The sequence below is a fragment of the Kitasatospora sp. NPDC101108 genome (genome assembly GCF_055584725.1).
This window is the reverse complement of the sequence record NZ_JBVJLM010000005.1, coordinates 1-230,686: the sequence shown is the minus strand read 5'-3', so window position 1 is coordinate 230,686 and position 230,686 is coordinate 1. Positions and strand designations below refer to the sequence as shown.

Below are 230,686 nucleotides of genomic sequence, written 5' to 3'. Positions count from 1 at the left end.
CTGCGGCAGGTGCCGGCCGGTGCGTCCGGCGAGCTCTACCTCGGCGGCCCCGGGCTGGCCCACGGCTACGTCAACCGCCCGGACACCACGGCCGAACGCTTCCTGCCCGACCCCTTCCGCGACGGCGAGCGGATGTACCGCACCGGGGACGTCGTCGAGTTCACCGACGGCGGCGAGCTGCGCTTCCTCGGCCGCACCGACCACCAGGTCAAGCTGCGCGGCTACCGGATCGAGCTGGAGGAGGTCGAGGCCCGGCTGACCGCCTGCCCCGAGGTCCGGGAGGCCGCCGCCGTCGTCCGGGGCAACCGGCTGGTCGGCTACGTCGTGCCCGCGGGCGAGGGCGCCGCGCCGGACGGTCCCCGGCTGGACGCCGCGCTGCAGAGCGCCGTGACCGGCCGGCTCGCCGTCGAACTGCCCGACTACATGGTGCCCGCGACGCTCGTGCTGCTGCCCGCCCTGCCGCTCGGGCCCGGCGGGAAGCTCGACCGCAACGCGCTGCCCGAGCCGCCGGCCGCCGGAACGGGCGGGCCGCTGACGGCCGCGAGCACGCCGACCGAGGTGGCGCTGTCGGAGATCTGGGGCCAGCTGCTGGGCCTCGAACCCTCTGCGATCGACGTGCAGTCCGCCTTCTACGACCTCGGCGGCGACTCGCTGCTGCTGGTCCGGCTGGCCCGGCTGATGACCCGCCGCTTCGAGCGCCGCGTCCGGGTGCCCGACCTCTTCAGCTTCCGCGACATCTCCTCCCTCGCCCGATGGCTCGACGACGAGAGCGGTGCCACCCCCGAGGTGGTCCGGTCGGCCCGCGAACGCGCCGGCGCCCGCCGCGCGGCACTGCGCGGACGCGGCGGCGCGGGCCGCTGAGCCGCTGAGCCGCTGAGCCGCTGAGCCACCCTCACTCGACAACGGAGCAGGAGCCCCTCCCATGACCGACAGCCCCCAGCAGGAGTACGACCCGGGCGACGTGGCCGTCATCGGCATGTCGCTACGGGCGCCCGGAGCGCGCACCAAGGAACAGTTCTGGGACAACCTCGTCCACGGCCGGGAGTCCATCTCCTTCCTGGCCAAGGACGACATCCACGTCGACGAGACGCTGATCCACAGCCCGTTCTACGTCCGGGCCTGCGGCGTGCTCGACACCTACGACAAGTTCGACCCGTCGGTGTTCGGCATCAGCGACCGGATGGCGGCCGCGATGACCCCGGAGAACCGGCTGTTCCTGGAGAGCGCCTGGGAGTCGCTGGAGGACGGCGGCTACGACCCGGACCGGCTCGGCGCCGAGATCGGCATGTACGGCGCCAACAACCCGCAGACCGCCGCGCTCTACAGCTCCCCGCCGGACCGGGTGTCGGTCGGTCCCGAGGCGATCGAGGCCAGCCTGGCCTGGTCGCCGGACACCATGACCTCCAACGCCCTGTACTACATGGGCCTCACCGGCGAGGCCGTCACCGTCGCGGCCGTCTGCGCGGGCTTCCACTACGCGGTGCACCTGGCCTGCCAGTCGCTGCTGCTCGGCCAGACCGACATGGCGATCGCCGGCGGCGCGATGGTCCGGCTGCCGCACCCGCGCGGCCACCTGTGGGAGGAGAACCGCATCCTGTCGAAGGACGGCCACTGCCGCCCGTTCGACGCCAACGGCACCGGCACCGCGCTGTCCAGCGGAGTCGTCACCGTGCTGCTGAAGCCGCTGAACCACGCCGTCGCCGACCGCGACCACATCTACGCCGTGGTCAAGGGCTCGGCCGTCAACAACAACGGGGTCAGCGCGATGGCGTACGGCCTGGCCCAGCCCGAGCGGCTGAGCGCCTGCATCGCGAGCGCCATGGAGGTCGGCGGCGTCGCCCCCGAGACCGTCTCCATGTACGAGGCCAACGGGCTCGGCCTGCCGATGACCGACGAGCTCGAAGTGCACGCGGCGAGCATGGCGTTCGGGAAGCAGACCGCGACCACCTCGATCGGCGGGGTCAAGGGCAACGTCGGCCACGGCGGCGTGGTCTCGGGCGGCTTCGGCGCGATCAAGGCCGCGCTGGCCCTGTACCACCGGAAGCTCCCGGCGACGATCAACCTGACCGAGGTCAACCCGGACCTCGACTTCCCCGGCACCCCCTTCGTGCCGCAGCTCGAAGGGGCCGACTGGGAGCCGGAGGCGGGCATCCGCCGGGCCGGCATCACCTCGATCGGCGGTGGCGGCTACAACGCCCACCTGCTGCTGGAGGAGGCGCCGACGCCCGCCGGGCGCACCCCCGAGGCCGAGGGCCGGCCGCGGCTGGCCACCCTCTCCGCCCTGGACGACGACGCCCTGGCCCGACAGCGCGCGCGGCTCCGCGACCGGCTGGAGGCGGATCCCGGACTCCGGCTGGACGACGTCTGCTTCAGCCTCAACCTCGGCCGCAAGGTGATGCCCCGCCGCTGGGCGGCCGTGGTCCGCAGCCGCGCCGAGCTGATCGCCGCGCTGTCCGAGGACGTCCCCCGCGGCCCGGCCACCACGACCGCCGCCGCCCCGCCGACCGACCCCGACGGCTTCTCCCGCACCGACCACGGCATCGTGCCCGCCGGCCGGGACGAGCGGGCGCTCGCCGAGCTGGCCGCCGCCTGGGTCACCGGCAGCCAGGTGGACTTCGCCGCCCTGCACCGGGGCGAGGCCAGCCACCGGGTGCCACTGCCCACCTATCCGTTCCGGCCCCGCCGGTTCTGGCGCACGGACTGGTGAGCATGAGCGCACCGGCACCGGCACCGGCCACCGTGGACCTGGGCGACCCGGCCACCTTCGCCGACCACGACCTCGACGGGTTCTGGCGCACCCTGCGGGACACCGCCCCCGTGCACTGGAACCCGCCGGTCGACGGCCGTCGCGGCTTCTGGGTGCTCTCCCGCCACGAAGACATCCTGACCACCTACCGGGACAACCGGAACTTCACCTCCGAGCGCGGCAACGTCCTGGTCACCCTGCTGGGCGGCGGCGACGCCGGGGCCGGCCGGATGCTCGCCGTCACCGACGGGCACCGCCACCACGAGCTGCGCAAGATCCTCCAACGGGTGCTCTCCCCACGCGTGCTGGACGAGGTCGCCCGGACCGTCCGGGCCAACACCCGGCGGTGGATCCGCGAGGCCGTCGAGTCCGGCGGCTGCGACTTCGCGCAGCAGATCGCCGCCCGGATCCCGATGACCACCGTCTCCAGCCTGCTCGGCGTACCCGAACAGGACCAGGACCACCTGCTCGGACTGACGAAGGCGGCGCTGTCCGCGGACGACGAGGACGTCGACGAGGTCGACTCCGAGATGGCCCGCAACGAGATCCTGATGTACTTCATGGACCTCGTCGAGGAGCGGCGCGAGGCCCCCGGCGACGACGTGATCAGCATGCTGATCGCCAGTGCGATCGACGGCGTGCCGCTGACCGACGAGGACGTGGTGCTCAACTGCTACAGCCTGATCATCGGGGGCGACGAGACCAGCCGGCTGACGATGATCGACTGCGTCCGCACCCTGGCCGCCCGGCCCGGGGAGTGGCGGCGCCTCAAGCGGCACGACGTCGCCGTCGACACCGCCGTGGACGAGGTGCTGCGCTGGGCTTCGCCCACCATGCACTTCGGGCGCAGCGTCGTCCGGGAGACCGAACTGCACGGCGTACGGCTGCGGCCCGGCGAGATCGTCACCCTGTGGCACGCCTCCGGCAACCGGGACGAGCGGGTCTTCGACCGGCCCGGGGTGTTCGACCTCGGCCGTACCCCCAACCGGCACCTGGCCTTCGGCTACGGCCCGCACTTCTGCGTCGGCTCGTACCTGGCCAAGGTGGAGATCGCCGAACTGCTCACCGCACTGCGGGACTTCACCACCGGGTTCGAGCAGACCGGCGAGGCGCTGCCGATCAGGTCCAACTTCCTGACCGGCTTCTCCACGCTGCCGGTGCGGTTCGAACCCGACCCCGCCGGGTTGAAGGAGTGAGGATGCACATCTACCTGTCAGGGCAGGGCGCGTTCGCGGTGCAGGTCGCGGAGGCGCTGCTGGACGAGGGGCACAAGATCGTCGGTGCGGCCGCGCCCCGGCTGCGCAAGGGGCAGTCCGACGAGGGCAACGCGATGTGCTGGGACCGCCTGCGCTCCTGGGCGTACCCCCGGGACATCCCCTGGACGGATTCGGAGGAACTGCGCGCCCGGCACGTCCCGGACGGGGTGGACATCATCCTCGCCGCGCACTCGCACGCCTTCCTCGGCCGCCAGACCCGCGCCCGGGCCGCCGTGGCGGCCATCGGCTACCACCCCAGCCTGCTGCCGCTGCACCGCGGCCGGGACGCGGTCCGGTGGACGATCCGCGACGGCGACAAGGTGACCGGCGGGAGCGTCTACCACCTCACCGAGCGCACCGACGGCGGCCCGATCGCCGCCCAGGAGCACCTGTTCGTGCCCCCGGGCTCGACGGCCCGGAGCCTGTGGCGCGACCACCTGGCGCCGCTCGGCGTGCGGCTGCTGGTGAAGGTGGTCAACGACCTCGCCGCGGACCGGCGGATCGAGGTCCCCCAGGACGAGTCGCTGGCCACCTGGGAGCCCGCCATGGGCGCGCCGCCGCTGTTCAAGCCCGAGCTGATCGCCCTGCCGGGAACGGCGCGGGTCGACGGCAGCCGGTGGGCGCTGCACGAGGGGTGAGGCCCCGGACGTGCCGACCGGCCGGACCGGTCGGCACGTCCGGTTTCGTCGTGGTGACCCGCGGCTTCGTTCCCGTCGCTGCGCCGCGGGCCCAGACGTCCCGGCTGCTGCGCGCCGCCGGGAGCGACACCGTCTTCGAGATCCTCCCGGCCGATGACGCGGCCTGATCGCGCACGGTCCGCGGGCGGCGCCCGGTCCCGCACGTGCGGCACTCAGTCCCGCCGGCGCAGGGTCTCCCCCGGCGTCCGCCGGTACGCGGCGCGGTACAGGCCGGCGAAGTGGCCGGGGTGGGCGAAGCCCCAGTGCATCGCGATCCCGGTCACCGTGGCGGTCGCCGGGTCCGCGGCCAGCAGGTCCCGGTGGGCCGCGTCCAGCCGCACCCGGCGCAGGTAGCCGAGCGGGGTGGTGTCCAGGTGCCGGCGGAAGGCGTACTGCAGGGCCCTCGGGGTGACGAAGGCGGCCGTGGCGATGTCCGCGAGGGACACCTCCCGGTCGGCGTTCGCCTCGATGAAGGCGATCGCCCGGCGCAGGGCGCCGGGTGTGGCGTCGGTCCGGTCGGCGGGGACGGGGTCGGTGCGCCCGGTGTGGGGCAGGGCCACCAGGGCCGCCGCCGCCAGGTGCTGGGCGGCGGTGGAGACCAGCAGCTCGCTCTCGCAGGCGGCCGGGTCGGCCAGCACGTGGTCGCGCACGTAGGCGACCGCGGCGCCCAGCTGCCGGTTCGCCGCCTCGCTCACGGGCCGGAGCCCGGTCAGCCGCACCGGGGCGTTCCCGTCGCCGCCGGCCGGCGCCACGGCGTCCAGCAGCGCGGTGTCGAACATGGCGATGGTGTAGCGGGCCGATCGGACCTCACCGCGGTACGGGGCGTCCGGCGGGGCGACCAGGAAGGTCTCGCCGGGGCCGAAGACCTGCTCCCGGTCCGTCCCGTCCGCCCCGCTCAGGTCGGCGACCGTGCCGGAGTGGATGCTGAGCAGGCACACCCGGCCGAGGCTCCCGGCGTCGTAGGCCATGTCGTAGCCGAAGGACAGCCGGTCCACGCTGAGCGAGCCCGCCGACCTGCGGCTGATCCGGGTCCTGGCGTCCGCCACCGACTTGCCGATCCGCATCGGCGTGTAGGCGGTGGACAGGAACTCCTCCGTGGCCTCCGCGCTCGTACTGTCGAAGGACAGCTCCTCCACCGTCATCGCCACCCGTCCGTCTGCATCCATGCCGGCCTGCGTGAACGTGCCGAGGCTACGCGCCCCTCGACGCGACCGAAAGCCGGTCACCGGTTCCGGGCCGGACCGGCTTCGTTCGGGCGGCCTTCCGGGCGGGTCACTTCGTTCCCGGAGCTGCGGGCGCTCACGACGGTGCACCACGGTGGGAGCAGCGCCTGCCCTGGCGCCGTTCCCCACCGAGAGGGCCGCCATGACCCCGCGCAACACGCCGTCCGCCCGCCACCCCCGCCCGGGTCCGGGCATGGGTGCGCAGGTCGCGGCGCTCGCCGCGGAGGCCGAACGACAGTTCCGGGACGGCCTGTGGGATCTCGCCGCGCATGACGCCGCGCTGGCCCGGAAGACCGCCGAGGGCCTCGCGCAGGCGCTCGGGGCCGAGGCCGGGGCGGAGCCGCTGCCCGTCATGGACCGCCTGGAGCACCTGCGCGAGGCGCTCGCCGTCCTCGCCCTCGGCATCGCCCGTACCCACGGGCAGCTGGCCTGGTTCCTCGCCCGGGCCAGCACCGTGCTGGCGCCCGTGCTGTCCTGGCGTTCCCTGCCCGCCGAGCGGCGGCAGGCCTTCGGCACCGTGGTGCCGGGCCCCGAGGAGCTCGCCGACGCCGAGGGCGCCGTACGACGGCTGCAGGAGGCACTCGTCCGCACCGGCACCGCGGCCGATCTCCAGCCGAGGCCCGGGTCGGCGGTGGACGGCCTGGAGCCGGACGCCGTCGCCTGACCGGGTGGATTCCGGCGCGTGGTCACCGGGCGCCCGGTTCGGGACCGGGTTTCGGGGCACCCGTCTGGTCGTCCGTTCGCCGACGACCCGGACGGACCCGGGCAGGCCCGGACAGGCCCGGACAGCCTCGAAAGGGAGGAACCCATGACCACGCGCGACGAGAACGGGACCCAGCCGGACGAACCGGCCCAGGAACGGTCCGCCGAGGAACGTTCGATCACTGCCCCCACCCCGGCGGATGTCCGGGAGAAGGCGCGGGGGCAGGTCGGGGACCGGGAGCGGTCCGCCGAGGAACGCTCGATCACGGCCCCCACCCCGGCCGACGTCCGCCGCAAGGGCGGCACGGACGGTGACGACGAGGAACCGGAACCGCCCGCGGCGGACGCCGTGGCGCCCTGAGTCGGGGCCGTCCTCGGGAGGACGTGAACGCGCTCGCGCCGGTACGGACGGCAGGTCCGTACCGGCGCGAGTGCGTTCCAGCCGGTCAGTAGTAGTGGCGGCGGCCGCCGACCGCGTGTCCGACCGCCCCCAGGATCCACAGGATCAGGCCGATGACGACCAGGACGATGCCGATCGTCCACAGAATCGAAATCCCGAGCAGGAAGCCGACGATGAGCAGGATGACGCCGAGGATGATCACGATGTCCTCCCTGAGGGTCGTGGGGACGGAGGTCGGGAAGGCCGGCTGCGGCGCACGGCGTCGGAGCCGCCCCTGGGCGGCGGAGCCGTCACTTCTCCGACCGTGCCCATGAGCCGCGTCTACCGCCGCACGGGACAACCAAACCCGCGACCGGCCTCCGACCTGGGTCGGCGACGCTCAGCGCGCTCGTCAGGCGGCCGTCGGGGTGGCATCGGCGGTGAACAGGGCGCGGCGCTCCGCCGCGGTCAGCCCACCCCGGACGCCGTACGGCTCCCGCACCGCGAGCGCGTGCCGGCGGCACTCCACCCGGACCGCGCAGCCCGCGCAGACGGCCTTCGCCGCCTCCTCCCGTTCCTTGGCGTCCTTCGCCGTGATGCGGCGCGCGGGGGCCGGGAGGAAGGGGGCCGCGCCCTCGGAGGTGTGGCAGGCACCTCCTGGCTGGGGGCTCCGGTGGCGCGCGGGGGCGGCGGGCAGCGGGCGGGAGAGGTCGGCCACGGCGGATCCTTCCGATCGGGGTCGTTGCCCCACTCCTCTAACCGCGTCCCGCGCGTTCATGCGCGCTCCGGGCGTACGGATCCCGTCGGCGGGCCGGCCGCGCGCCGGGCGGAGCTCAGCGGCGGTGGCGGCCCCCGCGTCGGCGGGCGGGCGGGGGCGCCCCGGTGGCCGGGAGGAACAGCCGGGCCGCCTCGCGGCCCAGGTTCACGCCGATCGCGAGGGCCATCGCGGTGGCCGTGGCCCGCCCCAGGCCGCTGAGCCCGGTCTCCGGTTCGCCCCGGACGAAGGCCAGCAGCCCGAAGTACAGCAGCGAACCGGGCAGCAGCGGTCCCAGGGCGGCGGTGACGAACGGCAGTGCGGAACTGCCCCGGTAGCGGGCCATCAGCTGGCCGGACAGGCCCACCAGCACGGCGGCCAGCCCGGTCGCCATGATCGGCTCCCCGCCGGCGTCGACCAGCACGGCGTACGTCGTCCAGCCGGCCGTGCTGTTGATCAGGACGGCCGGCAGCGTGGCCGCCTCGGTGTTGAGCAGCACCGCGAAGGTCAGGGCGAGCAGGATCGCCGCGGCCAGCTGGAGCGGCGGGTTGGACAGCGAGGTCGGCACGCTCTGGGCGGCGAGGTCGGCGCCGTTGTTGACGCCGAAGTAGAGCACCGTCATCACCCCGACGACCACGCCCGCCAGCAGGTACACGACTTCCAGCAGCCGGGCGGCGGCGGTGAGGTAGAAGCCCGCGAGGCCGTCCTGCACCGCCGCCACCATCGGCCAGCCGGGCAGCAGGGCGTACAGCCCGCCGGTGATCACCACGGAGCCGCGCAGGTGCAGCTGGTTGAAGGACATCAGGATGCCGACCACCGCGGCCGGGGTCGCGGCCGCCGCGATCCGGTAGAACTCCGGCAGGTCGTGCCGCCCCACCAGCGCCGCCAGCCGGTGCCCGGCCATCGCCGCCACCACCGCGCTGACGAACACCAGCCAGGCCCGGGCGTCGGACCGGCCGCCGATCAACAGCGTCGCGACCCCGGCCAGCAGGCCGGCGGACAGCACCATCGCCCAGGCCGGGTAGTGGCGGGAGTGCCGGCGCACGGCCCGCAGCCTCCGGTGGGCGGCGTCCACCGCGAGGCCGCCCGCGGTGATCTGGGTGACCAGCCGGAACAGCGCGGCGAGCCCCGCGTAGTCGCCGGCGGGGTGGTGCACCGTCCGCTCGGCCGTCACCGGCGGCTCCCCGGGGCCCTGCTGGTAGGAGATCGCGACCCGGGTGAAGGTGACCTGGGGATCGCAGGGCCCGGCCCGGTACGTCCGCGCCACGGCGAGCATCGCCGCCTCGACCCCCTCCGCCGCCTCTCCGCAGGCCAGCATCAACTCACCCACCAGCAGCGCCAGATCCACCGCCGCGGCCACCTCGGCCGGGCCCGGCAGACCGTCGGCGTCGCGGTGGCCGCCACCGACCAGCGGGCGGGCGGAGGTCGGGGTGCGCAGCAGCGGCAGCATGAGGTCGGGCCAGCGCACCGCCGGATCGACGTCCCCCCCTGGCTCCGGCGGCCCGGGTGGTCTCCAGGAACCGCCCTCCTCGGCGTCGGCGGCCTCGCCGCGTCCGCCCTGCGGCGGCACCCGCCGACCGGCCGGGCCCTCCGCCTCGGCCCGCGCGCCCCGCTCCTCGTGTTCCGGCATCGTCGCTCCCTGCATCACCCCCCACTCGGCTACCTCTCGCACCCTGTCGACTACCCGCTGTCATTGATTCGTGAACGTCACGCCCGGCGCACGCCCGCCCGGTTCGCGCCCTACCGGGCGCCGACGGCGGCCGGCGCAGGCGCTCAGCCGTCCTGGCCGCCCGTCAGTGCGGCGATCAGTTCGGGGATCCGGCCCAGCGCCGCGGCACCGGCGATCGGGTTGCCGTAGTCGCGGGAGTGCACGATCAGGCCGTCGCGGACGGTGATCCGCATGACGTAGCGGGAGGCGAAGTCCCTGCCGGTCGCCGTCGCGGTGCCCAGGAGCCGGTACTCGGCGAAGATCACCTCGGGGTCGTCGCTGCGGGTGATGACGACGTCCGAGGAGCCGGTGAACCGGCGGAGCCCGGCGGCGCGGTGGAAGCCGGCGCGCAGCGCCTCGCGGCCCCGGGTGGCGGCCGGAACGCCCGGCGGGGCGAACGGCATCTCCACGACGACGTCCTCGGCGTAGCTGTCGGCCACCGCGTCCCAGTCGTTGTTCACCGAGGCCTCCAGGAAGCGCTGGAAGACCTCGACGGCGGACTGCTGTTGCTGCTCGGACATCGGAACTCCCGTACTGATCGGAGAAAGTGGGGGAAGGCAGGGGGCGCCGCCGGGAATGCCCGATCAACCGGAACGACCGCCCCGTTTCGAATATACGGAACGCCCGCCCCGGTTGTCCACGGTGCGGTCCGGGCAGCACGAAGCGCCCCAAGTGCCGGAACGGCAGGTGGGGTTGGGCAATGACGGGATCCGCCCGCGGCGCGGCCGCGGGTCAGCGGGTCAGCGGGTCAGCGGGCCGAGCCTGCCCGCAGTCCGTCGCACAGGACGGTCAGCACGCGCTCCATCAGCGGTCGGTCGCCCGGCTCCCGGTTCCCCGCCAGGACGACGCCGCGCAGCAGCGCCATCAGCGCGTCGATGTCGATGTCCGAGCGGACGGCGCCGACCAGCTGACCCCGCGCCAGCAGGTCCTCGATCGCCGACCGCAGCTCGCGGTTGACCTCGGCCAGGTTCGCCGAGACGTCGACGCCGGCGCCCGCGAGCGCGTCGATCAGGTCCTTCTTGGCCGCGCTCTCCCGCGTCAGGTGGGTGATGAACTCGAAGAGCGCCTCGTCGTCCCGCCCGGCGCCGGCCAGTTCGCGGCCCAGCCGCACCAGGCCCTCCATCCGGTTCAGGATGACGGCGTCGAACAGCGCCTCCTTGGTGGGGAAGTGCCGGTACACCGTCCCGGCGCCGACCCCGGCCCGGCGGGCGATCTCGTCCAGCGGGACCAGCAGGCCGTCGGTGGCGAAGGCGGCCTGCGCGGCCTCCAGCACCCGGGCCCGGTTGCGGCGCGCGTCGGCGCGCATCGGCGCTGCGGACTCCTGGCGCTTCACGGCTGCTGCTCTCTCCTCCGGCGACCGCTACGAGTTCGGTCGGACGGATCGGAACGGCGGCCCCGTTCACCGTACGACGCCGGTCCGCGGTCGGTCAACGAACCGCAACCGCCCGAGCTGCAGGCCGGCTCGGGCTGACTGCCGCCTACGGACACAGAGGTCTCCTCTGCGCCGGTGGATTTCGGGGAGGGCGGGGGTCTCCCGCCCGGAGGTCAACTAGGCTCTGACGGATGCGTCCACTTGCCGAGAACGAGATTCGTGAGTCCTTCGTCAACTGCTCGAAGGGGGAGGCGCGCAGGCTCAGCAGTCCCCGCAACCTGCCCGAACTCCCCTGGGACGACCTGGACTTCCTGGGCTGGCGGGATCCGGGCGCGCCCGACCGCGGCTACCTGGTCGCCCTCCGGGGCGACGGCCTGGTGGGGATCACGCTGCGCGCGCCGAACGTCCGGCGCAGCCTGACCAAGACCAACGTCTGCTCGCTGTGCATCACCATCCACGGCGGCAGCGGGGTGGCACTGCTCTCCGCCCGGCGGGCCGGTGCGGCCGGGCGCGAGGGGAACACCGTCGGCACCTACATCTGCGCGGACCTCGGCTGCTCGCTGTACGTGCGCGGCAAGCGCCGGTCGGCCTCGGTGAGCCGGCCGGAGGAGTCCCTGACGCTGGAGGAGCAGGTCTCCCGTACGGTCGCCAACCTGGACGCGTTCGTGGAGCAGGTGCTGCGGACGGCGTGACCCGCCGCCCGCGGCGCCCCGGCGGCCGTTCAGCCGGCCGTCGGGCCCTCCTTGAGCACCCTGGCCACGATGCCGACGGCGGCGTCCACGTCCTCGGCGCCCACCCCGTTGTGGACCACCGCGCGGATCCGGCCGTGGCCGAACTCGGTGACCGCCAGGCCGTGTTGCTCCACCGAGGCCAGGAAGGTGCGCCAGGTGAAGCGCTCGTCGGTGACCTTGAAGATCACGATGTTGGTCTTGACCGTGTCGAGGTCCATCTCCACGCCGGGGATCAGCGCCAGCCCCTCGGCCAGCCGCCGGGCGTTGGCGTGGTCCTCGGCGAGCCGGTCCCGGGTGTCCAGGGCGACCAGGGCGGCGGCCGCCAGCAGCCCGACCTGGCGCATCCCGCCACCGAGCATCTTGCGCAGCCGGCGGACCTTCCCGACGAACTCCGCGCTGCCGGCCACCATCGAGCCGACCGGCGCGCCCAGGCCCTTGGAGAGGCAGAACTGCACCGAGTCGACGTGCGCGGTGATCTCCGAAACCTCGACCCCGGCGGCGATCGCCGCGTTGACCACCCGGGCGCCGTCCAGGTGCACCGCGACCCCGCGCTCGTCCGCGAAGCGGCGCACCTCGGCCAGGTAGTCGAGCGGCAGCACCACGCCGCCGCAGCGGTTGTGGGTGTTCTCCAGGCAGATCAGCGAGGGCAGCGCGAACTGCGGGTCGTCCGGGTCGGCGGGGAAGGCGGCGGCGAGGTCGGCCGGCGCGATCGTGCCGTCCGGCTGGTTCGGCACCGGCTCGTAGACGACCCCGCCGCAGACCGAGGCGCCGCCCGCTTCGTACAGCCAGATGTCGCTCTCGCTGCCGACCACGGCCTTGGTGCCGCGCGGCGCGTGGGCCATGATCGAGGCCAGGTTGGCCATGGTGCCGCTGGGGAAGAAGCAGGCCGCCTCCTTGCCGGTCAGTTCGGCGGAGCGGCGTTCGAGCTCGTTGACCGTCGGGTCCTCGCCGTAGACGTCGTCGCCGAGCTCCGCCTCGGTCATCGCGGTGAGCATCTCGGGCGTCGGCAGTGTGAAGGTGTCACTGCGCATCTCGATCACGGCGGGAGGGTCCTCTCGTTGCGTGGTGCGTCGTTTCTCGGGTGCCCGGGTCCGGGCGGGCGGTCAGCGCAGCCGGGCGGTCACCGGCAGGTGCTTGATCCCGGCGATGAAGTTGGAGGCCAGGTGCTCGACCGGGCCGGCCGGTTCGAACCGCTCCACCAGTTCGGTGACCTCGGTGAAGAACTCGGCCAGGGCGATCCGGGCGAGCGGGGCGCCGACGCAGTAGTGCGGCCCGAACCCGAAGGCGACGTGCCGGTTGGGGGTCCGGGCGACGTCGAAGCGGTACGGCTCGTCGAAGACGCTCTCGTCCCGGTTCGCCGATCCCAGCCAGGCGACCACCGCTTCCCCGGCCCGCACCGGTTCGCCGCCGAGCCGGGTGTCCTCGGTGGCGTAGCGCATGGCGTGGGTGGCCGGGGAGGCCCAGCGCAGGCCCTCCTCGACGGCGGAGGCGACGGTGGCCCCGCCGTCGAGCACCTTCCGGTACTGCTCCGGGTGCTCCAGGAAAGCGTTCACCGTGGTCGCGATGACGTGCGGGGCGGTGACGTTGGCGCCGAGCAGCAGGTTGTAGCAGTTGTAGATGACCTCGTCGAGCCGGATCGTCCGGTCCCCGACGGTGAGCTGCTGGAGCAGGCCGATCAGGTCCTCGCGCGGGGTGCGCGCGGCCGCCACCTCGGCGAAGTAGTCGAAGAGTTCGTGGTGGGCGGAGACCAGCTGGTGGCCGCCCGGGTCGTCCCGGGAGGACGGGTCGGCGGGGGCGATCGCGACCGTGGTGAGCCTGGCCAGTTCGGGCCAGTCGGCCTCGGGCAGGCCCATCAGGGCGCCGGTGAACATCATCGGGAAGGCGGTCACCGCCGCCGCGAGGTCCCAGGGTTCACCGCCCGTCAGGGGTTCCAGCAGCAGCCGGGCCATCCGGCGGACGGCCGGGCGGCGGGCGGCGAGTTCGCGCGCGGAGAGCGCCTGGGCGACGGGCCGGCGCAGGTAGCCGTGGACGGGCGGGTCGCTGGCGACCATCATCCGGTCGGCCGCCGGGTCCTGCTCGCCGAGGACGGACAGCATGTTGCCGCGCCGGGAGGTGTACCGCGCGTGGTCGCGCAGGACGGTGCTGGTCTCGGCGTGCGTGGTGACGGAGACGTAGGTGCGGCCGCTGGGCACCGCGAGCCTGGTCACCGGGGCCCTGTGCCGGTAGTGCCGCCAGACGGCGTGCGGGTCCCCGGTGGCGTAGAAGTGGGGGTCGCTCAGGTCGACGTGCTCGGGGTCGACCCGGTCGGTGCCGTGCTCCCGCGTGTCGCCGGGGGCGGTGATCCTCACTGCGCGGCCTCGGTGGCGGACGGTGCCGTTGCAGGGCTCGGCACCGGTGCAGCGGCCGGGGCCGACCGGGCATCGGCGGCCGGCTCCGGCCGCTGGGCCCTGATGTGTTCCGCCAGGCCGGCCACGGTGGGATTGCGGTAGAAGGCCCGGGCCCGGATCACCGCCCCGAACTCGGCGGCGATCTCCCGGGTGATCCGGCTGGCGGTCAGCGAGTGCCCGCCGAGGTCGAAGAAGTCGTCGTCGACGCCGACCGGTTCGACGTCCAGGATCTCCTGCCAGAGCACGGCGAGCCGGCGCTCGATCTCGTCGCCGGGCTCGCGGTAGGGCACCTCGCCGTCCGGGCGGCTGCGGCCGCGCCGGGCGGCGAGGGCGGCCCGGTCGACCTTGCCGTTGGCCTTGAGCGGCAGCCGGTCGACCCAGACCAGGGCGGAGGGGATCATCGTGGCCGGGAGGTCCTCGGCCAGCCCCCGGCGCAGCTCCACCGAGGAGACGGCGTACGGGCCGCTGTAGAAGGCGACCAGCCGGCGGTCGCCGGGGCCGTGGTCCTGGAGGACGACGGCGGCGTCCCGGACGTCCGGGTGGCGGCGCAGCCGGTCCTCGATGTCCTCGGACTCGATCCGGACGCCGTTGACCTTGAGCTGGCCGTCGGCGCGCCCGGCGAACTCGAAGACGCCGTCGGCGGCCCGCAGGGCGAGGTCCCCGGTGTCGTACATCCTGGCCCCGGGGGTGCTCGCGTACGGGTCGGGGAGGAAGCGGTCGGCGGTCAGACCGGGCAGTCCGAGGTAGCCGTGGGCGAGGCCGGCGCCGTTGACGAAGAGCCGGCCGACGGTGCCGTCGGGCACCGGCTCCAGCCGCTCGTCGAGGACGACCATGCCGGTGCCGTCGATCGGCCGGCCGATCGGGACGCCGCGGGCGCCGAGGGGTTCGCGGACGGGGTGGGTGCTGGTGAAGGTGGTGTTCTCGGTGGGGCCGTAGGCCGCCGAGAGCAGGGTGCCGGGCAGGGCGGCGGCGGCGCGGTCGACCAGTTCGGCGGAGAGCACCTCGCCGCCGGTGTACAGCGCGCGCAGGGCGGGCAGCTCGGTCAGGCCGACCTCCACCGCCTGGTGGAACAGGGCCGTGGTGAGGAACAGCACGGTGGTGCCGGTGTCGCGGACGGTCTTGACGATCTCCGCCGGGCCGAGCCGGCCGGCCGGGGCGAGGGCCAGGCAGCCGCCGTTCAGCAGGGCGCCCCAGATCTCCAGGGTGGAGGCGTCGAAGGCGACGGGGGCCAGCTGGAGGAAGACGTCGTCGGCCCGGGCGCCCAGGAACGCGGCGTCCAGCACCAGGCGCAGCACGGCCCGGTGCGGCACGCAGACGCCCTTGGGGCGGCCGGTGGAGCCGGAGGTGTAGGCGACGTAGGCGAGGTCCTCGGGGGTCTGCTCGACCGGGGGCGCCGAGGCCTCGGCGCCCGGGTCCTCCTGGACGTCCAGGTACGGGAACTCCCCCTCCACCGCGGGGCGTCGCGCCGCGTCGGTGACCACCAGCGCGACCTCGGCGTCGCCCAGGACGGTGCGCAGCCGGGCGACCGGGTCGCCCGGGTCGACGGCGACGTACGCGGCGCCCGCCCTGAGGATGCCGAGCAGGGCGACGACCAGCCGGGGCGAGCGCTCCAGCAGCACGCCGACCCGGTCGCCGCGCCGCACACCGCGCCCGCGCAGCCGAGCGGCGAGGGCGTCGGCCGCCGCGTCCAGTTCGCCGTAGCGGAGGTCTCCGGCCTCGCTGCGGACGGCGGTCGCCTCCGGGGAGGCCGCCGCGACGGCGGAGAAGCGGCTCGCGAGGGTCCATCCCCGCGGGGGATCCGACTCGGTCGTGCTCGGTGATTCCACCATGGTGCGGTCGCGGATCCCTTCGCGCGAAACCTTGGCCTTGTCGGTCCTTGACGAGAAGTCAGTGAATGGAGTTCGTATTGCCGGTAACGAACTCTTTTGCCGAGTCGTCGACTTGGGGTACGTCTATGCCCACCTTCGAACGCTTCGGATGCTATTGAGCGTGACGATGCGCCGTCAAGAGTGAACCGGATCGGTGTCCGGCAGGAAGGCCAACTCCCCACCCACGATCGGGATTTCCCCCAATTGCTTGCACTGCCGGTGGGGCAGCTCCTACTGTCATGTAGTGATCAGGAACCGCGGCAACGTGCTGCCCTGACCACCGCCATCGGTCGACCGGACCGATCGTCGACGCAGACAGGCCATCCCCAAAAGGGAGAGAGCAGGGAAGTCCGTGGGTGAGCGGCAACGTTCCGGCGTGGTCGCCGGAACCGGCATCGTCGACGTGGCCGGAATCGGCTTCGGCCCCTCGAACCTGGCCCTCGCGGCCGCCATCTCGGAGATCGCCGGCGAGGCACCGGTGAGCGCGCGCTTCTTCGAGGCCCAGCCGCGGTTCGGCTGGCACCGGGGCATGCTGATCGAGGGCGCGACCATGCAGGTCTCGTACCTCAAGGACCTGGTGACCATGCGCAACCCGACCAGTCCGTACTCGTTCCTGTGCTACCTGCAGGCCAGGGGCCGGCTCGCGGACTTCATCAACACCAAGTCCTTCTACCCGCTGCGCGTGGAGTTCCACGACTACCTGGAGTGGGTCGCGGAGAGCTTCGCGGACCTCGTCTCGTACGGGTCGCGGGTGGTGTCGGTCGAGCCGGTCACCGGCGAGCAGGGGGTCGAGTTCCTCGACCTGTTCTTCGTCGCCCCCGACGGCACCCGGCAGGTCCAGCGCGCCCGCAACCTGGTGATAGCCGCCGGCATCGAGCCGCGGCTGCCCGCCGACCTGCCCGCCTCACCGCGGATCTGGCACACCGCCGAGTTCCTGCCCGAGGTGGAGCGGATCGCCCCGCAGGACCCGCGCTCCTTCGTGGTGCTGGGCTCGGGCCAGAGCGCCGCCGAGGCGATCGAGCACCTGCACGCGCGCTTCCCGCGGGCGCAGGTCCACTCGGTGCACGGCCGGTACGGCTTCAGCGTCGCCGACGACAGCCCGTTCGCGAACCAGGTGTTCAACCCCGAGGCGGTGGACCGCTTCCACACCGCGCCCGACGGCGTCCGGCAGCGCCTCATCGATTATCACGCGTCCACCAACTACTCGGTGGTGGACGCCGATCTCCTGCACTCGCTGTTCCGGCAGGCGTATCTGGAAAAGGTGGCCGGAAATCCCCGGCTGAATTTCCACAACGTCTCCCGGGTACGCGAAGTGTCGGAAACTCCGGACGGCCTGCGGATCGACGTCGAATCGATGTCCTCGGGCACCAGCACCGTCATCGAGGCGCAGGCGCTGGTGTGCGCGACCGGGTACACCCGCACCGATCCGGTCGTCTTCCTGGACGGTCTGCTGCCGCACTGCGGGCTGGACGAGGAGGGCCGGCTGCGGCTCGACCGGGAGCACCGGGTGGTGACCGACGAGAGCGTGCGCTGCGGGATCTACGTCCAGGGCTTCGGCGAGCACAGCCACGGGCTCTCCGAGACCCTGCTGTCCCTGTCCGCGGTCCGGGCCGGCGAGATCGGCGACATGCTCGTCAAGGCGCTGTCCGGCTGACCCCCGGCGCCGCCCATCCGCTGATCCCGCTGACCCGCTGACCCGCTGACATTGAGGAGGACGAGTGTTCACGCCGAAGCTCTACCAGGTGGACGGGGACGACTGGCCGCTGCGGATCATCGAGCGGCATCCGCTCGCGGTGCTCGTCAGCAACGGGGAGCCGGTGCCGAACGCCACCCACGTCCCGGTGATCGCGCCGCCGGACGCCGAACCCGGGGGCGCCCTGCCGGGCATGCGGCTGTGGACCCACCTGACCCGGGCCAACCCGCACTGGCAGCAGCTGGCCGCCGACGGCGGCGGCCCGGCCAAGCTCGTCTTCCACGGCCCGAACGGCTACGTCACGCCGACCCTGTACTCGGCCGACATGGTCGCGCCGACCTGGAACTACGTGGCGGTCCACCTGGAGGGCACGGTCGAACTGGCCGACGGCGACGAGACCCTGGCGATCGTCCACACCACCGCGCAGACGCTGGAGAACCGGTTCGGCGACAGAATGGCGCTCGCGCCCTCGCTGGAGTACCACCGGCAGATCGTCGGCGCGGTCGGCGGCCTCTTCTTCACGGTGACCAAGGTCGACGTGATGTTCAAGCTGAGCCAGGAGAAGGACCCCGAGGTCCAGCAGCGGGTGCTGGACCGGTTCGCCGCCAGCGGCTCGGGGCTGCACCGCGAGGTGGCCGACACCATGCGCGCCCTGAGGCTGGGCAGCGGCGCCGAGTGAGCCGAGGTCCGGCGCACCAGGAGGCCCGGGGCGGTTCCCACCGCCCCGGGCCTCCGGCGTCGTCCGCCGGGCCGGTCAGCCCCGGGCGGTCTCCATGGCCCGCCGCAGGCTCAGCGGCCGCATGTCGGTCCACACCCGGGACACGTGGTCCAGGCACTCCTGGCGGGTTCCCTCGAAGCCCTCCGCCCGCCAGCCGGCCGGGACGTCCCGCTCGGCCGGCCAGACGGAGTACTGCTCCTCGTCGTTGAGGACCACCAGGTGCCGGCGGTCGTCGTCGAGTTCGCTCATGTGCGTGTCCTTCCAGGAACCTGGGCGCTTTTCGGGCGGCCTAGGTGGTGGTGTATCCGGGCAGGGGGAACTTGGCCGCCAGTTCGGCGACCTGGGAGGAGACCGAGTAGCGGACGTCGTCGGGCAGTTGGTAGCCGCGCGGGCCGAGCGGGGTGACGGCGGACAGCACGGTGTCGATCAGCTCGGCGCAGCGCGCCGCCTCGGCCCCGGACATCCCGCGGTGGGCCGCGCTGTTGGAGCCGAGCCGGACGCCGCCGCCGACCAGCGGCGGGGTGGTGTCGCCCGGCACCCGGTTCTTGTTGACCACGATCCCGCACTCCTCCAGCGCCTCCTCGGCCACCAGGCCGCTGAGGCCGCGGGCGCGCAGGTCCACCAGGACGGTGTGGTTGTCCGTCCCGCCGGAGACGATCGGGTAGCCGCGCTCGGCGAGTTCGGCGGCCATGCCGCGGGAGAAGGCGACGATCCGCTCGGTGGTGGCCGCGAAGGCCGGGGTGGCCACGATCGCCAGGGCGCGGGCCTTCGCCGCGATGCTGTTGAGCGCCGGGGCGCCCTGGTAGTACGGGAAGATCGCGCGCTGGAGGAAGGCGGTGAGGTCGCCGCTGCCCTTCGGCGCCGGGGCGTCGTGGTCCCGGCCGACCAGGATCAGGCCGCCGCGCGGGCCGAACAGCTGCTTGTGGGTGCAGGCGGTGGTGATGTGGGCGTGGTCGACCGGGCTCGGGTGCAGGCCGGTCGCGACCAGACCGGCGACGTGCGAGATGTCGGCCATCAGGTAGGCGCCGACCTCGTCGGCGACCGCCCGGAAGCGGGCGAAGTCGACGATCCGGCTGTAGGCCGTCGCCCCGCAGATGATCACCTTGGGGCGGTGTTCCCGGGCCAGTTCGGCGACCTGGCCGTAGTCGATCAGCCCGTTCGCGTCCAGCCCGTAGCCGACGGCGTCGAAGTACTGCCCGGCGTACGCGGCGGGGCTGCCGTGGGTCAGGTGGCCGCCCTCGGCCAGGTTCATCCCGAGCAGGGTGTCGCCCGGGTCGAGCAGGGCGGAGAGCACCGCGTAGTTGGCGGTGGTCGCCGAGTGCGCCTGGACGTTGGCGTAGCGGGCGCCGAAGACGCTGAGGGCCCGCTCGATCGCCAGGCTCTCGATGTCGTCGATGACGCCGCAGCCGGCGTGGTAGCGGCGGCCGGGGTAGCCCTCCGCGGTCACGTTCACCGCGGTGGAGGCCTGGGCGGCCAGCACCGAGGGGTCGACCACGCTGGAGGAGGCGACCAACGACAGGGTGGCGTTCTGCCGGGCCTGCTCGCGGGCCAGTACGCGGTGGAGCACCGGGTCGTCGAGGGCGAGCCGCTCGGCGCCCGCGGCCAGCAGGTCGCGCACCGGATCCTCGGCGTCGTCGGTGTCCTCCGCGGCGTGGCCGGGGGCGGGTAATGCTGTCATGGGGAGCGTCCTTCGTCAGAGCGGCCGGGCGAGTTCGCGCGCCAGCTCGGCCACGGTGGGAAAGTCGAACAGGGTCCAGACGTCGAGGTCCACTCCGAGCGCGGCCCGGATCCGGGTCGCCAGCTTCACGGCGGCCAGCGAGTGGCCACCCAGTTCGAAGTAGTCCTCGTGGAGGCCGACCTCGGCGACGCCCAGCGACTGGGCGAACAGCGCGCGCAGCGTCGTCTCCACCTCGGACCCGGCGTCCTCGGTGCTCCCGGCGTCCTCGGCGTCCTCGGCGTTCCCGGTGTTCCCGGCTTCGTCGGCGGGGACCGGACCCGGATCGGCCGGCCGGGCGAGCCCGGCCAGGGCACGGCGGTCGAGCTTGCCGTTCGTCGAGGTGGGCAGCGCCGCGAGGGCGATGAACTGCTTCGGCACCATGGAGGCGGGCAGCGCCCGGGCGAGCGCGGACCGGAGGGGTTCGGGGTCGAAGGACGAGTTGTCCGCGGGCACCACGAAGGCCGCCAGCCGTAGGGCGCCGTCCTCCCCCACCGGGAGCACCGCGGCCTGTCCGACGCCCGGCAGCCCGCGCAGCACGGTCTCGATCTCGCCCGGTTCGATCCGGAAGCCGCTGATCTTGACCTGGTCGTCGAGCCGCCCGAGGTACTCGATCTGCCCGTCGGTGCGGTACCGGGCGAGGTCGCCGGTGCGGTACAGCCGGGCCCCGGGGGTGAAGGGGTCGGCGACGAACCGTTCGCGGGTCAGTTCCGGCTGCCGGTGGTAGCCCAGCGCGACCTGGACGCCGCCGATGCACAGCTCACCCACCGCGCCGACCGGCACCGGTTCGAGCCGCTCGTCGACGACGTACAGGGCGGTGTTGGCGATGGGGCGGCCGATCGGCACGTCGCGCCCGGCGAACCCGGGCCCGGCCTGCCAGTGCGAGACCTCGATGGACGCCTCGGTGGGGCCGTAGAGGTTGTGGAGCTCGCAGTCCAGCCGCTCGAAGAAGGCCCGGACCGTCGGCGGGGCGAGCGCCTCGCCGCTGGCGAACACCAGGCGCAGGCTCGCGCAGTGCGCGGCCAGTTCGTCCTCCTCCAGGAAGGCGTCGAGCATGGACGGCACGAAGTGGAGGACGGTGATGCGCCGGTCCCGGACGGTCCGCTTGAGGTAGCGGGTGTCCCGGTGGCCGCCCGGACGGGCGACCACCAGGCAGGCGCCGGAGACCAGCGGCCAGAGGAACTCCCAGGCGGAGACGTCGAATCCGAACGGCGTCTTCTGCAGCACCCGGTCGTCCGGCCCGAGTTCGAAGCGCTGTCGGCGCCAGTGGACGGTGTTGAACACCCCCGCGTGGCGGTTCAGCACGCCCTTGGGGCGGCCGGTGGAGCCGGAGGTGTAGATCAGGTAGATCGGGGTGTCGCCGGTGATCTCCGGGCGGGTCCCGGGCTCCTCCCCCGGCTCCTCCCCCGGCTCCTCGACGGCCTGCTGGACGGTGATCGCGTCGGCGCCGTGGCCGCGGAGCGCCTCGACGTCCTCGGGGCGGCACAGCACGGTGCGGGCGCCGGAGTCCTCGACCATGTAGCGCACCCGGTCGGCGGGCAGTTCGGGGTCGAGCGGCACGTAGGCCAGCCCCGCCTTGAGCACTCCGAGGATCGCCACCACCAGATCGAGCGAGCGCTCCAGGTGGATGCCGACGAAGCCGGAGTCCTGGCCGGACCGCAGCCGGCGGCTCACCAGGCCCGCCCGCCGGTCGAGTTCGGCGTAGCTGAGCACGGCGCCCTCGAACTCGACGGCGGGCGCGGACGGCGTCGCCCGCACCTGCTCCTCGAAGGCGGCCACCACGGTCGAGTCCGGGTAGGGCGTGCGCGTCCCGTTCCAGTCGGTGAGGATCCGCTCACGCTCCTCCGCCGAGCCGAACCGGGCGCGCCGGGCCGGTCCGTCGGGGTCGGTGACCAGCGCCTCCAGCAGTCGGGCGGCGTGCTCCAGGACCCGGGCGACGGTCGGCTCGTCGAGCAGCGCCGGATCGTAGGCGGCTTCCAGGACGGCGTCCGGGCTGTTCTCGGCCGCCCGCAGCCGGACGGTGAGCGGGGCCTCGGTTCCGGCCACGTCGGCTTCGGCCACGTCGGTTTCAGGCACGTCGGTTTCGGCCGTTTCGGCACGCCGACCGGCCAGTTGGCCGTCCACCTCGCGCCAGATCCGGCGCAGCCCGGCGTTCTCCGCGAGGCCGATCCGCACCTCCGCCCGGTCGAGATCCAGCCGGACGTCCTGCTGGCCCGTGTAATGGTGCAGCAGCACCGCGAGTACGGCCGCGAGCCCCGCGTCCGGGCTGCCGGTCGGTTCCTCCGCGAGGTTCAGGAATCGCGCCGGAACCGGCGCCGGGAGCAGGAGCGTACGCGAACTGCTCCGGTGGATCGGCCGATTGGCGAGCCACCGATCGCACGGCAACCGCACCATGCCCACGGCCGCCGTCGTGACGAGGCCGCCGGCGAAGTGTGTGCCGGTCATTCGCGACTCCCGAAAGTGAGCATGCACCGGACAGGTTCGAGATCAAGGGATACCGCAGACGCCGGGGTATGACAACCAACTGCCTTTCCTGCTGGAGTTTTCAGCCCGCCCCTCGGGAGGATCTTCCGCAGAGTGCGTACGGCTGACAGACTGGACGGTGATCGCCCGCCGGCGCACTCGGTCCCGGCGCGGCCCGGGCGGGGATTCCCCGGGGAGCGGCTTCCTCCCGGCTTCCGACAGACGTCCCTCCGCACTCTTCACCGATGGGAGCACGATGCCCGGTTCCGTCGACGGGATCGACCCGGCCGAGCGGTACGAACTGTCCTCCGGCCAGGAGGCCTTGTGGATGTTCGAGCAGCTGGTGCCCGGCACCGCGGCCTACCACGTCCCGCTCGCCTTCCGGCTGCGCGGCCCACTGCGGACGGACCTGCTGGAGGCCGCGCTGACCCTGGTGGTGCGCCGCCAGGAGGTGCTGCGCACCGCGTTCCGCGAGGAGGACGGCGAGCCGTACCAACTGGTGCTCCCGCCCACCGGGGCCGAGTTGCCGCTGTGCGAGGTCGCCGACGGGCCCGAACTCGCCGACGCACTGCACCGGGAGGCCCGCGAGCCCTTCGACCTGGCCGCCGGCCGGCCGTTCCGGCTGCGGCTGTTCCGGCTCGGACCGCAGGAGCACGTGCTCAGCCTGGTGATGCATCACATCGCCACGGACGGCTGGTCGTTGCGCCTGCTCACCGACGAACTGTCCGCCGGCTACGCCGCGCTGCTGGCCGGCCAGGACGCCGAAGCGGTGCTGCCGCCGCTGCCGGTGCCGTACCGGCGCTACGCCCGGTGGCAGCGGGAGTGCTTCCGGGGCCCGGAGCTGGAGGCGCTGCTCGCCCACTGGGAGGAGGAGCTGCGCGGTGTCCCGGCCGTCGACCTGGCCGCCGGGCGGCCGCGTCCCCGGCGGCCGTCGTTCGCCGCCGACCGCCTCGTCGTACGGCTCGACCCGGCACTGCACCGCGGGCTCACCGAGCTGGCCCGGGCCGCCCGGGGGTCGCTGTTCTCGTGGCTCGGCGCGGCCTTCTCGCTCGCCCTGACCGAACGCACCGGCCGCCCCGACACCGCCTTCGCCACCCTGTTCGCGGGCCGCGGCGAGCCGGAACTCGAACCGCTGATCGGCTACTTCGTCAACATGGTGGTGCTGCGCGCCGACCTCTCGGACGACCCGGCCTTCTGCGAGCTGGCCGCCCGGCTGAACGCCGCCACCGTACGGGCCATCGACCACGAGGTGCCGTTCGGCAGCGTGGTGCGCCACCTCGCCCCCGCCCGCCGGCCCGGGCGCAACCCCCTGGCCCAGATCACCCTCCAGCTGCGCACCGGCGGCAGCGCCCCGGGCCGCCCGGAGCTGCCGGGAGTGCGCTGCGAGGACGTCGACCTCTACCCCGGGCAACACGCCTTCGACGCCACGGTGACCTTCATCGAGGACGGCCCGGACTTCCTGCTCAGCATCGAGTACTCGACCGAGGCGTTCGACGCGCCGTGGGCCGCCGGCCTGGCCGACCAGTTGCGGGAGCTCCTCCAGACGGCCGTGGACCGCCCCGGCTCCCGGGTCTCCCGGCTGCTGGCGTCGGTCCCGCCCACCCCTCACGAACCCCACCAGGGAGCCACGTCATGACCGAGCACGCCGATCCCGTCCTCCCGGTGCTGTGGAGCGACCGCACCGGGACCGTCGAGTCAGAGCCGCTCGGCGGCCTGCGGGCCGGAGCGCCCTCGGACCTCGCCGCCGGGCTGTGCGCGCTGGTGCTGCGCTACGGCGGCGTGCGGCCGGTCACCCTGTGGGGCCGCGCCGACGAGCGTGCGGCCTGGACCGAGTGGCGGATCGAGCCCGCCGAACTGGCCGGAACCGGATCCTCCACACCCACCCTGGGGGCCTGCCGGGCCGCCCTCGCCCGGCGCGGGGCGGCCTTCGCGAAGGGGCTGGAGCTGTCGGTGGACCCGCAGTCCTCGCCGGCCGTGTTCGCCCTCTCCCCCGCCGACGACGGCACCTGGACGCTGCGGCTGCGGGCCGCCGCCCGCCCCGACGACGAGCACGCGCCCGCCCGGATCACCGCGCACCTCGCCGCCTACCTCGCCGCTCCCGACGAGCTGCGGATCGACCAGGTCGAGCACCTCACCGCCGCCGAGCGCGAGCTGGTCGCGGAGGTGAACCGCCCGCGGCCGCCGCTGGCCGAGCCGGTCTGCCTGCACCACCGGGTGGAGCGGCAGGTGGCCGCGGCCCCGGAGCGGATCGCCGTGGTCCAGGGCCCGCTGAGCCTCACCTACGGGGAACTCGACGCCCGGGCCAACGCGCTGGCCGTCCGGATCGCCGGGCACGGGGTGGGGCCCGGCGGGCGGGTCGGCGTGGCGGCGACCCGCAGCGCCGAGCTGGTGGTGGCGGCGTACGCGGCGCTGAAGACCGGTGCGGCCTTCGTCCCGCTCGACCCGATGCTGCCCGCCCACCGCCGCGAGGTGCTGCACCGGCTGGGCCGGGTGGACGTGGTGGTCGCCGACGCCCTGGGCGCCGCCGACGGCGCGGACTCGACGACCGGGGTGCCGGTGATCCCACTCGGCCCGGTCGCGGAGCTGCCGACCGCCGACCGGGCGGCCCTGCCCGAGGTCGACGTGACCGGCCGGGACCTCGCCTACGTGATCTTCACCTCCGGCTCCTCCGGCGAGCCGAAGGGCGCGCTGCTCGACCACGTCGGCCGGACCAGCATGATCCTCGACCTCAGCTCCCGCTACGGCCTCGGCCCGGGCGACCGGATCCTCGGCGTCTCCTCACCGAGCTTCGACATGACGGTCTACGACGTGTTCGCCGCGCTGATGACCGGCGCCACCCTGGTGCTGCCGGAGCGCGGGCGGGAGAACGACGTCGAGCACTGGGTGGAGCTGGTCGAGCGGGCCGGGATCACCGTCTGGCACTCCGTCCCGTCCTCGCTGGCGCAGTTCCTGCGTACCTGGGGCACCGGCCGCACCGGCGCGCTGCGGGCCTTCCTGCTGGGCGGGGACTGGATCCCGCTGGCCCAGCCGGAGGCGACCCGCAGGGCGTTCCCGCAGGCCCGCTTCATCAGCCTCGGCGGCGCCACCGAGGTCTCGGTGGACAGCACCTACTACGACGTGGCCGCCGTCGACCCGCGCTGGCGCTCGATCCCGTACGGGAAGCCGATGACCAACCAGAGCGCCTACGTGCTGGACCCCTTCGGCACGCCGGCCGGGGTGGACCAGCTCGGCGAGCTGTTCCTCGGCGGCCTGGGCGTCGGCTGGGGCTACCAGGACCGCCCGGCCTTCACCGCCGAGCGCTTCCTGCCCGACCCGTTCTCGGCCGTCCCCGGCGCCCGGCTGTACCGCACCGGCGACCTGGCCCGGCTGCGGGCGGACGGCGAGCTGGAGCTGATCGGCCGGGTCGACCACCAGGTGAAGATCGGCGGCGTGCGGATCGAGCTCGGCGAGATCCAGTCCTGCCTGCGCGAGCACCCGGCGGTGGCGGACGCCGTCGTGGTGCCGGTGCGCGACCCGGCCGGCATCGCCCAGTCGCTGGCCGCCTACGTGTCACCGGCCGGGGCGGCCGGGGCCTCGGCGGACGTCCTCCGGGCGCACCTGCGCGAGCGGCTGCCGGAGAGCATGGTCCCGGCCCGGGTCTTCGTGCTCGCCGAGCTTCCGGTCAACCAGAACGGCAAGATCGCCCGGCCGGAACTCGAACGCCTCGCCGCCGAGGCCGCCGCCGTCCCCGCCGCCGCCCCCGCCGCCACGACGGAGGACGCCTCCGACCCGGCCGTCCGCACCGCCGTGGGCGAGACCTGGCACGAGGTGCTGGGCCTGGCCGAAGTCCCGGGCGCCACGGCCTCCTTCATCGACCTCGGCGGCAACTCGCTGGCCGCGATCCAGGTCGTCGGCCGGCTGAACCGGCGCTTCGGCACCGCGCTGAAGGTGGCCGACCTGATCGCCGCCGACACCGTCGCCAAGGTCGCCGCCGTCGTCACCGAGCGGCGCGGCACCAGCACCCGGCCGTCGCTGCGCTGACCGCCGGTACGACGCGCGAAAGGGCCGGCCTCCGCACGGGAGACCGGCCCTTCGGCGTGTGGGCGGGCGGGGTCAGCGCTCGGCGAGCGTACGGGCCACCGCGTCCCGGTCCACCTTGCCGCTGTGGGTGCGCGGCAGCGCGGCCACCGTGGTGAAGGTGCGCGGGATGTACGGGTCCGGCAGGGTGCGGCGCAGCTCGGCCGCCGCCCGGGCGCCGTCCAGCGGCTCGGCTCCGGCGTCGACCGTCACCGCGCAGTGCAGCGAGCGCGAGCCCTGCCCGTCGTCCAGGGCCACGCAGACCGCGGCGGAGACGGTCGGCAGCTCCAGCAGCCGCACCTCGACCTCCAGCAGGTTGACCCGGTAGCCCCGGATCTTCACGTCCTTGTCCCGGCGGGCCAGGAAGGTCACCACGCCGTCCTCCAGCCGCACCAGGTCGCCGGTGCGGAAGGCGGCGGTGTGGCCCTGCGGGGTCGGGTCGACGGTGACGAAGCGCTTGGCGTTCAGCTCCGGCTGGTTGAGGTAGCCGGGCGACAACGGCGCACCGGCCACCAGCAGTTCGCCGACGGTCGGCTCGGCCGCGTCCAGCGGGTCGATCAGCAGCTCGCAGCCCGGCAGCGGCGCGCCGATCGGCGGCAGCGCCGGCCAGGAGCCGCTGGGGCCGGTCAGGGTGTGCGCCGTGACCATCGCGGACTCGCTCTGCCCGTAGTGGTTGTTCAGCCGGCACCGCGGCAGCCGGGCGAACAGCTCGCGGATGTCCGGCGTGCAGACCAGCTGCTCCCCGGCCGCGTTGACCTCGGCCAGCGCCAGGTGGTCCAGCGAGTCCTCCTCGGCGGCCGCCACCGCGAGCATCTGCAGCGCCACGTACGGGAGGAAGAGCCGCTCGATCCGGTTCTCGCCCAGCCACTCCAGCAGCTCGAACGGGTCCTGGCGCAGCTCCTCCGGCACCACGACGAGCGTGCCGCCGCCGCACAGGGTGCCCAGCACCTCCTGGAAGGAGACGTCGAAGTTGAGCGGGGCGAACTGGGCGGTGCGCAGGTGCGGCCGGACGGAGTGGTTGCGCTGCCAGTCGACCATGGTGTCCAGGCAGCTGTGCGGGACGGCCACGCCCTTGGGCAGGCCGGTGGAGCCCGAGGTGTAGATGATGTACGTCCACAGCTCGGGCCGGCAGGCCACCGGATCGGCCGCGCCCTCCGTCGGCAGGCCGGAGATCGGCAGAGCGGGCACCGGCACCTCGAACTCCGGCTCCTCGTCGGCGTACAGCAGGAGGCCGGCCCCGCTGTCCTTGAGCATGTGGGCCAGCCGGGCCGCCGGGTACTCGCTGTCCAGCGGGAGGTAGGTGGCGCCCGCCCACAGGGTGCCGAGCATCGCCGCCACCACCGGGGCGCTGCGCCGCCCGGTGACCGCGACCCGGTCGCCCGGGCCGATCCCGGCCGCGGCCAGGCCCTCGGCGATGCCCTGGACCCACGACAGCAGCTCGCGGTAGGTGACGCCGCGGCCGCCGTCGACGACGGCGGTCTGCGGCCCCCGCGCGACGGCCTGGTCGCGGAACGCGGCCAGCAGGCACGGCGGTCGGGACTCGCCGCCCCAGAGCGAGAGTGGAGCGGGACTCATGGCGGTTCCTCCAGGGGTGGATCAGAACTGGTCGTCGTCATCGAAGGCGTCGTCGAAGGCGTCATCGAAGCCGTCGTCGAAGCCGTCGAAGAGCTCGTCGATGCCGAGCATCCCGGCGACGACCGCGAAGTAGCGGCCGGTCAGCTCGGGCGACCCGGCGATGCCGCGCAGCAGCTCCAGCCGCGACGGCGTGACGGTCAGCCTGGCGAGCTCCAGCGTGCTCTGGTACGGCTCGGTCAGCTCCTCGTCGCGGCGCCGGGTGAACCGGGCCAGGGCGGCCGGGTCGTCCGGCCCGCCCGTCAACTCCTCGGCCAGGAAGGAGGCCTGGAGCAGCGCGTTGGTGATGCCGCGGGCGCTGATGGTGTCCAGGTGGTGGCCGGCGTCCCCGACCAGCACCCAGCCGGGGCCGTGCCCGCGGCGGAAGTAGTTCTGCTGGTCGCCGGTGCCGATGATCTGCTCGACCTGCTCGGCCTCCGCGAGCTGCTCGTACAGCTCGGGCGCGGTGGTGCGCACCGCCGCCAGGTGGTGGCGGAACGGGTCCTGCTTGATCTCGGCGAACCGGTCCTGCGGGAAGTAGGTGGAGATCAGGGTCACGTCGTCGTGGGTGGGGATCCGGACGATCCAGTGGCCGGGGCTCTCGTGGAAGCCGAAGCCGGTGCTGAGCCCGGCCCAGCCGGTGTAGTACACGCAGCTGGCCCGCGGGTCGCTCAATTCCGTCGGTGCGTCGACCAGTTGGGCCACCCGGGAGCGCATCCCGTCGGCCCCGACCACCAGCCGGGCGTGCTCGGTGCGCACGCCGCTCGCGGTGCGGAAGCGCACGCCGGTGACCCGGCCCTCGGAGTGGACCAGCTCCTGGAGGTTGGCCCGGTCCACGAACTCGACGCCCGCCTTGACGGCGGCCTCCACCAGCAGCTGGTCCAGCACCAGGCGGCGCGGCGCGAAGGCGGCCGGGGCGCCCGGCATCGCCGGGGCCGGGCCGGCCAGCCGGACCCCGCCGACGTCGTGGCTGATGGTGTCCAGCACCGGGCAGCCGGACTCCAGCAGCGCCGGGAGCAGGCCCCACTCCGAGAGCTTGGCCACGCCGGGCTGGTGGATGTAGAGGGTGGACATGGTGTCCGAGGGGAACGCGGCCCGGTCGATCAGCAGCACCCGGTGACCGCGCCGGGCGAGCAGCAGCGCGGTGGCGGCGCCCGCGACCCGGGCGCCCACCACCACGGCGTCCCAGCCGCCGCTCACCGCTCGGCCTCGGCCTCGGCGAGCTTCCGCGCGACGAGCTCCTCCAGCGTCCTCGCCGTCGCCCGTACGGTCGGCTCCGAGTACAGCGTGACCAGCGGGAACTCGACGCCGAGTCGCTGGCGCACCCGCGCGGTGAACCGGGTGGCGACCAGCGAGTGGCCGCCCAGCATGAAGAAGCCGTCCTCGGCGCCGATCCGCTCGACCCCGAGCAGTTCCCGCCACACCCCGGCGACGAACTGCTCGGACGGCGTCCGCGGCGCCTCGCCCCCGGAGGCCTGCGAGCCGGCCGGCGGCTCGGGCACCTTCAGCGCCCGCCGGTCGACCTTGCCGTTGGCGTTGAGCGGGAAGGAGTCCTCGACCACCAGCTGGGCCGGGATCATGTAGTGCGGCAGCCACTCCTTGGCGTGCTCCCGCACGGCGTCGAAGCCCGGCGGGTCGGCCGGGTCGACGGCGGTGACGAAGGCCACCAGCCGCTGCACCGGACCCTCCGCGGCGACCACCACCACGGCGTCCCGCACCTGCGGGTGGCGCAGCAGCACCGTCTCGATCTCACCGAGTTCGACCCGCATGCCGCGGATCTTCACCTGGTGGTCGCTGCGCCCGCCGAAGCGGAAGCCGCCGTCGGGGTGCAGGAAGCCCTGGTCGCCGGTGCGGTAGAGGCGCTCTCCGGGGCGGAACGGGTCAGGCAGGAACGCACCCGCCGTACGGGCCGGGTCGTTGAGGTAGCCGCGGGCCAGCCCGAGGCCGCCGATGTACAGGTCGCCGACCACGCCGACCGGCACCGGCCGAAGCTCGCGGTCCAGCACGTGCACGGTGTTGTTGTCGAACGGCCGGCCCAGGCTCACCGGTCCGGCGGCGGTCTCGTCGGCCGGGCCGCAGGTGTGGCAGGTCGAGTCGATCGACACCTCGGTGGCGCCCCAGGTGTTGTGCAGCGCGCCCGGCATCAGCCGGTGGAAGCGCTCGACCGTCGCCGCGGTGAGCGCCTCGCCGCTGGAGGTGGTGTTGCGCAGCCGGGGCGGCACCCGGTCGGGCGCCTGCTCCACCAGGTCGAGCACCGCGCCCAGCATGCTCGGGACGACCTGGAGGTAGACCGACTCGTAGCGGGTGGCGGCCTCCAGCACCGCCACCGGGTCCCGGTGGCGGCCGGGTTCGAGCACGGCCACCCGGCCGCCGACCGACAGCGGCCAGAAGATCTCCAGGGCGGAGTCGTCGAAGGTCAGGGTGGTCTTGTGCAGGACGGTCTCGCCGCGGGCCAGTCGGTGCCGGCGCTGCATCCAGACCATCCGGTTCACCCAGCCGCGGTGGCGGCTGGCCACGCCCTTGGGCATGCCGGTGGAGCCGGAGGTGTAGTAGACGGAGACCAGGTTCTCGGGATGGGGGCGGTTCACGGCGTCCTCGGACGGGGCCGCCGGATCCAGGGCCGTCAGGTCCAGGACCGCCGGGTCCAGGGCCTGGGCACCGACCGAGGCCGGGTCGATCTCCTCCCCCAGCGCCCGGTCCACCAGCAGCACCGGCGCGGCCGCGTCGGCCAGGATCTGCCGGATCCGGGCCGGCGGGCTGGCCGGATCCAGCGGCAGGTAGGCGCCACCGGCCTTGAGGATGCCGAGCAGCCCCACCACCATCTCCGCCGAGCGCTCCAGACAGATGCCCACCGCCCGCTCGGGGCCGACCCCCCGCGCCCGCAGCTGTCGCGCCAACGCCTCGGCCCGGTCGTCGAGTTCGCGGTAACTGAGCCGGGCGGATTCCGAGACCACGGCGACGTCGTCCGGGGTGCGCCCGACCTGCGCCTCGAACAGCTCGTGCAGACAGGCGTCCGCCGGAAAGTCGGCCGCGGTTCCGTTCACCTCGCGGTCCAGGCGAATTTCCGCGGCGGAACGCAGTTCGAGCCGGGCCAGCGGGGCCTGCGGATCGGCCAACGCCCCCTCCAGCAGGGCGCGGTAATTCTCGCCGAGCCGGGCGATCGTCGCCTCGTCGAACAGGTCGCTGTCATAGGCGATGATTCCGGCCACGGAACCGTCCGCGGCTCGTGCGAGGTCGAACTCCAGGTCCGTCTGGACGAATCCGGTCGGCACGTTCCAGCGGCTCGTCCGCAGGCCGTCCAGCGGAAGCGTCGGAGCGCTCTCCTGGTGGTATCCGAATACCGCCTGAACCAGCGGCGAGTGGCCGAGCGAGCCCTGACTGTCCGTCACCTTGACGATTTCGTCGAAAGGCACCGCCTGGTTGCGGAATCCGCCGATGAACGCCGCGCGGCAGCGCTGGAGATGGTCCGAGAAGCTCTCACCGCGCCGGCTCCGGCTGCGCAGCGGAAGGATGTTGACGAAGAAGCCGACGGTGCGGTCCAGGGCCTCGTCGTCCCGGGTGGACACCGGTGCGCCCACCACCACGTCCTGCTCGCCGGTGCAGGTGTGCATCAGCAGGGTGAAGGCGGCCAGCAGCACCACGTAGTCCGTGGTCCGGTGGCGGGCCGCGGTCCGCCGCACCCGCTCGGCCAGTCCGGCGTCCAGCGCGAAGTCCAGCAGTTCGCCGCGGAACCGCTGCCGGGCCGGCCGGGGCCGGTCCAACGGGAGTCGCAGCAGGTCGGGGGCGCCGGAGAGGTGTTCGGACCAGTAGGCGAGTTGACGTTCCGCCAGGCCGCCGGCCAGCCGCTCGGCCAGCGCGACGCCGTACTCGGCGTACCCGTGACCGGCCTCCTCGGCGGCGGTCGGGCGCCCGGCCAGCGCGTCCGCGTAGCCCCGGCCGATCTCCTCGGCGATCACCGCGTTGGACCAGCCGTCGGTGACGATGTGGTGCAGGTTCAGCAGCAGCGTCCACTCCTCGTCCGCCGAACGGAAGAGCCGGAAGTCGAACACTCCGGGGCGTTCCAGGTCGAACGGCTCGGCGGCGGCCTCGCACACCCGGGCCCGGAGGGAATCCGGATCCCCCCTCAGGTCGTGCACGGGAAGGCTGAACTCCAGGCGGTCGACCACCACTTGTACGGGTTGGTCGTCCACCACGGAAAAGCCGGTGCGCAGTGCGGCATGACGGGATATCAGTGCACGGATTGACTGTTCCAGTGCCGGGACATCGAGTTCGCCCCGGATCTCGTGCGCGACGGGCCCGTTGTAGAGCGGGAGTCGCGGATGCAGGCTGTGCAGGAGCCACAGCCTGCGCTGCTGCGGCGAGATGGGAACGACACGGTCGGGCATGGGTTGGTCCCCCGCTCTCATCACTGCAAGACGCGGCGAGACTACCCTACTCGATGCGATCATGACAGAGGTCAAATCCCTTGTGGGCAAGGCAAGATCTCACCCCTTGCCGAGCCAATTCCCGCCTGTATGCTGACGTTCCTGGGGGACGCCGATCCGTGTCTCCACACCCAGGAGGAAAGGGCGTCTACGAGCCGTGGACAGCGAGTTCCCCGCCCGATCGGACGCCGCGGACGAGGATCCGTTCCCGGCGTCGAAGGTTCAGGAGCAACTCTTCCTCGCGCAGCAGACCGTCGGTGACGCACCGACCTTTCACATCCCGTGCTTCTGGGAAGTCCGGGGAACGGTCGACATCCCGGCGCTGCGCAATGCGTTCCACGCCGTGCTCTCCCGGCACGAGGCGCTGCGCACCACTTTCCGCATTCACGAACAGGGACTCCTCCAGGTCGTCCATCCGCAACCGCGGTGGGAATGGCGTCTCGCCACCTGCCGGGACGACGGGGAACGCGAACGGCGGATGGCGGAGCACGCCCGTGCCCCCTTCGACCTCGACCACGGGCCACTGGTCCGGGCCGGGCTGCTGCAGTGCGCCGACGACCGCCACGTGGTCATGTTCTGCGCCCACCACGCGGTCTTCGACGGCTGGTCGGCGAAGCTGGTGCTCGACGAACTCGCCGCCCACTACCGGGCGTTCACCACCGGAACGGAACCCGGTCTGCCCGAGGTGGGCTACCAGTACGGCGACTACTCGCTCTGGCACGAGGAGTGGCTGACGGGCCCGGCCGGCGAACGGGCGCGGCGCGAGTGGGCCGAACTGCTCGCCGGGGACCTCCCCGTACTGGAGCTGCCCGGGGACCTCCCACCGCCCGCCCCGGACTCCACCGCCGCCCCCGGCGGCACCGCCGACGTCCCGCTGCCCGCCGCGGCCGTCGAGCAACTCGACGCACTGGCGGCCGAGTTGCACACCACGCCGTTCACCGTGCTGCTGGCGGCGTACGACCTGCTGCTGGCCGACCGCACCGGGCTGCGGGACATCCTGGTGGGCACCCCGGCGGTCAACCGCAGCCGGACCGAGTTCCAGTCGACGGTCGGCTGCTTCGTCAACATGGTCACCGTCCGCACCGACCTCACCGGGCCGCGGACCTTCCGGGAGCTGGTCGAGCGGGTGCGCACCGCCGTCCTGCGGGCCCAGGACCTCCAGGCCGTGCCGTTCGAGACGGTGGTGCAGGAGGTCCGGCCGCCCCGGCACCCGGGGCACCCGCCGGTGTTCCAGGTCGCCTTCACCGTCGGCGAGGACTTCTTCCATCCCGTGCGCGCCGGGGAGTTGGAGTTCAGCCCGGTCGAGGTCCCGTCGGTCACCGCCAAGTACCAGCTGTCCCTCCAGGTCAACCGGACGGCGGACGGGCCGGTGGCCGAGTTCGAGTACCGCGCCGACCGGTTCTCCCCCGCGTGGGTCGCCGACTTCGCCGCGCGCTACGCCCGGGTGCTGGAACTGGCCGCCGAACAGCCGGACCGGCCGCTGACGGACCTCCTCGGCTCCGACCGGCCGCCACGGCCCGCCGGCTCCACGGCCGTGGCCCCGGAACCCGAGCGGTCCCGACCGCCCACCCCCGCCGAGGACTCCGCGCCACGCGACGCGACGGAGCGGGTGCTCACCGAGGTGTGGGCCGAGGTGCTGGGGCGTCCGGCCGTCGGCATCGACGACAACTTCTTCGAGCTCGGCGGCGACTCCATCAGCAGCGTGCAGATCGTCGCCCGGGCCGGCGCCCGCGGCCTCGCCTTCCGGGTCCGCGACCTGCTGCGCAACCAGACCGTCCGCGAGCTCGCCCCGCGGGTGCGCACCGCCGAACCCGCCGCCGGCCCCGCGCCCACCGGGCCGTTCGAGCTGGTGCACCCCGAGGACCGGCCGCGGCTGCCCGCCGACGCCGTCGCCGCCTACCCGCTGACCGCCCTCCAGTCCGGCATGCTCTACCGCAGCGGCCAGCGGGCCCACACCGCGATGTACCACGACGTGCTGCTGACCCGGCTGCGGGTCGGGTTCTCGGCCGAGGCCTGGCGTACCGCCGTGGCCCGGCTGCTGGAGCGCCACGAGCTGCTGCGCACCTCCTTCGCCCCGGGCGGCTACCGCGAACCGCTGCAGATCGTCCACCGGCGGGTCGCCGAGGCGCCGGTGAGCTTCGAGGACCTGCGCGGCCTGCCGGAGCGGGAGCAGCGGGCACTGATCGACCAGCGCACCGACTGGGAGGGCCGCAACCTCTTCGACTGGGAGCGGCCGCCGCTGATCCGCTACCACCTCGCCCGGCTCGCCGAGGACGAGGTCCAGCTGTGGACGGTGGTCCACCACGCCGTGATCGACGGCTGGAGCGAGCGGATCCTGTTCGGCGAGCTGCTCTCCCTCTACCTCGCCGCCCTCGGGGGCGGCGCCCCCGCCCTGCCGCCCGCGCCCGGCGCCCACTACCGCTCCTTCGTCGCCCTGGAGCGCGCCGCCGTGCGGGACCGGGAGCAGCTCGCCTTCTGGCAGGCGCAGCTCGACGGGGTCGCGCTCGGGTCCGTACCGGCCGCCCCGGGCACCGGGGTACCGGACATGGCCGTGGTGCCGCACGAGCTGCCGGCCGAACTGTCCGCCGGACTGGTCGCGTTGGCGGCCCGGCTGCAGGTCCCGGTGCGGATCGTGCTGCTCACCGTGCACCTGCGGGTGATCGCGCTGCTGACCGGTTCGGAGGACGTGGTCTCGGGCGCGGTCTACAACGGCCGGATCGCCGAGCCCGACGGGGACCGGGTGGTCGGCCTGTTCCTGAACACCCTGCCGGTGCGCTGCCGGACGGCGGTCGACAGCTGGTCCGAGCTGATCCGGCAGGTCGCCGCGACCGACCTCGCCGTCCAGGCGCACCGGCGCTTCCCGATGGCCGAGCTGCGCGGCCGGGTGGCCGGTGCCGCCGCCTTCGAGACCTTCTTCAACTACACCCACTTCCGCAACGAGGCGGCCGTCCCGACCGGTGACCTGGAGGTCCTGGAGGAGCGCAGCCACACCCCCACCGACTTCCTGCTGGGCTCGGAGTTCTCCCGCGACACCGCGACCGACCTGATCGGGCTCGGACTGCGCTACGACGCCGACCGGATCACCGCCGCCGACGCCGACCGCTACTTCGGCTACCACGTGGCCGTGATCCGGGCCGTACTGGCCGATCCGGCGGCCGCGCCCACCGCCGTCCCGCTGCTGTCCCGGGCGGAGCTGGCCGAGCTGCGGGAGTGGAACCGGACGGAACGGGAGTACCCCGGCCCGCGGCTGCTGCACCGGGCGATCGAGCGGCAGGCCGCCCGCACCCCGCAGGCGCCCGCCGTGCTGTTCCGCGACCGCGTCCTGAGCTACGCCGAACTGGACGGCCGGGCCAACGCCCTGGCGCACCGGCTGGTCGCGCTCGGCGTGCGGCCCGGCGACCACGTCGGGATCGTCCAGCACCGCTCGGCGGAGCTGGTGGTGTCGCTGCTCGCCGTGCTCAAGGCGGGCGGCGCGTACGTCCCGCTGGATCCGGCGGACCCGGCGGAGCGCACGGCCGGTCTGCTCGCCGAGTCCGGCTGCCGGGTGGTGCTGACCGCCGCCGGTACGGAGGACTGCCGACCGGCGGGCGTGCCGGTCGAGTTCGTGCCGGACGGTCCGGCACGCAGCGAGCGGGGCCCCGAGGCCGGGACCGGCCCGGGCGACCCCGCGTACGTCATCCACACCTCCGGCTCCACCGGCCGTCCGAAGGCGGTGGTGGTGTCCCACCGGGCGATCGCCAACCGGCTGGACTGGATGACGGAGGAGTTCCGGCTGACCGCCGAGGACCGGGTCCTGCAGAAGACGCCGTACACCTTCGACGTCTCGGTGTGGGAGTTCTTCTGGCCGCTGCGTGAGGGCGCCCGGCTGGTCGTAGCCGAGCCCGGCGGCCACTGGGACCCGGGCTACCTGGAACAGGTGCTGGCGCAGCGGTCCGTCACCGTGGCGCACTTCGTCCCCTCGATGCTGCGGGCCTTCCTGGACGCCGCCGACGTGTCCGCCGCCACCGCGCTGCGGCAGGTGGTGTGCAGCGGCGAGGCGCTCCCGGCCGACCTCCAGCGCGACTTCCTGGACCGCTCCGAGGCCGCGCTGGCCAACCTGTACGGCCCCACCGAGGCCGCCGTGGACGTGACGTACTGGCACTGCACCCCCGAGGGTGCCCGGGGCGCCGACACCGTGCCGATCGGCCGTCCGATCGCCAACACCCGGATCCACCTGCTGGACCCGTCCGGCCGGCCCGTCCCGGTCGGCACCGCCGGCGAACTGTTCATCGGCGGCGTCTGCCTGGCCGACGGCTACCACGGCCGCCCCGAGCTGACCGCCGAGCGCTTCCGCGAGCACACCCTCCCGGACGGCACCGAGCGCCTCTACCGCACCGGGGACCTCGCCCGGCGCCGCCCGGACGGCGCGATCGAGTACCTGGGCCGGACCGACGCCCAGCTGAAGATCCGCGGCATGCGGGTCGAGCCGGGCGAGGTCGAGGCCGTCCTGTCCGCGCACCCGGACTGCGGTTCGGCCGCCGTGACCTTCGACGGCGAACGGCTGATCGGGTACTTCACCGTCCGGCCCGGCGGCTCGCTGCCGGTCGAGGAGCTGCGCCGGCACGCCGAGGCGCTGCTGCCCCGGCACATGGTGCCCGCCGTCTGGCAGCCGCTGCCCGAGCTGCCGCTGACCGGCAGCGGCAAGGTGGACCGCAAGCGGCTCCCGGCGCCCGCCGACACCGCGTGCCCCACCGCGCCCGCCCGGCCGCCGACCGAGGCCGAGCGCCTGGTCGCCGCCGCCTGGACGGATGTGCTGGGCACCGCGGACTTCGGCCTCGACGAGGGCTTCTTCCGGGTCGGCGGGCACTCGCTGGCCGCCGTCCGGCTGATCGGGCGGCTGCGCCGGGACTTCGAGCGCCGGCTGAGCGTCGCCGAGCTGTTCGCCCACGACACGGTCGAGCGCCTCGCCGCCCTGCTGGAGGCGCCCTCGCCGGAGGTGCCGAACGGCTGGGACGTCCTGCCCCTGCGCCCCTCGGGCGCCGCGCCGCTGTGGCTCTTCCCGCCGGTCGGCGGCAGTGCCCTGGGCTACCTGGCCCTGACGGCCGCCCTCGACCCGCGGCTGGCCGTCCACGGGCTGGACTGCGCCGAGCCGGTCGGCTCCACCGTCGAGGAGATGGCCGCGGCCGCCGTGGCCCGGATCGGGCGGGACCATCCGGCCGGGCCGGTCCACCTGGCCGGCTGGTCCTTCGGCGCGGTGCTGGCCTTCGAGGCCGCGGGCCTGCTGACGGCGGCCGGCCGGGAGGTGACCCTCGCCATGGTCGACGCCGCGTTCCCCGACCCCGGGCAGCTCGCCGGGCTGGACGACACCCGCACCACCGAGGCGCTCCTGCGGGACGCCCTGGCGCTGACCGGCGCCCCGCCCGCCGAGGCCGGCAGCGAGGCCTGGGCCGCGCGCCACCGCGTCTTCGCCGCCCACCTGCGCGCCCACCACGCCTACCGGCCGCGCCGCCACCCCGGCGACGCGGTCTACCTGGAGAGCCGGGACGGCCGGGAGCTGGGCAGCGCCGGGGCCTGGCGGGCGGTGGTGGCCGGCGACTTCGCGGTCCACCGCTTCGACACCGACCACTACGGCCTGGTCCGGCAGCCGCACGTGCGGGCCGTCGGCGGCGTCCTCGGCGCCGCCGCGCTCGGCGGCTGACCGGCCGCCACGGCCCCGCCGCCCGACCGCCCCCATCACCGACCACCCCGACACCGCAACGGTGGGAACAAGGAGTTCACGGCGCCATGCAGACCGACGCGGGCAAATGGCTGTTCCGCCAACCATCCGAGGACGCCCCGGCCCGGATCTTCCTCTTCCCGTACTCGGGCACGGGCGCGTCGATGTACCGCGCCTGGCCCGAGCGGATCGGTGAGGTCGAGGTGTGCCTGGTGCAGCTGCCCGCGCGGGAGAACCGCCTGCGCGAGCCGCACCCGGTCACCTACCAGAACCTGGCCACGGCGGCCGCGGCGGCGCTGGCGCCGCTGGTGGACCGGCCGACCGGGTTCTTCGGGCACTGCGGCGGCGCCCTCTCGGCCTTCGCCACCGCGCTGGAACTGGAGCGGGTGCACGGCAGGGAGCTGACCGCGCTCTTCGTCTCCTCCCAACTCGCCCCCGACGAGGACCCGTTCGGCCGCTGGCTGTGGCTGGAGCGGGACGACCTCGCGGTCGAGCTGAACGTCCTCGCCGAGGCGGCCGGAACCCGGATGGACCCGGACTTCCTCGACGTCGCCCTGGACGTGCTGGAGGAGGACCTCGCCGCCCAGCGCCGCTACCGGCTCGATGCCCCCGAGCCGCTGGCCTGCGCCGTGCACGCGGTCGGCTGGAGGGACGACGTGGAGATCCGCCCCGAGCAGTTGGGCGGCTGGACGCGGTACGTCCCGCCGGCCCGCCACCACGAGCACCTGCTGGACGGCGGCCACCACGCCTTCCTCGCCGCGCCGCAGCCGCTGCTCGACCTGATGGGCCGCGCCATGACCCGGGAAGGAGCGGCGTCGTGAAGCTCGCCGGACTGTGGGACCACGCGGACTTCCGCAGACTCTGGGCCGGCCAGACCCTGTCCATGCTGGGCACCAACATGGTCGCGGTGGCCGTCCCGCTGATCGCCTCGGTCAGCCTGGGCGCCTCCGTGTTCCAGATGGGCCTGCTGCTCGCCACCGAGTTCCTGCCCTACCTCCTGATCAGCCTGTTCGTCGGGGTCTGGCTGGACCGGCGGCCGAAGAAGATGATCATCGTGGCGGCGGACGCCGTGCGCTCGCTGATCCTGCTCTCCGTGCCGCTGCTGTCCTGGGCACACCTGCTGAACGTCCCCATCCTGCTCGCGGTGGTGTTCGGCACCGGCGCGTGCAGCACCGTCTCCGACATCGGCAACGCCTCGATCCTGCCCGCCCTGGTCGAGCGCGACGACCTCGTCGAGGGCAACAGCAAGCTGGAGATGAGCAGTTCGGTCTCCAACATCGGCGGCCGGACCTTCGGCGGCCTGCTGGTGCAGCTGCTCACCGGCCCCGTCGTCATCATGGTCAACGTCTTCGCCTTCGGACTGGCGGCCGCCTGCACCCTGCGCATCCGCAAGCGCGAGCCGGTGCCGGAGAAGCCCGCCACCGGAGACCCGTCCTCGATGTGGAAGGAGATCGGCGAGGGCCTGGGCTTCATCTTCGGCGACCCGACGCTGCGCACCCTGGTCCTGGTCACCTTCCTGGTGAACTTCTCCGCCATCGCGATCGACCCGGTGTTCCTGGTCTTCATCACCCGCACCCTGGACCTGCCCGGCATCCTGGTCGGCGCGCTGCTGGCCGGTACCGGCGTCGGCTCGCTGATGGGCGCCCTGATCGCGGCCCGGCTGGGCCGGGCGCTGCCCTTCGGCCGGATGGTGGTCTGGACCACAGTGGCGATGACCGCCGTCGAACTCGTCATCCCCGCCGCGACGGTGATGCCCAAGGGCGTCGCCTTCGCGATGCTGATGTTCGTCCAGGTCGCCTACGCCGTCCTGGTGATCGCCAGCGCCGTCAACATCCGCAGCTACCGGTCCGCGATCACCCCGGACGACATGCAGGGCCGGATGAACGCCTCCACCCGCATGGTCGTCATGGCCGGCACCCCGTTCGGCGCCATGGCCGGCGGCGCGCTCGGCTCCTGGCTGGGCACCCAGCTGGCGATCGTGGTCTGCGCCGGCGGCATCGGACTGGCCGCGCTGCTGCTCGCCCTCTCCCCGGTCCGCAAGGTGGCCGGCATCCCCACCGAACTCCCCGCCCCCGCCACCGTCTGACCCGCCGTCGGACACCCCCACGACCCAGGAAGGCCAGGAACGTCGTGAACGACACCGATGCGGTCGGCCGCGCCACACTGGACGCCGTCTTCGCCCGCGCCCTGGCGGAGGAGGCCACCGCCTCGACCGCCGCCCCCGCGTCCGCCGCCGTGCCGGCCGCCCGCCCTGGCGACGGGCGGGCGCCCGCGTCGCTGGCGCAGAAGCGGCTCTGGTTCCTGGAGCAGCTGAACGGCCCCAACAGCACCTACAACGTCCCGTTCCGGCTCCGGCTGGCGGGCGAGCTCGACACCGAGGCCCTGCGGCTCGCGGTCGGTGACCTGGTGGCCCGGCACGAGGGTCTGCGCACCACCTTCGCCGGGGACGAGGACGAGGTCTTCCAGCTGCTGCTCGACCCGGACCGACTGCCCTGGGAGGAGGTGGACCTGACCACCCTCGGCGAGGCCGCGGTGACCCGGCTGATCGAGGAGGAGAGCCGGATCCCGTTCCAGCTGGCCGGCCGCCCGCTGTTCCGGGCCAAGCTGATCCGGGCCGGGGCAGCGGTGCACCACCTCGCCGTCACCATGCACCACGCGATCACCGACGGCTGGTCGGAGGGCCTGTTCTTCCGGGAGCTGGGAGCCTGCTACACCGCGCGGGTCGGCGGCGCGCCCGCCGGCCTGGCCCCGCTCACGATGCGCTACGCCGACTACTCGGCGTGGGAGGCCGAGCCCGCCACGGTGGAGCTCTACCGGGGCCAGCTCGCCTTCTGGCGCGAGCAGTTGGCCCGGCTGCCGCAGGAGGCCGGGATCCCGGCCGACCTGCCGCGGCCGGTCCTGCTCAGCGGCGAGGGCGCCAGCGTCACCGTGCCGGTCCCGGCCGACCTCCAGCGGCGGCTGGCCGCCTGGGGCTCGGGGCACGAGGCCTCGCTGTTCGCCACCGCGGTGACGGTGCTGGCCGCCCTGCTGCACCGGTACAACGGCGAGGAGCGGGTGGTCGTCGGCGTGCCGGTGGCCAACCGGCCGCGCGCCGAGTGGGAGCCGGTCATCGGCTACTTCGCCAACACCCTGGCCGTGCCGGTCGACCTGGCCGGCGACCCGACCCTGCGCCAACTGCTCGGCCAGGTGCGGACGGTGACCGCGGAGGCGCTGTCGCACCAGAACGTGCCGTTCGACCGGGTGGTCGAGGCGCTCGGCGTGGTCCGGGACCCGTCCCGCAACCCGGTGTTCCAGGTGATGTGCAGCGTCAACCAGGTCGTTCCACCACCGGAACTGCCCGGGCTGGCGGTCGAGATCGTGGAGATGCGCAACGACTCCGCCAAGTTCGACCTGGAGCTCGCGGTCAGCTACACGGCGGACGAGGTCGGCTTCACCTTCGACTACGCCACCGACCTGTTCGAGCGAGCGACCGTCGAACGGCTCGCCGCCGACTACCTGGCCCTGCTGGAGGCCTTCCTGGCCGAGGGCGCGCCGAGCGTCGGCGGCGAGGGCACGGCGAGCGTCGGCGGCGTCCCGCTGGGCGTGCACGGACCGGCCGAGGTCGACGGCGCCGAGGCCGAGGTCCGCGACCGGTACGGCAACCGGGCACCCACCGGGGTGTACGGCGACCTGCTGCTGGCCGGCGCGCCCAGCGGCCGCCGGGCCCGGGTGCTGGCCGACGGCACCGTCGAGTACGCCGCCGACCCGCGGATCCCGCTCCCCCGCCCCGCCGCGGAGACGGACGACGGCTCCGACGCCCCCGCGACCGCGACCGAACGGGCCCTCGCCGCGATCTGGTCCCGGCTGCTGGGCACCGAGACGGTCAGCCGGCACACCGACTTCCTGCGCGACGGCGGGGACTCGCTGCTGGCCACCCGGCTGGTCGCCCGGATCCGGCGGCAGTGGTCGGTCAAGCTCTCCGTCCGACACATCCTCAAGGCCCCGGTGCTCGCCGACCTGGCCAAGCTGCTGGACGAGGCCGCCGCGACCCCGGCCCAGGCGCCCGCCCGCAGCGCGATCCCGGCCGCCTCCGGCCCCCGGCCCGAGGTGCTCCCCCTGTCCATGGCCCAGCGCGGGATCTGGATCGTCAACCGGCTCGGGCAGCAACAGGCCTTCTACCACATGCCGTTGGCGGTGCGGATCGACGGCGAGCTGGACCTCGCCGCGCTCACCGCGGCCGCGTCCGACCTCGGCCGGCGGCACGAGATCCTGCGCACGGTGTTCCCCGCCGACGCCGGGGTGCCGCGCCAGGCGGTGCAGCCGCCGGAGGCCGTCGCCCAGGTCGTCCGGGCGAGCGCCATCCACCCCAACGGCCTCCAGCAGGCCTTGCGGGACGCGCTGGAGACCCCGTTCGACCTGACCGTCGAAGTCCCGCTGCGGCTCCACGTGTTCAGCACCGGCCCGCGCTCCCACGTCCTGCTGGTGGACGTCCACCACATCGCCTGCGACGGCCTCTCACTGGCCCCACTCTGCCGCGACCTGGCCACCGCCTACGCCGCCCGGGCCGCCGGGCGGGCCCCCGCCTGGCACGAACTGCCCATCCAGTACGCCGACTTCGCGCTCTGGCAGGCCCAGCAGCTGGGCCGCGCCGAAGATCCGGCCAGCCCGTTCGGACGCAGCCTGCGGTTCTGGGCCGAGGCGCTGGCCGGACTGCCCGAGGAGCTCACCCTGCCGGGCGCCCGGCCCCGCCCCGCGACGCCGACCTTCCGCGGCCTGCCCACCCGGGTGGAGGCCGGCCCCGAGCTGTACCGGCGGATCACCGCCGCGGCCCACGAGCACGGCGCCAGCGTCTTCATCGTGCTGCAGGCCGCGATCGCCGCGATGCTCACCCGCCTGGGCGCCGGCACCGACATCCCGCTGGGCACCCCCACCGCGGGCCGCTCCGACCAGGCCCTGGACGACCTGATCGGCTGCTTCATCAACACCGCCGTGCTGCGCGCCGACACCTCCGGCGACCCGAGCTTCCGCACCCTGATCGCCCGGGTGCGGGAGACCAACCTCGCCGCGCACGACCACCTGGAGCTGCCCTTCGACGAGATCGTCACCGCCCTCAACCCGCCCCGCCGGCACGGCCGCAACCCGCTGTTCCAGGTGATGGCGAGCCTCAACGGCGAGCCCGAGCCGGTGCCCGCGCTCGGCGGCCTGCCCACCGAGCCCTTCGACCTGGGCACCCCCGCGACCCCCTTCGACCTGACCTTCGAGCTGACCGAGGACCGGGCCCGCGCGACCATCAGCGGCGTCCTGACGGTCAGCGCCGACCTGTTCGACGAGGCGGCCGGGCAGGCCCTGGCCCAGCGGCTGCTGCTCGCACTGACCGTCGCGACCGAGCAGCCCGACCTGCCGATCTCCCGCTGGGAGCTGCTGCTCCCGGGCGAGCGCGAGGCCGTCCTCGGCGCGTGGAGCGCCGGTGCGGCCGCGCCCGGACCGGCCACCCTGGCCGAGCAGTTCGAGCGGGCGGTGGCGGCGGCACCGGACGCGCCGGCCCTGGAGGCGGGCGACATCATCCTCAGCTACGCCGAACTGGACGAACAGGCGAACCGGCTCGCCGCCGAACTGGTCGCCCGCGGGATCGGCCCGGAGCGCACGGTCGCGCTGGCCCTGCCGCGCAGCGGCGAGCTGGTGCTCGCGGTGCTGGCGGTCGCCAAGGCCGGCGGCGCGTTCCTGCCGCTGGACGTCCAGTTCCCGGTCGAGCGGCTGTCGTTCATCCTGTCCGACGCGCGGCCCGCGCTGGTGCTGACCGACTCGGCCGGTGCCTCCGCCCTGCCCGTCGGCGCCCCGACGACGCTGCTGCTGGACGACCCGGACCTGCTGGACACGCTCTTCGACCACTCCGGCGAACGCCCGGCCACCGCCCCGGTCGACCCGGCGAACGCCGCCTACGTGCTGTACACCTCCGGCTCGACCGGGCGGCCCAAGGGCGTCGTGGTCACCCACACCGGACTGGCGCCGCTCAGCGAACGGCTGCACGAGGTGGTCATGGCGGACGGCCACGGCGAGCAGCCCCGGGTGCTCCAGCAGGTGTCCCCCACCTTCGACATGTACGTCTTGGAACTCCTGATGGCCTTCCGCTCCCGGGGCACCCTGGTGGTGGCGCCCGCGCACCCGGTGCTGGGCGAGGAGCTGGCCGTCCTGCTCGAACAGCGACGGATCAGCCACGCCGTGCTCACCCCGACCACCCTGGCCGCGCTGCCCGCCCGCGCGTTCCCGGAGTTGCGGGCGGTGGTCAGCGGCGGCGAGGCGATGGGCACCGACCTGGCGGCCCGGTGGGGGCGCGGGCGGCGGCTGCACAACGCCTACGGCCCGACCGAGACGACCGTGCTCGGCACCCTGTCCGGCCCGCTGGACGGCGCGGTGAGCCCGCCGCTCGGCGCGCCGGTCACCGGCTCCCGGCTGTTCGTCCTGGACGAGGCCCTGCGGCCCGTCCCGCCCGGTGTCACCGGCGAGCTCTACCTCGCCGGGGCCGCTCTGGCCCGCGGCTACCTGGGCCGGCCCGACCTGACCGCGGACCGCTTCCTGCCCTGCCCGTACGGCGCGCCCGGTGAGCGGATGTACCGCACCGGCGACCTGGCCCGGTGGACGGCCGACGGCGAGCTGCGGTACCTGGGGCGGGGCGACGGGCAGGTGAAGATCCACGGGGTGCGGATCGAGCTCGGCGAGATCGAGGCCGTCCTCGGCGCGCACCGCAAGGTCGCCGACTCGGCGGTGGTGGTGGACGGTTCGGCGCAGGCCGGGCCGCGACTGGTCGCCTTCGTCACCCCGGTGGACCCGGCCGATCAGGCCGCCCGGCCGACCCCGGCCGAGCTGCGGGCGCACTGCGCCCGCTCGCTGCCCCGGGCCATGACACCCGCGCGGTTCGTGGTGCTCGGCGCGATGCCGACCCTGCCGTCGGGCAAGACCGACCGCAAGGCGCTGCGGGTCCCGCCGGAGGAGGGCGCCGAGGGCTTCCGCACCCCGCCGCGCACCGCCACCGAGCGGGTGCTGACCGGGATCTGGCAGCGGCTGTTCGGGACCGGGCGGATCGGCATCGACGACGACTTCTTCGTCCTCGGCGGCCACTCGCTGGCGGCGGTCCGGATGCTCGCCGAGATCCACCAGGACCTCGGCGTCGAACTGCCGTTGAGCGCCTGCTTCGAGCACCCGACCGTCGCGGCGCTGGCGGCCCTGATCGACCGGACGCCCCGGTCGGACGCGGCGGAGCCGGCCGTGGTGCGCCGGCGCCGACCCGCACAGGGGTCCTGAGCACGGAGGAGGGAACGCCGGCGGGCTGCCGGCGCTCCCTCCTCCCGCCCCGGCTACTGCTGCTCGGGCCCGACCACGACGGAGAGTTCGGCCAGCGCGGCGTCCAGGGCCGCGCCCACCTGCTCGGGGCCGTCCCCGACCGCGATCACATGGCCCAGCCGGTCGTACGCCTCCCGGACCGGCCGCACCGAACGGCCCACCGCCGCCGTCACGGTGACCCGCTCCACCCCGGCGACCGCGGCCGCCCGCTCGACGCCCTCGACTGCGGCCAGCCGGCCCGCCCCGTCGGCGATCAGGAAGCGGATACCGGCGGAGCGCTCCCGCTCCGGAGTGAGATTCAGCGGCAGCCCGGCGGCGGCGCGGATCTGCTGGTCCAGCAAGTCGATGCCGGTCGCGGGCCGGATCAGCTCCGGAATCATGCCGCCGGCCAGCCGGGCGTTGATCTCGATGACGGCCGGCCCGTCGGCGGTCAGCCGCAGTTCGACGTGCGCCGGGCCGCGGTTCAGCCCGACGGCCTCCAGGCTGCGCCGGGCGGTGTCGGCCATCGCCGCTGCGGTCCCGTGGGGGATCACCGCCGGGAACAGGTGCCCGGTCTCCACGAAGTACGGGAGCTCGCTGACGGTGCGCTGGGTGATGCCGACGCAGACCGCCTCGCCGTCCGACCAGAACATCTCCGCGCTGAACTCCGGCCCGGTCAGGAACTCCTCCACCAGCACCGTCCCGGCGCTGGCCTGGCCGCGCACGTTGCGGGTGACCGCCAGCAGCTTGCGGGCCTGCTCGGTGGCGGCAGCCACGTCCCCGCACCACAGCACCTCGTGCGAGCCGGACTCGTCGACCGGCTTGACCACGCAGGGCAGGCCCACCGCGGCGACCGCCGCCTCGACCTCGGCCGGGTCGCGGACCTCGGCGAACCGGGGCTGGCGCACCCCGTGCGCGAGCAGGGTGCGGCGGGTCGCCGACTTGTCCCGGCAGGCCGCCAGCGCCGACGCCGGGTTGGCCGCCACGCCCAGCCCCTCGGCCAACGCGGCCGCCTGGACCAGGTAGTACTCGCTGGTCGTGGTCACCCCCGCCACCTCGCGACCGCCGGCCGCCTCCTCGGCGGCCTTGCGCAGCGCCTGCGGGTCGTCGGTGTCGCAGACCACCACCCGGCAGCCGGTCTCCGCCAGCCCCTGGTAGCGGGCCGGGTCCACCACGAACAGCACCGGCTCCAGGCCGAGCCGAACGGCCGTGGTGAGCGCCAGCATGCCGGTGCCGGTGGTGTTGGACTCCACGAACAGCAGCAACGGGCGCTCCCGGCGGGAGATCTCGGCGTACGACCAGCTGTGCACCGGTTCGCCGTAGCGGACGAGGGCCGGCTCGGTCGCCACCTCGGGCTCGACGGCCGCGGGGGTGACGGAGGCGCTGGCGGTGACGGAGGCGTCGGCGGCGTACACGGTGTCGACGTAGCGGTCGCCGCGGTCCGGCATGATGCCGACCAGCCGGGTGCCGGGCGCGGCGTTCGCCGCCAGGTGGGTCAGCACCCGGTAGACCGAGCCGGAGGTGTTCCCGGCGAAGATCTTCTGCTCCCGGGCCAGCGCCCTGGTCGCGGCGAAGGCCTCGTCGTCGGAGAGCCAGTGCACCTCGTCGATCAGCCGGTAGTCGATGTTGTCCGGGTAGAGGCTGTTGCCGAGGCCGGACTGGCGGCGGGTCGGTACGTCGGGCTGGCCGAACAGCACGCTGCCGACCGCGTCGACGCCGACCACCTTCAGCTCGGGGAAACGTTCCAGCAGGGCCCGGGACGTCCCGCACAGCGAACCGCCACTGCCCACCGAGCCCACCACCACGTCCACCGTCCCGAGGTCGGCGACCAGCTCCTCGGCCAGCCCGCGGTAGGCCGCCGGGTTCTGCGGGTTGGAGTACTGCTGGGGCCAGAAGGCGTCCGGCAGACCGGTCATCAGCTCGGCCAGCAGGTCCAGCCGGGCCGACTGCCAGCCCTGGTCGCCCATCGCCGACACCACATGCACCTCGCAGCCCAGGGTGCGCAGCTTGGCCAGGGTGATCGGGTCGATCCGCGGATCGGTGACGATGTGCACCGGATGACCCAGGTGGGTGCCCACCAGCGCCAGGCCGAGCGCCATCGTCCCGGAGGAACTCTCCACGATCGGCGCGCCCGGCTTCAGCGCCCCGGAGCGGCGGGCCTCGGTGACGACCTGCCGGGCCACCCGGTCCTTCATCGCGAAGGTGTTCGCCAGCTCCAGCTTCGCGTAGACCTCGACGCCCTCCGGCGCGGGCACCCGTAACCGGACCAGCGGGGTGTGACCGATGGCCTCGACGATCGATTCATGCCGCATGAGCCAGCTCCATGTCCTGAAGGTTGAGGGCCCGGACCGTGGTGGTGGTGCCGGGCAGGGTCGAACAGGCCGCCACGGCGGCGGCCAGGCGGGGCCCGTGGTCGGAGTCGTTGTCGTCCAGCAGGAGGCCCAGCAGAGTGCCGCTGTGCGCGCACACCACCCCCTGCGCACCGATCCGTTCGGCGATCGCGAGCATCGCGTCGAGGTTGCGCTTGGGCGCCAGGCGCTGGTTCAGCACCGCGCTGCGGGTCGTCACCGCCCCCACCCGGGCCAGGTCGCCGGCCCGTACCGCCGCGGCGAGTTCCGCCAGCAGGTCCGCGTACTCGGCGCAGTGCGCCGGGGAGAACACCTTGGGCACCCGGTTGAAGGCCACCGTGTCCAGCAGCCCGCCCTCGTCCACCGCGACCACGGTCGCCGCCGGGAGGCCGCCGAGGCGCTCGCGCAGCCGCACCTCGCGGTGCTCGAAGGCCACCACACCGGGGTGCATCACCCCGTCGGTCGGCTCGATCGGGCGCAGCCAGCGCTCCACCGCGGCCGGGGAGGTGTCCAGGCCCACCGCGGCACCGACCGCCCGTACGGTGGCGACCAGGTCGGCCGAGGAACTGGCCATCCCCTTGCCGACCGGCAGGTCGCCGTCCAGCAGCAGCACCCCGCCGGCCGGCCGGCCGCAGGAGGCGAGCATCGCCTCGGCCACCCGGCGGGTCTTGGTCTTGTGCGAGGGGAACACCCGCAGCGGGCCGTCCGGGTCGAGGCGGAAGCGGGCCCGGGCCCAGCGGTCGACCGGCAGCGTCACCAGGAACTCCGGGCCGCCGGGCAGTGCGCCCTGGAGGAGTTCGCCGAAGGTGCCGAAGGCGCGGGCCGAACCGGTGCGCAGGTCGACGCCGGGGCGGGCGGCGGCGAGGGACGGGCGGCGCGGGGCCTCGGCCGGGGTCGGCGCGGCGGTCTCGGTCGGGGTCTGCGTCGCGGTCCCGGTCGCGGCCGCAGGTACGAACCGGGGCGGCGGGGTCAAGGCCGTTCCGCCAGGGTGTCCGCCGCCGACGACGACGCGAGCAGCGCCGCGACCCGCTCCGCCGCCGCCCGTACGGCGGCGTCCCGCTCCGCCCACCGCCCGGTCAACCGCCGGTGCTCGCCGAGGAGTTCCGCGAGGGTCGCGCGGACCTGGTCCGGGTGGGTCGAGCCGACCGAGGTCTTGGCGCGCAGCCCCGCCTCGACGCTCAACGACGCGGCCAACAGCGCCTCGGGCCCGGCCAGCCGGTGCCCGGCCTCCTCCGCGATCCCCGCGAGCAGCGCGGCGTCCCCGTCGGCCGGGGCCAGGCCCTTGTCCAGCGCGGCCTTGACGTAGCGGCCCGCGATGATCTGCGCCGTGCGCCAGGGCACGCCCTCGTCCAGGGTCAGCCGGTTGGCGAGGGTGAAGCCGCCGAGGAACTCCCCCTCGCAGGCCGCGCGCATCCGGTCGGTGCGGAACTCCAGCCCGGTCACCACCGCGTGCGTCAGCCGCAGCGTCGAGCGCAGCGCCTCGGTCTGCACCCGCAGGTGCGCGCCGGCCTCCTTGGAGACCTCCACGGTGTTGGTGTACGGGGTGTTGCGCTGCGCCGCCGCCAGTTCGGCCGCGCTGCCCGCCACCAGCGCGCAGCGGCCGCGGATCCGCTCCAGCACGGGGAAGTTCTTCTTCTGCGGCATCGCGGCGGAGATCCCGGAGAGCTCGTCCGGGAGGTCCAGGAAGCCGTGGGCGCTGCCGCCCCAGGCCATCAGGTCGGTGGTGAAGCGGCTGAGCGCGACGGCGAAGTTCGCCGCCTCGGCCGCGATCGCCAGCGCCCAGCCGCGCGAGGCGACGGCCACCAGGGCGTGCGGCTGGGGGCGGGCGAAGCCGAGCAACTCGGCCATCCTGGTGCGGTCCCAGGCGAGTTCCTGGCCGGCCATGCTGCCCGCGCCCAGCGGCGAGGCGTCGATCTCGTCGTACGCCGCCAGCAGCCGGCGCACCGCGGTGAGCGTCTCGCTGGACAGCGCGGCCAGGTAGAAGCCGGGGCTGACGACCTGGGCGGCCTGGGCGTGGGTGTAGCCGGGCATCGGCACCTCGACGGCCCCCGCCGCCAGCTCGCGGACCGCCGCGTCGAAGGCGAGCAGGTCGGCGGCCAGCGCCCGCACCTGCTCGCGGGCGGACAGCAGTTGGGCGCAGACCTGGAGGTCGTTGCGGCTGCGGTCGACGTGCCAGGCCGCGAAGGGCGCGACCGGGCCGGCCGCCACGTGCCGCTCCAGGGCGAAGGAGATGTCCGACATGTTCTCCCGCGGGTTCGCCCGGACGGTCTCCGGGGACACGCCGTCCAGCCGGTCCGCGATCGCGGCGGTCCCCGCGTCGTCGACCAGCTCCATCCGCCGGTACTCCAGCAGCAACACCTTCTCGATCGCCACGTAGTGCCGCAGCAGGTGCTCGGCCTCGTACGCGAACTGCGGTGCCAGCACCTCCTCGTGCCACACCTCGCTCGGTATGCCGACGATCCGACCGGTCACCGTCATGTCGTGCTCCTCAGAAGAACCGATGGGGCGGCCCGGCCCCCGCGGGGGGCGTCCGGTCCGGACGGTCCGCGGGCGCCGGCGGGAGAACCGGCGGTCCGCTCGTCGTGGGCCGGTCGGGGCGGCCGGGTTCCGGCGGCTCCGGGCAGCAGGGACAACAGCGTGGACAGCGGCGTGGCCGGCTCGGCGAGGGCGGCGCCGAGCAGCGCCAGGTAGTCGTCGAGCAGGCCGCGGGCGGTGGCGGGGGCGAACAGCTCGCTGTCGTACACCAACCGGGCGGCGCGGCCGGCGACTTCGAGCAGCAGGTCGTCCTCGGCGAAGCCGCACGGGGGGCCGGGGTCCGGGCCCTCCGCCAGGGCGAAGGCGAGCCGCCCCGGGTGCGGGTCCGACAGCTCCTGGTGCTCCCGGGCGGCCGAGGCGACGCCTCGCACCCGGTCGACCAGTTCGGCGAAGGCCGGGTCGCCGGAGGTGTCCAGGCGCAGCACCGCCGTGCCGGCCAGGGCGCCGACCAGCGTGAAGGTCTCCGGCCGGCGCCGCCCGGAGACGGGTACACCGATCCCGTGATCCGTCCGGCCGGACCGGCCGTGCAGCAGCGCCGCGCAGGCGGCCAGCAGCACCACGGCGGGCGCCGCGCCCAGCCGGTCGGCGAACTCCCGCAGCGCGGCCGGGAGGCCGGGCGGGAGCGCGGCGCGCACCTCGGCGCCCGCGAAGGCCGGTACGGCCGGGCGCGGCCGGTCCAGCCGGATGCCGTGGCCGGCCGGCAGGCCGGTCGGCTGCTCGCGCCGGGACTCGGCGGCTGGGTGGCCCCTCCGGCCGTCGGCGTGGTCGCCGAGGTCCGCCGGCGGCTCCGGCAGCACGGGCGCGCGGCCCTGTTCGGACGCGGCGCACAGCTCGACGAGTTCGGCGTTGAGCAGGAACAACGAGGCCTGGTCGCAGACCAGTTGGTGGGCGACCAGCACCACCGCCCAGTCCGCCTCACCGAGCCGGACCGCGACCGCCCGCCACAGCGGCGCCCGGCCCGGGTCGAAGGGCTGCGCCGCCGCCCGGTCGGCGAGTTCGGCCAGCCGCTCGGCCCGCTTGCCGCCGTCCGGCCCGCCGAGGTCGGTGAACTCGACCGGGAGGTCGATCCGCGGGTGCACGACCTGCCGCAGCTCACCGTCCAGTACCCGCAGCGAGGTGCGCAGGGCGGCGTGCCGGTCGGCCAGTTCGCCGAGGGCGGCGCGCAGCCGGGGCTCGTCGATCGCCGCGCCGATCCGGAAGGTGTCGGCCACGTGCTGGAGCAGCAGGCCCCGGGAGCGGCGGCCGGTCAGCCAGACCAGCTCCTGGCCGTGGGTCGCGCGGGCGACGCGCTCCCCGCCCGCGCCGGACGCGGCCGGCCCCGTGGTTCCGTCCGCCGTCACCGGAGTTCTCCCAGGACGGCCCTGGCCTGGGGACAAGGGGCGGTCAGGGCGCCGCGTCGGCCCGGACGTTCGGGTGCGCCCGGGTGGTGCGCCACGATGCCCTGGCGGCGCGGCAGGCCGCCTGGCAGGGTGGCCTGCCGTACCCGAGGAGCGCCGATCTCCAGAAGCCGGTGATCACGGCGGCCACGTCCGTCCACGACGCCGGACGGTCCGCGTTCCGGCGCCTGCCCGAGGAGAGAGCCGCCCGCTACGGCCGCCACGCCGGCGTCATCGGCCGGTACGAGCCGACCTCCCAGGTCTGCTCCGCGCGTGGCGTCCTGGACGGGCCGAAGCCCCTCGCCGTACGCGAGTGGACGTGCGAGGCATGCGGCGCACTCCATGACCGTGATCTCAACGCCTCTCGTAACATCCTGGCCGCCGGACGGGCGGACAGGCCGAACGCCTGCGGAAGGCTCCCGACCTCGTCGTTCCAGCCCGTCGCGAACCGGGCCCGCCCTGCGGGGTGGACCGGACCCGGTGGACCGAGCCGGCGGTCATGCCACCCGGCTCCCGAGCCCGGTGCGAATCGCCCGGCTGATGGCGTCCAGGTTGTCGTCGAGGAAGAAGTGGCCGCCCGGGAGCAGGTGTTGGGTGAACGGCCCGGTCGTGTGCGCGGCCCAGCCGGCCGCGTCCTCGGGCCGGGCCGAGGCGTCCTCGGTGCCGACGAAGGCGGTGATCGGCACCGGCACCGGCGGTTCGTCGCCGCAGTCGTACGCGTCCAGCCAGCCGAAGTCGGCCCGGCAGACCGGCAGGACGAGTTCCAGCAGCTCCGGCTCGTCCAGCACGAAGGCGGGCAGGCCGCCGCCGCGGACCAGCCGCTCCAGCATCTCGGCGTCGGGCAGTGCCGACAGGCCGTCGAAGATGTCGCCGCCACGCGGCTGGTCCGGCCGCGGGCACCCCGACACGAAGAGGTGGACGGGCAGTTCGGCCCCGTGCCGGCGCAGTCGGCGGACCACCTCGAACGCGAGGAGGGCCCCCATCGAGTGCCCGAAGAGCGCGTACGGCCGGTCGGCGGAAGCCGCCACGGCCTCCGCGATCAGCTCCACCTCCACGGCCGCGGGCTCACCGATGCGGCGCTCCCGGCCCGGCAGGGCCAGTGCGGCGACCTCGACCTCGGGACCGAGCGCGGCGGGCCAACGGGTGTAGATCGACGTGGCGCCACCGGCATAGGGGAAGCAGACGAGCCTGACCGGCGCCTCCGGACGCAATTCTCGGGAAACGAACCATTTGTCGGGGAGTATCTGGCCGTTCACGGGCACCGTCCAGGAAGTCCGGCTTTTGGCCCGAGGTCGTCCGGAAAGTCCATGGTCTCCGAAGCGGCCTTTCTGGAAAAGATGCCAGAACTCATTCGACCCGTCACTGGATCGCCGCTCTGCGGAGGCCGGTTGTGCCGCCTGGTCGGTTCTGCCATCGAGGATGATGAATAGTGTGCCGATCAACCGCTGATGACTGTACCTCAGCTGAGTGAGCACGCTCAATAGTTGGCGATAGTCGGCCAACCGCACGGCAGCACCCCCTCCTGAATGGGCCGATTCGACAACCGGCCCACCCCCGCGGGGAATCGGGGGCGCAACTCACCGGGAAGTCGCATTGGCTTATCCGGCCACACCTCGCGCGGCGCCCCCGTACGGGTGCGGCCCACCCGTACGGGGGCCGGGACGGCCGGGCTCGGTCCGTCCACGACCCGCCCGAACCGGCGCCGGCGACGCGAACGGGCCTCAGCAAGCCGAGACGGCGCCGAGCACCGGCCGCGCCCGTCCGTCCCGCCGTCCCGCCGTCCACGCGTTCGTCGGTCTGCCCGTGTCCGGGGAGGACTCCCTCACCGGCGTCGAGGGGTTGGTGCGCGCGGACGAGGCCTGGGTGCCGACCGCCGACGGCGAGGACAGCCTCTACCTGCGGCCGTACATGTTCGCCCCTGAGGCCTTCCTCGGCGTCCGCACACCCGGTCCCTCCTGGGCCGGCGAGCCATTAATTCGGTACCTGAGACCGGGGTCCGTCACCTACGTTGAGGCTCGGTACCCAGATGGTCGTGAGCCATCGATCACGCCCGACCGACAGGAGAAGCGCGCCATGACAGACACAGTGCAGGAACTGAGCGGGGTGAAGGTGCTCGTGTGCGACCCCGCCGGGCCCGCGATCACCACCGTGCAGGACGCACTGGATCTCATCGGCGCGACGTACGAGGGCGCCGAGCTGGTCGCCGTGCCCGCCGAGCGGCTGGACGACACCTTCTTCGCCCTGAGCACCGGGTTCGCCGGCGAGGTGATGCAGAAGTTCGTCAACTACCACGTCCGGCTGGTCATCCTCGGTGACATCTCCCGCCACCTGGAGGCCAGTTCGGCGCTGCGCTCGCTCGTCGTCGAGTCGAACCGGGGCTCCCACATCTGGTTCCTCGCGGACACCGATGCCCTCGCGGCCCGACTGGAGCCCACAGCCTGACCTTGCCGCGCACTCGCCATGCACTCCGTCCCGCCCCGCGCCGGCCTCCGGCGCGGGGCGGGGCGTTTCCGGGCCGCCGCCCGGGCATCGGTCGGCCCTTGATCGGTTCGCCGATCAGTCCGCGACGAGCGCCAGCCGGATCCAGCGCTCCGCCTCCGCCGTGGCCACCGCCACGTCGAAGGCCTCCGGTGCGGCCGCCGCCTGCACCACCAGCCCCTTGAGCAGCCCCACGAAGGCGAACGCGAAGGCCCGCGGGTCCACCCCGGCCCGCGCCTGCCCCTCGGCCAGCCCCTGGCCCACCACCTCCGCCGCCCAGCCGCGCGTCCGCTCGTCCAACTCGGCCACCCCCGGCGTCAGTTCGGAGGCACCGGCGAGCGCCTCGGCACCCAGCACCACGAACGCCCGACCCAGGTCCGTCGGGTTCCGCACGCCCTCCAGGCAGCCCCGGGCGAAGCGGCACAGCTCCTCCGCGGCCCCGGCGCCACTGCGCTCGGGCGCGGCCGCCGCCATCGCCTCGGCCAGCGCCTCCTCCTGGAGCCGGGCGAGCAGCGCGGCCTTGGAGCCGAAGTAGTGGCTGGCCAGGCCACGGCTGAAGCCCGCTTCCTCCCCCACCCTCGCCAATGTGACCCCGGTGCTGCCGTGCTCGGCGATCAGCCGGGCGGCGGCGGCGAGCAGAGCGCGCTCCGCGTGGGCACGGCGCTCGGCCTGGGTGCGGCGGGACGGTGCCTCCTGCGGAGGTGCGCCGGGACCGGCGGCCGTTTCATCGTGCGTGGGCATGGCCCCATGCTAGGGTCGAACTTGCTTGTTGGCCAACAAGCAAGTTTGTGGCGACGAGGCACTCCCAGCGCTCCCCCGGCCCCGCCGCCCCGGCAGAAGGGACACCCCGATGACCGCCACCATGCTCGCGGGCCGCCTCGACGTCACCAAGGGTGCGTTCGCCGTCGAGGAGGTGCCCGTCCCGGTGCCCGGTCCGGGTGAGGTGCTGATCAAGGTCGAGGCCGCCGGCGTCTGCCTCTCCGACGTCCACCTGATCGACGGTACGCTCAGGCCGTCCCTCCTCAAGGGCGACAAGGTCACCCTCGGCCACGAGGTGGCGGGCACCGTCCACACCCTCGGCCCGGGCGTGACCGGCGCCGCCGTCGGCGACCGGGTCCTGCTGCAGGCCGGCGAGACCCGCGACGGCCGGGTGTTCACCCGCGGCGTGGACTACGACGGCGGCTGGGCCGAGTACACGCTCGCCACGGCCACCACCCTGGTCCCGATCCCGGACGAACTCCCCTTCGAGCAGGCCTGCTTCCTCCCCGACGCGGTCTCCACCCCCTGGGCCGCCATCACCACCACCGGCGCGGTCCGCCCGGCCGAGGCCGTCGGCGTCTGGGGCGTCGGCGGGCTCGGCGCCCACGGCGTCCAGCTGCTGCGCGCCGTCGGCGCCTTCCCGATCGTCGCCGTCGACCCCCTCCCGGCCGCCCGCGAACGCGCCCTCGCCTTCGGTGCCGACGCCGCCCTGGACCCGGCCGACCCGCAGTTCGCCGCCCACCTGCGCGCGGCCACCGGCGGCCGGCCGCTCGCCGCCGCCTTCGACTTCGCGGGCGTCGCCCCGGTGCGCGAGCAGGCCATGGCCACCCTCGGCGAGCGCGGCCGCCTGGTGCTCGTCGGCCTCACCGACAAGCCGCTGACCGTCACCAACGGCACCCGGGTCAGCTACCTGCGCCAGCAGATCCTTGGCCACTACGGCTCCGACGGCCAGGACGTCATCGACCTGGTCGCCCTGGTCCACGGCGGCCGCCTCGACTTCGCCCGCTCGGTGAGCGGCACCTTCCCGCTGGCCGAGGCCGCCCGCGCCGTCGAGGCACTGGAGCGCAAGGAGGGCAACCCGATCCGCCTGATCCTCAAGCCCTGACCGGGCCCACCGCCGCGCCGCGCCGGCCTCCAGGTCCGCTTCACCCGCCACACCCAGAGCCCGCGGACCCTGCCCCGCACCTGCCCGTCTGAGCCGGGCACGGCACCGGGGGTCGGCAGCCGACTGCTCGGCTGCCGACCCGAGTGTGCCCCTGGCCCGCGGCACCGCCGCACCCCCGAACCCCTGGTCCCTACCGGCTCGGTCGCCTCGGCGCAGGCCACCGCCGCCACGCGGACGAAGCGTCGAGGGAACGTCCGCCCAACGTCCTTCCCGCTCCGACCCGACAGGGGCAGACTGCGATCCGAACGAACAATCGGGAACGTCGAGCGACCCCACGAAGGGGCCGCCGTCCCGCTCACCAGGGGAGCACTCCCATGTTCAGACTCCGCGCGACCCGGCGCACCGTCGCCCTCGCCGCAAGCGTCTTCGCCCTCGCCGCCGGCGCCACCGTCGCGACCGGCGGCACCGCGTCCGCCTCCGGCGCCGACTGGCAGGGCTGGTCCGGGAACTGTTTCGGATACACCCTCTTCAACGCCAACCAGGTGACCGGCTACGTCGTGCCCCACAACGGCGCCACGTGCATGGTCACCATCTACCAGAGCGAGGACGGCGGCCATCACTGGACCAGCAGCTGGTCCACCGCGTGGTCGACCTCGCCCGCCAACACGCCCACCTGGTGGCACGGCTACGCCTCGAACGGCGCCATCCTCACGGACCAGGTCTGCGTCGACGACGAAACGACCGTCAGCTCCTGCAGCGGCAACTACAACTAGGCGCGCGAGCACCTGGGCTCCCTCGACCTGCTCCACCGCTACTCCACCGGCGACACGTGCAGCACCCGCCCCGCCGGCTCCGCGGCCGCCGCCCCCCTTCGGCTCCAGCCGGCGCGGCGACCCCGCTGCTACTCCAGCAGGCTGCCCATGTGCCCGTCATCGATCCGTATCGGCCAGAAGTGGCTTTCGCTCTCGAACGCCTCCGGGTCGAGGGCCCGCAGCACCGACTCGGCCGCGCCGTCGAGGAGTTCGGACGGCTCGAACACCGACCAGGGGCCGGGCCTCCACGGGTGTTCCGTCTCGCGGCGCACCGCCCGGAGGCGCTCGAAGGTCCACAGGACGTACAGCAGCGTGGACAGGTCCCGGTGCAGGTAGGCGGCCGGTTCGCCGTCGTCCCAGAAGTCGGGGAGCTCGACCCGGCCCGTCGCCCCGTCCAGCAGGACCACGAAGTCGTACATCCAGCCGCCGACGACCAGGTGCCCGCCCTGCTGCGGGCGGGTCGACGGCTCGTCCTCGTCCGCGTCGTCGCCCTCGGGCCCGGGCTCGAAGTTCGCCGGGTACGACTCCGCCAGGGTGCGCAGCGGCCGCTCGGCGTCAACGTCCAGCAAGCACCGGTCGGAGACCGGCAGGCCGGTCTCGGTCAGCAGCCGACGGGTCGGTCCGTGGCTGACGCTCGCGGGCAGTTCGGCCTCCTCGAACCGCCGGACACCGCCCTCGCCCTCCAGCGTCGCGAGGTCCTCGACCAGGGCCGCGGAGACCGCGTACGCCTGCTCGCCCGGCCCGCCCGCCTCGGCGCCCCAGGCGAGGGCACGGATCGTCAGCGCCGTCTCCCAGTGCGCGGGCCGGTCGCCCGTCCGCCGGAACAGCTCCGGGTCGGCCTCCCGCAGCAACAGCCGTACCAGCTGCTCCACTTCGGCGACGGCCGCCGGGCCGTACGGCCGCACCTCGCCCGCCGCCAGGCCGTGCTCGCCTGCGGCGGCCGCGCTGACGGCCTCGATCTCCGCGGCCAGCGCGATCAGGCACTGCGGGCTGCTGGCCAGCAGATCCCGCTGGAGCACGTCGTCATCGTCCGGCCGGGCCAGGAAGACCTCACCGCTCGCGCCGTCCAGCAGCACGGTGACCGGCCCCTCGAAGGCCTCGTACCGCGCCTCTCCCAGCACGTACAGTCCCTCGGTGCCCCGGACGCCCTGCCGCTCGTACCAGGAGGTCGCGGACTGCAGCGGCTCGTCCCCCGAGGCCTCCAGGTCCAGGTACGCGTACGACCAGCACAGCTCCCCGGCCGCGAGCAGCTCCCGGCTCGGCCCGTGGGTGACCCCCTCGGGCACCACCCGAAGCCGCCCGGCCTCCACACCAGTCCCCGTCACCGCACGCCCCCCTGCCCCGCCGATCCACGACGGACGATCTTCCACCGACGCGAGCGACCATAACCGACTCCACTGACAACCGGCCCCAGTCTCCGGGTCCACGAACCGTCAGCTCGCTGTGGCTGCGCCACCGAAATGGCATGCACGCCACTAGCCAACCGTCCAGTAGCGCCCCTACCGTCGACTCCCCGTGGCTTCGACGGAGGAGCTCGCATTGCGCCCACGCTCACGCCCCCACCGCCTCCGGTCCGCCGCCGTCGCCCTCGCGTCGGCCCTGTTCGTCACCGCCGCCCTGACCGCTCCGGCGGCCGCGACCGCCACCACCACCGCCGCCCCCGACTACTGCGGCGGCCGCTGCACCGACATCCTCCCGGCGGGCGAGAACGGCAACGCCACCCTCGCCGAGATCCTGCTGAACCGGCTGTTCGGCAGCCGCCCCGCGCACACCGACGACCAGCTCGGGCCGTACGCCGCCCTCGCCTCCGGGTACCCGGGGCTCACCGAGGCCGGGTTGCGGAACTTCTTCAACGACGCGTCCTTCGGGGTGCCCGCCGACCAGGTGGCCAGCACCGCCAGTCCGCGTCCGGACGTGACGATCGTGCGCGACAAGGCCACCGGCGTGCCGCACATCACCGGCACCACCCGGTACGGGACCGAGTTCGGCGCGGGCTACGCCGCCGCGCAGGACCGGCTCTGGGTGATGGACCTGTTCCGGCACGTCGGCCGCGGCGAGCTGTCCGGCTTCGCGGGCGGTGCGGCCGCCAACCGGCAGCTGGAGCAGAGCTTCTGGCAGGCCGCGCCGTACGCCGAGCCCGAGTTGCAGCAGCAGATCGACGCGCTCGCGGCCCGCGGCGGCCGGGCCACCCAGGCGCTCGCCGACGCCAACGCCTACCTGGACGGCATCAACCGGTACGTCACGGAGGCGTACAACGGCCGCACCTTCCCCGGCGAGTACGACCTGACCGGGCACATCGACCCGATCACCAACGCCGGTTCGATCGCGCCCTTCAAGCTCACCGACCTGGTCGCCCTGGCCTCGGTGGTCGGCGCGCTGTTCGGATCCGGCGGCGGCGGTGAACTCGCCTCCGCGCAGGTCAAGTCGGCCGCCGAGGCCCGCTACGGCAAGGACGCCGGGGACGCGGTGTGGCGGTCGCTGCGCGAGGCGGACGACCCGGAGGCCGTACGGACCCTGCACGACGGGCAGCGCTTCCCGTACGCGACCGTGCCCGACGACCCGCAGGGCCAGGCGCTGCCGGACCCCGGCTCGGTGGTGCCCGAGCGGATGGTCTACGACGCCACCGGCTCGGCGAACACCGCGGCCACGAAGGCGGACGGTGTGCTGCCCGGCAATCTGCTGACCGCCAAGCACGGCATGTCCAACGCCCTGCTGGTCTCCGGCGCGCACACCGACGACGGCCACCCCGTCGCCGTCTTCGGCCCGCAGACCGGGTACTTCGCCCCGCAGTTGCTGATGCTGGAGGAGCTCCAGGGTCCGGGGATCAGCGCCCGCGGCGCGGCCTTCGCGGGCCTCAGCTTCTACGTGCAGCTCGGCCGCGGCCAGGACTACGCCTGGAGCGCCACCTCGGCCGGCCAGGACATCACCGACACCTATGCCGTCCCGCTCTGCACCACCGACGGCTCGCCGGTCACCACCGCTTCGAACTCCTACCTCTGGCACGGGAGTTGCGTGCCCTTCGACCGGCTGGAACGCAAGGACGCGTGGAGCCCGACCACCGCCGACTCCACCCCGGCCGGCTCGTACACCCTGGTGATGTACCGCTCCGACTACGGCCTGGTGACGGCCCGCGGCACCGTCGGCGGCGCCCCCGTCGCCTTCACCTCGCTGCGCTCCACATACCGCCACGAGGCCGATTCCATCATCGGCTTCCAGGAGTTGAACGACCCCGGCGCGGTGCACGACGCAGCGAGCTTCCAGCGGGCGGCGCAGGACATCAACTACACCTTCAACTGGTTCTACGCCGACTCCCGCGACATCGCGTACTACAACTCCGGCAGCAACCCGGTCCGCGCCCCCGGCGTCGACCCGGGACTCCCCGTCCTCGCCCGACCCGCCTACGAGTGGGCCGACTTCGACCCCGCCACCAACACCGCCCGGTACACCCCGCCGGCCGAGCACCCGCAGTCCGTGAACCAGGACTACTACGTCTCCTGGAACAACAAGCAGGCGGACGGCTACACCGCCGCGGGCTTCGGCAACGGCTCGGTGCACCGCGCCAACCTGCTCGACGACCGGGTCAAGGCGCTGCTGAAGAACGGCGGCAGCGCGAGCAGGGTCTCGCTCACCCAGGCCATGGAGAGCGCCGCACTGGCCGACCTGCGGGCCGAGGACGTGCTGCCCGACCTGATCCGGGTGCTGCGCAGCGCACCGGTCACCGACCCGACGGCCGCCACCGCGCTCCAGCAGCTGGAGGCCTGGCTCGCCGACGGCGCCCGGCGGAAGGAGACCTCGGCCGGCAGCCACACGTACGCGGACGCGACCGCGATCCGGGTGCTGGACGCCTGGTGGCCGCTGCTCGCCGACGGCGTGATGCGGCCCGGGCTCGGCGACCAGCTGTTCACCGCCCTGACCGGCGCGCTGCAGATCAACGAGTCGCCCTCCGGCGGGCAGACCGGTGCCTCCGCCGGCGGTCCGGTCAGCGCCAACGAGTCGATCCCGCACAAGGGTTCGGCCTTCCAGTACGGCTGGTGGAGCTATCTCGACAAGGACCTGCGGTCCGTCCTCGGCGACCCGGTCGCCGGACGGCCGGCCCGCCCCTTCTGCGGTGGGGGCGACCTCACGGCCTGCCGGAACGTCCTGCTCACCACCCTGAGCCAGGCCGCCGCCCAGACCCCCGCCCAGGTCTACCCGGGCGACGCGGACTGCGCGGCGGGCGACCAGTGGTGCGCCGACACCGTCATCCAGCGCCCGCTGGGCGGGGTCACGGACGACAGGACCACCTGGCAGAACCGCCCGACCTACCAGCAGGTGGTGCAGTTCTCCGGCCACCGCTGAGCGGCGAAGCGGTCGCCGGCGCCCCCGGAGACGTCGGCGACCGCGGCACGGCGGCCACCGCACGGCAAGCGCACGGCGACCGCCGGACGCTCAGCCCAGCCGCTTGGCGACCTTCTGCTCGGCCTCCCGCAGATAGCGGGCCTGGTCCCCGAGCCGGCTGCCCGCCCCCTTGTAGAACTGCGGGCTCTCGATCGTGGCCATCCGGTCCGAGAGGGCCGTCGCCAGCTCGGCGGTGACCTCCACCAGATCGGCGAGCACGCCCAGCATCACGCCCTCCTCCGCGGCCGGGACCCTGTCCCGCCAGCCCTCCTTCGACTTGGGCAGCGCGTTCTCCCGCAGCTGCCGCCGCGCCTCCTCGACCGCGTCGACCATCGCCCTCATTCCGCTGTCCATCACGCCTCCACTCCCATCCGACAAGCCGACCCGACAAGCCGACCCGACAAGCCGGCCCGACGATCCGGCCCGACCCCCAGGTGTTCCGGCCAGCCTTCCCACCCGGCCGCCCCCGCCACACCCGACGGACGGCGCAATCCGACGGGCCCCGGCACGCGGCAGCCCCTAGCGTGGGGGTCGGGGACCGCCCGGACGCGCCCGGGCCGAGTCCCGCGACCCACATCAGGAGGAACTCCGACCATGACCGCCGACCTCTCCGACCTCACCGGGGACTACGTCCTCGACCCCGCCCACACCCGGATCGGCTTCGTCGCCCGGCACGCCATGGTGACCAAGGTCCGCGGCTCCTTCACCGAGTTCGAGGGAACCGCCCACCTGGACGGCGAAGACCCGAGCCGCTGCTCCGCCCGGGTCACGATCCAGGCCGGGAGCATCGACACCGGCGTCGCCCAGCGCGACCAGCACCTTCGCACCAACGACTTCCTGGACGTCCCCACCTTCCCGACCATCACCTTCACCGCCACGGCGGTCGAGCCGCGCGGGGAGGGCGAGTACCGGGTCACCGGGGACCTCACCATCAAGGGGATCACCCGCCCGGTCTCCATCGACGTCGAGTACACCGGCCACGCCGTCGACCCCCAGGGCAACCTGCGCGTCGGGCTGGAGGGCTCGGTCACGATCAACCGCAAGGACTTCGGGGTGACCTGGAACGCGGCGCTGGAGGGCGGCGGCGTCCTGGTCGGCGAGAAGGTCGTCCTGGAGTTCGACGTCTCCGCCGTCCGCCAGGGCGGGCAGCCCCAGTAGCAGTCCACTGCTCCGTGCCGCCGACCGGAACCGAGGATTCGGAAATCCGCCCTGTAGCACCTGAAACCCCCTTAGGCTGCTTACATGGCAACCGACGACTCCCTCGCGACCGGACAGCGCTCACTCGGCGACCCCGCCCTCGACTACCCCCTCTGGCCCCCGCTGACCGCGGGCTGCCCGCGCACCAGCACGGAGGACGTCTCCTACCCCGTCGAGGTCGGCTACGCCTACGACAAGGTCGACCCGGCCGCCCTGTTCGCCCCGGTACGGGCCCGCGGCGGCTTGGAGCGCTGGGCGCCGCTGCTGCCGCCGCTGCACGCGCCCGGCCTCGGCGAGGGCGCCACCCCGCTGGTCGAGATCGAGTCGGGCGTGTACGTCAAGGACGAGTCCCGCAACCCGACCTGGAGCCACAAGGACCGGCTGAACCGCTGCACCACCAGCGCCGCCGTCGGCGCCGGCGCACCCGGCATCGCGGTGGCGTCCTCCGGCAACCACGGCGCCTCGGCGGCCGCCTACGCCGCCCGGGCCGGGCTCCCCTGCGTGGTGTTCACCGGCCCGGACGCGCCGCCCGCCGTGGACGCCTTCCTCAACGCCTACGGCGCCGTCGTCCTGCCCGTGCCGTGGGAGGCCCGCTGGCCGCTGCTGCGCCAGGTGGTGGAGCGGCTCGGGCTGCACCCGGTCAGCAACCTGACCACCACCCACACCGGCCATGCCTACGGCCCCGAGGGCTACAAGACCGTGGCGTACGAGATCTTCCAGGACGTCGGCGTACCGAGCGCGGTGTTCGTCCCGACCGGGTACGGGGAGCTGCTCTTCGGGGTCTGGAAGGGCTTCGAGGAACTGCGCCGGCTGGGGCTGGCCGACCGGGTGCCGCGGGTGTACGCCTGCGAGTCCGCGGCCTCCGGCGCGCTGCACCGGGCGTTCGCCGAGGGTGCGCCGGCCGCGCACGTGACGGTCGGCCCGAGCGAGGCGTACTCGATCGCCTCGCCGGTGAGCGGCTACCGGGGCGTCCTGGCGGTGCGCGAGAGCGGCGGCCGGGCGCTGACCGTGGACGACCGTCAACTCTCCGACGCCCAGGGCGAGCTGGCCCGCGCCGGGCTGTGGGCCGAGCTGTCCGCGGCGGCCGGTCTGGCCGGGCTGCGCAGCCTCGGCGCCCAGGCGCCGGACGACGGCCCGGTGGTGTGCGTCTCCACCTCCAGCGGCTTCAAGGACAAGGGCGTGGGCTCCCACCGAACCACCCCGGCCGCCCCGACCTGGGAGGAGGTCGAGCGCCGGCTGCGCGCGGCGGGGATCACCGGCTGACCCGGCCGCGCGGCGAGGGGAGGCCGCTTCCGGCAGCCTGCTGTTCGTCGTGCCGTCCGCTGACATAGGGTCGGTGTTCGCTCACGCACAGCAGGCTGGCTCCGCCCCAACTCCCCCGTGCCGAAGGGCTCTCACCGTGATCCGTTCCTCCCGTCGTCTGCTGCCGCTGGCCGTCGCCGTCGCGGCGGTGCCCGTGCTCGCGCTCCCGGCGGTGCCGTCCGCCGCGGCCTCGTACGGCACCCCGACGATCACCCTCTCGGCGGGCTACCTGTCCGGCGCGGTCGGCGCCGTCGGCGACCCGACGGTCGGAGTCACGGTCGCTCAGAGCGGCGCGCCCGCCTCGTCGTTGACCGTCTCCGCCTCGGCCAGCACCCGCGGCAGCGTGGCGCGCACCGGCGACGTCACGGTGACCGGCAGCGGCGGCAGCCGCACCCTGGCGGTCGCCGCCCAGGGCGTCGGCTACACCGACCTGACCGTCAAGGTCACCGGCCTGGGCGGCAGGACCGCCACCCGGACGCTGCACTACGCGGCCTCCGCCGCCGTCCGGGACTCCGCCGCGAGCCGGTACCTGACCGGCTCCAGCGACGCCTCGGCGGCGGTGGACGCGGGCGGCGGCTACATCGTGGTCGGCGACGACGAGACCAACACCCTGCGGCTGTACGACCGCAACAACTCCGGTGCTCCGGTGCGCACCTGGGACTTCAGCGGCGCCCTGGGCGTCGACAGGGAGATCGACATCGAGGCCGCCGCCCGGGTCGGCGACACGATCTACTGGACCGGTTCGCTCGGCAACAACAAGGACGGCAAGGTCAAGCCCGACCGGCAGACCCAGTTCGCCACCAAGGTGACCGGCTCGGGCGCCAACACCCAGGTGACGCTGGTGGGTTCGTACCACGGGCTGCGCGACGACCTGATCGCCTGGGACTCCGCCCACGGCGACCGCTACGGCTTCGCGGCCGGCGCCGCGGACGGGCAGGCGCCCAAGCAGATCGACGGATTCAACGTCGAGGGCCTGGAGTTCGCCCCGGGCAGCGACACCACCGCCTACATCGGCTTCCGCGCACCGCTCGCCCCGGCGGTGCCCGGCGGCCGGGCGCTGCTGGTGCCGGTGACCAACTTCCCGTCCCTGCTGGACGGTTCGGCCGCGCACGCGACCATCGGCGAGCCGATCGAGCTGGACCTCGGCGGCCTCTCCGTCCGCGACCTGCGGCGCAACGCGCTCGGCCAGTACCTGATCGTGGCCGGTTCCTGGGCGGCCGAGGACAACTCCGCCCCGTACGCGCTCTACCGCTGGGACGGCCGCCCGACCTCCGCGCCGGTCAAGCTGCTCGACCTGCCGACCGGCGACGCCGGCGCCTGGGAGGCCGTCCCGGACGTGCCGGACCTGGACGCCCCCGGCGCCCGCGCCCAGCTGATCACCGACAACGGCTCCGCCGACCTGTACGGCGACGGCACCGCCGCCAAGGACCTCACCCACCCGGAGTGGAAGAAGTCCCGCAGCACCTGGTTCACCCTGGGCTGACCCCGGAACAGCGTCCCCTCCGACAGGCTGCGCCCCGGCGGCCGCTCACAGCTCGACCAGCACCTTCCCCCGGCTCGCCGACCGGTCGGTGTAGAGACTGCGGTAGGCCGCCGGAATGCTGTCGAATCCGTGGTGGACGGTCTGCCGGTAGCGCAGGCTCCCGCTGCGCACCAGGGCGCCGAGGTCCCGCCGCAGCGCGGACCAGTTCTCCTCGGTGAACCACTCCAGCGCGAAGATCCCTCGGATCAGGGTGCGCGGGAACATGATCATCGGCAGCAGCCGGGGGCCCGTCCACTCGCCGCCCACCTGGCTCGCCCACTGCCAGCAGACCGCCACCCGGCTGTCCACCGCGAGCATCCCGAACACCGCGTCGGTGAGCGTGCCGCCCAGACTGTCGAAGTAGCGGTCGACGCCGTCCGGAGCGAGGCCGGCCAGCTCCTTCGCCAGCCGCTCCGGGTCGTCGCCGTCGCGGTAGTTCAGCACCGCGTCGAAGCCCAGCTCCTCCAGCCACCCGGCCTTCGCCGGCGTCGCCGTGGTGCCGATGACCCTGGCACCCCTCAGCTTGGCGAGCTGGCCGACCACCGAGCCGACCGCCCCGCTGGCCCCGCTCACCAGCACCGTCTGGCCGGGCCGGACGTCCAGGAACTTCTCCACCGTGCCCCAGGCCGTCATCCCCGGGCCGCCCAGCAACCCGAGCGCCGTGGTGACCGGCAGCGCGTCGTCGTAGTCCGCGCGGTCCAGCCGCCGGTAGGCCGGGAAGACCATCGGGAAGGTGCCGGTCTGCCAGAGCCAGGACTCTCCGTTGCCGATCACGTGGCTGCGCCAGCCGCCGAAGCCCTGCACCAGGTCACCGACCGCGAACCGCGCGGCGGGACCGGCCCGCACCACCTCCATGATCGAGTCGGCGCCCATGTGGTCGCCGACCGGGGTGTCCAGCGCGATCCCCTGGAGGTACGGGTCCACCGACACCCACCGGGTGCGCAGCAGCATCTCGTCCTCGGCGAGCCGGACGGGCACCTCCTCCACGACCTTGCGGTACATCCGGTCCACGTCGGGGACGCCGTCCGCGTGCTCGCTGACGATCCACTTCTCGATCCGAACCACATCACTCACGAGGTGACTCCAAACTGCCGGTCGTCGGGGCCGACCGGTTCGGTGATCAGGGTGGGCGGCGGGGCCGAGTCGTCCACCTCGGCGGTGAACGGGCGGCCGTCGTCGCGGCAGATGAACTGGACGACGTGCCGGCCGGCGGCGGCCGCGCGGATCAGTCCGCCGGTGGTCGCCCAGACGCCGGAGAGGTAGAAGTTCGCCAGGCCCGGCAGTCCCGGGCCGTTGCGCTTGATCTCCTCCTCCAGGGTCTCCCCGCCCTCCACGAAGGGCTGCCAGCCGAGCACCGTGCCGTCGTAGTTGCCGGTGTAGCGGACCTGGGTCAGCGGGGTGGAGACGTCCCGGACGGCCACCGCCTCCCGCAGCCCGGGGTGGTGGCCGTCCAGGAACTCGATGACGGCGTCGCGCACCCGGCGCTTCTCCCGCTGGTACTCCCGGCCCCGGCCGACCGGCAGGGTGTGCAGCTCCTCGCCGCGCCGCAGCCGGGGGGCCTGCTCGGGGCCGGTGCTCAGCTGCCGCCAGGGGGCGATGTCGCAGAAGTAGCTGGCGTAGACCACGGTGGTCGCGGCCGGCGAAAGCTCCGGGTAGTGGCGGCTGCGGAACTGGATGTTGATGCTGGGGTGGCGGATGCCGGTGAGCCGCGCCGCGAACTCCTCCTCCAGCAGGTAGGTGGTGCACGGGTCACCCGCCGGGAAGGGGCGGCGCAGCCCGAGGAAGACGGTCAGGTAGCCGGGGAAGACCATGCCCGGCTCGGTCAGCGTCCTGGTGTAGAGCCGGCGGTAGGTGTCGTTCAGGTAGCGGCCCTTGAGCAGGTCCATCATCGTGGTGCGGCCGTCGCAGGCGGCCACCACGATGTCGGCGCGCACCTCCCGCCCGTCGCTCAGCCGCACCCCGACGGCGGTGTCCCGCTCGACCAGGATCTCGGTCACCCTGGCGTTGTAGGTGATCTCCCCGCCGAGCCGCCGGTAGCGCTGCTCGATCGAACGGGCCAGGCCGAGCGAGCCGCCCTCCGGCACTCCGGCCGACTGCCCGGCGTGCGAGGCGAGTTGGAAGTAGGTGGGCAGCACCGGGAAGTTGGGGTGCTTCTCGTACAGCACGAAGTTGAACGCCTCGCGCAGCAGCGGGCTGCGGAACCGCGCCGAGTAGTCGCTCATCAGCACCGAGATCGAGCGCCGGATCACGTTGAAGTACGGCAGGAAGGAGGCGAGCATCCGCCAGCGCTCCCAGCGGCCCATCAGCCCGACCGGCTTGAGGAACGGGTAACGGGCCAGCGCCAGACGGAACTTGCGCAGGCCGTCGCAGAACTGGCGGATCCGCCGGGCGTCCTCCGGGGCGAGGTCCAGCAGGTGGGCCTCCAGCCGGTCCGGGTCGGAGTAGAAGTAGACCGCCCGGCCGTCCCGGGTGCGCACCACGTTGAAGACGTCGAAGTTGCGCATCCGCTTTCCCTGCAGTGCGCCGAGTTCGAGCCAGATCCGGTGCATCTCGTTGCCCGGCCCGCTGCCCAGCAGCCAGCTGATGCAGCAGTCGAAGGTGAACTCGCCGCGGTCCCAGGCGGTGCAGCAGCCGCCGGGCAGCTCGTGCATCTCCAGGATCCGGGTGCGGTAGCCGTTCATCCGCGCGTAGCAGCCGGTGGACAGGCCGCCGAGCCCGCCGCCGATGATGACCATGCTCTGCCTGGGGTTCATTCGCTCACTCCCGTCGACTCCGGTGCCCCGACGGTGACCCGGTCGAGTTGCGGCAGCCGGCCCCACTTGCCCGGGTGCCAGGGCTCCCGGTTGTCGCTGGGCCAGGCCCGGAACGGCCGGCCGAGTTCCCGGCAGAGGTACTGGGCCGCGTACCGGCCGCTGGTGGCGGCCCGGATCAGCCCGCCGAGGGAGGCCCACTGCCCGGCCATCGAGAAGCCGCCGAGCCCGGGCAGCCGCATCCGGTCCCGGTTGACCAGCCGGTTGGCGGTGTCCTCGGCCTCGGAGAAGGCCTGCCAGGCGAGGATGCTGCCGCGGGTGTTGCCGGTGAACCGCTCGGTGGTCACCGGGGAGGCGACGTCGACCAGTTCGATCCGCGCGCCGAGCCCGGGGTGGATCCGGTCCAGGAACTCCCGTACGAAGGAGGCGACTTCCTGCTTTCGGGCCCGGTAGGCCCGGCGGTCGCGGACCCGCAGCTCCTTCCAGGTGCGGTAGTCGCTGAAGTAGGTGCAGTGCAGCACCGACTTGCCGGGCGGGGCGAAGCCCTCCGCGTAGGCGGAGCGCAGCTGCACCACCAGGCTGTGCTGGAGCGAGCCGGGCAGCCGCCCGGCGTCCTCGGGCGCCAGCAGGTAGGTGGTGCAGTGCGGTTCGCCCGGCGGGAGCGGGCCGTCCACCCCGACGAAGGCGGAGACCACGGCCGGGTAGAGGTTGCCGGGCTTCTCCAGCAGTTCGCCGTACAGCCGGTCGGTGGCGGGGCTGGAGTAGCGGCCCCGCAGCAGCCGGTCGAGCACCGTCGGTCCGTCGCAGGCGGCCACCACGTGGTCGGCGAAGTGGCGGGTGCCGTCCCGCAGTTCGACGCCGACGGCGCGTCCGTCCTCGACCAGGATCCGGTCGACCCGGCAGCGGTAGCCGATCACCCCGCCCAGCGAGGTGTACCGCGCCTCCACCGAGCGGGCCAGTCCGAGCGAACCGCCCTGCGGGAAGCCTGCGTTGCCGGTGTGGGCGGCGGCCAGGGTGTACAGGTACGGCAGCAGCGGGAAGCCGGCCGGCTCCTGGAGGAACATGGTCGGGAAGGCCCGGCGCAGCAGCGGGTCCTGGAAGCGCTCGGCGAAGCCGCTCATCGGGGTGGTCGCGGTGCGCCAGAACAGCCGGAAGGCGGGGAGTACGGCGCGCAGGGTACGCAGCCGTTCGCGGGTGGTCCGCAGCGGTGGCGGGGTGAGGTCCCAGGGCAGGTCGATCGCGGCGAAGCGGCGCAGGTCCCGGCAGAAGGCCCGGATCGGCCTGGCGTCGCCGGGGGCGAGGGCCAGCAGGTGGGCCTCCAGCCGGTCCGGGTCGGTGTGGAAGGTGACGGACCGGCCGTGTTCGTCGACGACCCGGTTGAAGGTGTCGAAGTGGGTCACCGACTTGCCGTCCAGGGCTCCGAGTTCGCGCCAGACCTGGTGGGCTCCGGTGCCCTCGGCGGTGCCGATCAGCCAGTCGATGCAGTAGTCGAACAGGTAGCCGTGCCGGGACCAGGCGGTGCAGCAGCCGCCGGGCAGCACGTGCTTCTCGAAGATCCGGGTCTCCAGGCCGCTCATCTGGGCGTAGCAGCCGGTGGCGAGGCCGGCCAGGCCGGCCCCGATCACGATCACCCTGGGCGGGCCGCCGGCCGGCCGCTGACGGGCGGACCAGTCCGGCCCGCGGTCAGCCCCGGCCATCGACGGTGCCTCCGGCCAGGATCGCGACCGCCAGTTCGGCGTTGCGGGCGGCGAACTCGCCGTCGAGCATCTCGGCGTGGCCGCCGTGGCCGGCGTACACGGCGGTGCCGGTGGTGGAGGCGCCGTGCCAGGAGCCCGGCTCGTCGCCGACGTGCACGGCGAGGCGCTCCTGTTCGCAGACCACGTCCAGCTGGGCCCGTACGGTGCCGGTGTTGGGGGTGCGGCTGCAGAACTCCAGGTAGTCACGGGCCTGTTCGAGCGTCTCGCGGGCGACGATCCGCGAGCCGGTGTGGCGGTGCAGGTGCTCCTGGAGTTCGCGCTCGAACACGGCCACATGCTCCTCGCCGAGGTCGAAGGCCTCCGTCGACCGGTAGGCGTCGAGCAGCAGCACCGAGGTGACGGTGCGGCCGCGCCGTTCCAGCTCCTTGGCCACCTCGAAGGCCAGGTTGCCGCCGAGCGAGTAGCCGAGCAGCCGGTACGGGCCGACCGGGTGCAGTGCCTCGACCTGGTCGGCGTAGCGGGCGGTCTTGTCGTCCCCGGTCAGGTAGTTGAAGGCGGCGATCCGGTGCTCGGGCAGGTGGGCGGCGAGCTGCCGGTAGACCAGGCCGTGCCCGCCGGCCGGCGGGAAGCAGAACACCGTGCGGTTCTCGGGCGCGGCGGGGTTGAACCACAGGTGGGGCTGGCCGCCGGCCAGTTCGCCGGTGACGATCTGCTCGACGGTGCGGGCCATTCCGTGCAGCGTGGTGACCTTGAACAGCTGGCCGACCGGGATGCTGATCGCGAACTCGGTCTGCAGGTGGTGGATCAGTTCGATCAGCCGGATGGAGCTGCCGCCGAGCTCGAAGAAGTCGTGCTGGAGGCCGACCTCGGCCAGGCCGAGGAGCGTGCACCAGTGCTCGGCGACCCGCTTCTCGTAGAGGGTGACGGGCGGTTCGGGCGGCTCGCCGCCGGTGTCGGCCGCGGGCTCGGGCAGCGCGGCCAGGTCGACCTTGCCGTTCGGGGTGAGCGGCAGGGCGGGCAGTTCGGCGAGGTGGGAGGGGATCATCACGGTGGGCAGGTGCTCGGCGAGGTGGCGGCGCAGTTCGCGGCGGTCCAGCCGGACGCCGTCGGCGGGCACCAGGTAGGCGGCCAGCACCGCCTCACCCGACGCGTCCTGACGTACCGTCACACAGGCTTCGGCGATGCCGGGACGGGCGGTGAGGTGGGCCTCGATCTCGCCCGGTTCGATCCGGTGGCCGCGCACCTTGACCTGGTTGTCGATCCGGCCGAGCAGGTGCGCGGTGCCGTCGGCGTCCCAGTGGCCGAGGTCGCCGGTGCGGTAGAGCCGGACGGGGGTGCCGTCCAGGTCGAGCGTACGGAAGCGAAGTCCGGTCTGCTCCGGGTCGTTCGGGTAACCGTCCGCCACGCCCGCGCCGCCGATCCACAGCTCGCCGGGCACCCCGGCGGGGACGGGCTCGCCGTAGCGGTCGAGGACGTACAGCGCGCTGTTCGGGAAGGGCCGCCCGATCGGGACCATCCGGCCGGGCTCCAGCGCCTCGGCGGCGCCCTCGTAGTAGCAGCTGTCCACGGTGGCCTCGGTCAGGCCGTAGGAGTTGACCAGCCTGGTCGCCGGGCCGCAGAGGGCGCGCAGCCGCTGGTGCTCGGCGGCCCTCCAGGAGTCGGAGCCGACGACCAGCAGCCGCAGGAAGTCCAGCCGCAGTCCCTCGCGTTCGCAGTGGGCCAGCAGGGCACGGGCCACTGCGGGCACGAACTCGCCGCAGTCCACGGCCTCCTCGCGCATGACCCGGTACAGCCGGGCGGTGTCGAAGAGCAGTTCGCGGTCGACCAGGACGAGCGTGCCGCCGGTGCCGAGCGCCCGGGCGAGGTCGCCGGTGAACACGTCGAAGGCCGTCCCGGCCATCTGCAGGTGCACCCGGGCCTCGGTGTCCAGCCGGTACTCGGCCCGCCAGCCGGCCGTCACGGCGGCCAGGTTGCGGTGGGAGACCCGTACGCCCTTGGGGCGGCCGGTGGAGCCGGAGGTGTGGATCACATAGGCGGCCCGGTCGGGGTCGGCGGCGGGCAGCGCTCCGGTCCCGGCGGCCGGCCGGTCCAGCTCCTCCAGCGTGACCGGCCGGGCCGGGAGTTCGGCCGGGGCGGGTCGCCGCTCGTCCACCACGACCAGGGCCGCCCCCGCGTCGGCCACCTGGTACGCGAGCCGGTCGGCCGGGTGCCCCGGGTCGAGCGGCAGGTAGGCGGCGCCGGCCCGCCAGACGGCCAGCAGGGTGGTGATCAGTTCGGGCGACTTGTCCAGGCAGACGGCGACCACCGACCCCTCGGCGACGCCCAGTTCGCGCAGGCGGGCGGCGGCGCGCTGGGAGCGGCGGTCCAGCTCGCCGTAGCCGAGCCGCCGCACGGCGTCCCGGCCGGGGGCGACCACCGCGATCGCCTCCGGGTGTTCGGCGGCGGCCTTGGCGATCAGCTCGGGCAGCGGCACGTCGTGGTCGATCCGCCGCTCGGCGCCGCTGAAGGCGGTGAGGAGGCGCTGCCGCTCGGCCGCGTCCAGCATCCGCAGCCGGCCGACCGGTTCGGCCTCGTCGGCCCGGGTCATGGCGTCCAGCAGGTTGCGGTAGTGCGCGGCGAGGCGCCGTACGGTGGCGGGCTCGAAGAGGTCCGAGTTGTACTTGAGGACGCAGTGGAAGCGGCCGTCCGAGCGGTCCTCGTAGGCGGACAGCGTGAGGTCGAACTGACCTTCCTCCTCCGGTAGTTCGATGTACTCCAACCGGTAGCCGAAGCGTTCCACGGCGACCTTGTGGGTGAGCAGGATGAACATCGCCTGGAACACCGCGGAGCGGCTCGGGTCGTGCTGGAGGCCCAACTGCTCGACCAGCAGCGGGAACGGGTACTCCTGGTGGTCCAGCCCGCCGAGCACGCTCTCCCGTACCCGGGCCAGCAGCTCGGTCACCGTCGGCTCCCCGGCCAGGCTGACGTGCAGCGGCAGCGGGTTGACGAAGTAGCCGTAGACCGAGGCGAACTCCTCCTCGGTGCGGCCGGTCACGGGGCTGCCGACCACGATGTCCTGCTGTCCGGACCAGCGGTGCAGCAGCAGGTAGTAGGCGCCGAGCAGCACCATGAACGGGGTGGCGTTGTGCGCCCGGGCCAGCGCGTGGACCCTCGCGGTGAGTTCGGCGTCCAGCTGGAAGAACTCGGAGGCCCCGTTGTGGGTCTGCACCGCCGGGCGCGGCCGGTCGGTGGGCAGTTCCAGCACCGGCATCCCGGCGGGCAGGTGGCCGCGCCAGTAGTCCAGCATCCGCTGGGCCTGCGGCCCGGCCAGGAAGCGGTTCTGGTGGTTGAGGAAGTCCAGGTAGCGGGCGGCCACCGGGGGCAGTTCGGGGGTGCGGCCCCGGCTCAGCGCCTGGTAGACCTCGAACAGCTCCTCGATGAAGGTGAAGGTGGAGATCGCGTCCGAGACGATGTGGTGGACGGCCTTCATCAGCACCCAGCGGTCCGGCCCGCGCCGGAACAGCCGCAGCCGGACCAGCGGGTCCTCCGCCAGGTCGTACGGCCGCCGGTACTCGCGGACGATCAGCTCGTGGATCTCCTCCCACGGGCGGCCCTCGACGTCGAACAACCCGGTGTCGGGGGCCACTTCGGCCCGGATCCGCTGGACGGGTCTCCCCTCCTCGGCGGTGAAGGCGGCGCGCAGCCCGGGGTGCCGGGCGACCAGGAAGGCGAAGGCGGCGAACACCAGCTCCGGGTCGAGTTCGGCGCGCACCTCGACCGCGCCGCCGATGTTGTACGCGAAGCCGTCCGGGTGCAGCTGGCGCAGGAACCACAGCGCCTGCTGGTTGTGGGTGAGCGGGTAGCGGGTCTCGTCCGTGTGCACCTCGACCTCGGCCCGCTCGGGGCCGCCCTCGGCGGCGAGCAGCGCGTCCAGGCCCTCGGCGAGCAGGTCGACCAGGTCGGCGACGCTGCCGTTGCTGAGCAGCGCGACCACCGGCAGGGCGACGCCGAGTTCGCCGTGCACCCGGGCGCGCAGCTCCATGGCGAGCAGCGAGTCCAGGCCGTGCGCGCCGAGCCTGGTGTCCGGGGTGATCCGGTCGGTGCCGGTGCGCAGCACGGCCGCGGCGGCGGCGGTGAACCGCTCGGTGGCGAGCCGGCGGCGGGTGTCCGGGTCGGCGGTGCGGTAGTCGTCCAGGAAGCCGCCGGTCCCGGCCGGGGCCTGCTCGGCGGCGCTCGCCGCCAGCTCGGCGACCAGCGGCGGCGGGGCGGGGTACCAGGCGAGGAAGGTCGGCCAGTCGACCACGGTGGCGACCAGCAGCTGGGCGCGGTCCTGCCCGAGGACGCGTTCCAGTACGGCGGTGCCGGCCTCCGGCGGCAGGGAGCTCATGCCGCGGGCGTCGCGGTAGTGGGCGACCAGTCCCAGTTCCTCGATCATGCCGGTGGCCCAGGGCCCCCAGTCCAGGCTGAGCGCGGGCAGGCCGGCGGCCCGGCGGTGGTGGGCGAGGGCGTCCAGGAAGGCGTTCCCGGCCGCGTAGTTGGTCTGTCCGGCGGTGGTGAGCAGCGAGGCGACGGAGGCGAACAGCACGAAGTGGTCGAGCGGTTCGGCGTGCAGCAGCCGGTGCAGCAGGTGGGCGCCGATCACCTTGGGGGCGTATCCGGCGTCGAAGGCCGGGCGGTCCATCTGGGGCAGCAGGGTGTCCCTGACCTGCCCGGCGAGGTGGAACGCGCCGCGGATCGGCGGGAGTTCGCGCTCGCGGTACCCGGCGAGCCAGGCTCCGAGGGCGGTCTCGTCGGTGACGTCCACCGGGGCGAGCAGGGGTTCGGCGCCGAGCGCCTCCAGTTCGCGCAGGAAGGCGATCCGCTCCCCGGCGGGCGTGGCGGGGTCGACGGTGTGCCACTCGGCTCGTGGGGGCAGGGCGGTGCGGCCGACCAGGATCAGCCGGCGGGCGCCGCGCCGCACCAGGGCGCGGCAGAGCAGTCGGCCGAGCGCGCCGAAGCCGCCGGTGACCAGGTAGCTGCCGTCGGGGCGCAGCACGGGCGGCAGCGGCCGGGTGAAGCCCTCGGCGGGGCACAGTCGGCCGGTGAGCCGGCGGCCGGCCCGCAGGGCGAGTTCCTGCTCGTCGTCGTCGGCGGCGGGGTCGGCCGTCAGCTCGGCGAGCAGCGACGCGGCCTGGTCGCCGGCCGGCACCGCCGGATCGAGGTCGATCAGCCTGCCGCGCTGGGCGACGAGTTCCTGCTGCCACAGCACCCGCCCGATGCCCCAGGCGGGCGCGCCGAGCGGTTCGACCCGGTCCTGCGGCCCGGTGGCCTGGGTGCCCCGGGTGACGATGTGCAGCCGCCCGTCCGGGTGGGCGGCGGGCAGCACCTGGGCGAGGGTGATCAGCGAGTAGGCGCCGTGGGTGGCGAGCCGGTGGAGCTGCCCGGGGTCGGTGGTGTCCAGGGTGGGCAGGTCGAGGTTCCACAGGTGGACGACGGTCCGGGGGGCCGGGTCGAGGTCGGCGAACAGTCGGCGGAGGTCCTCGGCGGAGTCGGGCCGTACGGTCGCCGTCCCGTCCGCGAGGGCGTAGGCGCCGCCGGGCCGGACCAGGTGGCAGCGGGCGCCGCGGTCGGCGGCCAGTTCGGCGAGCCGTTCGGCGAGGCCGCCGTCGTCCGCGAAGAGCAGCAGGTCGCCGGTGGGCCGCTCGCGCGGGGGTGCCGGGGCGTCCCGCCAGGCGAGTTCGGTGAGCCAGCCGTCGATGGTGGCCAGGCTGACGGTGGCGGCCGCCCGGGCGACGTCGGTGGCCCGGAAGCCGGTGATCCGGCCGAGCGGGGTGCCGTCCTCGGCGTACAGGGCGAGGTCGCCGAGGAGTTCCTCGCCGTCGTCCCGGGTGACGGTGGCGTGCACCCACAGCGGGCGGGCGCCGATCGCGTCGAGCCGGAGCTCCCCGATGGAGACCGGCAGCCGGACGCCGCCGCCCTCGGGGGCGTCCAGCCGGGTGGTGAGCAGGGTCTGGAAGCAGGCGTCGAGCAGCACCGGGTGCAGGTGGTGGCCGGCCGCGTCGGGGCCGAGCTGCTCGGTGGGGCGGATCCGGGCGAGTGCCTCGCCGGGCCCGGTCCACACCTCGGCGACGGCGCGGAAGGCCGGGCCGTAGTCGTAGCCGCGTTCGGCCAGGCGCCGGTAGCAGTCGGGCCCGTCGAGGTGCCGGCCGCGGGCGCGCAGGGCGGCCAGGTCGGCGGCGGGCCCGTGGGAGCGGCGCTGGCCGGTGCGGACCCGGCCGCCGGCGTGGACGGCGGGCTCGGCGCCGGGCGGGGTGGAGGCGATGGTGAAGCGGCCGTCCTCGGGGGCGTAGCCGAGCTGCACGGGGACGGGCTCGGTGTCGGAGAGGAACAGCGCCCGGTTGAGCTCGATGTCGGCGAGCACCACCTCGGTGCCGCCGGTCAGTGCCCGGACGGCCTGGGCGGCCATCTCGACGTACCCGGCGGCGGGGAAGACCACCCGGCCCTCGATCCGGTGGTCGTCCAGGTAGGGCAGCCGCTCGGGGTCGAGCGCGGTGGTCCAGGTGGGCTGGGCGGCGGCGGTGCGGCGGCCGAGCAGCGGGTGGTCGACCCGCCCGAGCCGGACCCGCGCGACCGGCTCGGGCTCCGCCCAGTACCGCTCGCGCCGCCAGGGGTAGCCCGGCAGCGGCACCGGGCGCCCGCCCGGGTGCAGCGCCGTCCAGTCGAACTCGACGCCCAGGGTGTGGAGTTCGGCGAGGGTGCGGGCGACACGCTCGGGCTCGTCCTGCCCGCGGCGGATCGAGGGCAGGGTGTGGGCCCGCTCGGCGCACTCGCGGATCGCGTGGCCGAGCACCGGGTGGGGGCCGACCTCCAGGAACAGCCGGTGCCCGTCCTCGGCCATCCGCTCGACGGCGGCCCGGAAGCGCACCGGGCGGCGGACGTTGTGCCACCAGTACTCGCCGTCCAGCTCGGGCCCCCGGGCCAGCCCCTCGCGGGCGGTCAGGTAGAGCGGCAGCTGTGCCGGCCGCGGCTCGATCCCGGCCAGCGCGGCGGTCAGATCGCCGCGGATCGGGTCCATCCGCGCGCTGTGGTACGGGACTTCGACGTCCAGCTGGCGGGCGAAGACGCCCTCCTGTTCGAGTTCCGCGGCGAGTTCGCGCAGCGCTTCGGTGTCCCCGGCGAGGGTGACCGCCGAGGGGCTGTTGACGGCGCCGAGCGAGACCCGGCCGCGGTACGGGCGGATCCGCCGCTCGGCCTCGGCCTCCGGCAGGCCGACGGCGAGCATCGAGCCGGTCCCGGCCAGCCGCTGCTGGAGCCCGCTGCGGGCGAGCACCACCCGGACGGCGTCGGCCAGGTCGTAGACCCCGGCCTGGTGGAAGGCGGCGACCTCGCCGGTGCTGTGGCCGACCACCGCGTCGGGCCGCAGTCCGTGGCTCCGCCAGAGCGCCGAAAGACCCATCTGGACGGCGAAGTTGGCGGGCTGGGCGAGCCAGGTCCCGGCCATCCGGGAGTCGGCCTCGTCGCGTCCGAGTTCCTCCAGCAGCGACCAGCCGGCCTGGGCGCGGATCTCCGCGTCCACGGCCCGTACGGCCTCGCGGTAGACCGGTTCGGCCTCGTACAGGCCCCGGCCCATCCCCCACCACTGGGGGCCCATGCCGGTGAACACCCAGGCCAGGCGGCGGTCCTGGCGGTCGCGGGCGCGGCCCTGGACGACCCTCGGGTGGGCCTCGCCGCGCTCACAGGCGGCCAGGGCCTCGTCCAGCTCGGCCGGCCCGGAGTGGACCACGGCGAGCCGCTCGGGCAGGTGCTGGCGGCGGTGCGCCAGGGTGTGGCCGAGATCGGCCGGCGAGGCCCCGGCGGCCAGCTCCCTCCGTACGGCGGCGGCGAGTTCGGGCAGGGCGGCGGCGTCCCGGGTGCTCAGCGGCAGCACGGTGACGGCCGGCTGCGGCGTGGGCGCCACGGGTGCGGGTGGCGGCGGCTCCTCCAGCAGGACGTGGGCGTTGGTGCCGCCGAAGCCGAAGGAGTTGACGCCCGCGCGGGCCGGGCCCCGGTGCTCGGGCCAGTCGACGGGGGCGGTGGGGAGGTCGAAGGGCAGTGCGGCCAGGTCGATGGCGGGGTTGGGCCGCTCCAGGTTGAGGTGCGGGGGGATGCGGCGGTGCTTGAGGGCCAGTGCGGCCTTGATCAGCCCGGCGACCCCGGCGGCGGCCTCGGTGTGCCCGATGTTGGTCTTCACCGATCCGACGTAGCAGCGCTCCCCGTCCCGGCGTCCGATGCCCAGCACCCGGCCGAGGGCGGCGGCCTCGATCGGGTCGCCGACCGGGGTGGAGGTGCCGTGCGCCTCGACGTACTGGAGGCTGCCGGGCAGCACCCCGGCCTCGGCGCAGACCCGCTCGATCAGGGCCGCCTGGGCGTCGGCGCTGGGGACGGTGATGCCGTTGGTGCGGCCGTCCTGGTTGACGCCGCTGCCGAGGATCACGGCGTGCACCGGATCGCCGTCGCGCAGCGCGTCGGAGAGCCGCTTGAGCACCACCACGCCGACCCCCTCGGCCCGCACGTAGCCGTCGGCGGAGGCGTCGAAGGCGCGCGAGCAGCCGTCGGCGGAGAGGAAGCCGCCCTTGGTCTCGGCGATCGTGTACTGCGGTGCCATGTGCAGCAGGGCACCGCCGGCCAGGGCGAGTTCGGTCTCGCCGCGGAGCAGGCTCTGGCAGGCGAGGTGGACGGCCACCAGGGAGGAACTGCAGGCGGTGTCGATCGAGACGCTGGGGCCGCGGAAGTCGAAGCAGTGCGAGATCCGGTTCGAGACCATCGTCATCATGGTGCCGGTGGCGGTGTGCGCGGCGATGGTGGTGAAGTCGAGGTCGGCGAACTGGAGGATCTTCCAGTCCAGGGTGAAGGCGCCCATGTAGACGCCGACGTCCCGCCCGGCCAGTTCGCCGGGGCGCAGCCCGCCGTCCTCCAGCGCCTCCCAGCTCACCTCCAGGAGCTTGCGCTGCTGGGGGTCCATGTGGGCGGCCTCGCGCGGGCTGATCCCGAAGAAGTCCGGATCGAAGGTGTCGAAGCCGTCGATGTAGCCGCCCCGGCCGCCGATCAGCCGCCCCGGCTTGGCACGGTCCCGGCTGCCCAGGGTGCCGGTGTCGTACCGGTCGGCGGGGGTGTCGGTGAGACAGTCCCGGCCCTCGATCAGGTTTCGCCAGTAGGTGCGGTGGTCGTTGGCGTGGCCGGGCAGGCGGCAGCCGATGCCGGTGATCGCGATCCGTTCGCAGGGCACGGCGAAGGGCGAGGTGGTCATGGTCCAATCCGAGGGGTGGTGGCGCGGGCGGGGGCGAGGGGGCGGCCTCGCGGAGCTCACGGAGGGTGTTCGTCGGGGCCGGGGTGTCAGACGGACTGCTCGGTGGTCTTCATCCGGCGCCACGGGTGCAGCAGGGTGGCGCCGAGCTCGTCGGTGGTCGGGAACGCGGCCGGGTCGGTGAGGCCGACGGTCTGCGGGGTCCGTCCGGGCCGCCAGGTGAAGCTCCCGAACACGTGGTCCCACAGCGACAGGTCGGAGGCGTAGTGGCCGGCTTCGGCGAGGTCGGTGCTGTGGTGCAGGCGGTGGAGCTCCGGGCCGGCCAGCACGTGGCCGAGGAGGCCGATGCGGACGTCGATGTTGGCGTGGACAAAATACCCCTGCGCCATGACGAATATTCCGACCACGAACACCGAATTCACCGAGAACCCGATCAGCGCCAGCAGGAGTTGGACCAAGGACTGCGCGAACAGGACGTCCAGGAAATGGTTCACGCCGTTGTTGGCGACGTTCACCTTGTCCGGCACGTGGTGCACGCCGTGCAGCCGCCAGAGCCACCGGTTGCGGTGCGACCAGCGGTGCACCAGGTAGTCGCCGAGCGAGCCGAAGAGCAGCGCGAGCGGGATCTCCAGCGCGAACGGCAGCGCCGGACGGGCCGGGCCGACCAGCTCCACCAGCGAGGTCACCAGCCCCTGGGCCAGTCCGCCGCCCACCATGCTCAGCACGAAGTACACGCTGTACCAGCGGAGTTCACGGCCACTGGGGTGCCAGTCGGTCCGGTACGGGATCACTCGCTCCAGCAGCGCCAGGTAGCCGATGACGGCGATCAGCGCGAGCGGGGAGACCGTGTCGGGTGCCCAGTGGAAGCGCAGTGTCGCGACGGCCGTGCACAGCACCCCCAGGAGCAGGAGCGGATGGGCGAGCCGGCGTGCGATGGCGGACAGCACGCTCCCCCTAGTTATTCGCGGACCAACGAACGGAAACGTCTGAGACTCTAGCGGGAGCCGACGGCAGGGTCGGTCATTCGACGTGTTAACGCCACGAATAACCCGATCGACGGAAGATCCGCACACGAAGTTGACACCCGGGCGGCGCGAACGGGGCGCATTCCCGGCCGGGTTCGCCGGGCACGGAGCACGGCGCGCGCGGTGCCCGGGCGGTCCGCCGGTCCACGCCCCCGGCCGGGGCACCAGGGGTCAGGACCCGGCCGGGGCACCAGGGGTCAGGACCCGGTCGGCTCCGCCAACCGCCGCGCCGCCTGCGGCTCGTACCGCGCCAGCCTTCCCCGCAGGCCGCGCAGCTCGTGCCCGACCAGCGCGGGCAGCGTGGCCGCCGGGGCCGACTCCAGCGCGGGCCCCAGCAGCTCGACGGCCGCCCGGGGGTCGTGCGCGCAGGCATGGCAGTCGGCCGCCCGGACGGTGAACAGCAGCCGGGTGGACGGCAGCCGGGTCGGCCCGAGCAGGCCGAGCGCGGTCTCGGTGGCGGCCAGCGCCCGCCGGGCCAACCGGGGGTCGTCTACGGCGGCGGCGAGGTCGCGCAGGGCGGCGGCCGCGGCGGACTCCACCCGCAGCCGCATCGAGGCGATGGACAGCCACGGCACGTCCGCCTCGTCCCGGTCGTCGATGCGCTCCACGTGCGTCCGGGCCAGGCCGATCTCCCGGACGGTGCCGCGCACGTCGCCGGTCAGGGCACGCGCGCGGGCCCGGCTGATCCGGCCCATCGCCCCGGCCCAGGGCCGCCCGGGGGCGACCCGGTCGATCTCCCGGGCGTAGCCGAGCGCGGCCGCCGGATCGCCGTCCAGCCGGGCCAGGATGCTCAGGTCGCTGAGCGTGCCGACCAGGGTGGCCCGGTCCCCGGCGAGTTCGGCCCAGGTCAGCGCGCGGTCGAAGCAGGCCGTCGCGGTGGCGTTGCGGCCGTCCTGCATCCGCAGCGCCCCGGCGGCGTGGGCGTGTTCGGCGGCCAGCCGGGCGAGCGGGCCGCGCCGGCCGGCGGGGGCGGCGGCCAGCCGGGCCAGCACGACGTGCAGGGTACGCTCCACGGCGGCGACCAGCCCCGGCGGGATGCCGGTCTCGCCGGCCCGCAGCTGGGCGGCGAGCAGCCCGGCGAGGGCGTGCGCGGTGGCGGCGTCCAGCGGCGGTGCGGCGGCCGGGTCGGCGGCGCAGAACTCCGCGTACAGTGCGGCGAGTTCGGCGGGAGGCGGGACGGCGCAGCCCTCGGCGTCGTGCAGCGGACAGAGCAGTCCGTAGTCCGGCAGCCGGGCCGGCGCGGGAGGCACCTCCACCCCCGGGACCGCGTCCGCCCGGGCCCGGGCGGTCTCCGCCCCGCCGGGCAGCGGCGGCCGGAGCAGTACGGTGGCGAACGGGACGAAGGGGTCGGGCAGCGGCAGCTCGGCGGTCTCGGCCCGCAGGCACGCCGCGAGCAACTCGCCTCCGGCTCCGAGGAGTTCGTCGATCCGCTCGGCGATCCTCGGGGTGACCCGGCGGGCGCCGTGCTCGATCTTGCTGACCGCGGTGTGGTCGTAGCCGATCCCGGCGCCGAGCTGCGCCTGGGTGAGCCCGACCCGGCGCCGCCAGTGCCGCAGCCGGGCACCGAACTCCCGCCAGGCGCCCGGTCCCTGGCCCGCGCGCCCGGACGGCCCCCGCGGCTCCCGTGCCGCCGCCGAGGCCGCGGCCGAACGGTTCCGGTACACGGCTGCCTCCCCGGAAACCGGCCCCGACGCGGGGGCCCTGCGACGAGTCCGACGAGGAGGACGGTACTCGATGGTGTCCGCCCCGTACATGACGTGGTCTCAACCACTGAGGCAAAAGCCCAGCTTGACGCGAAACGGCACCCGCACCTTGACGGAATTTGCCAACCCTGTGCCGAGCCCGCACCAACCATTGACCCGAGCATGACGCCATGTGAGTGTTCGGGCACCCGAGCGCGGACGGCCCGCCCGGCCGTCCCCCGTACGCGGCCTGCGGTGCGCCACCAGCCTTGCCGTCCGCGGTCGAGGACCCCCACATGCGAGGAGCCTCGATGCAACGCAGAGTTTCCCCAGGACGGTTGCTGACCACGGCGACCACCCTGACCGTGCTGACCGGCCTGGTCGGCGCCACCGCGGGGACGGCCACCGCCGCCCCCACCCCCTCCCCCGCGCCACCCAGCGCCCTGGCCGCCGCCGTCAACGCCGCCGACGCGGCCGCCGCGGCCGGCACCGACGCACTGGCCAAGGGCCCCGGCGAGACCTACGAGCGCCGCACCGTCACGCCCTGGCTGAACGGCCTCTACTCCGTCTCCTACGAACGCAGCTACCGAGGCCTGCCGGTGGTCGGCGGCGACGCCGTGGTGCTCGCCGACGGGCAGGGCAAGGTCCACGGCCTGCAGTCGGCGGCCACCGGCCCGGTCGGCGGATCCACGACCCCGCAGATCAGCGCGGCCGACGCGGAGAGGACCGCGCGCACCGAGCTGCCGACCGTCGACAAGGCGGACTCCCGCCGGCTGGTCGTCCGGGTCAAGGACGGCGCCGGCCGACTCGCCTGGGAGACCGTGCTGACCGGCCGCACCACGACCGCGCCCAGCCACCTGCACGTCTTCGTCGACGCCGCCACCGGCGAGGTGGTCGACAGCTACGACGACGTCGAGGCCGGCACCGTCAACAGCAAGTGGAACGGCCCCGGTCCGCTCACCATCAGCACCACCGGCTCCGGCGGCTCGTACTCGCTGCGCGACCCGAGCCGGCCCGGGCTGTCCTGCTCCGACAACGACACCGGCCAGGTGTTCACCAAGTCCTCGGACTCCTGGGGCAACGGCAACCCCTCCAGCCGGGAGACCGGCTGCGGCGACGCCATGTGGGCGGCCCAGAAGGAATGGGACATGCTTCGCGACTGGCTCGGCCGCAACGGCCACGACGGCAACGGCGGCAGCTGGCCGATCAAGATGGGCCTCAACGACGTCAACGCCTACTGGGACGGCAGCTCGGTCTCCATCGGCCACAACCAGGCCGGCCAGTGGATCGGCGCCCAGGACGTCGTCGGCCACGAGTTCGGCCACGGCATCGACCAGTACACCCCCGGCGGCGCCAACAACGAGAACGGCCTCGGCGAGGGCACCGGCGACATCTTCGGCTCGCTCACCAAGGAGTACAACAACGAGCCCGCGCCCTACGACTACCCCGACTACCAGGTCGGCCGCCAGATCAACCTGGTCGGCCAGGGCCCGATCCGCAACCTCTACCAGCCCTCGCTGGTCAACAACGACCCGGACTGCTACTCCTCGTCGATCCCGAGCACCGAGGTGCACGCGGCCGCCGGTCCGCTGAACCACTGGTTCTACCTGCTGTCCAACGGCTCCAACCCGGGCAACGGCAAGCCCACCAGCCCGACCTGCAACGGCTCCACCGTCACCGGCATAGGCGCCAAGCAGGCCGGCCAGGTCTGGTACGGCGGCATGCTGCTCAAGACCAGCGGCATGACGTACAAGCGGTACCGCACCACCACCCTGACCGCGGCCAAGAACCTCGACCCGAGCTGCACCCTCTACAACCGGACCAAGGCCGCCTGGGACGCCGTCAGCGTGCCCGCGCAGAGCGGCGACCCGAGCTGCACGCCGTCCGGCAACAACGACTTCTCGCTGACGCTCGGCCCGGCCTCCGGCTCCGTCCAGCCCGGCTCGTCGACCACCGCGACCGTCTCCACCGCCGTCACCTCCGGCACCGCGCAGACCGTCAACCTGACCGCCACCGGCGCCCCCACCGGGGTCACCGCGACGGTCAACCCCTCCTCCGTGCAGGCGGGTTCGTCCGCGACGCTGACCCTGTCCGCGTCCTCCGGCGCCCCGGCCGGCACCTACGTGATCACCGTGACCGGCACCGCCGGCGCGGCCACCCACACCGCCCAGTACACCCTGACCGTCGGCGGCGGCACGCCCGGCGGGCCCGCCCCCGACATCGACGTCGCCAAGATCCAGGCCGACCTGGCCCAGCTGAACACCATCGCCAACCAGAACGGCGGCAACCGCCGGGCCGGCAGCGCCGGGCACAGCCAGTCCGTGGCGTACATCAAGGGCAAGCTCCAGGCGGCCGGCTTCAACGTCAGCGAGCAGACCTGCGCCTCCTGCACCTACCAGTCCAACAACCTGATCGCCGACTGGCCCGGCGGCCCGTCCGACCAGGTCACCATGCTCGGCGCCCACCTGGACAGCGTCTCGGCCGGACCCGGCATCAACGACAACGGCTCCGGCTCCGCCGTCCTGCTGGAGAACGCCCTCGCGCTCGCCCAGCAGAACCCCACCCTGACCCGGCACATCCGGTTCGCCTGGTGGACCGGTGAGGAGCAGGGCCTCCAGGGCTCCCAGTACTACGTCGGCCAGCTGAGCTCCACCCAGCGCTCGGCGGTCAAGGCCTACTACAACTTCGACATGGTCGGCTCGCCCAACGCCGGCTACTTCATCAACAACCTCACCTCCGCGGCCTCCGCGCCGATGAAGGCCTACTGGGACTCGCTCAACCTCCAGCCGGAGGAGAACGTCGAGGGCCAGGGCCGCTCCGACGACTACTCCTTCCAGCAGGCCGGCGTCCCGACCTCGGGCTACGCGGCCGGCGCCAGTGCCGTCAAGACCTCGGCGCAGGCCGCCAAGTGGGGCGGCACGGCAGGCCGGTCGTACGACTCCTGCTACCACCAGTCCTGCGACACCACGAGCAACGTCGACGCCACCGTGCTCAAGCGCAACGCCAACGGCGTGGCCTACACCATCTGGAAGACCTCGGTCGGCGGCACCACCCCCGCCAACGACTTCTCCCTCTCGGTGAACCCGGCCACCGCCACCGTCAAGCCCGGAGCCTCCACCACCGCGACCGTCGGCACCGCCACCACCTCCGGCTCGGCCCAGACGGTCAACCTGACCGCCACCGGCGCCCCGGCCGGGGTGACGGTCTCCTTCAGCCCGTCCTCGGTGCAGTCCGGCGCCTCGGCCACGATGACCGTCGCCACCGCGGCGTCCACCGCCCCGGGCACCTACGGCATCACCGTCACCGGCACCGGCTCCGCCACCCACACCACCAGCTTCACCCTGGTCGTGGGCAGCGGGAACCCCAACCCCGGCAACGCCTGGACCCCGGGCACCACCTACCAGGCGGGCGACGTCGTCACCTACAACGGCGTCAGCTACCGCTGCGTCCAGGGCCACACCGCCCAGGTCGGCTGGGAGCCGCCGATCGTCCCGGCCCTCTGGGAGGCGGTGTGACCGACTGACCGACTGACCGACACCCGCTGAACCGCTGCGCCGCGGCCCGTCGAGGGGGACGGACCGCGGCGCAGCCGTGTGCGGGCGGGAGGCTCACCCGGGGTGGAAGATCACCCGGACGTCGACGCCGACCGGGACGACCAGCACGTAGCCGGTGCCCCACGTCCAGGACTGCGGGATCAGGAACATCCGGTCGCCGGACTGCGCCAGCAGCCGCAGGCCCTCGTAGCGGTACCGGTAGCGCGCCCCCGCCGACGCGTTCGGCAGCGCCGTCTCCCGCACCCCGGCCCAGTCCACGGACAGCCGCTCCGGAGCGTCGAGCAGGACGGCGGGCCGAAGGTACAGGTGGCGGGAGATCCAGACCGCGTCGGCCTCCCCCTTCTCCAGGGCGTACCCTCCGACCGCCCAGTACGCGCACAGCGCGATGATCGCCACCGAGACGCCCAGCCCCGCCCGCTCGCCCGTCGCCGGGAAGGGCGCGCCCGTGACCCGTACGAAGAGCAGCCGCGCCAGGACGGCGAGCAGCAGCGCGCCGCCCAGCAGCAACGGGGTGCCCATCGGACCGGCGTCGATCACCTCGATGCCCGCCAGCAGGCCGAGCACCAGCAGCGCGGCCACCGGCAGGGCGGCGGCGAGGCACGCCACGCGCAGCGTCCGGACACCCGCCGCGCCGCGCCCGGCGACGCCGGACCCGAACCGGAACGCCAGCACCACCAGCAGCGCTCCGCTGAGCGCCGCCCCGGCGGGGAGGTAGAGCGCGGAGGAACTGCGCAGCAGCAGGTTCTGGGTGGAGAAGCCGATGGACGCGGCGTCGATGCCGAAGTGGCTGTAGAAGGCGTTGGTGTAGGCGTAGCCGAAGAAGAAGAGCAGTGCGGTGACGAAGGTGGTGGGGGCGATCCAGCTCGCCAGCCGGGTGACCCAGTCGCTCCACGGGCCCGGCCGCTCCTCCCCGGCAGGGCTCAGGGGGTGCTCCCGTTCCCGGTGCCCGGCCCCGTGCTGTTGCCCTGTCCACCGCCGCCCGGGGTTCCGCCCCCGCCGGGGCTCGCCGGTCCGCCGCTCTTGGAGCCGTTCGACCCCCCGTTCGTACCGTTGCCGCTCGGTCCCGAACCGCTGACCGTTCGGGAGGCCCGGAGTTGCCGGCTCTCTCCGTCGATGGTCACCGTGAAGCAGACCTGCTGGGTCTCCGTGCTCTCCGCCGGGAGGGTGAACACCGCCTGTTCACCGGTTCCGTTGGTCACGGTGGTCGTGATCTCGGGCGGACTCGCCGGCGTCGCGCCCTTCGTGCAGTCGGTGACCTCGCTGATGGTGGCGGTGAAGGTCGCCGTCGACGTGCTCTTCAAGGTGATGAGGGCGGCCTGCCCGGCACCGGTCGCGTTGGCGGACACCTCACCGGCGTTCTTGAACCCGCCCTTGTCCTCGCCCGGCTTCGTCCGGGGCTCCGCGGGCTGCTGACCGTTGCTGCTGTGCCCGTTGTCGCTCTGGTTGCCGGAGGTCTGCTCCGTGCCACCCGGGTTGACACCGACCGTGCCGGCCCCGCTCCCACCACCGCCTCCGCCTCCGCCCCCGCCCCCGCCGCAGGCCGTCAGGGCGGGAACGAGCAGGGCGGCCACCAGCCACCGGGCCGCTCGGCCAGTCCTGTCGCATCCGATGTGCCGGGTACCGGGCATCCGTCCTCCCATCCGCGCAGCGAGCAGGGCCTGTCGGCCCCGCCGCACGGTACCCGTTCGCACACGGCCCGGCGGGATGCCGCGCGGACCCCGGCCGGCCCCGCCACCCGTTCGGTGCACGCCCGGGCCGCCCCGCTCTAGAGTCGGAGCGGACGCCACGTCAGTCTTCGAGAGGAAGAAGCACCGTGACCACGGACGCCATCCCGGTACCGGAACTGGCCCCCGAGGCCGTCGAGCAGTGGCGCGCCGAGGAGGCCGAGCTGGTCCAGCTGCTCGCTCGGGCGCAGCGCGGGATCGGCGGCATCGCCGCCTTCCGGCTCGGCCCGACGCCGACCGTGCTGGTCACCGACCCGGCCGCGGTGCAGCACGTGCTGGGCCGCCACCCCGACCGGTACGTCAAGCGCTCCCACCGGGCCCGGATGCTGGTCGGCGACGGCGTGCTGTCCGCCACCGGGGACGCCTGGAAGCGCCAACGGCGCCTGCTGCAGTCCCAGTTCACCGGCCCGGGCATGCGCCGCTACGAGCAGCGGATCGCCGCCGCCGCGCGCCGGACGGCGCAGCGCTGGGAGGGGTACCGGCGCAGCGGGGAGACCTTCGACGTCGGCGAGGAGATGCGCGGCTTCGCCCTGGACACCGTCTGGCGGGCGCTCACCGGACTGGAGCTGGACGACCGGACGGACACCGAACTGCGGTCGGTGGAACGGGTGGTGGCCGCGATGCCGACCCTGCCGACCAACGCGGCCGACGCCCGGGACGCCGTCGCCGAGGACCTCGCCCGGATCGACGCCGTCGCCCGAGCCGCGATCGAGGCGGCGCGCACCGCGGACACCGCGGAACCCGGGGTGCTCCGCGTCCTGATCGACGCCGCCGACCAACACCCCGAATACACCGACCAGTTGATCCGCGACGAGCTGGTCACCCTGCTGGTCGCCGGCCACGAGACCACCGCCACCACCCTCACCTGGCTGTTCCTGCTGCTCGACCGCAACCCCGGCGCGCGCGAGGCGGACCCGCACGCCCTGGTCAGCGAGACCCTCCGGCTCTACCCCTCCGCCTGGATGCTCCCCCGGCACGCCGTCGAGGACGACGTGATCGCCGGCCACCGCATCGCCGCCGGCACCGACGTGCTGGTCTGCCCGTACCTCACCCACCGCGACCCGGCCCTGTGGCCCGACCCGGAACGCTTCGACCCCACCCGCTCCACGCCCGGCGCCACCCGCCCCGCCCAGCTCGGCGCCTACCTCCCCTTCGGCCTGGGCGCCCGCGCCTGCCTCGGCACCCAGTTCGCCCTCCGCGAGACCACCGCACTGCTCGAACTCCTCCTCCCCCTCGGCTCCTTGGAGTTCCTCTCCCGCCCCACCGGCGAAGCCTTCAGCATCACCGTCCGCCCCAACGGCCCCACCCCGGCGGTGCTGCGCTAGGGATCCGGGCTCATCGCCTCCAACCAGGCGGCGATCGCGTTCGACTGTGCGAGATCCGCCTCATACACCTCGGGGTTCGTCAGGTTCAGTTCCAACCGGATCTCGGCGCTCTCACCCAGGGCCGCACGGGCTTCCTCCCATCGGTTCAGGCTGCCCAGGCGGACGGCGAGGTTGCTGAGACACGAGGCGAGCTCGGAACGGACGTCATCGGAGCCGGGGACCGCCAGGCGGCGGTACAGCAGCGCGGCATCCTCGATCGCCGCCAGCGCATCCTCGTCCCGGCCCGCCTCACCCCATCGATTCGACAGGTTGTTCAGCGCCTGCGCGAGACCGGGTTCGAAGGTCCGGGGGTCGTCATGGGCCAACCTCCGGTACAGGTCCACGGACTCCTCGATCGCGGCCAGCGCCTGCTCGTCCCGGCCGATTTCAGCCCATCGGTTCGCCAGGTTGTTCAGCGTCAGCGCGAGGTCGGCCCGGACCGAGACGGAGGCTTCTTCCCGGAACAGCGCTCGGCACAGGCTGGTGGCTTCCTCGATCGCCGTGAACGCCTCTGCCGACCGGCCCAGCTCGCCCAGCCGGACGGACAGGTTGTTCAAACCCTTGGCGAGCTCGGGACGGAAGCGATCCGGCTGCTGGTACGACAACACCCGGTACAGCTGCGCGGCCTCGGCGGCGGCGAGCCACGCCTCCTCCCGCTGCCCTGCCCTGCCCAGGAGGTTGGAGAAGGCGGTCAAGACTCTGGCGAGCCCGGGGCCGGCGGCCTCCGGCGCCCGGTCCCACATCAACCGGTAGTGGCTGACCGCCTCGCGCGCGGCCGTGAGGTCCGCGCGCCGCCCCTTCGGTAGTGGATCGTAGGCAGCGAGCAGAACCCCCTCGAAGACCTCGGCCAGGTCTGCGGCGGTCGGCCGATGCGCCGGGTCGTGGTCCAGGCAGTCCCACAGGGCATCGGCGACCGTATCCGCGATTCCCGTTGCCTGCAGAATCGTCCGCACCTCGTGCGTTGCCCCGATGTGACTCCACCGACCCGTGGCAGCGGCGATGAGCATGGCGCCCACCGCAAACATGTCTTCCGAAGCCGTCGGGCCCAGGGGTTCGCCGTCCACGGTCGTACCGGGGAGCTCGAACTCCATTTGCCGGTAGGCATGATCCCTTGGGAAATCAGCTCGGTGCGGACTGTGGACCCCGTCGAGCGATGAGGTCATCCACCCGACCAGCTGCACATCGCGGTCGGTGACCAGCACGGTCTCGGGCGTCAGAGATCCGTGAACCAGGCCCAGTCCGTGTGCGTGGCGGACCGCGCGGGCGAGGTCGTATCCGATCCGGTGGAAGAGGACGATGTCCACCGGCCCCCGAGTCTTCCCCAGGAGGGCCCGGATGTTCGGGGCAAGCTCCGCCCGTGGGTGGGCACTTTGCCAGACGCAGGAAGCTGCCACCCAGGGGGGCTCCTGCCCCTGGTCGTACCGTGCGCCGAGCAGCCTCGGGGCGAAGACACCCTGCATGCGATCGAGGCATTCGGCCTCCGTCCGGATCAGATCGCGCGCCTGCTCTTGGTCGAGGTCACCCAGTGAAGTCGGCGTCCGCAGCGACACCGTTCCACCGTTCTCGTCGAGCGCCAGGTACATGGGCATGTCGATCCAGCCATGGTCATATCGGGCGTACAGCGCGTACGGTCCGAGGCTCTGAGGGTCGAAGAGGGACAACGGCGACCAGCCCCTCGGAATGTGCGGAGGCTCGGCGCCCGGACCGTCAGCCGTTTCGACAAGCCCTGATACCCGCCCCCCGGCCGCTCCCCACCCAGCCCCGCCCGGTCCCCCGGCCGACACTCCCAGCCGGGCCAGCAACCGGTCCGTCAGCCCGCCGAAGGACCGCTGCTCGTTCCCGATCGCGGCCGTTCCGTCGGGATGTTCCACCCAGGCCGCGAAGTCCGGGGAGCGGCCGAGGCCGGCCTCCAGCAGTCCGGCGACAGCGCTCGTGGTGCGCAGCAGCTCCTTCGGGGCGAGGGCGCCCAGCAGGATGCGGCTGGTCTCCGGCGCGAATTCGTAGCGTCGGTGTTGGGGCAGCAACCCAGGTCTGTCGTGGGGAGCTTGATGCATCAGGCCGCCGAGGAAGACTTCCACGAGGTGGCCGCTGTCCATCGGCAGGCCCAGCGCGCCCTGGACCAGCCGCATCACCGGCACCGTGACAGGAGCCACCGCCGCCAGATGTGCCGCCAGCCGGTAGGCCTCGGGAGAAGCGACGGAGCGGAATCGGAGTACCGCCTCCGCCTCGTCCTCATGCCTGGTGTCAGCGAAGTGCCGGCCCGGGCTGTTCCGCTGGTCCGTCCAGAGCGGCAGCAGCGCGGTCGCGCCGGGCGCCACGATCAGCCCTGCCCAGTCCGCGACGGCAGCGGGCGAGGGCTCAAGCACCGGAACCGGCAGGCCGTCGAACCTGACCAGATCCGGAGGCAGCACCGGGTCGGCCACCTGCCACGCGGCGGTCGCACCCCCGCGGCGGCCCGTCGTCACTCGCCACCGCCGTGCGGGGATCCCGGAGTTCGCCCACAGGCGGGTGGGCAGCGCGTGAACGATCGCGGTGGGGCCACGGCGCGCCCAGAGGTCGATCGCGCCGCGCATCCGGCCGTCCCACCAGGCTTCCCCGACGCCGTCGCTGATGATCAGGACGAGGGTGTCACCGCTGGGGTCGGCCAGGCTCGCGGGCGGCTGGAAGGGCCCTTCGGTGCGGTACGGGCGGGCGCTGATCAGGGGCGCACCGGCGCTTCGGGTGTCGAGGCCGTAGACCCGCGCGTCGCGGAAGGCGCCGGCGCGCTCCATCAGTCTGCGCACCTCGGCGGCGAGACCCTGCCAAAGCACCATGGAGACGCCGTCGTCGACGACCAGGGCCAACGACAGCCACCTCGTCCTGGCCGGCCGGGTGACCGTTTCCGGCAACCCCGAGTCGGCCATCGCCGCCACCGTCCGGGCCAGGTCGAGCTCCTGGCGGCGACGGTCGGCGAAGCGCTGCCGCAGGGGGCGGAGCGCCTTCCCCAACCGGAGTGCACTCGCGGGAAGTTGAGGTCGAACCGGGATCCGAATGCCATGGACGCGGGATTGCTCCGCCCCCGGCTCCTGCTCGTCGTCGACCCGGGAGGCCGCTTGCAGCGGCCGTTCGAGCGCACCCTGCTCCGACGGCTCCTGATCCGGATGACCGGCGGCTTCCGCGGTGTCGTGCGTCTCGGCTGCCGAGCGCTCGGGAGGTCGGTCGGACGGCCGCCGGGGTTCAACGGCAGCGCCTCTCCGGGCCAAGGGCCCGGCGCCCTTCGGGATCGCGCCGGCCAGCCACAGGGCATCCAGGAGCTCCTCCTCGGACAGCTCCACGCCGCTCCTGGCCAGGACCTCCGTCAGCCTCCCGAGCATGCCGTCACACCGCTCCGCCGAGTTGGTGCAGAACGGCCTCCAGGAGTCGGCCGGCCTCCAGGTCCACCCCGCTCTTCCGCAGGAAGACCGCGTTCAGGAGCTGGTCGGTCGCCAGCTCGCCGGGGGCCCGGCGGCCGAGGAACTGCTCCAGCAGGTCGTCGACACCGGCCAGCGCGTCCGGGCCCAGGTGAGCGGCGACGATGTCCCGCAGCCGCTGCTCGTCGGGCTCGGGCAGGTCGAGCCGGACACAACGCCGCAGGAAGGCGGGAGGGAACTCGCGTTCCCCGTTGCTGGTGATCACCACGACGGGGAATTCCTGGCACCGGATCCGACCGCGCTCGACGGCCACCCGCTGATCCGGCTCATCGGTCTGGATCCGGACCTCGGCGTGGGCCTCGGCCAGTCGAGCGAGTTCCGGAATCGCGAACTCGCCTTCCTCGAAGACCGTGAGGAGGTCGTTGGGAAGGTCCACGTCCCCCTTGTCCAACTCGTCGACCAACAACACCCTCGGACGGTCCCGCCGGGCCATGGCGTTGCCCAACGGGCCCAGCCGGATGAAGTCACCGATCTCGGGCTCCTTCTCACCGGTGTCACGGCGGAGGTTGGCCTCGCGCAGCCGGCCCACGGCGTCGTACTGGTACAGGGCGTCCTGGAGGGTGGAGCGGGAGTTCACGGGCCAGTGCAGGACCCGCCCCAACGAGAGCTCGTGCGCGATGGCGTACGCCAGGGAGGACTTGCCGGTCCCGGGGTGGCCGGTCACCAGCAGCGGCCGGCGCAGGTGCAGGGCGGCATTGACGACATCGGCCTCGTCGTCCCCGATCAGGTACGGCCGCGGGGCGCCGGTGCCGCCTCCCGGCTGCGACACCTCGGCGGAGAACCGGCGCCAGGGCGGGGGCGGAGGGAAGTCAACGACCCGCTCGGCCCCGTCACCACGGAACAACCTCCAGTCCCCCTCGGGTCCTTGGGATCCGCTGTCGACGCCGGGGCCTGTGGTGGTCATGAGAAGTTTGCTCCCTTCCGGGGGTCCATCAGTTTCAGCGAGGAGGACTCCGGGCCCGTGCTTCCGTCCTCCCACACCAGGGCGGGACGGGCGGTGTTGGCCTCGGGATCGGTGGATGCGTGGCCCCGGAAGACCCGCAAGCGCTCCGGAAGTTCGGCCAGCCGTCCGAGCGGATCGAGCGGCCGCAGGTTCTCGGCATCCTCGAAGCCACCGGCTGCACGGTCCCACAGAACGACGGGGACGCCGAGTGCGAGGCAGAGAGCGAGCAGACCCGGCCGTTTGTCCCGGGGCCCGTGCAGGACGACGCGGCTGGTGTCCCGATGGCTCGTCTCCAGGAGGTCGTAAAGCTTCTCCCTGGTCGCGGCACCCTTGTCCACGACCAGGGACTCCGCCGGACCTCGCTCCCATCGACGCTGCTGGGCAGCGTCCCGGTCGGGGACCATTTCGCTCATCTCCGGACAGCTCAGGGTGAGCCGGTACTGGGCCCCGATCGGTCGGCCGGGGACGAAGATGTTCGGTGCACCCGGATTCCACTCATCGACGGCGAGGTCGAGCCCGTCCCGGTCCACCAGGACCTTCACCCACGGCACGTCGTGATCCGACTCGTCCGCGGCGAACTCGACCGCCTCACGCAGGTACCGGGCGACTTCCTCCGGCGTCTTGCACACCGTCGTCGGCTCGTGGAGCAGGGTGTGCGTGCCGTCCTTCCGGGCGAGGAAGGTCCGGCAGACGTACCGCCGGTCCGTGGCGCCAGGATCAGTGGTCAGCTCCAGGACCACCCGTGTCATCGGCGACGCCTTCCGGGCTCCCCACTGCCTGGCGTCCTCACGCCGCTCGTAGAGCGCCCTCGGGTGGATGCCGGTCCGGGCGGCAACACCACTGGACCAGCCGTGGAGCTCCTCGCCACGTTCCGCCCCGACCGCCGCGGCCAGGTACTCGACCACCCGCAACAGGGCCGGAACCGGCGGCGTCCCCGGCGGGACCCGTTCGCTGTCGGAGACCTCCTCCAGCGCCTTGACGACGTCATCGAGGTCATCGACCGACAGGCCGGGGCGGGAGAGGCACTCCGGGAGCACGGCGTACCGCAAGGCCTCGCGCGCTGCCCGGGGAAGCAGGGCAGGGTGTTCCGTGCAGACGGCGCGCAGGAGCTCCAGCAGCCGCTCGTACTCCTCCAGCGAGAGCAGAGAACCGACACCGAGGGTTCGGGCCATGGTCAACAGCCTGGTCAGCTCGTCCCGTCCGGCCTGATCGCCGAGGGTCGCCGCCAGCGTGCTGCTCAGGGACGCCAGCGCGCGTCGATCCGCCGCGACCAGGTCGACCAGGCCGCGGATGGTCGGCGAATAGTCAGCCGGCACCGAGTAGCCCAACTGCTCGGCGAGCGCCCGCGCATGCGCAGAACAGCCGTCCCCGCCGACCAGTTGCCAGAGCGACTGCTTCAGCTCCACGTCGAACGAGGTCCAGGCGGCCGACGGCCGCTCCGCCGGCACGGACACGCCGATGCTCACCAGCTCCGGCGTACCGTCGGCGTACTTCCCGAGGACCTCGTCGAAGACGCCGTTGCGCACGAAGGCGTGTGCCGGGCAGGCCCGTAGACGGCGATTGCCGTAGGCCTGATCGTCCCGGATGACCACACCGACGAGCCGGCCCTCGCAGAAGACCGCACTCCCGGACGCCCCCGACCAGGCCTTCTTGCCGTCGGACGGCTGATCGGGCGCGAGCTGCTGGTCGAGCACGTAGTGACCGCTGGCGCCGGAGGACAGCGGGGAGAGTTCGCCCCGGAGGTGCTCGACCTCGCGAACCTCCTGCGCACTGGCCCTGGGGAAGCCGAGCCCCTGGTAGCCCAACACGGCCCTACCGACTGGCCGACCCCACAGCACCGGTTCCGGCTCCGGCTCCGGTACGGCCGCCTCGCCGCCGAGGAGCAGCAGCGCCACGTCCAAGCCGTCCGGATGCTGCCAGACCTGGTCGACCCCGGCCATCCACAGGGTGTCCCCACCCGCACCGGGATGCCCCACTCGTACCTGGATCTCCGGCCAGGCCGCTCCGGTGTCCGCCCGCACCACGACATGGCGAGCGGTCAGCACCAGCCGCGGTCCGATCAGATAACCCGACCCTGTGCTCTTTCGATCCTTCGTGGTCCCACTGCGGATCAGCGCCAGTCTGCGCGGATCCATCTCACTCCTCGTCCCAGGACCCGGTTTCGTCGTCGCTGATCTCGGCCGTGGTCGCACCGACAGCACGATCGCGGACCGAAAGCTTCAGCGTGAGCCTGTGGGTCCGGACAGTCGTGTGCTCGCCTCCCGCGCCGACGATGGCCACGCCGAAGTTCAGCTTGCCGTCGCCCTTGCCGCTGTCGCGCAGTTCCAGGAGCAGTTCGAGCTGAGCCTCCTCGACGCCGAACGCGAACTGCTCGTCCGCGCCCAAGTCCTGCGCCCGGTAGAGCTCCTGCCTCAGTTCCTCGATGGCCGCTGCCAGCCCGATGCTCGACATCTCCAACTCCCCCTGCGCCCCACGGTGCACCGACCACCGGTCATACTGGGTCACGGTACAGCCTCGTAAGGACACGCCGCCAAGCAGGACCACGGAGACCGCCCGCCCATGCCACCGCGTCAGAGGGACGTCACCGACGAGTCGCAGGAGTCCGAGGCGAAGTCCGCCGTGGCGCTCTCGGACGTCATCTGGCGGGCGATGGACAAGCTCCGCGGCTCCACCGACGTTTCGCAGTGGAAGGAGATCGTCCTCGGTCTGATCTTCCTGAGGCACCTGACCGTTGTATTCGAAGAACGCCGTGCAGAACTGGTGCGGGAGGCACTCGGCCGGGGGATCGACGAGCACCGCATCGATGACCTTCTGGAGGACCGCGACGCGTACACCACCGCCGGTACGCTCTGGCTCCCACCCGCCGCCCGTTGGTCATTGATCGCCACCCATTCGACGGATCGCCGTCTCGGCCTGCGTCTTTACGACGCAATGGACGCAATCAGCCGTGAGCACCCCTCATTGACCGACGCTCTGCCGAGGATCTTCTCTCATCCGAGCATCGACGAGAACCGCCTGGCTGATCTCGTCAGCATCATGGGCGAGGTTCAGTTCAGCGGAACAGCCGGCGAGTCCACGCACAACCCACTTCCCGACCTGTACTCGAACGCGCTCGATCGGTTCGCGCGCGTCGAAGGCAAACGCGGTGGGGAGTTCTACACCCCGCAGTCGGTCGTCCGGTTGATCACGGAACTCCTGGAGCCCCTGCAGGGCCGGTTGTACGACCCGGCGTGCGGCGTCGGCGGCATGCTGGTCGACGCGAGCCAATACGTCCAGAAGCACCGAGGGACAGCTCACCAGGCCGACCTCACCTTCTTCGGGCAGGACATCAACCAGCGCACCTGGCAACTGGCGAAGATGAACCTCGCCATCCTCGGTATTGACGGCGATCTGGGCGATCGTCCGGGCAACACGTTCACCGATGATCGGCATCCGGGCCTCAAAGCAGACCTCATCATGACGCACCCGCCCTTCAACATGAGCGATTGGGGTCGGAACGCGGATGACGATCGTTGGGAGTTCGGTGTTCCGCCGGCCGGCAACGCCAACTACGCCTGGCTTCAGCATGTGCTCTCCAAGCTCAGCGATCAGGGCACGGCCTGCGTCGTCCTGGCGAACGGGTCGATGTCCGCCCACGTCAGTGCCGAGAGCGACATCCGACGAGCGCTGGTCGAAGCCGACCTGGTAGCCGCCATGGTGGCCCTTCCCGGGCAGCTCTTCTCCTCCACCTCGATCCCCGCCTGCATCTGGGTACTGGCGAAGGACAAGTCCCCTCGCGGGTCGGCGGGCCGGAACGACCGCAGGGGGCAGATCCTCTTCATCGACGCGCGGGGCACGGGTGTCAGCGTCGACCGCTCCTCACGCATGCTGAGCGACGGAGACATTGCCGGGATCGCCGGCGCGTACCAGTCATGGCGTGGCACATCCTCCTCCCGCAGTCGCGGGGATGCCTACCGGGACAAGCCGGGTTTCTGCTTCTCGGCTGAACTGAACACGGTTCGCGAGCACGGGTACGCCCTGACACCCGGGCGCTACGTCGGCGTCGCCGTCGCCGCCAGGCCCGACCACAACGCTCCCGCGGTCCCCGCCGGACGGCCGACCAAACTGACCAAGGACCTGTTCGGCCTGTTCGAGTGAGCACCGGCCCGGGCTGGGCACACCGGCGACCATGAGAGTCGAAGCGGCGACTCGCCCGAACGGCGGGTTCCAGGGCGTTGTGCGGCCTGTTGCGGGCGGCGGCGGGGCGGGGTCGGCTCGACTGGTGGGCGGCCCGTTCCCCCCGACCCGCCGGAGTCAGCCGTGCCCCTGCGTTCATCCTCGCCCCGTCCGGTGGCCGCCGCGGGTGCGGCGCTCGCCCTGATCGCCGTGCTGGGGTCCGCGGCGGGCTGCGGCGGGCCTGCCGCCGATCGCGGCCCGGGCCCGGCCACGACGGCGTCCGTCAGCGCCCCGACGTCCGCCGGCGCGACGGCGCTGACGCAGGCGAGTCCGCCCACCGGCCCGGGCGACCACGAGGTGTCCTTCGTGGTCAACGGCACCACCACCTACGGCACCCTGCACCTCCCGCAGGGCCCCGCCGACGCGAAGCTGCCGGCCGCGCTGCTGCTGCCCGGCAGCGGGCCGACCGACCGCAACGGCAACCAGCCGCCGCAGCTCGTGCCCGACACCCTCGCCGACCTCGCCCGGCTCATGGGCGGGGACGGGATCATGACCCTGCGGTACGACAAGTACGGCACCGGCCGGACCGGTCTGGGCACCTACTCCGGGAACCCCGGCGGCCTCGATCTCGGTTCGTTCGTCCAACAGGCCGTCGCTGCCTACCAGTTCCTCGCAGCCCAGCCCAGGTCCGATCCGCGAAAGCTCGTCGTCGCGGGCCACAGCGAGGGCGCGCTGATGGCGCTGGAGGTCGACCAGGACCCGAAGCCGGCCCCGGCCCCCGCCGGGCTGGCGCTGCTGGAGCCGCAGGACCTCCGCCTGCTCGACCTGGTCACCCTCCAGGCGAAGGAGCAGCTGGACGCCGCCCTCGCCGCCGGGCAGCTCGCCCCCGACCGGGCCGCGACCACCAGAGCCGCCGTCACCGAGGGGGTGGCCGCCATCCGCGCCGGCCGCCCCGCCGACACCGGTGGCATGACCGGCCCGATCGCGTCCCTCTTCCGGTCCCTCAACACCTACCTGACGTTCACCCGGACCGAGGACGCGGTCGACCCGGCCGCCCTCGCGGCCAAGGTGCCGTCCGCCACCGAGGTCATGGTCACCTGCGGCACGGCCGACACCCAGGTGCCCTGCTCCACCACCGGCCCGCTGGTCGACGCCCTCAAAGCCGCCGGCACCGGCGGCCCCGGCCTGCTCACCCTCCAGGACGTCAACCACCTGCTCCAGCCGGCCGGCTCCCCCGTCAACGCCGACGCCCTCGCGCCCGCCGCCCAGCAGGCGATCCACGCCTTCGACCGGCTGTGGAGGTGACCGGGGCCGAGTAAACCCCCGCGCTACCGGGTGAACCCGAAGGAGGTGACGAGCAGCCGGCTGACGTACGGGGTCTCCGCGCCGACCACGCCGGTCGGATTGACCGAGTACACCACCCGGCGGCTCAGGTCGGGGGTGGCGAACACCCCGCTGGTGCAGCCCGGACGGGAGCCGGTCTTGCCCCAGGCGACCACACCGTCCTGCTCGACCCGCTGCAGGCCCATGCTCAGACAGGCGCGGGAGGAGGGGCCGTTGCCGCAGTCGTTGGTGTGGAAGTTCGGCACGTCGGGGACGGCGAACAGGTTGTCCTGCACGGCGGCGGGCAGCAGCCGCCCCTGGTACAGCGCGGTGATGAAGCGGTCCAGGTCGGCGGCGCTGGAGACCATGCCGCCCTCGGCCCACGGCCAGGGGCTCTGCTCGGTGACGTCGGCAATGGTGCTGCCGCCGCCGTCCCGGCTGGGGACGGTCAGGTAGCCGTGCGCGGCCGGGTGCGGGAGCTCCGGGTCGTCGGCGTCGGGTACCGAGGTCCGACGCAGGCCCAGCGGCCGGATGATCCGGTGGTCCACCTCGTGGGCGAAGCCGTGGCCGGTGACCTTCCCGACGATCATCGCTTCGGCCCCCACCATCGGGGAAGATCCCGTTCCGCCCCGCAGATCCCCTCGGGGTTTCCCCGGAGGACGCCCCTGAGGCCGATCGGTCAGGGCATGCCGTTGCCGGACCGGCGCCGCTCGACCGCCCGGACCAGGTCGGTGCCGATCTCCGCGAGGAAGGACGCGGCCGTGTCGAGCCGCTGTCCGGCGGGCGTGGCCGCGCCGAGGAGGTCGGCCCCGTCTCGGGCGAACTCGGCCAGCAGGGCGTTGCGTTGGGCACTGGCGAGCATCGAGCGGTACCAGACGTCGGAGTCGATCGTGTACTGCTCGCGGCGGCCGGGGCCGTCCCGTTCGCGGCGGATCAGCTCCTGGTCCTCCAGGTAGCCGACCGCCTTGGAGACCGAGGCCGGGCTGACGCCGAGCCGCTGCACCAGTTCGGCGGCGCTCAGGGTGCCGCTGTCGGTGACGTACAGGCAGCCGAGGACCCGGGCCACCATGCGCGGCAGGCCGAGTTGCACCAGCAGCGCGGCGAAGCGGTCGGCGAACTCGGCGACGGCGGCCGGGTCGCGGCCGTCCGGCACCGTCGCGGTGCCCCCGACGGGCCGGGCCGCGCCCGGTCGGCGGCGGGCCCGGCGGGCGGTGGCGCGGTGGGCGGCGTGCGCGTGGTAGCGGCCGGGGCCGCCGTTGCGGGCGATCTCCCGGGTCACCGTGGAGGTGGGGCGGGCGATCAGCCGGGCGATCGCGGCGTAGTCGAGCCCTTCGGCGAGGCCGGTGGCGATCGCGACACGGTCCTGCTGGCTCAGCCTGGCACCTGGCACGGGTGGCTCCTTTCGTCGGGCCTCGGGCCTCGGACCCCGGATCTCGGGCCTCGGGCCTCGGGCCTCGGGCCTCGGGCCTGCAGACGAGTATCCGGGCGCAGAGGGCGGTTGCAACCACGATTGCATTCGTCGACAGCCCCATTGCAATGATTGACCGTCACTGACCTGCAGCTTTAAACGAATTGGTGCGATCACATGTTGAGGGGATCCCGAATCCGGCCGTACGTTCTTCACCGACGACGAAAGCCCGACAGACCCAGGGGGACCCGCCATGAAGAACATCGCCCGCGCCACCGCCGCCACCGTTGCGGCCTGCACCCTGCTGACCGCCGCCCCGGCCGCCTCCTCCGCCGCCGTCTCCCCCTCAGCCTCCGCCGGCGGCCACCGGGGCCTGCAGACCGTCCTCGACCAGGCGGTCACCACGGCCGGCCTGCCGGGCGCGATGGCCGAGGTGCACGACGGCGACTCGACCTGGTTCGGGCAGGCGGGCACCGCCGACCTGAACACCGGCCGACCGCTGCGCCCGCAGGACCGGTTCCGGATCGGCAGCACCACCAAAACCTTCGTGGCCACCCTGCTGCTCCAGCTGGAGGCCGAGCACCGGCTGAGCCTGGACGACAGCGTCGAGCAGTGGCTGCCCGGCCTGGTGGACGGCAACGGCTACGACGGGTCGAGGATCACCCTCCGCCAGTTGCTCAACCACACCAGCGGAATCGCCAACTTCGCGGTGGCCGACCAGGTCAGCAAGGACTTCCAGGGGGAGCCCTTCCTCCAGCACCGCTTCGACAGCTTCACCCCACGCCAGCTGGTCCGGCTCGGGATCAGCGTGAAGCCCGACTTCGCCCCCGGCACCGGCTGGCGGTACTCCGACACCAACTACGTGCTGGCCGGCCTGGTCATCGAGCAGGCCACCGGGCACCACCTCGCCCAGGAGATCACCGACCGCTTCGTGAAGCCGCTGCACCTGAAGAGCACCTACGAGCCGACCGGCGACGACACCGCCGTCCACGGCCCGCACGGCCGCTTCTACTCCAAGCTCGGCCCGATGAACGCCCCCGCCCTCCCCGAGTACGACGTCACCGAGCTCAACCCGTCCTGGGGATACGGCTCCGGCGACCTCATCTCCACCACGGGCGACCTGAGCACCTTCTTCCGGGCGCTGCTGGCGGGCCGCCTGCTGCCGCCCGCCCAGACCGCCGAGATGTTCACCGTGCAGGATCCGGGCAACGCGTGGATCCCGAATTCCCACTACGGCCTGGGCGTCGCCTCCCTCACCCTCTCGTGCGGCCAGGTGTGGGGTATGGGCGGCGCGATCAACGGCTCGTGGTCCTACACCTTCGGCGCCCGCGACGGCCGCCACCTGCTCTCCACCGAGGTCAACGGCGACTGGGCCGACGGCGAGCAGTGGGGTCCGGTCTCGGTCTTCACCAAGGAGCTGGAAGCGGAGTTCTGCGGCAAGACGACCGCGTGACGCGCGGAGGGCGCCGAAACGAGCGTGGCCGCTCCCGGACCGGGAGCGGCCACGCCGTCAGTGCAGGGACGCCGGCGAACTCAGAACTCAGAACTCAGACCCCGGAACTCAGACCCCGGAACCCGGAACTCAGAAGCCGAAGACGTCACCCGTGTACTTGGTCAGCTCGCTGCCGTTGACGTAGGTGTGCGACCAGTTGACGTCGGTCGCACCCCAGTTGCCATGAGCCGTGGCGGTGACCGGCGCCTGGAGGGCCATGACCATCCAGGTGGGGTGCACCAGCAGCTTGCTGAAGTCGCCGTTGACGTGGGCCAGTTCGCTGCAGGCCGCGTCGGGGTTGGTGACGGTGCCCGTGCCGACCACGGAGGTTAAGCCGGAGCCGTCCTGGACGGCCGAACAGGACAGGTCGGCCGAGGTCGTGGTGCCCGTCGCATCGGTCTTGGTCAGGTGAACCGAGCCGAGCAGGGTGGTGCCCGTGGTAGCGGCCTGGGCGGTGCCGGCCATCAGGATCGCCGAGGCCGCGCCGGTCGCGAGCAGACCGGCGACCGTCATGGTGATGCGTCGCATTCGTGATGCCTTTCCTCTACGTTGCCCGGATCTGGTGTTTCCGGGCAGCTGCGTGCGCCACACAATCAATCGAAGCTGTGCGAAGCGTTACGATCATATGAACGCTTGTGTCAGGTGCATGCCGAACCCCCGCACTGTGGCGCAGCTCACGCCTCGAACGCGCAACGCCCTCATCAACCGGGCTGCTGCCCCGCCGACGGGCGGCCTCCCAGCGGGAGTACAGGCCGAACTCCCGCTCCCGGTCGGCCCGTTCCCAGGGGCGTACGGTCAGGCGCCCGGGGGTGAACACCGCGGCCGAGTAAGGGCTCACGGCAATGTGGCGATCAGGTCGACGCCCGGCCGCGCCCGCGCAGGCGGCGCAGCATCCGGGCGTCCTGGAAGCCCACCGCCCGCGCCGCGGCCTCGACGGTGGCGCCGTGGGAGATGAGGTGTTCGGCCCGTTCGAGCCGCAGTTCCTGCTGGTAGCGCAGCGGGGTGCGGCCGGTGGCCTCGGTGAAGTGGCGGGTGAGGGTGCGTTCGCTGACGCCGGACGCGGCGGCGAGCTCCGCGAGGCGCAGCCGGGTGGTGTACCCGGCGTCGATCAGGTCCTGGACGTGGTGGACGGCGTCGACGAGGTGGGCCCGGTGCCTGAGCATCGCGCTGGTCTGCTGCTCGTCCCCGTTGCGCCGGGCGTAGACGACCATCTCGCGGGCGATCCGGGCGGCGGCCGCGGGCCCGTGGCGGCCGGCGACCAGGTGCAGCGCGAGGTCGATGCCGCTGGCGATGCCCGCCGAGGTGACCACCCGGCCGTCCACCACGTACAGCACGTCGCGGACCACGCACGCCGACGGGTGGCGGCGGGCGAGTCCGTCCTGGGCGTCGTGGTGGGTGGTGCAGCGGCGGCCGTCCAGCAGTCCGGCCCGGCCGAGGGCGTCCGCGCCGGTGCAGATGCTGGCGACCGTCCCGCCCGCCGCGTGGTGGGCGGCCAGCCGCTCCAACGACGCCGGGGACGGTCCGTGGGAAGCGCCACCGGGGCCGCCACCGGTACCGCCACCGCCCGGCGAGCGGGGCTCGCGCCAGCCGGGGACGACGACCAGGTCCCCTGCCGACAGCGGCGGCCACTCGGTGGCGGCCCGCAGCGGCAGGCCCTGCGCCGTCGGGACGTCCTCCTGCTCGGCCACGTAGCCGATCTGGTACCCGAGGCCCAGGTCGGCCGCGGTCGAGAACACCTGGGCGGGCCCGGCGAGGTCCAGCAGGTGCAGCTGCGGGACGAGCAGGAAGACGACGCGGGTCACGATCCGGTCAGCTCCTGGACGGTCGCGACCCGGGCGAAGCGGCCCGAGAGGGCGTACTCGGTGCGGGTCGTGATCTCCTCCGTGGAGAGCGTGCGCGGGTCCGCGAGGATCTCGGCGAGGCTGCGCCCGGGCGGCGCGTCCCGGTGCTCGATCGGCTGGGTCGCGGTGGCGTCGGTGACGAAGGTGACGTCGTAGCCGAGGTCGGCGGCGACCCGGGTGGTGGTCTCGCAGCACTGCTCGGTGCGGATGCCGCTGACGGTCAGTTCGCGGATGCCGCGCTCGGTCAGCTGCTGCTGGAGGTTGGTGGTGGTGAAGGCGTTGTGGGAGGTCTTGGTGAGGACGGGCTCGCCCTCGGCGGGCACCAGCCCGTCGATCATCCGCACGTACCCGAGAGCGGGGTCGAAGACCGTCCCGCTGCCCGCTTCGGCGTGCAGGAACCAGACGACCAGGTCCCCCTCGGCGCGGGCGTGTGCCACCAGCTTGTTCACCTGGGTGACGATATCGGGGTTGGAGACGGCCGCCCACTTCTCCAGCCGGCGGAAGGATTCCTGGACGTCGATGACGAGGAGCGCTCTGTTCATGCCCCCGATCCTGGCGGGCCCGGGGCCCTCGGCTGAAGGCACCATCGGGGCCGGATGCGGAACGATCCGGTCAGCCGAAGATGGCGCCGGGGTCACCGGTGAACCAGGTGTTGTCGATGCTCATCCGCCGGATGACCCAGCGGTCGCCGTCGCGGACGAGTTCGACGTCGTAGGGGTTCTTCAGCAGGGCGTGGGTGGCGGGGTCGGCGATGAGCAGGTGCTGCGCCTCCACGAGGGCGGTGAGGCGGGCGGTGTCGCCGTCGATCGTGATCCGGGGGTTGGCGACCTGGTGGGTGGTGTCGATCCGGCCGGTGAACATGGCCAGGATGGTGCTGACGATGGTGTCCCGTCCGGACATCACCGGCGGCTCGCCGCCCCACTTCGCCGCGGCCGGGCGGAAGTCCAGCTCGGCGTCGGCGGCGAAGGCGGAGGCGAAGAGCTCCTTGTCCTTGAGGTCCTGGCCGAGGCCGAAGCGGTAGAGGGCGTCGACGATCTCGGCGCGGTCCCGGAGTTCCGCGACGACCGCGGCGGTGTCGTGGGCCGGGGCGGTCAGGGCGCGGTCGCGGGTGACGTACATGACGGACTCCTCCAGGGGGCTGTGTTTCCGACAGCTCCGATCATGCTGCGGGCTGTGTGGATCATCAATGCGCTTCTGTGCCACGATCGTTAAGCCACAGTTGACGATGGAAGTGGACGGGGGAAGGCGCCGGATGCTGGAGCGGCACGAGCTGGAGGCCTTCCTCACGCTCGCCGAGGAACTGCACTTCGGGCGCACCGCCGAACGACTGCACGTCTCCACGGCCAGGATCAGCCAGACGATCGCCGAGCTGGAGCGCCGGATCGTTGTCCCGCTGTTCCACCGCACCAGCCGCCGGGTGGAGTTGTCGCCGGTGAGGCGCGACCTGCACACCGCCCTGTACAACCTCGGCCGCCCTGCACAACCTCAGTCCAGGCAGAACTCGTTGCCCTCGATGTCCTGCATCGAGATGCAGGAGTCGTGGCCGTCGTACAGCAGCTGCACCCGCACCGCGCCCAGCGCGAGCACCCGCTCGCACTCGGCCTCAAGCACGGCCAGGCGCTCCTCGCCCACGAGCCCCGTACCGACCCGCACGTCGAGGTGCACCCGGTTCTTGACGACCTTTCCCTCGGGAACGCGCTGGAAGTACAGCCGCGGGCCGACCCCCGTCGGATCAGTGCAGGCGAACCACGAGCCCCGTTCCTCGGGAGAACGGGAGTTCTCGTACTCCTCCCAGGTGGCGAACCCGTTCGGCGGCTCCGGCGGGACATACCCGAGCAGCTCGCACCAGAAGCGGCCGACGCGCTCGGGTTCCGCACAGTCGAAGGTGACCTGGAACTGCCTGATCGTTGCCATCGGGCCACCATAGTGGCGCGACGGACAACGGACAGCCGATCGAGGCGTCAGGCTGCCGTGTTCACCGCCCGGCCGAGGTGCCGGGCGAAGAAGCGGACCGCGCTGTCGACCTCGAAGCGGGGCAGTTCCTTGTGCTTGCCCGAGTTCACGTGCAGGGACTTCTCCGCCGAGGCGAAGGCGTCGAAGAGCGCGAGGCCCTCCTCGCGGGATATGTGCTCGTCGTCCCACTGGAGGTCGAACTCGACCGGGACGGTGATCCGCTCGGCGTACTCGGCCAGCGCCTGGGGCCAGTGCTGGCCGAACACCGCGGCGGTGATCCGGGGCTCGGCGGCGACGAACGGAACGCCGATCGCGGTGCCCATGTTGATGCCCCAGAAGCCGACCGGCCCCTCGGTCCCGATCTCCGGCAGCTGCTGGAGGGCGTCCAGCAGCGCGTGGTACTCCGGCACGGCGAGCCTGGCCAGGTGGTCGTTGTAGCGGACCACGATCGGCCCCTCCGGCTCGCCGGCCGCCCGGGCCGCGAACAGGGCGGAGATCTCCCGCTCGTCGTGCTCGCTGCGCGGGCGGTCACCATGACCGGGCGCATCGAGGACGGCCACGTGGTACCCGCAGGCGCGCACCAGGCGCCCGGCCCGGCCGGACATCGCCGGGTGCTTCTTGTGGTTGCCGCCCCCGTGGGCCTGGAGGACCAGCGGCGCACCGTCCGCACCGGACGCGGGAGACCAGAGGACACCGGGTACGCCGTTGACGGTGAACTCGCGTTCGACGATGCCGTCGGTGGTGGATTCAGCGGTGAAAAGGAGAGCGTTCATGGCAGTTGCCCTTCGAGAGTGCCTTGCAAGGAGGCGCTCCCGGCGAGACCTACGTCAATCGCCACTCGTGACGGCAAGGGGGAGCACCCATATCGGTACAGCGTTCACGGGTCTCACCTCCTCGGGCGGTGTCACGGTCGACCGAGAAGCTATCAGCTCGATCACCGGCCCTGCCACCCATTTGTCTTCCGCCTCCGCGAACCTCCCAACAGCCGTCCGCGCCAAGGCCCTCCAGCCCACGGCCCTCCAGCCCACGGCCCCCCGCCCCGCGGCCCCCCGCCCCACCGGGCGGAGGGCCGCGACCGACTCACGTCACCCGGCCGGTGTCCCCACCGGCCCGGCACCGGCCGGGTCCCTGTCGTCGAACGACGGGAACCCCGGCCAGGAGTCCAGCAGGGTGGCCGAGGCCGTTGACGTGTAGATGCCGGGGCCGCCCTGCTGACCGCAGCCGAAACCGCCCGACACCACACCGATCTGGTAGAAGACCTCACGGCCCGGAACGGTGCGGAACAGCGGTCCTCCGCTGTCCCCCTGGCAGGCGTCCCGGCCCTCTCGGCCGGCACAGACGTCGGTGTCCGGGTTGAAGCCGCCCGAGATCATGCACTCGGCGGTGGCGAGGATCGGCACGTTCACCTGCCGCAGCCGGTCCGGCCCGTGGTACAGGACTTCATCGGTGTTGCCCCAGCCGATGACCGTGGCCTCCTGCCCCGGCCGCAGCATCGCATCGGTGCCCTTGGTCGGCAGCTTGACGGGGGTGATGCCACTCACCGCCTCCGTGAGCTTCACCGCCGCGATGTCGTAGCCTCCCACGCTCCCGTAGCGCGGGTGGATCTTCACCGTCTCGACGTGGCGCAGCTGGCCCTTGCCGGAGTCGGACAGCTGGGCCCGGCCGACGAGGACGTCGAACCCCGTGGTCGGCCACTTGTCCACGCAGTGGGCGGCGGTCAGCACCCACTGCGGGGCGATCAGGCTGCCGCCGCAGTACTGGTTCTCGTACGTGGTCAGGTCAGGGCGCTGGTAGAGCAGCGCCGCCATGAACGGGTAGGCGTCATCGGCGACTTGGGTACCGCCGATGATCCGGGTGTGCCGAGCGCCGCCGCCCGCACGCCGGCCGTCGGCAGCCGGCGCCCCGGCGGCACTCACGCCCAGCAGAGCGGTGGCCACCGCCGCGGTGAGGCCGAGCAGCAGACCTCGGCGGAATCGCCCGCGGATGCCGCGGATGGCGGGGAACGTCATGGGGAACTCCTTGTCGGAGGTGCGGGAACCGACGGATCGCACCGTCGCCTACGGACCCGGCCCACACCTCGCCCGCCCCCTGAGGGAGGCCGGACGAACCGAATGGACCGTAGACGAACCGTATCGCGGCCATCACTCTCCGAAGTCGCAACGCCACCCCCGGCCCACCCGTGTCGCGTGCCGGAACCGCCGAGAAGCCCCCCGCCTTCGTCGACCGTGAGCGCATCGGGATCGTCGCCCTCCCCGGCCCGCCAGGCGGGTCCTACTGCCCCCAGGCCTCGAACTCGTAGATGCGGGCTGCCGGATCGGTGCTCTGGGTCGGCTTGGTGACGACCAGCCGCACGTAGCGGGCGGTGGTGTTCACCGGATGGCTGGTGGTGCCCGCGGTGTTGCCGGTCACGGTGGCGACCGTCGTCCACGGGTCGGTGGTCTTCGAGCGGACCTGGACGGAGAAGTCCCGGGTGTTGTAGGAGGCGCTCTCACCGCCCGCCTGGGCGTGCTCGACCACGAACCTGTCCAGCTTCTTCGCCGAACCGAGGTCCACCTCCAGCCACTTGGCGGAGGTGAGGGTGCACCACTTGTCGCCGGTCCCGCCGCCGACGCTGCCGTTGACGGCCTTGGCCGGGCCCTCGTCGGCGTTGCACCGGCCGGAGGCGGTGGCCGGGCGGTTCAGGGCCAGGTCGGTCGAGGTCGAGGGCGGCGTTCCGTTCCAACCCACCACCGTGGAGGCGACGCCGGAGTGCCCGTAGGTGGTGGACACCGCCTCGACGTCCAGCGTGGTGCCGGTCTCCCCGCCGGCCCGGTCGAGCCGCCCGACGAAGTAGGCGTCGTTGGGGGTGGCCCCCAGGAAGGTGCGGCTGCCGTCCGCGTTGCGCCGGTACACCTCGTAGTGGTGGACGTTGCCGCCGGGCGCGGCCGTCCAGGAGAGCCGCAGTGACTGGCTGGCGCCCGCGGTCACGTCGCTCGCGCCGAGCACGGTCAGCCCGCCCGGTGCCGCCGGCTGCTCCACCGAACCGTCGTAGAGGGCGACTTGGCCGACGCGCAGGTCGTACGCCGGGTCCGCGCCGGAGGAGCCGTCCACCTGCAGTGCGAGCTGGGAGATGGTCCGGCCCGCGTAGGGGGAGAGGTCGAGGGTGTGCCGCTCCCAGCCCGTCCCGGCGTTTCCCCCGACGTCCACGGTGGTGAAGCTGTCCGGGGTGTCGGTGAAGGAAACCGCCGCCTTGAGCCTGGTCGGACCGGCGGCCGGGGTCTTCACCACCAGGTCGAGCTTGGTGTCGGCGGCGACCGGCAGGCTGGTCTGGTAGAGCCGCACGGTGTTGGTGGAGTCCAGGGTGCCGGTCAGTCGCAGCGAGGAGCCGCCCTGGTAGGAGTCGGTGAAGTCGATCGACGGACTGAGCTTGCTGCCACCGGAGTTGACCACCCAGCGGTAGGTCGGCGGGACGTCCTGCAGCGAGAGGTTGTTCCAGCCGCCGGTGGCGACCCGGGTGCCGGCCGCGTTGTAGAAGTCGCCCTGGCCGGTGTCGAAGGTGGTGACGAAGGGCTTGGCGGTGATCGGCGAGGACTCGGCGACGTAGCCCGCCAGGCCCGGCCAGCTGCCGGAGAGGTCGGTGTTCGACGGGTCGCCGTTGGCGCCGACCCAGTAGCGGGCGTCCTTGGTGTAGAAGTCGGCCCGGTCGGTGGCGGACTTCCAGGTCCACTCGGGGCGGTAGAGGCCGAGTGAGGTGGTGTGCGGCCGACCGGCCGGGAAGAGGGTGTTCCAGTCGACGGAGGTGTTGTAGCCGTTCGCCTCGGTGTCGATGCCGGAGTACAGGTCGTACTCGCTGCGGCCGAGCCGGTGGGCCAGGGTGCGGGAGGAGTCCAGGCCGTCGGACGTCCAGCCGAAGTTGAGGAACATCGAGTCCGAGGTGCGCTTCGGACCTTCCTGGAGGAAGGGCGAGTTGGCCGAGGTGAGGGCGTTCTGCCAGTCGACGGCGCCCGAGGTGGTCATCGCGTCGTACCACATGAACTCGGTGCCGCTCTTCGTCCCGGTGTACTGCATCAGGTTGCGGACCTCGGACGCGAGGCCCGCATCGCCGCCGCCCGTCTCCTGGTTGATGAACCAGCCGTCGAAGCCGTAGTACTGGGCGGCCTGCACCAGCTTGTCGGCCACGGGGTAGTGGTCGCCGGCCTTCCGGACGAAGTCGCGCACCCACGGGAGCCGGCCGCCGTACGCGGCGGGCGGGAAGAAGACGGTGCCGTAGACCTTGACGCCGTTGCGGTGGGCGGCGTCGATCACGGTCGGGTTCGGCGCGAGGATCAGGCCCTCACCGGCGGATCCGCCCCAGAACACCAGCTTGTCGACGTACTGCCAGTAGCCGAAGGCGTAGTAGTTGGGGTCGGCGGAGCCCTGGGAGGGGTTGTTCGAGGTGGGGGCGAAGGACACCAGCGAGGCGATCTTCCCTTCGCCCGCCCGGGCGTTGGGGTTCGCGGCCAGGGCCGGGTCGCTGGTGCGCGGCTGGAGCGGGACGCGGGAGCGGTTGAACCGGGCGTCCGGGTCGGTGGCCGGGTCCCAGTTGAGGATGGTGCTGGGGTACCAGTACGAGGCGTAGGGCTGGTTCCCGGCGGCGGCCGTGGCCGGCGGGGCCGAAAGGGCGGCGACAGGGGCGGGGGCGGCGGCGGGGGCGGCCTGGGCGGGCGGCACGACGCCCAGCGCGGCCGTCGCGAGTGCGGCGCCGAACAGCAGGGGGAGACGTCTGGACATGCGGTGGCTCCGATCGAGCGGAGTGGGTGGGGCCGGGCCCACCGGCAGCGGCAGGCCCGGGTGCATGCGGGCGCGGCGGTGCTCATCGAGGGGAATGCGGCGGTCATGACAGCAAGCGGTGCGCAGGCCGGACCCCCTCGGCGCAGCGAGGCTAAACCGGTTCAGAACCGGTGTCAACGAGTCGCGCAGCAGCCACACCCACCGGTGGCGGCGGCGAGGTGGACTCCCGTACGGTCAGCCGGGGCGTGGGCATCCGGAGGTCCCGCCCGGGTCCGGTGCCGTCCACCGCCTCCAGCAGGCTGCGTGCGACCTGCTCGCCGAGCGCGAAGGTGTCCCGGCTGAGCGCGGTCAGCGGCGGATGGACGATCCGGGCGAGCACCGAGTCGTCGAAGGAGACGATGGACAGCTCGCCGGGCACCGCGACGCCCATCTCCCCCGCGACGCCGAGCCCGGCGACGGCCATCACGTCGCTGTCGTAGACGATCGCGGTGGGCCGCCGGGCCCGGGAGAGCAGCGTGCGGGTGGCCGCCGCTCCCTCGGCGTCGCTGAAGTCGGTGGGCACCGACACCGCCTCCTCCAGCCCGAGCCGGCGCGAGGCGTCGCGCAGCGCGCGGATCCGCCGCTGGGTGTGCTGGAAGTGCGGCAGTCCGGCGAGGTGGGCGATCCGGCGGTGTCCGATGGCGGCCAGGTAGTCGACGATGGAGAGCATCGCCTCCCGGTCGTCGGCCCAGATCCGCAGCTGGTGGCCGCCCTTGCCCGGGCCGCCGAGGACGACGGCGGGCAGCCCGAGTTCGTCCAGCACCGGCAGCCGCGGGTCCCTGACCTGGAGGTCCACCACCACGAAGCCGTCGACCCGGTGCTCGGAGGCCCAGCGCCGGTAGACCTCGATCTCGGCGGCGGTGTCCTCCACGACCATCAGGTGCAGCGCCACCGAGCTGGCCGAGAGCACCGCCTGCAGGCCGGAGAGCAGGTGGCTGAAGAACGGTTCGACGCCGATGGTGCGGGCGGGGCGGGCGATCACCAGGCCGACGGCGTCGGACCGGGCCCCGCCGAGGGCGCGCGCGGCGTGGTGGGGCCGCCAGTTCATCTCCTCGGCGACCCGCAGGATCCGGTCCCGGGTCGCCTCGCTGACGCCCGGTCGGCCGTTGAGCGCGAAGGAGACCGCGCCCTTGGAGACGCCGGCCCGGCGCGCGATGTCGGCGATCGTCGGTCTGCCCACGGAACCCGACTCCTTCTCTTGACAGCCAAGTTTAGGCCGGAGCATAGTCCCTGCCAGAGCTAGACCGGTTTAGTAGGTCGTTGTCCGGAACATCACCCGACCGAAGACCCCACCCACCCCCGAGCTCGGCGCGATCCCCCACCCACCCCAGGACCGGGAGACCCTCATGCGAAGAATCTGGGCGGCACTGACGACGACGGCCCTCACCGCCGCGGCCCTCACCGGCTGCGGACTCGGCTCCGGCGACAGCAAGAACAGCGACAGCGTGGCGAGTGCGGCCGCCGCCGGCGAGGTCAAGGGCAAGGTCTCGATCCAGACCTGGGCGCTCAAGCCGAAGTTCACCGACTACATGCAGGGCGTGATCGACGGCTTCAGGAAGAAGTACCCCGGCGTCGAGGTCGACTGGCTCGACCAGCCCGGCGAGGGCTACTCCGACAAGGTGCTCAGCCAGGCCGCCGCCGGCACCCTGCCCGACGTGGTCAACCTCCCGCCGGACTTCGCCTTCCCGCTCGCCAGGAAGGACGTCCTGCTGGACGTGGCCAAGGCCGACCCCAAGCTCGCCGACGAGTACGTGGCCGGCGGCGTGGAGGCCTACCGCTACCACGGCTACCAGGGCACCTTCGGCTACCCCTGGTATCTCAACACCGATGTGAACTACTGGAGTTCGGACCTCCTCCGAAAGGACGGCCTGGACCCGGGGAAGCCCCCGGCCACCCTGGACGAACTCATCGCCCAGGCCCGGGTGATGAAGCAGAAGTCCGGCGGCCAGGACTACCTGATGAGCCGCAAACCGGGCCTCGGCGACCTCCACAACATCGGTGTGAAGATCATGGCCGACGACGGCAAGTCCTTCACCTTCAACACCCCCGAGGCCGCCGCACTGCTGGACAAGTACCGCGACGCCTTCCAGGAGGGGCTGATGCCGAACGGGGTGCTCACCGACACCTACGCCGGCAACTCCAAGCTGTTCAGCTCCGGCACCGTGGCCTGGACCACCGGCGGCGGCAACTACATCACCAGCCTCGCCACCGACAACCCGACCCTCGCACCGAAGGTCGTCGCCTCCCCCGCGATGGGCACCCCGCCGCTGTACGTCCAGGGCCTGTCCATCCCCAGGAGCACCAAGAACCCGGCCGCCGCGGTCGCCCTCGCCCGCTGGGTCACCAGCCCCGAGAACCAGGCCGCCTTCGCCCACCTGACCAGCGTCTTCCCCTCCACCAAGGCCTCCGCGAACGACCCGTTCTTCAGCAGGAGCGACGGCACCAACGCGGGCGACGCCAAGGTGATCGCCTTCGACTCGCTCGCCAAGGCCGAGCTGATCCAGCCGGTCGAGGTGGACGACGCGATGGGCACCGTCGTCAAGCAGCAGTTCGCCCTCGCCATCAGCGGCCGGACCAGCTCCAAGCAGGCCCTGGACACCGCCGTCGAGCAGTGCGACAAGCTGCTCAAGGGCTGACCCCACCACGCCCGGAACCCCGTACCGGCGAGGCGGCGGGCCTCCCCCACGCCCGCCGACCCCGGAACGCCCGCCCCCGGAACGCCCCCAGAACGCCCACCCCCAGAACGCCCACCCCAGGAAGGCCCCGCCCCAGGAAGGCGACAGCATGACCCACCGGCGTTGGTTCACCCCCTGGCTGCTCGCCGGCCCCGCGATCCTCTGGCTGGCCGTCTTCAACCTCTGGCCGGCCGTCAACACGGTGATCCTCTCCTTCACCAACGCCAAGCCGATCGGCGGCGGCCGGTTCACCGGCCTGGAGAACTACGGCCGCCTGTTCGACGACGCCCAGCTCGCCGACGCCCTGCTCAACAGCATCGTCTTCATGCTGGTCTGCCTCCCCCTGCTCACGGTCCTCCCGCTGCTGCTCGCCCTGCTCGTCCAGCGCCGCATCCCCGGCATCACCTTCTTCCGCACCGCCTTCTACACCCCGGTGATCGCCTCCGCCGTCGTGGTGGCGCTGATCTGGGGCTGGGTGCTGGACGACCGGGGCCTGGTCAACGGCCTGCTCCGGCAGACCGGCCTCAGCGACTCCCCGGTCCCCTTCCTCACCGACCGCTGGCTGCTGCTGTTCAGCGCTATCGCCCTGACCGTCTGGAAGGGCCTGGGCTACTACATGGTCATCTACCTCTCCGCGCTCGCCAACGTCCCGCGCGAGCTGCACGAGGCAGCGGCCGTGGACGGCGCCGGCCCGCTGAGCCGCTTCCGGCACGTCACCCTGCCCGGGGTGCGCCCGACCATGGTGCTGGTCTCCGCCCTCATCTCGGTGAGTTCGCTGCGCGTCTTCTCCGAGCTGTACGTGCTCTCCAACGGGCTGGGCGGCCCCGGCGGCCGCGACATGTCGGTGGTGATGCTGATCCAGATGTACAGCCGCGGCTTCAACGGCCACCTCGGCTACGCCTCCGCGCTCAGCCTGATGCTGTTCGTCATCACCCTCGGCCCGATGCTGTTCCTGATGCGGCTGAACCGGAAGGCGGCCTGACCCGTGACCACCGTCCGCGAACCCGGCACCACCGTCCGCACCGCGCCCGTCCGCAGGAGGGCGGCGCGCGGCTTCAACACCCCCTCCCCCGCCCGGACCGCGGCCCGTTACCTGTTGCTCCTGCTCGTCCTGCTCCTGGTGATCGGCCCCTTCCTGTGGCAGCTGTCCACCTCCCTCAAGGGCGCCGGCGAGGACGTCTACTCGCGCACCCCGGGCTTCCTGCCCGACCGGCCCACCCTCGGCAACTACGGCAAGGTCGCCGACACCGTCCCGGTGTGGACCTACGCCCTCAACTCGGTGATCGTCGCCGCCGTCTGCATCACCGGCAACGTGGTCGGCTGCACCCTGGCCGGCTTCGCCCTGGCCCGGCTGCGCTTCCGCGGCGCCAAGCTGCTCCTCGGCCTGTTCCTGGCCACCCTGGTGCTGCCCGGCGAGGTCACCATCGTCTCCCAGTACGTGCTGGTGCGCGGCCTCGGCCTGGCCGACAGCCTGCTCGGCGTCGCGCTGCCCGGGGCGATCGCCATGCTCAACGTGCTGCTGATGCGCACCGCCTTCGCCGCCGTACCCGCCGAGCTGGACCAGGCCGCGCTGGTCGACGGCGCCAACGTCCGGCAGCGGCTGTGGCACATCGGCCTGCCGAACGTGCGCGGCATGCTCAGCGTGATCGTCATCTTCACCTTCATCGGCGCCTGGGACGACTTCCTCTGGCCGCTGATCGTGCTCAACGACCCGCAGAAGTACACCCTCACCGTCGGGCTCCAGTACCTCAACGGCACCTTCTCCGCCAACCCCCGGCTGATCGCGGCCGGCACCATGATCGCCTTCCTGCCGATCGTCGTGGTGTTCGCCGTCTGCCAGCGCTTCTTCTTCCAGGGCGTCGAGGAGGGAGCCGTCAAGGGATGAGCCCATCTCCCGCAGGTCCCAGCTCAGTTGAGGATGCCCCCGTGACCACGACCCCGCAGGCCCCGCGTTTCGGCGTCAACTACACCCCGAGCGCCGGCTGGTTCCACCACTGGCTCGACTTCGACCTCGACGCCGTGCGCGCCGACCTCGACTCCATCGCCGCCCTCGGCCTCGACCACGTCCGGGTCTTCCCGCTCTGGCCGCTGTTCCAGCCCAACCGCACCCTGATCCGCCCGCGCGCCGTCGAACAGCTGACGGCCCTGGTGGACGCGGCCGGCGAACGCGGCCTGGACGTCGCGGTGGACGGCCTCCAGGGCCACCTGTCCAGCTTCGACTTCCTGCCGTCCTGGACCCGGACCTGGCACCGCCGCAACATCTTCACCGACCCCGAGGTCATCGACGCCCAGGCCGCCTACCTGCACACCCTCGCCGGGGCACTGCGCGAGCGGCCGAACTTCCTCGGCCTGACGCTCGGCAACGAGATCAACCAGTTCTCCGGCGGCCCGCACCCCGACCCGGACGAGGTCACCCCCGCCGAGGCCGAGGCCTGGCTGCGCCGGATGCTCGCCGCCTGCGAGCGCGGCGCGCCCGGACGGCTGCACCTGCACGCCTCGTACGACGCGGCCTGGTACCGGGACGGGCACCCGTTCACGCCCTGGCACTCGGCCCGCCTGGGCGCCGCCACCGCCGTGCACTCCTGGGTGTTCAACGGCACGGCCCAGCGCTACGGCGCCCACTCCACCGCCACCGCCCAGCACGCCGCCTACCTGGTCGAGCTCTCCAAGGCCTGGGCCGACGACCCGGCCCGCCCGGTCTGGCTCCAGGAGGTCGGCGCGCCCGCCCCGCACATCGGCGCCGAGGACGCGGCCCGGTTCACCGGCGCCACCGTCGAGGCCGTACTGGACTGCCCCGACCTCTGGGGCGTCACCTGGTGGTGCTCCCACGACGTGGACCGCTCGCTCGCCGACTTCCCCGAACTGGAATACGACCTCGGCCTGTTGACCACCGAACGGGCCGTCAAACCGGCCGGTGCCCGGCTCGCCGAGGCCGCCGCCGAGGCCCGCCGCGACTGGCAGCCGGCCAAGCCGCGCAGCACCGCCGTGGTGGTCGCCACCGGGGACGAGGTCACCTCGCCGCACCGCGCGGTCTGCGGACCCGGCGGGGCGGTGTACGAGGCCTTCATGCGCCTCGCCGAGGCCGGCGCCCGCCCGACCACCGTGCTCGCCGAACGCGCCGGGGACCGGGCGCACCTGGCCGCGCGCGGCATCACCGAGGTGGTCCACCCCTTCGACGTACGTTCTCTCTAGTCAGCGCTGTCCCTCGTCACGCAACGGAGCCTGCCGACATGCACGATGACCGCACCCTCGTCGAGTCCCGCCTCAAGCGCGTCCTGGAGGAGCGCATCCTCCCGGCGATCCACCCGGAGTCCGTCCCGCTGGAGGTCGGCATCTGGACCGCCCCCGGCGAGCCCGTCCCGGTCGCCGAGGGCCTGGCCGCGCCGCGCACCCCGATCGCGGTCGGCGACGCCTGGGGCGCGCCCTGGGGCACCAGCTGGCTGACCGTCTCCGGCACCGTGCCCGAGGCCTGGGCCGGCCGGACGGTCGAGGCGCTGATCGACCTCGGCTTCGACGCCAACATGCCCGGCTTCCAGTGCGAGGGCCTGGTCTACCGCCCGGACGGCAGCCCGGTGAAGGGCCTCAACCCGCGCAACCAGTGGGTGCGGATCGCCGCCCCGGCGGCCGGCGGGGAGCAGGTGCTGCTGCACGTCGAGGCCGCCGCCAACCCGGTCATCCTGGACTACCACCCCTTCCTGCCCACCGAGCTGGGCGACAGGGAGACGGCCGGCGACCAGCCGCAGTACCAGCTGGCCCGGACGGACCTCGCGGTCTTCGACGAGACGGTCTGGCAGCTCTCCATCGACCTGGAGGTGCTCGGCGAGCTGATGGCCGAACTCCCGGTGGACGGCGCCCGCCGCTGGGAGGTGCTGCGCGCGGTCGAACGGGCCCTGGACGCGATCGACCTCCAGGACGTCAACGGCACGGCCGCGGCCGCCCGTTCGGAGCTCACGGCCGTACTGGCCGCACCCGCGGCCCCGTCCGCGCACCGGATCAGCGCGATCGGCCACGCCCACATCGACTCGGCCTGGCTGTGGCCGCTGCGCGAGACGGTGCGCAAGGTGGCCCGCACCACCGCCAACATGACCGCGCTGCTGGAGGACGAGCCGGACTTCCTCTACACCATGTCCCAGGCACAGCAGTACGCGTGGATCAAGGAGCACCGCCCCGAGGTGTACGCGCGGGTCCGCAAGGCGGTGGCCGAGGGCCGGTTCGTGCCGGCCGGCGGCATGTGGGTCGAGTCCGACACCAACATGCCGAGCTCGGAGGCGATGGCCCGTCAGTTCGTCTACGGGAAGCGGTTTTTCCTGGAGGAGTTCGGGATCGAGAACCGCGAGGCCTGGCTGCCGGACACCTTCGGCTTCACCGGCGGCCTGCCGCAGATCATCCGCAACGCGGGCTCCAAGTGGCTGCTGACCCAGAAGATCTCGTGGAGCCAGGTGAACAGGTTCCCGCACCACACCTTCCTCTGGGAGGGCATCGACGGGACGCGCATCTTCACCCACTTCCCGCCCGTGGACACCTACAACTGCTCCATGAAGGGCAGCGAAATCGCCCACGCGGAAAGGAACTTCAAGGACAAGGGGGTGGCCCGGCACTCGCTCGCCCCGACCGGCTGGGGCGACGGCGGCGGCGGGACGACCCGCGAGATGGTCGCCAAGGCGGCCCGGCTGCGCGACCTGGAGGGCTCGGCCACCGTCCGCTGGGAGAAGCCCGCCGAGTTCTTCGCCAAGGCCGAGGCCGAGTACCCGGACCCGCCGGTCTGGGTCGGCGAGCTCTACCTCGAACTCCACCGGGCCACCCTGACCAGCCAGGCGAGGACCAAGCAGGGCAACCGGCGCAGCGAGAACCTGCTGCGCGAGGCCGAACTCTGGTGCGCCACCGCGGCGTTGCGCACCAGCGCGGCATACCCGTACGAGCAGCTGGACCGGATCTGGAAGACCGTGCTGCTGCACCAGTTCCACGACATCCTGCCCGGTTCCTCGATCGCCTGGGTGCACCGCGAGGCGGAGGCGACGTACGCGGCCCTGGCGGAGGAGCTGGAGGGGCTGATCGGCGCCGCCCAGCAGGCGCTGGCCGGGGAGGCCGCGGGCGGGCGCGAGCTGGTGTTCAACGCCGCGCCGCACGCCCGCTCGGCCGTCCCGGCGGGCGGGGCGGCCGTGGTGGCCCCGGCGGGAGAGGGCTGCACGGCCGACGAGCGGCCCGAGGGCGGGTTCACCCTGCGCAACGGCCTGCTGGAGGTCACCGTCGACGGGGACGGCCTGATCGCCTCGGTGGTCGAACTGTCCAGCGGCCGCGAGAGCGTCGCCCCCGGCAGCCGGGCCAACCTGCTGCAGCTGCACCCGGACTTCCCCAACATGTGGGACGCCTGGGACGTCGACCGGTTCTACCGCAACACCGTCACCGACCTGACCGGCGTGGACTCGCTCACCGCCACCGCCTCCGCCGACCGGGCCGCCGTCCGCATCACCCGCTCCTTCGGCTCCTCCACCGTCGTCCAGGTCCTCACCCTGCGGGCCGGCGAGCAGCGCCTGGACATCGACACCGAGGTCGACTGGCACGAGACCGAGAAGTTCCTCAAGGCGGCCTTCCCGCTGGACGTCCACACCGAGCGCTACGCCGCCGAGACCCAGTTCGGCCACCTCTACCGGCCCACCCACACCAACACCAGCTGGGACGCCGCCAAGTTCGAGGCCTGCAACCACCGCTTCGTCCACCTGGAGGAGCCCGGCTGGGGCGTGGCCCTGGTGACCGCCTCCACCTACGGCCACGACGTCACCCGCACCGTGCGCGCGACCGACGGCGGCACCACCACGACCGTGCGCTTCTCCCTGCTGCGCGCCCCGCGCTTCCCCGACCCGAAGACCGACCAGGGAGTGCACCGCTTCCGGCACGCGCTCGTCCCGGGCGCGGCGATCGCCGACGCCGTCCGCGAGGGCTACCGGATCGGCCTGCCCGAGCGGCGGGTCACCGGCAGCGCCGAGCGGGTCGCGCCGCTGGTCGAGCTGGACGACGACGCCCTGGTGGTCAGCGCCGTCAAGCTCGCCGACGACCGCAGCGGCGACCTGGTCGTCCGGGTCTACGAGGCGGGCGGTGGCCGGGCCCGCGGCCGGCTCACCACCTCCTTCCCGCTGGCCGGCGCCGTGCCCTGCGACCTGCTGGAACGGCCCTGGGACGGCACCCGCGGCGAGGTGACGGTGGAGGACGGCGCGGTGCGGCTGGCGCTGCGACCGTTCGAGCTGGTCACCCTGCGGCTCAGCGCGGCCGGCTGACCGACGTACCGTGAAGGCGCCCCGGCCCCGCGCGGCCGGGGCGCCGCCCCTGCGACCCTCCTGGAGCCCGCCATGCCGCTCACCCCCCTGTTCGCCGCCGTCGACATCGGCGGCACCAAGATCGCCGGGGCGCTGGTCGACGGCGACGGACGGCTGCGGCACCGGCTCCAACTGCCCACCCCGGCCGACGGACCCGGCCCGGCCGTGCTCGCCGTCGTGCACCAGGTGCTCGACCAGCTCGCCGGTACGGCCGACTGGGCCGCCGTGACGGCCGTCGGCATCGGCAGCGCCGGCCCGGTCGACCTGGCCGACGGCACCGTCAGCCCGGTCAACATCCCCGGCTGGCGCGGCTTCCCGCTGGTCGCCGAGGTCGCCGCCCACCCGGCGGTGGCCGCCCGGAGCCTGCCCGTCCGGCTCGCCGGGGACGGCGTGGCGATGGCCGCCGCCGAGCACTGGCAGGGCGCGGCCCAGGGCGCCGGCAACGCGCTCTGCCTGGTGGTGTCCACCGGCGTCGGTGCCGGGCTGGTGCTGGACGGCGCCGTGCGGCCCGGCCCCAGCGGCAACGCCGGGCACCTCGGCCACATCACCGTCGACCTGGACGGCGAACCCTGCCCGTGCGGCTCCCGCGGCTGCCTGGAGGGCCTGGCCAGCGGCACCGCGATCGCCCGCCGGGCACTCGCCGACGGCTGGCGGCCGCCGGGCGAGGACCGCACCGCCCGCGCCGTGGCCGTGGCGGCCGCCGCGGGGGACCCGGTCGCGCTGGCCTCCTTCGACCGGGCCGCCCAGGCGCTGGCCGCCGGGATCGCCGCCACGGCCGCCCTGGTCGACCTCCACCGGGTGGTGGTCGGCGGCGGCGTCGCCACCGCCGGGGAGGTGCTGTTCGCCCCGCTCGCCCGCCACCTGGACCGCTACGCCGCCCTCTCGTACGTCCGCGGGCTGGATGTGCGCCGGGCCGAACTCGGCACCGATGCCGGGCTGATCGGCGCGGCCGCGCTCTGCCGCTGAGCCGCTCCGGTACCTCGCCGTCCGGTCCTCGCCGTCCGGTCCTCGCCGCGACGGGCCGGGCTCCCGGGGTGCTGCGGGGCGGCGCCCCGGAGGCGGGCCAACCGGCAGGCCCCTGCGATGAGTTGGCCTCGCCCCGCGGCGGCGGTCCGGTCCGGAGCCGGCGCCGGGCGTCCGCGTCGGCGGCGGCGTCCGCCCACGTCGGCGTCAGCGCCCGCGTCCGCCCGGCTCAGGCCGGGAGCGGATGTCCGAACAACAGGTCGTAGCCGTCCGGCAGTTGCTCGATCACCCGGTCGATCAGTTGCCCGGGGACGAGGTCGGCCAGGGTGCTGAGCACCGCCCCGATGTCCCACTGCGCCGTCGCCGGCGTCGCCCCGTCGATCCAGCCGACCACGGCCTCCACGAAGCGCTCGGCGGTCAGCGGCTCGGCGGCCGGCTGGGCGTCCCGGAGCAGCGAGGCGTACGTCCCGGGCAGCGCGTCGGCGAGGTCCAGCCGCTCCGCGCCCACCAGGTGCTCGCCCAGCAGGGCGAGCACGACCCGGGTGGCATGGTCCGCCTCGGCCTCGCCCCGGTACTCACCGCGCTCCACGACGCGGGCGAGGAAGTCCTCCCAGGAGATGGTCATCGCGTCCTCCTTCCGGTCCGCGGGACCGGCCGGGCGAGCGGCGGCCGAGGGCCGGGGGCCTGCCTCATCGCAGCCCGTGACCGCCGGGAGACGTACCGGTTCCCGTGCTGCTCAGCGTACTGCGGTCGGGCCGGGGCGGGGGCCGTCGATCCGCGCGAGCGCGGAGGCCGGACGGAACCTTGACGCCGGAGCCGGAGCCGGAAGCGGAACCGTGGCGTGGGGGTGCGACCGGAGCCGTGGCCGGGACCGGCCTGGCGGATCGACGCCGTTGTCGATCACGCCACCGGCCCGCGCCGCCACCGGCACGGGAACGCCCGGATCAGCCCGGATCAGCCCGGATCAGCCCGCCGAGGCGCGCACCCTTCTGCGCGAGCCACGCGGCGCACCGACGCCCGCACCGGAGCGCACCGCCGTCCGCTGGGCCGGCGCCATCGGCTGCCCGACGGGGACCACGGTGTCGCCACGCGCCGTGTCCGGGACCCGGTCCACGACCGACTCCGACATAAACGCCGACAGAAAGCGCCGCTCGTTCTGGCTGAGTTTGCGCGAGCGACCGGATTCCCGGTCCCGCGCGACGACCACGGTCCGCGCCCGCATAAAGGTGCGCGGATCGCGGCAGACATTCACCTCGACATGGGCGGAACTCCGCCCGATGTGCTGCACGGTCAACCGCACCGACAATGGCTCGGGGCGGTGGTGCAACTGCTCCAGGTAATCGATCTCGTGCCGGGCGATAATGAATCCGGACGGGAACAGCGATTCCCGCACGGCGGTCGCGTGGTGGCAGAACAGGTCGTAAATCCCCTCCTGGATGTAGCCGACCAGCCTGGCGTTGTTGATGTGCCCGTTCTCGTCGACGTCGCTCCACCGGGTGGGGCAGGACAGCACGTGCACACCCGGGAACAGCGCGCTCACTGCTGCGTCAGCCCCGCGCCGGCGCCGGTGGGGAGCAGCGCGCGCCGCAACCTGGCGTAGTAACCGGAGTGTTCGGCCGCCATCCGGGCGGCGGTCCAGCCCTCCTCGGCGGCCTCCGCGGCCGCCTGGACGACCAGGCTGTCCAGCACCACGTCGACCGACCGGCAGAGTTCGGCGACCGCGGCGAGGCGTTCGGTGACATCGGCCGCACCGGCCGCGTTACGGGCCGGAAAGGCCGCCAGCGATTCGACTGCGAGCTGCAGATCGTCGATGGCGTCCGACCGGCTCTCCTGCGGTGAATTCCGCATTCTTTTCTCCAGGACCAATTCGGGCCATTACGGCCCGGTAACTGACGTTCGAATACACCGTCATCGGTGTCGACCCCCCGACGCCATCGACGCTATCCCAGTCGACGCGGGTCCGCAGAAGGTTTTCGGACGGTGACGGGAAACTGACTTCCATCGGAGTAGTTTGCGGGGGTACACAATATGCCCCGTCAGCCGAACGCGGTAAGCAGAACGGGTGGCATCGCCGACTCGCCGAGCAAGATCAACTACGGTCGGGCACAAATCTGCTACCGGCCTCCCCGCCACCGCGCCTCGTACAGGTGGGCGTCCTCCTCAGCACGACCCCACGCCGTCCGCTCCCCGACACGGTCTCCACCGACCACACCGCCGCGAACGACGTCCGCCTCGATCCCCTCGGCGGCCGCCGTGTCGGCCACCTCCCCGACGGCCCCGTCCATCACCCGCTGCATCGCGGCGGCGCGTCCGCGCCCGCACTTCCGCGCGAAGGCGCCCCGCCCCGCGAAGCCCTTGTACAGCCGGCCCCCGGAGCAGCCACCCTGTCAGTCCTCAAGGAGCTCCAGCACCCGCGTCCAGCTGTACGCCCCCGGCACGAACTCCGCGATCCGCACGCCCATCCCGCGCAGCCTGGTCAGGCTCTCCCCGTACGCCGGATGCGCGGCCTGGGCCGCACTGAGGCACGGTTGGACCGCCACCGGAATCCCCCACCCGTACGACTCGCAGAGGATCCCGAGCGCGAGGGTGTCCGAGATCCCGGCGGCCCACTTGTTGATCGTGTTGAACGTCGCCGGAGCCACCACGAGCGCGTCCGGATCCGGCAACGGCCGGGGCTCCCCGGGCTTCCGCCAGGCCGAGCGGATCGGGTACCCCGTCTGCTCCTCGACCGCCGGGACGTCGATGAACCCCGCGGCGAGCGGCGTCGCCACCACCCCCACCTCCCAGCCCCGCCCCTGCGCCGCCGCGATCAACTCCCCCACCCCACCGGCGACTCCCGCCGCACACACCACGACGTACAGCACCGGCTTCCCCGCCTCGGCCATCTCCCGAACACCCCTCTCACCACCGGCGGAACACCCGCCCGTCCACCCAGTGTGCCGACCGCCGCTGCGCCACCACGGACGGGGGCGGCCGCGCCTCGGAGCGCGGATGCCTCCGGGAACCACCGCCCGAACTCGTCGGGCCACCTCGCGCTTCCTCCTGCTTCCTCCCGTGCGTCGAACCGTCGCCCTGGCCGCACCGCGAACGCCCTGGTGCCCGCCCCCACGTACGGCCGGGGGCGGGCACGGCGGCTGCCGGAAGCGTCAGCCGATGGTCGAGCCGGTGACCGGCTCGGACAGCGCGACGGTCTTGCCGTTCGCCCCGCTCTTGACGAACTGCCAGGTGAGGCCGTTGATCACGCCCGTGCCCAGCGGGGCCAGCTTGGCGAAGGCGGGCTGGCTGAGGTCGATGTGGGTGGAGTCGCAGGACGGGCACTGGTCCTTCACCGGGACGGTGACGGTCTTGCCCTGGTACGTGACCTTGACCGAAATGCCCTTGCAGAGCGGGTCGTTGTTGGGGTTGGCGGAGGTCCACCAGGTGTGCGAGACGGCGACCAGCATCTGGTTGGAGGCGTTGATCTGGGTACCGCAGGCGCCGTACCCGGCGTCGTTGTAGTAGGTGGCCTTCCCGGTCATGGGCTTGTTGACCGGTATCGCGGCGCCGGCGGAGCCGGCGGTCAGGGCGATGAGGGCGGCGGCCGCGATCGGGGCGCCTGCGAGGATCCTGAGGTTCTTGCCGATGGCGCGCATGGTTCGTTCCCTCCGGTTCAACGGTCCCGGGTCCAAGTCATGGGCATGACAGGCACAACTCGCCGAAGCTGCGCCGCAGTTCGGCGGCCGGACACCCGATGCCCGCCCGGTGGTGGGAACGTATGCGCGCCACCCCGGTATGGTCCAGACCTTCACGGTGTCGCCATGAACACAAGGCAAGGATCTTTACCAATGCGGCCGAAGGGGCGAAGATGCGTGACCGCACCGCCACGCAGGGTGTTGACGGATCGTCACCAGCACCCCGCCCCGGAGGCCCTCCCATGCGCATGCGCACCGCACCCGCTGCCGCCCTGCTCCTCGGCACCGCCCTGACCCCGGTCCTCACCGCCTCCCCGGCCGCCGCGCACCAGGCGGCAGCGGCGGCCCCGCGCGTGGTGAACCAGGGCTACAGCATCCCGGTCGGCGGCATCACGGACCTCGGCGCGCTCCCCGTCCTCGGCGGCCTCGGCATGGACTTCGCCCGCCTGCTCGGCCAGTAGCCCTCCCGGCCCGACCGACCACCGCCGGGCCGGCCACCGTCGGACCGGCCACCGACGGGCCGTCCACCGACCGACCCCGCCCACCCCGCGACCACGCCCGCACAGCGGCCGGTCCCGCCGATTCCCGAAGATCACGGACCGCCACCGCCCACCCGGGTTACGCTCGACCCGCGCGGCGCGCCGCCCGCGCTGCCGACCGAGGGGGAACGCGTGATCGGGGACCTGCTGCCGGACGTCGTGGTGACCGAAGTGGCCTACGACGACCCGCCCGAGGCGCGGCTGGAGCCCGCCGAGGAGGAGGTGATCGCCCGCGCCGTGGACAAGCGCCGCCGCGAGTTCACCACCGTCCGGCACTGCGCCCGCACCGCCCTGGGCCGCCTCGGCGTCCCGTACCGCCCGCTCGTCCCCGGCCTGCGCGGCGCGCCGAGCTGGCCGGACGGCGTGATCGGCAGCCTCACCCACTGCGACGGCTTCCGCGCCGCCGCCGTCGCCCGCACCGGCGGTCCCCTGGCCTCGGTCGGCATCGACGCCGAGCCCGCGCTGCCGCTCCCGGACGGCGTCCTGGAGGCCGTCGCGCTGCCCGTCGAGCAGCAGCGGCTGGCCACGCTCGCCACCGAGCGCCCGGGCCTGCCGTGGGACCGCATCCTGTTCAGCGCCAAGGAGTCGGTCTACAAGGCCTGGTTCCCGCTGACCGAGCTGTGGCTGGACTTCCACGAGGCCGAACTCGACTTCTCCCCCGACGGCACCTTCTCCGCCCGCCTGCTGGTCCCCGGCCCGGTGGTCGGCGGCCGCCGCCTCGACGGCTTCGACGGCCGCTGGGCGGTGCGCGACGGGCTGCTCGCCACCGCGATCGCCGTCGAGCCGTAGCCGTAGGTGTTGCTCGGGGAGCCGTAGGTGTTGCTCGGGGAGCCGTAGCCGTTGATCGGGAACCCGTAGCCGCTCGCCGGGCGGCGTGGCCGCAGCCGTAACCCTCCATCACCCGGCCGTTCGCCGCCCGGGCATATCCTCGACCGCGTGACGGTGACCTATGTGATCGACGGCAACGAGATCGGCACCCTGGAGGACTTCTGGGACGTGGTCGGGCGGACGATGGGCGTGGACGGCTACTTCGGCCGCAACCTGGACGCCTTCGCCGACTGCCTGGGCGGCGGCTACGGCACGCCCGACGACGGCGACTACCTGATCGAGTGGCGCGACCACGAGCTGTCCCGCCGCAGGCTCGGCTACCCGGAGACGGTCCGGCAGCTGGAGCGCCGGCTCGCCAGGGCCCACCCCACCAACCGCGGGCAGGTCGCGGCCGAGCTGGCCGACGCCCGGGCCGGCAAGGGCCCGACGGTCTTCGACTGGCTGGTCGACGTCATCGAGGAGCGCCACCCGGGCGGCCTCCGGCTGGCCTGACACCCCGGCGGCTCACATCACGTCCGACAGCCGGACGAACCGCCGCCCCGCCGCCAGCAGCCCCGGCACCGCCGCCGCCATCCCGGGGGCGGTGCCGCCGCCCGGGTGGTTCATGTGCCCGATCACGACCGCACCGGGCGGTGCCGACGCCACCTCCTGCCGCACCTCGGAGGCGGGCAGCGTCGCCCCGCCGTCCCCGTTCACGGTGAACCCCACCACGCGTTCGCCCAGGTCGGCGACCACCCGGGCGGCGACGTCGTCGTAGTGCGCGGTGCCGGAGCGGAAGAACCGCGGCGGGTGTCCGAGCAGCCCGGTGAGCTTGTGGGCGTTGCCCACCACCTCGTCGTACACCTCGCCGACCCCGCCGGTCCCGGCGATCCCGTACGCCGAACGGCCGGTCACCGAGAGCGGGCGGTGCACGGTGCCGTGGTTGCCGATCTCGAACAGCCCGTCGGCGGCGAGCTGCTCGAAGACGTCCGGGTTGGCGTCGATCCAACGGGCGTTCAGGAACAGCGTGGCCGGGACCTTCCGCTCCCGCAGGAAGTCGATCAGGTCGGCGTCGTAGCCGTTCCCGCCGGGGCCGCCGCAGGCGTCGAAGGTCAGCGCCATCGCGCTCTCGCCCTCCGGCAGCTCGGTGATCACCCCGGAGACCCGCAGCCCCCACTCGCTCGGCGCCAGCGCCCCGTAGCGCTGGACCATCTCGGCCCGGCTCGGCTCCCGTACCGCCGAGGGCGCGGCGGCGGAGGCCGTCGCCGACGGAGCGGCCGACGGGCTGACCGACGAAGTGGCCGACCCACTCGCTGACGGGCCGGCGGACGGACCGGCGGACCCGCCGCCCGACGGCGTGCCCGACCCCGAGGCGGGCGCCGCCCCCGCGGCGGACACCGTCGGCGAGGCCGCCCCACCGCCGTCCGCGCCCCGCCTCGCCCGACACCCCGCCAGCGTGCCCCCGGCCACCACCGCCGCCAGCAGCGTTCGCCGACTCAGTGCCACACCAGCCTCCCGACCGACTCATCGCCATTTGTCATACGACCCGACCACATGACTATGAACCGACCATTCGTCACTCCCCGCAACTCGCCCCCCACCCCCGCCCGGCCCTCCTTCACCGAGCCGCCCCACCCCGGTGGGCCCCGCCTCACCCCCGGTTCATCCCCCGGGGTAGGCAAGCCGGCGGACCCGCCCGCCCCAGCCCGGAGGCCCCGATGCCCACCTCCCCGGTCGACCCGTTCGACCCGGTCGACCCGTTCGACCCGGCCGACCCGGCCGACCCGTTCGACCCGGCCCGCTCCCCGACCCCGGCCCGCCCGACCACCCCGCCGCACCCCGCCCGTCGCGACCTGCTCCGCACCGGCCTCGGCCTCGCCGCCACCACCGCCACCGCCACCACCGCCGGCCCCGCCTCAGCAGCCCCCGCCCACGGCGCGGCCAACGGCGACCGCACCCTCACCCTCACCGGCCACCTCCCCACCGGCGCTCCCGACTTCGTCCTCCTCCCGGTCGAGATCCCCGACGGCGTCCGCGAGATCGCCGTCTCCTACGGCTACGACAAGCCGCAGGTCCCCGCCGGCACCCCCGGCAACTCCTGCGACATCGGCATCTTCGACGAACGCGGCACCGACCTCGGCGGGGACGGCTTCCGCGGCTGGTCCGGTGGCTTCCGCACCGAGTTCGCCCTCTCCCGGGGCGCCGCCACGCCCGGCTACCTCCCCGGCCCGATCAATCCCGGCACCTGGCACGTCGTGCTGGGCCCGTACCAGATCGCGCCGCAGGGCCTGGACTACCGCGTCCAGGTCACCCTCCGGTTCGGCGAGCCGGGGCCGGAGTTCACCCCGCGCTACCCGCCGGAGCGGGCCCGCGGCCGCGGCCGGGCCTGGTACCGGGGCGACTGCCACCTGCACACCGTGCACTCCGACGGGCGCCGCCTGCCCGAGGAGGTGGCCGCCGGAGCCCGCGCGGCCGGCCTGGACTTCATCGTCTCGACCGACCACAACACCAGTTCCTCGCACGCCGTCTGGGGCCCGCTGGCCGGCCCCGACCTGCTGATCGTCACCGGCGAGGAGGTCACCACCCGCAACGGCCACTGGCTGGCCCTGGGCCTGGAGCCCGGCCGGTTCGTCGACTGGCGCTACCGCTCCCGCGACGAGGAGTACCCGCGCTTCGTCCGCCAGGTCCACCGCGACGGCGGCCTGGTGGTGCCCGCGCACCCGTACTGCCCGTACGTCGCCTGCCAGTGGAAGTTCGGCTACGAGCAGGCCGACGCCGTCGAGGTGTGGAACGGGCCCTGGACGTACGACGACGAGTCGGCCGTCGACACCTGGGACGCCGGACTCGCCGTCGCCCTGCGCAGCGGCGGCGGGAACGGCGGCGGCCGGAACGGCGCCCGCTCCTGGCTGCCCGCCATGGGCAACAGCGACGCCCACAGCGACCCGCAGGTCATCGGCCTGCCGCACAACGTCGTCCTGGCCGAGGACCTCACCCGGGACGCGGTCCTGGACGGGCTGCGCGCCGGGCGCAGCTGGCTGGCCGAATCCGCCGCCGTCACGCTCGACCTCACCGCCACCGGGCACGGCCGTCAGGCCGGCATCGGCGAGGAGCTGACCGTCCCGGCCGACGCCCCGGTGGACGTCCGGCTCAGCGTCTCCGGGGTGCCCGGCGGCACCGTCCGCCTGATCACCGACGAGGGGCAGATGCACCAGGAGTCGCTGCCCGCCGGCGGCGCCGGCACCGTGGTGTGGCGCACCACCGCCTCGCTCGCCGCGTACGTCCGCGCCGAGGTCCGCCACCCGAGGGCCGACGGCACGCCGGGCAAGGGCAACTCGATGGGCGGGGACCTCCCCTGGGGCCCGATGGCGGCCCTCACCAACCCGATCGTGCTGCGTACCGAGGAGCGCTGAGACCACCCCCTCCCCGCCCGCGGACCTGTCACGGACGGGGAGGGGGACGACTCGGGGCACCCGTTTGGACTAGGTTGATCCCCGAAACGCATCAGTCGTAGGGACGAGGCGGTCGGCTGTCCGCATCCGGGCCGACCGGCTCCTTCGCACTCCCACCGTCTCGCCCCGGCTACCCGACCGAACCGACCGACCCCGTCCGTCCCCGGCCCGCGAAGGGATCAGCAGCTGTGAACCGTACGACCGTAGGTGGGCCGGAGCTCGGGGGCGGCCGGGGGGCCGGGGGCGTCCTGGTCCTCGTCGACCCCTCCGGGGCCGGGAACAGCCCGGTCGCGGGGCTGCTCGCCCAGGAACTGCATCCGAGCGTCCACCTGCGGACGGACGACTTCCTCCAGGTCATCCGCAACGGCCAGCTGCCGCCGAACCTGCCCGAGGCCGCCCGTCAGAACGCCACCGCCCTGGCCGCCGCCGCCCAGGCCGCCTTCGCCTACGCCACCGGCGGCTACCAGGTCGTCGTCGAGTGCCCCGAGACCCCGGTCTCCCTCGACACCTTCCGCCGCGAGAGCCGGACCACCGGCGCCGCCCTCCACTACGTCGTCCTCACCACCGCGGCCCCCACCACCACCCACGAACTCGACACCACCCCGCTCACCCCCGACACCACCACCAAGTCCATCCTCACCGCCCTCACCACCCGCACCCACCTCCTCGGCTGGTGACCCCTCGCGGGCGGGCGCGGTCTACGCCCCGACGACGCCGTCGATGGCCTCGCGCAGGAAGTCGGCGTGGCCGTTGTGCCGGGCGTACTCGTGGATCAGGTGGAGCATCACCAGCCGCAGCGACACCTCGGCCTCCCAGCGGGGCTGGTAGCCGGTGACGTCGAGCGAGGGGGCGGCGAGTTCGATGCGGCGGGAGTGCTCGATCTCGGTCTGCCAGGCGGCGAAGGCCTCGGCGCGGGTGGCCCCGGTCGGGTCGTAGGCCGCCTGGTAGTCGCCGTCCTCGGACCAGACCCGCGGGACGTCCTGCCCGTCGATCACCCGGCGGAACCAGGTGCGCTCGACCTCGGCCATGTGCCGGACGAGCCCGAGCAGGCTCAGCGTGGACGGCGGGCTGGAACGTTCCCGCAGCTGTTCGTCGGTCAGGCCCTCGCACTTCATGGCGAGGGTCGCCCGGTGGAAGTCCAGGAAGCCGCGCAGCATCTCACGCTCGCCACCGGTCAGCGACGGTACGGGCCGGTTGTCGGTGCTCATGGAATCGTTTCTCCTCGTGATCGGCGGTTCCCGGCGGACTGTAGCGAACGCCGGGTCCGGCCCGACAGCGACTTTCCGGGCCCCGGCGCGGGCTGACCCGTACCGGCCGTCAACCCCGAACGCGCCCCGTCACGTACCGTGTTCGGACCGCCACCGGTTTGGGTACGTACCTCGGCGCGCCCGACCGCCGGGCGCCCACCGAGCAGGAGACCCGACCACCCATGGACCACAACCACATCCCCCCGACGGTACGCCGGACGTACGGCGCCGACGACCTCAGTACCGCCCCCTCGTTCGCGGGCGGGTTCATCAACTTCGGTGACTGGCAGGGCATCGACCTCGCCGCTCCCACCGCCGACGACCGGGTGCGCAGCCAGGAGCAGCTGTACCGGCGGGTGCTGTGCGCCTTCCCGGAGCCGCGTGAGCGGCTGCGGCTGGCGGAGGTGGGCTGCGGGCGCGGGCTGGGCGCGGCCCTGGCGCTACGGGAGTTCCGCTTCGCCTCGGTCACCGGCGTGGACATCCACCCGGACCAGGTCGAGCGCGCCCGCGCCGTCAACGCCCGTGCCATGGCCACCTATCCGGACCGGCTCGGCTACACCATCGGATCGGCGGACGAACTCCCCTTCGCCGACGCCTCCCTGGACGGCGTCTACTCGGTCGAGGCCGCCCAGCACTTCCGCGAACTCACCGGGTTCGTCCGCGAGTCGGCCCGCGTCCTGCGCCCGGGCGGGAGGCTGGTGGTCGCCACCTTCTTCGCCGCCCCCGGGGAGGAGATCACCGAACGCCTCAAGATCCTGCTCGCCAGCTTCGCCGACGGCCTGGACATCGCCCACCACCTCGACGACTTCACCGCCGACCTCGGCGGCACCGGCTTCACCGACGTCACCACCGAGTCCATCGGCCCCGACGTCTGGCCAGGCCTCGACCGCTACCTCGCCGACACCGTCCCCACCGACCACTGGACCCGCAACTTCCTCCACGCCTGGCGCCACGGCCTCCTCGACTACCACCTCGTCACCGCCACCCGAGCCGCCTGACCCCGGCCGTCGTCCGGCCACCGGGCCTGTCCGCACCCCAAGGACAGGCCCAAGCCGCGCTGCGCGACGCGCCCAGCCGGCTGCCCCGACCGGTGGGAGCGCCGCAGGCCCGTGAACGGCGCGTCCCGGGGTCCCGGAGGCGGGACGCCGGGCCGGTCCGTCCGTCACAGCTCCAGGTCCGGGTGGAGGCGGGCGACCGTCCACACCCGCCGACGGCACAGGGCCAGCGAGGTGAGGGCCAGGAACAGGACGCCGAAACCCGCCAGGACTGCGATGTCCCGGGTGAGGTGGGAGGCCGCGCCACCGCTGATCGTCACCCGGAGCCCGTCGACCAGGTAGGTCATCGGCAGGAGGGGGTGGACGGCCTGGAACGGCGCCGGGGTCGTCTGCACCGGGTACAGGCCGCCCGAGGCGGTCAGTTGCAGGATGAGCAGGACCAGGGACAGCACGTCACCCGCCGTACCGAACGCGGTCCGCAGGCAGTGGTCGACGGCGACGAACGCGGCGGCACCGACCGAGAGGAGCAGGACGGTCTTCCAGGGGGCCTGCGCGTGCAGCCCGAGGCCCGCGCTGACGACGCCGTAGAGGATCAGGGCTCCGAGCACGCCCAGCCCCGCGGCCGGGAGCCAGCCCGCAACGGCGAGGGTGGAGGCCCGGGTGCGCGCGGCCAGCGCCCTGGTGTTCACCGGTCGCAGGAAGAGGTAGGCGAAGAGGCCGAACACCCACAGCGCGATGCCGAAGAAGAACGGGGCCAGCCCGCGGCCGTAGACGCCGGCCGGGTGGAGGTTCGACCGGTCGATGTCGACGGGCGTCCCCAGCACCTTCGACGCATGGTCCACCTGTCCGGAATCCAGGACGGGGACCTGCTTCCTGCCGTCGTCGATCAGGGTGGCCAGCGTGGTGGCGCCGGTGTGGGCCTGGTCGGCGGCGGTCTTCAGCGCCCCGGATCCCTGCTGGAGGGCGGACAGACCCGTGGACACGGTGGTGGCCCCGGCGGCGATGCTCTGGGCGCCGGAGTCGACCAGGGCCAGCGGGGTCTGCGCGTTCTGGGCGGACTGCTGGGCGGCCACGGCGGCCTTCTGGAGGGCGACGGCCTGCTGGTGCGCCGCATGGGCGTTGCCGCTGGCGGTGGCGGCGTGACCGTCGATCTGGCCGGCGACGGTGTCGGCCGCCGTCATGTCCTGTTTGGCGCGCTGGAACACGGGATCGTCACCCAGTCCCGGGTGCGCCTCGGCCAGGCGGTCCAGATCGGCCACCGCCTTGGCGGTTCCCTGCTTCACCGCCGAGGTTGCGGTGTGGACGGCGTCCACGCCCTGGGAGACGACAGCGGCCGCGTTGACCACGGCGCCGGCGGCCGTGCTCAGCTGCGGCGCGGCCTCGGTGAGGGCGGCGGCCGCCGTGTGCACCTGGGCCGTGGCCTGGCTGAGCTTCTGGGCACCGTCGGCGAGCTGGGTGGAGCCGGACTGCAGCGTCGTACCGGCGCCCGCTGCGGCGGAACTCCCCTGCTGCGCAACGGTGGTGGCGTTCACGAGCCCCTGCGCCGCCTGTGCCGCCGTGTTCAGCTTTCCGCCGATGTCCGCGAGCCGGTCGTAGGCGCCGCGGACGTACGCCTCGTGCGCGGCGGAGTTGACCTGTTCCTGCAGCTTCGTCTGGACGACCTCGGTCATGACGCCGGCGATGTAGTTGTTCGCGTCGTTGAGCTGGATGTGGATCCGGGCCTGTTCCGGTTGTGCGTCGGGGCCGGTGGCGAGGCGGGCACTGAAGTCGGCGGGGATCCGGACCGTGAACGCGTAGCGCCCGTGCTCCAGACCGGTGCGGGCCGCGGCGTCGTCGACGAACGCCCAGTCGAACTCCCCGGAGGCCTTGAGCTCCGTCACGACCTGGGCGCCCGCGTCCACCCGCTGTCCCTGTCGGGTCTCGGCCGGGTGGTCCTCGTTGACCACCGCCACGGGGATGTGCCCGGTCTTCCCGTACGGATCCCAGTTCGCCCACAGGTACATGGCGCCGTACAGCAGGGGGACCAGACACAGCACGAGCGGGACGAACCGCCTCAGCGGGCCCCGGAAGCTGCGCAGCTCCAGCACGGCGAGCCTGATCGCGGTCATGTGCCCTCCCCCTCCCGGGACGCCCGGGCGTCCCCGTCCTCCGATCCCCGCCGTCCGAGCGCCCGCCGGGGGCTCAGCTCCGGGGCATCCGGCTCGTCCACCGGCGCCGGCCGCTCGGGCAGGCGGCTCCGTCGGGGCAGGGCCACCAGCCCCGGCGCGGGGTCGAGGCCGACCTCGGGTCCGGGCGGGTCGAGCGCACCCGCCAGAACGGTGCAACCGACCTTGAGGACCAGGCCCACGAGCTGCCACGCCCGGGTGCGCTCCTCCTCCGGGCACCCACGGTCGACGTCGTCCGCGACGATCACGGCGGGACGCGTGGCCAGGGCGAGTGCGAGGGCCACGCCCAGGGCCTCCACCGGCGGCAGGTCCCGCACCAGCGTCCGGGGGTCCACGTCGATGCCGAGGACCGAGAACGCCTCGTCCAGCCGGGCGGCGGCCCCCCGGCGGCGGCTCAACCACCGGCGCTCCGCCACCAGTTCGCGCACCCGCAGGTCCGGGTCCAGGCCGACGGCGGGCTCCGCACGGGCCACCGCCACCAGTCCCCTGACGCGACGGCCGCCCCGGGGCAGGGCGTGACCGCCCACCCGGACTGCTCCGCCGTCCAGCCGCATCCGCCCCGCGAGCGCGAGCAGCACCGTGGTGCGGCCCGAACCGCCAGGCCCGTGGACCACCAGCAGCCCGCCGGGGTCCACGTCCACGTCCAGATTCTCGAACACCGCTCCCCGGGGCCCGCGCACGCTCGCCCCGCGCGCGACCACGTCCACGCCGGCAATCTCCACCCCCAGCCGGTAACCCGCCCGTGCCGGGACATGTCTGTCAGACCGGTCACATTCCAGCAGCCGGGAACACCGGGCACCCGCCCGGAGGCGCCTGCGGCGGGCCCGCGGAGCAGCGCCGACGCCGGCGGGGGCGCGCCGGACCGGACGGGCTCCGGGTGAGCCGCGAGCAGTACGGCCATGGTGTCCATCCCACGGGCCCCGGCTTCTTGAGAAGAGGTCAGTGCTGTGCGGCGTCCGGTACCGGGAGCCGGAGGAAGGGGCGGTTGAGGTGAGGGGTGGCCAGGACGGTGCCGGTGCGCCCGGCCTCGGCGAGGACGGCTTCCCGGGTGCGGCGGGCCAGGGCGGGATCGGCCTCGAAGGCGTAGCGGGTCGCGGGGTCTGCGAGTTGGACGGCGTGCACCAGCACGTCTCCGGTGATCAGGAGCCGTTGTCCACCCCCTTCGACCAGGAGGGACTGGTGGCCCAGCGTGTGGCCAGGCGTGCCGAACAGGGTGAGTCCGGTGCCGGCCCCTCCGGGCCCGGGAAGCCGGCACCGGCCGTCGACCTGGCGCAGCAGGCCGGCCCGGCGCAGCGGGTCCACGACGTACCGCAGCGCCGAGTCGCCCCCGGCGAGTCCCGCGATCTCCGCCTGCTGGACGACGTACTGCGCGTCGGGGAAGGCCGGGACGCCGTCCGGGGTGACCGACCAGCCGTAGTGGTCCTCGTGCAGATGGCTCAGGACGACGGTGCTGACGTCCTGGGGGCGGATGCCGGCCGCCGACAGGCACTGCGGGAGCCGGCCGGGGACGGGCGCCCACTTCGAGGCCGGACTGCCCGCGGGGCCTATGCCGGTGTCGACCAGCGTGATCCGCCCGCCGGGCCCGCGGACGGCGTAGCAGCGGAAGTCCAGTTCCCATGCGCCGTGCGGCCCGAAGGCGAACGGGTCGAGCTGCCGCGCACGCTCCCACGCTTCTGGCGTGGCGTCCGGGAAGGCGGCCGCGGCGGTGGCCGGAAAGGTGCCGTGGGCGTCCAGCAGAGCGAGGACCTGGTACCGCCCGAGCCGCCGGGCCGCGGCCCAACTACCGTGGGCCGTCCGCGACTCGGCCGACGTGTCGGCCCGTGCGGACGGCTCGGTGAGCGGCCCCAGGGCGGCCGCGCCGACGCCGGCCACGGCCCCGCGCAGCAGGGTGCGGCGCGAGGTTGTTCCCGGATCGCGGGTCATCGGTGTTCCTCCAGGGGGAGTGATGGCGGCCGACGCCTCGACCCCCGTCCGGGGCGTCGGCGGGTTCCATGCTGGCGGGGAGGACCCGGTGCCGGCTTGCACGTTCTTGCGCGTTCGGCCGGCCGCGGGCAAGCACCCGGGCCCAGGTGTGCTCCCTCCCCTCGACCGCCCGCAGGTGGGGAACCAGGGTGGGCATGTGCAGCTGCGTCCCGAAGCCCGAGCAGGGGGTGGGGGTTTCGACGAGCCTCATCGCCCCGGCACCGTCCGAGCCTGTCCGGCCGCACCGGAGCGGCCCTACGCTGGCGGGTATGCCGGTCGAACGCCTCTGTCTGCTGCGCGATGACGACGTCTACACCGGGGAGGTCGACTGCCTTCATCCGCCGCACGGTTGGACGGAGACCCGCCCGATGCAGGTGTTCGGCCTGGTCATGGTCCGCCGGGGCCTCTTCCTGGCCCGGGCGGACGGTGTGGAACAGGTGCTGGACCCCCTCAGTGTCTACGTCGAACGCCCCGGCAGCGAGCACCAGTTCGCGCACCCGTGCGGCGGCGACTCGTACACCGAGATCGTGCTCTCGGAACCCCGGCTCGTCGAACTGCTGGCAGGGGACCCGACCGTGCCTCAGGGGTTGGTGTTCACCACCCCGGGGATGACGGTGCGACAGCGCCTGCTGGCGGCGCGGGCGCGGGCCGGCGCGGACGCCTTCGAACTCACCGGGCTGACCCTGGAGCTCGCCTCGGAGATCCTCTCCGCCCTTCTGCCGGAACGGGTCACCGCCGGCATCCCCGCCCGGGAGTCGGCGCGCCGGCGGCTGGTGGACGCCGCCCGCGCCGCGCTGGCCGTGGACCTCGGTGCGAGCCTGGACGAGCTGGCCCGCACGGTGGGGTGCTCCCCGCACCACCTCAGCCGGATCTTCCGGGAGGCCACCGGCGAGGGTCTGGCCCGCTACCGCACCCGGCTGAAGGTCGCCCGGGCGCTCGACCGGATCAGCCAGGGCGACACCGGGCTCGCCGCCCTCGCGGCGGAGCTGGGCTTCGCGGACCAGGCCCACATGACCCACGCCGTGCGCCGGTCGGTCGGGCTGACCCCGGGCGCGCTGCGGGCCCTGCTGGCTGCGGAGGCCGCGGCCGACCGCCGGGCCGGGTTCGCCGGCCGGCTCGCCACGTAGGACCGCACCGAGTGCCGGCGTGCGGCCGAAGACAGCGACGAGGCAGACCAGACCGCGTGGCTGGAGGCCAAGCGCGCCGCCGAACAGGCGGAGTGCCAGGCGCCCGACACGCCGCCGAACAGGCGGAGTGCCGGGCGCCCGACGGCGCGTCGCCGTCACCGCTCACCCCGAACGAGCTGCGGGGCTCTGTCCGTGGGGCGACCCGGAGAACATGACGGACCGGGCCACCCCACTTCGAAACAGCGTCAGCAGGAGCTGATCATCAACGGAAGACCCTCATGCGCTCCGCGAGGTGCTCGCCGGCGCCCTCCAGGAGGGTGTCGGCGATGGCCTCGACGGTACGGGCGCGCCAGGGCTCCAGGTGGGTACCGGCGACGACCTGGTTGAAGGCCCCCATGGCCGGGCCGCAGTGGATCAGGTAGTCGACCCGGGAGCGCTGGTCGCCGGTGACGGCGAGGCGGAAGCCCCGCTGGAAGTAGCGGCGGAAGACGGCCGCCAGCTCGGCCTTGGGGTCGCTGCCGAAGGCCGGGGCGGGCGCGGACTCGCCTCCGAGGTAGCGGTCGAAGACCTGGCTCCTGGTCTCCGCGTCGAGTTCCGCGAGCGAGCCGTGGCGGCGCCACAGCTCGTGCAGCCGGGAGGCGCGGGCGGGGAAGAACAGCCCGCGCTTGAGGTAGCGGGCGCGGACGCCGAGCTCGAACATGTCGCCCCAGGGCGCGGTGTCGACGTCGTACTCGCGCGTCTCCTGGAGGAGGTCCTTCACCTCGGGGCTCGTGGCCGCCTCGACGGAGCACTGGTTGACCGAGCCGGTGAGGATGAAGTCGGCGCCGAGCAGGAAGGCCGCGGCGGCCGCCTCCGGGGTGCCGATGCCGCCGGCGCAGCCGACGTGCACCTTGTGGCCGGGGATGGCGTGCCGGTCGCGCAGGCGGAGCACGGCGGGCAGCAGGGTGAGCAGGTCCGCGGTGCTGCTCAGCCAGCCGGCGTCGGCCTCCACGCACAGGTCGTCGGCCATCGGGCGGCCGGAGGCGGTGCGGGCCTCCTCCGCGGTGACCTGCCCGTCCGCCAGCAGCCGGGCGACCATGCGCTCGGGCGGCGGGGCGAGGAACTCGGTGGCGACGTCGGTACGGGAGACCTTCGCGACAATCCGGCCGCCCTTGAGCCGGAAGCGCACCAGTGCCGGGGTGATCAGGGGGAAGCCGGAGGCCTCGATCAGGTCCACGCCGTTCCGCAGCAGGACGTCCACCAGCGCGTTCTCCTCCTCCGGCGCGCCGTGGCGGTAGAGCAGGTTCACGCCGAAGGCGCCGCCGAGACCCAGCTCGCCGGTGACGCCGCGCAGTTGCTGCTCCACCTCGGTCAGGCTGAGCCCGCCGGTGCCGAGGAAGCCGAGCAGGCCGGCCTTGGCGAGCGAGCGCAGCATCTCCCGGCCGGAGATGCCGCCGTAGAGCGAACCGGCCAGGTAGGCGCGGCTCAGCCCGTACCGCTCACGGAAGCTGCGCGCGCCGAGGCTGTCGGCGCTGATCCCGGACGCGACCGGAGCTGCCGGGACCGCAGGAGCCGGGACCGCCGGAGCCGACACTGCCGAAGCCGACACCGCCGGAGCCGACACCGCTCGAACCGGGACAACAGGCTCCGCCACGACCGGCTCGGGAACGAACGGCGCGGCCACCACCGGCGCCGGCAGCGGCTCGGCGGCGGCGCGGATCTTGGTGACCAGCCGGGTGAGCACCTGGCCGGGGCCCAGCTCGACGAACTCGAAGTCGCCGTGCCCCATCAGCCTGCGGACGGTCTCCGTCCAGCGGACCGGGGAGGCGATCTGCGCGGTCAGCGTCTGCGCGATCGCGGCCGCCCGGTACGGCTGGGCGTCCACGTTGGCGAGCACCGGGACGGTCGGCGGGCGCAGCGTGAACCCGCCCAGGAAGCCGGCGAACTCCTCAGCCGTGCCCCGCATGTAGCGGGAGTGGAAGGGCGCGCTGACGTTGAGGCGGACGGCGCGGGCGCCGACGGCCTCGAAGGCGGTGCACGCGGCGTCGATCTGCTCGACCGGGCCAGAGAGGACGAACTGGTCCAGAGCATTGTGGTTGGCCAGGTCGAGGCCGTCGAGGCCGGCGTCGGCGAGGGTCCGGGTGATGGCGTCCTCGTCACTGCCGACCACCGCGGCCATCCCGCCGCCGCCGGCCGCCGCCATCAGCGCGCCACGGCGCTGCACCAGGCGCAGGCCGGTCTCGAAGTCGAAGACCCCCGCCGCGAACAGGGCCACGTACTCGCCGAGGCTGTGGCCGATCAGGTAGTCCGCGGGCTCCGGGTCCTGGGCGACACGGTCCAGGTAGGTCAGCGCGCTGACCACGTAGAGGGCGGGCTGGGTGTACTCCGTGCGGCCGAGCCGGCGCTCGGGGTCGGAAACGCACAATTCCTCGATCGAGTAGCCGAGTACCCGGTCCGCGATCGCGGTCTGCTCCGGGAACCTCTCGAACAGCCCCTTGCCCATGCCCCGCTGCTGGGATCCCTGGCCAGGGAAGCCGTAGACCTTCATACCGTGTGCCTTCCTCGGTGCTGGTGCGTCGGGGACGGGTGCCGTCCCGGGGGCCGAAGCCCGCTTCGGGGTGGCTGGAGCCCGGTTCGGGCCGGCGGCCGCGAGGGCCTTGCCGAGCAGACCCGGATCGTTCCCGAAGGGACTGAGCAGCGGCAGGGAGATCGAACGGCTCCCGGCCGGCAGGTTGTTGCGCGCGAAGTTGTGGAGGGTGCCGGAGGGGCCGAGGTCCAGGTAGAGGAACTCGCCGCGCCCCCGCAGCGAGGCCATCGCCCGCTCGAACTCGATGGGCCGGCGGGCGACCTGCCAGAAGTGCTCGGCGGTGGCCCGCTCGACCTGGCGGCCGTCCACCCCGGAGATCCAGGGCAGACGCGGCGGGGCGAACTCCACCCCGTCGAAGGCGCTGCGGCAGGCCTGCAGCACCTCGTCCATCAGGCTGGAGTGGTAGCCGTACTCGACCGGGACCCGCTGGTGCATCACATCGGCGGCGCGCAGTGCGGACTCGGCGCGGTCCAGCCGCTCGTCCGTACCGGCGACGACGAAGTGGCCCGGGTAGTTGCGGGCTGCCACCTCGCAGGCCCGCAGCTCGGGCACCCGGTCCATCGCCTCGGGCCCGGCCAGCACGGCGAGCATCCCGCCGCGCGGGCCCGCCCGCAGTGCGTCGGCCTGGCGGACCAGGAGCCGCAGGCAGTCCCCCGCGGAGAGGCTGCCCGAGACGACGGCCGCCGCGTACTCGCCCAGGCTGCAGGCGAGCAGGTAATCGGGCTCGACACCTGCCGCGCGGAGGGTCTCCGCCATGGCGAGTTCGATCATGACGATCGCCGGGTGGGTGATCCGGGTGTCGGTGAAGAGGTCGGCCTTCCGCTTGACCGGGTCGAAGACCCGGTCCAGGACGGACTCGCCCAGTGCGTCGGTGGCCTCGGCGTCCAGCCGGCTCAGTTCCGCACGGAACACCGGGTTGTCGTCGAAGAGCTCCTTGCCCATCTGGTAGTACTGCGAGCCCTGGCCGGAGAACATGAACACCACGGGGAGGGAGCCTCGGGCGGCCTGGCCGGCCGTCGGCGCCGTCATCGGTAGGTGTCCCAGAACAGGCCCGCTCCGGGGGCTGCGGGCGTCGACACGGCGGGTGCCGGCACGGCAGGAGCCTCCGGCGCGTGCGCCGCCGCGGCGGTCGGCTCCCCGGTGCCCCGGATGACCACCCGCCGGTTCAGCGTCGGCTGCGGCAGCGGGGCCCGGGTGCCGCGGTGCCCGGCCGGGGCGGGGGCGAGCAGCAGGTGGGCGTTGGTGCCGCCGTCGGCGAAGCAGTTGAGCGCGGCGAGCCGGGCCGAGTCGGGCCACGGACGTGCCTCACGCGGGAAGTACAACGGCGAGGCGTCCACGTCGAAGTGGTCCAGCGGCACCTGCCCGGAGCCGAACGGCACCTGCTGGCCGTGGTGCAGCATCAGGACCACCTTGATGAAGGCGGCGATGCCCTCGGCGGCCAGCGGGTGGCCGATGTTCGGCTTGATCGAGCCGAGCGCGACCGGCTGCTTCGACCCCTTGCGGTAGACCGACTCGACGGCCTTGAGTTCGAGCAGGTCGGTGACGGTCGAGCCGGAGCCGTTGGCCTCCACCCAGCCGACGTCCTGCGGGCCGTGGCCGCTGCGCGTCAGCGCCTCGACCATCACGTCCTTCTGGGCCTGGAGGTTGGGCGTGGCCGGGCCGGCGGTCCGGCCGTCGTTGTTGATGGCGATGCCGCGCAGGACGGCGAGTACCTGGTCGCCGTCGGCCTGGGCCCGCGCCAGCGGCTTGAGGACGACGACGCCGATCCCCTCGCCCAGCACCAGGCCGGCCGCCCGGCGGTCGAACACGTGGAACTCGGCGCCCGGGTTGAGCAGTCCACGCTGGCCGAAGACCTGGTGCGCGCGGTCGTCGGCGATCAGGTTGACCCCGGCGACCACGGCGGCCTCCAGGTCGCCGGCCCGCAGGGCCTGGACGGCCATGTCCATCGCCACCAGGGCGGAGGAGCAGGCCGTGTCGATCACCACGCTGGGGCCGCGGAAGTCGAAGAACTGCGAGACGTTGGCGGAGAGGTAGTTCTGACCGGTGACCACGACCGGGTTCTTGGCCTGCTCCAGCGCCAGGGCGTCCGGCGTGTGGGTGGCCCGGCCGCCGACGTAGACGCCGACCCGGTGGCCCTTCAACTCGGCCGGGCGGTAGCCGGCGTGGTGGATCGCCTGGTGGACCTCCTCCAGCAGCAGCAGCGCTTGCGGGTCCATGGCCGCGACGTCGGGCTCGGAGAGCAGGAAGGTCTCCGGGTCGAAGCGCAGCACCTCGGGCAGCAGGCCCGCGTGGTAGCCGACCGGGCGGCCGAAGCGCTGCTCGGGGATCGGGTGCAGCGCCGAGCGGCCCTGGCGCAGCAGCTCCCAGTACGCGTCCGGGGAGGCGGCGTCCGGGAAGCGGCAGGACAGGCCGACGACGGCGATGTCGGCGCCGACGGGCGGCGCGGCCGTCACGACGGGCGGCGCGGGGTCAGCGGCCCGAGCGGGGACGGCAACCGGCGCGGACGCCGCCGGCACGGACGGCACGGACGGCACGGACGGCACAGACGGCACGGCCGGCACGGCTTCGCCGAACGCGGCGAGCAGTTCCTCCCGGTGCTCCTCGGCGAGGTACTGCGCGAAACCGTTCGTCGTGGGGTGCTCCAGCAGCGCCGAGGGGTCGATCGTGATGTCGAGCCGCTTGGCAACGGTCTGGACGAGCTGGGAGACCATGATCGAGTCGATGCCGAAGTCCTGTACCGGCACGTCACCGGTCAACTTGGCCCGCTCGAAACGCAGTTCCTCCGCGAGCCGGTCGAGCAGCCAGGAGGACACCGCCGCGACCGCCGCCGCGACCGCCGCCGACCCGTCGGCCGCGGCAAGAGCCGGAGCCGGAGCCGGAGCCGGAGCCGTCTCAGCGGGAGCGGCAGCTGGGCGAACAGCGGCAGCCGACGCGGCCGCGTCCCCCAGCCTCCGGTCCGACAACCGCTCCGGACGCCACTCGGCGTCCGGCCGCGCGATCGCCGGCAGCACGACCCGGGCGCCGCTCGCCAGCGCCCGCTCCAGCAGGTCGAGCCCCTGCCGGTCGGTGAGCGTGGCCAGACCCGAGGCCTGGTAGGCGGCGCTGCGCGCCTCTCCCATGCCGGTCTCCCTCCAGCTCGGCCACTGCACGCTGACCAGCGGCAGCCCGTGCGGGCGGGCCTCGGCGACCGCGTCCAGGTAGGCATTGGCCAGCGCGTAGTCGCTCTGGCCGACCGCGAGCGCGGGGACGGTGGCGGCGACCGAGGAGTACAGCACGAACAGGCTCAGCGGCTCGTCCCGGAAGACCTCCACCAGGGCATCGACGCCGAACACCTTCGGGCTGATCACCCGGGCCATGCCGGTCTGCGGCTTGCGGACGAACGCCGGGTTCTCGAAGTCGGTGAAGCCGGCGCTGTGGACGACACCCCCGACGGGGCCGAGCCGCAGCTTGACGTCCGCGAGCGTCTTGGCCAGCGCTTCCCGCTCCTCCAGCGGTACGGCGACGACCTCCAGCTCCACGCCCTGGTCGGCGAGTTCGGCCAGCGGTCGGAGCTTGCGCCCGAGCGGGCCGTCGGCCGCGATGTGGGCGGCCCACTCGGTGCGCGGCGGCAGCTCCTCGCGGCCGGTGAGGACGAGCTTGCGCACGCCGTGCTCCGCGACGAAGTGGCGGGCCGTCAGCAGGCCGAGGCCGCGGGTGCCGCCGGTGACCCACAGGACGTGTCCGGCCGGGAAACGCAGCTCGCGCTTCGGGCCCTCGGGCAGCTCGCGCAGCTCGGCACGGTGCCGCACCCCTCCGCGCCAGGCGGTCTCGGCGGGCTCGTCGCCGCTGCTCAGCTCCTCGGTCACCCAGTGGACCAACTGCTCGTCCGAGGTGTTCCATTCCAGTTCGACGTGGCGGGAGCGCAGGTGACGGTACTCGCTCTGGAGCATCCGGTAGAGGCCGACGCGGGCCGCGCCGCCGAGGGCGGCCGGGCCGCCGTCGGGGCCGGGCTCCGCGCCCCGGGAGACCAGCAGGACAGTGAGCTCACGGCTGCCCCGGTCGACCAGTTGCTGGAGCCAGCGCAGCCAGGTGGGAAGGACGGAGTGCGCGGGCGGCAGCGCCGGGTCGGCGCAGCCGGCCAGGTCGACCACCGCGTCGAAGCGCTCCCAGCGGGTTTCGGGGGCGGCGAGTTCGGCGGTGAGGGCGTCGACGGTGAGGACCTCGGCAGACGGCAGGGCGGCGGCGAGCCGGGCGGCCGGCGCCTCGGTGCCGGGCACGGCCAGGATGGCGGTCCGGGCGGGCGGTGCGGTGCGGGCGGCCGGCTCGGCAGGGGTCCACTGCCGGGTCAGCAGCAGGCCCTGCCGGGCGCGGTCGGCGTCCAGTGCGGCCAGCTCGGCCTCGGCGGCGGCCAGCCAGACCCGCCCGCCGTCGAAGGGGTAGCCGGGCAGTGCGACCCGGCCGGGCCGGGCACCCTGGTGCAGGGCCGACCAGTCGACCCTGCGGCCGCCGGTCCAGGCGGCGGCGTATGCGGCGGGGTCGGCCGGCAGCGCGTCGCCGGTGGCCGGACGGCGCGGGTCGACGGTGCCGGTCCAGCTGTCGGCGGGCGTGCCGCCGGCCGCGAACTCCTCCAGACGGTCGGCCAGTTCGGCCAGGTCCCGGAAGAGCACGGCGAACCGGTGGGCCATCGCCTCGCGGCCCGACTGGAGCGTCCAGGCGACCTGCTGCGGGGCCGGGGCGGTGCCCTCGGCGGCCCCGGCCCGCAGGTGGGCGGCGAGGCGGTGGGCCTGACGGGTCAGCCGCTCGGCGTCCCGGGCGGAGAGCACGGCCAGCTGCGGGCCGGCCGGCGCCGCCGGGGCCTGCGGCTCACCGATGTACTCCTGCAGGATGATGTGGGCGTTGGTGCCGCCGGCGCCGAAGGAGCTGACGCCCGCGGTGCGGGGCCGTACGGTGCCGTCCGCTCCGACCCGGCGCGGCCAGGGCGCCCGCTCGCGCTGCACCTCGAAGGGGGTCGCGCCGAAGTCGATGTTCGGGTTGAGCCGGTCCGCGTGGAGCGAGGGCGCGAGCTCGCCGTGCCGCAGCTGGAGCAGCACCTTGGTGATCGCCGCGATGCCGGCGGCCGACTCGGCGTGCCCGATGTTGGACTTCACCGAGCCGATCGGCAGCCGCTCGGGCAGGTCGCCCTCGAAGGCCCGCAGCATGCCGTTGACCTCGACCGGGTCGCCGAGCGCGGTGCCGGTGCCGTGGGCCTCCAGGTAGTCCAGGTCGGCGGGGCGCAGTCCGGCGCGCTCCAGCGCGGCGCGCACCAGGTCCCCCTGCGCCTGCGGGTTGGGGACGCTGTAGCCGGCGCCCGCGCCGCCGTGGTTGACGGTGGAGGCCTTGACGACCGCCAGCACGCGGTCCCCGTCGGCCAGTGCCGCATCCAGGCGCTTGAGCAGGACGGCTCCGGAACCCTCGGCCGGGACGTAGCCGGTGCCCCCCTCGCCGAAGCTGCGGCAGCGGCCGTCCGCGGCCAGGAAGCCGCGCTGGGCGAGCTGGAGGAACTTCACCGGGTGGCTGGAGATGTTGACGCCGCCGGCGACGGCGACCTCGCAGTCCCCGTTGCGGATGGCCAGGCAGGCCTGGTGGATGGTGACCAGCGACGAGGAGCACATGGTGTCCAGGGCGACGCTGGGCCCGGCGAAGTCGAAGAAGTACGAGACGCGGTTGGCCACCGAGGCGTACGACGAGGAGGTGGCGAAGCCCTTGCCGCGCAGCGCCTCCTGGACGCCGTACAGCTGGTAGTGGCCGTACATCATGCCGACGAACACGCCGGTGCGGGTGCCGCGCAGCTGCTCGCGGGTGTAGCCGGCGTCCTCCAGCAGGTGCCAGACGGTCTCCAGGAACACCCGCTCCTGCGGGTCGGTGTGTTCGGCCTCGATCTGCGACATGCGGAAGAACAGCGGGTCGAAGCGGTCGGCGCCGCGCACGAAGCCGCCCCACTTGCCGTAGGTCTTGCCGAAGACGGACTTGTCGGGGTCGTAGAAGCGGTCGTGGTCCCAGCGCTCGCCGGGGATCTCCTCGACGCTGTCGAGGCCGGCCCGCAGGTTGCGCCAGAACGCGTCCACGTCGTCGGCCTGCGGGTAGCGGCCGGCCACGCCGATGATGGCGATGTCGTCCCCGCCGGAGGCGACGGGCGCGGCCGCGGGCACCGGCTCGGCCACGGCGACGGGCAGCGACTCGGCCGCGACGGGTGCGACGGGCAGCGACTCGGCGGCGACGGGTGCGACAGATGCGACAGGCGCGACAGGCGCGACAGGCGCGACAGGCGCGACAGGCGCGACAGGCGCGACGGAAGCGTCGTCCTCGGCCGGTGCGGCGAACGCCTCCGGATGGGCGTCGGCCAGGTGGTCCGCCAGCTGGGCGACCGTCACGTACTCGAAGAGCAGCGTCTTGGACAGCGGCGCGATCCGTTCCTCCAGGCGCCGGACCAGGCTCATGGTGATCAGCGAGTCCACGCCGAAGTACTCGAAGGGCTCGGTGACCGCGATGTCCGACTCGGGCAGCATCAGCTCCTCGGCGAGCAGCCGCAGGACGAGCGCCTCGGCCCGGGACCGCGCGTCCGTGCCGCTCTCCGCCCCGGTGACCCTGGCCGGAGCCCGCACGACGGTGTCGGCGGGGACGTCCGACGGCTCGGCCGTGGCCGGCCCGCCGTCGAGGGCGGACAGGATGCGGGCGGGATCGCCCGGGGCGAGCAGCAACCGCGGCGCGGTCCCGCTCAGCGCGCGCTCCAGGGCGGCCAGGCCGGGGGCGGTGCGCACCGGGCGCATGCCGAGCGCCCGGTCCATGAACTCCACGGCCGCGGCGTCGATCCGCATGCCGCCCTCGGCCCAGACCGGCCAGGCGGCGGCCAGGGTGCGGCCCGGTCGGGTGCCCAGGCGGCGCTGCTGTTCGCGGCGCTCGGCGAAGTGGTCGAGGAAGGCGTTGGCGAAGGCGTAGTCGCCCTGGCCGATGTTGCCGAAGGAGGCCGCCGCCGAGGAGAGGGCGACGAAGTAGTCCAGCGGCTCGTCCCGGGTGGCGTCGTCGAGCAGCACGGTGCCGTACACCTTGGCGGCCAGGACGGCCTCGGCGTCGGCCCGCTGCTTGCGGCCCAGCAGGCCGTCGCGCAGCACCCCGGCGGCGTGCAGGACTCCGCTGACCGAGCCGTGGGCCCGCCGGGCCTCGGCGATCAGGGTGCGCACGCCGGCCGGGTCGGCGGCGTCGGCCAGGACCACGAGGGCGCCGGCCGCCTCGATCCGGGCGAGCGCCTCCGGACCGGGGGCGGTACGGGCGGCGAGCACGATTCCGCCCCCGGTGACGCCGGCGGCACGTCGGGCCGCGGCGAGGTGCTCGGCGAGCAGCAGGCCGAGGGCGCCGGTGCCGCCGGTGATGATGTGGGCACCGGTTCCGGTGAACACCCGCCCGGCGGCGGGCAGTTCGGCCTGCCGCCAGGCGCGGCGGGTACGGCCGTCCGCCCCGACGCGCACCTCGGGTTCGCCCTGGGCGCGCAGTTCGGCGGCCACCGCGTCGGCGAGCGGCCCGGCGGCGACGGTCAGCACGCCGAAGTCCACCGAAGGGTGCTCCAGGCGCACGGTACGGGCGAAGGCCGCCATCGCGGCGTGGACCGGCGAGGCGGCGACCTCGCGGTGGGCGTAGACGTAGCGCAGGGCGCCGCGCCGGTCCCGCTGCCAGGCCTGCAGGAAGGCCAGTGCGTCGTGGAAGCCGTGCTCGACGGCGCTGGCGGTGCCGGCGTCCTCATCGGCCAGGTGGACCACGTCGACCGGGCGGGCCGGCAGGGCGCGGACGGTCGCGTCGGCGTCGAAGCCGGCACCGAGCGCGAGCACCCGGGCGTCGGCGCCGGATTCGGTCAGCGCCGCGGCCACCGCCTCGCCGCGGGTGCCGGCGTCCAGCACCAACACGGTGCCGGCCGGTTCGCGCGCGGCGGTCGGTGCGGGCCGCCAGAGCGGTTCGAAGGCGTGGACGGTGTCACTCGTGGCCCCGCCGGCAGGGGCGGCGGGTACGGCCCGCAGGGTGAAGGCGTCGATCGAGGCGACCACCTCGCCGGTCCCGTCCAGCAGGGCGACGTCGAAGCAGAGCGTGCCCGCCGGGACGGGGCGCGCCGAGGGGGTGGCGTACGCGTGGACCTGCTCCGGCAGGTCGGCGTACAGCCGCACCGCGCCCAGCGAGTACGGCAGGTACGGCACCGGGCCCGTCGGGCCGCCCGCCCCGGGCGCGAGGCGCCCGGCGGTCTGCAGGGCCGCGTCGAACAGCGAGGGGTGGAAGACGAACCGGCCGGCGTCGGCGCCGAGCGCGCCGGGCAACCGCAGGGTGGCCAGCGCCTCGCTCTCGCCCCGGGCGAGGCAGTCGATGACCCGGAAGCCGGGGCCGTAGTCGAAGCCGAGCCGGGAGAACGCGGCGTAGCAGTCCGAGCCGTCGTGGACGGTGGTACAGCGCTCGCGCACGGCGGCCAGGTCGATCCGGGCCGGACGGTCGCCGGGCGCGCCGAAGAGCAGGGTGCCCCGGGCGTGCACCGAGGACCCGGCCCCGGCGGTCCGCACCTCGAAGGAGGCGCGCTCGACGGTGTCGGCAGCACGGTCAGGTGTCACCTGGACCAGCAGCCGGTGCTCGCGGGCGCCGTCGGGCAGCCGGACCGGGGTGGCCCAGACCAGGCCGTCCACCCCGCGCACCGGGGTTCCGGCGGCGGCCAGTTCGCCGGCCAGCCGCGCCATCTCCAGGTACGCGACGCCGGGCAGCACCCGCTCGCCGCCGACCACGTGGTCGCGCAGGAAGTACTCCTCGCCGGTCAGCGTCTTCGCGAAGAGCTGTTCGCCGAAGGTGGAGAGGTTGGCGTCCAGCAGGGTCGGGTGCAGCCGTCCGGCCACCTCCCCCGCGGAGGGCGCCGGGGCCGAAGCCGCCGGGGAGACCTCCGGGCGCACCCAGTGCCGGGTGCGGGCGAACGGGTAGGTCGGCAGGTGGACCCGGCGGCCGGCGGCACCCCCACGCAGGGCCGCCCAGTCGACCTCGGCGCCGGACAGCCAGTCCCGCGCCAGGGCCGCCAGATCGGTGCCCCCGGTGGCCGGACGGGCGGTGACGCCGCGTTCGGCCCGGCCCGTGCGAACGGCCGACGGCCGGCCGGCCAGGTACGCGGTCAGCTCGGCGCGCAGCGCGGCCGGGCCGTCGGCGACCACGGCGAGCCGGTGGGCCATCGCCTCGCGGCCGACCTGAAGGGTGTGGGCGAGGTCGTCGGCACGGACGTCCTGCCGTTCGAGGTGGTCGGCGAGCCGCTCGGCGGCGAGCCGCAGCGCGTCCTCGTCGCGGGCGGAGAGCACGTACAGCTGCTCCGCCGTGCTCTCCTCGCGGGTTTCCGGCACGTTCGGTTCCTCCAGCACGATGTGCGCGTTGGCCCCGCCGAAGCCGAAGGAGCTGACCCCGCCGCGGCGCGGGAGTTCGCTCCCGGCGGCATCGCGCGGGGAGGGCCAGGGTCGAGCGGTGGCGGCCACCTCGAACGGGCCGCCGTCGAGCTCCAGGTAGGGGTTCTGCTCCTGGAAGTGCAGGCTGGCCGGGATGGTGGCGTGCCGCAGGGCGAGCACGACCTTGAACAGCCCGGCGATGCCGGCGGCGGCCTCCAGGTGGCCGATGTTGGTCTTGACCGAGCCGATCGCGCAGCCGGGCGCGGCCCCGCCGCCCTGCTCCGCGCGCAACCGGCGGAAGGCGGTGCTCAGCCCGGTGGTCTCGATCGGGTCGCCGAGGGCCGTCCCGGTGCCGTGCGCCTCGATGTAGCCGACCGTCTCCAGCGGCACGCCGGCGGTGCGGTAGGCCTCGACCAGCAGGTCGGCCTGGGCGTCCGGGTTGGGGGCGGTGAGCGAGGTGGTGCGGCCGCCGTGGTTGATCACTGCGGATCGGATGACCGCGTGCACGGCGTCGCCGTCGCGCCGCGCCCGGTCCTCGGGCTTGAGCAGCACCACGCCCGCGCCCTCGCCGCGGACGTAGCCGTCGGCCCGGCGGTCGAAGGCCTTGCAGCGGCCGTCGGGGCTGAGCATCTCGCCGCGGCTCAGCGCCTCGTACACGGTCGGCGAGAGGATCAGGCTGACGCCGCCGGCGATGGCCAGGTCGCAGGTGCCGTCGCGCAGGGCGGCGGAGGCCTGGTGGACCGCGGTGAGCGAGCCGGAGCAGGCGGTGTCCACCGCGATGCTGGGGCCGCGCAGGTCCAGCAGGTAGGAGACCCGGTTGGGGACGATGGACAGCGCGGCGCCGGTGATGGTGTGGCCCTCGGTGCTCCGGCCGGCGGCGCGCTGGACCTCCAGGTAGTCGGAGTTGGTGACGGCGATGAAGACGCCGACGCGCTTGCCCGCGAGCTCGGACGGCCGGTAGCCGGCGTCCTCGATCGCCGACCAGACGACCTCCAGGACCAGCCGCTGCTGCGGGTCCATCAGCTCGGCCTCGCGCGGGGAGATCCCGAAGAAGGCGGCGTCGAAGCGGTCGATGTCGGGGGCGAAGCCGCCCCAGCGGGAGCGGGAGCCGGGCTGGTCGCGCCAGTCCCAGCGGTCGGCGGGGATCTCCCCGACCAGGTCGTGTCCGGCTTCGAGGTGCTGCCAGAACTCCTTGAGGTCGGTGGAGCCGGGCAGGCGGCCGGCCATGCCGATGACAGCGATCCCGGCGTCGCGCGGCCCCTCGGCGGCCGGGGACGGCGCAGCGGCGGGCGCCGGCGCGACGGCCGCCGGGAGGGCACCGAAGCGGGCCGTCAGTTCGCCGGCGTGGTGCTCCCACAGGTGCTCGGCCAGCGCGAGCAGGGTGCCGCGCTGGTAGAAGAGCGTCGGGTAGACCTCGATGCCGTACCGCTTGCGCAGCTCGGTGGCGAGTTCGGTGAAGCTCACCGAGTTCATTCCGACCTCGCCGAGCGGGGTGCGCGGGCCGATCTCCTCGGGGCTCGTCCCGGAGATCCGGGCGACGGCGCCGGCGAGTTCGGCGACCAGCAGTTCGACCCGGCCCGCGGGGGAAGGGGGAGCGGTCTCGGCGACGGCCTCGACCGGCGCGGCGCCGTACCGGGCACGCAGCTCGGCGAGCGGCAGGGCGGCCAGGGTGGCGCGGTCGACCTTGTCGTTGAGGGTGTGCGGGAAGCCGGTGACCGCGATCAGCAGGTCCGGGACCATGTGGCCGGGCAGCCACTCGGCCAGCTGCTCGCGGGTCGGCTCGGCGGCGCACTCGGCGGGCACGTAGCAGGCCAGCAGCGAGTGGTTGGCGCCGGCCTTGCCCCGGGCCACCACGACGGCGTCGCGCACGCCGTCGAGCCGGCGCAGGGTCGCCTCGATCTCCTCCAACTCGACCCGGAAGCCGCGCACCTTCACCTGGGAGTCGATCCGGCCGAGGTACTCCAGCCGGCCGTCGGCGAGGCGGCGGACCAGGTCGCCGGTGCGGTACATCCGGGCGGCGGGGTCGCCGGCGAAGGGGTCGGCCAGGAAGCGTTCGGCGGTCAGCTCGGGCCGGCCCAGGTAGCCGGTGGCGACGCCGTCGCCACCGATGTACAGCTCGCCGGCGACGCCGGTGGGCACCGGGTTGCGACTGCTGTCGAGCACGTACAGCAGGGTGTTGGCGATCGGGTGGCCGACGGTGACCTTCTCGCCCCGGCGCAGCCGGGCGGCCGTCGACCAGATGGTGGTCTCGGTGGGGCCGTAGAGGTTCCACACCGCGCGATTGCCGGCGAGCAGCGCGTCGGCGGTCTCGGCGGGCAACGCGTCACCGCCGCAGAGCACGGTCAGGCCGGGGTCGCCCTGCCAGCCCGCGGCGAGCAGCATGCCCCAGGTCGCCGGGGTGGCCTGGACGACGGTGGCCTTCGAGCGCTCCAGAGCCTCGCGCAGCCGCAGGCCGTCCTTGGCCGTCTGCGTGTCGAGCACCTCGACCGTGCCGCCGCTGATCAGCGGCAGGTACAGCTCCAGGCCGGAGATGTCGAAGCAGACGGTGGTCAGGGCCAGCAGGGTGTCGCCGGGGCCGAACCCGGGCTCGGCGGCCATCGACCAGAGGAAGTTGACCAGCGCCCGGTGCGGAACGACGACGCCCTTGGGCCGGCCGGTGGAGCCGGAGGTGTAGAGGACGTACGCGGGGTCGGCGGGCCCGGCCGGGCCGGGCGAGGGGGCCGGGGGCGGCTGCTCCTCGCCGTCGATGAGCAGCCGGGGGACGGTGCCGTGGCCCCCGGGGATCGCGGAGTGGGTGAGCATCAGGTGCAGCCCGGCGTCCTCGGCCATGTAGGCGAGCCGCTTCTGCGGGAAGGCGGGATCGAGCGGCACGTACGCCCCGCCGGCAGCCTGGACGGCGAGCAGGGCGACGGGCAGGTCGGCGTCGCGCGGCAGCAGCACGCCGACGGTGCGGCCCCGGCCGACCCCGGCGGTGCGCAGCCGGGCGGCCAGGGCGTCGACCCGCTCCGCCAGCTGCCGGTACGTCAGTTCGGTGCCACCGCTGCGGACGGCCACCTGCTCGGGCCGGGCGTCGGCCTGGCGCCGGACCAGCTCCCAGACCAGGGTGTCGGCCGGGTAGTCGGCGGCGGCCGGGGCGGCGAGCCGGGACCGCTCGGCGGCGGTCAGCAGGTCCAGGTCGCCGACGGCGGTGTCGGGAGCGCCGACGGCGGCGGCGAGCAGGGTGGCGAAGTGCTCGCCGATCCGCTCGACGGTGGCGGCGTCGAAGAGGTCGGGGTCGTACTTGAGGGTCCAACGGCAGCCGTCGGCCTGCTCGACGAGCTCCAGGGTCAGGTCGAACTCGCCTTCCTGGTGGACTCCTTCGACCGGACCGAGGACCACGCCGCCCGACTGCGCGGCCCGGGCCCAGTTCTGGAAGTAGAAGGCGGTGTTGAAGGGCTGGACGGCTGCGGAGGGGTCCTCCCGGCGCAGCTCCTCGACGAGGGTGAGCAGCGGGTAGGCGCTGTGGTCCAGGGCCTCCAGGACGGTGCGGTGGACCCGGCGGACCAGCGCGCGGAAGGCCTCCCCGGTGTCGATGCGCTCGGCGAGGACCACCATGTTCATGAAGTAGCCGAACACGTCCTCGTACCCGGCGGGGCGGCCGGCGGTGGGGGTGCCGACGGCGAGGTCGGCCTGGTCGCTGTAGCGGTGCAGCAGCGCGAAGTAGCCGGCCAGCAGCACACCGAAGAGCGACGTCTGCTCCGCCGAGGCGAGCGCGCGGGCCCGTTCGGTGACGTCGGCGGCGATGTGCCCGTCCACGCTGGCGCCCCGGAAGCCGGGGACGGCCGGGCGGGGACGGTCCAGCGGCAGCGGTACGGCGGTGCGGCGGCCGCGCAGCCGCTCGACCCAGTAGGTGCGCAGCCGCTCGCCCTCGGGGCCGGCCAGCATGTCGTGCTGCCAGGCGGTGAAGGCGGCGTAGCTGCGGGCGGGCCGCTCGGCGGGCAGCAGCCGGCCGGCCCGGACGGTGCGGTAGCCGTGCTCCAGCTCGCTGAGCAGGCCGGCGATGGAGACCCCGTCGAAGACCAGGTGGTGGAAGGTCAGCAGCAGGGCCTGGCGGCCGTCGCCGAGGGTGTAGAGGGTGGCGCGCAGCAGCGGGCCGGCGGCGAGGTCGAAGGCGCGCCGCAGGTCCGCCCGCATCCGCTCGCGCAACTCGGCCTCGTCGCGGGTGGTGAGCCAGACCTGCTGGAACGGCAGCTCGGGTTCGGCCGCGATCCGCACGTACGGGCCGTCCTCGCCGGTGCGGACGGTGGCGCGCAGCTCCTCCTGCCGGTCGAGCAGGTCCTGGAGGACGACCCGCAGGGCGAGCACGTCGGTGTCGGCGTCGAGCCAGAGGGCGAGCGGCAGGTTGTAGGCGTAGTTGCCGGGCGCGATCTGCTCGATGACCCACAGGGCGCGCTGCCCCTCGGAGAGGCGGTGCGTGGTCAGCTCGTGGTCGCCGCGCGGGCGCAGCACCAGGTCGGCGGCGGCGCCGGCGGGCGAGACGGCCGGCGCGGCCGGCGTGACCGGCGTGACCGGCGTGACCGGCGTGACCGGCGTGACCGGCGTGGCCTGAACGGGTTGGGCAGCGGCCGGGGCCGCCGTCGCGGCGACGGCGCCGGCGAGCCAGCCGGAGACCAGGTGGTCGGCCAGCTCCCGCAGGGTGGGCCGCTCGAAGAAGTCGCCGAGCGGCACGGTGACGCCGAAGGCCTCGTCCACCGCGGTGACGATCTTCATCCCGCTGAGCGAGTCGAAGCCGTAGTCGGCCAGCGCGCGATCCGGGTCGATCCGCTCGTCCAGCTTGAGGACCCGCTCGACCAGTTCGCGCAGCCGTTCCCCCACCGCGCCGGCGGCGTCGGCCTGCCCGGTCGGGGCAGCCTCGGCTCGCGCCGGCCCGTCGGCGGCCGTACGGTCGGGCGCGGGGGCCGCCGGGACGGCGCTCAGCACCACGCCGTCGCTCTCCGCGACGAGCACGGTCTGGCCCAGGTCGCCCGCGCCGAGCGTGCGGACCGGGCGGAAGCCCTCCTCCTGCAGCAGCCTGGTCCAGCCCTCCGGCGAGGCGAGCGGCGAGTCGGGCATGCGCAGCTCGCCGTCGTCGAAGACCCACCAGCCCTCCAGTACGCCGCCGCCGATGGTCAGCAGCGCCCGTACCTCGGTCAGCTCGTTGAGCACCAGCCAGCCGCCGGGCCGCAGCAGCGCCTTGGCCCTGCGCAGGGTGGCGCGCAGGTTGCGGGTGGCGTGCACGACGTTGGTGGCGAGCACCAGGTCGGCCTGGGCCGGGGCGAAGCCCTGCTCGGCGAGGCCGCGGTCCAGGTTGAGCACCTGGTAGCGGGTGAACGGGTAGCGGTCGGCGAACCGCTCACGGCCGTGGTCCAGGAAGCGCGGGGAGATGTCGGTGAAGGTGTAGCCGACCCGGCCCGGGTGGTCGGCCAGGGCGGGCAGCACCCGCTCGCTGGTGGCGCCGGTGCCGGCGCCCAGCTCGACCACCTCGAGGGTGCGGCCGGCCGGCAGCTCCGGCAGGCGCAGTTCCAGGAAGCGGCGCACGGTCTCGCGCACCAGCAGGTTGAAGGAGTCGGTGAGCGGGTTGCCCTTGTAGAAGTTCTGCACCAGCTTCATCGAGGAGCCGGGGAACATGATCTCGGTGGCGCCGACCTCGCCGCGCAGGATCTGCGGGTAGGACCGCAGGAACAGGCGGTTGAGGGTGACGGTGGGCTCGATGTCCGGGTACTCGGCGGCCAGGCGGTCGAACTCGGCTTCCCAGCGCGGCGTCTGCTCGGCCTGGTCGACGGTGTCGACCGCGGCGGTGGTGGTGAGCCGCTCGCCGTCGCGGGTCAGGAACCCGGCCGCGGTGAGGATGTTGAGCAGCGCCTCGTTCATCCGGTCGAACTTGCCGAGGATGCCCAGCGCGACGCGCAGCTCCGCCGCGTGGTGGCGCTCGCCGGAGCGGCGGAACACGCCCATCCGCTGGTAGACGCCGAGCAGCATGGCTGCGGAGACGGTCTCCAGCTCGGCGTAGCCGGCCAGCACCCGGTGGGCGGCCGGGTCGGTGTCCACGTCGGCGGCCAGGCGGTCGGTGGCGCGGGCCAGCGCGGCCGGGTGACCGCCGGACAGCACCTCGCCGTCGAGAGCCGGGTCGTGACCCATGGCCTCCAGCGCGCGGCGGTTGGCCCGGATCGGCATGGCCTGCGGCAGGCCGCTCGCGAGGATGCGGCGGACGGCGGCGATGCCCTGGGCGGCGGTGAAGCCGGTGATGCCCAGGCCCGCGAAGATGTCCTCCAGCCCGGGTTGGGTGCCGGAACCGACCTGGCCCCAGTAGCCCTGGTTGATCACGGTGACCGGGACGTCCAGCCGCGCGCGCAGGAACAGCGCGTAGGCGTCCTCGGTGGCGGAGGCGCAGATGTAGGCCCCGTTGCCGGCGAAGCTGCCGAACGAACCGGCCGAGGAGAAGTACGTCAGGAAGTCCAGCGGCTGCCCGGCGACGGCGGCGGCCAGCGCGGCGGCGCCCTCGGTCTTCACCCGGGTGGCGGCGGTGAAGGCGGCCTCGTCGAGGTCGGCGAGCAGGTGGTTGTCGAAGGCCATCGCGGCGTGCACGACGCCGTGCAGCGCCCCGAAGCGGTGGTGCGCCTCGGCGACGGCCGCCGCGAGGTCCTCGACGGAGCAGGCGTCGCCGCGCAGGTGGGCGACGTCGCCGCCGTGGGCACGGACCTGCTCGGCGACGGCCTCGTGCGCGGCGCCGAGCGCGCCCCGGCTGAACCAGACGACCTTGGCGCGGTGTCGGCGGGCCAGGTGCAGGCTCAGCTCCTGGGCGATGCCGCCGGTGCCGCCGATCAGCAGGTAGACCCCGCCGTCGCGGAAGACCGGTCCGCCCTCGGGCAGGTCGACCCGGCCGAGCCGGCGGTGGTAGCGCACCCCGCCGCGCAGGGCGACGCTGCGGCCGGTGCCGTCCAGGGGCTCGGCGAGGACGGCCTCGGCGAGGGCCCGGAGGGCGGCCTCGCCCTCGGCCTCGGCGGAGGCGAAGTCGATGCCGACCACCCGCAGGTCGGGGTACTCCTTGGGGGCGACCTGCAACAGGCCGTGCAGGCCGGCGGCGAAGGGGTTGGCCACCTCGCCGCCGTTCGCGGTGCCGTCGGCCACCGGGTGCACGTCGCTGGTGACGACGGCGACGCGCTTGGCGCGGCCCGCGCCGAGCAGGCGGAACAGCGCGTGCGAGCCGCAGCGCAGGTGCTCGGCGGCCTCGTGCTCGCCGACACCCTCGGTCACCTTCAGCCAGGCGCCGCCGAGGTGGAGCACGAGGTCCGCACCGGCCGTACGGGCGAGCCAGTCGTCGTCGTCCAGGTCCACCAGCTCGACCCGGGCGGACGGACGGGCGGCGGCGATCGCCTCGCCCAGCCGGCGGGAAGCGGCGGTGACGAGGGCGACGATCCGCTCGGCCCGGGCGGCGGGCTCGGCCGGGGCCTGGGCGCGGACCCAGAGCGGGCGGTAGAACTCGGGCCCGTCCTCCTCCGCCTCGACGGCGGCCGGGGCCGCCGCGGCGACCGGCGCGGGCGGCTGCGGGATCCAGTAGCGTCGGCGGGCGAAGGGGTAGCCGGGCAGCTCGACGCGGCGGGCGGCGGCGGGGGTCGTCCGCGACCAGTCGACGGCCGCGCCGGCCACCCAGTGCCCGGCCACCGCGGCCAGGTCACGGTGAGCCAGCGCCCGCTCCAGCGACTCGGCCTGATCGCCGGTCAGCTCCACGCGGGCGCGCGTCGAGCGGCCGAGGACGACCCCGTCGGGCGTCCTTCCGTCCGCGTACTGCGCCAGCAGCTCGGCGGCCCGCTCGGCTGAGGCCGCCACCAGGGCCAGCCGGAACTCGTGGGCGGTGCGGCCCGACTGGAGGGTGAGGGCGACATCGGCGAGGTTGGGACCCGTGCCCTCGCGGGGGGCGGCCGGGAGGGCGCCGGCGACGGCCTCGGCGACCGCGGCGACGGTGTCCGCGGCGATCGCGGCGGCCGGCAGCTCGGCGCCCAACTCGGCGGCCAGCAGGGCGTGGTAGCGGGCCCGCTCGGCCACACCGAAGCCGCAGTCGGCGAGTTCGGTGCCGAGGTCGAGGAATTCCGGTGCCACACCGATCGTTTCGGCGGCCAGCCGCAGGCAGCGGCGTTGCGCCTCGGCCAGCGCGCCGGCGTCGGCGGCCGGCTGCGCCGGGCCGCCCTGGCGCAGCACGGCCGCCAGCTCGCCGGCGGCCGCCCGCAGCCGGTCCTCGGCCTTGGCCGAGAGCACCAGGAGCTGCGGCTGCCCCGGCTCGGCCGCCTCCGGCACGCCGGTCGGCCGGTACTCCTCGACGATCACGCAGGCGTTGGCGCCGCCGCCGCCGAACGAGCTGACCACCGCACGCAGGGGCAGCTGCTCGTGGGCGCCGTCCGCGCCGGCGCGCTCCACGCGCGGCCAAGGCCGCAGGGTCTGCTGGACCTCGAAGCGGGTGGTGGAGAAGTCGATCTCCGGGTTGAGCCGGGCGGAGTTCAGCGAGGGCACCAGCTGCCCGTGCCGGAACTGGAGCAGCACCTTGGTCAGCCCGGCGATGCCGGCGGCCGACTCCAGGTGGCCGATGTTGGACTTCACCGAGCCGACGGCGACCGTCGGCAGCTCTGCGCGGCGGGCCGGGTCGATCCGTCCGCCGAAGGCCTCGACAAGGCCCGATATCTCGATCGGGTCGCCGAGCGGGGTACCGGTGCCGTGCGCCTCCACGTAGCCGACGGTGTCCGCGTCCACCCCGGCGCGGCCGAGCGCGCCGCGGATCACCTCGGCCTGGGCCGCCGAGCTCGGGACGGTGTAACCACCGGTCTTGCCACCGGAGTTGATGGCCGACCCGCGGATCACGCCGAGGATCCGGTCGCCGTCCGCGATCGCCGCCTTGAGCGGCCTGAGCAGCACCGCGCCGACGCCCTCGCCGTCGACGAAGCCGTCCGCGCCCTCGCCGAAGCTCTTCAGCCGGTCATCGCGCGAGATCATCCCACGCTGCGCCAGGGTGCGCAGGTGCATCGGGTGCAGGATCAGGTTGACGCCGCCGGCGATCGCGGCGGCGCACTCCCCGGTGCGCAGGCTCTCGCAGGCCAGGTGGATCGCGGTCAGCGAGGCCGAGCAGGCGGTGTCCACCGCGAGGCTGGGCCCGGTGAAGTCGAAGGTGTACGAGACCCGGTTGGCGATGGACCAGTGGTTGGAGTGGGCGTCGGTCTGCACGCCGAGCGCACTCGCCTCACCACCCATCCACTCGTAGTTGCTGTTCATCACGCCGACGAACACGCCGACCGGTCCCTGGGCCGCCAGGCGGGCGGCGGGGTAGCCGGCGTCGTCCAGGGTGAGCGCGGCGGTCTGCAGGAACAGCCGCTCCTGCGGATCCATCGCCTCCGCGTCGGCCGGAGAGATCTGGAAGAACAGCGGGTCGAACTTGTCGACGTCGTCGATGAATCCGGCCCACTTGCTGTAGCCGCCGGACACGCCGGACGGGTCCCAGTGCGCGTCCGCGTCCCAGCGGTCGGCGGGCACCTCACGGATGCAGTTGCGGCCGGCGACCAGGTTGTCCCACAGCTCGCCGACGGTGTCGGCCAGCGGGTAGCGGCCGGCGACGCCGACGATGGCCACGGCCTCGCAGGCGGGGGTGCCGGCCCCGGCTCCGGCCTGGGCCAGCAGGCTCAGCAGCAGCTTGCGCTTGTCGTCCACAGTTCTCTCTCTCACAGGTCATCGGTCGGCGCTGAGGCCGGGTGCGTACCGCTGCTGCGCCGTGGCGGCGCGAGGACGCCGGGGGGCGTCCGGTGGACCGGCGTGGGCGGGGCCGGTCCACCGGACGGGGACTACGGCCGGGCCGCCGCGCGCTGCGCCCGCCGGGAGGTACGGCCGGCGGCGGCCGGGGCGGTGCCCTGGGCGGGGCCGAACTCCATCAGCTCGGCGAGGTTGTCGACGAAGGCGCGGATGGTCGGGAACTCGACGAAGGAGGTGGCCGGGACGGCGAAGTCCAGTTCCTCGCTCAGCTTCGCGACGACCTCGATCAGCACCAGCGAGTCCAGGCCCAGGTCGAACAGGTTGGTTTCCAGGGCGGCGAGATGACGGCCGCCGAGCACCTTGCCGATCTCCTCGACGAGGTAGTCGGTGACCAGCTCGACGTTGTGCGCCGGGTCCTCCGGATCGAAGCGGGCGAGCAGCCGGTCCGCGGCGGCCGGGGCGGCGGCGGTGGCGTGGCCGCCCGGCTCCACCCAGTGCCGGCGCCGCTCGAAGCGATGGGTCGGCAGCGGTACCCGGCGGCGGTCGCTGCCCTCGTGCACGGCCGTGAAGTCCAGCTCCGCGCCGTGCGCCCACGCCTGCCCGGCGAGCGCCAGCAGGTGGGCCAGGCCCGCCGCCCCGTCCTCGGCCGGGGCCAGGCGCAGCGCGTGGCGGCCCTCGGCGGCGAGCAGCGCGTCCAGGCCCTCCAGCGGTGCGACCGCGCCGCTCCAGCTGCCGGGCAGCCGGCTCTCGTCCTCGGTCATCCAGCGGCCGGTGTGCGGGTTCAGCACCGGCCGGCGTGGCACCTCCAGCCTGGCCGGCGCCTCGCCACCGGCCAGCGCCAGCGCCTCGGCGAGCGGCAGCGCCCCGGCGAGGGCCGCCGCGACGGCCGTGCCCCGGCCACTCGCCGCCAGGGCGGCCGGGGCCAGGCCCCAGGCGGTCAGGGCGGAGGCCGACGCGTACTCGTGGACGACGCCGTGCTCGCGCAGCACCGCCTCGCTCTGACCGTCCCGGCCCAGCGCGGCGGCGCAGGCATCGGCGGCGGCGCGGTACGCGGGCACCGCCCGGTACAGCTCGGCGGTGTCCGCCTCGTCCGCACCGTCCCCGGTCAGCACCAGGACGGGCCCGGCACCGTCGGGGCCGGCCACGGCCTGGTACAGCCGCTCCTCGTCGCCGACGGCCAGGGCCATGGCGGCGTCCCGGGTGCTGCGGGCCACCAGCGCCAGCCGGTGGGCGTGGCCGCGCCGGCCGAGGCCGAGCGTCTGCGCGACCGCGCCGAGGTCCAGGTCCGGGTGCTGCTTGAGGTGACGGGCCAGCGCGGTGGCGGCCTGCTTGAGGGCGGCCTCGGAACGGGCGGAGAGCACCAGCAGCTCGCGGTCGCGCCCGCGCGGCGCCTCGGTACGGACGGGCGGCTCCTGGAGCACCACATGGGCGTTGGTGCCGCCGATGCCGAAGGAGCTGACGCCGGCCCGACGCGGCCCGTCGGCGGCCGGCCAGGCGGTGGTCTCGGTGTTGACGTAGAACGGACCGGACGCGAAGTCGATGTCCGGGTTGGGCCGGGTGTAGTGCAGGCTCGGCACCAGGGTGCCGTGCTCCAGCATCAGCGCGGTCTTGACCAGGCCGGCCATGCCGGCGGCGGTGTCCAGGTGGCCGATGTTGGTCTTCACCGAGCCGAGGGCGCAGAAGCCGGTGCGCTCGGTGCCTTGGCGGAAGGCCTGGGTGAGCGCGGCGACCTCGATCGGGTCGCCGAGCGGGGTGCCGGTGCCGTGCGCCTCGACGTAGCCGATGCTGTCCGGCTCGACGTCGGCGACCTCCTGGGCGTCGGCGATGACCTCGGCCTGTCCCGCGATGCTCGGCGCGGTGTAGCCGGTCTTCAGCGACCCGTCGTTGTTGACCGCCGACCCCTTGACCACGGCGTGGATCCAGTCCCCGTCGGCCAGCGCCTCCTTGAGCCGCTTCAGCACCACCACCCCGGCTCCGCTGCCGATCACGGTGCCCTGGGCCTCGGCGTCGAAGGCGCGGCAGTGGCCGTCCGGGGAGAAGATCATGCCTTCCTGGTACTGGTAGCCCTGCCCCGGGTGGCCCAGGTGCACCGCGCCGACCAGCGCCATGTCGCATTCGCCGCTGAGCAGCGCCAGGCAGGCGGTGTGCACCGCGACCAGCGAGGTGGAGCAGGCCGTGTTGATGTTGATGCTGGGGCCGCGCAGGTTGAGCTTGTACGAGGTCCGGGTGGCCAGGAAGTCCTTGTCGTTGGCCAGCATCAGCCGGTAGTGGTCGACGGAGGACGCCGAGCGGTAGCGGTCGCCCAGGTTGTGCAGCAGGTAGGTGTTCATACCGGCGCCCGCGTAGACGCCGATGTGACCCTCGTGGCGGTCGGGGTCGTACCCGGCGCGCTCCAGGGCCTCCAGGGCGCACTCCAGGAAGATCCGGTGCTGCGGGTCGAGGATCTCGGCCTCGTCGTGGGTGAACCGGAACAGCTCGGAGTCGAACAGGTCGACGTCCGGGATGGTCTGGCCGGCCTTCACGTAGCGGGGGTCGGCCAGCCGTTCGGCCGGAACCCCGGCGGCGAGCAGCTCCTCGTCGGTGTAGCGGGTCAGCGTTTCGCGGCCCTCGCGGAGCACCTCCCAGAACTTGTCGACGGAGTCAGCGCCCGGGAAGCGGCAGCTGATGCCGATGATCGCGACATCGGAGTCGGAAACGGTCACGATGTTCTCCCTGGTGAGGTCTCAGCTGAGCCGGATGCCGAGATCGGCGGCGACCGAACGCATGTCGAGGAAGGTATGGGCGACGAAGCGGGCGGCTTCCTCCGAGGCGTCCATCCGCTGGAACAGGTCCACCAGCACGGCCTCGTGGTCCGACCGCTCGCCCTCGTCGGCGGCGATCGCCATCACGACCTCGCCGAGGCGCTGCTCCACGTCGGCGAGGTCCAGCGAGCGCGGGAACTTGATGCTGAAGGTGTTGCGGTCGTAGTCGGCGTTGCGTTTGACCGACCGCACGTGGCTCGCCGCGTTGAGCTTGTAGAACATGCAGTCCCAGTTCTTGAACGAGTAGTAGTTCAGGAGCGGGAAGAGCGTGCAGTGGGTCTCCAGCGGCGAGGACTGGTACAGCCCCTTGGCGCGCAGTTCCTCGACGATCCGGTCGGGGTCGTACTCGTGCCGCATCGCGATGAACGGAAAGACGATCTTCGGCAGGTTCTCGTCCTCGTCGAAGAGCAGCTCCTCCAGCTGCCCCCCGAAGAGGGTGTCGGTCAGCCGCTCGCCGAAGGTCTTGTAGAAGCCCCGGACGATCTCGCGGACGTTGGACTCCATGGTGAGGATCTGCTGCGGGTCGGCGCACAGCGCGATGTACGGGATCTTCTGGCGGTAGGCCATCAGGATCGCCCGCAGCACGAAGAAGGTCCGGCAGGAGACACACGGCAGCTTCTCGTCCAGGTACTTGCCGGGCTTCTTGGGAGCGCGGCGGTTGAACACCTCGCGCATCATCAGCTTGATGTTGTCGTCGTCGGCGTCCAGCACGAACGTGGCCGGGATCTTCTCCCGCGCCAGCGCGATGTTCTGCGCCGCGTGCACGCTCTCGAACGGCACGTCGAAGGTGAAGGCGAGCACCCGCTTGTCGTACTCGTTGACGAACTTGTCCAGCATGTAGGTGCTGTCCTTGCCGCCGCTGTACATGAACAGGCAGTCGAACTCGCCGGAGGCCGGCGGGGCCTGCTGGAACTCGGTGAACACCTCGTTGGTGTAGCGGTAGTTGTTCAGCAGGTCCTCGGCGAAGTCCAGGTTGCAGAGATTGCACACCTGCTGGTCGTCGAGGACCACGCCCGGGTGGTCGGCCTTGAGCGAGCAGACCTTGCAGCTGGACACGGAACCCCCTGTGGTACCCGTCTGGGATCGATTTGCGGTACGGGAGGCGGCGGTCATCCGCGCCTCCTCCGGCCACGCCGCTGCGCCAGCGCCGTGACGTCCCGCCCGCGCCGCTGCGCGGCCGGCGGGGCGGCGGCGGGCCCGGCGTTCTCGGTGAGGTGCGCCGCCATGGCCCGGACGGTCGGGTTTCCGAACATGTCCAGGCGGGTGACCGGGCGGCCCAGCCGCTCGCGCAGCGCGGCGACCACCGAGGTGAGTCGCAGCGAATCGCCGCCCAGGTCGAAGAAGTTGTCCTCGGCGCCGACGGTCTCCAGGCCGAGCACCGCGCACCAGACCTCGGCGATGCCGCGCTCCAGGTCGGTGCGGACGGCCGCCGCGCCGCCGGCGATCCGGGCCGTGCCCGGCTTCGGCAGCGCCTTGCGGTCGATCTTCCCGTTCGGGGTGAGCGGCAGCGCGGGCAGCACCACCAGGGCCGAGGGGACCATGTACGCCGGCAGGCGCTCGCGCAGCGCCGCGCGCAGCTCGGCCGGTCCGGCCAGCTCCGCGGTGCCGGTCGCGTAGGCCACCATCCGGCGCTCGCCGGGCTGGTCCTCGCGGACGAGCGCGACCGCGGCACTCACCCCGGGCAGTCGGCGCAGCGCCGACTCGACCTCGCCGAGCTCGATCCGGTAGCCGTTGAGCTTGATCTGGCCGTCGATGCGCTCCAGGTACTCCAGGCGTCCGTCCGGCAGGTGGCGCACCAGGTCGCCGGTGCGGTAGGCCCGGCCGCGCCCGGCGGGCGCGGCCACGAAGCGCTCGGCGGTCAGCTCGGGCCGGCCGAGGTAGCCGTCGGCGACGCCGTCACCGGACAGGTACAGCTCGCCGGGGACACCGGGCGGGACGGGCTCGCCGCGCTCGTCGAGAACGTGGCAGCCGGTGTTGCCGATCGGGCGGCCGATGGTGACCGGCTCGCCGGGGCGGACCCGGTCCACGGTGGACCAGATGGTGGTCTCGGTCGGGCCGTACATGTTGAACAACGCGCCGACCCGGTCCGCGAGCCGATCGGCCAGCTCGGCGGGCAGCGGCTCGCCGCCGCACAGTGCGCGCAGCTTCGGGTCACCCTCCCAGCCGGCGGCGATCAGCATCTGCCAGGTGGTGGGCGTGGCCTGGAGCACGGTCGGGGCGGCCCGCTCGACCCGCTCGCGCAGGGCGAAGCCGTCGGCGGCGACCGCGGCGGGCAGCACCTCGACCGTGCCGCCGCGCACCAGCGGGAGGTAGAGCTCCAGCCCGGCGATGTCGAAGCAGACGGTGGTGAGGGCGAGCAGCGAGTCCCGCGAGCCGAAGCCGGGCCTGCGGGCCATCGTCCAGAGGAAGTTGACCAGCGCCCGGTGGCCCACCTGGACGCCCTTGGGGACGCCGGTGGAGCCGGAGGTGTAGATCACGTACGCGGGCGCGTCCGGGGCGGAACGGTCGATCGGCGCGACGGCCGGCTCCCCGGGGGCCTCCGGCTCCACCAGGACGGGGGTGACCGGGAAGTCCGCCAGGGCGGCGCCCAGGGTCGCGTCGGTGAGGACCAGCCGGGCGCCGGAGTCGTCCAGCATGTGGCCGATCCGCGCGGGCGGGTAGATCGGGTCGATCGGGACGTAGGCCGCGCCGCTCTTCATGACGGCCAGCAGGGCGGTCACCAGTTCGACGGAGCGCTCCAGGTAGACGCCCACCAGGGCGCCGGGGCCGACGCCCAGCTCGATCAGCCGGTGGGCCAACCGGTCGGCGGCCTGGTCCAGTTCGGCGTAGGTCAGCTCGCGGTCGAGGTGCCGGACCGCGGGCGCGGCCGGGGCGGCGCAGGCGAGGTCGGCGAACAGCCGGCTGACGGTGCGCTCGCGCGGGTACTCCTCGCCGGTGTCGTTCCAGCGACCGTCCAGCAGCTCGCGCTCCTCGGCGGTGAGCAGCGGCAGCGCGGCGAGCCGCTGCCCGGGGGCGGCGGCCGCGCCGTCGAGCAGCAGGGCGAAGTGCCCGGCCAGCCAGGCGAGCTGATCGTCCGTCAGGCCATCGAAGGAGACCGTGCCGTGCTCGTCGATCGCGACCGTCAGCGCCCGCCCGGTGTCCAGGGGCGCGGCGCCGGGCAGCCGGACGGCCACCGGAAGGCCGCCGCGGGCGACGCCGGGCAGCGCGGGGTGGCGCAGCAGCAGGTCACGCCGGTACGGGGAGCGGGCACGCAGGGTCGCCAGCTCGGCGCCGACCGACTCGGCCAGCTCCGCCAGGGTGTGCTCCAGCAGGCCTTCCGGGGCGCGCAGTGGCACCTCGGCGGCCAGCAGTCCGGGCACCGGCGAGGGCTCGGCGAGCAGCGCGACGTCCCGCTCGCCGTCCCGGGTGAGGCGGGCCAGGAAGGCCAGCACGGCGGCCAGGGCCGTGCGCTCCGGCGCGTCGCCCGCACCCACCAGGGCAGCGGGCAGCGGCACCGGGCCGGCCGGGCGTACGGGCGCGGTGAGACGGCCGAAGCGCGGCGGCAGGACGGGTTCCAGCGTTTCGAGGACGCGCAGCCAGCGGCCCTCCTGCCGGAGGGCGGCCCGCCCGGCGGCGGCCAGCTCGGCGACCTCGGCCTCGGAGGGTGCGGGGAAGCGGCCACCGTGCTCGCGGGCCAGGGTGTCGGCCAGGGCCGGCAGGTCGACCGGCTCCCCCGCCGGGTCGGCCAGGGCGGTCAGCCGCAGGTCCCGGTCGGCCGTGGCGACGGTGAGGGCGGCCGGGGCTGCGTCGACCACCGTGCCGGGGTCGGCGGTGGAGGCGCGGTCGGTGATCTCCACGCCCTGGACGGCCAGCAGGCGTCCGCCGAGCGGCAGCAGCGGAAGGCCGAAGTCGTTGCGGCGCCGGCCGAAAGCGGTGGCCCGCACCAGCGCGTCGAGTTCGGCGGCCGGGCGGCGCAGGTCGAAGACGCCGCCGCGCGGCGGGCCGTCGAAGCGGCCGTGGTAGGTGCGCAACGACAGGTCCTGCGGGGTGCGCACGGCGGTGCCCGCGGCGAGTTCGTCGACCAGCTCGGTGAAGGACTCGACGCCGGCGTCGAAGCAGGCGACGTCCAGGTCGTGCACGGTGGCGGCCGGGTCGACCGGCACCTCGCGCTGCTTGAGCAGGTCACCGGCGTCGGCTTCGGTGGTCATCACGTGCCAGGTGACGCCGTGCTGCTTGTCACCGTCCAGGATGGCCCAGCTGGTGGCGAACAGCCCGGCGTGCCGGGGCAGCGGCCCGTCGTGGAAGTTGACCGGCAGGCGGCTCGGCAGGGCGAGCACGCTGTCGGGCAGCATCCGCAGGTTGGCGATGCTGAACAGGTAGTCGAAGCGCAGAGAGGCGAGCCGCTCGGCGAGGTCGGGCCCGAACGGAACGGTCGTCAGGCCCTCGCCCTGCGCCCAGGCGGTCAGCGCGGCGGACGGGGACACCACGGCGGCCACCGTGTGCCCGCGCGCCAGCAGCACGCGGGTGCACTCGACCAGCAGGGCCTCCTCGCCCACCACCACGCAGCTGAACGGCTCGGCGGTCATCGTGCGCCTCCTTCGGACTCCCCGCGCTGGGAGAGCAGTTCGGCGAGCAGCTCCTCGACGGCTGCGTCGGACAGTCCGGCGACGAGGCGCTCGGCCTCGCCGCCCGGGGCCCGCCGCGCCGCCGGCGCGGGGGGTACCGGTGCCACCGGGGCGGGGGGTACCGGTGCCACCGGGGCGGGGGGTACCGGTGCCACCGGTGCCACCGGTGCCACCGGCGCGGCCGCTGCGGGCCGGGCAGCACGGAAGTGCTCGGCCAGCCGGCGGATGGTGATCCGCTCGAACAGCAGGGTCGCGGGCTGCGGTCCGTAGACGGCCTCCAGGCCCCGGGTCAGTTCGAGCACCACGAGTGAGTCGACACCGTAGTTCTCGAAGGTGAGGTCGGGGTCCAGCTGCCCGGGAGCCATCTCCAGCACCCGGGCGAAGACGGCGGTCACCTGCTCCAGCGCGTCGTCCTCGACCGGCAGGGCGGACGGTGCCGGTGCCGGTGCCGATACGACGACGGGGGCGGAGACCGGGGCGGCCGCGGGCGTGGCCGGGGCCGTGGCCCCACCGGGCGTCGACAGGAGGCCGTCGCTGACCGCCGCGATCACGCTCTGGTGGGCCGGCCCGGCCTCCGTGGTGGGCGAGCCCACGCTGATGTCGCGGAAGCCGCAGCCCGCCAGTACGTCGCGCCACTGCCGTTCGCTCGCCAGCGGCGAGCCGGGCATCCGCTGCCCGGCGTCCTCGAACAGCCACCAGCCGGTGGTGAGGCCGAAGATCAGCGCCAGCTGGTGCCGGGGCCGGGTGCCCTCGACGGCCAGCAGCACGCCGCCGCGGCGCAGCAGCAGCTTGGCCTGGCCCAGGGTGGTGGCCAGCGACCTGGTGGCGTGCAGGACGTTGGTGCCGAGGACCACGTCGTACCCGCCGATCGCCGCGCCCTGGGTCGCCAGGTCGGCCTCGACGTCCAGGACCTCGAAGCGGGCGAACGGGTGGCCCGCGCCGAACCGGGCGCGGCCCTTGCGGACGAAGGCCGGGGAGAGGTCGGTGAACACGTACTCGACCGAGTCCGCGTACGGCGTGAGCGCCGCGAGGACCGTCGCGCTGGTGCCGCCCGTGCCGGAGCCGACCTCCAGGATCCGCACCCGGCAGCCGGGCTCGGCGGCCAGCCGGGCCTCGACCTGCTCGACGACCAGGCGGGCCACCTCGGCGTTGCAGCGGTCGGTGACCGGGTCGCCCCGGTAGACGGCGGCCACGCGCTCGGAGGAACCGTCGGGGAACAGCACCTCCATCGCGCCGCGCCGGCCGGTGAGCACCTCGGGCAGCGCCGCCAGGCAGTCCCGCAGCAGCGCGGCCACCGGCGCGACGCCGGGGTGACGGCTGATGAGCTCGTCGGTCTCGCGGTCGAGCCGCTCCTGCGGTTCGACCGCGACACCCACCGGCTGCACCCAGTCGCCCTCGGCCTTGAGCAGTCCTGCGGCGGCCAGGATGTCCAGCTGCACCTGGAACAGCGCGGCGTGCTCGGCCACCACGCCGAGGCGGGCGGCCAGGACGGCGCGGTCGTGACGGAGCTCGGGCTGCTCGAACACGCCGAGGCGGTGCAGGGACGCCGCCAGCAGCCGGACCGCAAGCTCCTCAAGCTCGGCCACGGCGATCTGATGCTGCATCAGTTCATGTTCGGTGCCGTGCTCCTGGCGGGTGCGGACCTCGGGCAGCGCAGTCGGCGCGGCGCCCGGCAGCAGGGCCAGGGTGCGGTCCGGCACGACGCCCAGGTTGTCCAGGATGTGCCGGTCGGCGTCCAGGGCCAGCAGCTGCGGGAGGTCCCCGGAGAGCATCCGCTCGACCACGGCCATCCCCCGCTCGGCGGACATCGGCCGGATGCCGGCCGCCTCGAAACGGCGCAGCACCCGCTCGCGTTCGGCGTCGCCGCCCGCGTGCCAGTAGCCGAGGTTGAGCACCCGGACCGGGAAGGGCAGGGTGCGCGCGGCGTGCAGGGCGTAGGCGTCGGCGAAGGTACAGCCGGCCGCGTAGCCGGCCTGGCCGTGGTTGCCCTCGAAGCTGACCCCTGAGGAGTAGAACAGCACGAAGTCCAGCGGCTCCTGCCGCACCGCGTGCAGCAGGCTCCAGGCGGCGTCGGTCTTGGACTCCAGGGCCGCGCGCAGCTCCGCTTCCGGCAGCTCCCGGACGACCTTGTTGACCAGCACCATCGCGGCGTTGACCACCCCGTGCAGGGCGCCGAACTCCCGCTTGGCCAGGGCGACCGCTTCGGCCAGCGCGGCCGGGTCGGTGGCGTCCAGCGCGAGGTGGCGGACCTCGGCACCGAGCGCGGTCAGCTCGGCCAGCGTCCCCCGGCTCCGCTCGTCCAGCGGGGAGCGGCCGACCACGACCAGCTTCGCCCGGTACGTCTCGGCCAGGTGGCGGCAGGTGTCGCGGCCGACGGCCCCCAGGCCGCCGATCACCAGGTACACGCCGCCCCGGCGGAACCGGGTGCCGGTGAGCGGTAGTTCGACCTGCTCCAGGCTCCGCACCCGGCGCACGCCCGCACGCAGCGAGACCGGGACCGGGCGGGCCGGGAAGGGCTCGGCCGCCACCGCGCCGGCCGCCTCGGCGGCCTCGGCGGAGCGCACGTCGACCAGCGAGACCCGTAGCGTCGGGTACTCCTTGCCGACCACGGTCGCCAGCCCGGCCAGGCTCGCCGGCCAGGGGCCCGAGTCGTCACCCGCCTCCAGCGGGTGGACGTCGGTGGTGACGACCTTCAGCCGCAGTTCCCGCTCCAACAGGCCGTGCCGGTCCAGGGCGCGCACCAGGCGGTAGAGCGAGATCACCCCACGGTCCATCAGGGCGCGCACGGCGGCCCGGTCGGCGGGCTGCTGCTGCGGCCCGGTGCCGAGGAAGTACACCAGGTCCGGTCCGCCGTCCTCGGTGAGGGCGCGGTCCAGCTCGGCATCCGTCAGACCGCCGGGGCCTATCGGCAGCCGGCGCAGCAGGGCGTCCCGGTGGGCCAGGGCGAGGCCGACGGCCGGCTCGGCGTCCAGGCGCTCGCCGACCAGCAGGACGCGCCGGGCGGGCTCGGCCGTACCCTCGGCGGGGCTCGCGGTCCAGACCGGACGGTAGCCGGTCACCGTGGCGGGCTTCGCCTCGCGGTACGTCAGGCCGGTGAAGCGCACCCGGACGGCACCGTCCTCGTCGAGCAGCAGGACGTCGCAGCGGTCGGCGCCGGTCTCGCGGACGTCCGACCAGCCAGTGGCCGGCACCGGGCCGAAGACCTCCACCCGGTCCGCCGCGAACGGCAGCATCGGCCGGGCCAGCGGCCCGCGCCGGCGCACCAGCAGCGCGGCGACGGTGTGCAGGGCGGCGTCCAGCACGCCCGGGTGCAGCAGGTGGGCGGCCTCGGCGTCGGCGGCGCCGATCCGGCCGAGCACCCGGTCGGTGCCGGTCCACACCTGCTCGACCCGGCGGAAGAACGGGCCGTACGCCAGGCCCTGGCCTTCCAGCAGGCGGTAGAAGGCGGCCCGGTCGGGACCGGCCTCCAGGGTGGAGCGCAGCGTGGCGAGGTCGACGGCGGGCGGGACGGCCGGGGCGGTGTCCAGGCGGCCGCAGGAGCGCAGCCCGCCGTCCTCGCCGTGGATCTCGTAGCGGTCGCCGTCGAAGCGGACCGCGACGGCCGCCTCGGCGCCGTCGACGGCCAGCGGGGCGATCCAGCGCACGTCGGCCAGCGCCCGGCCGGTCAGCCCGCCGAGGGCTTCGGCGACCAGGTCCAGGTGTCCGACGCCCGGCAGGATCGGGCGGCCGGCCACCACGTGGTCGCGCAGCGCCGGGGCGTCCGCCGACAGCGTGCGGCGCCAGGGTCCGGCCTGCGGCGGGTCGGTGGGGGTGACGGGAGCCGGAGCGGCCGTGAGGTCCAGCCAGTGGCGTACCCGCTCGAACGGGTAGGTCGGCAGCGGCACCCGGCGCCGCTCGCTCGCCCGGGCCTTGTGCACCACGTCCCAGTCGAGGGTGATGCCGGAGACCCAGAGCCGGGCCAGCAGGTCGTCGTCCCCGGCCAGCACCTGGGCGGTCAGGAAGTCCCGCCCGCCGACGCTCATGGTGAACAGGTCGGCCAGCGGCGGGTGCTGACGGACGTTGCCCCGGTGCAGCCACCGACCCTGCTCGCCGCGGCCGACGGCGGCCAGCCGCTCGGCGGCCTCGGCGAGGTCGGCGGCGACGAACGCCAGCCGCTCGGCCATCGGCTCCCGGCCCACCCGCAGGGTGTAGGCGACGTCGGCGAGCCGCGGCGCCGCCGGGTCGGCCAGCGCCACCGCCAGCTCGGCCGCGTAGGCGCGCAACCGTCCCTCGTCGCGGGCGGAGAGCAGGATCAGCTCCGGCCCGGCCACCTGTGCGTCCGTCCCGGGAGCGACGTACTCCTCCAGGATCACGTGCGCGTTGGTCCCGCCGGCGCCGAAGGAGCTGACGGCGGCGCGGCGCGGCTGCGGGCGGCCCTCGGTGTCGTACGGCTGCGGCCAGGGCGCGGTCTCGCGCTGGACGGTGAACGGCGAGCTGGTGAAGTCGATGTTCGGGTTGAGCGTCTCGGCGTGCAGGGTGGGCAGCAGGGTGCCGTGCCGCAACTGGAGCACGGCCTTGGTGAACCCGGCGATGCCGGCCGCGCCCTCCAGGTGGCCGATGGCCGACTTGACCGAGCCCAGCGCGCAGAAGCCGGTGTCCGCGGTGTGCCTGCGGAAGGCCTGGGCCAGCGCGGTGTGCTCGATCGGGTCGCCCAGCGAGGTGCCGGTACCGTGCGCCTCGACGCAGCCGATCGTGCGGGCGTCCACTCCGGCGGCGGCCAGCGCCTGTTCCACCAGGGCCTGCTGGGCGTGCGGGTTGGGGACGGTGTAGCCGCTGGTGCGACCGCCGTGGTTGACGGCGGTCGCGCGGATCACCGCGTGCACGGTGTCGCCGTCCCGGACGGCCTCCGAGAGCCGCTTGAGCAGCACCGCGCCGACGCCCTCGCCCGGTACGTAGCCGCTGCCGTCCGCGCCGAAGGCCCGGCAGCGGCCGTCGGCGGAGAGCATGGTCTTGCGGCTGAGGTGGACGTACTTGTCCGGGTGGACGGCGACGTTGACGCCGCCTGCGAGGGCGTAGGAGCACTCGCCCCGGCGGATGCTCTCGCAGGCCTGGTGCAGGGCCACCAGGGAGGCCGAGCAGGCGGTGTCGACCACCACGCTGGGGCCGCGGAAGTCGCCGAAGTACGAGACCTGGTTGGCGATCGAGGAGCGGTTGGCCAGCACCACCTGATGGTTGCCGCGCGCGGACTCGGTGGCCGCCAGGACGGCGTAGTCGTCCCACATGACGCCGACGAACACGCCCACGTCGTGGCCCTGGCCGCCGAAGCGCGGCGCGGGGATGCGGGACGGCGGGTAGCCGGCGTTCTCCAGGGCCGACCAGGCCGTCTCCAGGAACAGCCGCTCCTGCGGGTCCATGGTGCGGGCCTGCATCGGCGAGATCTGGAAGAACAGCGAGTCGAAGGCGTCCACGTCCGACAGGAAGCCGCCCCAGCGGCTGTAGCTGCGGCCCGGCGCGGTGGGGTCGGTGTCGAACAGCGCCTCGGCGTCCCAGCGGTCGGCGGGCACCTCGGTCACGCAGTCCCGGCCGGCGGCCAGGTTGCGCCAGAACTCGTCCAGGTTCCGGGCCTGCGGGTAGCGGCCGCTGATTCCGATGACGGCGATCGGTTCGTCCTCGGCCGGCTCCCTGCGGGCCGGAGCCGGTGTCCGGACCTCGGCCTGGGGGCCGGTGCCGGGCCGGGCAGGCTGCGGCACGACCGCAGCCGGAACGGGGGCGGGGGCAGCGGCGGGGGCAGGGGCCTCGGGGAAGAGCCGCGCCACCGCCTCCGGGTGCTCGGCGAGCACGTGGTCGGCGAGTTCGTCCACCGTCCGGCATTCGAAGAACACCGTGCCGCGCAGGCCCGGGAAGTCCTTGCCGAGCAGGCCGTTGGACTCCATCACCAGCACCGAGTCCAGGCCGTAGTCGTCCAGCGCGACTCGGCTGTCCAAGCGCCCGGCGGGCAACTTGAGCACTCCGGAGAGCACGCCGCTCAGGTGCTCGACCAGCCGGGCGCGCCGACCGTCCGCCGTCGCACCGGCCGCCGTCGCACCGAACGCCGTCGCACCGGCCGGCTGTGCCGCGGCCGGGGCGGGCGTCGTCCGGGCCGGTTCGGCCGCCAGCAGGGCAGCGTCGAGGACGGCCGGTTCGCCCCAGGCCGGGAGCAGCCAGGGCGAGCCGAGGGCCAGCGCGCGCTCGAACGCGGCCAGGCCCTGCTCGGCGGTGAGGGCGCGCATCCCGGTGCGCCGGGCGTAGGCGGCCAGCTCCTGCTCCCGGACCAGCCCGTCGACGCCGCCGACCGCCCAGAGCGGCCAGTCCAGCGAGAGGCTGCGGCCGTGGCGGGCGCCGCCGCGCACCTGGGCCGCGCGCCGCAGGACGAAGAGGTCGGCGAAACGATTCGCCGTGGCGTAGGCGGCCGCACCGAAGTCGCCGACCAGGGAGGAGATCGAGGAGAAGACCACGAAAAGGTCGAGGGCGTCGTCGCGGGTCAGCCGGTCCAGGTGGACCAGGCCGCGGGTCTTGGCGGCCAGCACGCGTGCGAAGCGCTCGCGGTCGCCGTCCGTGGCCCGGCCGTCGTCGGCGACCCCGGCCAGGTGGAACACCCCGTGCAGGGCGCCGAAGCGCTCCCGCGCCGTGTCGAGCGCGGCCTCCAGCTTCCCGGCGTCGGCCACGTCGGCGCGGACGGCGAGCACCTGCGCGCCGAGGGCGGTCAGGCTGTCGTGCCAGGCCAGCTGCCCGGCGTCCGGCTCGGAACGGCCGACCAGCACCAGGCGGGCCCGGTGGGTTCGCGCGAGGTGCTCGGCGAGCACCCGGCCGATGGCGCCGCCGCCGCCGGTGAGCAGGTAGACCCCGCCCTCGCGCAGCACCTGACCGCTCGCCGGGGCGACGTCCTCGGCCCGGCCCAGGACGCGGACCTCGCGCCGGCCGTCGGCGGCGCGGCGCACCTCCAGCCCGCCGGCGCGCGGCGCGGCAGCCAGTTCGGCGGCGGCGGCCGCGGCGAGTCCGGCGGCGGGAGTGTTCCCCGGCACTCCCAGGGTGAGCAGTTCCAGGCGCGGGACGACGGCAGCGGTGGAGCGCCCGAAGGCGGTCAGGGCGCCGAGTTCGGGGCGGTCGGCGCCGTCCTCCTGCGAGTGGAGCAGCAGGCAGCGGACGCGGCCGGGGAGTTCGTCGGCGGCCACCGCCCGGACCAGGTCGAGCAGGACGAAGCCGAGGCGCTCCAGGGTGCCCGGGTCGGGCTCGGCGTCGGCGGGGCCGACCCCGGTGAGGCCCGCGGGGAGCAGCAGGTCCAGGCCGCCCTGGTCGGCGTACTCCGCGAGGCCGTCGGCCTCCTCGGCGAGGGCGACCACCCGGCGCCACATCCCGGTGGCGCGCATCGCGTCCGCCAACTCGTGGGTGCCGCCCAGCAAGGCGAGCGTCCCGGCGACGGGGCCGGCCTCGGGCTCTGCGGCGGCGCGCCAGTACGGCTCGTAGAGGCGGACCTCTCCGGCGGCTTCCGCCGACGTGTCGATCCGCGCCGACACCGTGGCGGGGGCCGCGACGGTGGCCGGCGTGGTACCGGCAGCGGGCAGCGCGGCGACCGGGGCCGGAGCTGCGCCCGGCAGCCGGCCGGCGAAGTCCTTCAGTGCCGCCAGCACCCGCCCCTGCTCGTCGTGGACGGTGAGGTCGAAGCGGCGCACCCCGCCCGACTCTCCCACCAGCCGGGCGTGCGCCCAGCAGACGGCGGTCAGCGGCCGGTACAGCTCCAGCGCGCCGAGGCTGAACGGGACGGCCAGCTCGCCGGGGGTCGGTGCGGTGTCGCGTCCGGCCCAGTGGCAGGCTCGCAGGGCGCCGTCGAGCAACGCAGGGGGCAGCTCCGTCCCGGCCTCGCCGGTGAGCTTCACCAGCGCCTGGCCGACCCCGCTGCGCACCTCCTCGACGACCTGGAAGGACGGCCCGTAGCCGAAGCCGGCAGCCCGGTAGTCGGCGTAGACCCCGGCCCGCTCGCGCACCGCCGGCAGGGCGGCGCGCAGCTCGGCGAGGTCGGCGGCGGGCTGTCCACCGTCGGCGGCGGGCGCGGCGATGCCCCGGGCGTGGGTGGTCCGGCCGTCCGGGCCCTCGCTGTAGACCTCGAAGGCGAGCGCGGTGCCCTCCGGGCGGAAGGCCGCGTAGAGGGCCAGTTCGCCCTCCGGCAGCTCGATCGCCCGGCCGAGGACCACCTCGCGCAGACTGTGCCGCACGCCCGGCTCGGCCAGGCCGGCGGCGGCCAGGACGAACGCCAGGGTGGCGGCGCCGGCCAGCAGCGGGCGGCCCTCGATGACGTGGTCGCGCAGCAGCGGGTCGCCGGCGCGCAGGGTCTTGCGGAAGCGCGACTCGCGGACGGTGGACTCGTTGGCGTCCACCAGCGGGTGCGGCGCACCGTCGCCGAGGTCCGGGTCGAGCGGGATCCAGTAGCGCTCCTCGGCGAACGGGTAGCGCGGGGCGCGGACCCGGCGCGGTGCCGGGCCGGGGCGGGAGGCGTGCCAGGCGGCCCAGTCCACGTCGGCGCCGGCCAGCCAGCGGCGGGCGTGTTCGCCCAGCGGGCCGGCGTCGGCGACCTCGGGCGCCGCTCCACCGTCCGCGAACGCCCGCAGGACGGCGAGCAGTTCGGCACCGTCGGCGGCGAGGACGGCGAGCCGCGCCTCGAACGCCTCACGGCCGACCTGACTGGTGTAGCAGAGGTCGGCGAGCGGGACGCGCTCGGTCGCCACGAAGTACGCGGCGCGGTCGGCGTAGGCGCGCAGCCGCTCCTGGTCGCGGGCGGAGAGCAGGAACAGGACGGGTTCCACGGTGTGCTGCTCACCTGCCGGAAGGGGGGCGGTCGGGTCGGGGTTCGGGGACTCCTCCAGCACCAGATGGGCGTTGGCGCCGCCGGCGCCGAAGGAGCTGAGGCCGGCCCGGCGCGGCCGGTCGCCGTCGGGCCAGGCGGACAGTTCGCGCTGGACCCGGAACGGCGAGCGGTCGAAGTCGATGTTGGGGTTGAGCTCGGCGGAGTGCAGCGAGGGCACCAGGGTGCGGTGGGCGAACTGGAGCAGCACCTTGGTCAGCCCGGCCATGCCGGCGGCCGACTCCAGGTGCCCGACGTTGGACTTGACGGAGCCGATCGGCCACCGGCCGGGCTCGGCGGCCGCCGAGCGGTAGGCGTTGGTGAGGCCGGTCAGCTCGATCGGGTCGCCGAGCGAGGTCCCGGTGCCGTGCGCCTCGACGTAGCCGATGTCCTGCGGCTCGACGCCGGCCCGCGCCATCGCGTCGGTGATCGCCCGCTGTTGCGCGTGCGGGCTGGGCACCGTGTAGCCGTTGGTCCGGGCGCCGTGGTTGACCGCGCTGCCGAGGATGACGCCGTGGATCCGGTCGCCGTCGGCCAGCGCCCGCCGGTAGGGCTTCAACAGGACGGCGCCGACGCCCTCGCCGGGCACGTAGCCGTCGCCGCCCGCTCCGAAGGCGCGGCAGCGGCCGTCGGAGGAGAGGAAGCGGCCCTGGCTGAGGAAGGCGTACTTGTACGGGTGGACGGAGACGTTGACACCGCCGGCGATGGCCAGTTCGCTCTCGCCCCGGCGCAGCGACTCGCAGGCCAGGTGGATGGCGGTGAGCGAGGAGGAGCACATCGTGTCCAGCGCCAGGCTCGGGCCGGAGAGGCCGAGCGTGTAGGAGACCCGGTTGGCGATGGTGGCGAACGAGGAACCGGTGAGCGGGCGGCCGCCGCGCAGGGCGTCCAGGGCGCCGTGGAACTGGTACTCGCCGTACATCACGCCGACGTAGACGCCGACCGGGTGGCCGGCCAGGTCGGCGCGCCGGTAGCCGGCGTCCTCCAGGACGTGCCAGGCGTTCTGCAGGAAGAGCCGCTCCTGCGGGTCCATCAGTTCGGCCTGGCGGGGGGAGATGCCAAAGAACAGCGGGTCGAAGCGGTCGACGTCGCGCAGGAAGCCGCCCCAGCGGGTGTGGGCGCGCCCGGGGGTGGCCGGGTCGGGGTCGTACCAGCGGTCGCGGTCCCAGCGGTCCTCGGGGATCTCGGTGACGCAGTCGCGGCCCTCGATCAGGTTGGTCCAGAACTCCTCGACGTCGTCGGCCATCGGGTAGCGGCCGGCCAGGCCGATGATCGCCACCGCCTCGTCCCGTTCGTCCTCCGGGACGGCCTCTGTCCGGGTGGGGCGGCGGACAGCCCGGGCGGTGCGCTCGACGGCGGGCCGGGCGGGGCGCGGCCCGTCGTGCGGCTGCGGCACGGAGGCCTCGGACTCGGTGCCGAGCAGCTCGGCCGCGTGGTGCTCGGCGAAGTACCCGGCCAGCTCGCCGAGGTTGGCGTACTCGAAGAACAGCGTCTTGGAGAGGCCGTCGAAGCGGCGCTCCAGCTCCCGGTTGAGCCGGGTGATCATCAGGGAGTCGATGCCGTAGCGGTCGAACGGCACGTCCTCGGCGAGTTCCTCGGCCGCCAGGCCGGTCTGGGCGGCGATCAGCTCGCGCAGCAGGGCGATGGCGTCGGCGTGCGACCCGGCGACGGCGTCGGCGGTGGCCGCGTTCCCGGCGGCGGGGGCGGGCGCGGCGGCGGGCGCGCCGATGGCGGCGGTGATCCTGGCGACGTCGCCGTAGGCGGCCACCAGCGGGCCGGGGGTACCGAGGGCCCGGTCCAGCAGGTCCAGTCCGACGGCGGTGGGCAGTACACCGAAGCCGGTGCGGTCGGCGATCTCGGCGGCGGCCTCGTCGCTCTGGCGCATCCCGCCCTCGGCCCACATCGGCCAGGCGATCGCGGTCAGGCCCGGGTGGCGCTCGGCGGCCGCCTCCAGATAGGCGTTCGCGTAGGCGTAGTCCGTCTGCCCGGCGCTGCCGATGTGGGCGGCGATGGAGGAGAAGGCGACGAAGAAGTCCAGCGGGTCGGCGGCGGTGGCGGCCACCAGGGCCTGCAGCCCGGCGACCTTGGGTGCCAGGACGGCGGCGAAGTCCTCCGCCGCCTTGCCGAGGGCGAAGCCGTCGCGCAGCACGCCGGCCGCGTGCACGACCCCGTTGATCGGCCCGAACTCCTCGCGTACCGCGGCCAGTCGGGCGGCCAGTGCCTCGGCGTCGGTGACATCGGCCACGCGGTAGGCCACCCGCTCGTCCAGCCCGGCGGCGGGCTCCGCGCTGCGGCCCAGCAGGACCACCCGCGCGTCGGCCCGCTCCAGCAGCCGGCCCGCGACGGCCCGGCCGAGGCCGCCGGCGCCGCCGGTGACCACGTAGGTCCCGCCGTCGCGGACGGCCACCGGCGCGCCGGTCCCGGCGGGGACGGCCCGCGGCACCTGGCGGCCGGCGGCGGTGTGCCGGACCTCGGCGTCGCGGCCGGGCCCGGCCAGCTCCGCGGCGAGGGCGGCGGCCTCGTCGACGCCCTCGGCGAGGCCCACGGCCTGGAGGGCGAGCAGCGGGTTCTCCGCCCGGACGCTGCGGGCGAAGGCGGCCAGGGCGGCGCGCTCGGGGCGGGCGCCGTCCGGTTCGTGACGGTGGAGCAGCAGGACGCGGACCGGCGCGGTCGGCTTGGCCCTCAGCAGCCCCTGGACCAGGCGCAGGGCCTGCTCGGCCTCCGGCTCGTCCACCACGAGTGTGGTGGTGACGTCCGGCTCCGCGGTGTCGGCGGCCGCGGCGGTGACCGGCTCGGCGCCGAGGGCGGTGAGCAGCGCGGCCAGTTCGGTCCGGCGGGCCTCGGTCGCGGCGACGACGGTGACGGCGCCCGGCGCGGCCGCGCGGTCCTGCTCGACGGGGGCGTCGGCCCAGCGCCGGGCCAGCAGAGCGGCGGTCTCGGCGGAGCCGGTCAGCACGCGGACGGCGAGGTCGGTCAGCCGGGCCAGCACCTGCCCGTCGGAGTCCAGCAGGGTCAGCTCGGCCGTCGCGGAGCGCTCAGTGGTCCGGCCGAGGGCGACGTGCACCCAGCAGGACCCGGTGACCGGGGCATGGCTGGTCAGCTCGCCGAGAGCCAGCGGCAGGAAGCCGGCGGCGGCCGGCCCGTAGCGGCGGCCGAGCAGCACCACCAGGGCGTGCAGCGCGCCGTCGAGCAGCGCGGGGTTGAGCAGCGCGCCGTCCAGGGCCGTGCCCTCGGGCGGCTCCAGCAGGCCCAGGGCCTCGTCCTCGCCGAGCGCCACCTCGGCCAGGGCCCGCATCCGGGGGCCGTAGTCGAGGCCGCGGGAGCGCAGTTCGGTGTAGCAGTCCTGGTGGGCGACGGCCTCGGCGCAGCGCTCGGTGATCGCGGCCAGGTCCACCGGGCCGGCCGGCTCGGCGGGCCCGGGGTGCAGCTCCCCGAGGGCGTGGACGGCGTCGCCGGCGATGACTTCGAAGCCGACCGCGTCGCCGTCGCGCCAGAGCTCGACGGTCGCGGTGCGCGGCCCGTCCGCGTAGGAGAGCAGCTGCTCGAAGGAGACCCGGCGCAGCCCCACCGGGCCACCGGTGGACAGCTCGCCGGCAGCGCGGGCCAGCTCCAGGTAGCCGACCGCGGGCATCACGGGCGCGCCGGCGACCCGGTGGTCGGCCAGGTAGAACTCCTCGCCCGTGCGGCTGCTGCGGTAGGCGAGGGTGTCGAGGGTGGAGACGTTCTCGTCCAGCATCGGGTGCGGGCCCGCCGCGGCGACGGCGGGGGCGGCCGGGCGGTCGGGCGCGGTCATCCAGACCCGGCGGCCCTCGAAGGGGTAGGTCGGCAGCGGCACCCGGCCGCGTTCCTCGGCGGCGAACCAGGCCTCCCAGTCGACCTCGACGCCGGCCTGCCAGGCCCGGGCGACGGCGTGCCACGGCCCGTCGGAGGCGCCCACCACCAGGCCGCGGGCCTCCTCCTGGGCGCCGCGCAGGGTGATCCGGGAGCCACGGGCCTTGGCCTGCCCGGGCTTCGGGGCGTCCGCGGCCGAGGAACCGTCGGCCAACGCGGCGGCGCCGTCGGCCAGGGTGAGCGCCCCGGTGACGCAGGCGGCGGCCAGCGCGGCGGCGCCGTCGCCGTGGATCGCGACGGGGTGCAGACCCCAGCCGAGCCAGAGCCGGCCGAGCGCGTACTGCAGCGCGAAGGTCTGGCCGCGCTCGCCGTGCTCGGCGGCGCCGGCCGCGAGGGCCGCCTCGTACTGCTCGGCGAAGTCCGGTTCGACGGCGGCCCAGCGTTCGGCGAGCGCCGTGGCGTCGGCGATCCGCTCGGTGAAGACGAAGGAGAGTTCGCCGGTGCCGGCCGGACCGGTCGGTTCGGCGGCACGCAGGGCGCGGGCGAGTGCGGCGCGGTCGCCGCCGGTGACGGCCAGCCGGTACTCGTGAGCCCGCCGGCCGACGGCCAGGGTGTAGGCGACGTCGGCAAGTCCGGCGGCCTCGGCGTTCTCGTCCGCGTCGAGGTGGTCGGCCAGCCGGTCGGCGGCGGCGCGCAGGGCGGTCGCGGTGCGCGCCGAGACGACCAGCACCTGCTCCGGGCGGGAGGGCCCGGTGAGCGGGGCAGGTGGGGCCTCCTCCAGCACGGCGTGGGCGTTGGTTCCGCCGATGCCGAAGGAGCTGACTCCGGCGCGCAGCGGCCCGTCGGCGGTCCAGGGCGCGGTGGCGCCGCTGACCGTGAACGGTCCCGACGCGAAGTCGATGGCCGGGTTGTCGGTGCGGTGGTTGAGGGTGGGCACCAGGGTGCGGTGCTTCATCATCAGCGCGGTCTTGATCACCCCGGCCACGCCGGCGGCGGCGTCGAGGTGACCGATGTTGGACTTCACCGAGCCGATCGCGCAGAAGCCGGTGTCGGCGGTGGCCGCCCGGAAGGCCTTGGTGAGCGCGGAGACCTCGACCGGGTCGCCGAGCCGGGTGGCGGTGCCGTGGGCCTCGACGTAGCTGATCGAACGCGGGTCGACGCCGGAGACCGCGTGCGCCTCCCGGATCACCGCGGTCTGCCCGACCGCGCTGGGGGCGGCGAAACTGACCTTGCCGGAGCCGTCGTTGTTGGTCGCCGTGCCCTTGATGACGGCGTGGATGGTGTCGCGGTCGGCGATGGCGTCGCGCAGGAGCTTGAGGACGACCACGCCGACGCCGTTGCCGAGCACGGTGCCGCTGGCGCCGGCGTCGAAGGTGCGCACGTGCCCGTCCTTGGACAGGATGGCGCCCTCCTCGTAGAGGTAGCCCTTCTCCTGCGGCAGCTTGACGGTCACGCCGCCGGCCAGGGCCAGGTCGCACTCGCCGTTGACGAGCCCCTGGCAGGCGAGGTGGATGGCGACCAGCGAGGTGGAGCAGGCTGTCTGGACGTTGTAGCTGGGGCCCTTGAGGTCGAGCTTGTACGACAGGCGGGTCGCCAGGAAGTCCTTGTCGTTGCCGACCATCACCGAGAAGTGCTTGGAGGTGGTGGTCTGGTCGACGTTGGGCAGCACCTGCTGCTGGAGGTAGGTGTTGATCGCCGCACCGGCGTACACACTGATCAGGCCGCCGAAGCGGCGCGGGTCGTATCCGGCGTTCTCCAGCGCGGCATGACCGACCGTCAGCAGGATGCGGTGCTGAGGGTCGATGAACTCCGCCTCGGACGGCGTCAGTTCGAAGTACCCGGTGTCGAAGAGGTCGACGTCGGAGATCACTCCGTGCGCGGGGACGTAGTCGGGGTCGTCCGACAGGACGGCGGGCACGCCGGCCCGGTCCAGTTCCTCCCGGGTGAACCTGGTGATGCCCTCCCGGCCTTCGCTGAGCAGGCGCCAGAAGGACTCCACGTCGTCGGCACCGGGGAAGCGCCCCGCCATACCGACGATCGCGACATCCGTCTCGGCCACCATCGGACCCTCGGGGATACTCACCGGCCCGACCCTCCCCCTCGCGTGTGCCCGGCCGGAGGGCCGGGCTGGATCAGTGTGTACTGGGAACCCGCTGCCCCGGCGCCGGCTCCCTTGCCGGGCGGGCAGTTGCCAGGACAGGTCCGGCGATTCGGCCTACCGGCGGTTCGATCGTAGGCAAATGGAACTGGATCCACCCTCGCCGGGCGCGCCTGAATTCCATCGGGATCGATGAATGTCGGCTATTTCTGCACGGCATCGGATTCCGGTGGAATTCGGCCGCCGCCTTCCCCCTTGGGCGATCCGCCTGTTCTTCCTGCGCCGGCAGTCCGGCGTGGGCAGATCATCGGTGAATCCCCCTCGCCATCCATCGCCAGGAGCCTAGTCCGCCGCACCCACGGGGCGCAACGAATTCATCTGAGAAGTGATCAGAACCGCTCTCCTGCAAGGGAGAAGACGCGGCCGGCCGCGAAGGCGCCGCCGAATTCGCGCCCCCGCGGCCTGCGCCGGCTCTCGGCGCCCGGGGGAACGCGACCGCCCGGTTGCCGAGCCCGACGACCGGCGGCTCGGCCCCGGTCAGGCGCCTTCGCGGCGGTGACCGGTCAGCGCGCGGTGACCTTGCAGCGGATCGGGCCCTCCGCGCGGAGCGTGATGGCCGAGCTGAAGGGAACGTCCGTGTCGACCGCGGTGAAGCTGAAGCGCTGCAGCAGCACGGCGAGTGTCAGAACGGACTCCAGCGTCGCCAGGTGCTGGCCGATGCAGGCCCTGGGCCCGCCGCCGAACGGGAACCAGGCGTACCGGGGCCGCTGGTTCTGCGCCTCCCCCAGGAAGCGGTCGGGGTCGAACCGGTCCGGTTCCGGCCACATCTCGGGATCGCGCTGGACCACGCCCGCGCTCACCACCACATCGGTGCCGGCCGGGATCTCGAAGTCCCCGACCCGCACGTTCGAGGTGGGCACCCGGCCGAGCGCGGGCGCGGCCGGGTACAGCCGCAGCGTCTCCTTGATCACCGCGGACAGGTAGGGCATCGCCTCCACGTCCGCCGAGCCGGGCTCCCGGCCGCCGAGCAGCCCGTCCACCTCGGCGTGGGCCCGCGCCTGCGCCTCCGGGTTGCAGGCCAGCAGGTGCATGGCGAAGGCCAGCGTGGTGGCGGTGGACTCGTGGCCGGTGACCAGGAAGGTCAGGACCTGGGCGCGGGTCTCCTCGGGGGTGATCGGCTCGCCGTCGTCCGAGACCGCCTTGGCCAGCAGGCTGAGCATGTCCTGCCGGTCCGACGGGGCCGAGGTCTCGGCCGTCCGGCGCCGGGCGACGATCTCGTCGCAGACCTCGTACAGCTCACGGTGGGCCTTGGCGGCCTTGAGGTTGGACGGGCTGGGGAACTTCCGGGATATGTGGACGGGGGAGAACGCCCGCTTCACCGCGTAGGCGTTGATCAGCGGGAAGTTCCGCTGCACCGTGCGGATCATCACGTCCATGTCCTCGTAGGCGCCGAAGAGGATGCGGCAGATGGTGCGCAGCGTGTGCTCGGTCATCTCCTCCGCGACCTCGACGGTGGCGTCCGGCACCGCCGCCCAGCGGTCGGCCAACCGCTGGGACTCCGCGACGATGTCGCCCCCGTACTTGTCCACCTGCTTGGGGGTGAAGAGCGACTGCAGCATCCTGCGCTGGCGCATGTACTCGTCGCCCAGGCTGGTGAGCAGGCCGTTGCCGAAGGACTGACGCATCTCGCCGAGGAAGCGGCTGTCCTTGCTGAAGGTGTCGGAGGAGGCCGCCAGCACCTGCTGGGCGCCGGCCGCGGAGAACACGGCGACGAAGGAGGCGCGCAGGCCGGGTGGGCCGACCGAGAAGCGCACCACGTCGCCGTACTCGCGCCGCGCCCGCAGGTAGGTGCCCAAGGTGTCGCTCTGCAGGTCGAGCAGGGAACCGAGCAGCGGGTGGCCGGCCATCGTTGGGGGCTGGGCGGGCAAGGGAGTGCCTCCTGTCGGGAAGAGCTGGCGGAGTGACATCCAGTCGATCACAAACCGCCGTCGATGTGCAGTCCCTGGCGGAACTTTATTGATCATCAGGAAGGTTCCGGCGCAGTGGAGTTGCGCACGTCACGGACCTCGGGGGCTTCGGCCGCCGACCGCAGCGTCAGGACGTCCGCCTCCGGGTCGCCGGCGAGCGCGCCCAGCAGCCGTTCGTAGGCGCGCGCCATCCGCTCGGCCGTCGCCCGCGCGAACAGGTCGGTGCTGTACTCCAGGTAGCCGCGCAGGCCGTCGGGCTCCTCCCGCACCACCAGGTTGAGGTCGAAGTGCGCGGTGCCGGCGTCGGAGGGCAGCGGGACGACCGCCAGGTCGCCCGGCTCCCGCGCTCCGCCGGCCGTGTCCTGCGGCGCGGGCAGCAGGTTGAACATCACCTGGAACAGCGGGGACCACGCCGGGTCGGGGTCCGGCACCAGGGTGCGGACCAGGTCCTGGAACGGCAGGTCCTTGTGCTCGTGCGCCTCCGCGGTGACCGTCCTGGCCAGGGTCAGCACCTCGGTGAAGGCGCGCTCGGGGGCCACGTCCAGCCGCAGGACCAGGGTGTTGGTGAAGTAGCCGACCACCTGCTCCAGTTCGGCCTCCGGACGGTTCGACACCGCGGTGCCCAGCGTGGTCTCCCGGGTGTCCGACCAGCCTCCCAGCAGGACGGCGAAGGCCGACAGCAGCGTCAGGTACAGCGTGGCACCCTGCTCCCGGCTCAGCCGCCGGAGCTCGGCGAGCAGCTCGGCCGGCACCCGGAGGCCCACCGAGGCGCCCTGATAGGTCTTCACCGGGGGCCGCCGGTAGTCGGTCGGCAGCGGCGGCCGCGCGGGCAGGCCGGCCAGCCGCTCCCGCCAGTACGCCCGCTGGCGCTCCAGCTCCGCCGGGCCGACCGTGTGCCGCTGCCGGCGGGCGAAGTCGGCGTACCCCGCGGCGGCGGCCCCGGGTTCCGGCTCCTCGCCGCGGCTCATCGCCCGGTACAGCACGAGCAGTTCGGCCAGGACGAGGTTGACGGACCAGCCGTCGAAGACGCCCCAGGGCCGGGTGAGCACCGCGGTGTGCTCGTCCGCCGAGTGGGCCAGGAGGTGGGCGCGGACCATCAGTTCCCCCTCCGGGTCGAAGGGGCGGGCCCGTTCGGCCCGCAGCCAGGCTGCGGTCTCCTGCTCGTCGCCCATCTCGACCACGTCCACCGCCGCCTCGACCCCTTCGTGCACCCGCTGGACCACCTCGCCGTCCCGGCGGGGGTAGCCGGTGCGCAGCACCGCGTGCCGGTCGACCAGCGCCTGGACCGCCCGCCGGTAGGCGTCCCGGTCCAGTGCTCCCTCGATCCGGAACGCCAGCTGGACGTTGTCGTGCGCGGCGGCCAGGTGCCCGGGCCGGGCGAGGAACCACAGGTCGGCCTGGGCCAGTGCCAGCGGTGCCTCCCCGGGTCCGTACCCGGCCTCCCCGGACCGGTCGGCCGGGTCGTCGTGCAGCGGCGGGGCCTCCTGGGCGGCCGGCGCCTGCTCCAGCGCCTCGGCCATCGCCTCGACGGTGGCGCCGGTGAACACCAGTTGGAGCGGCAGCTCCCGGCGCAGCTCCTGCATCACCCGCAGGGTCAGCCGGGTGGCCAGCAGCGAGTGCCCTCCGAGGTCGAAGAAGCTGTCCCGCAGTCCGACTTCGGTGAGGCCCAGCACCTCCCCGACGATCCGGCACAGCGTGCGCTCGATCTCGGTGCGCGGGGCGACGTAGGCCTCCTTGGCCAGGTCCTCCTCGTCCGGGAGCGGCAGTGCCCGCTTGTCGACCTTGCCGTTCGCGGTGACCGGCAGGTCCTCCAGGACCACGAACACGCCGGGCACCATGTAGTGCGGCAGCCGGGCCGCCAGGTGGTCCTTGAGCAAGCGCGCGAGCGCGGGCCCGATCCGGCCGATCAGCGGGGCGTTGGCCAGGTGCGCGGCCCGGTACGGAGCACGGGCCCGCACCGGGAGCGGGGCGCCCCGGCTGATCAGGACGTCCAGCCCGTCGGGGCGGTCCTGCGCCCGGGTGAGCGCCACCCGGTAGCCGAGCTCCTCGGCATGGCGCAGCACGTCCTCCAGGGCGCGGGCCTCCGGGGACCCGCCCGCCGGCGATTGCGCGCCGTCGGCCGGCGGGGACACCTCGCGGGCGAGGTCCCCGCGGGTCAGCCCCTCGGCGAGGAGGACGTCCCCGGTGAGCCGGGGGTCGGTCAGACCGCTGACGCCGAAGCGGTCGGGCGTCCCGGCGTCCAACAGCTCCCGCAGCCGCTCCGGGGTCGCGGCCTCCAGCCACGGGTGCGGCTCCGGCGCCTCGGCCGGGCCCTTGGTGAGGACCACGTCGTAGCCGTGGGCGGACTCGCCGGTCCCGGTGGGGCCCCCGACCAGCACGTCGAACCCGACCAGCTCGGGGAGGCGCTCGGACAGCCCGGCGAACCAGCTGGGGCTGACCAGCAGTTCCTCCTCGTGCCGCAGGGCGCTGCGCACCCGGGGGGCCAGCTCGCCGGCCGTCACCGGGCCGGTGGCACGGCGCAGTTCCCGCGCCACCGTCCGCGCGGCGTGCAGGTCCAGGTCGCCCACGTCCCCGATCAGGATCCGGCCGCCGTCCGCCAGCAGCGGGACCAGCACGGCCAGGGCCTGCTCCAGGTAGTGGCGGTCGGGGAAGGTCCGCACCACCCCGTCGAGCACGATCGCGTCGAAGGTCCCGGTGGTGAGTTCCGCGGCGGCCAGGGCCTCGCCGCGGCGCGGCGTGACATGCGACCAGCCGTGCTCGGCCGCCTCCTCCCGGAGGCGGTCCAGGGCCTCCTCCGACAGGTCGAGGACCTCCACCGCGGCGCAGGCCTGAGCGTAGCGCCGCAGCAGCCGCCCGTCGGCGCCGCCGACCTGCAGGACGCGCTTGGGCCGGTACTCCTCGATCAGGGCGGCGAGGTTCTCGCACGGCCGGTCGGTCCCGCCGGCCGCGTGGCGCTCGTCGAGGACGCTCCGCCACCGGTCGAGGTGGTCGGCCGTGGCCGCCGGCGAGCTCTCCGCCACCCACTCGGCGGTCGGACTCACGTAGGCGGCCAGCGCGACGCCCTGGCCGGACTCGTACGGAACGACGACGGCCCGGTGCACCGCGGGGTGGGCGAGCAGTGCGTCGGCGATCTCGCCGGGCTCCACGCGGAAGCCGCGCACCTTCACCTGGTCGTCGGCGCGGCCCAGGTACTCCATCACGCCGTCCGCGCGCCAGCGGACGAGGTCGCCGGTGCGGTACATCCGCTCGCCGGGCGAGGGCGCGAAGGGGTCGTCCAGGAAGCGCTCGGCGGTGAGGTCGGGGCGGTTCAGGTAGCCGCGGGCCAGCTGCACGCTGTTCAGGTAGAGCTCGCCCGGCACACCCTGCGGTGTCAGCCGCCTGGCACCGTCCAGGACGTACGCCCGGGTGTTCCACGCCACTGTGCCGATCGGCACACTGGTCGCGCCCGGCTCGGTGCGGTAGCGCCAGGCGGTCGCGGGGCCGGCCTCGGTCGGCCCGTACCCGTTGTACAGCTCGGCGCCGGGCAGCACCCGGGTGAAGCGCTCGGCGAGTTCCACCGGCAGCGCCTCGCCCGCGGCCTCGACCCTGCGCAGGCTGGTGCACTCGGCGGCCTGCGGCTCGGCGAGGAACGCGGCCAGCATGGACGGGACGAAGTCGACGTCGGTGACGCCCTGTTCGCGGATCAGCCGGGCGAGGTAGGCCGGGTCGCGCTGCCCGTCGGGGCGGGCGATCACCAGGCTCGCGCCGACCTGGAGCGGCCAGAACAGCTCGGGCACCGACACGTCGAAGCTCACCGAGGTCTTCAGGAGCATCCGGTGGCGGGAGTCCATCCGAAAGCGGTGCTGGTTCCAGGCGATCCAGTTGAGACCGGCCCGGTGCGGGATCACCAGGCCGTTGGGGCGGCCGGTCGACCCGGAGGTGTAGATGACGTAACCGGTGTGATCGGCCGTCACCCCGCTGACCGGGTCGGTCGCGGGCTGCCCGGAGGTGTCCGGAAGGTCCTCCAGCACGAGCAGCGGCGCGGCGTCCTCCAGCATCTGCTCGGCCCGGTCGGCCGGCAGGTCGGGCTCCATCGGAAGGTACCCGGCGCCCGACTTCACCACCGCGTAGACCGCGGTGACCAGGTCGAAGGAGCGCGGCATCCGGACCGCCACCAGGCGGTCGGGCCCGGCTCCGCGTTCGATCAGCCAGTGGGCGAGGCGGTTGGCGCGCTCGTTGAGCTCGGCGTAGCTGAGGGTGTCGCCCTCGAAGATCAGCGCGGTCGCGTCGGGGGTGCGCCGCACCTGGGCCTCGAAGGCCTCGACGAGCGACTCCCCGGTCACCTCGGCCGCCGTGTCGTTCCATTCGGTCAGCAGGCGCCGGCGCTCCTGGGCGGGCAGCACCTCGACGGCGAGCGCCGGGGTGGCCAGACCGTCATCGGCGGCGAGGGCGGCGACGATTCCCGCGAGCGCGGTCTCGACGTAGCCGGCGACCGCCTCGCAGCCCAGCGACTCGTCGACCTGGATGTCCAGCGACAGTTCGCTGCCGAAGTCGTCGGCCGAGACGGCCACCGGGTAGTTGATGCCGTCCGAGGCCGCCACGAAGTGCACCCCGCCGTCGTCGATCCGGGTGGTCGCCGCTTCCTCGCCGCTGGACGGCTCGAAGTGCCGGAAGTTGACGACCGCGCTGAACAGCGGGGCGTCGCCTTCCAGGCCGCTGCAGCGCTGGGCGACGCTGAGCGGGCTCTGCTCCAGGGCGACCAGTTCCTTCAGCACGCGGTCGACGTCGTCGATCAGCGTGCGCACGGTGCGACCGGCCAGGCTGACCCGCATCGGCAGGGTGTTGATGAAGTTGCCCAGCATCCGTTCGACGCCGGGCACGCCCTGCATGCGGCCGGACATGATGGCGCCGAACACCACGTCGTCGCGGCCGCTCCCGGCCGCCACCACGCAGGCCCAGGCGGCGTGGAAGAGCACGGCCGGGCTCAGCCGCAGACGCTGCGCCTGGGCGCGCACCTCGCGGGTGAGGTCGTCCGGCAGCGCGCGGCGCAGCCGCTCCACGCCGCGGCCGTCGCCGTGCACGTCGGCGAGGCCGAAGGGCGTGGTCGGCTCGGTGACGTCCCCGAGAGCGGCCCGGAAGTACGCCTCCACCTCGTCCGTCGCCTGGTGGTGCAAGGTGTGCGCGACGAAGTCGCGGTACGGCGCCGGGGGTTGGAGCAGGTCGGTGCGGCCCGTCAGGTGCAGGCCCAGTTCCTCCAGGGTCAGCCGGAGCGAGGTGGCGTCCTCGATCAGGTGGTGGACGTTCAGCAGGAGGAAGCGCCGCTCGGAGTGCGGGTCCTCCGCGACGACCAGCCGCAGCAGCGGGGCCCGGTCGACCGCCATCGGGCGGGGGGCGACCAGCAGCGCGCGGATCTGCTCCTCGGCGTCGCGGTCGGGGGCGAGGAGCACCCGCTCCACCGGCAGCGGGGCGGTGCGGTGGACGACCTGCACGGGCTCGGGCAGGCCGGCGGTGAGCACCGCGGTGCGCATGGCGTCGTGCCGGTCGACCACGGCCTGCAGCGCGTCGACGAACCGGCCGGCCGCCGCTTCGTCGTCCGCCGCGTACAGGGTGCAGACCAGGTACGGGTCGTGCTCCGGGTCCATCAGGTGGTGGAAGAGGATGCCCTCCTGGGCGGAGACCAGGGGGTAGATGTCCTGGATGTTGGACGCGCCCCCGGGGACGGAGGCGGTGATCGTGTCGATCTGCGCCTGGTCCAGCGCGGCCAAGGGCAGCATGTCCGGGGTGATCCGCTCGCAGTCCGCAGGAATGCGGTTCGGCGGCACCTCGTACCGGGCGCCGTCCCCGGCCCCGTCGATCCGGGCAGCGAGGTCGCTGAGGGTCGTCGCGCGGAACACGTCCTGGACGGAGGCGTGCAGGCCGGCCTCCCGCAGCCGGGCGACCAGCACGGTGATCATCAACGAGTGGCCGCCGAGCGCGAAGAAGTGGTCCTCGGCGCCGATCCGCGCGCTGTCGAAGCCGAGCAGCTCGGCCCAGAGCGAGGCGAGCAGCCGCTCGGTGGGGGTGGCCGGGGCGACGTACGCGCGCTGGGCGAACGCCTCGATGCCGGGAGCGGGCAGCGCCCGGCGGTCGAGCTTGCCGTGGGTGGTGACGGGCAGCGCCTCCAGGACCACGAAGGCGCTGGGGACCATGTACTCGGGCAGGGTGCGCTCCAGGTGGCGCACCAGCTCGCCGCGCAGGACCGCGGCGTCCTCGGCCGTGCCCTGCTCCTGCTCCTGCTCCTGCTCCTGCTCCAGCACCGTGTACGCCACCAGGCGCGGCTCGCCCGGCTGGTCCTCCCGGAGTACCACCGCGCAGGCGCGCACCCGGGGGTGGCCGGCCAGCCGGTGCTCGATCTCGCCGAGTTCGATCCGCAGCCCGCGCAGCTTGACCTGGTCGTCGGAGCGCCCGAGGTACTCCAGGGTGCCGTCCGGCAGCCAGCGCGCGAGGTCTCCGGTGCGGTACATCCGGGTGCCGGGGACGAACGGGTTGTCGACGAAGCGCTCGCGGGTCAGCTCGGGCTGGTTCAGGTAGCCCCGGGCCAGGCCGTCGCCGGCGATGTAGAGGTCACCGACGCCGCCGATGCCCTGCGGTCGGAGGCCGCCGTCGAGGACGTACATCCGGATGTTCTGGATCGGCCGGCCGATCGGGACCACGCGCGGCAGCGGGTCGGCGGGGCAGGTCCAGTGGGTGACGTCCACCGCCGCCTCGGTGGGGCCGTAGAGGTTGACGAGCGGCGCGCGGTGGCTCCCGTAGTGGCGGGCGACCAGGTCCGGGGGCAGGGCCTCGCCGCTGCAGAACACCTGGCGCACCGAGGTGCACCGCGACCAGCCGGGCTCCTCCACGACCGCCCGGAGCATGGACGGCACGAAGTGCAGCGTGGTCACGCCGAACCGCTCGACCGCGTCCACCAGGTAGCCGGGATCCGTGTGGCCGCCGGCCTCGGCGACGGCCAGCCGGGCACCGGTCAGCAGCGGCCAGAAGAACTCCCACACCGACACGTCGAAGCTGAACGGGGTCTTCTGCAGGACGACGTCCGTCTCGGTGAGCCGGTACTCGTTCTGCATCCACTCGATGCGGTTCACCGCCGCCCGGTGCTCGATCATGACGCCCTTGGGGCGGCCGGTGGAACCCGAGGTGTGGATGACGTACGCCAGGTTCCCCGCGCCGACGGCGACCACCGGATCGGCCTCGGCAAGGTCCGCCGCCGGAGCGCCGTCGGGGCCGTCGATCCGTCCGTCGCGGTGCAGCACCAGCACGGCGGCGCCGGCCAGCGGCCCGGCGTCCAGGTGCGGCTGGGTGAGTGCCACGGCGGCACCCGAGCCCTCGATCAGCTCACCGATGCGCGTGGCCGGATAGGCCGGGTCGATCGGCATGTAGGCGCCGCCGGCCTTGAGGATGCCGTAGATCGCCGCGACCATCTCGGCGGAGCGCTCCACGCACAGGCCCACCAGGTCGTCCGGGCCGACGCCCTGACGGCGCAATGCGTCGGCGATCCGGTTCGCCCAGGTGTTGAGCTCCGCGTACGTCCAGGACCGTTCGGCGTCGACCAGGGCGGTGCGTCCGGGGTGACGCGCCACCCGGGCCTCGAACAGCCGGTGCAGGCAGGTGTCGTCGCTGTACGGCCGGCGGGTGTCATTCCACGTCTCCAGCACGCGGCGCCGCTCCGGCTCCCCGACCATGTCGAGGGCGGCGACGGGCTGGTCCGGGTCGGCCGCGATCGCGGCCAGCAGCCGGCCGTAGTGGTCGGTGAACCGCCGGACGGTCTCCCGGTCGTACAGGTCGGTGTTGTACTCGACCGTGCCGGCCAGCCCGTCCGGGGTCTCCTGGAGGTCCAGGGTGAGGTCGAACTTGGTCCGGGTCAGCGCGATGTCGACCGGGGAGACCGCCAGCTCGCCGAGCGCGCCCTCGCGGCCGGTCAGCGCGCCCTGGAGGACGAGGAGGGTCTGGAAGACCGGCGAGTGGGCGAGGCTGCGCTCCAGTTGGAGGGCGTCCACCACCGCCTCGAAGGGCACGTCCTGGTGGTCGTACGCCTCCAGGGCGGTCCGCTTCACCTGGGCCAGCAGCTCGCGGAAGGTCGGGTCACCGTCCAGATCGGCGCGCATCACCAGGGTGTTGGCGAAGAAGCCGATCAGCTCCTCCACCTCGATCCGGCCCCGGTTGGCGACCACGGTGCCGACCGCGATGTCGGTCTGCCGGGTCCAGCGGTGCAGGACGACCATGTACGCCGCGAGCAGCAGCATGTACAGCGTGGCGTCCTGTGCGCCGGCGACCTCCCGCAGCCGGCCGAGCAGTTCGGGCGGACAGCGGAACGTCTCGCTCGCGCCGGCGTAGGTCTTGACCGCCGGGCGCTCCCGGTCGGGAGGCAGCGTGAGGCGCGGGTCGACCCCGGCGAGCCGGCCCTTCCAGTACTCCACCTGGCGGGCCTGGACCTCCTGGCCGAGCCACTGGCGCTGCCAGTGCGCGTAGTCGGCGTACTGGACCGGCAGCGGTGCCAACGGGGACGGCCGGCCGCTGCGGAACGCCTCGTACAGGGCGGTCAGGTCGCGCACGAACACCCCGACCGACCAGCCGTCGGACACCGCGTGGTGCATGGTGACCAGCAGGACGTGCTCCTGCTCGGACTCGCGCAGCAGCCGGGCCCGCACCAGCGGGCCGCGTTCCAGGTCGAAGGGGGCGGCCGCCTCCTCCTCGCAGATCCGCGCCAGGTCGGCCGGGTCCACGGCCTCCCCGTCGCGGACGACGAAGTCCCGGCCGTCGCCGATGCGCTGGTACGGAACGCCGTCGCGTTCCTCGAAGCGGGTGCGCAGCACCTCGTGCCGCTCGACGACGGCCGCCAGCGCGCGCCGCAGGGCGGACCGGTCGAGCGGCCCGCTCAGCCGCACGGCCAGTGGGATGTTGTACGCGGCGCTGCCGCCGTCGAGCCGGTCGAGGAACCAGAGCCGTTGCTGGGTGAAGGACAGCTGCGGCGGCTCGTCGGCGGACCGGGCGAGCGGGCGGACCGCGTCGAGGGCGGAGAGGTCGACACCCTGCCGACGGAGCAGCGCGATCAGTGCGCGCTGCTTCTTCGGAGGCAGGGACCGGATCCGGTCCAGCAGCTCGGAGCCTACGTCCTGGGGGGTGGTCACGATCGTCCCTTCGCCTGCTTCTCGGAGTCCAGTGCGTCCAGCTCTTCGTCGCTCATGCCTTCGACGAGGCCGATGCCCGCGAGGATCCGGTCGACGTCCAGAGCGTCGACCGACCCGGCGGCCGGTCGGCGGCGGTCCAGTTCGGCGGTCATCTCGGCCAGCCGCGGCGCGTTGAACACGGCCTGGACCGGCAGGTCGGCCCCGGTCCGCTGCTTGACCAGGTTGATCAAGCGGGTCGCCAGCAGCGAGTTGCCCCCCAGCGAGAAGAAGTTGCTCCGCGGGCCGAGCCGGCCCTCGTCGATCTGGAGCAGCTCCGCCCAGAAGCCCGCCATCGACCGCTCGCCCGACGCGGGCGTGGCCGCGGGCTTCTCCACCGGGGCTCCGGCGCCGGGCGCCGGGTCGGCGGGGGCCTGCGGGGTGCGGCCCAGCCAGTAGCGGCCCGGTTCGAAGGCCGTCGCCGGGATCGCCACCAGTTGGTGGCGGCCGTCGTGGAGGTCGGCGAACGGCACGGCGGCGCCGCGCGTCCACAGGTCGGCGAGGCGCTCCAGGTCGCCGTCGGCCGCCAGCCCGGCCAGGAGCTCCCTGCCCCGCGCGCCGAGCAGCACCGAGGCCAGCGCGGCGGCGTCCTCCTCGGCGTTGCCCCGGTAGAGCGGCACCTGCGGATCGGGGTCCTCGCCGGCCAGGTGGCGGGCCAGTGCGCCGACCAGCTCCTCGGGGGTGCCGGCCACCACGGCCAGCCGCTCGGGCAGTTGCTCGCGGCCGAGCTGGGTGGTCCGGGCCACGCCGGGCAGGTCCACCTCCTCCGCCTGTACGAGGTAGGCGTGCAGCCGCTCCACGGCCACCTGCAGCCGCTCGGCGTCGCGGGCGGACACCACCACCAGCTGCGGCCCCCGCTCCACCGGGGCGGGTTCGGCGGCGGCGACGGCGCGCGGGGCCTCCTCCACCACCAGGGCGACGTGGCTGCCGCCTGCCGCGACCGAGTTGACCAGGGCCCGGAGCGGGGCCCGCGCGCCGCCGCGGGGCTCCCAGTCGGCCGGCTTCTCGCACAGCTGCAGCGCGGTGCCGTCCAGTGGCAGGTTGGGGTTCGGCTCGCCCGCCTCGACCAGCGGCGCGAGGCGCCGGTGCCGCAGCTGGAGGACGACCTTGGTGAGCTGGGCGATGCCGGAGGCGGCCTCGGGGTGGCCCAGGTTGGACTTGACGCTGCCCACCGCGACCGGTTCGGTCACCTGGCCGAACACCTCGCGCAGGGCCGCCAGTTCGACTTCGTCGGCGAAGGCCGTCCCGTTGGCCGCGGACTCCACGTACCCGATGGAGTCGATATCGGTGCCGGCCCGCTCCAGGGCGCGGCGCATGACGCCCACCTGGGTGCGGTGGCTGGGCGTCATGAAGCCGTTGGCCCGGCCGCTGTGCATCGAGGCGGTGCCCTTGATCACGGCGTGGATCGGGTCGCCGTCGCGCAGCGCCGCGCTCAGCGGCTTGAGCAGCACCGCGCCGACCGCCTCGGCCGGCAGGTAGCCGTCACCGTCCCGGAAGCTGCGGCTTCCCGGGTGGGTGCCGAGCAGCTGCATCTCCGACAGCGCGGTGAACTTGTCCGGGTGGAGCGTCAGGTTCACTCCGCCGGCGATGGCCAGCTCCGCGTCCCCGCGCTGCAGGTCGGCGCAGGCGAGGTGGACGGCCATCGCCGAGGAGGTGCACATGCTGTCCACGGCGAGGCTGGGGCCCTCCAGGCCGAAGAAGTGCGAGACCCGGTTGGCGATCAGGTTGTACGAGGCGGAGGAGGTGAGCGCCGCCAGCACCGGGTCCGAGGCGTCCGCCCGGTACATCTGGTACGCCGCGCCGACGTACACGCCGACCCGCCGCGCGTACCGGCGCTCGATGACGTCCCCGGTCACACCGCTGCTCTCCAGCAGGTGCCAGACGCTCTCCAGGAAGAGCCGCTGCTGGGGGTCCATCGCCACGGCCTCGCGCGGCGAGATCCCGAAGTGCAGCGGGTCGAAGCGGTCGATCCCGTCGAGGAAGGCGCCCCAGCGGCCGCGGCTGCCGGTCGCGGCGTGGTCCCACCGGTCGGCCGGGACCTCGGTGACGCAGTCCTGGCCGTCCCTCAGCAGGGTCCAGAACGCGTCGACGTCCGCGGCTCCCGGGTAGCGGCCGACGATGCCGATGATCGCCACGTCCTCGCCGGCCGCTCCCCCGCGCGGCCCGATGGCGGCGTGCGGCGGCAGCGGGCGCGCGGCGGGCTCGGAGGTCCGCTCGGTGGTCCGCTCGGTGGTCCGCTCGGCCTCCGGCGTGGCCGCCGCGCCACTCGGTGCGTGGCCGGGTTCGTCGGAATCGCCGATCAGGGCGCGCAGTGCCCGGGGATGGCCGTCGACGAAGTAGCGGGCCAGCTCACGCACCGTCTGCACCTCGAAGAGGAGGGTGCGCGAGAGCGGTCCGAAGGACTCCTCCAGCCCGGAGATCAGGTTCACCGCGACCACGGAGTCCATGCCGTAGCGATCCAGTGGCGTGTCGATGTCCAGGCGCTCCGCGCCGAGCCGCAGCGATCCGGCCAGCAGGCGCCGCAGGTGGGCCACCGCCCGCTCCTCCAGGCGCCGCCCGTCGGCCGGCGGGGCGGCAGCGGCGTCCGGCTGGACGACGGTTGCCGGCTGGGCGGTGGCGGCGGCGTCCGGCCGGACCGCAGTCGCCGTGCCCGGTTCCACCGCTCGCGTCAGCCGGGGCAGCAGCGCGGTGCGCCGGCCGGCGACCACCAGCAGCCGGCCGGCCGACAGGCCGTTCTCCTCCCCCGCCAGCGCGCAGCGCAGCGCCGCCAGACCTTCGGCCGTGCCCAGCGGCGCCAGGCCCAGACCGCGCAACTTCGCACGGACCTCGCCCTCGGCGCCCATGCCGCCCTCGTCCCAGAGCGGCCAGCCGATCGACACCGTCCGACCGCTGCGCTCGCCCGCCTCGACCAGCCGGTTGCGGTGGGCGGCGTAGGAGTCCAGGAAGGCGTTCCCGGCCGCGTAGTCGCTCTGCCCGGCGTTGCCGAAGGTCCCCGCGATCGAGGAGAACGCGACGAAGAACTCCAGCGGCAGCCCGCGGGTCAGCTCGTCGAGGTTCACCAGCCCGGCGACCTTCGGCGCGAGGACGGACGCCACCTGCTCGGGGCTCTTGCGCAGCACGAACCCGTCGTCGATGGTCCCGGCGCTGTGCAGCACCCCGGTCAGCGGCCCGTGGTTGTCCGCGACCATGCCGAGCAGCCGGGCGACGGCCTCCCGGTCGGCCGCGTCGACGCGGTGGTAGTCCACGGTCAGGCCGGCCGCGCGCAGGGCGTTCAGCTCGGCGCGCCGCTGCGCGTCCAGCGCGGAGCGGCCGGTGAGCACCACGGTCGCCCGGGACGTCGCGGCGGCGATGTCCCGGGCCACGATCAGCCCGAGCCCGCCCGCGCCGCCGGTGATCAGGTAGACGCCGCCGTCCCGCCACGGCCGCTCCACGGCCCGGGCGGGTGCCACCTCGACCGGCCGCAGGACCAGCCGCCGTCCGGCCCGGTGGCGGACCTCCGGCTCGGGGTGCTCCACCGCCTCGGCCGCCAGCCGGGCGGCGATCTCCTCCGGAGCGCGGCCGTCCAGGCACTCCAGGACCTGGGTGCGCAGCAGCGGGTGTTCCAGCTGGGCGCTCTTCAGCAGACCCGACAGGCCGCCGAGGCAGGCCGCTGCCGAGCGCTCGGCGTCGGCGTCGGCACCGACCAGGACCACCTGGAACAGGGCCGGCTGCCGCAGGCCGCGCTCCAGGACGGCGCGGACCAGCGTGAACAACTGCCGGGCCGCGGCGGTGTAGCGGTGCTCCAGTGGAGCGTCGGGCTGCTCCTCGAACGCGCAGACGGTGGCGGTGGGCAGCGCCGTCAGCAGGGCCTGGCGCTCCTCGGCGGTCAGACTGCCGAGCACCAGGAGGTGGCGCTCGGCGAACCGCTCCTCCGGGCCGGTCCGCGGCGCGGCGTCCCGGGGAACCCACTCGGGGCGCAGCAGCAGCACCTCGTCCCGCTCCGCACTCCCGTCCCGGTCCTCGGGTGCTTCGGCCGGACCGGCGGCGGACCGGCGGGCGGGCGCGCCCGGGGTGTCCAGGTCCAGCCAGTAGCGCTCCCGGGCGAACGGGTAGCCGGGCAGGCCCACCCGGCGGGCGGTGCCCGCGGCGGGGTTGACGGTGTCCCAGTCCAGGTCGGCGCCCTCGGTCCACAGGGCGAGCAGCCGCTCGTGCGCGCCGCGCGACGACCAGTCGGCGAGCGCGGCCGCCAGGGCCTCCCGGTCCACCGTCCGCGCCGGGCGGGCGGTGCCGTACGTCCAGGCGCCGGGTCGGTCCGGGTCGGCCGCGAATTCCGCGAGCAGGGCCCGGGCCTGCGCCGTCGAGGTCACGGCGAGGGCCAGTCGCACGTCCAGGGCCACCCGGCCGGTCTGCAGCGTCCAGGCGACGTCGGCCAGCCGGTCCCCGGTCGGCTCGCCCAGTCGGGCGCTCAGCCGGCCGGCCTGGGCCGCCAGCTGCTCCTTGCTGCGGGCGGAGAGCACGAGCAGCTCGGGGCGGCCGCCGTCCGCGGTGGTCTCCGGACGTTCCCGCTGCGGCAGGTACTCGGCGATCACCACGTGGGCGTTGGATCCGCCGCCGCCGAAGCTGGAGATCCCGGCGATCCGTGGGAACGTCCGGTGCTCGCCGTCGATCTCCACCGTCGGCCGCCGCCACGGCTCCACCTGCTGCTGGACGTGCAGCGGGGTGCGGTCGAAGTCGATGTGCGGGTTGAGGGTCCGCGAGTGCAAGCTCGGCACGAGTTCCCCGTGCCGCATCTGGAGCAGCACCTTGGTGATGCCGGCGATGCCGGCCGCGCTCTCGGTGTGCCCGATGTTCGACTTGACCGAGCCGACCGCCAGGTGCCGCGGTTCGGCGCCCAGGTCGCGGAACGCCTTGGTCAGTCCGGACACCTCGATCGGGTCGCCGAGCGAGGTGCCGGTGCCGTGCGCCTCCAGGTAGCTCAGCGCCCGCGGATCGACGCCCGCCGCCCGGACCGCCTGGGCGATCACGTCGCCCTGGGCCACCGGGGTGGGCACCGAGTAACCGGTCGTCCGGCCGCCGTGGTTGAGGGCGGTGCCCTTGATCACACCATGGATGCGGTCCCCGTCCGCGACCGCCCGGGCCAGCGGCTTGAGCACCACGGCGCCGACTCCCTCGCCGGGCACGTAGCCGTCGCCGCCCTCGCCGAAGCTCCGGCACCGGCCGTCGCCGGAAAGGAAGTGGCGCTGACTGAGCATCAGGTACTTGTTCGGGTGGGGGCTGACGTTCACGCCGCCGGCGATGGCCGCTTCGCACTGGCCACTGCGGATCGCTTCGCAGGCCAGGTGGATCGAGGTCAGCGAGGAGGAGCACATGGTGTCCACGGCCATGCTCGGCCCGTGGAAGTCGTAGAAGTAGGAGACCCGGTTCGCGACGGTGGCCGCGCTGCCCCACAGGGCGACCGGCTCTCCGCGCTCCTGTGCCTGGGCGGCCAGCAGCTGGTACTCCTGGTACATCACACCGACGAAGACGCCGACCCGGCCCCCGGGCTCGGCGGCGGCCCCGGGGGCCCCCTGGTCGGCGACCGACCGGGCCAGCCGCTCGGCGGTGTAGCCGGCGTCCTCCAGCGCGTGGTGCGCGGTCTGCAGGAACAACCGCTCCTGGGGGTCCAGGTAGTCGGCCTCCATCGGGGATATCTGGAAGAACAGCGGATCGAAGCGGTCGATGTCGTCGAGGAAGCCGCCCCACCGGCTGATCTCCGCACCGGCGGCGCCGTCGGCCCAGCGGCGGCGGTCCCAGCGCTCCGCCGGGACCTCGCTGATGCAGTCGCGGCCGGCCCTGAGGTTCTGCCAGAACTCGTCGAGGTCGGCCGCTCCCGGGTAGCGACCGCTGACGCCGATGACGGCGATGTCGGTGGCCGCGTACCCGGGTGCGGTGACCGCGGGCCCGTCGGCCGGGACGGCGCGGGTGCCGGTCGCCCGGCCGACGGACCCGGTTCCGTCGACCGCCGGACGGGGCTGCCCGCTCGGGACGGTCTGCGGCGCCGCATCCGGGAGGGCGCGGGAACTCAGCGCGGTCAGCTCCACGCAGACCCGGCCCTGCTCGTCGAACACGGTCAGGTCGAGCCTGGCCGACCGGGTGTCCGTACCGCTGCCCGGCCGGTGGCGGATCCAGGCGTACGAGCGGACGGGGGTCGGTGCCAGGGCCTGCACCCGCTCGACGGCGAACGGCAGGGCCAGCGGTGCCGGGTCGTCACCGGCCGCTGCCGGAGTCAGCCAGAGCCCGATGGTCGCTTGGAGGGCGCTGTCGAGGATGCTCGGGTGCAGGGCGAGCCGGCCCGGGTCCCCGGCCTCCGGCGGCAGGCGCAGCTCGGCCAGCACCTGGGGCCGGCCGTCGGTGTCCGCGCCCACGCCCAGTTCCACCAGGGCGCGCTGGGCGGGGCCGTACGCCAGGCCCATGCGGTCGTAGTGGCCGTAGACCTCCGCCGCGGTGAGGACGGTGCCGCCGCAGGCCCGGCGCAGCTCGGCGAGGTCGCCCGGCAGGGGGCGGTCGCCGTCCGCGATCAGGCTCGCCCGGCCCTGGCTGTACAGCGTCCGTTCGCCGTCGCGGTCCTCGCCGTGGATCTCGAAGACGCAGCCGTCGGGGCGGGTACGCACGCTCACCCGCAGGTCGAGTCCGCTCGGCCCGCTGATCGCCGGACGCAGCCAGACCACGTTCTCCAGTCGCACCCCGCAGGTCCGGTCGGCGCCGAGCGCGACCGCCACGGCGGCACGCGCCATCTCCAGGTGGGCGACCCCGGGCAGCACCCGGCCGCCGCGCACCCGGTGGTCGCGCAGCCAGGCCTCGTTGCCGTCCATGTGCGTCTCGAAGGCGACACCGTCCGGCTCGGGCACGGCGCTGTGCAGCATCGGATGGGGGTCCGCCGCAGGTTCCACGAGGACCGGGGGCAGATCCGCCGGGCCTGGCTGGACCGGCTGGATCCCGGGGCCGGGCTGCGGCGGCAGGGCAGTCCCGGTGAGGTGCGCGGTCAGGGCGCGGACGGTGCGGTGCTGGGAGAGGGTCGTCGCGGCCAGGGCGAGGCCGAAGCGTCCGTTGAGCCGGTCGGCCAGTTGGGCGAGAGCTGCCCAGTCGAGGCCGAAGTCGCCGAACTCACTGTCCGGATCGATGTCTTCGACCGGCACCCGCACCTGGGCGGCGACCTCGTTCCGCAGCCCCGCCAGGTCGATCCGGGCTTCGGCGGGCACCGACGTGGGCGCCGGGACCTCCAGGGCCTGCGACCCGGACGGCGCCGGATCCGACGGCCCCGACCCGGGCAGCACCGGAGCCGGCACCGGAGCCGGCACCGGGGCCGCCAGGGCGTCCGCCGGAACCCGCTCCGTCAACCACTCCGCCAGCTCACCGGCCGTCTTGTACTCGAACATCACCGTCGGCGACAGCTCCACCGACAGCCGCCGCTCCAGATCCGTCACCAACGACAGCAGATCCGCCGACGCCAGTCCCAACTCGTAGTACCCCAGATCGGCGTCCACCTGATCCGACGTCACACCGAGCCGCGCGGCCATCAACTCCAGCACCACGCCCTGCAGATCTCCCGCACCCGCCCCCACGGGCGCCGGGACCTCCCCGGCCACCGGCCCCGACGACACCGACCCGGGCAGCACCGGAACCGACACCGGGGCCGGGGCCGTCTCGCCGCGAATGTCCAGAGCGTCCTCCGCACGGATCCGCTTGGCGACGAAGCGGCCGACCTCGGCGACCTTCCCGCCACTCTCGTCGTAGAACTCGACCGACAGCCTGATGAGTTCGTCATCCCGTTGGACCGAGTCGACCGGCACCCGGACGTAACAGCGCTTGCCGAGCGCCCCGGCCGCCCGGAACCCCTCGAACATCAGCGGGAGGTACAGGCCCTGACCGTCGTTGCCGTCGTGGAGCATGCCGATGGCCACCCCGCCGCCGAGCAACCCGGCCTCGAACAGTGCGGGGTGGAACAGGAAGGCGGCCGTACTGCCCTGGTGCTCGGGAGCGAGTTCGAGTTCGGCGATCCAGTCCGCGGGCCGGTGATGGACCTGGCCCCTGAGCTTCATCAGGCCCGAGTGCTGGAGCCGGATCTGCCGGCACCAGTCGTAGATCTCGGTCATCGTGGTGAGTCTGGTGGCTCCGGCGAGCGGCAGGGCCAGCCGTTCCGTGAAGGGCTCCGACGACCGCAGCCGCGCGCTCGCCACCGCGTGCACGACGTCTGCGCTGTCCTGCGGCCTCCGGCTGCGCACCTCGACCTTCCATCCGCCGGTCGGGGCGGGGCGCCCCTCCACGGTGGTGAGCACCTTCTCCCCGGGTACGGCGACGAGCGGGGCGAGGATGGTGAGGTTCCGCAGTTCGACGTCCGCCATGGCGTGACCGTTGCGCGCGAGGACCTGCAGCACCAGGTCCACGTAGCCGACACCGGGCAGCAGTGGGCGCCCGTAGATCACGTGTCCGGCCAGCAGAGGATTCTCCGCGGTGACGGTGAAGGTCTCCACGAACGTGGGTGAATCGGTCATCGGTATCCATCCCAAACAGCGTCGAACCGACTGGGGAACCCGGTCCGGGCCCAACCGGAGGAAAGCATCCGGGGCCAGTTGCCCCGTCGTGCACTGACTGGAAATCACGGCTGTACAGACCCGGGAGGCGAACGGATCCGGCCCTTCCCGGGGCAGTGGAGAACGCACCGGCCCGACTGCTGTCGGCGGTGTCGAGAAGCTTGGAGAACGAATTCAACGGCCCGGACGGAGCCGCGCGATCCCGTGGAGCCGGAGGTGCGCACGGCGAAACCGGTTTCCCCGGCGGCGGGTGCCAGGAGGCCGGTCCACTCCGGTCGGCCTGGAGCAGCGTTCAGGCCCGGACGGCAGGGCCCAGCGCGCTCAGAACTGTCGTAGGGCCCGGGGTCCGGTCCTGCGGGCTGTGTCCCGGCCCTCCGGGGCCAGGCCGCCTACCGGCCCCATGGAACGCGGGTCCTCCCGATCCACCTGGACCGGGAACTCGCCGTTCGTTGCGTCGAAGGGATTGCCCACTGTTCCTCCACCCCGTTCATGACTCGCGAGGAGTCGCGATTCCCTCCGGTGCGACCGCCCCTGCGCGTGGTCGACCGTCCAACTTCGGTTCATGCCGGAACCCGGCCGCACCCACGATCCGGGCCGCCGGTTTCACATGGACTCACACTGTCCGCTCGCCCACCCCCGTCGCGGGCGAAGCACCCGTCGCACGGGCGTGGAGACTTGCCGGGATCCGGCCGGGCGGCGAGCCACCTGCTCCTCCCGGCCTCCACTGTCGTGGAGCCCTCGGTACCGCGCCCCCCTGCCTCTCACCACCCCTGACCGGCGTCATCCGATCACGATCACCGAAAACCTGTCAACGACTGGTGCGGAAGCGAACTGACTGGACGTCACGGTTCGATCCCGGACTCTCCGCGGTTGCCACCATGACCTGCGGAAACGTTGCCCTGGCAAGACGTTGATCATGCATCAGGTCCTGACGGCGCGTCCCGACGCCCGTGACGCGGCGATCTTTGCTTGGTAGGTTTCCCGTCCAGGAGCTCTCCGGATGCCACGTCTTGGGCGGGTCAAGCCGGCGGCGGACGAGCGGCTGTCGGACCGGATCGCGACCGGTCCGGTGACGCGTGCGTTCACGCCGGATCCGGTGGACCGGACCGTGGAGCACCCGAGGTCGCACTCCGGCTCGGGCCGGTTCACGACTTCGTACTCCGTCGCCTGATCGTCTCGGCCCCGGCCCGGTAACCCTCGGAACCCACGACCCATACCTGAAGAGCGACCAGGGCCGACCGCCGATCTCAGGCGGCTCGACAGGAACAGCAGCGGCGTGCCGGGCGGTCCGCGCCGACTCCTGCTTGCAGGACGGTCTCCACGGGATCCAGGCGGTCGACAGCCCTGCCGTCAGCCGTGCCGGCGGCAGCGCGATCCCGAGGTCTCCCCTTCCGACGCCGCGGTCCGGGGCGCGGCGAGCACAGCAGGTTTTGAGTTCCGTGCGTTCCAGGGTGACGACTTCTACCTCGTACCCCACGAGAGGGAGTTCGTCACCAACGTCATCAAGAATCTTCTCCCAGTCGATACGGGCAGGTAACCAGTGCTGAATGAATCGGTCGAACCGTTCGGGCGCCTTGAGTACCGTCACAGCGATCCTTCGGACTACGCACACATCGGGAAGCCGGCGCTGCGGCGCATGCTGTTCGACATGCACGTGGTGCGTGAATTCGAGCTGACCTTGCTGGCCTGCGCCGAGCGGGGCGAGGTGTCCGGCCCCATGCACACCTGTCTCGGCCAGGAGGGCGTCCCGGCCGCGGTGTTGAGGCATCTTCGCGACGGTGACCAGGTCATCGGGAACCACCGCTCGCACCATCACTTCCTCGTCCAGGCGCTGGCCCACGCGATCGGCGACGACTGGGACCCGCTGAGCGACGACCCGCCGCCGGCAGCCGCGGATCTCCTGACCTCCGCGCTCGCCGAGATCCTGGGACTGGCGACCGGGGTCAACCACGGCATGGGCGGCTCCATGCACCTGCGGCACTCCGAGGTCGGGTTCATGGGTTCGAGCGCCATCGTCGGTGGCGGCATCCCCATCGCCGCCGGTCTGGCGTTCGCGGACTCGCTGCGCGACACCGGCGGATGCGCGGTGTGCTTCATCGGCGACGGGGCCGTCAACCAGGGCACCTTCCACGAGACCGCCAACCTGGCCGGCGTCCTGCGCCTCCCCCTTCTCATCGTCGTCGAGAACAACGGCTATGCGGAAGCGACCCGTCCGGAGGAGGCCTCGGCCGTCCTGCCGCTGGCCTCCCAGGGCCTCGCGCACGGTTTCAGGGCCGCCAGCATCAAGGGCGGCGACCAGGCCGCGCTGTACCGGACGGCCCAGGACTTCATCGCGGCGATCCGCGAGGGCGCGGGACCGGCGATCATCGAGGTGGAGACCTACCGGCACCGCGACCACGTGGGCGGTGTCCCCGGCAGCGCGGCCGGGTACCGGACCCCGGCCGAGGAAGCGGCATGGCTGGAGCGCGACCCGATGAGTTCGCTGCCGAAGACGCTGCTGGCGGAGGGGCTGCTGACGGACGAGGAGGAGCAGCGCATCCGGGCGGCCGCGGCCGCACTGGTCGCCCGTGCTCACGGCGCCGTACCGGCACCGGCCGGCATCACCCCGCAGCTGGACGCCCACGCACTGCTGCGGGGCCGGACGGCACCCGTCGGACCGGCCGCGCCCGACCCGGCCGCCGAGGACGAGAACAGCGGCGAACGCACCGAGTGGACCTTCAAGAACGCGATCGCGGAAGGCATCGCACGAGCGGTGCGCCGGTCGGATGACGTCGTGTTCTTGGGTGAGGAGGTCGCCAAGCCGGGCGGCCTGCTGTGGCAGGCGGGGAACCTCGACGAGAAGTTCGTGGGCTCCAGGATCGTCAACATGCCCATTTCCGAGGCGAGCTTCGTGGGAATGGCCTGCGGGGCCGCGATGGCCGGCCTCCGACCCATCGTCGAGCTCATGTACGGCAGCTTCGCCCTCATCGCCGCCGACCAGCTGTTCAACCACATCGGCGTGATCCGCGCCCTCTACGGCAACACGGCGCAGGCGCCGGTCATCGTGCGGGCCAAGGTGCCGATCGGACGCGGGTACGGGCCGCAGCACGGGCTCAACCCCGCGGGGCTGTTCACGTCGTTCCCGGGCTGGCGGGTCTTCGCCCCCGCCGATCCGCGCGACTACCTGGGCACGCTGAACGCCGCGCTGGAATGCGACGATCCGGTCCTGTTCGTGGAGTTCGCCTCGCTCTACGACGAAGTGTTCGAACTGAGCGAGCGTGACTTCTCGTCCCGGCTCCCGCTGGAGGGGGCGCGGGTCGTGCGCGAGGGCAGCGATGTCAGCATCTTCACCTACGGGGTGGGTGTGAGCTGGGCGCGGGCGGCAGCCGAGGAGTTGGCCGCGGATGGCTGCGCGGCCGAGATCGTCGATCTCCGGGCCCTCGACATGTTGTCCACGGACTGGGCGGCGCTGAAGTCGTCGCTGGCGCGGACCGGGCGCGGTCTGTTCGTCGATCCGGCCGCACGAAGCCAGTCGATCGCGCCGAGAATCATCGCGGAGCTCGTCGGCTGGACGCAGCAACAGCGTCTGTCCTACATAGCCTGTGCCGATGTCCAGCCGGTCACGCCGGCTCTCGAACGGCAGGCGATCGTAGTGCCGGCGGACATCGTGGGCGCCGTCCGGAACCTGCTCAAGGCGTCCTGACCCGAAACGCCGATGTCCTGGCGCGCCGAGGGTAGTCCGTCCGCCTGATGGTCGGCGCGCCGCCTCTGGCGGCCCAGGTGCGTCCCGGCACCTGGGCCGCGCGGACACCGATCTGGGCCCAGCACCTGGTGCTCACCCGGCCGTCGTCCGCGCCGGCCGGGGGTCCGCACGGCCGGCGGGGCGGCCGCGATCCCGGCCCGCGATCACTCCTGATCGGATGCGATCGTGTTCAACGATCGGATGCCGCAGCGCTGTTCACCCGATCCGATCCGGCCCGGGATCCTCACCGCCCGGAAGCGATCGAACGACCCGGGCGGGGCTTCCGTAAACCAGGACCCCGGGCGGGACATCCGCGGTGACCAGACTGCCCGCACCCACCACAGCGTCATCGCCGATGGTGACGCCGGGGCATATGATGGCCCCGCCGCCTATCCACACGTTTTCGCCGATCGATATCTCTTCGCCGTACTCATAACCCGCCCGCCGCAACTTCGGTTCCAGCGGGTGTGTCGCGGTGAGGAGTTGGACGTTCGGTCCGATCAGTGTCTTGTCACCGATCGTGATGCGGGCCGAATCCAGGAAGATCCCCCCGAAATTGACAAATACGTTGTCACCGAGGAATAGGTTCCGCCCGTAGAGGCAGTGGAACGGAGACCGCACCTCGACGGCCTCACCGACCGCACCGAGGAGTTCCCGCAGGATCGATTCCCGTTGCCCCGGGTCGCCCACACTGGTCAGGTTGTACCGCTCAACGAGCAAGGCGGAGCGGAGCCGATCGTCCGCCAGAACAGGATCGTCATAGACGAAGAGCTCTCCGGCGAGCATCTCTTCTCTGACCCGATGCCTGCCGGGGTCAAGGCTCATACCGTCCAGTCCTCCTGACTCATCCGTCACACGCGCACCACCCCAGCCTACCGCTCCGCTCCGCCGGCTGCACCGAATTCGGCGCCAACCCGCCTTTGTCCCATACGACATGACGACACCGCACTTCGCTCCCGACGGTGCCGGAGTCGAACTCGGCCACGTCACCAGCGGTGTGCGGGAGAACGGCAGTTGAGTGATCGCCAGGCGTGCGGGACACTCCAGGGACTGCATCGTCAGCACTTCGACGGCACACACTGATCCATGGGGGGAACGACAATGACGGCCGGAACCGGGACTGTCGCGGAACCAGAGCCACCGATCGTCGCCGTCCTCGGCGCGGGCCACATCGGCGAGACAGTCGTGGCCAAACTCCTCGCCGCCGGTCACCCCGCCGATCGCCTTCGAGCGACGACGAGGTCCCGCGAGCACGCCACCGGAATCGCCGCCAGGCACGGCATCGCGGCGGGTGTGGACAACTCGGCGGCAGCAGCAGGTGCGCACGTCCTCATCGTGGCCGTGCGCCCGGACCAGTCGGACGCCGTCCTGGTCGAGGCGATCCCCCACGCAGCGCGCCAGGCCTCGGTCGTCTCCTTCGTCGCCGGCTACTCGCTCGGACAGATAGAGGCGGCCGCCTCGTCCACGGCGATCACCGCCTTCCGCGTGGCCACCAACGTCGCCTCCCTGGAACGCTCCGGAGTGCTGGCCGTTTCCTCGGCGCCCACCGCGTCCACGGCCGTCCGCGCACAGGTCGCCACTCTGCTGAGGCCGCTCGGCACCGTTGTCGAGATTCCCGAAGAGCAGCAGAACATGGCGGCCTCGACCCTGGGGAGTGGGGCCGCCTTTCTGGCGTTCGCCGCCGGCGGCATCGCCGACGCCGCGATCCACGGCGGTGTCGACGCCCGTCAGGCAACACTCTTCGCGGCCGAGGCACTCGAGTGCGCCGCCGAGTTGCTCCGACGGGCGGACCCGCACGGACCGAACCCATGGGCCGCGCTGGCCACTCCGGGCGGTCTCACCGAAGCGGGCATCACTTCCCTCCGGTCGAACAACGTCGCACGGCACCTTGCAGAGGCAGTGGAGACGGCCGTCACCCGCGCGGCCGACGTGGTACCGGAGCTGCCGTCACGCTCGGTCTGACGGGGCTCCGGCCCGTGACGGCGTCCACTCGGTCGAGGCCGCCCAGCACTTCCGCGAACTCGCCCTTCGCTGCGGGTCGGCCCGCGTCCTGCGCCGGGCGGCAGGCCCGTCGTCCGCTGTCGAGCGTTCCGGTGATCCGCCCGTCCGGTAGGGGCAGGGGCGGCGCGTGTCGACACCGGCAGTGGTACTCAGAGTAACCGTGCTCTGTTTCTGGTCTCATCCCGATACCGGTAGCCTCCGACCGGTACGCGGTGTCCGCTGCGTCCTCGCCCGGTGTCCGGGGCGGCGCAGCAGGACGACCGGGATGTGCAGCAGAGAGGCGATGTACGATGGCTGGCTCGACCCCGACCGAGAGTTCTCAGCGGGCCGACGGGCCGGCGGCAGTGCCGCACCCCGCCGGTGAGCCGGAGCTGCGTCTGTTGCTGGCCGGTCTGACGGCGGTGCGGGACGGTGACTTCAGCACCAAGCTGCCGGGCGACGCGGACGGGGTGCTGGGCGAGATCGCGACCGTGTTCAACGGCATGGTCGACCAGCTGTCGCACTTCACCTCGGAGGTGACCCGGGTTGCGCGGGAGGTCGGCACGGAGGGCCGCCTCGGCGGCCAGGCGCAGGTGCCGGGCGTGTCCGGCACCTGGGAGGACCTGACCGAGTCCGTCAACGCGATGGCGGGCAACCTGACCACGCAGGTCCGGGACATCGCCCAGGTCGCCACCGCGGTGGCCAAGGGAGACCTGTCGCAGAAGATCACCGTGGATGCGCGCGGGGAGATCCTGGAGCTGAAGAACACCGTCAACACGATGGTCGACCAGCTGTCCTCGTTCGCGGGCGAGGTGACCCGCGTGGCCCGGGAGGTCGGCACCGAGGGCATCCTCGGCGGCCAGGCCGATGTGAAGGGCGTGTCGGGGACGTGGCGCGACCTCACCGACTCGGTGAACTTCATGGCGGGCAACCTGACCGGCCAGGTCCGGGCGATCGCCCAGGTGGCCACGGCGGTCGCGCGGGGTGACCTGTCGCAGAAGATCACGGTGACCGCCCGGGGCGAGATCCTGGAGCTGAAGACCACCATCAACACCATGGTCGACCAGCTGTCCTCGTTCGCGGGCGAGGTGACCCGCGTGGCCCGGGAGGTCGGCACCGAGGGCCGGCTCGGCGGCCAGGCGGACGTGCGCGACGTGTCGGGCACCTGGCGTGACCTGACGGAGTCGGTGAACGTGATGGCCGACAACCTCACCGCCCAGGTCCGCTCGATCGCGTCGGTGACCACCGCCGTGGCCGAAGGCGACCTCACCCAGAAGATCCGCGTCGACGCGCGCGGGGAGATCCTCGAACTGAAGGAGACCATCAACACGATGGTCGACCAGCTCTCGGCCTTCGCCGACGAGGTCACCAGGGTGGCCCGGGAGGTCGGCACCGAGGGCAACCTGGGCGGCCAGGCGACGGTTCGGGGCGTCTCCGGTACCTGGAAGGACCTGACGGACAACGTCAACGTGATGGCGTCCAACCTGACCGGCCAGGTCCGCTCGATCGCCCAGGTCGCCACCGCCGTCGCCAGGGGGGACCTCTCGCAGAAGATCACGGTCGAAGCCAAGGGAGAGGTCGCGGCGCTCGCCGGTGTGATCAACACCATGGTCGACACCCTTTCCGCGTTCGCGGACGAGGTGACCCGGGTGGCGCGCGAGGTCGGCACCGAGGGCACGCTGGGCGGCCAGGCCCGGGTGCCGAACGTGGCGGGCACCTGGAAGGACCTGACCGACAGCGTCAACTTCATGGCGCACAACCTGACCAGCCAGGTGCGCAACATCGCCCAGGTGACCACCGCGGTGGCCAACGGAGACCTGACCCGCAAGATCGACGTGGACGCGCGCGGGGAGATCCTCGAACTGAAGACGACCATCAACACCATGGTCGACCAGCTCTCCGCGTTCGCCGCCGAGGTGACCCGGGTCGCCCGGGAGGTCGGCACCGAGGGGCGGCTCGGCGGCCAGGCCGAGGTCGAGGGCGTGTCCGGCACCTGGAAGCGGCTGACCGAGAACGTCAACGAGCTGGCCGGCAACCTGACCCGGCAGGTCCGGGCGATCGCCGAGGTCACCAGCGCCGTCGCGGCCGGCGACCTCACCCGCTCGATCACCGTGGACGCCTCCGGTGAGGTCGCCGACCTCAAGGACAACGTCAACTTCATGGTGGAGTCGCTGCGCGAGACGACCCGCGCCAACGAGGAACAGGACTGGCTGAAGACCAACCTGGCCCGCTTCTCCGCCCTGATGCAGGGCCGGCGCGACCTCGCGGTCGTCGCCGAGTCGGTGATGGACGAACTCGCCCCGCTGGTGGGCGCGCAGTGCGGCGCGTTCTACCTCGCGGAAGAGGGCCCCGACGGCACCGTGCTGCAACTCGTCGGCTCCTACGCGTTCCCCGACGGTCAGCGCCCCACCCGCTTCCGCCTGGGCGAGTCCTTCGTCGGCCAGGCCGCGCGCAGTCGCCGCACCATCAGCGTCGACACCATCCCGGCCGAGTACCTCGTCGCCTCCTCCGGTCTGCTGCAAGCAGGCTCGCTGTCCCTGGTGGTGCTGCCGATCGTCGTCGAGGACCAGGTCCTGGGCGTCATCGAACTGGCCTCCGTCCAGCCGTTCACCCAGGTCCACCGGGACTTCCTGGAACAGCTGATGGAGACCATCGGCGTCAACGTCAACTCCATCGTGGCCAACGCCCGGACCGACGAACTGCTCGACGAGTCCCAGCGACTCGCCGCCGAACTCCAGGCCCGCTCCGGGGAACTGCAGGCCCGGCAGGAGGAACTGCAGGCCTCCAACGCCGAGTTGGAGGAGAAGGCCGAGCTGCTGGCCACGCAGAACCGCGACATCGAGACCAAGAACCTGGAGATCGAGCAGGCCCGCCAGGAGCTGGAGGACCGCGCCCACCAGCTGTCGCTGGCCTCGAAGTACAAGTCGGAGTTCCTGGCCAACATGAGCCACGAGCTGCGCACGCCGCTCAACAGCCTGCTCATCCTGGCCCAGTTGCTCGCCCAGAACCCCACCAGGAACCTGACCGCCAAGCAGGTCGAGTACGCCGGCATCATCCACTCCGCCGGCTCCGACCTGCTCCAGCTCATCAACGACATCCTCGACCTGTCCAAGGTCGAGGCCGGCAAGATGGACCTGAACGTCGACACGGTGCCGCTGCGCGCGCTGCTCGACTACGTCGAAGCCACCTTCCGCCCGATGACCGGGCAGAAGAACCTCGCCTTCGCCGTCCACACGGCGCCCGGCGTCCCCGGCGAACTCCTCACCGACGACTACCGCCTGCGCCAGGTGCTGCGCAACCTGCTGTCCAACGCCGTCAAGTTCACCGAACAGGGCACGGTGGAGCTGCGCATCGAGCCCGCCGCCGACGTGGAACTGCCCGACGGCGTACGGCGCGGCGGCCCTGTGCTCGCCTTCCGCGTGACCGACACCGGCATCGGGATCGCGCCCCAGCACCTGGAGACCGTCTTCGGCGCCTTCCAGCAGGCCGACGGCACCACCAGCCGCAAGTACGGCGGCACCGGCCTCGGACTGTCCATCAGCCGCGAAATCGCCTTCCTGCTCGGCGGCGCCATCACGGTCGAGAGCACCCCGGGGCGCGGCAGCACCTTCACCCTCTACCTCCCGGTCGAACATCCCGACACCACCGCCACCGCCACCGGCTCCGCGACGGCGGCCCCCGAGGCCCTGGAGGACGCCGACGCCCAGCCGGCCATCGAGACGGCACGCGAGACGGCGCACGCGCCGAGTGCGCCCACCGACGGGCAGCCGCGGCGCCTGCTGGTCGTGGAAGGCCGTCCGAACGGCCTGCTGCGGATGGTGGCCGAGAGCGCCGTCGCCGAGCTGCCACGAACCTCGCAGCACGGCGTGGAGATCATCACCGCGGTCGGAGCCCAGGAGGCGGCGGCCACCCTGGCCACCAGGCCCTGCCACTGCGTCGTCCTGGAACTGGACATGCCCAACGGTGCCGCCCTGGAGCTGCTGCGGGAGATGCACGCCGACCCGGCTCTGCACGCGGTCCCGATCCTCGCGCACCGCGGCCGCGCCATCGCCGCCGACGAGGACCTCCCCGGCGGCGCCGGGAGGGTGGAGGTCATCTCCAGCCTGGACGAGCTGCGCGAGCGCATCGCTCTGCACATGAGCACCGACAGCCCCGGCGACATCCCCCAGCCGGGCCGCCACGCAGGGGTCGAATGGGGTGCGGACATCGACTCCTCGCTGACCGGCCGCACCGTTCTGGTCGTCGACGACGACGACCGCAACCTCTACGCGATCACCGGCATCCTGGAACTGCACGGCATGCACGTCCTCCAGGCCGAGAACGGACGCGCCGCGCTGGAGTGCCTCGCCGCCCACCCCGGGATCGACGTGATCCTCATGGACGTGATGATGCCCGAGATGGACGGTTACACCGCGACCGCGGCGATCCGCGCCATGCCCGAGCACCACGGCCTGCCGATCATCGCCGTCACCGCCAAGGCGATGATCGGCGACCGGGAGAAGAGCCTGGCCGCCGGAGCCAGCGACTACGTCACCAAGCCCGTCGACGCCGACGAGCTGATCACCCGCATCAAGGGCCACCTCACGGCGCAGCCCGCCGACAGCGCCGCGAGCAGCTCGCAGGAGAACGCGTGAACCACGCCCTCGACCCCGTCCCGGCCGGCGGCAGTGCCGCACCCGCGCCCGTGCGGGTGGTGCCGCAACGGGACGGCAGCGTCCGCGACCCGGGCCTGAGCCGGCTCGCCGCAACCGTGGAGCGCCTGCGGGAGGAACTCGCCCAGGCCCACTCCGACGCGGCAGGCCGTTCCCTGATCGAGCTGGCCGTGGGCATGCTCGTCGAGCGCCTGCGCTGCAGTCCGACCGAGGCGTCCGTCCAACTGGCCTCCCTGGCCGACCAGGCAGGCGTCCCGGTCCTCGACTTCGCCGCCGACCTGCTCAACCAGGCGGCATCGGACCGGATTTCCGCCGTGGCCCGTACCTTCGTCGCCTCCTCCGCCAGCCGCACGGACCCGGTCGCCTTGCGTCTTCGCACCGCGCAGGCGCACGCCCTCGCCGCGCCCGACACCGAAGCCGTCGCCCGTTCCATGCTCGACCACGCCCTGCACCCCCTGGGGGCGGGCGCCGTCGCCATCTGGGCGGCCCACCCCGACCAGTCGCTGTCCCTGCGCGGCAGCGCGGGCTTCGGCCCGGCCGAGGCCCAGCGCTGGCGGCACGTGCCCCCCGGGGTCTTCACCCCGGCCCGGCAGGCCCTCGACCAACGCGCCACTGCCGCGATCCCCGAGCTCGCCGGCGCTTCGCTGCCCTCGATCGGGCAGCACGAGTTCACCGGCGGCAGGCTCGCGGTGCCGGCCGGGCTCGGCGGCCGCCTGATCGGCGTGCTGGAGATCTGCTGGCAGGACGCGCTGCCCGAGCGGACCCGGCCGCTGCAGCGCCAGGTCGAGGCCCTCGCGGAGCTGGCCGCCGCGACGCTGGAGACCTGGACCGACGACGAAGCGGACGTCGGCGCGGCCGACACCGAGTTCGACGCTCTGCGCAGGCTGACCGCCGGCATCTTCGACCCCTGCCTGATCCTGCGCCTGGCACCGGACAGCACCGAGGCGCCTCTCGAATTCGTCGTCCACGACGTCAACCCCGCCTTCGTCGACTTCGCCGGCAGGCCCACCAACACGGTTCTCGGCGCACGCCTGCTGGAGGCCTATCCCCTCGCGGCCGAGCCGGGCGGCCTGGCCGTCAAGGTCGAGCACGTCTACGCCACCGGCGAGCCCTTCCGGGCCCAGCGCATGCGCCTGGCCGCCATGGTCGACGGCGTGCCCCTGCACGCCCACGGGCAGGTCAGCATCAGCCGCCACGGCCACCACGTGCTGATCGTCTGGCGGCTGGAGGACGGCACCACCCCCGTCGCCCGTCTCCTCCAGCACGCGCAGCGCCTGGGCCGGATCGGCGGCTTCGAAGAGAACCTCCGCGAGGGCCACATCGCCTGGAACGACACCCTGTTCGAACTGTACGGACTGCCGCCCACCGCCCAGCCGATCCCCCTGGAACACCTGGGCGAGCACGCCCACCCCGACGACCGCGACACGATCGACCGCTTCCTGCGCACCCTCCTGCACCACCAGCGCCCCGCCTCCACCGGCTTCCGCCTCCAACGCCCCGACGGCGTCACCCGCCACATCCGGGTCGTCGCCGAGCCCGTCCACGACCCCGACAGCGGTGTGCAGATCGTCCGCGGCGCTTACCAGGACATCTCCGCCCAGCACTGGACCGAGGTCGCACTCGCCGCCACCCGCGACCAACTCGCCCACAGCGAGCAGCAGGCCGCCGAACGCAGCCGCCTCACCCTCCAGCTCCAGCACGCCATCATGCCGCCCACCCGCGGCCCGCTCGATCTGCCGGACCTCCACGTCGCGGTCCGCTACCGCCCCGCGGAGAAGGACCACCTCGTCGGCGGCGACTGGTACGACGCCCTGACCCTGCCCTCCGGCAACGTCCTGCTGTGCGTCGGCGACGTCGCCGGACACGGCATCGACGCCGCCACCGGCATGGTCGCCCTGCGCAACGCCCTGCGCGGCCTGGCCGCCACCGGCGCCGGACCGGCCCAACTGCTCAGCTGGCTCAACAGCGTCACCCACCACCTCACCGACAACGTCACCGCCACCGCCGTCTGCGGGCTCTACGAACCGGCCACCCGCCGGCTGCGCTGGGCCCGCGCCGGCCACCCGCCGCCCGTGCTGCTGCGCAAGGGCCGCGCCGAGACCCTGCCCCAGATCGGTGGCATCCTGCTCGGCGCGCTCGACCACGCCGACTACGAGGAGCACGAGGCCCAGCTCGAAGCAGGCGACACCCTGGTCATGTTCACCGACGGACTCATCGAACGACGCGACCAGTCCGTACACGCCTCCCTGGAAAACCTGATCGCCCTGACGGAGAAGGCGAGCCGCCCCGCCCAGCGCGGCCACGCGGACCTGGAGGCCACGCTGGACCACCTGCTGCGCTACAGCCCGGCGGACACCGACGACGACACCTGCCTGATCGGCGTCTGCGTCGGCGAAGGCCCCGCCGGTGGAGTCGGATGAGCCGCGTTCCCCGGAACTCCGCAAGACCTTCACACGGCGAGCGTGCATGACAACAGCGGTCGGGGGCAGATGGGAACGGGCCTGCCCCGGCTCGGAGAGGAACACGATGACGACGCGAACCGAAGCACCCGCGCCGGCCGCCCGGCCGACCGACACCACGAACGCCGTCCGCCGCCACGTCGCGCCGGAACTGGCCGGGGTGGACAGCCCCCGCGATCTCGCGCCCTCGGACGCGCGGGAACTCACGCGGGTGCTGCTGAGGCGGCTCGCGCTCCTCGAAGAGGGCACCCGCGAGTACTCCTACGTCCGCTCGACCCTGATCGAGCTCAACCTGTCCCTCGTCCGCTACGTGATCCGCCGCTTCGACGCCCAGCGCGAGCCCCACGAGGACCTGCTGCAAGTCGGTGCCGTCGGCCTGATCAAGGCGATCGACCGGTTCGATCCCGACCGTGACGTGGAGTTCTCCACCTTCGCCATCCCGACCGTCCTGGGCGAGATCCGCCGCCACTTCCGCGACACCACCTGGGCGGTCCACGTCCCCCGCCGGCTCCAGGAACTGCGCATCGCCCTCGCCAAGGCCCAGGACGACCTCACGACACGGCTCGACCGTGCACCGACCGTCGCCGAACTCGCCGGCCACCTCCGCCTGTCCGAGGAGGAGGTGATCGAGGGCCTCACGGCCGCCAACGCGCGCTCCACGGGATCCCTCGACTTCAGCGGCGCCGAGGACGACGAAGGCGGCAGTTCCCTCGCCGACCGGCTCGGCCAGGAGGACTCCGCGATCGCCCTCACCGAGAACCTCGTGGCACTCAAGCCCCTCATCGCCCAACTCCCCGCGCGCGAACGGCTCATCCTCTCCCTGCGCTTCACGGAGGAACTGACCCAGTCGCAGATCGGCGCACGGCTCGGACTGTCCCAGATGCATGTCTCCCGTCTGCTCACCCGTACCCTGAAGAAGCTGCGGGACGGCCTGAACGCCGCGTGAGCGCCACCGGAGCGAGAAGGCACCCGCGCGCCACAGGCCGCACAACGGCGAATCCGGTTCGCCGGGCGGCCGGGCACATGGTCAGTCGAGGAAACCGCTGGAGGGGACGAGGATGCCGGCCCAGGACACGACCGTTGCTTCACCGCAGGCGCCAACCGCCGCCACCGGCCTGACAGTCCAGGTCCGGCGCACCGCCGACGGGGCCGCCGTGTGCGGTCTGAGGGGTGACCTCGACCTCGAAACCCTCACCGAGGCCAGGACAGCGCTGGAAGGAGCAACCGGCTCGCGCCCCACGCTGCTGGTGGCCGACCTTGAGCATGTGGGCTTCTGCGACTCCTCCGGCCTGAACCTGCTGCTGAAGACCCGCATGAACGCGACCGCGGCCGGCATCCCGTTCCGTCTCGCCGCACCATCACATGCGATCATGAGATTGTTGGACATCACGGGTGCCAACAGCGTCTTCTCCCTCCATACTTCTGTTGACGAGGCGCTCTCGGCTCCCCGGTGACACCAGCCTCCGTCCGGGCGGGCCGACCGTCCGGTCATCGCATCGAACGACCCCGCATGCTCCGGCCACGGCAGGGCACCCGGCCAGGGAGAGCGTCGAGCCGAAGGGACAGCCGCTCATGAACCCCAGCCGGGAACTCCTCGGCGACACGCCGGTCTCCGGAGTGGCCGCCCTGCCGACCGGCGGTCAGCGGCGGCGCCTGCCACTGTCCGGACTGCCCAGGCCGGTCGCCCACGCCCGGACCTTCACCGCCGCGGCCCTCGCCGACTGGTCCTGGCCCGACCCGGAGCGCGCGAGTGACATCGTCCTGCTGGTCACCGAACTCGTCGCCAACGCCGCGGTCCATGCCGAAGGCCCCCTCGAACTGGTCCTGCACGCCTCGGCGGCCCGCCTGCGCATCGAAGTCAGTGACCGCTCACCGGCCCTGCCCGCACCGCGCCGGCCTCGCCACCCCGGGCTGCCCGGGGGACACGGACTGTTCATCGTCCAGCAGACCTCCGACCGCTGGGGCACCGCGCCCCACCGCCACGGCAAGACCGTCTGGGCCGAGTTCGACACGTGAGCCCGCCGTCGGTGGGCGGGCGGCGTCGGTGGTTCAGCCGAGCCAGCCCGCCCGGGCCCCGGCCGCGGCCAGGACCGCGCACGCCGCCAGGTTCGTGCGCGGGTAGACCGTCAGGACGGCCACGAATTCCCGCAGGGTCGCACTGGGCCGGTAGTAGGCCGCGGTCGGCGCGCCGTGTGCCTCTCCCGGGACCCCGGCCCGGCGCGCGAGGATGGCCGCCCGCAGCGAGTGGAAGTCGTTGGTCACGATGACGCAGCGGTAGCCCGGGCGGATCCGCTCCATCAGTTCCCGGCTGAACGCGAGGTTCTCCCCGGTGTTCGTCGAGGCGCGTTCCTGGAGGACGTGCGCGTCGGGGACGCCCCGCGCCCTGAGGTAGTCGGCCATCGCCTCGGCCTCGGGTACGCGCTCGTCCGAGCCCTTGCCGCCGGAGACCACCAGGGTCGGGGGCCGTCCTTGCGCCGCCTGGCGCCGGTACAGGGTCAGGGCCTTCTGCAGTCGCGAGGCCAGGAGCGGCGGGACAGTGGATCCGTCCACCAGTCCGGCGCCGAGGACGACCACGAAGTCGACCGGGTGGCGTGCCGTGGCCAGGTGGTAGAGCACGGCGTAGCCGACGAAACAGAGGAAGAGGAACGCCAGGTAGCCGGCCACCAGCAGGGCGGCGGTTGCCGCCGCGCGCAGCGGCCCGGGGTCGGTGCGCGCGGTGACGACCACGAGCGCGAGCGCGGCCAGGACCCCTAGGCCCGCCAGCGGGGACAGGAGGTTGGCCGGGCGACCTCCTTCGGCGCGGACCATCCGGATGCCGTTCGCCATCAGGGCCCCGGCGACGGCCGTCGCGCACGCCACGGCCGCGACGCCGGTGGCGCCCGCGACCGCATGGGCCACCGGACGGTGGAAGCGGTCGAGCTCCAGGAAGGAGCCGGCGAACAGGAGGACGGTGCACAGGCCCAGCAGGACACCGTTGCCGAAGCGACGCCGGTCGTCGCTGAAGCGCCGTGCGAAGAGCAGCAGGAGCAGAACGGCCGCCGGGAGGAGGAGGAAGGGGAGCAAGGTCACTGCGGCTCCTGCAACGTGCTGGGGCGCCGGCTGCCGCCGGCCTTCGGGGCTGACGGATGTCTTCCCCGTCGCCGGCGTTTGATCGGGCGCGCCCCGCGCCGGCCCGTTCAGTCGGGCGTGCCCTGCCGCCTGAGCGGCGCCGGCCGGGACGGTATCCGCAGCCGGTGGCCCCGCAGGGCGTCCTCGACCGTGGGGTGGACGGCGAACAGGCCCGTGGTCCCGGTCAGGTCCAGGACCCGCATCGTTCGCTCCGAGGGGGCCACCAGCACGAGGCGCACATTGTCCGCCAGGGCACGCCGCCGGGCGGTCAGGAGCAGGTTGAGGCCGGTGGAGGTGAACAGGTCCACTTCGGACAGGTCGACGGCGAGCAGCCCGGGACGCTCCCCGAGGGCGGCGTTCAGGGCCTGGGCGGCAAGGGGTTCGTTGTCGAGGATCATGTCCCCGGCGAACCCGCACACCAGCGCGTCACCGACCCGGACGGTCTCCGTCTTCAAGCAGGGCAGCACGGTCCTCCCCTCACACCCTGAGAACCGGCTGGGCGGGCACCCGGACCGCGTCGGCGTCGCCGCCCGCACCGTCCGGCTCCGAACACGGCGATGCGATGCGCTCCAGATCCGCCCACAGGTCCAGGGCCCGCTCACGCAGTCCCACGACGGTGGAGCTGCCCGCCTCGACCGCGCTGAGGTAGGCGTCTATGCCGGTCATCGCGTGATACACCTGCCGGCGTAGCGGCTGCGCCCGCCCCGCGTCCTCGCCCTGCTCGCAGGGCGAGCCGACCCGCTCGGCCAGCAGAAGCCTGAGCCGCTCCAGTCCTTCCCTGCTCATCGAGTCCACGTGCACCATCTCCAGACGAGGGCCGCCGCACGAGTCCGCCACGACGATCCGCGCGTCACCTTCACTGTTCGCCGATCCGCCAGACATGTCAACCAATGCACGAATTCACTGTCGTGTTTCAGCAGTCGTGAAACACGAGTCTTATCGTGGAAACATGAACGACGCAACAGCGGCCGAGCGGCAGTGGACCTTCCTGACCAACCACGCACGGGTCCTCGTCCAGATAGCCCGCGACCCCGGCATCCGCGTACGCGACATCGCCGCCCGCTGTCTGCTCACCGAACGGGCCGTCCAGCGCATCATCACCGACCTCGAACAGGCCGGATACCTCAGCCACGAACGCCGCGGCCGCACCAACCACTACAGCGTCATCGCCAGCAAGCAGCTGCGTCATCCCGCCGACGCCGGCCCCACCGTCGCCGAACTCCTCGCCACCCTGCTGCGGTCCCCCGGCGACGGGGAGCACCACCCGGCTCCCGCCGAGCAGGCCCCTCCCTCGACGCCGGCATCGGTGCCGGTTCCCGCAGACGGCGCGGACGCCCCGATGCACCGCTGACCCCGCCGGCCGGCTCGGTCGACCAAGCCCCTCACCGGTCCGTCGGCGCACGGCGCACGATCGGCCTCCACGCGCACTGGCGGCTGATGGAGCCCGGCGAACTCCTGCACGTCGGGCCCGATCAGGTGGTCACGCGCCGCATCGTCCTGCCCCAGGAACCCGTTCACCGCCTGACGCTCGCCGACCTCCACCCCATGGCCGCCGCCTCCCAGCGGGCGGCCTGACGCCGGCTCCGGTGGGCAGCCGGGCCGGCGAGAGGCTGCCGGTGCCTCACCTTCCCACCGGGGATTCGGACTCGACGGTCGTTCCTCCTCGGCCTTCTCGCCCGGCTGCGCGTACGGCCGCACGGCACTGGTGGTCCCTGAGGGCCGCGGAGACGTCGAAGGGCACGATGGTGGCCGCGACGTGCGGGAGCCGACTGACGGCGTGCGCGATCGCGTCGCCGCTGCGGGCGTGCAGGAGCCGTCCCACGAGGGGGCCGTAGGCGCGGCGCGGGATCAGCAGGGTGACCTCGGTGCGGCCGTCGGCGCTCGCCCGGGAGGCGAGGTCGGCGACGGCTCGGTGCAGCCGCCGGTCCGGACAGTCCACCAGGTCGAGGGGGATGTCCGCGGCCTGGCTGGCCTGCCAGGCGCGCTGGAGTTGCTCGGCGTGTGCGCTGTCGAGCGCGATGTGGACGGCCCGGAGGTCGGCGGGCCGCAGGGTGTGCGCGTAGCGCAGGGCGGTGATGACGGCCAGGTCCAGGCGGTCGACGAGGAGGAGGACGACGTTGCGTGACCGGGTGGCGGTCGTCGCCGTGGCGGGCGCCGCGTTCAGGACCGCGCTCTCCGCGCGGTAGCGCTCGTTGGTCCGGATGAGGGCCCACACCCCGATCGGGAAGACGACGACCACCGCCCAGGCGCCTTCGGTGAACTTGGTGACGGCGAAGATGACGACCACGGCGGCCGAGGCGGTCGCGGCCGCCGCGTTGACGGCGGCCTTGACCGTGCGGTGCTTCTCCCGACGTCGCCAGTGGTACCTGGTCAGGCCTGCGGTGGCCATGACGAAGCCGGTGAACACGCCGATGGCGTAGAGCGAGACGAGCCTGGTCACGTTTCCGCCGGTCACGAGCAGCAGCCCCAGGGACACGGCGGCGAGCACCAGGATCCCGTTGGAGAACGCGAGGCGGTGGCCGCGCAGGGTGAGCCGGCGGGGCAGGAAGGCGTCCTCGGCGACGAAGCTGGCCAGGAACGGGAACCCGTTGAAGGAGGTGTTCGCCCCGGTGTACAGGATCAGCGCCGTGGCCACCTGGACCAGCGCGAACATGACCTGGCCGAAGCCGCTCTGTCCGAAGACCAGGTGCGCCTCCTGCGCCAGCACGGTGGGGCTGCCGGACGTGAAGGGGACGGCGTGGGTCTGCCAGGCGAGTGTGGAGATCCCCAGGACCAGGGTGCCGAGGGTGGCGCTCATGATCACCAGGGTGCGGCGGGCGTTGGCGCCCTGCGGCGGCCGGAAGGCGCCCACGCCGTTCGAGATCGCCTCCAGGCCGGTCAGTGAGGACCCGCCGTTGGCGAAGGCCCGCATCAGGACGAACAGCGAGACACCCGCCGCCATCCCCCCGCCAGGGGCGCCGACCGCCACCGCCCCGGCCGCGTGCAGGTCCGCGTCGCCCAGGCGCGGCAGGCTGCCCGTGGCCAGCCGGACCAGGCCCACGACGACGGTCAGGCCCGCGGCGAGGACGAACAGGTAGGTCGGCACCGAGAACGCCCGGCCCGCCTCCCGGATGCCCCGCAGGTTGCCGTAGCACAGCAGGCACACCACACCCAGGGTCACCCACAGCTTGTCCGGGCCGATGTCCGTGTGGAAGAGCAGTTGCAGCATGGAGGCGACCGCGTCCGTCCCCGCCGCAGTCTGCACCGCCACCGTCACGACGTAGTCGATCAGCAGCGCCACCGCCGCGACCTGCGCGACGCGCGGGCCGAAGTTCTCCCTCGCCACCACATACGAACCACCCGCGCGGGTATAGGTCATGACCACGTCGCGGTAGGAGAGCGTGAGCAGCACCAGCAGCGCCAGGATGACCCCGGTCACCGGCATCACCAGGGCGAAACCCGCCACCCCCGCCACCGGCACCAGCTGCGTCAGCATCTGCTCGGTCCCGTAGGCGCTGGAACTGATGCAATCCGGCGCGAGCACCCCCAGCGCCACCGGCTTCGACAACTTCTCGTCCCGCAGCTGTGCCGTGACCAGCGGCGGCCCGAGCAGCAGCCTCTTCATCCGGTAACCGAAACGTTCCGGCACACCGGTCGCCACCTGCTCGTGTGCCGGTGCCTTCCCCGTCACAGCCGCCACCTCGAACCGCCCTTCGTTCGCCCGAGACCGGAGCGGGCGCGCCGCCGGCCAGTGCACGAGTGCCCCCGCGATCGCGGAACAATCCCCGTGCGGGCGGCGCGCCGGGGGGTGCCCCTCCCCCGGAACCAGGGCCTTCTCAGCCGACGACCGCCGCCGACGGCACCCCCACCGCGGCCCCCGCAGCCCCCGCCGAGGCGTCCAGCGCCGCGAGCCGCCGCAGGCTCGCCCGGCGCTGCACCGCGGCCAGACCGGTGGACGCCGCGCCGAGCGCCAGCCAGCCCACCGGACCGGCCGCCATCACCACGCCGGTGAGCAGCATCGGCCCGACCGACTTCTGCACCGACTGGGACATCCCCGCCACCCCCAGGTAGGAGGCCTCGGCACGCGGCGGGGCCAGGCTGACCGCCAGTTCCCAGGAGCTCACCGAGCGCATCAGCTCCGCGAGCGTGACCAGCGCCGCCGCGGCCAGCAGGGCGAGCGAGGCGGTCAGCGGCCCGCCGCCGGTGGAGAGCGCGATCAGCCCGCAGCTCGCGAGCAGCAGCACCCCGTACCAGCCGACCGCCGTGGTCGCCCCGCGCGGGTTCTCGGCCCAGGCGGAGACGCGCAGTTGCAGCAGCACCACCATCACGGTGTTGAGGGTCAGGAAGGCCGGGACGACGGCGTGCGGCGCACCGGTGTGGTGGATCAGCCACAGCGGCAGACCGACGTTGAGGACCGAGTCGTCCAGGCACATCGGCAGGTCCAGCAGCACGAACAGCAGGTAGCCGCGGTCGCGCCAGGGGCTCGGTACCGCCTCGGGCCCACCACCCGCGACCCCGCCTGCCAGCCCGCCCGCCACCTCCTGGGCGGGCGCGGAGGGCGACGGCGCCTCCGCCACCAGCCCGCGCCCGGCCGGCTCCGAGGTGCGCCGGATCAGCGCGGCGGCCACCAGGTAGGAGAGCGCGTTGGCCACGATCAGCGCCCGGTAGGCGGTGGTGCTCCCCACCGCCAGCCCGATCGCCGCGAAGCCCGTACCGACCGCGTACCCGCCGTTGGCCACGCTGCGGAACAGCGCCTGGTACGTGGCGCGCCGCTCGCCCGCGACCCGGGTGGCGAACAGCATCTCCAGGGTCTTGGCCCCGCGCTCGGCCAGGCAGGTCAGGGCGACGGACAGCAGCAGCGCGGCGAAGTGGTCGACCACCAGCAGCAGGCCCATGGTGGCCACCCGCAGCAGGTGGCAGCCGATCAGCAGTGCGCGCACCGGCAGCCGCTCGGCCGCCCGCCCGGCCAGCGGTGAGCCGACGATCCCCGCGACGGCGCCCACCCCGAGCAGCAGTCCGAGGCGTCCGGCGTCCATCCCGCACACGAAGGTGAAGTACAGCACCGAGGCCGCCGCCCACACCCCGCTGCCGGTCCGGTCCACGCCCTGCGCGAGCAGCATGATCCGCGCGTCCCGCCCACCCGGCGGCCGCCGCAGCTGCGCCCACAGTCCGTTCCCCCGCATGACAAGGCCCTCGTTCCGCGTCCACCATCAATCTCGACGTCAAGATACTTCATGTCGAGAGAGTCAGGGAACCCCGTCCCGGCCCTCGACCGCACAGATCGCGGCCTCCACGCCCTGGACGCCCCGCAGTCCGCCGAGGTGCCGAGCCCGGCCATGACCGCCGACCCGGCCGTGCTCCCGCACCCGGCGATAAGGGAACTACCGCACTCTGTCCAGGAGTTGATCCTCACCGAGGCTTCCGCCGCCGGCCAGGACGCCCACCCCGGAAGTTGAACCTCACACCGGTGTCAGGTTTTACGGTACCGGCATGACCACCACCACCGAATCCCTGCTCAGCCCGTACCGTCTCGGCGAGTTGGCCCTGCCCAACCGCGTCGTGATGGCCCCGATGACGCGCTACCGGGCCGCCGAGGACGGTACGCCGCTGCCCCTCGTCGCCGAGTACTACGCCCAGCGCGCCGGCGCCGGACTGATCGTCACCGAGGGCATCTGGCCCAGCAGGGCGGGCCAGTCCGGCTGGCGCCTGCCCGGCCTGGAAACGCCCGCGCACGTGGCCGGCTGGCGCACCGTCACCGAGGCGGTGCACGCGGCCGGCGGGCGGATCGTCGCCCAGCTGATGCACGGCGGCCGACAGGGCCACCCGCTGAACCGGCTGCTCGGCGACGTCCCGGCCGGCCCCTCCGCCGTCCCGGCCCCCGGCCCGGTGCACGTCCGGGACGGCGGCAAGGCCGAGGCCGTCACCCCGCGCGAAATGACCCGCGCCGAGATCCGGCGCACCGTCGCCGACCACGTCACGGCCGCCCGCAACGCGCTGGCGGCCGGCTTCGACGCCGTGGAGCTGCACGGCGCCAACTCCTACCTGATCCACCAGTTCCTCGCCGACAACACCAACCTGCGCACCGACGAGTACGGCCCCGGCACCCTGGAGAACCGGCTCCGCTTCCCGATCGAGCTGGTCAGGGTCGTCGCCGAGGCCGTCGGCCCGCACCGCCTCGGTCTGCGCCTCTCCCCCGGCAACCCGCAGTTCGGCATGGCCGAGGCCGACCCGGCGCCGGTCTACCGCGCACTGCTGGCCGAACTCGACGGCCTCGGCCTGGCCTACCTCCACCTCACCGACAACGACGACTACCCGGCCCTGGAAGACCTGCGCCCCCGCTGGTCCGGCCCGCTGATCGCCAACGTCGGTGAGAACCGCGACGCCACCGACCGCGCACGCGGCGAGGCGGTGCTCGCCGCCGGACTCGCCGACCTGGTCTCCTACGGCCGCGCCTTCATCTCCAACCCTGACCTGCCGGAACGATTCGCCACCGGCGCCCCGCTCACCCCCGTCGACGAGACCCACCTCTACGGCCAGACGGCCACCGGCTTCACCGACTACCCGAAGCTCTCGGACCACCCGGCGGCCCCGCACCTCCACTGACGAAGCCGGTTGACACCCGGTCATAGCCTGGAGTCCATGCGGATCCTCGTACTCGGCGGCACCTCCTTCGTCGGCCGCGCGATCGTCGCCGACGCCCTGCAGAGCGGCGCCGACGTCACCCTCTTCAACCGCGGCAGGACCAACCCCAGCCTCTTCCCCGAGGCCCGCCACCTCCTCGGCGACCGGGACACCGGCGACCACACCGCCCTGCGCCAGGGCGAGTGGGACGCCGTGGTGGACGTCAGCGGCTTCTGGCCCCGCCAGGTCGACCAGGCGATGGCCGTCCTCGGCGACCGGGTCGGCCGCTACCTCTTCATCTCCTCCCACGCGGTCTACCGGCGGGGCGGACCCGCCTCCGCCGCGGACGAGTCCGCCCCGCTCCGCGCGCCGCTGCGCGACGCCGAGGACCTGACCGACGCGACGTACGGCCGCCTCAAGGTCGCCTGCGAGCAGGCCGTCACCGCCCGCTACGGCGACCGGGCGACGATCGTGCGCCCCGGCAAGGTCGCCGGTCCGTACGACGAGTCCCGCGGACTGACGTACTGGGTGCGCCGGGCGGCGCGCGGCGGCCGGATCGCGCTGCCCGCCCGCCCCGAACAGCCCGTCCAGGTGGTCGACTCGCGCGACCTGGCCCGGCTGGTGCTCCGGCTGCTCCAGGACGGACGGCCGGGCGCCTTCCACGCCGTCGGCCCGGCCGAACCGACCACCCTGGGCGGGCTGATCACCACCTGCGCCGAGGTCGCGGGCAGCGAGATCGAGATCGTCCCCGTCCCGCCGGAGACCGCCCCGCCGCCGTTCTTCCCCCTGGTCCGGGCCGAACCGCTCTGGCCCGGCCAGCAGCGCGACCCGGCCCGGGCCCGCGCGGCCGGGCTGCCCGCCACCCCGCTCGCGGTCACCGCCGCCGACGTCCTCGCCTGGGACCGCGGTCGCGGCGAACCCCCGCTCGGCCACGGCTTCACCCCCGAGCAGGAAGCCCGCGTCCTGGCCGAGGCGGACGCCCGATGACCACCGGCCCGGCCGTCACCGCCGCACCGCCGTCCGGCCCGCGCATCACCGCGATGCGCCCCGAGCACGCCGAGGCCGTCCTGGCGGTCTTCCAGGCAGGCATCGACACCGGCGACGCCACCTTCGAGACCACCGCCCCCACCTGGGAGGCCTTCGACGCCGCCAAGCTCCCCGAACACCGCCTGGTCGCCCTCGAACCCGACGGCCCCGACGCCCCCGACGGCGACCGCGTCCTCGGCTGGGCCGCCGTCGCCCGCGTCTCCGCCCGCGCCGCCTACGCCGGTGTGGTCGAACACTCCGTCTACATCGACCCGGCCGCTCAGGGGCGGGGCGTCGGACGGGCCCTGCTGGACGCCCTGCTCGCCTCCACCGACGCCGCCGGCATCTGGACCGTGCAGTCCGGCATCTTCCCGGAGAACACCGCCAGCCTCGCCCTCCACCGGCGCGCGGGCTTCCGGGTGGTCGGCACCCGCGAGCGGATCGGCCGACTGCACGGCCACTGGCGCGACGTGATCATGGTCGAACGTCGCAGCCCCGTGGTGGGCTGACGGAGAGCACCCCCTCCTGACCGGTTGTCAGTGCCACCCGCTATGGTCGGGCCCGAACAATCGGACCACACCGGTACGAAATCCGCACCGGCACGCCCGATCACCCACCGGACCGCGCCCGACCACCCAGCCCCGCACGCCACCGCGTGCGCCGCACCGCCACCAGGGGGGACCATGACCAATCCGGGCACCAGCCCGCTCACCACCGCCGACCTCGTGGACGGCTGGCGCCGGGTCGGCGTCCGCCCGGACATGGCACTGATCGTGCACTCCTCGCTCTCCAGCCTCGGCCGGGTCGAGGGCGGGGCGGCGGCCGTGGTGGCCAGCCTGCGCGAGGCCGTCGGCCCGGGCGGCACGGTCGTGGTGCCGACCTTCACCACCGACACGGTGTGCGACCCGGCGCCCGACCACGCCGGCCCGCCCACCCCGGCGATCGCCGAACTCCGGGACGCCGTACCGCTGTTCCACCCCGAGCTGCCCTCCCGGACGGGAGCGGTCGCCGAGGCGCTGCGCGCCCTGCCGGAGAGCCTGCGCAGCACCCACCCGCAGGCCTCGGTCGCCGCCGTCGGCGCCCACGCCCGGGAGGTGACCGCCCGCCGCTCCTTCGGCTTCGCCGTCGGCCGGGAGTCCCCCTTCGGCGCCCTGCACGACCTCGGCGGGTACGTGCTGCTGGTCGGCGTCGGGCACAACCGCAACACCTTCCTGCACTACGCCGAGACCTTCGCCCCCAACCGCCGACTCAAGCTGCGCCGCTTCCCGATGGCGATCCAGGGCGAGCGGGTCTGGCTCGAAGCGCCCGACGTGGGCGACGACAACGACACCCACTTCCCGGTCGTGGGGCGGGAGTTCGAGGAGCGGGCCGGTATCCGCGAGGTGCTGGTCGGCGCCGCGCCCTGCCGCCTCATCCCGGTCCGCGACCTCATACCCTTCGCCGTCCGCCGCCTCACCGAACTGCTCGCGGCGGACGGCTCCGGAGCGGCGTAGCCCGGCCGGCCACCCGTCCCGGGACGGCAGCCCCGTCCCGGACGACCGACCGGACCACGCCCGTCACCGGACCACGCCCGTCACCGGCTCACCGGCTCACCGAGACGCCCGAACAACCTCAGTGCGCCTCGTCGTGCACCGAGTTGGTCTCCTGGATCTTCTTCCAGGACTTCGGCTCCACGGGCAGCTGCCCCTCGCCCCGGTCCGCCGCGTCCGCCCGCGCGCCGGGCGCCGGCGAAGCCGGGGCGGCGGTCCCCGGCTTCGCCGGCCCGGCGGCCGGCTTGGCGGCGGTGAACAGCCAGGTCCTGAAGACGTCCCCGAGCTTCTGCCCGGACACCTTCTCGGCGTACGCCTGGAACTCCGGGATCGTCGCGTTGCCGTACTTGCGCTCGGTCGGCCAGCCCTTGAGGATCCGGAAGAACCTCTCGTCCCCGACGGCGTTGCGCAGCGCCTGGACGGCCACCGCCCCCCGGTCGTACACCGCGGACGCGAACTGGTTGTCCGGGCCGGGGTCGCCCGGCTTGACGGTCCAGAACGCGTCGCCGGCCGGGTGCGAGGCGTAGACGTAGTCGGCCAGCTCCTGCGCGGTGCCCTCGTTCTCGTGCTCGGACCAGAGGAACTGCGCGTACCGGGCGAAGCCCTCGTTCAGCCAGATGTCGCTCCAGCGCGACAGTGACACGCTGTCGCCGTACCACTGGTGGGCCAGCTCGTGCACGACCACCGAGGTGTTCGCGCCCTTCGAGAACTGCCGGGGGCTGTAGAAGACCCGGGTCTGGGTCTCCAGGGCGTAGCCGGTCGGGACGTTGGGGACGTACCCGCCGACCGAGCTGAACGGGTAGTCGCCGAAGTAGCCGCTCAGCCAGTCCACCAGCTCGCCGGTGCGCTCGACGCTGGAGCGGGCCGCGTCCGCGTTGTCGCCGAGGTCCTTGCTGTACGCGTTGTAGACCGGCAGCCCGCCGGCCGTGGTGTCGGTGCTGATGTCGAACTTGCCGACGGCGAGCGTGGCCAGGTAGGTCGCCTGGGGCTTGTTCTCGCGCCAGCTGTAGCGGGTCCAGCCGGCCTGCGAGGACGTACCGGTCAGAATGCCGTTGCTGATCACCTGGTTGCCGTCCGGCACCTGCACCGAGACGTCGAAGGTGGCCTTGTCGCTCGGGTGGTCGTTGCTCGGGAACCACCACCAGGCCGACTCGGGCTCGCCCGCCGCCACCGCGCCGTCCGGGGTGCGCAGCCAGGCCGTGAAGCCGTACTTCTTCACGGTGGACGGAACGCCCTTGTAGCGGACCACCACGGTGGCCCGGTCGCCCTTGGCCAGCGGCCGGGCCGGGGTGATCTCCAGCTCCTGCTCGCCGCTGGTGGCGAAGGCGGCCGGCCGCCCGTTGACCCGCACCTCGGAGACGTTCAGCGCGAAGTCGAGGTTGAACCGGGAGAGGTCCTGGGTCGCCGTGGCGAGGATGGTGGTGGTGCCCTCCAGTTCGTCGGTGGCGGGCTGGTACTTCAGCCGGATGTCGTAGTGGGAGACGTGGTAGCCGCCGTTGCCGTAGGTAGGGTAGTAGGCGTCGCCGACCCCGGCCGCGCCGGGTTGGAAGTCGGCGGCCGAGGCGGGGACGGCCAGGAACAGGCTCAGGGCACTGGCAGCAGAGACGATCAGCCTCTTGCGCAACGTGGTCCTCCAGGATCACCGGAACGATGGGTCGGATCGATCCATGTCCCGGCGGCCCGGGTTCCACGCCCTGATGATGAGATGTTCATGAAAAGAAACAAGCCGAAATGGTAGGGCCGAGCCGAGCCCGCCCTGGCCCTACCCCGACCCCCACCACCCCGCCTCACCCGCCCAGCGCCACCGGCGCCCGCACCAGCGAGCCGTACTCCGTCCAGGAGCCGTCGTAGTTCTTCACGTGCGGGTACCCCAGCAGCTCGGTGAGCGCGAACCAGGTGTGCGCGGACCGCTCGCCGATCCGGCAGTAGGCGATCACCTCGCGCTCCGACCCGACGCCCTTGCCCCCGTACAGCGCCCGCAGTTCCTCCGCCGAGCGGAACGAGCCGTCGTCGTTGGCCGCCTGCGACCAGGGCACGTTGACCGCGCCGGGAATGTGCCCGGGCACCTGGGCCTGCTCCTGCGGCAGGTTCGGGGGTGCGATCAGCTCGCCCCGGAACTCCGCCGGGGAGCGGACGTCCACCAGCACCGCGTCCGCGCCGGGCTTGGCGAACACCTCCGCCTTGGCCAGCACCTCGTCGCGCAGCGCCCGCAGCTCCGGCCGTTCCGGTCCGGTCAGCCGGTAGGAGGTGTGCTGGTAGTCCATCACCTCGTGGGTGAGCTCCCGCCCCTCCAGCTCCCACTTCTTCCGCCCGCCGTCCAGCAGCTTCACCGGCCCGAAGCCGCGCAGCCGCAGCAGCCAGTAGGCGTAGGCCGCGAACCAGTTGTTGTTGCCGCCGTACAGCACCACGGTGGTGTCGTCCTCCACCCCGGCCGCCCGCAGCAGGTGCTGGACGCCCTCGCGGTCCGCGTAGTCGCGGCCGACCTGGCTGTGCAGGTCGGTGGTCCAGTTCCAGCCGACCGCGCCGGGGATGTGGTCCCGGTCGTAGGCGGTGGTGTCCTCGTCGACCTCGACGACCCGGACCGTCCCGTCGTCCAGGTGGTGGGCCAGCCACTCGGTGCGGACCAGCACCTCGGGGTGCGCGTAGCCGTTGCCGGTCATCCCAGGCCCTCCTTCGCTCTGCCCAGGCTGCTCCGCCCGACCACGGGCACAGGCAGACCGCAAGGGCACGACGAGGCGCCGGCGACCGGGCCGGACAGTTCGAAGCTACGCCGACCGTCCGGCCCGGGCCACCCCGCGGTCCGCGCCGCTCAGGAGAAGACCACCGAGCGCAGCTTCAGCCGGTCACCGAGGACCTTCCCGGGGTTCATCACGTAGAAGGTGTCACCGCTGCAGTCGAAGTCCAGGAAGACCGTCGCCGTCGAGGTGGTGAGGTTCTCCGGCGCGAAGGCGGGGTCCTTCTCGGTCGCGCCGAACAGGTTGATGCACTTGCCGCTCTGCGGGTCGGCGATCCCGGCCGGGATGCCCGGGCCGACCTTGTAGAGGAAATCGCCGATGCCGGCGTTCGCGGACGTCGGAACGGCGACGACGAGGGCGACGGCACTGGCGGCGGCGAGCACGGCATTGCGGAGACGCATGACGAAAGGCCTTTCAGGCGGCACTCGGAAGTGCCTGAGGAATTGGTGCGAGATCACCCTAGAGGCCAAAAAACCGCAGAAACGGTTCTCCCAATCCACCCGATCGGGTGGTTTAGGCCGCAAAGCCGCTACCTGCCCCGTCGGCATATGCCGCCGATATCCCCTGTCCGACATTCGCATTTCAGTTCGGCGGAGCCGTGAAGAGATACCCGGAATCGATCAGCGTCGGCAGATAGGTCTTCAGCGCCGCCACCGTCTGCGAGCGGTCCCCGCCACCGTCGTGGTTGAGCACGATCGCCCCGGGCCGGACCTCCTTGAGGATCGTGTCGATGATCGCCGGCGTCCCCGGCCGCGACCAGTCCCTCGGGTCCACCGACCAGCCCATGTTCCGCAGCCCGAGGTCGGCGGCCACCTTGAGCGACACCGGCGACCAGTCACCGCCCGGCGACCGGAACCAGGTGGGCATCCGCCCGGTGATCCGGTGGAGCAGGTCGGAGGTGCGCTCCAGTTCATCCCGCACCGCGCTCTCCGACATGTGCCGCAGGTCCGGATGGGTCCACGTGTGGTTGGCGATGTGGTGGCCGCGGTCCGCGATCTCCCGCACCAGCGCCGGGTGCTCGACGGCGTTCTCGCCGATCATGAAGAAGGTCGCCCGGATCCCGTGCTGGTGGAGCAGGTCCAGTACGGCGGGCGTGTACTTGGGATCCGGCCCGTCGTCGATGGTGAGCGCCACCACCCGCTGCGCCGGGTCCAGCTCGTACACCGGCTTGCTCTCGGCCTCGCTGAGCGTCTTGCGAACGGGCTGCACGCTCGACGCGGAGGCCGACGCGGAGGCCGTCATCGAGCCGGAGGCGGACGGCGGCGCCGGGGAGGGCACCGCCGACGAGGCGGACGCGGACGGCGAGGGCGACCCCGCCGCGGGAACCAGCACCTCCCGCACGCCCGCCGCCGCTTCCGGTGCCGAGGAAGAAGCCCCGTCCCCACTCCAGGGGCTCTTGCAGCCGGCGGCCGCACCGAGCAGCGACATCCCGCCGGCGACCAACAGCAACCTGCGCGAAGTGATCCGAGAGTTCATTGGAGACTTAATCTGACGATCAGACAGCATTCTGAATGCTTGCCCCGCCGTTCACCGCCCGTCCCGACCACCACTCCGACAGCCCACAAAGCCGACCGGAAGGGCCGCCGACACCCTGCCGTCCCACCCCGTGAACGCGCCCTCCCCGGCCGGACGCCGCGCCTCCCGTCAGGACCGCTACGCTGTGCCTTCCCCAGTGTGATGATCTGCCATCAGAGGACGTGGCCATGACGACAAGTCAGGACTTCCCCCAGCACGGCCCGCAGGACGACGCCGCCGAGCTGAGCCAGTGGGAACGTTTCGGAGTCGACACCACCACCCCGCACTCTGCGCGCGTCTACGACTACTGGCTCGGCGGCAAGACCAACTTCCCGCCGGACCGCGCCATGGGCCAGGCCATCGAGGAGGCCGTGCCCAGCGTCAAGGAGATGGCCAAGGCCAACCGCGCCTTCCAGGGCCGGGCCGTCCGCCACCTCGCCCGGGAACACGGCATCCGCCAGTTCCTGGACCTCGGCACCGGCATCCCCACCTCGCCGAACACCCACGAGATCGCCGAGGCGGTCAGCCCCGGCACCCGGGTCGTCTACGTCGACAACGACCCGATCGTGCTCGCCCACGCCCGCGCCCTGATGGTCTCCAGCCCGGCCAGCCGCACCACCTACATCCACGCCGACCTGCGCAAGCCCGAGGAACTGTTCGCCGACCCGGCGCTCACCTCCACGCTGGACCTCACCCAGCCGGTCGGCCTGCTGATGATCGCCGTACTGATGCTGATCGCCGACGAGGACGACCCCTGGGGCCGGGTCGCCGCACTGCGCGACGCCCTGCCCGTCGGCAGCTGCCTCGCCCTCACCACCCCCACCCCCGACTTCGACCCGGAGGCGGTCGGCAAGGTCGCCGAGGCCGCCCGGGCCGGCGGAATGACCCTGGTGCCCCGCAGCTACGACGACGTGCTCCGCTTCTTCGACGGCTGGGAGCTGGTCGAGCCGGGCGTCGCCCCGGTCCTGGCCTGGCGCCCGGACGGCGAACCCCCGGCCGACCCCAAGGCCGCCTACTACTGGGGCGGCGTCGCCATCAAGCGCTGACCCCCGCGCGACGCGGCTGTTGGAGCGGACCTCACTTCAACAGCCGCGACATCCGCCGGTCCGCCAGCGGCTTGCCCCCGGTCTGGCAGGTCGGGCAGTACTGCAACGACGAGTCCGCGAACGACACCTCCCGCACCGTGTCCCCGCACACCGGACACGGCTGCCCCGTCCGCCCGTGCACCCGCAGCCCCAGCTTCTTCTCGGCCTTCAGCTCCCCCGCCCCCAACCCGTGCGAACGCTCCACCGCCTCCCGCAGCGTCCCACCGAGCGCCTCGTACAGCCCCGCCGTCTCCTCCTCCGTCAGGCTCGACGCCAGCTTGTACGGCGACATCCGAGCCGCGTGCAGCACCTCGTCCGAGTACGCGTTGCCCACCCCGGCCAATACACTCTGGTCCCGCAGCACCCCCTTGATCCGCCGGCGGTCACCCCGCAACAACGCCGCGAACTCCTCCAACCCGAACCCCGGATCCAACGGATCCGGCCCGAGCCTCGCCACCCCGGGCACCTCCACCGGGTCCCGCACCACATAGACGGCCAGGCCCTTCTTCGTCCCCGCCTCGGTCAGGTCGAACCCGTCCCCCGCCTCACCCGCCAACCGCACCCGCAACGCCAGCGGATTCCTCGGCCCCGGCCGCGGCGGCTCCCCAGGCAGGCTGTCCTTCCACCGCACCCACCCCGCCCGGGCCAGATGAACAACCAGGTGCAACCCACCCACCTCGATGTCCAGGAACTTGCCCCGCCGCCCCACCGCCCCGACCGTCCGCCCCTCCAACGCCGTCACCGGCGGGTCATACGTCTTCAACGCACTGATCGCCACCGGCTGCACCCGAGCAACCACCCGCCCGGCCAACCGCTCCGCCAAGAAGACACTCAACGCCTCAACCTCAGGCAGCTCCGGCATGCGCCCAGTCTCCCCCACCCCCACCCTGGCCGCGCGGGCAACGCCCCGCGCGCCCACCACACCCCCTCCCCGGGCGCCCGCACCCACCCCTCCCCGCCCACCCACCCCCTCCCCCTCCCTCCTCCCCCTCCCACCCGACCCAGGCGAGAGGGACGCGCTGCGGGAGGGGGCGGTGGAGGGGGTGGGTGCGGAAGGGGGCGTGACGGGTGATTTTCAGACTGCCAACGGCGACC

At 73.7% G+C, this 230,686-nt stretch carries 133 protein-coding genes and 2 pseudogenes (1 of these 135 cut by a window edge); 59 read left to right on the top strand and 76 right to left on the bottom strand.

All coding sequences use genetic code 11. From position 1 onward, the window contains the following. The 4 genes from ACZ6Z8_RS14125 to ACZ6Z8_RS14110 all read left to right on the top strand — a co-directional run. Positions 1–861 carry the final stretch of a non-ribosomal peptide synthetase gene (locus tag ACZ6Z8_RS14125; RefSeq protein WP_465609439.1) on the top strand. It extends 957 nt beyond the left edge of the window, so 861 of the gene's 1,818 nt are visible here — the last part of the coding sequence; the start codon falls outside the window, past its left edge; it ends in the stop codon at positions 859–861. Between the two features lie 61 nt (positions 862–922). Beyond that, positions 923–2,707: a beta-ketoacyl synthase N-terminal-like domain-containing protein gene (locus tag ACZ6Z8_RS14120; protein WP_465609437.1), complete on the top strand. Its 1,785-nt coding sequence runs from the start codon at positions 923–925 to the stop codon at positions 2,705–2,707. Between the two features lie 2 nt (positions 2,708–2,709). Beyond that, a complete protein-coding gene (locus tag ACZ6Z8_RS14115; RefSeq protein ID WP_465609435.1) occupies positions 2,710–3,942 on the top strand; it encodes a cytochrome P450 in 1,233 nt (410 codons plus the stop codon). Between the two features lie 2 nt (positions 3,943–3,944). Further along, on the top strand, positions 3,945–4,640 hold the full coding sequence (locus tag ACZ6Z8_RS14110) for a formyltransferase family protein (protein ID WP_465609433.1): 696 nt from the start codon (positions 3,945–3,947) through the stop codon (positions 4,638–4,640). A gap of 212 nt (positions 4,641–4,852) precedes the next feature. Here ACZ6Z8_RS14110 and ACZ6Z8_RS14105 read toward each other — a convergent pair whose 3' ends face one another. After that, on the bottom strand, positions 4,853–5,845 hold the full coding sequence (locus ACZ6Z8_RS14105) for a helix-turn-helix domain-containing protein (RefSeq protein WP_465609431.1): 993 nt from the start codon (positions 5,843–5,845) through the stop codon (positions 4,853–4,855). A 199-nt stretch (positions 5,846–6,044) separates the two neighbouring features. Between ACZ6Z8_RS14105 and ACZ6Z8_RS14100 the strand changes: the two genes are divergently transcribed. Then, entirely contained in the window at positions 6,045–6,566 is a 522-nt protein-coding gene (locus tag ACZ6Z8_RS14100; protein ID WP_465609429.1) for a hypothetical protein, read from the top strand. Between the two features lie 144 nt (positions 6,567–6,710). Next, positions 6,711–6,965, top strand: coding sequence for a hypothetical protein (locus ACZ6Z8_RS14095; RefSeq protein ID WP_465609427.1), 255 nt, complete (start codon positions 6,711–6,713; stop codon positions 6,963–6,965). 85 nt (positions 6,966–7,050) lie between these two features. On the opposite strand, the gene ACZ6Z8_RS14090 is transcribed toward ACZ6Z8_RS14095, so the two are convergent. The 5 genes from ACZ6Z8_RS14090 to ACZ6Z8_RS14070 all read right to left on the bottom strand — a co-directional run bounded on the left by ACZ6Z8_RS14090 (position 7,051) and on the right by ACZ6Z8_RS14070 (position 10,778). After that, positions 7,051–7,206, bottom strand: a complete 156-nt coding sequence (locus ACZ6Z8_RS14090) for a DUF6131 family protein (protein WP_465609425.1) — start codon at positions 7,204–7,206, stop codon at positions 7,051–7,053. Between the two features lie 189 nt (positions 7,207–7,395). Then, on the bottom strand, positions 7,396–7,701 hold the full coding sequence (locus ACZ6Z8_RS14085) for a WhiB family transcriptional regulator (RefSeq protein WP_465609423.1): 306 nt from the start codon (positions 7,699–7,701) through the stop codon (positions 7,396–7,398). Positions 7,702–7,816: 115 nt separating this feature from the next. Then, positions 7,817–9,367, bottom strand: coding sequence for a threonine/serine exporter family protein (locus ACZ6Z8_RS14080; protein ID WP_465609421.1), 1,551 nt, complete (start codon positions 9,365–9,367; stop codon positions 7,817–7,819). Positions 9,368–9,510: 143 nt separating this feature from the next. Continuing rightward, positions 9,511–9,966 (bottom strand): nuclear transport factor 2 family protein, encoded by a 456-nt coding sequence (locus ACZ6Z8_RS14075; RefSeq protein WP_465609419.1) that lies wholly within the window; start codon positions 9,964–9,966, stop codon positions 9,511–9,513. Positions 9,967–10,193: 227 nt separating this feature from the next. Then, complete coding sequence (locus ACZ6Z8_RS14070; protein WP_465609417.1) at positions 10,194–10,778, bottom strand: TetR/AcrR family transcriptional regulator; 585 nt, start codon at positions 10,776–10,778, stop codon at positions 10,194–10,196. A gap of 230 nt (positions 10,779–11,008) precedes the next feature. Between ACZ6Z8_RS14070 and ACZ6Z8_RS14065 the strand changes: the two genes are divergently transcribed. Next, positions 11,009–11,509, top strand: coding sequence for an FBP domain-containing protein (locus ACZ6Z8_RS14065; protein ID WP_465609415.1), 501 nt, complete (start codon positions 11,009–11,011; stop codon positions 11,507–11,509). A gap of 29 nt (positions 11,510–11,538) precedes the next feature. Here the strand turns inward: ACZ6Z8_RS14065 and ACZ6Z8_RS14060 are convergent, their stop codons facing one another. The 3 genes from ACZ6Z8_RS14060 to ACZ6Z8_RS14050 form a co-directional block, all read right to left on the bottom strand. Further along, complete coding sequence (locus ACZ6Z8_RS14060) at positions 11,539–12,579, bottom strand: GntG family PLP-dependent aldolase (protein WP_465609855.1); 1,041 nt, start codon at positions 12,577–12,579, stop codon at positions 11,539–11,541. Between the two features lie 72 nt (positions 12,580–12,651). Beyond that, positions 12,652–13,896: a cytochrome P450 gene (locus ACZ6Z8_RS14055; RefSeq protein WP_465609413.1), complete on the bottom strand. Its 1,245-nt coding sequence runs from the start codon at positions 13,894–13,896 to the stop codon at positions 12,652–12,654. Next, entirely contained in the window at positions 13,893–15,764 is a 1,872-nt protein-coding gene (locus ACZ6Z8_RS14050) for a non-ribosomal peptide synthetase (RefSeq protein WP_465609411.1), read from the bottom strand. Before ACZ6Z8_RS14050 ends, ACZ6Z8_RS14055 begins: the two co-directional genes overlap by 4 nt. Before the next feature lie 415 nt (positions 15,765–16,179). Here ACZ6Z8_RS14050 and ACZ6Z8_RS14045 point away from each other — a divergent pair, with 415 nt between their 5' ends. Together ACZ6Z8_RS14045 and ACZ6Z8_RS14040 are read left to right on the top strand one after the other, a co-directional pair. Beyond that, positions 16,180–17,457: a lysine N(6)-hydroxylase/L-ornithine N(5)-oxygenase family protein gene (locus tag ACZ6Z8_RS14045; protein WP_465609409.1), complete on the top strand. Its 1,278-nt coding sequence runs from the start codon at positions 16,180–16,182 to the stop codon at positions 17,455–17,457. Between the two features lie 64 nt (positions 17,458–17,521). After that, entirely contained in the window at positions 17,522–18,175 is a 654-nt protein-coding gene (locus tag ACZ6Z8_RS14040) for an FMN-binding negative transcriptional regulator (RefSeq protein WP_465609407.1), read from the top strand. A 75-nt stretch (positions 18,176–18,250) separates the two neighbouring features. On the opposite strand, the gene ACZ6Z8_RS14035 is transcribed toward ACZ6Z8_RS14040, so the two are convergent. The 3 genes from ACZ6Z8_RS14035 to ACZ6Z8_RS14025 are packed head-to-tail and all read right to left on the bottom strand — an operon-like array spanning position 18,251 to position 22,373. Then, positions 18,251–18,463, bottom strand: a complete 213-nt coding sequence (locus ACZ6Z8_RS14035; RefSeq protein WP_465609405.1) for an MbtH family protein — start codon at positions 18,461–18,463, stop codon at positions 18,251–18,253. A 40-nt stretch (positions 18,464–18,503) separates the two neighbouring features. Next, positions 18,504–19,892, bottom strand: a complete 1,389-nt coding sequence (locus tag ACZ6Z8_RS14030) for a serine hydroxymethyltransferase (RefSeq protein WP_465609403.1) — start codon at positions 19,890–19,892, stop codon at positions 18,504–18,506. Positions 19,893–19,907: 15 nt separating this feature from the next. Further along, positions 19,908–22,373, bottom strand: a complete 2,466-nt coding sequence (locus tag ACZ6Z8_RS14025; protein WP_465609401.1) for a non-ribosomal peptide synthetase — start codon at positions 22,371–22,373, stop codon at positions 19,908–19,910. Between the two features lie 274 nt (positions 22,374–22,647). Between ACZ6Z8_RS14025 and ACZ6Z8_RS14020 the strand changes: the two genes are divergently transcribed. After that, complete coding sequence (locus ACZ6Z8_RS14020) at positions 22,648–24,027, top strand: condensation domain-containing protein (protein ID WP_465609399.1); 1,380 nt, start codon at positions 22,648–22,650, stop codon at positions 24,025–24,027. Next, positions 24,024–26,411, top strand: coding sequence for an amino acid adenylation domain-containing protein (locus tag ACZ6Z8_RS14015; protein WP_465609397.1), 2,388 nt, complete (start codon positions 24,024–24,026; stop codon positions 26,409–26,411). The genes ACZ6Z8_RS14020 and ACZ6Z8_RS14015 overlap by 4 nt, the downstream gene beginning before the upstream one ends. Before the next feature lie 72 nt (positions 26,412–26,483). On the opposite strand, the gene ACZ6Z8_RS14010 is transcribed toward ACZ6Z8_RS14015, so the two are convergent. From ACZ6Z8_RS14010 to ACZ6Z8_RS14000, 3 genes are read right to left on the bottom strand one after another with little or no spacing between them, the layout of a single operon-like run. Then, on the bottom strand, positions 26,484–28,022 hold the full coding sequence (locus ACZ6Z8_RS14010) for an AMP-binding protein (RefSeq protein ID WP_465609395.1): 1,539 nt from the start codon (positions 28,020–28,022) through the stop codon (positions 26,484–26,486). Between the two features lie 21 nt (positions 28,023–28,043). Further along, positions 28,044–29,258, bottom strand: a complete 1,215-nt coding sequence (locus tag ACZ6Z8_RS14005; protein ID WP_465609393.1) for an NAD(P)/FAD-dependent oxidoreductase — start codon at positions 29,256–29,258, stop codon at positions 28,044–28,046. Continuing rightward, positions 29,255–32,443 (bottom strand): non-ribosomal peptide synthetase, encoded by a 3,189-nt coding sequence (locus ACZ6Z8_RS14000; protein WP_465609391.1) that lies wholly within the window; start codon positions 32,441–32,443, stop codon positions 29,255–29,257. The genes ACZ6Z8_RS14005 and ACZ6Z8_RS14000 overlap by 4 nt, the downstream gene beginning before the upstream one ends. A 196-nt stretch (positions 32,444–32,639) precedes the next feature. Between ACZ6Z8_RS14000 and ACZ6Z8_RS13995 the strand changes: the two genes are divergently transcribed. The 4 genes from ACZ6Z8_RS13995 (at position 32,640) to ACZ6Z8_RS13980 (ending at position 45,455) form a co-directional block, all read left to right on the top strand. Next, positions 32,640–38,159: an amino acid adenylation domain-containing protein gene (locus tag ACZ6Z8_RS13995; RefSeq protein WP_465609388.1), complete on the top strand. Its 5,520-nt coding sequence runs from the start codon at positions 32,640–32,642 to the stop codon at positions 38,157–38,159. Positions 38,160–38,245: 86 nt separating this feature from the next. Next, the gene (locus ACZ6Z8_RS13990) at positions 38,246–38,998 is read left to right on the top strand and encodes a thioesterase II family protein (RefSeq protein WP_465609386.1); all 753 of its coding nucleotides are present in this window, start codon (positions 38,246–38,248) and stop codon (positions 38,996–38,998) included. Further along, a complete protein-coding gene (locus tag ACZ6Z8_RS13985; RefSeq protein WP_465609384.1) occupies positions 38,995–40,263 on the top strand; it encodes an MFS transporter in 1,269 nt (422 codons plus the stop codon). Before ACZ6Z8_RS13990 ends, ACZ6Z8_RS13985 begins: the two co-directional genes overlap by 4 nt. Before the next feature lie 44 nt (positions 40,264–40,307). Then, a complete protein-coding gene (locus ACZ6Z8_RS13980) occupies positions 40,308–45,455 on the top strand; it encodes an amino acid adenylation domain-containing protein (RefSeq protein WP_465609382.1) in 5,148 nt (1,715 codons plus the stop codon). Positions 45,456–45,508: 53 nt separating this feature from the next. Here ACZ6Z8_RS13980 and ACZ6Z8_RS13975 read toward each other — a convergent pair whose 3' ends face one another. Genes ACZ6Z8_RS13975 through ACZ6Z8_RS13960 form a run of 4 tightly spaced genes read right to left on the bottom strand, consistent with a single transcriptional unit; the run spans position 45,509 to position 51,696 of the window. Continuing rightward, positions 45,509–47,785, bottom strand: a complete 2,277-nt coding sequence (locus ACZ6Z8_RS13975; RefSeq protein ID WP_465609380.1) for a pyridoxal-phosphate dependent enzyme — start codon at positions 47,783–47,785, stop codon at positions 45,509–45,511. Beyond that, positions 47,775–48,794, bottom strand: coding sequence for a GHMP family kinase ATP-binding protein (locus ACZ6Z8_RS13970; RefSeq protein ID WP_465609378.1), 1,020 nt, complete (start codon positions 48,792–48,794; stop codon positions 47,775–47,777). The genes ACZ6Z8_RS13975 and ACZ6Z8_RS13970 overlap by 11 nt, the downstream gene beginning before the upstream one ends. Further along, positions 48,791–50,299, bottom strand: coding sequence for a lyase family protein (locus tag ACZ6Z8_RS13965; RefSeq protein WP_465609376.1), 1,509 nt, complete (start codon positions 50,297–50,299; stop codon positions 48,791–48,793). Before ACZ6Z8_RS13965 ends, ACZ6Z8_RS13970 begins: the two co-directional genes overlap by 4 nt. Then, a complete protein-coding gene (locus tag ACZ6Z8_RS13960) occupies positions 50,296–51,696 on the bottom strand; it encodes a condensation domain-containing protein (protein ID WP_465609374.1) in 1,401 nt (466 codons plus the stop codon). The genes ACZ6Z8_RS13965 and ACZ6Z8_RS13960 overlap by 4 nt, the downstream gene beginning before the upstream one ends. 182 nt (positions 51,697–51,878) lie before the next feature. On the opposite strand from ACZ6Z8_RS13960, the pseudogene ACZ6Z8_RS13955 reads away from it, so the two are divergent. After that, positions 51,879–52,145: pseudogene (locus ACZ6Z8_RS13955) on the top strand (zinc ribbon domain-containing protein); the annotation flags it as partial. Between the two features lie 84 nt (positions 52,146–52,229). Here the strand turns inward: ACZ6Z8_RS13955 and ACZ6Z8_RS13950 are convergent. After that, complete coding sequence (locus ACZ6Z8_RS13950; protein ID WP_465609372.1) at positions 52,230–52,988, bottom strand: thioesterase II family protein; 759 nt, start codon at positions 52,986–52,988, stop codon at positions 52,230–52,232. 817 nt (positions 52,989–53,805) lie between these two features. Between ACZ6Z8_RS13950 and ACZ6Z8_RS13945 the strand changes: the two genes are divergently transcribed. Beyond that, complete coding sequence (locus tag ACZ6Z8_RS13945) at positions 53,806–54,174, top strand: DUF4180 domain-containing protein (RefSeq protein WP_465609370.1); 369 nt, start codon at positions 53,806–53,808, stop codon at positions 54,172–54,174. 114 nt (positions 54,175–54,288) lie between these two features. Here ACZ6Z8_RS13945 and ACZ6Z8_RS13940 read toward each other — a convergent pair whose 3' ends face one another. Then, the gene (locus ACZ6Z8_RS13940) at positions 54,289–54,951 is read right to left on the bottom strand and encodes a TetR/AcrR family transcriptional regulator (RefSeq protein ID WP_465609368.1); all 663 of its coding nucleotides are present in this window, start codon (positions 54,949–54,951) and stop codon (positions 54,289–54,291) included. A 109-nt stretch (positions 54,952–55,060) separates the two neighbouring features. Between ACZ6Z8_RS13940 and ACZ6Z8_RS13935 the strand changes: the two genes are divergently transcribed. After that, positions 55,061–56,074 carry a zinc-binding dehydrogenase gene (locus ACZ6Z8_RS13935; RefSeq protein WP_465609366.1) on the top strand — a complete coding sequence of 338 codons (1,014 nt, stop codon included), beginning with the start codon at positions 55,061–55,063 and terminating at the stop codon, positions 56,072–56,074. A 374-nt stretch (positions 56,075–56,448) separates the two neighbouring features. Beyond that, positions 56,449–56,847, top strand: coding sequence for a hypothetical protein (locus ACZ6Z8_RS13930; RefSeq protein ID WP_465609364.1), 399 nt, complete (start codon positions 56,449–56,451; stop codon positions 56,845–56,847). Between the two features lie 128 nt (positions 56,848–56,975). On the opposite strand, the gene ACZ6Z8_RS13925 is transcribed toward ACZ6Z8_RS13930, so the two are convergent. Next, positions 56,976–58,211 (bottom strand): SUKH-4 family immunity protein, encoded by a 1,236-nt coding sequence (locus ACZ6Z8_RS13925; RefSeq protein ID WP_465609362.1) that lies wholly within the window; start codon positions 58,209–58,211, stop codon positions 56,976–56,978. A 214-nt stretch (positions 58,212–58,425) separates the two neighbouring features. Here ACZ6Z8_RS13925 and ACZ6Z8_RS13920 point away from each other — a divergent pair, with 214 nt between their 5' ends. Then, a complete protein-coding gene (locus ACZ6Z8_RS13920) occupies positions 58,426–61,224 on the top strand; it encodes a penicillin acylase family protein (protein WP_465609360.1) in 2,799 nt (932 codons plus the stop codon). Between the two features lie 90 nt (positions 61,225–61,314). Here ACZ6Z8_RS13920 and ACZ6Z8_RS13915 read toward each other — a convergent pair whose 3' ends face one another. Beyond that, positions 61,315–61,617 carry a hypothetical protein gene (locus ACZ6Z8_RS13915; protein WP_465609358.1) on the bottom strand — a complete coding sequence of 101 codons (303 nt, stop codon included), beginning with the start codon at positions 61,615–61,617 and terminating at the stop codon, positions 61,315–61,317. Positions 61,618–61,857: 240 nt separating this feature from the next. Between ACZ6Z8_RS13915 and ACZ6Z8_RS13910 the strand changes: the two genes are divergently transcribed. The 3 genes from ACZ6Z8_RS13910 to ACZ6Z8_RS13900 all read left to right on the top strand — a co-directional run bounded on the left by ACZ6Z8_RS13910 (position 61,858) and on the right by ACZ6Z8_RS13900 (position 65,245). Continuing rightward, a complete protein-coding gene (locus ACZ6Z8_RS13910; protein ID WP_465609356.1) occupies positions 61,858–62,421 on the top strand; it encodes a YceI family protein in 564 nt (187 codons plus the stop codon). An 84-nt stretch (positions 62,422–62,505) separates the two neighbouring features. Further along, a complete protein-coding gene (locus tag ACZ6Z8_RS13905; protein WP_465609354.1) occupies positions 62,506–63,723 on the top strand; it encodes a threonine synthase in 1,218 nt (405 codons plus the stop codon). A gap of 187 nt (positions 63,724–63,910) precedes the next feature. After that, on the top strand, positions 63,911–65,245 hold the full coding sequence (locus ACZ6Z8_RS13900) for a hypothetical protein (RefSeq protein ID WP_465609854.1): 1,335 nt from the start codon (positions 63,911–63,913) through the stop codon (positions 65,243–65,245). A 45-nt stretch (positions 65,246–65,290) separates the two neighbouring features. On the opposite strand, the gene ACZ6Z8_RS13895 is transcribed toward ACZ6Z8_RS13900, so the two are convergent. The 6 genes from ACZ6Z8_RS13895 to ACZ6Z8_RS13870 all read right to left on the bottom strand — a co-directional run bounded on the left by ACZ6Z8_RS13895 (position 65,291) and on the right by ACZ6Z8_RS13870 (position 81,661). Next, positions 65,291–66,358, bottom strand: coding sequence for a zinc-binding dehydrogenase (locus ACZ6Z8_RS13895; RefSeq protein WP_465609352.1), 1,068 nt, complete (start codon positions 66,356–66,358; stop codon positions 65,291–65,293). Further along, positions 66,355–68,019, bottom strand: a complete 1,665-nt coding sequence (locus ACZ6Z8_RS13890; RefSeq protein WP_465609852.1) for a phytoene desaturase family protein — start codon at positions 68,017–68,019, stop codon at positions 66,355–66,357. The genes ACZ6Z8_RS13895 and ACZ6Z8_RS13890 overlap by 4 nt, the downstream gene beginning before the upstream one ends. A 14-nt stretch (positions 68,020–68,033) precedes the next feature. Next, the gene (locus ACZ6Z8_RS13885) at positions 68,034–69,731 is read right to left on the bottom strand and encodes a phytoene desaturase family protein (protein WP_465609350.1); all 1,698 of its coding nucleotides are present in this window, start codon (positions 69,729–69,731) and stop codon (positions 68,034–68,036) included. Next, on the bottom strand, positions 69,718–78,975 hold the full coding sequence (locus ACZ6Z8_RS13880; protein ID WP_465609348.1) for a non-ribosomal peptide synthetase/type I polyketide synthase: 9,258 nt from the start codon (positions 78,973–78,975) through the stop codon (positions 69,718–69,720). The genes ACZ6Z8_RS13885 and ACZ6Z8_RS13880 overlap by 14 nt, the downstream gene beginning before the upstream one ends. Before the next feature lie 86 nt (positions 78,976–79,061). Then, complete coding sequence (locus ACZ6Z8_RS13875; RefSeq protein ID WP_465609346.1) at positions 79,062–79,919, bottom strand: sterol desaturase family protein; 858 nt, start codon at positions 79,917–79,919, stop codon at positions 79,062–79,064. Between the two features lie 275 nt (positions 79,920–80,194). Further along, on the bottom strand, positions 80,195–81,661 hold the full coding sequence (locus ACZ6Z8_RS13870) for a helix-turn-helix domain-containing protein (protein ID WP_465609344.1): 1,467 nt from the start codon (positions 81,659–81,661) through the stop codon (positions 80,195–80,197). Positions 81,662–81,990: 329 nt separating this feature from the next. Here ACZ6Z8_RS13870 and ACZ6Z8_RS13865 point away from each other — a divergent pair, with 329 nt between their 5' ends. Beyond that, the gene (locus ACZ6Z8_RS13865) at positions 81,991–85,194 is read left to right on the top strand and encodes a M28 family peptidase (protein WP_465609342.1); all 3,204 of its coding nucleotides are present in this window, start codon (positions 81,991–81,993) and stop codon (positions 85,192–85,194) included. A 93-nt stretch (positions 85,195–85,287) separates the two neighbouring features. On the opposite strand, the gene ACZ6Z8_RS13860 is transcribed toward ACZ6Z8_RS13865, so the two are convergent. After that, positions 85,288–85,908: a hypothetical protein gene (locus tag ACZ6Z8_RS13860; RefSeq protein WP_465609340.1), complete on the bottom strand. Its 621-nt coding sequence runs from the start codon at positions 85,906–85,908 to the stop codon at positions 85,288–85,290. Between the two features lie 245 nt (positions 85,909–86,153). Next, complete coding sequence (locus ACZ6Z8_RS13855; RefSeq protein WP_465609338.1) at positions 86,154–86,861, bottom strand: hypothetical protein; 708 nt, start codon at positions 86,859–86,861, stop codon at positions 86,154–86,156. 185 nt (positions 86,862–87,046) lie between these two features. Here ACZ6Z8_RS13855 and ACZ6Z8_RS13850 point away from each other — a divergent pair, with 185 nt between their 5' ends. Then, the gene (locus ACZ6Z8_RS13850; RefSeq protein WP_465609336.1) at positions 87,047–88,282 is read left to right on the top strand and encodes a cytochrome P450; all 1,236 of its coding nucleotides are present in this window, start codon (positions 87,047–87,049) and stop codon (positions 88,280–88,282) included. Here the strand turns inward: ACZ6Z8_RS13850 and ACZ6Z8_RS13845 are convergent. From ACZ6Z8_RS13845 to ACZ6Z8_RS13830, 4 genes are read right to left on the bottom strand one after another with little or no spacing between them, the layout of a single operon-like run. After that, positions 88,279–91,635: an SAV_2336 N-terminal domain-related protein gene (locus ACZ6Z8_RS13845; protein WP_465609334.1), complete on the bottom strand. Its 3,357-nt coding sequence runs from the start codon at positions 91,633–91,635 to the stop codon at positions 88,279–88,281. The two genes, ACZ6Z8_RS13850 and ACZ6Z8_RS13845, sit on opposite strands and share 4 nt — an antisense overlap. A 43-nt stretch (positions 91,636–91,678) precedes the next feature. Then, positions 91,679–92,674, bottom strand: coding sequence for an AAA family ATPase (locus ACZ6Z8_RS13840; protein WP_465609332.1), 996 nt, complete (start codon positions 92,672–92,674; stop codon positions 91,679–91,681). Continuing rightward, positions 92,671–94,914, bottom strand: coding sequence for a VMAP-C domain-containing protein (locus tag ACZ6Z8_RS13835; RefSeq protein ID WP_465609330.1), 2,244 nt, complete (start codon positions 94,912–94,914; stop codon positions 92,671–92,673). The genes ACZ6Z8_RS13840 and ACZ6Z8_RS13835 overlap by 4 nt, the downstream gene beginning before the upstream one ends. Continuing rightward, positions 94,850–95,164: a trypco2 family protein gene (locus ACZ6Z8_RS13830; RefSeq protein WP_465609328.1), complete on the bottom strand. Its 315-nt coding sequence runs from the start codon at positions 95,162–95,164 to the stop codon at positions 94,850–94,852. Before ACZ6Z8_RS13830 ends, ACZ6Z8_RS13835 begins: the two co-directional genes overlap by 65 nt. Positions 95,165–95,272: 108 nt before the next feature. Here ACZ6Z8_RS13830 and ACZ6Z8_RS13825 point away from each other — a divergent pair, with 108 nt between their 5' ends. Beyond that, positions 95,273–96,850, top strand: a complete 1,578-nt coding sequence (locus ACZ6Z8_RS13825; protein WP_465609326.1) for a type I restriction-modification system subunit M — start codon at positions 95,273–95,275, stop codon at positions 96,848–96,850. A 162-nt stretch (positions 96,851–97,012) separates the two neighbouring features. Beyond that, complete coding sequence (locus ACZ6Z8_RS13820; protein WP_465609324.1) at positions 97,013–98,173, top strand: alpha/beta hydrolase family protein; 1,161 nt, start codon at positions 97,013–97,015, stop codon at positions 98,171–98,173. Positions 98,174–98,196: 23 nt separating this feature from the next. Here ACZ6Z8_RS13820 and ACZ6Z8_RS13815 read toward each other — a convergent pair whose 3' ends face one another. Continuing rightward, positions 98,197–98,799: a serine hydrolase gene (locus ACZ6Z8_RS13815; protein ID WP_465609322.1), complete on the bottom strand. Its 603-nt coding sequence runs from the start codon at positions 98,797–98,799 to the stop codon at positions 98,197–98,199. Positions 98,800–98,870: 71 nt separating this feature from the next. Beyond that, positions 98,871–99,581 (bottom strand): GbsR/MarR family transcriptional regulator, encoded by a 711-nt coding sequence (locus ACZ6Z8_RS13810; RefSeq protein ID WP_465609320.1) that lies wholly within the window; start codon positions 99,579–99,581, stop codon positions 98,871–98,873. A gap of 271 nt (positions 99,582–99,852) precedes the next feature. Here ACZ6Z8_RS13810 and ACZ6Z8_RS13805 point away from each other — a divergent pair, with 271 nt between their 5' ends. Then, on the top strand, positions 99,853–101,052 hold the full coding sequence (locus ACZ6Z8_RS13805) for a serine hydrolase domain-containing protein (RefSeq protein WP_465609318.1): 1,200 nt from the start codon (positions 99,853–99,855) through the stop codon (positions 101,050–101,052). A 129-nt stretch (positions 101,053–101,181) separates the two neighbouring features. Here the strand turns inward: ACZ6Z8_RS13805 and ACZ6Z8_RS13800 are convergent, their stop codons facing one another. The 4 genes from ACZ6Z8_RS13800 to ACZ6Z8_RS13785 form a co-directional block, all read right to left on the bottom strand. Beyond that, entirely contained in the window at positions 101,182–101,619 is a 438-nt protein-coding gene (locus ACZ6Z8_RS13800) for an SSI family serine proteinase inhibitor (protein ID WP_465609316.1), read from the bottom strand. Between the two features lie 323 nt (positions 101,620–101,942). Beyond that, positions 101,943–102,893, bottom strand: a complete 951-nt coding sequence (locus ACZ6Z8_RS13795; RefSeq protein WP_465609314.1) for a GlxA family transcriptional regulator — start codon at positions 102,891–102,893, stop codon at positions 101,943–101,945. Next, on the bottom strand, positions 102,890–103,474 hold the full coding sequence (locus ACZ6Z8_RS13790; RefSeq protein ID WP_465609312.1) for a cysteine hydrolase family protein: 585 nt from the start codon (positions 103,472–103,474) through the stop codon (positions 102,890–102,892). The genes ACZ6Z8_RS13795 and ACZ6Z8_RS13790 overlap by 4 nt, the downstream gene beginning before the upstream one ends. Before the next feature lie 70 nt (positions 103,475–103,544). Then, positions 103,545–104,051, bottom strand: coding sequence for a nuclear transport factor 2 family protein (locus ACZ6Z8_RS13785; protein ID WP_465609310.1), 507 nt, complete (start codon positions 104,049–104,051; stop codon positions 103,545–103,547). A 133-nt stretch (positions 104,052–104,184) separates the two neighbouring features. On the opposite strand from ACZ6Z8_RS13785, the pseudogene ACZ6Z8_RS13780 reads away from it, so the two are divergent. Beyond that, positions 104,185–104,406, top strand: a pseudogene (locus ACZ6Z8_RS13780) (helix-turn-helix domain-containing protein); the annotation flags it as partial. Between the two features lie 11 nt (positions 104,407–104,417). On the opposite strand, the gene ACZ6Z8_RS13775 reads toward ACZ6Z8_RS13780, so the two are convergent. The 5 genes from ACZ6Z8_RS13775 to ACZ6Z8_RS13755 form a co-directional block, all read right to left on the bottom strand. Next, positions 104,418–104,846 carry a VOC family protein gene (locus ACZ6Z8_RS13775; protein WP_465609308.1) on the bottom strand — a complete coding sequence of 143 codons (429 nt, stop codon included), beginning with the start codon at positions 104,844–104,846 and terminating at the stop codon, positions 104,418–104,420. 47 nt (positions 104,847–104,893) lie between these two features. Continuing rightward, complete coding sequence (locus ACZ6Z8_RS13770; RefSeq protein ID WP_465609306.1) at positions 104,894–105,658, bottom strand: alpha/beta hydrolase family protein; 765 nt, start codon at positions 105,656–105,658, stop codon at positions 104,894–104,896. A 312-nt stretch (positions 105,659–105,970) separates the two neighbouring features. Then, complete coding sequence (locus tag ACZ6Z8_RS13765; protein ID WP_465609304.1) at positions 105,971–106,894, bottom strand: S1 family peptidase; 924 nt, start codon at positions 106,892–106,894, stop codon at positions 105,971–105,973. Positions 106,895–107,156: 262 nt separating this feature from the next. After that, positions 107,157–109,634, bottom strand: coding sequence for an endo-beta-N-acetylglucosaminidase (locus tag ACZ6Z8_RS13760; RefSeq protein ID WP_465609302.1), 2,478 nt, complete (start codon positions 109,632–109,634; stop codon positions 107,157–107,159). 151 nt (positions 109,635–109,785) lie between these two features. Next, complete coding sequence (locus tag ACZ6Z8_RS13755) at positions 109,786–110,898, bottom strand: LacI family DNA-binding transcriptional regulator (RefSeq protein WP_465609300.1); 1,113 nt, start codon at positions 110,896–110,898, stop codon at positions 109,786–109,788. A gap of 121 nt (positions 110,899–111,019) precedes the next feature. Here ACZ6Z8_RS13755 and ACZ6Z8_RS13750 point away from each other — a divergent pair, with 121 nt between their 5' ends. The 6 genes from ACZ6Z8_RS13750 (at position 111,020) to ACZ6Z8_RS13725 (ending at position 119,625) form a co-directional block, all read left to right on the top strand. Continuing rightward, entirely contained in the window at positions 111,020–112,309 is a 1,290-nt protein-coding gene (locus tag ACZ6Z8_RS13750; RefSeq protein WP_465609298.1) for an ABC transporter substrate-binding protein, read from the top strand. Positions 112,310–112,457: 148 nt separating this feature from the next. Next, positions 112,458–113,330, top strand: coding sequence for a carbohydrate ABC transporter permease (locus tag ACZ6Z8_RS13745; RefSeq protein ID WP_465609296.1), 873 nt, complete (start codon positions 112,458–112,460; stop codon positions 113,328–113,330). 3 nt (positions 113,331–113,333) lie between these two features. Further along, the gene (locus ACZ6Z8_RS13740; RefSeq protein WP_465609294.1) at positions 113,334–114,233 is read left to right on the top strand and encodes a carbohydrate ABC transporter permease; all 900 of its coding nucleotides are present in this window, start codon (positions 113,334–113,336) and stop codon (positions 114,231–114,233) included. Then, positions 114,230–115,540, top strand: a complete 1,311-nt coding sequence (locus ACZ6Z8_RS13735; RefSeq protein ID WP_465609292.1) for a glycoside hydrolase 5 family protein — start codon at positions 114,230–114,232, stop codon at positions 115,538–115,540. Before ACZ6Z8_RS13740 ends, ACZ6Z8_RS13735 begins: the two co-directional genes overlap by 4 nt. 38 nt (positions 115,541–115,578) lie before the next feature. Further along, a complete protein-coding gene (locus tag ACZ6Z8_RS13730; protein WP_465609290.1) occupies positions 115,579–118,620 on the top strand; it encodes an alpha-mannosidase in 3,042 nt (1,013 codons plus the stop codon). Positions 118,621–118,692: 72 nt separating this feature from the next. Continuing rightward, positions 118,693–119,625: an ROK family protein gene (locus ACZ6Z8_RS13725; protein ID WP_465609288.1), complete on the top strand. Its 933-nt coding sequence runs from the start codon at positions 118,693–118,695 to the stop codon at positions 119,623–119,625. A 226-nt stretch (positions 119,626–119,851) separates the two neighbouring features. Here ACZ6Z8_RS13725 and ACZ6Z8_RS13720 read toward each other — a convergent pair whose 3' ends face one another. The 5 genes from ACZ6Z8_RS13720 to ACZ6Z8_RS13700 form a co-directional block, all read right to left on the bottom strand. Beyond that, the gene (locus ACZ6Z8_RS13720; RefSeq protein WP_465609286.1) at positions 119,852–120,247 is read right to left on the bottom strand and encodes a DUF2267 domain-containing protein; all 396 of its coding nucleotides are present in this window, start codon (positions 120,245–120,247) and stop codon (positions 119,852–119,854) included. Positions 120,248–120,586: 339 nt separating this feature from the next. Continuing rightward, a complete protein-coding gene (locus tag ACZ6Z8_RS13715) occupies positions 120,587–121,162 on the bottom strand; it encodes an acyl-CoA thioesterase (RefSeq protein WP_465609284.1) in 576 nt (191 codons plus the stop codon). Next, on the bottom strand, positions 121,159–121,470 hold the full coding sequence (locus ACZ6Z8_RS13710) for a hypothetical protein (protein WP_465609282.1): 312 nt from the start codon (positions 121,468–121,470) through the stop codon (positions 121,159–121,161). The genes ACZ6Z8_RS13715 and ACZ6Z8_RS13710 overlap by 4 nt, the downstream gene beginning before the upstream one ends. 539 nt (positions 121,471–122,009) lie before the next feature. Beyond that, the gene (locus ACZ6Z8_RS13705; RefSeq protein WP_465609280.1) at positions 122,010–122,507 is read right to left on the bottom strand and encodes a flavoprotein; all 498 of its coding nucleotides are present in this window, start codon (positions 122,505–122,507) and stop codon (positions 122,010–122,012) included. Positions 122,508–122,768: 261 nt separating this feature from the next. After that, positions 122,769–123,254 (bottom strand): cysteine/serine endopeptidase inhibitor, encoded by a 486-nt coding sequence (locus ACZ6Z8_RS13700; RefSeq protein WP_465609278.1) that lies wholly within the window; start codon positions 123,252–123,254, stop codon positions 122,769–122,771. Between the two features lie 281 nt (positions 123,255–123,535). Here ACZ6Z8_RS13700 and ACZ6Z8_RS13695 point away from each other — a divergent pair, with 281 nt between their 5' ends. The 3 genes from ACZ6Z8_RS13695 (at position 123,536) to ACZ6Z8_RS13685 (ending at position 125,152) form a co-directional block, all read left to right on the top strand. Next, complete coding sequence (locus tag ACZ6Z8_RS13695; RefSeq protein ID WP_465609276.1) at positions 123,536–123,754, top strand: hypothetical protein; 219 nt, start codon at positions 123,536–123,538, stop codon at positions 123,752–123,754. 210 nt (positions 123,755–123,964) lie between these two features. Next, a complete protein-coding gene (locus tag ACZ6Z8_RS13690) occupies positions 123,965–124,621 on the top strand; it encodes a 4'-phosphopantetheinyl transferase family protein (RefSeq protein WP_465609274.1) in 657 nt (218 codons plus the stop codon). 147 nt (positions 124,622–124,768) lie between these two features. Continuing rightward, entirely contained in the window at positions 124,769–125,152 is a 384-nt protein-coding gene (locus ACZ6Z8_RS13685) for a barstar family protein (RefSeq protein ID WP_465609272.1), read from the top strand. A gap of 12 nt (positions 125,153–125,164) precedes the next feature. Here the strand turns inward: ACZ6Z8_RS13685 and ACZ6Z8_RS13680 are convergent, their stop codons facing one another. Then, positions 125,165–125,851, bottom strand: coding sequence for a polysaccharide deacetylase family protein (locus ACZ6Z8_RS13680; protein ID WP_465609270.1), 687 nt, complete (start codon positions 125,849–125,851; stop codon positions 125,165–125,167). Between the two features lie 506 nt (positions 125,852–126,357). Between ACZ6Z8_RS13680 and ACZ6Z8_RS13675 the strand changes: the two genes are divergently transcribed. After that, positions 126,358–128,049 carry a CehA/McbA family metallohydrolase gene (locus ACZ6Z8_RS13675; RefSeq protein ID WP_465609268.1) on the top strand — a complete coding sequence of 564 codons (1,692 nt, stop codon included), beginning with the start codon at positions 126,358–126,360 and terminating at the stop codon, positions 128,047–128,049. Positions 128,050–128,276: 227 nt separating this feature from the next. Beyond that, a complete protein-coding gene (locus tag ACZ6Z8_RS13670) occupies positions 128,277–128,765 on the top strand; it encodes a hypothetical protein (protein WP_465609266.1) in 489 nt (162 codons plus the stop codon). A 21-nt stretch (positions 128,766–128,786) separates the two neighbouring features. Here ACZ6Z8_RS13670 and ACZ6Z8_RS13665 read toward each other — a convergent pair whose 3' ends face one another. Then, on the bottom strand, positions 128,787–129,296 hold the full coding sequence (locus tag ACZ6Z8_RS13665) for a DinB family protein (RefSeq protein ID WP_465609264.1): 510 nt from the start codon (positions 129,294–129,296) through the stop codon (positions 128,787–128,789). Positions 129,297–129,517: 221 nt separating this feature from the next. Between ACZ6Z8_RS13665 and ACZ6Z8_RS13660 the strand changes: the two genes are divergently transcribed. Next, positions 129,518–130,333 (top strand): class I SAM-dependent methyltransferase, encoded by an 816-nt coding sequence (locus tag ACZ6Z8_RS13660; protein ID WP_465609262.1) that lies wholly within the window; start codon positions 129,518–129,520, stop codon positions 130,331–130,333. Positions 130,334–130,497: 164 nt separating this feature from the next. On the opposite strand, the gene ACZ6Z8_RS13655 is transcribed toward ACZ6Z8_RS13660, so the two are convergent. The 3 genes from ACZ6Z8_RS13655 to ACZ6Z8_RS13645 form a co-directional block, all read right to left on the bottom strand. Beyond that, positions 130,498–132,438 carry a YhgE/Pip family protein gene (locus ACZ6Z8_RS13655; RefSeq protein ID WP_465609260.1) on the bottom strand — a complete coding sequence of 647 codons (1,941 nt, stop codon included), beginning with the start codon at positions 132,436–132,438 and terminating at the stop codon, positions 130,498–130,500. Beyond that, entirely contained in the window at positions 132,435–133,202 is a 768-nt protein-coding gene (locus tag ACZ6Z8_RS13650; protein WP_465609258.1) for an ATP-binding cassette domain-containing protein, read from the bottom strand. Before ACZ6Z8_RS13650 ends, ACZ6Z8_RS13655 begins: the two co-directional genes overlap by 4 nt. Before the next feature lie 232 nt (positions 133,203–133,434). Beyond that, on the bottom strand, positions 133,435–134,418 hold the full coding sequence (locus tag ACZ6Z8_RS13645) for an MBL fold metallo-hydrolase (protein WP_465609256.1): 984 nt from the start codon (positions 134,416–134,418) through the stop codon (positions 133,435–133,437). 308 nt (positions 134,419–134,726) lie between these two features. Here ACZ6Z8_RS13645 and ACZ6Z8_RS13640 point away from each other — a divergent pair, with 308 nt between their 5' ends. Then, entirely contained in the window at positions 134,727–135,584 is an 858-nt protein-coding gene (locus ACZ6Z8_RS13640) for a helix-turn-helix domain-containing protein (protein WP_465609254.1), read from the top strand. A 262-nt stretch (positions 135,585–135,846) separates the two neighbouring features. Here ACZ6Z8_RS13640 and fabD read toward each other — a convergent pair whose 3' ends face one another. From fabD to ACZ6Z8_RS13595, 9 genes are all read right to left on the bottom strand, one after another. After that, a complete protein-coding gene (fabD, locus tag ACZ6Z8_RS13635; RefSeq protein ID WP_465609252.1) occupies positions 135,847–139,179 on the bottom strand; it encodes an ACP S-malonyltransferase in 3,333 nt (1,110 codons plus the stop codon). Beyond that, positions 139,176–157,277, bottom strand: a complete 18,102-nt coding sequence (locus ACZ6Z8_RS13630; RefSeq protein ID WP_465609250.1) for an amino acid adenylation domain-containing protein — start codon at positions 157,275–157,277, stop codon at positions 139,176–139,178. The genes fabD and ACZ6Z8_RS13630 overlap by 4 nt, the downstream gene beginning before the upstream one ends. 116 nt (positions 157,278–157,393) lie before the next feature. After that, positions 157,394–160,003, bottom strand: coding sequence for a beta-ketoacyl synthase N-terminal-like domain-containing protein (locus ACZ6Z8_RS13625; RefSeq protein ID WP_465609248.1), 2,610 nt, complete (start codon positions 160,001–160,003; stop codon positions 157,394–157,396). A gap of 21 nt (positions 160,004–160,024) precedes the next feature. Next, positions 160,025–161,158 (bottom strand): adenine nucleotide alpha hydrolase family protein, encoded by a 1,134-nt coding sequence (locus ACZ6Z8_RS13620; protein WP_465609246.1) that lies wholly within the window; start codon positions 161,156–161,158, stop codon positions 160,025–160,027. A gap of 53 nt (positions 161,159–161,211) precedes the next feature. Further along, positions 161,212–164,667, bottom strand: coding sequence for an amino acid adenylation domain-containing protein (locus tag ACZ6Z8_RS13615; RefSeq protein WP_465609244.1), 3,456 nt, complete (start codon positions 164,665–164,667; stop codon positions 161,212–161,214). Further along, positions 164,664–179,450, bottom strand: a complete 14,787-nt coding sequence (locus ACZ6Z8_RS13610) for an SDR family NAD(P)-dependent oxidoreductase (RefSeq protein ID WP_465609851.1) — start codon at positions 179,448–179,450, stop codon at positions 164,664–164,666. The genes ACZ6Z8_RS13615 and ACZ6Z8_RS13610 overlap by 4 nt, the downstream gene beginning before the upstream one ends. 599 nt (positions 179,451–180,049) lie before the next feature. Beyond that, positions 180,050–181,414 (bottom strand): cytochrome P450, encoded by a 1,365-nt coding sequence (locus ACZ6Z8_RS13605; RefSeq protein WP_465609242.1) that lies wholly within the window; start codon positions 181,412–181,414, stop codon positions 180,050–180,052. A gap of 95 nt (positions 181,415–181,509) precedes the next feature. After that, positions 181,510–190,596, bottom strand: a complete 9,087-nt coding sequence (locus tag ACZ6Z8_RS13600; protein WP_465609240.1) for an amino acid adenylation domain-containing protein — start codon at positions 190,594–190,596, stop codon at positions 181,510–181,512. Beyond that, complete coding sequence (locus tag ACZ6Z8_RS13595; protein ID WP_465609238.1) at positions 190,593–199,142, bottom strand: SDR family NAD(P)-dependent oxidoreductase; 8,550 nt, start codon at positions 199,140–199,142, stop codon at positions 190,593–190,595. Before ACZ6Z8_RS13595 ends, ACZ6Z8_RS13600 begins: the two co-directional genes overlap by 4 nt. A 1,039-nt stretch (positions 199,143–200,181) precedes the next feature. On the opposite strand from ACZ6Z8_RS13595, the gene ACZ6Z8_RS13590 reads away from it, so the two are divergent. Further along, positions 200,182–200,352, top strand: coding sequence for a hypothetical protein (locus ACZ6Z8_RS13590; RefSeq protein ID WP_465609236.1), 171 nt, complete (start codon positions 200,182–200,184; stop codon positions 200,350–200,352). A 477-nt stretch (positions 200,353–200,829) separates the two neighbouring features. Next, positions 200,830–202,863, top strand: coding sequence for a dehydrogenase E1 component subunit alpha/beta (locus tag ACZ6Z8_RS13585; protein WP_465609234.1), 2,034 nt, complete (start codon positions 200,830–200,832; stop codon positions 202,861–202,863). A 255-nt stretch (positions 202,864–203,118) separates the two neighbouring features. Here the strand turns inward: ACZ6Z8_RS13585 and ACZ6Z8_RS13580 are convergent, their stop codons facing one another. Beyond that, on the bottom strand, positions 203,119–203,727 hold the full coding sequence (locus ACZ6Z8_RS13580) for a sugar O-acetyltransferase (RefSeq protein ID WP_465609232.1): 609 nt from the start codon (positions 203,725–203,727) through the stop codon (positions 203,119–203,121). Between the two features lie 276 nt (positions 203,728–204,003). Between ACZ6Z8_RS13580 and ACZ6Z8_RS13575 the strand changes: the two genes are divergently transcribed. From ACZ6Z8_RS13575 to ACZ6Z8_RS13550, 6 genes are all read left to right on the top strand, one after another. Continuing rightward, positions 204,004–204,864: a pyrroline-5-carboxylate reductase family protein gene (locus ACZ6Z8_RS13575; RefSeq protein WP_465609230.1), complete on the top strand. Its 861-nt coding sequence runs from the start codon at positions 204,004–204,006 to the stop codon at positions 204,862–204,864. Between the two features lie 329 nt (positions 204,865–205,193). Continuing rightward, the gene (locus ACZ6Z8_RS13570; protein WP_465609228.1) at positions 205,194–209,516 is read left to right on the top strand and encodes a HAMP domain-containing protein; all 4,323 of its coding nucleotides are present in this window, start codon (positions 205,194–205,196) and stop codon (positions 209,514–209,516) included. Beyond that, a complete protein-coding gene (locus tag ACZ6Z8_RS13565; protein ID WP_465609226.1) occupies positions 209,513–211,954 on the top strand; it encodes a SpoIIE family protein phosphatase in 2,442 nt (813 codons plus the stop codon). The genes ACZ6Z8_RS13570 and ACZ6Z8_RS13565 overlap by 4 nt, the downstream gene beginning before the upstream one ends. Positions 211,955–212,060: 106 nt before the next feature. After that, positions 212,061–212,939, top strand: coding sequence for an RNA polymerase sigma factor SigF (locus ACZ6Z8_RS13560; RefSeq protein WP_465609224.1), 879 nt, complete (start codon positions 212,061–212,063; stop codon positions 212,937–212,939). A 112-nt stretch (positions 212,940–213,051) separates the two neighbouring features. Further along, a complete protein-coding gene (locus ACZ6Z8_RS13555; protein ID WP_465609222.1) occupies positions 213,052–213,447 on the top strand; it encodes an STAS domain-containing protein in 396 nt (131 codons plus the stop codon). Between the two features lie 118 nt (positions 213,448–213,565). Continuing rightward, a complete protein-coding gene (locus tag ACZ6Z8_RS13550) occupies positions 213,566–214,009 on the top strand; it encodes an ATP-binding protein (protein ID WP_465609220.1) in 444 nt (147 codons plus the stop codon). Between the two features lie 33 nt (positions 214,010–214,042). Here the strand turns inward: ACZ6Z8_RS13550 and ACZ6Z8_RS13545 are convergent, their stop codons facing one another. The 3 genes from ACZ6Z8_RS13545 to ACZ6Z8_RS13535 all read right to left on the bottom strand — a co-directional run bounded on the left by ACZ6Z8_RS13545 (position 214,043) and on the right by ACZ6Z8_RS13535 (position 215,887). Continuing rightward, on the bottom strand, positions 214,043–215,062 hold the full coding sequence (locus ACZ6Z8_RS13545; protein WP_465609218.1) for a YdcF family protein: 1,020 nt from the start codon (positions 215,060–215,062) through the stop codon (positions 214,043–214,045). Positions 215,063–215,169: 107 nt separating this feature from the next. Beyond that, positions 215,170–215,556 carry an STAS domain-containing protein gene (locus ACZ6Z8_RS13540; protein ID WP_465609216.1) on the bottom strand — a complete coding sequence of 129 codons (387 nt, stop codon included), beginning with the start codon at positions 215,554–215,556 and terminating at the stop codon, positions 215,170–215,172. A 22-nt stretch (positions 215,557–215,578) separates the two neighbouring features. After that, complete coding sequence (locus tag ACZ6Z8_RS13535; protein WP_465609214.1) at positions 215,579–215,887, bottom strand: hypothetical protein; 309 nt, start codon at positions 215,885–215,887, stop codon at positions 215,579–215,581. 163 nt (positions 215,888–216,050) lie between these two features. Here ACZ6Z8_RS13535 and ACZ6Z8_RS13530 point away from each other — a divergent pair, with 163 nt between their 5' ends. Both ACZ6Z8_RS13530 and ACZ6Z8_RS13525 read left to right on the top strand, forming a co-directional pair. Further along, positions 216,051–216,452, top strand: coding sequence for a helix-turn-helix transcriptional regulator (locus ACZ6Z8_RS13530; RefSeq protein WP_465609212.1), 402 nt, complete (start codon positions 216,051–216,053; stop codon positions 216,450–216,452). Between the two features lie 86 nt (positions 216,453–216,538). After that, positions 216,539–216,676 (top strand): hypothetical protein, encoded by a 138-nt coding sequence (locus tag ACZ6Z8_RS13525; protein WP_465609210.1) that lies wholly within the window; start codon positions 216,539–216,541, stop codon positions 216,674–216,676. A 46-nt stretch (positions 216,677–216,722) separates the two neighbouring features. On the opposite strand, the gene ACZ6Z8_RS13520 is transcribed toward ACZ6Z8_RS13525, so the two are convergent. Further along, entirely contained in the window at positions 216,723–218,705 is a 1,983-nt protein-coding gene (locus tag ACZ6Z8_RS13520) for an APC family permease (RefSeq protein ID WP_465609208.1), read from the bottom strand. Between the two features lie 211 nt (positions 218,706–218,916). Then, positions 218,917–220,263 carry an MFS transporter gene (locus ACZ6Z8_RS13515; protein ID WP_465609206.1) on the bottom strand — a complete coding sequence of 449 codons (1,347 nt, stop codon included), beginning with the start codon at positions 220,261–220,263 and terminating at the stop codon, positions 218,917–218,919. Between the two features lie 51 nt (positions 220,264–220,314). On the opposite strand from ACZ6Z8_RS13515, the gene ACZ6Z8_RS13510 reads away from it, so the two are divergent. From ACZ6Z8_RS13510 to ACZ6Z8_RS13490, 5 genes are all read left to right on the top strand, one after another. Next, positions 220,315–220,536 (top strand): hypothetical protein, encoded by a 222-nt coding sequence (locus tag ACZ6Z8_RS13510; RefSeq protein ID WP_465609204.1) that lies wholly within the window; start codon positions 220,315–220,317, stop codon positions 220,534–220,536. A 34-nt stretch (positions 220,537–220,570) separates the two neighbouring features. Beyond that, the gene (locus tag ACZ6Z8_RS13505; RefSeq protein WP_465609202.1) at positions 220,571–221,683 is read left to right on the top strand and encodes an alkene reductase; all 1,113 of its coding nucleotides are present in this window, start codon (positions 220,571–220,573) and stop codon (positions 221,681–221,683) included. A 36-nt stretch (positions 221,684–221,719) separates the two neighbouring features. Next, positions 221,720–222,688 (top strand): NAD-dependent epimerase/dehydratase family protein, encoded by a 969-nt coding sequence (locus ACZ6Z8_RS13500; RefSeq protein WP_465609200.1) that lies wholly within the window; start codon positions 221,720–221,722, stop codon positions 222,686–222,688. After that, positions 222,685–223,236 (top strand): GNAT family N-acetyltransferase, encoded by a 552-nt coding sequence (locus tag ACZ6Z8_RS13495; RefSeq protein ID WP_465609198.1) that lies wholly within the window; start codon positions 222,685–222,687, stop codon positions 223,234–223,236. Before ACZ6Z8_RS13500 ends, ACZ6Z8_RS13495 begins: the two co-directional genes overlap by 4 nt. A 174-nt stretch (positions 223,237–223,410) precedes the next feature. After that, complete coding sequence (locus ACZ6Z8_RS13490; protein WP_465609196.1) at positions 223,411–224,220, top strand: AAC(3) family N-acetyltransferase; 810 nt, start codon at positions 223,411–223,413, stop codon at positions 224,218–224,220. A 118-nt stretch (positions 224,221–224,338) separates the two neighbouring features. On the opposite strand, the gene ACZ6Z8_RS13485 is transcribed toward ACZ6Z8_RS13490, so the two are convergent. The 4 genes from ACZ6Z8_RS13485 to ACZ6Z8_RS13470 form a co-directional block, all read right to left on the bottom strand. Next, positions 224,339–225,880, bottom strand: a complete 1,542-nt coding sequence (locus tag ACZ6Z8_RS13485; protein WP_465609186.1) for a M1 family metallopeptidase — start codon at positions 225,878–225,880, stop codon at positions 224,339–224,341. A 163-nt stretch (positions 225,881–226,043) separates the two neighbouring features. After that, positions 226,044–226,916: a sulfurtransferase gene (locus ACZ6Z8_RS13480; RefSeq protein ID WP_465609184.1), complete on the bottom strand. Its 873-nt coding sequence runs from the start codon at positions 226,914–226,916 to the stop codon at positions 226,044–226,046. Positions 226,917–227,065: 149 nt separating this feature from the next. Beyond that, positions 227,066–227,392 (bottom strand): hypothetical protein, encoded by a 327-nt coding sequence (locus tag ACZ6Z8_RS13475; RefSeq protein WP_465609182.1) that lies wholly within the window; start codon positions 227,390–227,392, stop codon positions 227,066–227,068. Positions 227,393–227,573: 181 nt separating this feature from the next. Next, positions 227,574–228,200 carry a polysaccharide deacetylase family protein gene (locus ACZ6Z8_RS13470; RefSeq protein WP_465609180.1) on the bottom strand — a complete coding sequence of 209 codons (627 nt, stop codon included), beginning with the start codon at positions 228,198–228,200 and terminating at the stop codon, positions 227,574–227,576. On the opposite strand from ACZ6Z8_RS13470, the gene ACZ6Z8_RS13465 reads away from it, so the two are divergent. Together ACZ6Z8_RS13465 and ACZ6Z8_RS13460 are read left to right on the top strand one after the other, a co-directional pair. Beyond that, positions 228,184–228,483, top strand: a complete 300-nt coding sequence (locus ACZ6Z8_RS13465) for a hypothetical protein (RefSeq protein WP_465609178.1) — start codon at positions 228,184–228,186, stop codon at positions 228,481–228,483. The genes ACZ6Z8_RS13470 and ACZ6Z8_RS13465 overlap by 17 nt on opposite strands. A 211-nt stretch (positions 228,484–228,694) precedes the next feature. Beyond that, entirely contained in the window at positions 228,695–229,552 is an 858-nt protein-coding gene (locus ACZ6Z8_RS13460) for an SAM-dependent methyltransferase (RefSeq protein ID WP_402819644.1), read from the top strand. Between the two features lie 31 nt (positions 229,553–229,583). On the opposite strand, the gene ACZ6Z8_RS13455 is transcribed toward ACZ6Z8_RS13460, so the two are convergent. Continuing rightward, on the bottom strand, positions 229,584–230,453 hold the full coding sequence (locus tag ACZ6Z8_RS13455; RefSeq protein WP_465609176.1) for an Fpg/Nei family DNA glycosylase: 870 nt from the start codon (positions 230,451–230,453) through the stop codon (positions 229,584–229,586). Between the last annotated feature and the right edge of the window lie 233 nt (positions 230,454–230,686).

Bases quoted from the DNA above. Each gene is read 5' to 3' on its own strand.
- ACZ6Z8_RS13730 (WP_465609290.1), top strand. From the start codon at position 115,579: ATGCACGATGACCGCACCCTCGTCGAGTCCCGCCTCAAGCGCGTCCTG.
- ACZ6Z8_RS13660 (WP_465609262.1), top strand. From the start codon at position 129,518: ATGGACCACAACCACATCCCCCCGACGGTACGCCGGACGTACGGCGCC.
- ACZ6Z8_RS13595 (WP_465609238.1), bottom strand. From the start codon at position 199,142: ATGACCGATTCACCCACGTTCGTGGAGACCTTCACCGTCACCGCGGAG.
- ACZ6Z8_RS13480 (WP_465609184.1), bottom strand. From the start codon at position 226,916: ATGACCGGCAACGGCTACGCGCACCCCGAGGTGCTGGTCCGCACCGAG.
- ACZ6Z8_RS13535 (WP_465609214.1), bottom strand. From the start codon at position 215,887: ATGAGCAGGGAAGGACTGGAGCGGCTCAGGCTTCTGCTGGCCGAGCGG.
- ACZ6Z8_RS13680 (WP_465609270.1), bottom strand. From the start codon at position 125,851: ATGGTCCAGCGCTACGGGGCGCTGGCGCCGAGCGAGTGGGGGCTGCGG.
- ACZ6Z8_RS13945 (WP_465609370.1), top strand. From the start codon at position 53,806: ATGACAGACACAGTGCAGGAACTGAGCGGGGTGAAGGTGCTCGTGTGC.
- ACZ6Z8_RS14010 (WP_465609395.1), bottom strand. From the start codon at position 28,022: ATGAGTCCCGCTCCACTCTCGCTCTGGGGCGGCGAGTCCCGACCGCCG.
- ACZ6Z8_RS14080 (WP_465609421.1), bottom strand. From the start codon at position 9,367: ATGCCGGAACACGAGGAGCGGGGCGCGCGGGCCGAGGCGGAGGGCCCG.
- ACZ6Z8_RS13695 (WP_465609276.1), top strand. From the start codon at position 123,536: ATGCGCATGCGCACCGCACCCGCTGCCGCCCTGCTCCTCGGCACCGCC.
- ACZ6Z8_RS13915 (WP_465609358.1), bottom strand. From the start codon at position 61,617: ATGGACAGCGGAATGAGGGCGATGGTCGACGCGGTCGAGGAGGCGCGG.
- ACZ6Z8_RS13665 (WP_465609264.1), bottom strand. From the start codon at position 129,296: ATGAGCACCGACAACCGGCCCGTACCGTCGCTGACCGGTGGCGAGCGT.
- ACZ6Z8_RS13725 (WP_465609288.1), top strand. From the start codon at position 118,693: ATGCCGCTCACCCCCCTGTTCGCCGCCGTCGACATCGGCGGCACCAAG.
- ACZ6Z8_RS13455 (WP_465609176.1), bottom strand. From the start codon at position 230,453: ATGCCGGAGCTGCCTGAGGTTGAGGCGTTGAGTGTCTTCTTGGCGGAG.
- ACZ6Z8_RS13935 (WP_465609366.1), top strand. From the start codon at position 55,061: ATGACCGCCACCATGCTCGCGGGCCGCCTCGACGTCACCAAGGGTGCG.
- ACZ6Z8_RS13885 (WP_465609350.1), bottom strand. From the start codon at position 69,731: ATGGCCGGGGCTGACCGCGGGCCGGACTGGTCCGCCCGTCAGCGGCCG.
- ACZ6Z8_RS14015 (WP_465609397.1), top strand. From the start codon at position 24,024: ATGACCGAGCACGCCGATCCCGTCCTCCCGGTGCTGTGGAGCGACCGC.
- ACZ6Z8_RS13615 (WP_465609244.1), bottom strand. From the start codon at position 164,667: ATGACCGCCGAGCCGTTCAGCTGCGTGGTGGTGGGCGAGGAGGCCCTG.
- ACZ6Z8_RS13560 (WP_465609224.1), top strand. From the start codon at position 212,061: ATGACGACGCGAACCGAAGCACCCGCGCCGGCCGCCCGGCCGACCGAC.
- ACZ6Z8_RS13710 (WP_465609282.1), bottom strand. From the start codon at position 121,470: ATGCGGAATTCACCGCAGGAGAGCCGGTCGGACGCCATCGACGATCTG.
- ACZ6Z8_RS14025 (WP_465609401.1), bottom strand. From the start codon at position 22,373: ATGACCGGCACACACTTCGCCGGCGGCCTCGTCACGACGGCGGCCGTG.
- fabD (WP_465609252.1), bottom strand. From the start codon at position 139,179: ATGACGGCGCCGACGGCCGGCCAGGCCGCCCGAGGCTCCCTCCCCGTG.
- ACZ6Z8_RS14095 (WP_465609427.1), top strand. From the start codon at position 6,711: ATGACCACGCGCGACGAGAACGGGACCCAGCCGGACGAACCGGCCCAG.
- ACZ6Z8_RS13495 (WP_465609198.1), top strand. From the start codon at position 222,685: ATGACCACCGGCCCGGCCGTCACCGCCGCACCGCCGTCCGGCCCGCGC.
- ACZ6Z8_RS13965 (WP_465609376.1), bottom strand. From the start codon at position 50,299: ATGACGGTGACCGGTCGGATCGTCGGCATACCGAGCGAGGTGTGGCAC.
- ACZ6Z8_RS13910 (WP_465609356.1), top strand. From the start codon at position 61,858: ATGACCGCCGACCTCTCCGACCTCACCGGGGACTACGTCCTCGACCCC.
- ACZ6Z8_RS13610 (WP_465609851.1), bottom strand. From the start codon at position 179,450: ATGGTGGCCGAGACGGATGTCGCGATCGTCGGTATGGCGGGGCGCTTC.
- ACZ6Z8_RS13940 (WP_465609368.1), bottom strand. From the start codon at position 54,951: ATGCCCACGCACGATGAAACGGCCGCCGGTCCCGGCGCACCTCCGCAG.
- ACZ6Z8_RS14110 (WP_465609433.1), top strand. From the start codon at position 3,945: ATGCACATCTACCTGTCAGGGCAGGGCGCGTTCGCGGTGCAGGTCGCG.
- ACZ6Z8_RS13880 (WP_465609348.1), bottom strand. From the start codon at position 78,975: ATGACCACCTCGCCCTTCGCCGTGCCCTGCGAACGGATCGCGATCACC.
- ACZ6Z8_RS13785 (WP_465609310.1), bottom strand. From the start codon at position 104,051: ATGTACGTCACCCGCGACCGCGCCCTGACCGCCCCGGCCCACGACACC.
- ACZ6Z8_RS13760 (WP_465609302.1), bottom strand. From the start codon at position 109,634: ATGTCCAGACGTCTCCCCCTGCTGTTCGGCGCCGCACTCGCGACGGCC.
- ACZ6Z8_RS13530 (WP_465609212.1), top strand. From the start codon at position 216,051: ATGAACGACGCAACAGCGGCCGAGCGGCAGTGGACCTTCCTGACCAAC.
- ACZ6Z8_RS13475 (WP_465609182.1), bottom strand. From the start codon at position 227,392: ATGCGTCTCCGCAATGCCGTGCTCGCCGCCGCCAGTGCCGTCGCCCTC.
- ACZ6Z8_RS14020 (WP_465609399.1), top strand. From the start codon at position 22,648: ATGCCCGGTTCCGTCGACGGGATCGACCCGGCCGAGCGGTACGAACTG.
- ACZ6Z8_RS13890 (WP_465609852.1), bottom strand. From the start codon at position 68,019: ATGGTCATCATCGGCGGCGGGCTCGGCGGCCTGTCCACCGGCTGCTAC.
- ACZ6Z8_RS14060 (WP_465609855.1), bottom strand. From the start codon at position 12,579: ATGCGCAGTGACACCTTCACACTGCCGACGCCCGAGATGCTCACCGCG.
- ACZ6Z8_RS13580 (WP_465609232.1), bottom strand. From the start codon at position 203,727: ATGAGCCTTGACCCCGGCAGGCATCGGGTCAGAGAAGAGATGCTCGCC.
- ACZ6Z8_RS13460 (WP_402819644.1), top strand. From the start codon at position 228,695: ATGACGACAAGTCAGGACTTCCCCCAGCACGGCCCGCAGGACGACGCC.
- ACZ6Z8_RS13640 (WP_465609254.1), top strand. From the start codon at position 134,727: ATGCCGGTCGAACGCCTCTGTCTGCTGCGCGATGACGACGTCTACACC.
- ACZ6Z8_RS13775 (WP_465609308.1), bottom strand. From the start codon at position 104,846: ATGGCAACGATCAGGCAGTTCCAGGTCACCTTCGACTGTGCGGAACCC.
- ACZ6Z8_RS13790 (WP_465609312.1), bottom strand. From the start codon at position 103,474: ATGAACAGAGCGCTCCTCGTCATCGACGTCCAGGAATCCTTCCGCCGG.
- ACZ6Z8_RS13675 (WP_465609268.1), top strand. From the start codon at position 126,358: ATGCCCACCTCCCCGGTCGACCCGTTCGACCCGGTCGACCCGTTCGAC.
- ACZ6Z8_RS13990 (WP_465609386.1), top strand. From the start codon at position 38,246: ATGCAGACCGACGCGGGCAAATGGCTGTTCCGCCAACCATCCGAGGAC.
- ACZ6Z8_RS13750 (WP_465609298.1), top strand. From the start codon at position 111,020: ATGCGAAGAATCTGGGCGGCACTGACGACGACGGCCCTCACCGCCGCG.
- ACZ6Z8_RS13550 (WP_465609220.1), top strand. From the start codon at position 213,566: ATGAACCCCAGCCGGGAACTCCTCGGCGACACGCCGGTCTCCGGAGTG.
- ACZ6Z8_RS14065 (WP_465609415.1), top strand. From the start codon at position 11,009: ATGCGTCCACTTGCCGAGAACGAGATTCGTGAGTCCTTCGTCAACTGC.
- ACZ6Z8_RS14000 (WP_465609391.1), bottom strand. From the start codon at position 32,443: ATGCCCGACCGTGTCGTTCCCATCTCGCCGCAGCAGCGCAGGCTGTGG.
- ACZ6Z8_RS13510 (WP_465609204.1), top strand. From the start codon at position 220,315: ATGTCGAGAGAGTCAGGGAACCCCGTCCCGGCCCTCGACCGCACAGAT.
- ACZ6Z8_RS13525 (WP_465609210.1), top strand. From the start codon at position 216,539: ATGGAGCCCGGCGAACTCCTGCACGTCGGGCCCGATCAGGTGGTCACG.
- ACZ6Z8_RS13705 (WP_465609280.1), bottom strand. From the start codon at position 122,507: ATGGCCGAGGCGGGGAAGCCGGTGCTGTACGTCGTGGTGTGTGCGGCG.
- ACZ6Z8_RS13570 (WP_465609228.1), top strand. From the start codon at position 205,194: ATGGCTGGCTCGACCCCGACCGAGAGTTCTCAGCGGGCCGACGGGCCG.
- ACZ6Z8_RS13805 (WP_465609318.1), top strand. From the start codon at position 99,853: ATGAAGAACATCGCCCGCGCCACCGCCGCCACCGTTGCGGCCTGCACC.
- ACZ6Z8_RS13855 (WP_465609338.1), bottom strand. From the start codon at position 86,861: ATGCCCGGTACCCGGCACATCGGATGCGACAGGACTGGCCGAGCGGCC.
- ACZ6Z8_RS14075 (WP_465609419.1), bottom strand. From the start codon at position 9,966: ATGTCCGAGCAGCAACAGCAGTCCGCCGTCGAGGTCTTCCAGCGCTTC.
- ACZ6Z8_RS13590 (WP_465609236.1), top strand. From the start codon at position 200,182: ATGCCACGTCTTGGGCGGGTCAAGCCGGCGGCGGACGAGCGGCTGTCG.
- ACZ6Z8_RS14035 (WP_465609405.1), bottom strand. From the start codon at position 18,463: ATGAGCGAACTCGACGACGACCGCCGGCACCTGGTGGTCCTCAACGAC.
- ACZ6Z8_RS14100 (WP_465609429.1), top strand. From the start codon at position 6,045: ATGACCCCGCGCAACACGCCGTCCGCCCGCCACCCCCGCCCGGGTCCG.
- ACZ6Z8_RS13555 (WP_465609222.1), top strand. From the start codon at position 213,052: ATGCCGGCCCAGGACACGACCGTTGCTTCACCGCAGGCGCCAACCGCC.
- ACZ6Z8_RS13830 (WP_465609328.1), bottom strand. From the start codon at position 95,164: ATGTCGAGCATCGGGCTGGCAGCGGCCATCGAGGAACTGAGGCAGGAG.
- ACZ6Z8_RS13490 (WP_465609196.1), top strand. From the start codon at position 223,411: ATGACCAATCCGGGCACCAGCCCGCTCACCACCGCCGACCTCGTGGAC.
- ACZ6Z8_RS13700 (WP_465609278.1), bottom strand. From the start codon at position 123,254: ATGCGCGCCATCGGCAAGAACCTCAGGATCCTCGCAGGCGCCCCGATC.
- ACZ6Z8_RS13975 (WP_465609380.1), bottom strand. From the start codon at position 47,785: ATGCGGCATGAATCGATCGTCGAGGCCATCGGTCACACCCCGCTGGTC.
- ACZ6Z8_RS13735 (WP_465609292.1), top strand. From the start codon at position 114,230: ATGAGCCCATCTCCCGCAGGTCCCAGCTCAGTTGAGGATGCCCCCGTG.
- ACZ6Z8_RS13800 (WP_465609316.1), bottom strand. From the start codon at position 101,619: ATGCGACGCATCACCATGACGGTCGCCGGTCTGCTCGCGACCGGCGCG.
- ACZ6Z8_RS13515 (WP_465609206.1), bottom strand. From the start codon at position 220,263: ATGCGGGGGAACGGACTGTGGGCGCAGCTGCGGCGGCCGCCGGGTGGG.
- ACZ6Z8_RS13905 (WP_465609354.1), top strand. From the start codon at position 62,506: ATGGCAACCGACGACTCCCTCGCGACCGGACAGCGCTCACTCGGCGAC.
- ACZ6Z8_RS14050 (WP_465609411.1), bottom strand. From the start codon at position 15,764: ATGGTGGAATCACCGAGCACGACCGAGTCGGATCCCCCGCGGGGATGG.
- ACZ6Z8_RS13815 (WP_465609322.1), bottom strand. From the start codon at position 98,799: ATGGTGGGGGCCGAAGCGATGATCGTCGGGAAGGTCACCGGCCACGGC.
- ACZ6Z8_RS14105 (WP_465609431.1), bottom strand. From the start codon at position 5,845: ATGGATGCAGACGGACGGGTGGCGATGACGGTGGAGGAGCTGTCCTTC.
- ACZ6Z8_RS13865 (WP_465609342.1), top strand. From the start codon at position 81,991: ATGCAACGCAGAGTTTCCCCAGGACGGTTGCTGACCACGGCGACCACC.
- ACZ6Z8_RS13825 (WP_465609326.1), top strand. From the start codon at position 95,273: ATGCCACCGCGTCAGAGGGACGTCACCGACGAGTCGCAGGAGTCCGAG.
- ACZ6Z8_RS13745 (WP_465609296.1), top strand. From the start codon at position 112,458: ATGACCCACCGGCGTTGGTTCACCCCCTGGCTGCTCGCCGGCCCCGCG.
- ACZ6Z8_RS13500 (WP_465609200.1), top strand. From the start codon at position 221,720: ATGCGGATCCTCGTACTCGGCGGCACCTCCTTCGTCGGCCGCGCGATC.
- ACZ6Z8_RS13520 (WP_465609208.1), bottom strand. From the start codon at position 218,705: ATGAAGAGGCTGCTGCTCGGGCCGCCGCTGGTCACGGCACAGCTGCGG.
- ACZ6Z8_RS13765 (WP_465609304.1), bottom strand. From the start codon at position 106,894: ATGACGTTCCCCGCCATCCGCGGCATCCGCGGGCGATTCCGCCGAGGT.
- ACZ6Z8_RS13575 (WP_465609230.1), top strand. From the start codon at position 204,004: ATGACGGCCGGAACCGGGACTGTCGCGGAACCAGAGCCACCGATCGTC.
- ACZ6Z8_RS13770 (WP_465609306.1), bottom strand. From the start codon at position 105,658: ATGAACGCTCTCCTTTTCACCGCTGAATCCACCACCGACGGCATCGTC.
- ACZ6Z8_RS13755 (WP_465609300.1), bottom strand. From the start codon at position 110,898: ATGCTCCGGCCTAAACTTGGCTGTCAAGAGAAGGAGTCGGGTTCCGTG.
- ACZ6Z8_RS13645 (WP_465609256.1), bottom strand. From the start codon at position 134,418: ATGACCCGCGATCCGGGAACAACCTCGCGCCGCACCCTGCTGCGCGGG.
- ACZ6Z8_RS13505 (WP_465609202.1), top strand. From the start codon at position 220,571: ATGACCACCACCACCGAATCCCTGCTCAGCCCGTACCGTCTCGGCGAG.
- ACZ6Z8_RS13655 (WP_465609260.1), bottom strand. From the start codon at position 132,438: ATGACCGCGATCAGGCTCGCCGTGCTGGAGCTGCGCAGCTTCCGGGGC.
- ACZ6Z8_RS14030 (WP_465609403.1), bottom strand. From the start codon at position 19,892: ATGACAGCATTACCCGCCCCCGGCCACGCCGCGGAGGACACCGACGAC.
- ACZ6Z8_RS13930 (WP_465609364.1), top strand. From the start codon at position 56,449: ATGTTCAGACTCCGCGCGACCCGGCGCACCGTCGCCCTCGCCGCAAGC.
- ACZ6Z8_RS13585 (WP_465609234.1), top strand. From the start codon at position 200,830: ATGCACGTGGTGCGTGAATTCGAGCTGACCTTGCTGGCCTGCGCCGAG.
- ACZ6Z8_RS13720 (WP_465609286.1), bottom strand. From the start codon at position 120,247: ATGACCATCTCCTGGGAGGACTTCCTCGCCCGCGTCGTGGAGCGCGGT.
- ACZ6Z8_RS13840 (WP_465609332.1), bottom strand. From the start codon at position 92,674: ATGACCACCACAGGCCCCGGCGTCGACAGCGGATCCCAAGGACCCGAG.
- ACZ6Z8_RS14120 (WP_465609437.1), top strand. From the start codon at position 923: ATGACCGACAGCCCCCAGCAGGAGTACGACCCGGGCGACGTGGCCGTC.
- ACZ6Z8_RS14115 (WP_465609435.1), top strand. From the start codon at position 2,710: ATGAGCGCACCGGCACCGGCACCGGCCACCGTGGACCTGGGCGACCCG.